We start from the raw sequence: 224127 nt of genomic DNA on the forward strand, positions 1-224127 counted from the left end.
CGGTGCAGGGCGAAGGCGGCGTGATCCCCGCCACGCGCGAATTCATGCAGGGCCTGCGCGCGCTCGCCGACAAGCACAAGCTGCTGCTGATCGTCGATGAAGTGCAGGCCGGCTGCGGCCGCTGCGGCACGCTGTTCGCCTATGAGCTGGCGGGCGTCGAGCCGGACATCATGACGCTGGGCAAGGGCATCGGCGGCGGCGTGCCGCTGTCGGCGCTGCTGTGCAAGGCCGAGGTCGCCAGCTTCGAGGCCGGCGACCAGGGCGGCACCTACAACGGCAACCCGCTGATGACCGCGGTCGGCAGCGCCGTGATCGAGCAGCTGACCGCGCCCGGCTTCCTGGACGAGGTCAAGGCCAAGGGCGACTACCTGAAGGAGCAGCTGCTGGCGCTGTCGGCCGAGTTCGGCCTGGGCGGCGAACGCGGCGAGGGACTGCTGCGCGCGCTGCTGCTGGGCAAGGACATCGGCCCGCAACTGGTGGAGGAAGCGCGCGACATGGCCCCGCAGGGCCTGCTGCTGAACGCGCCGCGCGCCAACCTGCTGCGCTTCATGCCGGCGCTGAACGTCACGCGCGAAGAGATCGACCAGATGATCGGCATGCTGCGCACGCTGCTGAAGAAGCTGGCCTGATCCTCCAGGTAGCTGCAGACAAAAAAAGCCTCGCATTACGCGAGGCTTTTTGCTTTGCAGCCGGGACGGCGCCGCAGAGGAGTGAGGGAGAGGGCCAGCACCGCAGAACCCGCGCACACCGGCCGAGCCGGTCCGCGCGGGGCCCCGCGGCAAGGGGAAAGGCCTTGCGCCTGCGGGCGCCCGCCCTCTCCCTCACCCCTCTTGCGGCAGCGGGGTGTCGGAGCCGGGGCGGCGGCGCGCCGCTTACTCGCCCAGATAGGCGGCCCGCACCTTGGGATCGTCCAGCATCTGGCTGGCATCACCGCTCATGGTGATCAGGCCGGATTCCATCACGTAGCCGCGGTGCGCGGCCTGCAGCGCCAGGCGCGCGTTCTGCTCGACCAGCAGCACGGTCACGCCCTGCGCCGAGATGTCGCGCACGACCTCGAAGATCTTCTCCACCATGATCGGCGACAGGCCCATCGACGGCTCGTCCAGCAGCAGCACCTTGGGCTGGCTCATCAGCGCGCGCGCCATCGCCAGCATCTGCTGCTCGCCGCCCGACATGGTGCCCGCCAGCTGGTTGGCGCGCTCCTTCAGGCGCGGGAAGATGCCGAACATGCGCTCGACGTCGGCCTTGATGCCGGCTTCGTCGTTGCGCGTGTAGGCGCCCATCTGCAGGTTCTCGGTGATGGTCATGCGCGCGAACACGCCGCGGCCTTCCGGCACCATCGCCAGGCCCTGCTTGAGCAGCGCGTAGCTGGGCACGCCCTTGATCGACTTGCCCATGTATTCCACGTCGCCGCCGGCCCAGCCCTGCAGGCCGGTGATGGCCTTCATGGTGGTGGTCTTGCCGGCGCCGTTGGCGCCGATCAGCGTGACCAGCTCGCCGTCGCGGATTTCCAGGTCGATGCCCTTGACGGCCTGGATGCCGCCATAGGCAACCTTCAGGCCGGAGATCTTCAGTACTGTCTGTTTCATTGCAGGCTGATTCATTACGTCCGCTCCCGCCATCAGTGCGCCGAGGTGCCGAGGTAGGCCTCGATCACCGCGGGGTTGTTCTGCACCTCGTGCGGCAGGCCCTGGGCAATCACCTTGCCGTAGTCCAGCACCGTCAGGCGGTTGCACAGGCCCATCACCAGCTTCACGTCGTGCTCGATCAGCAGGATGGTCTTGCCATCGTTCTTGATCTTGTCGAGCAGGCCGCGCAGCTCAACCTTCTCGGTCGCGTTCATGCCGGCGGCGGGCTCGTCCAGCGCCAGCAGCTTGGGCTCGGTGGCCAGCGCGCGCGCGATCTCGAGCCGGCGCTGGTGGCCGTACGACAGGTTGCGCGCGGTGAAGTTGGCGTACTTGCCGATGCCGACATAGTCGAGCAGGTCATGCGCCATGTCTTCGATGCCCTCTTCTTCGCGCCGCACCGAGGGCGGGCGGAAGATCGCGCCGAACACGCCGGCCTTGGAGCGCACGTGGCGGCCGACCATCACGTTCTCGAGCGCGGTCATGTCGCCGAACAGGCGGATGTTCTGGAACGTGCGCGCAATGCCGGCCTTGGCCACTTCATGCACGGCGGTCGGCTGGTAGGGCTTGCCGCCCAGCACGAACTCGCCCGAATCCGGCGTGTAGAGGCCGGTGATCACGTTGAAGAACGTGGTCTTGCCGGCGCCGTTGGGGCCGATCAGCCCGTAGATCTCGCCCGGCTTGATCTGCAGGCCCACGTCGGACAGGGCCTGCAGGCCGCCGAAACGCTTGTTGACCCCCTGTACCGACAGGAGGAAATCGTTGTTGCTCATGTTGTCCTCCTGGTCAGAAACGGCCCACGCTGCCCGCGCGGCGCACCACCGGGCGGTCTTCCTTGCGCGGCGACGGCCAGATGCCGGCCGGGCGGTACAGCATCACGCCGACCAGGGCCAGGCCGAACAGCAGCTGGCGCAGCACCTCGGCATCGACGATCACGTGGCCGAACACACCGGTCTGGATCGGCTCTGCGACCACGCGCAGCAGTTCCTGGAAGCCCACCAGCAGCACGCCGCCCAGGATCACGCCCGGGATATGGCCCATGCCGCCCAGCACCACGATCGCCAGCACGTAGATCGATTCCCACAGCGTGAACGACTCCGGCGAGACGAAGCCCTGGAACGCGCCGAACACCGCGCCCGAGGCGCCGCCGAACGACGCGCCCATGGCGAACGCCAGCAGCTTGATGTTGCGGGTGTTGATGCCCATCGCCTTGGCGGCGATCTCGTCTTCGCGGATGGCAACCCAGGCGCGGCCGATGCGCGAGGTCTGCAGGCGCAGGCACACGAACACGATCACGATGACCAGGAACACCAGCAGGTAGTAGTACATGAACACCGGCGAGAACTTGAGCCCGAAGATCTCGTGCGACTTCGAGAAATCGAAGCCGAAGATATGCACGGGGTCGACCGCGGTGATGCCCTTGGGACCGTTGGTGATGTTCACCGGGCGGTCCAGGTTGTTCATGAAGATACGGATGATCTCGCCGAAGCCCAGCGTGACGATGGCCAGGTAGTCGCCGCGCAGCTTGAGTGTCGGCGCGCCCAGCAGCACGCCGAAAGTGGCGGCCACCAGGATCGCCAGTGGCAGCACGAACCACATCGACAGATGGATGCCAGTCGGGAACAGCTGCTGGATCCACTCGAACTGGTTCGCCAGGTGCGGCGAGCCGAGCAGCGCCATCATGTAGGCGCCCACCGCGTAGAACGCGATATAGCCCAGGTCGAGCAGGCCGGCAAAGCCGACCACGATGTTCAGGCCCAGCGCCAGCATGATGTACAGCAGCGCAAAGTCCAGCACGCGGACCCAGTAGTTGCCGCCCAGGGTCTGGACGATGAACGGTGCGCACAGCGCCACCACCAGGAAGCCAATCAGTGCGGCCAGGGTCTTGGCCGGCACCTTGGTCGGCGCCGCGACTGCGGCCGTGGATGGAATCGGGGTATTCATGGATTCGCTCTCCTCAGGCGCGATCCGCCACGCGTTCGCCCATGATGCCGGACGGACGGAAGACGAGCACGGTGATCAGTACGATGAAGGCAAAGACGTCCTGGTAGTTCGAGCCGAACACGCCATTGGTCAGGTCGCCGATATAGCCGGCGCCGAGCGCCTCGATCAGGCCCAGCAGCATGCCGCCGACCATGGCGCCCGCGAGGTTGCCGATGCCGCCCAGCACCGCGGCGGTAAACGCCTTCAGGCCGGGAATGAAGCCCATGTAGAAGTGGGCGTTGCCGTAGTTGGTGGCCATCATCACGCCGGCCAGCGCGGCCAGCGTGGCGCCGATCATGAAGGTGGCGGAAATGACGAAATTGGGGTTCACGCCCATCAGGCCGGCCACCTTCTGGTTCTCGGCGGTGGCGCGCATGGCGCGGCCGAGCTTGGTGCGGTTGACCAGGGCCAGCAGGCCCGACATTACCATCACGGCCATGCCGATGATGACCATCTCCTTGCCGGTGATGGTGGCGCCGGTGGCGCCGATGTCGATGGGTTCCGAGGGCAGCAGCTGCGGGAAGGTCAGCGGGTTGCGCGACCAGATCAGCATGCCCGCCGTCTGCAGGATGATGGAAACCCCGATCGCGGTGATCAGCGGGGCCAGCCGTGGCGCATTGCGCAAGGGCCGGTAGGCGACCCGCTCGATCGAATAGGACAGGATCGCGCAGACCGGCATGGCGACCAGCGTGGCGATCACCAGCGTCAGCCATTCCGGCAGGCCGGGGGCGAACTTCTGCAATCCGAGGATGGCTGACAGGGCGGTCAGCGCGCCGATCATCAGCACGTCGCCGTGGGCGAAGTTGATGATGCCGAGAATGCCGTAGACCATGGTGTAGCCCAGTGCGATCAGCGCATAAATGCTGCCAAGCACCAGACCGTTCACGATCTGCTGGATAAAGATATCCATGAAAACTCCTGCTTCAGTCCCTGACCTTACGGCATGGTGTGGATGCCGGGGGGACCCTGGTGTGTGATGGGTAACGTTGCGGTGGTTGCTTTGCTGGTGAGCGGCCTGCCCTGCTCCATCCATGGTAAGGATGCTTCTACATTAGGCGAGGCTAAAAAGAACGGCACCGCAAAATACTCACGGTGCCGTTCGGATGGGCCGGTAAGCCCAGATTACATCTTCACGACGTCGAGGACGGACTTCTTCTTGTCCTTGTACTCGTACAGCGTGATGGTGCCTTCCTTCATGTCGCCCTTCTCGTCAAAGGCGATGTTGCCGATCACGCCCTTGTAGTTGGTCTTGGGCATTTCGGCCAGGATGGCAGCCGGTTCGGTCGAGTTGGCGCGCTTCATGGCATCGACGATAACCATCACGGCGTCATACGTGAACGGCGCGTAGATCTGCACCGGCGCGTTGAAGCGGGCCTGGTAGCGCTTGTCGAAATCCGCGCCCTTCTCCATGCGCGACAGGGCCAGGCCTGCCTCGGAGCAGATGATGTTGGTCACGGCCTCGCCGGCCAGTTCGGCCACCTTGTCGGTACAGACACCGTCGCCGCCGACGATCTTGGCGGGGATGCCCAGTTCACGTGCCTGCTTGGCGAACGGGCCGCCGGTGGCGTCCATGCCGCCGTACATGATCACGTCCGGCTTCTTGCCCTTGATCTTGGTCAGGATGGCCTTGAAGTCGGTGGCCTTGTCGTTGGTGGCTTCACGCGCCACCACGTTCACGCCGGCCGCCTTGGCGGTCTTCTCGAACTCGTCGGCCAGGCCCTTGCCGTAGGCGGTGGCATCGTCGACGATCGCCACGCTCTTGGCATTCAGGGTCTTGGCGGCATAGTTGGCCAGCGCCGGGCCCTGCTGGGCATCGGTGGCGACCACGCGGTAGGTGGTCTTGAAGCCCTGCTTGGTGTAGTCCGGGTTGGTCGACGACGGCGAGATCTGCACGATGCCGGCGTCGCTGTAGATCTTGGACGCAGGGATCGACACGCCCGAGTTCAGGTGGCCGACCACGGCCGCCACCTTGGCGTCGACGAGCTTTTGCGCCACGGCGGTGCCGGTCTTGGGATCGCCGGCATCGTCTTCACCGACCAGTTCCAGCTTGACCTTCTTGCCACCGACTTCCGGGCCGGACTTGTTGACTTCTTCCACGGCCAGGCGGGCGCCGTTTTCGTTGTCCTTGCCAAGGTGCGCGATGCCGCCGGTCAGCGGGGCCGCGTGGCCGATCTTGACGACGACCTCGCCACCACCGGCCGCAGGCGCTGCGGGAGCCGCGGCTGCCGGCGCCGAAGAGGCCGGATCCGCCGGCTTGTCTTCCTTCTTGCCGCAAGCTGCGACCAGCGCCACTGCGGCCGCGATCGGCAGAATCTTGGCAAACGTGATTTGCATGAGTGATCTCCTAGGATTCACAAAAACAGGGATTTGCAACGCCTCCCGGACGTTTCCCTGGACCGCCGTTGTTTAGTTTCAATTTGAAACGCGCGCATTGTATCCCCTTTCTTAGTCGATGCAATACGCGACGCAACATCCTTGACCATTTACCGCGCATTTGAGCTAGGGAATTTCCCCAATGCACAGATTGCGGCAATTCCCGCTCACATGACGCGGCCGCCCCTCCTTCTTACAAGAACCGTGCCTGCGGCGCCCCAGGCGGCAAGGAAGCAGCGCCGGCACCACCTATAATGCACCATTATTAATTAGGCGTTTCATTTACATAGTCTGGTGCTTCTCTCTAATGTGCAGAATGTAGCGCCGCACCATAATAGGGAAAACCCCAGCTTCGGGGATTACCCTGATTAGCGCCAGGCACGAATGGCGGGCACCCCAGGCACCAGCAGCGGGCATTATTCCCGGTCCGGCACAGGGCAGAAACAAAAAAGGCGCCGCAACCGCGGCGCCCTTTATCAGGCCAGGCATTCAGGCGGGCATGCCCGCGCCATACTCAGGCGGCTGCGCTGGTGGGCAGCAGCCCGCGCGGCAGCGGGAACGCCATGTTTTCCTCGATGCCGTCGAGCGGACGCACCTGGCGCGCACCGAGTTCGCGCAGGCGCTCGACGATGGACTGGGCCAGCGCTTCCGGCGCCGAGGCCCCGGCGGTCAGGCCGATGCGGCGCTTGCCGGCGACCCACTCGGGCCGCACCTGCTCGGGCGCGTCCACCATATAGGCCGGCACGCCCAGGCGCTCGGCCAGCTCGCGCAGGCGGTTCGAGTTGGAGCTGTTGGGACTGCCGACCACGATCACCACCTCCACCTGCGGCGCCATGAACTTCACCGCGTCCTGGCGGTTCTGCGTGGCATAGCAGATGTCCTGCTTCTTGGGCTCGCGGATCTCGGGGAAGCGGGCCTTGAGCGCGGCCACGATCTCGCGGGTCTCGTCCACCGACAGCGTGGTCTGGGTGACGTAGGCCAGCCGCGACGGATCGGCGATCTGCAGCGCCGCGACATCGGCGACCGACTCGACCAGCACCATGCCGCCGTTGGCCTGGCCCATGGTGCCTTCGACCTCGGGATGGCCGCGATGGCCGATCATCACGATCTCGCAGCCCTGCGCGCGCAGCTTGCTGACTTCGACATGCACCTTGGTCACCAGCGGGCAGGTTGCATCGAAGACGTGCAGGCCGCGCCGGGCCGCGTCTTCGCGCACTTCGCGCGACACGCCGTGGGCGCTGAAGATGACGGTGGCGCCGGCGGGCACCTCGTCGAGTTCGCCCACGAACACCGCGCCCTTGCGGCGCAGGTCGGCCACCACATACGCGTTGTGGACGATTTCATGGCGAACGTAGATGGGCGCGCCGAAGCGCTCGAGCGCGCGCTCGACGATCTCGATGGCGCGGTCCACGCCGGCACAGAAGCCGCGCGGCTGGGCCATCAGGATTTCTGCGTCGGGGGCGGGGGTCAGGTCGGGCATGCTGCGGTATCCGGACAGGTTCGGCGTGGCGACGTTCAGAGAATGCCGATCAGCTGCACGTCGAACAGGATGGTCTGCCCAGCCAGCGGATGGTTGAAGTCGAACAACGCGGCGGTCTCGCCGATTTCCTTGAGCACGCCGGCGTACTTGCCGCCGCCGGGCGCGTTGAACTCGACCAGGTCACCCGGGCTGTAGTCCTCTTCGAACGAACTGTTCTCGCGCAGCGTGGCCAGCGACACCCACTGCAGCAGTTCGGCGTTGCGCGGGCCGAAGGCCTGCTCGGGCGCCAGGCGATAGGTCATGCGCTCGCCTTCGGGCATGCCCAGCAGCGCCTGCTCGAGCGTCGGCGCGAACTGGCCCTGGCCCAGCAGCAGCGTCGCGGGCTTTTCCTCGAACGTGCTGACGACCTCGGTGCCGTTCTCGAGCGCGATGCTGTAGTGCAGGGTCAGGAAGGAGTCGGCCTGGACAGTCTTGCGGCCAGCCGTGCCGCCGTCGGCTTCCGACGCGAAAGTTTGCAAATTCATGGGTGATCAACCAGGGAACAACCCGTATTGTATTCGACTGGCCCCTGGCCCGCCGCCCCAGCGCCTCAGGCCCTGTTCCCGACGCGACTACTCTGGATGCCCATGACCATTGCCAAATGGCCCGCCTGCGAGCGGCCCCGCGAGAAACTGCTGGAAAGCGGCGCTGCCGCCCTGTCTGATGCCGAGCTGCTGGCCGTCCTGCTGCGCGTGGGCGCCGCCGGCAAAAGTGCCGTGGACCTGGCACGCGAGCTGCTGCACCGCTTCGGCTCGCTGACCGCGCTGTTTGCGGCCGAGGGCGAGGCGCTCGCCGGCGTGCGCGGCATGGGCACGACCAAGTTCGCCCAGTTGCAGGCCATCCCCGAGCTGGCGCGACGCGCGCTGGCCGAGTCGCTGCGGCTGCCGGCCGGCTTCGACTCTCCGGATTCGGTGCGCAGCTACCTGCGCCTGACCCTCGCACCGCTGCAGCATGAAGTTTTCATGTGCCTGTTCCTGGATCCCGGCAACCGCATGGTGGCCAGCGAAGAGCAGTTCCGCGGCACGCTGACGCGGACCTCGGTCTATCCACGCGAGGTGGCGCGCCAGGCCCTGACGCATAACGCGGCCGGCATCATCGTCGCCCACAACCATCCGCGCGGCACCACGGCCCCCAGCCAGAGCGATATCCACCTGACGCGCGAGCTGGCGCGCACGCTCGACCTGATCGACGTGCGGCTGCTGGACCATTTCATCGTCGCGGGGCACGAAATCCGCTCGCTGGCGGAATCCTGCGAGCGCCTGCCAGGGCTGTGACGGCTACGACACCAGAGGAGCAGGGCTGCAACACTGCCGGGGCCGGAGCGCAGAAAGCATTGATCCGCTGGAGGAATCCGGTCTATAATGCCCGTTTTGCTGAAGTCTCAACCGCTGCAGTCCGGGCCCGCGCGCCTTTTGTTGATCTGTTGCGAACATTGTCCACGAATAGAAGATTTAGGAGTGCTTCATGGCACGCGTCTGTCAAGTGACCGGGAAAGCGCCGATGGTCGGCAACAACGTTTCCCACGCAAACAACAAGACCAAGCGCCGTTTTCTGCCCAACCTGCAGAATCGTCGTTTCTTCGTTGAATCCGAAAACCGCTGGGTGAGCCTGCGCGTCTCGAACGCCGGCCTGCGCCTGATCGACAAGAAAGGCATCGACTCCGTGCTCGCCGACCTGCGCGCACGCGGCGAAGTCTAATTAGGAGTACATCATGGCAAGCAAGGGCGGCCGCGACAAGATCAAGCTGGAATCGACCGCAGGTACCGGTCACTTCTACACCACCACCAAGAACAAGCGCACCATGCCGGAAAAGATGGAGATCATGAAGTTCGATCCCGTCGCCCGCAAGCACGTCGCTTACAAGGAAACCAAGATCAAGTAATTGATCCGGTATCCCGCCAGAAAGCCCCGCCCTGCCGCGGGGCTTTTTGTTGCCCATCGATGGCGCATCGGCGCTGCGTACTGATGCACGGGATGGCGCGCCGGGTGTAGACTTTGCCGTTTCCCCCAATCTGCCAAGCGCCCTGCCCGCGCTCTCCTTGCACCATGAATTTCGACGTCGCCATCGTCGGCAGCGGCCTGGCCGGCCTTACGGTCGCATTGCAACTGGCCGAAACCCACCGGGTGGCCATCCTCAGCAAGCGCGCCATGACCCAGGGCGCCAGCGACTGGGCGCAAGGCGGCATCGCGGCGGTGCTGGACTCCGGCGACAGCCACGACGAACACACCCAGGACACGCTCGTTGCCGGTGCAGGGCTATGCGATGAAGAGGCCACGCGCTTTATCGTGGAGCATGGGCGCGAGGCCATCCAGTGGCTGATCGACCGGGGCGTGCCCTTCACCCGCGACGCGCAGGCCGAGCTGGGCTTCCACCTGACCCGCGAAGGCGGCCATAGCCGCCGGCGCATCATCCACGCCGCCGACGCCACCGGCCATGCGGTGGTCAGCACGCTGCTGCAGCAGGCCACGCAGCACCCGAACATCACCATCCTGGAAGACCACTTCGCGATCGACCTGATCACGTCGCGCAAGATGGGGCTGCCGGGCAACCGCTGCTACGGCCTCTACGTGCTGGACGACCGCACTGGCGCAGTGCACACCATCACCGCCACGCACACCGTGCTGGCCGCTGGCGGTGCGGGCAAGGTCTACCTCTACACCACCAATCCGGACACGGCCACCGGCGACGGCATCGCCATGGCCTGGCGCGCGGGCTGCCGGGTGTCGAACATGGAATTCATCCAGTTCCACCCCACTTGCCTGTACCACCCCTACGCCAAGTCTTTCCTGATCTCCGAAGCGGTGCGCGGCGAAGGTGGCCTGCTCAAGCTGCCCGACGGCACGCGCTTCATGCCCGAACACGACGAACGCGCCGAACTGGCGCCGCGCGACGTGGTGGCGCGCGCGATCGACTTCGAAATGAAGAAGCGCGGGCTGGACTGCGTCTATCTCGATATCACGCACCAGCCCGAGGCCTTCCTGAAGGAACACTTCCCGACCATCCATGCGCGCTGCCTGGAACTGGGCATCGACATCACGCGCGAGCCGATTCCGGTGGTGCCGGCCGCGCACTACACCTGCGGCGGCGTGGTGACGGACACCATGGGCCGCACCGATATCGGCGGTCTCTACGCCGTGGGCGAGACCGCCTGCACCGGCCTGCATGGCGCCAATCGGCTGGCTTCGAACTCGCTGCTCGAATGCATGGTGATCGGCCGCGCCGCCGCCGCAGACATCGCCTCGCAGGACAAGGCCGGCGCGCCCAATATCGCGCTGCCGGCGTGGGACGAGAGCCGTGTTTCCGATGCCGACGAAGAAGTCGTGGTGTCGCACAACTGGGACGAGCTGCGCCGCATGATGTGGAACTACGTCGGCATCGTGCGCACCAGCAAGCGCCTGGAACGCGCGCAGCACCGCATCGTGCTGCTGCGCGAGGAGATTGCCGAGTACTACGCCAATTTCCGCGTCACCACCGACCTGCTGGAACTGCGCAACCTGGTCGAAGTGGCTTCGCTGATCGTGGACAGCGCCTATTCGCGGCATGAAAGCCGCGGACTGCATTTCAGCCGGGACTATCCTGATTCATTGCCGAAGGCTCTGCCGACGGTGATGCAGCCGCCTGCCGGCCGCAAGCGTTGACGACGCGTTTGCCAAGCAAAACGGGGTGGCGCCGCATGGCCCACCCCGTTATTCATTTGGCCGGAACAACCCTCAGCCGATGATCCGCAGCGAGTAATCCGTCGCGCGCACGTCCTTGGTCAGCGCGCCCACCGAGATCCGGTCGACGCCGGTCTCGGCAAAGGTGCGGATGGTGTCGGCATTGACGCCACCCGAAACCTCCAGCAGCGCCCTGCCCTGGTTGATCTTCACGGCGTCCTGCATCATCGGCACGGTGAAGTTGTCGATCAGCACCGACGTGGCACCGGCCGCCAGCGCTTCCTCCAGTTCGGCCAGGCTCTCGACCTCGATCTGCACCGACGCCTGCGTATCGAGCGCCAGCGCCGCCCGCATCGCCGCGCCGATGCTGCCGGCCGCGGCGATATGGTTTTCCTTGATCAGGATGCCGTCATACAGCGCGAGGCGCTGGTTCGCGCCGCCGCCGATGCGTACCGCGTACTTCTGCGCCAGGCGCAGCCCGGGCAGTGTCTTGCGAGTATCGAGCACGCGTGCACGGGTGCCGGCGATCAGGTCGGCGTAGCGGCGCGTCACGGTGGCCACGCCGGACAGCAACTGAAGGAAATTCAGCGACGGGCGTTCGGCGGTCAGCAGCGAGCGCGCCGGGCCCGTGATCTCGCAGACCACCGAGTCTGGTGCCATGCGGTCGCCTTCCTGCTGCAGCCAGCGCACTTCCAGCGCCGGGTCGACCGCGCGCATGCACGCGTCGAACCATGGCTGGCCGCACAGCACCGCCGACTCGCGCACGATCACGCGCGCGTGCGCGGTCTTGTCCGCCGGCACCAGCAGGCCGGTCAGGTCGCCGCTGCCGACATCCTCGGCGATCGCGGCCTCTACATTGGCCTGCAGCGCTGCCTGCAGCGCCGGGCCATAGCTATCGAAAACCGGATTCACGCTCATGCCGGGCCGATCCCCTGGAACAGCGCCTGCTCGTTGGCGAGGTCGGCGGACGGACGTACATTGCGCTTCTGCGCGGCAGCGAAATCCAGCATGCGGTTGATGCAGGTTACGGCCTGGCGGCCGATCACGGGATCGACATGGATCTCGTTGCGGCCAGTCTCCAGCACCTCGGCCAGGTTGGTCAGCGCGTTCATCGCCATCCATGGGCAGTGCGCGCAGCTCTTGCAGGTCGCGCTGTTGCCGGCGGTCGGCGCCTCGATGAAGTGCTTGCCGGGCGCGGCCATGCGCATCTTGTGCAGGATGCCGTTGTCGGTGGCGACGATGAACTCGGTTGCGTCCAGCTTCTGCGCGGCCTCGATCAGCTGCGAGGTGGAGCCGACCACGTCGGCCTGCGCCACCACGTTCTCCGGCGATTCCGGATGCACCAGGATCTTGGCGTTGGGGAATTCGCGGCGCAGCAGGTCCAGCTCGATGCCCTTGAACTCGTCGTGCACCAGGCAAGAGCCCTGCCACAGCAGCATGTCGGCGCCGGTCTGCTTCTGGATATAGCTGCCCAGGTGCTTGTCCGGTGCCCACAGGATCTTCTTGCCCTGCGCGTGCAGGTGCTCGACGATCTTCAGCCCGATGCTGGAGGTCACCATCCAGTCCGCGCGCGCCTTCACCGCGGCGCTGGTGTTGGCATAGACCACCACGGTGCGGTCGGGGTGCGCATCGCAGAAGGCGGCGAACTCGTCGGCCGGACAGCCCAGGTCGAGCGAGCAGGTCGCGTCCAGGTCCGGCATCAGCACGGTCTTCTCGGGGCTGAGGATCTTGGCGGTCTCGCCCATGAAGCGCACGCCGGCCACCACCAGCGTCCTGGCTTCGTGGTCGCGGCCGAAGCGGGCCATTTCGAGGGAGTCGGAGACGCAGCCGCCGGTTTCCTCGGCGAGGTCCTGCAGGTCGGCGTCGACGTAGTAATGCGCCACCAGCACCGCATTGCGCTCCTTCAGCAAGCGGCGGATACGCGCTTTCAGCGACTGCCGCTCATCGGGCGACAGCACCGGCGGCACCTTGGCCCAGGCATGGGCCACGCAGCTGGCGCCAGCGGCGTTTTGGGCACCCGCCAGGTTCGGCTTCTCGAACTCGACGGTCTTGATCGATTGTGGGGTCATCTCCGGGTACTCCTCTAGACCTCCGCCAACAGGGTGCGGCCGGCCAGAACATGGGGGAGTTTATCTAAAACAAAAGCCCCGCCATGGGCGGGGCTTTGTCAAACCATACGGCGCGGCCGAATTGTATCAGGCGTAGCGGCGCAGGCGCAGCGAGAAATCGTGCAACGCCTGGATACCGCTGGCCTCGGCACGGTGGCACCAGGCCTGCAGCTGCTGCAGCAGCTGCTCGCGCGTCAGGTTGGAACGGCCCCAGATGGCGGCCAGTTCACGGCGCATTTCAACGAAGGTCTGCAGCGCCTTGTTCTGCTCGACGATGCTCGCCAGCTGCTCGCGCTGCTGCGCGGCCAGCTTGGTTTCTTCGCGGTGGAACCACTTGCTGGCGGGCTTGAAGCTGCGGTACTCGGCGACGCGGCCTTCCTTGAGCTTTTCCAGTTCCTGGCGGAACGCGCCCTTGACGGCCTTGGCGTAGCGCGCCATCACGTCATAGCGGTTGGCGATGATGGCTTCCAGCGTGTTGTGGTCGACCGGACGGGCTTCCACCAGGCGCGCCTTGGGCGGGATCTTCTTGACCTTGGCCAGGCCCACCGCCTGCATCGCGCGGATATAGCCCCAGCCCACGTCGAACTCATACCACTTGATCGAGAACTTGGCCGAGGTCGGGTAGGTGTGGTGGTTGTTGTGCAGCTCTTCGCCGCCGATGATCAGGCCCCACGGCGACACGTTGGTCGATGCGTCCTCGCAATCGTAGTTGCGGTAGCCCCACCAGTGGCCCAGGCCATTGATGATGCCGGCGGCATGGATCGGGATCCACAGCATCTGCACCGCCCACACGGTCATGCCGATCACCCCAAACAGCGCCAGGTCGATGATCAGCATCAGGCCGACGCCCTGCCAGGTGAAGCGCGAGTACAGGTTGCGCTCGATCCAGTCATTGGGGCAGCCATGGCTGAACTTGGCGATGGTTTCCTTGTTCTTGGCCTCGGCACGATACAGCTCTGCACCTTCCAGCAGCACCTTGCGGATGCCGCGGGTCTGCGGGCTGTGCGGATCGTCCTCGGTTTCGCACTTGGCGTGGTGCTTGCGGTGGATGGCGGTCCACTCGCGCGTGACCATGCCCGTGGTCAGCCACAGCCAGAAGCGGAAGAAGTGCTGCGCGATGGGGTGCAGGTCCAGCGACCGGTGCGCCATGCAGCGATGCAGGAAGATGGTGACGCCGGCGATAGTGATATGCGTCATCACCAGCGTGTAGATGACGATCTCCCACCAGGTCCAGTTGGCAAGGCCGTTGGCGGCCCAGTCAAGAATAGTGTCGAACAAACTGTTCTCCGTCGGTTAAACAGGGACTTTCCCGTGCAATCCGGCTGGGGCCGGTACACACAACGCGCAGAAAAAATAGCTGCGAATCTATTGATTGCGATAGCTGTCTGGCGCTTGCCACGGGACCCGAAGTCGCTCCGGGCTCCCCCAGGGCAGGCACGCGGGGCGCCGGCCGTGGCTAGCGGCTCATGAAGCGAGCCGGGTACGAGCCGCTGCAATCTGGCGGCTGTCTGATGTGGGAGCGGGATGTCTCAACCCGCGACAACCCGGCATTCTACCGGATCGCCGAGGGCGCAAGCATACGCTATTTCCCGGATTTGGACGGGGTGCAACGGTTTTCGTTCCACGGGTGGCGCATCCGTCGCCCGCTCTGTGTTCCCCTTGCCGGGGAGTTCAGGAGGCGTTTGCAGCCTCTGGCAAAATGCTTGCCTTCGGACCGCCGGGGCCCCCAGGCAGCGTCTCATGCATCACACGGAGTTCGCGCTGCGGGTACGGAATGGAGATGCCGTGCTCGCGCAGCGTACGCCAGATGGCGCGGTTCATCGCCGATTGCACCCCAAGCTTGCCGTTCTGCGGATCGGCCACGAACACCGCGACTTCGTATTCGATGCCACTGTCGGCGAAAAGCACCAGGAAGGCCGCGGGCTCAGGGTCGGGCAGCACGCGCGGCAATGTGCGCACGCATTCGGTCAGCAGCGCGATCACGGTCTCGGGATCGGCGCTGTAGTCGGCTTGCACGCGTGTCGCCACGCGCACGTTGGTATTCGAGAACGAATGGTTCTGCACCGACTGCGCCACCAGCTGCTCGTTCGGCACCAGCGTCTCGCCGTCGCCGTTGCGCACCACGGTGTAGCGGGTGCGGATCTGCGACACGATGCCGGTGTACTTGTCCACCGTGATCTGGTCGCCCAGCTTGACCGAGCGGTCCAGCAGGATGATAAAGCCCGAGATGTAATTGCTGGCGATCTTCTGCAAACCCAGCCCCAGGCCCACGCCCAGCGCGCCGCCGAAGACCGACAGCACGGTCAGGTCGATGCCCACCAGCGACAGGCTCAGCAACAGCGACACCAGCAGCAGCAATGCCTTGGAAATCCGCGTCAGCACCACCTTCAGGTTGCCGTCGAGGTTGGCCGAACGCATCAGCCGCTCTTCCAGCCACGAGCCGAACCACAGCGCCACCAGCACGGTCAGCAGGATCCAGACCACCGCCATCAGGGTCTCGGCCACGCTGATCTTCTGCTTGCCGCCGATCGAGAAGCGCACGCTCTCCATCCAGCCCACCACGTCGCCGAGCACGCCCAGCACGTACAGGGCCATGCCCACCCAGACCAGCGTGGTCAGCACCTTTTCCACCAGCAGCAGCATGCCGTGCAGCTGGCCGCTGCCGGACATGACGCGGCGCAGCACGTAGAAGGTGAAATTCAGCGCGGTGATGCCGAACAGCGGCACCAGCGCCAGCCGCAGCACGCTGACCGGGATCAGCGGCGCCAGCGCAAAGCGGGCCACCAGCACCAGCGCCCAGCCGGCCAGCGGGAACATCGCGCGCTCGAGGCTGGCGGCGGCAAAGCGCACGGAGAAGCTGGAGGCCTCGTAGCGGGCCTCCAGCCGCCGCACCACGAAGCGCGCCAGCGGCCACGCCACCAGCAGGCAGCCGGCCAGCACCAGCAACTGCCAGAAAAAGCCGGGGCCGCCGGCATCGCGGATCAGGTCGTCCAGCATCTTGCCGAACATCGAATGCGAGGCTTTCAGGTCCTTCAGGCCGCCGAGGTCGGACAGGGTTTCACCGTTCATGGTGCAGGTTCAAAGTTGGCCGCCCGCGCGCGGCGGGCGGCGCGGCTGGAAACCGCGATCAGCTGGTGCGCTCCAGCACCGCGGCAAAGAAGCCATCGGTCTGGTGCAGGTGCGGATACAAGGCGAACATGCCGTTGTCCGGCAGGCCCGGCACTTCGATCTTCTGCTCGGCCAGCACTTCGGCGGCCGGCACCAGGCGGAAGTTCGGGTGCGCGGCGAGGAAATCGCGCACGATCTGCTCGTTCTCGGCTTCGAGCACGCTGCAGGTCGCGTACACCACGCGGCCGCCGCCCTTCACCAGCCGCGCCGCGGAGTCGAGGATCGCGGTCTGCTTGGCGGTCAGTTCCAGCACCGACTCCGGCGATTGCCGCCACTTCAGGTCAGGGTTACGGCGCAGCGTGCCCAGGCCGCTGCACGGCGCATCCACCAGCACGCGGTCGGCCTTGCCGGCCAGGCGCTTGATCTTGGCGTCGCGTTCGGAGTCGATCAGCACCGGATGGACGTTCGACAGGCCGCTGCGCGCCAGCCGCGGCTTCAGGTTGGCCAGGCGCTTCTCCGATACGTCGAAGGCATAGAGCCGGCCGGTCGAGCGCATCGCCGCGCCCAGCGCCAGCGTCTTGCCGCCGGCGCCGGCGCAGAAGTCGACCACCATCTCGCCGCGCCGCGGCGCCACCAGGCTGCACAGCAGCTGGCTGCCTTCGTCCTGCACCTCGACCAGCCCGTTGACGAAGATCGGCAGCTGGTTCAGCGCCGGCTTGCCGGCCATGCGGATGCCGGCCGGCGCCATCGGCGTGGGCTCGGCGCCCAGGCCCGCGGCCTGCAGCTCGGCCAGCGCGGCCTCGCGGCTGGTCTTGCCCAGGTTGACGCGCAGGTCCAGCGGCGCCGGGCGCAGCCAGGCGTCGCCCAGGGCCGCGGCAAAGGACTCGCCATGCTGGCGCACCAGTTCGTCGTACAGCCACTCGGGCAGGTTGGCGCGCACGCGCGGCGCGAGGCTGGAGCGCTCGATGGTGGTCAGGCGGTCCAGCCACTCGGCTTCATCGGGATAGAGGAACGGCGACAGCGCATCCCGGCCCAGCGTCGCCGCCAGCCCCAGCAGCGCCAGCCGGCGCGAGGCCGCGCCGGTGCCGCTCTCGGCGAACTGGGCAAACTCGACGCGCCGGCGCAGCACCGCGTAGATCGCCTCGGCAATGATGCCGCGCTCGCGATGGCCGAGCTTGGCGTTTTCGCGGAAGTAGTAGCTGACCACCGCATCGGCGGGACGCGCGAACAGCATCACCTTGCCCAGCAGGCGATCGATATGCTGGATATGGGTGGCATGCAGGCCGCCATGCGTGCGCACCGGGGCGCCGTTGGCGCCACCGGCATTGGGCGACTTGCGGATCGGGCTGCTCTTGCCCTTGCTGCGCGCGGGGGCGCGGCCCTCGCCGCGCGGGGAACGGTTTCCTGCCTGGGTACGGCTCATGCCTGGACTCCTGCCGCCGGGGTCGCGGCGGAGATGGCCATCAGCAATTGCGGTTCGGCCGGGTTGATAACGTTGACGACGCCGTTCTGGAGCTGCAGCCGGTCCTCGACGAACCACTGCACGGCGCGGGGGTAAATCACGTGCTCGCAGGCGAGCAGGCGCTCGGCCAGGGTCGCGGGCGTGTCCGCCGGCAGCACGTCGAGCGCGGCCTGGATCACGATCGGGCCATGGTCCAGCTCCGGGGTCACGAAATGCACGGTCGCGCCATGCAGCTTGACACCGGCATCCAGCGCCTGCTGGTGGGTATTCAGGCCGGGGAAGCACGGCAGCAGCGACGGATGGATATTCAGCAGCCGGCCCGCGTAGCGGTCGACGAAGCCGGGCGTGAGTATACGCATGAAACCCGCCAGCACCACCAGATCGGGGGCATGGGCGTCGATGGCCGCGGCCAGCGCCGCGTCGAAGGCGGCGCGGTCTGGATACTGGCGATGGTCGACCACGCCGGTTTCAAGGCCTTGCTGGCGCGCAAACTGCAGGCCCGCGGCGTCCGGCCGGTTCGACAGCACCGCCGCCACGCGGGCGGGCCAGCCGCCGTCCGCGCAGGCACGGACGATGGCTTCCATATTGGAGCCTCGCCCGGAAATCAAGATGACAATTTTTTTCATCGCGCAATTCTACCAAGGCAAGGCGCTAAACTCCGGTAAAGCCAAACCAGTACGTGCTTAATTCACGAGATCCGGACACGCGCCGATTAACTGGCCTGTGGTAGCGAAGCCGTATAACCCGATTGATGGATTGTGACGCTTCGCCCCCTCTGCTAGAGTGGGCCCTACGTCCACGCGCCATTCCTGTGCATGACACAGGTTCTCCGGAGAGGTGACAACAAGGACGAAACGGGATATTTGAACGGGAATTCGCATGTCGAACGCTGCACCGACGTTGTTGGTGGTCGATGATCATCCTATGGCCTTGTCAGGGACCACCGCCTTCCTGGCCGAAGTCATGCCGGATGTGGCAGTCCATGCCGCCGGCAGTGCCCGCGAGGCGCTGGCCAGCCTGCAGCAAGGCTTGCGCCCCGATATCGTGCTGCTCGATATCTGGCTGAATGACGGTACCGGCTTCGATGCCATGCAGACCTTCAAGACCGTCATCCCGGGCGCGCGCTTTATCTTCATGTCGGCCGAGGCCACCCCTGAAATCGTCGGCCGCGCCCGTGCGCTGTCGGCGTGCGGCTTCGTCGGCAAGCACCTGGACGCCAATGCCTTCACTGCCGCGGTGCGCAAGGTGCTGGCGGGCGACACCGCCTTCCCCACCGACGAAGCCCTCAACGGCCGCGCGCAATCGTTCGGGCCGGCCCACGGCATTCCGGTCACGCCCGCCGAACTGGGCCTGACGCCGCGCCAGGGTTCGGTGCTGGCGCTGGTGCTGGAAGGCCTGCCGAACAAGGTGATCGCGCGCCGGCTCGGGCTGACCGAGAACACTGTCAAGGAACACGTGTCCGCCATCCTGCAGCGCCTGGGCGTGCGCACCCGCATGCAGGTGATGTCGCGCATGGAACGGTTCCGGCTGCGCCAGTAAGGCGCGCCACGGCCGTTACCGTTCACCCGGTGCGCCGGCGCTTGCGCTAGGCGGGCCGCAGCCAGCGTCGCAGCAGCATCCGCAGCGAGGCCGGGTCCACCGGCTTGGGCAGCACGAAATAGCCTGCCTCCTCCGCCGCCGCCAGCGCGGCCGACTTCAGGTCCCCGGTCAGCAATGCGCTGCGCGCCTGCGGCTGCGTGTTCTGCCAGCGCTCGAGCAGGTCCAGCCCGTTCTCGCTGCCGGGCAGGCGCAGGTCGCAGAAGATAATGTCCGGGCGCAGGCCCTGTGCGAACAGCTTGTCGGCCTCGGCACCGTGCGCGGCGCAGGCCACGCGGATGCCCCACGCCTCCATCAGCGCGATCCAGGCCTTGCGGATCTGGCTGTCGTCGTCGACCACCAGCACCGTGCCCTGCAGGCGATCGGGCTTGGCCTCCTCGGCCTGCGCCATGGCGCGCATCTCGCGCACGCTGGCCACGGTCTCGGCCGGCACCGGCGCCAGCGCGAACCAGAACACCGAGCCCTTGCCCGGCACCGAGCGCACGCCATAGGTGCCGCGCATCAGCCGCACGCATTCCTTGAAGATCGCCAGCCCCAGGCCCAGGCCCTGCGACGGGTCCCGCTGCGGGTTGTGGACCTGGTAGTAGGGCGAGAAGATGTCCGGCAGGTGCTCGGGCGTGACGCCGGCACCGGTGTCCCAAACCTCGAGCCGCACGTTCTTGCGGCGCTGGCGCGCGGTCACCAGCACGCCGCCGCGCTGGGTATAGCGCAGCGCGTTCTGCACCAGGTTGAACAAGGCCCGGCGCAGCAGCACGGGCTCGGCCATGGCGTACAGCTCGTCGGGCACGCGCGGGGTCAGGGTCAGCCCGCTTTCGCGCGCGTCGGCGGCAAACTGGCTCATCACGTCGCGGATCAGCGCGCCCAGCTCGCACGGCTCCAGCGTCGGCAGGACCTTGCGCCCTTCCAGCTTGGACAGGTCCAGCAGCGAGCGGAACAACAGGTCGATGGTCTGGGTGCCAGCCGCCACCTGCTCCACCAGCGGATGCAACGCGCTCGACTGGTTGCGCGCGCGCAGCGCCTCGACCAGCATCACCAGCGCATGCACCGGCTGGCGCAGGTCATGGCTGGCGGCCGCCAGGAAGCGCGACTTTTCTTCGCTGGCATGCAGCGCCCGCTCCTTCTCGTCCTGGAACTGCTTGGCCAGGCGCCGGCTGTCGCCCTCCAACTGGATCGCGCGCACCAGCGTGACCTGCAGGTTGAAGGCGTGGCGCGACAGCATCAACGCGTAGATTGCCAGCAGGCCCTGCACATAGACGCCGTGGCCAGGGAAGGCGAATTCCGCCATCAGCAGGTTCGGTACCAGGATCGGCACGCCGGCGTAGACCAGGTTCGACGGCACGGGCGCCTGCGACACCGCGCCGCCGGCAAGCACGCCGAGGGTCAGCAGGTACAGCACGCTGGAGAACACCGGCGAGGCTGTATACAAATGCAGCAGCGCCGAGCTGCCCCAGGTCACGCCGGTCAGGAAAGCGACCGCGCGCATGTTGTTCCACCATTTCTGCGTGTGCGCGGAGCGGCTCATCAGGGCGTGGTCACGCTGGTAGCCAATGTAGAACCACAGCCCGCCGGCCGTCAGCAGCAGCATCACCGCGCACCAGCCCAGCAGCGCGGCGGGGCTGACGTCGTTCCAGAACCCGATGGTGGTCAGCGCGGGCAGCAGCACCGAGGCGACGATGGCGGTCGGCGCATTCTTGTGCACGATCGCCATCAGCTTGGCGCGCGTCTCGACGTCGAGCTGGGCGCTCGACTGAGGCAGGCTCCTGGGCAGGAGCCGGGAAAAGAACCGATAGGTCAGCGCTTTCAACTGGGAATCGGGGAATGAGCGAAGATCGGGCATACCGCGCTGGATGCCCGTAGCGATCCCGTAGTGAGCCAAAGTGGCGCCTATCATGCCGCCTTTTGCGGCATCGCGCCATGGCGGGAGGGCCGGTTGCGGCACAAAAGCCGCAGCGCGGCGACCGGCCGGGGGCGGCGGCAGCGGCAAGCCGACCCATTCGCCTTATAATGCTCGCTTTACCTGAATCGTTTCCCGCCGTCCCCGTGAAAGTCTTCCGCGGCCTGCCCAACGCCGAGAGCCGGGCGCCCTGCGCGCTCACCATCGGCAATTTCGACGGTGTGCATCGCGGCCACCAGTCGCTGCTCGCGCGTGCGCGGGCGGCGGCGGATGCGCGCGGCCTGCCGCTGTGCGTGATGACCTTCGAGCCGCATCCGCGCGAGTTCTTTACACCGGACAAGGCCCCCACCCGGATCGCGCTGCTGCGCGACAAGCTGGAAAGCCTGCGCCGCAACGGCGTCGACCGCGTGGTGGTGGAACACTTCAACGCCCACTTTGCCGGCCAGTCGCCGCAGGAATTCGTCGAGAACGTGCTCTGGCATGGCCTGCATACCCGCTGGCTGCTGGTCGGCGACGATTTCCGCTTCGGCGCCAAACGCGCCGGCGACTTTGCCTACCTGCAGGAGGCCGGGCGCCGCTACGGCTTCGATGTCGAGCAGATGGGCTCGGTGTCCGAGGGCGGCATCCGCATCTCCAGCTCGGCGGTGCGCCAGGCGCTGGCCGATGGCGACCTGGAACACGCGCGGCGCCTGCTCGGCCATGGCTACGCCATCAGCGGCCACGTGATCCACGGCCGCAAGCTGGGCCGCGACCTGGGCTTCCCGACGCTGAACCTGCGCATCTCGCACAAGCGGCCCGCGGTCAGCGGCATCTTCGTGGTGCAGGTGCACGGCATCGCCGACCATCCGCTGCCCGGCGTGGCCAGCATCGGCGTGCGCCCCACCATCGAGGACGCCGGCCGGGTCCTGCTGGAAGTCCACCTGTTCGATTTCAATGAAAGCCTGTACGGCAAGCTGGTGCGGGTCGAATTCATGAAGAAGCTGCGCGACGAGGCGCGCTTCGACTCCCTGGATGAGCTCACCGCCGCGATCGCCAAGGACAGCGCCGATGCGCGCGCCTTCTTCGGCCTGACGGCGCCGGGCGCCGCAGCGGCAGCGGTGGCGGCGGACGGCAGCGGCGGCCGCGATTTCGCCACCTCGGCCACCGACCGAATTAGGTAGCGGCCGGCGCCCCGCGCCCCGCTGCGCGGGCCCGGTTCGCACGCCGCCTGCCCCAGTCTTCACGCGCGCCCGCCGGCCCAGCGCCGGCCGCGCGCCAACCGAATTGCCCTGAGAATCGAAATGTCTGACGACAAACGCGCCAAGCCCGAGAAGAACAAGTATCCCGTCAACCTGCTCGACACGCCCTTCCCGATGCGTGGCGACCTGCCCAAGCGCGAGCCGCAATGGGTCAAGCAGTGGCAGGACAAGCAGCTCTACAAGAAGATTCGCGCGGCGCGCAAGGGCGCGAAGAAGTTCGTGCTGCACGACGGCCCGCCGTATGCCAACGGCGACATCCATATCGGCCACGCCGTCAACAAGGTGCTCAAGGACATGATCATCAAGGCGCGCGGGCTGACCGGCCTCGACGCCGTCTACGTGCCGGGCTGGGATTGCCACGGCATGCCGATCGAGATCCAGATCGAGAAGAAGTTCGGCAAGGGCCTGCCGGTGCAGGAAGTCCAGGCCAAGGCGCGCGCCTACGCCACCGAGCAGATCAAGCGCCAGATGGCGGACTTCGAGCGTCTGGGCGTGCTGGGCGACTGGGATCACCCCTACCTGACCATGAACTACAGCAATGAGGCGGACGAACTGCGCGCGCTCGGCAAGATCATGGAAAAGGGCTATGTGTTCCGCGGCCTGAAGCCGGTGAACTGGTGCTTCGACTGCGGCTCGGCGCTGGCCGAGGCCGAAGTCGAATACAAGGACAAGGTCGACCTGTCGATCGACGTGGGCTTCCCGTTCGCCGAGACCGACAAGCTGGCGCACGCGTTCAAGGTGCCGGTCGAGCAGATCGACGCCAGGCCGGGCTGGATCGTGATCTGGACCACCACGCCCTGGACCATCCCGAGCAACCAGGCGCTGAACGTGCACCCGGAGGTGGAATACGCGCTGGTCGACACCCCGCGCGGCCACCTGATCCTGGCCACCGAGCGGGTCGAGGAGCAGCTGAAGGTCTACGCCCTGGAAGGCAAGGTCGTCGCCACGGCCACCGGCGCCGCGCTGTCGGAAATCCGCTTCCACCACCCGCTGGCCAGGATGGACGCCGGCTATGACCGCCTGTCGCCGGTCTACCTGGGCGACTACGTCACCACCGATACCGGCTCGGGCATCGTGCACTCGGCCCCTGCCTATGGCGTGGAAGACTTCCAGTCGTGCAAGGCGCACGGCATGCCCGACAGCGACATCATCAGCCCGGTGATGGGCAACGGCGTCTATGCCGGCACGCTGCCGCTGTTCGGCGGCTTGTCGATCTGGGATGCCAACCCCAAGATCGTCGATGCGCTGCAGGAATCGGGCAACCTGTTCAACTCGCACAAGTACACCCACAGCTACATGCACTGCTGGCGACACAAGACGCCGATCATCTACCGCGCCACCTCGCAGTGGTTCGCGGGCATGGACGTGGACCCGGCCGAGGAAAACGGCAAGCCCGTGCCGACGCTGCGCGAGACCGCGCTGGCCGGCATCGAGGCGACCGAGTTCTATCCGTCGTGGGGCAAGCAGCGACTGCACAACATGATCGCCCACCGCCCGGACTGGACCCTGTCGCGCCAGCGCCAATGGGGCGTGCCGATGGCGTTCTTCGTGCACAAGGAAACCGGCGCGCTGCATCCGCGCACGCCCGAACTGCTGGAACAGATCGCCAAGCGCGTCGAGCATCACGGCATCGAAGCCTGGCAGACGCTGGACCCGGCCGAGCTGCTGGGCGACGAGGCCAGCCAGTATGAGAAGAACCGCGACACGCTCGACGTCTGGTTCGATTCCGGCACCACGCACTGGACCGTGATCCGCGGCTCGCACCGCGACGACCTGTACGACCCGGCCGCCGACGAGGCCGACGGGCGCCTGGCCGACCTGTACCTGGAAGGCTCGGACCAGCATCGCGGCTGGTTCCACTCGTCGCTGCTGACCGCCTCGATGCTGTATGGCAAGCCGCCCTACAAGGCGCTGCTGACGCACGGCTTCACCGTCGACGGCGAAGGCCGCAAGATGTCCAAGTCGATCGGCAATACCGTGTCGCCGCAGGACATCTCGAACAAGATGGGCGCGGAAATCATCCGCCTGTGGGTGGCCTCGACCGATTATTCCGGCGAGCTGTCGATCTCGGACGAGATCCTCAAGCGCGTGGTGGAAGGCTATCGCCGCATCCGCAATACGCTGCGTTTCCTGCTGTCGAACCTGTCCGACTACGACCACGGCAAGCACGCGCTGCCGGCCGCCGAATGGCTGGAGATCGACCGCTACGCCGTGGCGCTGACCGCGCAGCTGCAGAAGGAAGTGCTGTCGCACTACGAGGCCTACGAATTCCACCCGGTGGTGGCCAAGCTGCAGACCTTCTGCTCCGAGGACCTCGGCGGCTTCTACCTCGACGTGCTGAAGGACCGCCTGTACACCACCGCGCCGGACTCGAAGGCGCGCCGCGCCGCGCAGAACGCGCTGTACCACATCACCCAGGCAATGCTGCACTGGATGGCGCCGTTCCTGTCGTTCACCGCCGAGGAAGCATGGCAGGTGTTCGCCCATGGTACCGCGCACACCGACACCATCTTCACCAGCACTTATTACGCCGTGCCGGAAGTCGACGATGCCGACGACCTGCTGCAGAAATGGCATACGCTGCGCGAAGTGCGCGCGGAGGTCACCCGGCAGCTGGAAGCGGTGCGCGTGGAAGGCGAGATCGGTTCGTCGCTGCAGGCCGAGCTGACCATCCAGGCCGGCGGTCCGGTGCTGGCGGCGCTGCAGAGCCTCGGCGACGACCTGCGCTTCGTGCTGCTGACCTCGTCGGCCAAGGTCGCGCCCGCGCCCGAGGCTGGCGACCTGCTGGTGACGGTGACGCCGTCGGCGCATGCCAAGTGCGAGCGCTGCTGGCACTACCGCGCCGACGTCGGCCACAACCCCGACCACCCCACCCTCTGCGGCCGCTGCGACAGCAACCTGTTCGGCGCCGGCGAACACAGGAGCCACGCCTGATGGCATCGACCACGTCCCGTTCGGCGCGCCCGGCGCGCCGCAACAAGGCTGCCGGCAGCACCACCCCGCTGCTGTGGATGGCCTTTGCGCTGCTGGTGGTGCTGCTCGACCAGTTCTTCAAGATCGTGATCGTGCGCAGCTTCAGCTACGGCGAGTCGCGCCCGGTGACTGGCTTCTTTAACCTGGTGCTGGTCTACAACAAGGGCGCGGCATTCAGCTTCCTGGCCGACGCCGGCGGCTGGCAGCGCTGGTTCTTCACCGGCCTGGGCGTGGTGGTCGGCGCGTTCATCGTCTGGCTGCTGTATCGCCATACCGGCCAGCGGCTGTTCTGCTTCGCGGTGTCGCTGATCCTGGGCGGCGCGGTCGGCAACGTGATCGACCGCGTGGCCTACGGTCATGTGATCGATTTCCTGGACTTCTACGTGGGCAGGTATCACTGGCCGGCCTTCAACGTCGCTGACTGTGCGATCACGGTGGGCGCGGTGCTGCTGATCGTCGATGAGCTGCGGCGGGTGCGCAAGCACTGAGCGGCGCCGCTAACATTCCCCTTCCCTGCCCAGCCAGGTTCCACACCATGGATTTGCGCGGCAAGCACATCGTTCTCGGCCTGACCGGCGGCATCGCCTGCTACAAGTCGGCCGAACTGGTCCGGCTCCTGACCAAGGCCGGCGCCACCGTGCAGGTGGCCATGACCGAGGCGGCGACGCATTTCATCACCCCGGTGACGATGCAGGCGCTGTCGGGCCGGCCGGTCTTCCTGTCGCAATGGGATGCGCGCATCGAGAACAATATGGCGCATATCGACCTCTCGCGCGAGGCCGACGCCATTGTCATCGCCCCTGCATCCACCGACTTCATGGCGCGGCTGGCCAACGGCCTGTGCGACGACCTGCTGAGCACGCTGTGCATCGCGCGCGACTGCCCGCTGCTGGTGGCGCCGGCGATGAACCGTCAGATGTGGGCCGCCCCCGCCACCCAGCGCAACGCCGCCCAACTGCGCGCCGACGGCGTGGTGATCCTGGGCCCGGGCAGCGGCGACCAGGCCTGCGGCGAAGTCGGCGACGGCCGCATGCTGGAGCCCGAGGAACTGCTCGACGACATCATCGCCTTCTTCCAGCCCAAGCCGCTGCAAGGCAAGCGCATGCTGATCACCGCCGGCCCGACCTTCGAGGCGATCGACCCGGTGCGCGGCATCACCAATCTGTCGTCCGGCAAGATGGGCTTCTCGATCGCGCGCGCGGCGCGCGAGGCCGGCGCCGAAGTGCTGCTGGTGGCCGGCCCCACCGGCCTGCCGACGCCGCGCGGCGTGATGCGCACCGACGTGCGCAGCGCGCAGCAGATGCATGACGCGGTGATGGCGCAGCTGCCCGGCGTCGATGTCTTTGTCGCGGTGGCCGCGGTGGCGGACTGGCGCCCCGCCGAGGTCGCGCAGCAGAAGCTGAAGAAGGCCAGCGCTACCGATACGCCCACGCTGCAGTTCGTGCAGAACCCCGACATCCTGGCCGCGGTCGCGGCCCGCGCCGATGCGCCGTACTGCGTCGGCTTTGCCGCCGAAAGCGAGAACCTGGAGCAGTACGGCGAGCAGAAGCGCCAGCGCAAGGGCGTACCGCTGCTGGTGGGCAATATCGGCCACCACACCTTCGGCCTGGACGACAACGAGATCGTGCTGTTCGACGCCGCCGGCATGACGCGGCTGCCGCGCGCCGACAAGCTGTCGCTGGCACGCCAGCTGGTCGCGGCCATCGGCCAGCGCCTGCCCGGTCGCGCGCGGCCCTGACTTTGCAACGTATTCCCGAGATTGTTTATGACCCAGCCTCTGAACCCGACCGTCGAAATCAAGGTGCTCGATGCGCGCCTGAACGAATGGGGCCTGCCCGCCTACCAGAGCGAGATGGCCGCCGCCATCGACCTGCACGCCTGCGTCGACGCGCCCGTGGCGATCGCGCCGGGCACGCCCGCCCAGCTGGTGCCGGCCGGCATCGCCGTGCACATGGGCAATCCGTACATGGCCGCGACCATCGTGCCGCGCTCGGGGCTGGGCCACAAGAAGGGGCTGGTGCTGGGCAATTCGATCGGCGTGATCGATGCCGACTACCAGGGCCAGATCATGGTCAGCGTGTGGAACCGCAACGCGCCGGGCACCGAGCCGATCCTGATCCAGCCGGGCGAGCGCATTGCGCAGATGATGTTCGTGCCGGTGCTGCGGCCGGTGTTCTCGACGGTCGAAGAGTTCAGCCAGGACAGCGAACGCGGTGCGGGCGGCTTTGGCTCGACCGGCGTGCATCACGCCAAGGCCGGCGCCTGACCAGTTGTCGGCCTCGGCATGCAGTACTGGCGCCCCGCGGGGCGCCAGTTTGCACTTCAGCCCCGCTGCTCGAACAGCAAGGCCACGCCGCTGGCAACATCGGCCGGCACCAGGGTTTCGCGCGGGCCCAGGTCGTGGGTCGGCACGCCCTGCTCGCGCCAGCCGGCGCGGGCCGCCGCAAGGTCGTTGGTGCGCAAGCGGATCGCGGCATAGCCGGGCCCGTCGCGACGGATATGCGCGCTGCCGGTGGCCGATGCCAGCGCCTGCGGCGTGCTTAGTACCAGCGTGGCATTGTCGACCGCCAGGCTGCTGACATGTTCGCTCAGCTGCGTCAGCTCGCCGCCGGTCAGCTCGGCATAGGCGCGCGCGGCGGCGTCCACCAGCGCCGGGGCCACCACCAGGAACATGGTCGCGATGCTGTGCGCGCCGTTGGCATGGCGCATCCATTCGGGCCGCCACAGCAGCTCGGGCGTGCGATGCTCGCAGACGAAATAGCGCGCACCCGGGGCGTCGTCGAGCGCGGTCACGCGGAAGGTGGCCGGATGCTCGCTGCCATCGTCCAGCCGCACCGGACGCGAGAATTCGATCGGTTCCGAGGTGTGCCAGCCGTCCCCGCGCAGCCGCGCCGCGGTGGCGAAGGCATCGGCGCTCTTGCACGACATCGCCGCACAGCCACCGCCGCGTTGCTGGGCGTCCCAGTAATACTGCCGGCTGGGGCTGGGCGCGGTCACGTGCAGCAGCTCGAGGTAGTCCCGCTGCAGCATGATGCAGTGGTTCTGCGAACCCAGCGTGTGGTAGCCGCGCGGCGTCAGCGTGAAGCCGAGCCGCTGCCAGGCCTGAGCGCCGGCATCGAGGTCTGGGCACACCACCACGGCGTGATCGAACATTTCTGCTTGCGTTGCCATCGGCATCCCCCCGGACGCGTGGCGCACGGTGGCGCCGGACTGGTTCATTCGAACTGGATATTGGCCTTGCGCGCCACCGCCTGCCACTTGTCATGCTCGCGGCGCACCAGCTGGCCCAGCTCGGACGGGCTGCCGCCGACGATTTCGAAGCCTTGCGCGCCCAGCGCCTCGACCACGCGCGGCTGGCGCAGCGATTCGACCAGCGCGCCGTGCAGGCGCGTCACCGTCGCCGCCGGCAGCTCGGCCGGACCGAATACACCGATCCACGAATACGCCTCGAAGCCCTTGAGGCCCTGCTCGGCCACCGTCGGCACCTGCGGCAACTGGCGCAGGTGGCTGGTGCCGGTCACGCCCAGCACCTTGATCGTTCGTGCGGCCACGTGCGCCTGCACCGCGGCGTAGCTGCTGAAGAAGATGTCGACCTCGTTGGACAGCACCGCCTGCACCGCCGGGCCACCACCCTTGTAGGGCACGTGCAGCATATGCACGCCGGCCTCGGTCGCCAGCGCCTCGGCCGCGAGCTGGTTCAGGCTGCCGATGCCCGACGACGCATAGCGCACGCCGTCATGCCTGGCCCTGGCCAGCGCCACCAGTTCGCGCACGTTCGACGCCGGCAGCGCCGGATTGGCTGCGATCACCAGCGGGAAGCGCACCAGCTGCGAGATCGGCGAGAAATCGCGGAAGGTGTCGTAGGGCAGCTGCTTGTAGGCAAACGGGTTGATCGCATGCGTGTCGAATGCCATCAGCAGCGTATTGCCGTCGGGACGGGCCCGTGCCACGGTGCTCGACGCGATCAGCCCGCCCGCGCCAGGCTTGTTGTCCACCACCACGGTCTGCCCCAGCGCTGCCTTCAGCCCGGGCTGCAGCTGGCGCGCGACGATATCGACGCTGCCTCCCGGCGGGAACGGCAGCACCAGTGCGATCGGACGATTACTGGCGGCGCCATCGGCAGCGCTGGCGGCGGTGGCATGGAGCATCGGGCCCGGCAAGGCGCCCAGCGGCAGGATCTTGAGCAGCAGGCGGCGGCGCCGCGTGCGTTCGGCAGAGGACATCGGGGTGTTCGGTTTCGGGGCGCTGGAGGCGTGGGGCGGCAGGGAAAAAGGAACGGGGCGGCCAGTCTGGCCGCCCCGCTATTTTGCCCGATGATCGACCCCGTTGCTGGCAACGCGGCCGAATATCGCTCAGGCTTCTGCGCGCTGTTCCTCGGGCGCCTCGGGCGGTTCGGGCTCGATCTCGGAGAAATCGAGCTTGATCTGGTCCTGTTCGTCCAGATCCACCACCACCTTGCCGCCGGAGACCAGGCGGCCGAACAGCAACTCGTCGGCCAGCGCCTTGCGGATCATGTCCTGGATCAGGCGTTGCATCGGACGCGCGCCCATCAGCGGGTCGAAGCCCTTGTGCGCGAGGAACTTGCGCAGCTTCTCGCTGAAGCTGGCTTCCACCTTCTTCTCGTGCAGCTGCTCTTCCAGCTGCATCAGGAACTTGTCGACCACGCGCAGGATGATTTCCTCATCGAGCGAGCGGAAGCTGATGGTGGCATCCAGCCGGTTGCGGAACTCCGGCGTGAACATGCGCTTGATGTCGGCCATCTCGTCGCCCTGCTCGCGCGAGCTGGTGAAGCCGATGGTGGCGCGGTTCATGGTCTCCGCTCCCGCATTGGTGGTCATGATGATGATCACGTTGCGGAAGTCGGCGCGCCGGCCGTTGTTGTCGGTCAGCGAACCATGGTCCATTACCTGCAGCAGGATATTGAAGATATCCGGATGCGCTTTCTCGATTTCGTCCAGCAGCAGCACGCAGTGCGGCTTCTTGGTCACGGCCTCGGTCAGCAGGCCGCCCTGGTCGAAGCCGACGTATCCCGGCGGCGCGCCGATCAGGCGGCTCACCGCATGGCGCTCCATGTATTCGGACATGTCGAAGCGCAGCAGCTCGATGCCCATGATGAAGGCCAGCTGCTTGGCGACCTCGGTCTTGCCCACGCCGGTGGGGCCCGAGAACAGGAACGAGCCGATCGGCTTGTCGGTCTTGCCCAGGCCCGCACGCGACATCTTGATCGCCGAGGCCAGCGCCTCGATCGCCGGATCCTGCCCGAACACCACCGACTTCAGGTCGCGCTCCAGCGTCTGCAGCTTGCTGCGGTCGTCCTGGTTCACGCTTTGCGGCGGGATGCGCGCGATGCGCGAAACGATGTCCTCGATCTCGCCCTTGCCGATGGTCTTCTTCTGCTTGGACTTCGGCAGGATGCGCTGCGCCGCGCCGGCCTCGTCGATCACGTCGATGGCCTTGTCCGGCAGGTGGCGGTCGGTGATGAAGCGCGCCGACAGCTCGGCCGCGGCAGTCAGCGCCGACGACGCGTACTTGACGCCATGGTGCTCCTCGAAGCGCGACTTCAGCCCGCGCAGGATCTGCACGGTCTGGTCCACCGACGGCTCTACCACGTCGATCTTCTGGAAGCGCCGCGACAGCGCCGCGTCCTTCTCGAAGATGCCGCGGTATTCGGTGAAGGTGGTCGCGCCGATGCACTTGAGCTGGCCCGACGACAGCGCCGGCTTGAGCAGGTTGCTCGCATCCAGCGTCCCGCCAGAAGCGGCGCCCGCGCCGATCAGCGTGTGGATCTCGTCGATGAACAGGATCGCGTTGGGATTGTCCTTGAGCGACTTGAGCACGCCCTTCAGGCGCTGCTCGAAATCGCCGCGGTACTTGGTGCCGGCCAGCAGTGCTCCCATGTCGAGCGAGTAGACCGTCGCCTTTTCCAGGATGTCCGGCACCTCGTTCTTGGTGATGCGCCACGCCAGGCCTTCCGCAATCGCGGTCTTGCCGACGCCGGCCTCGCCCACCAGCAGCGGGTTGTTCTTGCGCCGGCGGCACAGCACCTGGACCACGCGCTCGACTTCGCTCTCGCGGCCGATCAGCGGATCGATCTTGCCGGCCTTGGCCAGCGCGTTCAGGTTCTGGGTGTATTGCTCGAGCGGGCTTTCCTTGCCGTCGCCGCCCTCGCCCTCGCCGGCCGCCTCGCCGTGCTTGGCCGGCTCGGACTGGTCCTTGCGGATGCCGTGGCTGATGAAATTGACCACGTCCAGGCGCGTCACGCCCTGCTGCTGCAGGTAGTAGACCGCGTGCGAATCCTTCTCGCCGAAAATCGCGACCAGCACGTTGGCGCCGGTGACTTCCTTCTTGCCGTTGGAAGTGGACTGGACGTGCATGATGGCGCGCTGGATCACGCGCTGGAAACCCAGCGTGGGCTGGGTATCGACCTCGTCGGTACCCGGCACCACCGGCGTGTTGTCCGCGATGAAGTTCTTAAGGCTGGTGCGCAGGTCCTCGATATTGGCCGCGCAGGCGCGCAAGACTTCAGCTGCCGTGGGATTGTCGAGCAATGCCAGCAGCAGGTGCTCCACGGTAATGAACTCGTGGCGTGCCTGCCGGGCTTCGACAAAAGCCATATGCAGGCTCACTTCCAATTCTTGCGCAATCATGCTTCCTCCATCACGCACTGCAGGGGGTGCCCCGCCTGCCGCGCGTGCGTTGACACCAGCTCGACCTTAGTCGCCGCGATATCCCTGGTGTAGATACCACAGACGCCCTTTCCTTCCCGGTGCACGGTCAGCATGATCTGCGTCGCCGTTTCCCGGTCCCTGCTGAAATACTGCTGCAGGATCATCACGACAAACTCCATCGGAGTGTAGTCGTCGTTCAGCAGCACCACCTTGAACATGGCAGGCGGTTTCAGCGCCTGCTCTTTGCGCTCCAGGATGGTGCCCGCTTCGCGTTGTGGGACATTCGCAAGCCGTGTAGCCATGGCTTTATTCTAACCCTTACTCGCAACTCTGCAATTTGGGGAAAAGGCGGTGGATTCAAGAGTCCGGCCACCGGTTTTCCGTGGTGAATGGGAGCGGATGGTTCCGCGGAAGGCCTTGCAAGGCACGTCGCCGCACCGACCGAAAATCCGGGCCGGCGGCCGCCAATTCATGGCAACGGTAACACCAGGCGCCGTCCTGTTCCTGCCACACCCTTCTGGCAGTGGGGAATCCGCCAGCTTGACAGTCTCCGCCTTTGCCAGAAAAATCGGTCGCACACCCACCGAAGGCCAGCGAGCCAAAGCAACAGCCAAGGCGGGTGATCCGTGAGCAGGGAGGCCCACGGCCCGCGGCGGCGAGTCAGCAATCAGACTGGCCGCCTCGCGACAGCACCTCGCCGCGCGTCATCGCCGGCCGCATTTCAGCACGCGGCCAGCCATGGCGCCGCAGTCCGTGCCGTCTGGCTGGCAAGCTTCCCCGCTTGAAAATCTGCTATTTCGTTGGGGGAGTATATGGCAAGCGGTATCGTCAAATGGTTCAATGACGCCAAGGGATTCGGGTTCATCAAGCCGGACGAGGGCGAAGAAGAACTGTTTGCGCACTTTTCGGCTATCCAGATGGCGGGCTTCAAGACGCTGAAGGAAGGCCAGCGCGTCTCGTTCGAGGTGGTCCAGGGCCCTAAGGGCAAGCAGGCCACCAATATCCAGGACGCCAGCTAAAGCGCGCCGCGACCGCATCCCCGGCCGCAGAGCCACCGGAGCGGTCGACCAGGGTGTGGGGGGATTCCCCCGGGACGGGACCGATGCCAGCGCCCCGCTGGCCGCCAGGGGCGGCGCGGCGGGCACCGGCTCGCATCAGCGGCACGCACACCCCGTCGAAAGCCCGGCCTGGCGCCGGGCTTTCAGGTTTTTGGGCCGGCCTTACTTGCCCCGCCCGCTCGCGCCGGCTCAGGTCCAGCCTTCGATCTTCAGCCCGCTGGCCTGTTCGGCCTCCTCCTTGGTGACCTTGCGCACAGTCTGGCCGAAGGTCCAGACATGGCCCTCGGCATCGCGGGCGGTGTAGGTGCGGTCGCCATAGAACTCGTCCTGCGGCTCGCGCAGGATCACGGCGCCGGCGGCCCGGGCCCGCTCGCAATGCTGGTCGAGCCCGTCGGGCAGATGCACGTGCACGGTCTGGGTGTTCTTGCCCCCGACCGATGCCGGGCTGGCGGTAAAGTCGGCCCACTCGCTGCCCACCATCAGGTAGCTGTCGGCGAATCGCATTTCGGAATGCACCAGCTGCCCTTGCTGGTCGCGGATCACCATGACCCGCTCGAACCCGAATGCCCGCTCCAGCCAGTCCAGCGCCGCCAGCGGATCCTTGTAGAACAGGGCCGCGCCGAAGGCGGTGCGGCGGAAGGGATCGTCCATGCCAGTCTCCCCCGGGCCGGATGCCCGTCAGTCAGTCCTGACGTTCTAGCCAACGCAACGGCGAGCGGCAAGAAAAAACCCCGGTTCCGGGGATCCGGTACCGGGGTCTTGTTGACAGCTCGCCCGTCTTGGCGGGAGTCTGTGCTTACATATTGTCGATCATCACCTGACCAAAGCCCGAGCACGACACCTGCGTCGCGCCTTCCAGCAGCCGGGCGAAATCGTAAGTGACCTTCTTGGACAGGATCGACTTCTCCATCGACGCGATGATCAGGTCGGCGGCTTCGGTCCAGCCCATGTGGCGCAGCATCATTTCCGCCGACAGGATTTCCGAGCCCGGGTTGACGTAATCCTTGCCGGCGTACTTCGGCGCGGTGCCGTGGGTAGCTTCGAACATGGCCACCGAATCCGACATATTGGCGCCCGGCGCGATGCCGATGCCACCAACCTGCGCCGCCAGCGCGTCAGAGATGTAGTCGCCGTTCAGGTTCAGCGTGGCGATCACCGAGTATTCGGCCGGGCGCAGCAGGATCTGCTGCAGGAAGGCGTCGGCGATGGCGTCCTTGACGACGATGTCCTTGCCGGTCTTCGGGTTCTTGAACTTGCACCACGGGCCGCCGTCGACCAGTTCGGCGCCGAATTCCTTCTGTGCCAGCTCATAGCCCCAGTCGCGGAAGCCACCTTCGGTGAACTTCATGATGTTGCCCTTGTGCACCAGCGTCACCGACGGCTTGTCGTTGTCGATCGCGTACTGGATCGCCTTGCGCACCAGCCGCTCGGTGCCCTCGCGCGACACCGGCTTGACGCCGATGCCCGAGGTCGCCGGGAAGCGGATCTTCTTTACGCCCATCTCGTTCTGCAGGAAGGCGATCAGCTTCTTGGCCTGGTCGCTCTCGGCGGCCCATTCAATGCCGGCGTAAATGTCTTCCGAGTTCTCGCGGAAGATCACCATATCGGTCTTTTCCGGCTCGCGCACCGGCGAGGGCACGCCCTTGAAGTAGCGTACCGGGCGCAGGCAGACATAGAGGTCCAGCTGCTGGCGCAGCGCCACGTTGAGCGAGCGGATGCCGCCGCCGACCGGCGTGGTCAGCGGCCCCTTGATCGACACCACATATTCCTTCAGCACGTCCAGGGTTTCATCCGGCAGCCACACGTCCGGGCCGTAGACCTTGGTCGACTTCTCGCCGGCGTAGATCTCCATCCAGGCAATCTTGCGCTTGCCGCCGTAGGCCTTGGCCACGGCCGCGTCGACCACCTTGATCATCACCGGGGTGATATCGAGGCCCGTACCGTCGCCTTCGATATAAGGAATGATCGGGTTGTCCGGGACATTGAGCGAAAAGTCCTGGTTGACCGTGATCTTTTCGCCTGCCGGAACCTTGATGTGTTGGTACATGACGTCTCCAGTTACGGAACGGTTGTGACTGCCGCCGGTTCGTGGCCGGACGGCGAGATTCGGGGAGATGGCGCTGGCATTGTAGCGGGCCTGGATGCCACGCCCATACTGCCGTGCATCATGCCGGCGCCATGCCTGATCGGCTTCAGTCTTATATAAGACACAAGACTAATTTTATATTATGCAGCAATTTTTCATCATCCGCCAATCGGGCCGGACCCCGATCCGCGCCGGCCGCGCGCTGCTGCGGCATACTTGCGCCCCATGACCCTGATCGCCCTGAACAAGCCGTTTGGCACCATGAGCCAGTTCTCGGAACACCCGACCCGGCCCACCCTGGCGTCGTGCGTGTCGGTGCCGGGCGTCTATCCGGCCGGCCGGCTCGATGCCGACAGCGAGGGCTTGCTGCTGCTGACTGACGATGGCGCGCTGCAGGCGCGCATCGCCAACCCGCGCCACAAGCTCGAGAAGACCTATCTGGCGCAGGTCGAAGGCATTCCCGACGCGAACGCCCTCGCCCGCCTGCGCGCCGGGGTCGATCTTGGCGACTTCGTGACCCAACCAGCGACGGTGCGCGCCATCGAAGCCCCCGACTGGCTCTGGCCGCGCCATCCGCCGGTGCGCTTCCGCGCCGCCATCCCGACGGCGTGGCTGGAACTGAAGATCCGGGAAGGCAAGAACCGACAGGTACGGCGCATGACGGCGGCGGTGGGCTTCCCCACGCTGCGGCTGATCCGCGTGGGGATCGGCGCGCTCGACCTGCGCGCGCTCGGCCTCGCGCCCGGCCAAAGCTGCGAAGTGCCGCTCGCGGAGTCAGTCATTGCGCTGTCGACAACCACGGGACGGGCGGCGCCAGCCCCGCGCACTAATGTCTCAAAGACCAGACAGGCGAACGACACCAAGCGGCGCTTGCGTTACAAAAAATAACAGATCGACCGTCAACGCTGCCAACAGCGGCCTCGTTCTTGTCGGGGACACGTCCAACCACGCGTCACCACTTTCCCGACTGCTTTTATCCTTCGAGGTAATACGCCATGAAAAAACTGATCGCTGCACTGGTTGTCGGCCTGTTCGCCACCGGCGCCTTCGCCCAGGCCGCTGCGCCTGCCGAGCCGGCCACGCCCGCGGCCGCGGCCACCAAGGAAGCCCCGAAGAAGACCGCCAAGAAGAAGGCCACCCACAAGAAGCACAGCAAGAAGAAGGAAACCGCTGCTGCCGCAGCCCCGGCCGCGTAACCACGGCTGGCGCCACTGCCGGGCCGTGCGCCGGCATCAGAAAGAAAGGCAGGCCGCCACCAGGGCGCCTGCCTTTTTTGTTTGGGGCCGGTTGCACCGCGCGCGGCGTGCCACGCGTGCGACCTGCGTTATGCTTGCGGCTGCCCGACGCCGAGCCTTCCCGGACTGACCATCATGCCCCTGTTGTCGAAGACCCTGACCTCACGCTGCTGCTTGCTGCTTGCCACACTGGCGGCCGGCGTTGCCAACGCCCAAGGCGCGCTGCCGGTGGCGCCGCTGACCGCGGGCATGTATGCAATTCAGGCCGAAGTCGCCGCCACCCCCGCGGCCCGCGAGCAAGGCCTGATGTACCGGAAATCGATGGCGCCGAATTCCGGCATGCTGTTTGTGTTCGAGCAGAAGGCGGGCCACTGCTTCTGGATGCGCAATACCGAGCTGCCACTGTCGATTGCGTTCCTCGCCGACGACGGCACCATCGTCAATATCGAAGACATGGCGCCGCGCACCGAAAACAACCATTGCCCGAAGGCGGCCGTCCGCTATGCGCTGGAAATGAATCAGGGCTGGTTCGCGCAGAAGGGCATCAAGGCGGGCGCGAAGATCGGGGGATTGCCGCAGCCGCGCTGAGGGGCGGCTGCGCGCGGCGCCGGCACGGAAGCCGGCGCGGAGGCTGCTCAGTCGCGGAAGTTGTTGAAGTCCAGCGGTGCCTCGGACACATCCTTGCGCAGCATGGCGATCACGTTCTGCAGGTCGTCGCGCTTGGTGCCCGACACCCGCACCGTGTCGCCCTGGATGCTGGCCTGAACCTTGATCTTGCTGTCCTTGATCATGCGCACGATCTTCTTGGACAGGTCGCCGGTCACGCCCTTCTTGATGGTGATCACCTGCTTGACCTTGTCGCCGCTGATCTTCTCGGTCTTGCCGTAATCCAGGAAGCGCACGTCGACATTGCGCTTGGCCATCTTGCTGATCAGCACGTCCTTGACCTGGTCCAGCTTGAAATCATCGTCGGCAAAGGCGGTCAGTTCGTTGTCCTTGTGCTCGACCCGGGCGTCGGAGCCCTTGAAATCGAAGCGCGTCGAGATTTCCTTGTTTGCTTGCTCGACGGCGTTCTTCACCTCGACCATATTCGCTTCGCACACTACGTCAAACGACGGCATTGCATTCTCCTTGTGATCCGTATGCCCGGAAGCCAGCCGCGCACGGCGCCTTCCGTATAATCCAGCCTACCTCGCAGTTCCGGGTCGCGCACACCAGCGGCGGCCGCGTCACCTTTCCCTTGCATGGCAGATTTCCACGAATTCTATCCCCTGCGTCGCCACAATACATTCGGATTCGATGCGCGCGCCCGCTTTGCAGTGCCCGTGCGCAGCGAGGCCGACCTGGTCACGGCCCTGGCCGACCCGCGCGCCGAAGGCCTGCCACTGGTGGTGCTGGGTGGTGGCAGCAATGTCGTGCTGACCGGCGATCTCGACGCGCTGGTGCTGCTGATGGAAATCCCCGGCTACCAGGTCGAAGCCACCAGCGCGGGCGGCGAAGCGTGGCTGGTGACCGCCGGCGCGGGCGAGAACTGGAACGCGCTGGTCAACCGCACCGTCGCCGACGGCATGCCCGGGCTGGAAAACCTGGCGCTGATCCCGGGCACCGCCGGTGCAGCCCCGATCCAGAACATCGGCGCCTATGGCGTGGAACTGCGCGAGCGCTTTGCCGGCGTGCGTGCCTATGACCGGCAGGCCGGCACCTTCGTCTGGCTCGATCAGCAAGCCTGCGAGTTCGGCTACCGCGACAGCGTGTTCAAGCGTGCCGGCGCAGGGCGCTACATCATTACCGCGGTCACGCTGCGCCTGCCCAGGGCATGGCAACCGGTGCTGTCCTACGGCGAACTGGCGCGCGAACTGGACGGCCAGGCCGCGCCGGACGCAGCCGCCATCCGCGACGCCGTGGTCGCGATCCGCTCGCGCAAGCTGCCCGACCCCGCGCAGCTGGGCAATGCCGGCAGCTTCTTCAAGAATCCGCTGGTCAGCGCCGCGCAGCGCGATGCCTTGCTGCAGGCGCATCCGGATTTGGTCAGCTATGCGCAGCCGGATGGCACGTACAAGCTGGCCGCCGGCTGGCTGATCGACCGCTGCGGCTTCAAGGGCCTGAGCGACGGCCCGGTGGGCGTCTATGGCAAGCAGGCCCTGGTGCTGGTGCACCATGGCGGCGGCACCGGCGCGATGCTGCTGGCGCTGGCCAACCGCATCGCCGATACCGTGCAGGCGCGCTACGGCGTGCGCATCGAGCCCGAACCGGTGGTGCTGTAACGCCGCGGGCCACCCACGGCTGGCCCGCAGCCTGTCACTCGAAGTGACAGACGTAGTCCAGCGTCTCCTGCACTTCGATATCGAAGCTGCTGTTGCCCGGCACGCTGAACTGCTGGCCGGCGCCGTAGGTCTGCCAGTCTTCCGATCCGGCCAGGCGCACGCGGCAGCTGCCCGCGTTGATTTCCATGATTTCCGGCGCGCCGGTATTGAATGTCAGTGACGCCGGGAAAATCACGCCCAGCGTCTTGCGGGTGCCGTCCGGGAACAGCACGGTGTGGCTCACGCACTTGCCGTCGAAATACAGGTTGGCTTTCTTGACGACCGATACGTTGTCGAACTGGCTCACTTCCATCTCCTTGAGTGTCTTGCGAATGACGTAAAAAAGAGGGGCCGCAACGGCCCCTCTCCTGTTCACCCCGGGCGCGCTCAGTAGCGGCCGCAGAGCAGGTATTCCATCAGCGCCTTCTGCACGTGCAGGCGGTTCTCTGCCTCGTCCCAGACCACGCTCTTGGGGCCGTCGATCACGGCGGCCTCGACTTCCTCGCCGCGGTGCGCCGGCAGGCAATGCATGAACAGCGCGTCGGGCTCGGCGCGGTCCATCATCGCGGTGGTGACCATCCAGTCCTTGAAGGCGCGCTTGCGAGCATCGTTCTCGGCCTCGAAGCCCATGCTGGTCCACACGTCGGTGGTGACGAGGCTAGCGCCCTGGCAGGCCGCGAGCGGGTCGTCGAAGACCTTGACCAGCCCGGCAGCGGACGCCGGCACCATGGCCGGATCCAGCTGGTAACCCGGCGGCGCCGAGAAATGGAAGGTAAAGCCCAGGCGCTCGGCGGCCTGGATCCAGGTGTACGCCATGTTATTGGCATCGCCAATCCACGCCACCGTCTTGCCGCGAATGCTGCCGCGCTGCTCGATATAGGTGAAGACGTCCGCCAGCACCTGGCAGGGATGGTATTCGTTGGTCAGGCCGTTAATCACCGGCACGCGCGAATGCGCGGCAAAGCGGTCGATGATGTCCTGGCCGAAGGTGCGGATCATGATGATGTCGACCATGCGCGAGATCACCTGCGCCGCATCCTCGATCGGCTCGCCACGGCCCAGCTGCGAGTCGCGCGTGTTCAGGAACACCGCGTGGCCGCCGAGCTGGTGGATGCCGGCTTCGAACGACAGGCGCGTACGCGTGGAATTCTTTTCGAAGATCATGGCCAGCGTGCGGTCGTGCAGCGGGTGCCAGGTCTCGTAGTTCTTGAACTTGGCCTTCAGGATCCGCGCGCGGTCCAGCAGGTACTCGTACTCGTCGGGAGTGAAGTCGCTGAACTGGAGGTAATGCTTGATCGGGGTTGAGCTCATAAAACAAAGAAGGCGGCTCGGTGGGGACACGCCGTCACGAACTGTTCTTTCAAACTGTTCATGACCGAAGCGCGTCGCGGAGCCGCCTTTCGCGTCGCATACGCAATTTAACTGCAAGGATCATAAGGGATTATTTCTGCTTTGGCGAGCCCGTATCAACCCGGCCGCGGCCTGCCGCACGGTTGCGCTGACAGCTTCCTGACAGGATTTCGTCCTTATGCGCAACTCTTATATAAGATATAATACTGGCTGATTCACGCGGGGCCCGGCATACCCATGCCAGTGCCCGCCGCCGGCATCAAAAGTGCCCCTGCAGGACACCGACGCCCCGCCTTCCGGCTGGAACCAGCGCGAACCAATCGCGCCCCGGCCGCGTCAAACGGGCGCCCCGTCCAGCGGGCTTACCGTCGAGTCATCCGCCTCACCCGCAGTGTCCAGCCTCATGAACCCCAACGTTCGCGAATACTTTATCCAAGGCATTACCAAGGAAGGCAAGACCTTCCGCCCGAGCGACTGGGCTGAACGACTGTGCGGCGTGATGGCGCAGTTCCGCCCCGAGGGCGACAGCGGCGACCCGCGCCTGACGTACTCGCCGTACGTGCGGCCGATCTTTGCCGGCAACGTCAAATGCGTGGTGGTGGACGTGCGCCTGCGTGACATCGAACCCAAGGCGCTGGACTTCGTGCTGAATTTCGCCCGGGACAACAACCTGCAACTGGTGGAAGCCTGCTCGCTCGAGTAAGCCCGGCGGCGCGGCGCCGGAAAGCAAAAAAGCTCGTCGGATGACGAGCTTTTTTGTTGTTGGCGGCATGCCCGGGGGCACCCGCCTCTGCTGGGCCGCGACGGCGGCCCTGGCAGCTATCAGACAGCCATGGCCTTGATGGCGGCCGACAGGCGCGACTTGTGACGTGCAGCCTTGTTCTTGTGCACGATCTTCTTGTCGGCGATGCTGTCGATCACGGCTTGCGAGTTCTTGAAGATCTCGGCGGCAGCGGCCTTGTCGCCAGCGTCGATGGCCTTGCGGACGGCCTTGACGGCGGTGCGCAGACGCGAACGCAGGCTGGAGTTGTGAGCGTTCTGGGCAACGGCCTGGCGGGCGCGCTTGCGGGCTTGTGCGGAATTTGCCATGTAAAAAATATCCTGAATTCAGATGCGTGCCGCGGGGGACACAACAATTAAGTCATATCGAGCGACCCGGGATGCACTGACACACGAATCCGGAACGCAACTGTCCTTGTGAATCGGCAATTATACACAGATGCCGGAGCATGTGACAAGACCGCCGGGACTTTGCCGGCGCAGGCCGGGCCACGCGGCGTGATCCGTATAATAAGCGCCACATTGTGCCGGGCCACGTGGCGCGCCGGCAACTTTACTGCCCGGACCGCGTCTCAAAGAGCCCGCGGTGCCGCCGGCACCGGCCCACCCGTCCCGCACTCGTCCGCACCTTGAACCTGCTCAAAGCGCTCGCCACCATCAGCAGCCTGACGATGCTCTCGCGCGTCACCGGCCTGGTGCGCGAGATCCTGATCGCCCGCGCCTTCGGCGCGTCGGACATGACCGACGCGTTCAACGTGGCCTTCCGCATCCCCAACCTGCTGCGCCGCATCTTCGGCGAAGGCGCGTTTTCACAGGCCTTCGTGCCGATCCTGGGCGAATACCATACCAAGCGCGGCGATGCTCCGACCAAGGCCCTGATCGATGCCGTCGCCACCGTGATGACCTGGGTGCTGATGGCCGTGTCGCTGCTGGGCGTGATCGGCGCGCCGCTGGTGATGACGGTGGTCGCCACGGGTTTTCGCGGGCAGGCCGATACCTATACCGCGGCCGTGTTCATGACGCGGGTGATGTTCCCGTATATCGGGCTGATCTCGCTGGTGGCGCTGGCGTCGGGCATCCTCAATACCTGGCGCAAGTTCGCGGTGCCGGCCTTTACGCCGGTGCTGCTCAACCTGTCCCTGATCGTGGCGGCGCTGTTCGTCGGTCCCCACATGCAGCAGCCGATCTACGCGCAGGCCTGGGGCGTGCTGATCGGCGGCGTGCTGCAGCTGGCGATCCAGGTGCCGGCGCTGCGGCGCCTGGGGGTGATGCCGCGCATCCGCTTCAACCTGCGCGCGGCGTGGTCGGATCCGGGCGTGCGCCGCATCCTGCGCCAGATGGGGCCGGCGCTGCTGGCGGTGTCGGTGGCGCAGGTCAGCCAGATCATCAACACCAATATCGCCTCGCGGCTGGCGGCGGGCAGCGTCTCGTACCTGACCTATGCCGACCGCCTGATGGAATTCCCGACCGCGCTGCTGGGCGTGGCGCTGGGGACGATCCTGCTGCCCAGCCTGTCCAGGGCCAACGCCTCGGGCGACCACGCCGAGTATTCGAGCCTGCTCGACTGGGGCCTGCGCCTGACCTTCCTGCTGGCCGTGCCGTGCGCGGTCGGGCTGTTCGTGTTCGGCGCGCCGCTGACCGCGGTGCTGTTCAACTACGGCAAGTTCGACGCCCATGCGGTCGAGATGACGCGCCAGGCGCTGGTCTCTTACGGCGTGGGCCTGATGGGGCTGATTTCGATCAAGATCCTCGCGCCGGGCTTCTATGCGCGGCAGGATATCCGCACGCCGGTCAAGATCGCGCTGCTGGTGCTGGTGATCACGCAGGCCTGCAACGTGGCCTTCGTGCCCTGGATCGGCCATGCCGGGCTGGCGCTGTCGATCAGCGCCGGGGCCACGCTCAACGCGCTGCTGCTGTTCTACGGCCTGCGCCGGCGCGGCCTGTACCGGCCGGCGCCGGGCTGGTGGCTGTTCCTCGCGCAGCTGAGCGCTTCGGTGCTGCTGCTGTCGGGCATGCTGCTCTGGTTCGCGCGCAACTTCGACTGGATCGGCCTGGGGGCGACGCCGCTGCTGCGGATCGCGCTGCTGGCTTCGTGCCTGGTACTTGCAGCGGTGGTCTACTTCGGTACACTGTGGCTCATGGGACTGCGCTACTCTGCCTTCAGGCGCCGGGCCGGCTGATGGGTCAGCGGCAACTGCCATTGCCGGCTGAGCGCCTGGCATTGGTGACCCACGCTGCGCGCGGTGCCGGCGGCTGCACCGGGAAACCGACATGACATCGACCAAAGTCCTGGATTATTTCGCCAGCCTCGTGGCCGACGAAAACGGCATCCCGCTGACCGAGACCGCGCTCTCCATCGCGCAGGATGCCTATCCCGACCTGGACCTGCAGGGCGAACTGGCGGCGCTGGACGTGCTGGCGCTGCGGCTGAAGCGCCGGATTGCCGAAGGCACCCCCGCGATCCAGCGGCTGCGGCTGCTGAACCATTTCTTCTATCGCGATCTGGGCTTCGGCGCCAACGCGAACGACTACTACGACCCCGACAACTCCTACCTGAACGTGGTGCTGCGCCAGCGCCGCGGCATCCCGATCTCGCTCGCGGTGCTGCATATGGAACTGGGCCAGCAGATCGGCCTGCCGCTCAAGGGGGTGTCGTTTCCCAACCATTTCCTGCTGCGCATGACGATCCCGGCCGGCGAGGTGATACTGGACCCGCTCACCGGCGAGACCCTGTCGAAGGAACAGTTGCAGGAAATGCTGGACCCGTACCTGGAGCGCGAGGGCATCAGCGATGCCAGCCAGGTGCCGCTGGGCCTGTTCCTGCGCGCGGCCAGCCACCGCGAGATCATCGCGCGCATGCTGCGCAACCTGAAGGCGATCTATCTGCAGGAATCGCGCTGGCAGCGGCTGCTGGCGGTGCAGAACCGGCTGGTGATCCTGCTGCCGGGTTCGATCGAGGAAGTGCGCGACCGGGGCCTGGCCTATGCCAACCTGGAGTGCTTCCGCCCCGCGCTCGCCGACCTGGAAGCCTATGTCCAGGCCCGCCCGGACGCCGCCGATATCGGCCAGATCCGCGAGCGCATGCCCGCGCTGCGGATGATGAGCCGCAGCCTCAGCTGAGGCTGCTCAACCGGGGCGGCTCAGCGCTCGACGCGCGTAGGCCGGCGGCGGTTGCCGCGCACCAGCTTCCACAGCCCTCCCAGCACCAGCGGCACCACCGCCGCGCCGATGCCGGCCAGCACGATCAGGTTCAGGTACTGGCGGATGAACGGCAGGTTGCCGAAGAAGTAGCCGGCAAAGACCAGGCCGACCACCCATGCCACGGCACCGATCACGTTGAACATCTGGAAGCGCGCGAAGGTCATCTGCGACACCCCGGCCACGAACGGCGCGAAGGTGCGCACGATCGGCACGAAGCGCGCCATCACCAGCGTCTTGCCGCCGTGCCGCTCATAGAAGTCATGGGTGCGGCGCAAGGCATCCTGGTCCAGGAAGCGCCACTGGTGGTCGAACACCTTGGGCCCGATCCAGTTGCCCACCATATAGTTGACGGTATTGCCGGAAATGGCCGCCACCAGCAGCAGGCCGATCAGCACCCATTCGTTCATGGCTCCGGTCGCGCAGAAGGCGCCGGCGATAAACAGCAGCGAGTCGCCCGGCAGGAACGGCAGCACCACCAGCCCGGTCTCGGCAAAAACGATCAGGAACAGGATGGCATAGACCCAGTGGCCGTACTGGTCGATGACCGTGCCGAGGTATTTGTCGACATGCACCAGCATGTCGATGAGCTGCAAAGCGAGATCCAAGTCGTTCCCCGTGTGGTGGTTTGACGGTTTATTCCCATGCGGCGCGATCCCGGATCCACGCCGCCATCGCCTGAATCATACAAGAGCGGCGGCGCCTTTCCCCCACCTCGGCAACCCGTCTGCGTGGGGGAACGTCCACGTATAATCGCCGGATGCCAGCCTCCCCTTCCAGCACTGCCTTGCGCACCACCCAGCAGCCGCGCCCGATCCGGCCGCTGCCGGACCAGCTCATCAGCCAGATCGCCGCCGGCGAAGTGGTCGAACGCCCGGCGTCGGTGGTCAAGGAACTGCTGGAGAACGCGCTCGATGCCGGCGCCACGCAGCTCGGCATCCGCCTGGAGGAAGGCGGCGTGCGGCGCATCGTCATCACCGACAACGGCTGCGGCATTCCCGCCGCCGAGCTGCCGGTGGCGCTGATGCGGCACGCCACCAGCAAGATCGCCTCGCTCGACGAACTCGAATCGGTGCTGACCCTCGGCTTCCGCGGCGAGGCGCTGGCCTCGATCGCATCCGTGTCGCAGATGTCGCTGACCAGCCGCACCGCGGCGGATGCCCATGCCACCCAGGTCAGCGCCGACTCCGGCGCGCTGCAACCCGCTTCCGGCGGTGTAGGCACCACCGTCGACGTGCAGCACCTCTACTTCAACACGCCGGCGCGCAGAAAGTTCCTCAAGACGGAACAAACCGAGCTGGGCCACTGCCTGGAGATGGTCAGGCGCGTGGCGCTGGCACGGCCGGACGTGACCATCTCGGTCCACCACAACGGCAAGCCGCTGGAGCACTGGAATGCCGGCGACGTCGCCACGCGCACGGCGCAGGTGCTGGGCAGCGACTTCGCCCGCGCCCGGCTGGCGCTGGACGAGCACGCCGATACCCTGAGCCTGTACGGCTTTGCCGGGCTGCCCACCGCCTCGCGCGGGCGGCCGGACCAGCAGTACTTCTTTGTCAACGGCCGCTTCGTGCGCGACAAGCTGCTCAACCATGCGGTGCGCAGCGCTTACCAGGACGTGCTGCACGGCGACCGCTTCCCGTCGTACGTGCTGTGCCTGGACCTGCCGCCGGAGATGGTCGACGTCAACGTGCATCCGTCCAAGATCGAGGTGCGCTTCCGCGAATCGCGCGCCGTGCACCAGTTTGTCTACCACGCGGTGCAGCGCTGCCTGGCACGCCAGGCCGGCGCCAACGGCGACAGCCTGCATACCGATGCCGACGGCGAGCTCACGCTGCCGCCGGGCGCCGTACCGCCAGCGGCCGCAGCGCGGCCTGGCACTGGCGGCCCGGGCCAATGGATCAACTATTCCGCGGCCCGCCAGACCGAGCTGGGCATCGCCCAGCCGCGCCAGGCCTACCTGGGCATGGTGCGCGAGGCCACCGCGCCGGCGGCACGCCCATACGGCGCGCCCGCCACGCCCTCCGGCGGCTGGGCCGGCGCGTCGGCGCAACCGCCGGCATGGCTGGCCGACGTCGAGGCGGCGCGCGCCGGCGATGCGCCCGGCCTGCTGGACCGGCTGCCGGCTGCAACGGCGTCCGACCCCACCGGCGCTGCCGACGAACACCCGCTCGGCTATGCCATTGCCCAGCTGCACGGCATCTACGTGCTGGCGCAGAATGCGCGCGGGCTGGTGCTGGTCGACATGCACGCGGCGCACGAGCGCATCCTCTACGAGCAGATCAAGGCCGCCCTGGACGCGCGCGAGCTGGCGGTGCAGTCGCTGCTGCTCCCGGTCACGCTGCCCGCCAGCCCGGTCGAGATCGGCGTCGCCGAAGAACACCAGCAGACGCTGACGCTGCTGGGCTTCGATATCGCCCCGGTGTCGCCCACCACGCTGGCGGTGCGCGCGGTGCCGGCGCTGCTGCAGCAGGCCGATGCCGAGGCGCTGGCGCGCGACGTGCTGCGCGACCTGCACGCCTACGGTGGCTCGCGCGTGCTGGCCGAGCGCCGCAACGAACTGCTTGCGACCCTGGCCTGCCACAGCGCGGTGCGCGCCAACCGCAAGCTCACGGTCGAGGAAATGAACGCGCTGCTGCGCCAGATGGAGCAGACCGAGCGCGCCGACCAGTGCAACCACGGCCGGCCCACCTGGGTGCAGCTGACCGTGACCGAGCTCGACCGGCTGTTCCTGCGCGGGCAATAAGCACGCTCGCATCTTTTGATCCAAGGTTTTCGATGTCCGCCGTACCCCACGATTCCGCCTCGCACCCGCCCCTGGTCTGCCTGCTCGGCCCTACCGCGTCGGGCAAGACCGCCGCCGCGCTGGCGCTGGCGGCCGACGCGCCGGTGGAGATCATCAGCCTGGACTCGGCGCTGGTGTACCGCGAGATGGATATCGGCACCGCCAAGCCCACGCGCGACGAACTGGCCGTGGCGCCGCATCACCTGATCGACATCATCGACCCGGCCGACAGCTACTCGGCCGCGCAGTTTGTCGCCGACGCCGAACGGCTGGTCGCGCAAATCCGGGCGCGTGGCCACGTGCCGCTGATCGTCGGCGGCACCATGCTCTATTACAAGGCGCTGACGCAGGGTCTCAACGACCTGCCGCAGGCCGACGCCGCGCTGCGCGCCGAGCTGGACCAGCTCGCCGCCGAGCGCGGCTGGCCGGCCCTGCATGCGATGCTGGCAGAGGTCGACCCGGTCACCGCGGCGCGGCTCGCACCCAATGATGCGCAGCGCATCCAGCGCGCCCTGGAGATCCACCGGCTGTCCGGCCAGCCGATGTCGGCGCTGCTGGCGCGCCAGGCCGAGGGCCGCACCTTTTCCGGCGCGGCCGACCAGCGCTACCGCGTGATCGCGCTCGAGCCGTCGGACCGGCTGGCGCTGCATGACCGCATCGCCCGGCGCTATGACGCCATGCTGGCGCAAGGCTTTATCGGCGAGGTCGAGCGTCTGCGCGCGCGCGGCGACCTGCATCCGGGGCTGCCGTCGATCCGCTGCGTCGGTTACCGGCAGGTGTGGGAATACCTGGATGGCGAGGCCGACTTTGCCGCCATGCGCGAGCGCGGCATCGCCGCCACGCGCCAGCTGTGCAAGCGCCAGCTGACCTGGCTGCGCAGCACGCCCGAGCGGCTGGTGGTCGATTGCCTGGCGCCCGATTATGTCGACCAGGTGCGCAGGCTGGCGGATTTCGGCCACTGATCCGGTGCCATGCCGGCTGGCATGGCGAGTGACGGACAGGCGATAATTGCCGATCCCTGACCTCGCAAGGCCGACCCGCATGTCCAAGCCCAACTTCACGCTGCGCCCCGCCACCGCCGCCGACAGCGAAACGCTGTTCAACCTGATCCTGGCGCTGGCCGAATACGAAAAGCTGACCCATCTGGTCGAAGCCACGCCGCGGAAGATCGAGGCGGCGCTGTTCGGCGCCACGCCGCATGCCGAGGCCGTGCTGGTGGAGGTCGACACCGATGTCGACGGCAAGGCGGGCCGCAAGGCGGTCGGCTTTGCCCTCTTCTTCCACAACTTCTCGACCTTCCTGGCCAAGCCCGGTCTTTACCTGGAAGACCTGTATGTCGATCCGGCGTGGCGTGGGCACGGCCTGGGCAAGGCCCTGCTCAAGCATCTGGCCGCGCTCGCGCTCGAGCGCGGCTGCGGCCGCTTCGAATGGTCGGTGCTGGACTGGAACCAGCCGTCGATCGACTTCTACCAGGCCATGGGCGCCGACGTGCTCCCTGACTGGCGCATCTGCCGCGTGACCGGCGCGGCCCTGGACCAGCTCGGCGGGAAGTAAGGCGGCAACCGGTCCACCACCGGTGTTATACACTTGATCCGAAACCGCCATACAATGACAGCAACAACTGTCTTTTTCCGGACCGCGCCAACCGCCATGCCACGCACCAAAGCCGAACCGGCCGCCAGGCCCACCGAAGGACTCCCTGAGACCGACGCGGACGGTGCGCGCGGCGCATCGGTCGAGGAAATCGCGGACCGAATCCTGACCGCGATCTGGGAGCACCGCCTGCCGCCGGGCACGAAACTGGTCGAGGAAAAGCTGGGCGGGGTGTTCGGCGTCAGCCGCACCAAGGTGCGGCTGGCCTTCGCCAAGCTGGCGCACGAGGGTGTGCTGACCGTGCATCCCAACCGCGGCACCTTCGTCTCCAGCCCGAGCGTGGCCGAAGCGCGCCAGGTGCTGCATTCCCGCCACCTGCTGGAGCCCGCGCTGGTGCGCGACCTGGCCGGCGCGATCAGCGCCGGGGGCGTGCGCGCGTTGCGCGAGACCACGCGCCAGGAAGCGCAGGCACGAGACAGCAACGACCGCCGCGCCATCATCCGGCTGTCGGGCGAGTTCCACTGCAAGCTGGCGGAAATGACGGGCAACCAGTACCTGGGCAAGTACATGCGCGAGCTGTGCTCGCTGACCTGCCTGATCATTGCGCTGTATGACGCGCCGGGCGTGCCGTCGTGCCCGCATCACGAGCACGACGATATCGTCGATGCGCTGGAAGCCGGCGACGGCGAACGCGCCGCGCGGCTGATGAGCGAGCACCTCGGCCACGTCGAAAGCACGCTGCGCCTGGAGTTGCCCGCCGAGGAAAAGGTGGACCTGGAAGCGGTGTTCGCCGCGGTCTGAACCGCGGCGAACACCTGAAAGCAAGCCGCGGCGCGGCTTAGCGGTGCTCGATGCGCGCCGCCAGCGCCGCCGGCAAACCCAGCGTGGGCTTGGCGTCGGGGCGGCGGAAGGTGCCCGCGGTGGCCTTGCGGGGCTGCAGGGCAACCAGCGCCTCGGCCTGCTTGACGGCGGCGGCCATCTGGTCGACCACCGGCACCGGAATGCGGTCGCGCACGCGCGCGGCCAGGCCGGCCAGCGGCGCGCCGGCCAGGATCACCACGTCGGCCTCGTCTTCCACCACGGCGCGGTTGGCCAGTTCCACCAGCACGGCTTCCTTCTCTTCCTGCACGTCCGACACCGAGGCAAAGCTGCCGTCGAGCATGCGGATGCCGGCCAGCCGGCCGCGCAGCCCGTGCATGTCGACGCACTCCTCGTACCAGGGGCCCAGCGCGCGCGCAAAGGTGACGATGGCAAAGCGCCGCCCGAGCATGCACGCCGACAGCATCGCCGCCTCGGCCATGCCCACCACGGGCAGGTCGAACAGCTCGCGCGCCCCCATCAGGCCCGGATCGCCGAAGGCGGCGATGACCGCCGCGTCGAACTGGCCGTGATGCTCGGCCAGCATTTCCAGCGCGATGGCGCCGCCGATCTGCGCTTCGGCGCGGGTGGCGATATACGGCACGCCGCGGCTCGCGGTCAGCGGCACCAGCTCGGTGCCGGGCGCGGCGGCCTCGTTCGCGGCGGCCATCAGGCGCGCGGTGATGCCTTCGCTGGTGTTGGGATTCAGAACAAGGATTCGCATGTCAGGGGATCAGGCAGGGTTGACTAAGGACGCCAGCACGTTTTCGGCCAGCTTCGCAGCGGCCAGCACGCTGCGGTCGGCACCGCGCGGGCCGGCGATCTGCAGGCCCACCGGCAGGCCGTCGCGGCCGCTGCCGCAAGGCACCGAGATCGCCGGCGCCAGCGCATGGTTGAAGAAGGGCGTGAATACCGCGTGGGCGCGCGGCTCCACCGCCACGCCGCCGATGCGCTCCGGCCCGAGGCGGTCGTTGCGCCAGGCCACGCACGGCGTGGTGGGGCACAGCAGCAGGTCATAGCGGGCAAAGAAGGCGGCCACCGCCAGCGCGATCTGGCGGCTGGCTTCGCGCGCGCGCGCCACCTCGGCGCCGGTCCAGGCCAGCCCGCGCTCGATCTGGCGCGCGACGTCGGCATCGAATATCTCGGGGTCGCGGCGCCAGGCGTCGCCATAGAGATGGGCCAGGCCGACATGCTGCAGCGGCATCAGCGCGGCCTCGTCGGCGCCCTGCGGCCACGCCGGGTCGGCGCGCTCGATACTCAGCCCCGCGGCCTGCAGGCGCGCCACGGCCTGGTCGAAGGCCTGCGCGACATCGTCGTCGACCAGCGTGTCCAGGCCCAGGCGCGGGCTGACCGCGATCTTCAGCGTATGCAGCGGACGCGCCGCGCCCAGCGAGAAGCCGAGGGTGTCGGGGTCGCGCGGATCGGCGCCGGCCAGCGCCTCGAACATCAGCTCGGCATCGGCCACGGTGCGCGTGATCGGCGCAATCACCTGGATGCCGTTGAAGGCATGGGCGAAGCCGACCGAGTCCGGAATCGCGCCGTAGGAGGGCTTGAAGCCGACCACGCCGGCGTGCGCGGGCGGACGCCGGCTGGAGCCGCCGCCATCGGTACCCAGCGCCAGCGGCGCCATCCCCGCCGCCACCGCTACCGCGCAACCGCCCGACGAGCCGCCCGCGGTCAGCGTGGGGTCGAGCGGATGGCGCGTCAGGCCGTAGACCTTGTTGGTGGTCAGCCCCTTGCAGGCGAACTCCGAGGTGTTGCCCATGCCGAGCACGATCGCGCCGGCGCGGCGCAGGCGCTCGACCGCGATCGCGTCGGCGGGTGCGATGAAGTCGCGGTACAGCTGCGAGCCCTGCGTCACGCGCCGGCCCTGGCTCCAGATCACGTCCTTGACGATCACCGGCACGCCCGCCAGCAGCGGGCGCTCGCCCTGCGCCAGGCGCGCGCGCAGTTGCGCCAGGTCGGCATCGACCAGTTCCTGGCGTTGTTCGAAGACGGCGTTGAGCTGGTCGTTGCGCGCCGCGATGCGGGCCTGGAAGGCCGCTGCCACCTCGGCGGGGTCGAGGCGCCCGGCGGCGACGCGGGCCGCGATGGTGGCGGCGTCGAGGCGATTGGTCAGTTCCATGTCTACAGTGTCGGTCAAGCTATCGATCACGCAAGGCGGCGTTCACAGGCTGCCGCCCGAAGTGCGGTAGCGCGGCCGCGCCATTTCGGGCAGGCCGCATGGCAGGAACTCGCCGTGGCCGGCCTCGGCCATGACCTCGCCCTCGTGCGCCACCACCTTGCCGCGCACCAGCGTGGTCACCGGCCAGCCGGTCACGCGCAGGCCCTCGTAGGGGGTGTAGTCGACGGCATGGTGCAGCCCCTCATTGCGGATCGTCACTTCGCGCTGCGGATCCCAGATCGCCAGGTCGGCATCGGCGCCGATGGCGATGGTGCCCTTGCGCGGATGCAGGCCGTAGAGCTTGGCCGGGTTGGTCGAGGTCAGCGCGACGAACTGGTTGACCGAGATGCGGCCGCCCACCACGCCTGCCGAGAACAGCAGCGGCAGCCGCGTCTCGAGTCCGGGGATGCCGTTGGGGATGTACTGGAACGGGACTTCCTGGCCGCCGGGCTTCTTGCCCTGCGCGTCTTCGTAGCGGAACGGTGCATGGTCGGACGAGAAGATGGTGAAGAGGCCGTCGGCCAGGCCGTCCCAGATCACCTGCTGGTTGCTGCGGTCGCGCGGCGGCGGGCTGCACACGCACTTGGCACCGTGGTAGCCGGGCTGGTCGAGGTCTTCGGCGGTCAGGAACAGGTACTGCGGGCAGGTCTCGGCAAAGATCTTCATGCCGCGGTTGCGCGCCCAGCGAATCTGCTCGACCGCCTCCTTGCCCGAGACATGGACGATCAGGATCGGCACGTCGACCAGCTCGGAGAAGGTGATGGCGCGGTGCGTGGCCTCGCGCTCGATCGCCATCGGCCGCGCCAGCGCGTGGAACTTCGGCGCGGTATTGCCGGCCGCCCCGAGCTTGTCGGTGAGCCAGGCGATGCAGTCGGAGTTCTCGGCATGCACCATCACCAGCGCGCCTTCCTGGCGCGCCACCGACAGCACCTCGAGGATCTCGCGGTCGTTCAGCTTGAGGTCGTCGTAGGTCATGTAGATCTTGAACGACGAATAGCCTTCGCGGATCAGGCCCGGCAGCTCGTCGTTCAGCACCGCCTCGGTCGGGTCGCCCACGATCAGGTGGAAGGCGTAGTCGACCACCGACTTGCCGCCGGCGCGGCGATGGTAGTCGGCCACCGCGGCGCGCAGCGAATGGCCCTTCTCCTGCGCGGCGAAGGGAATCACGGTGGTGGTGCCGCCGCACGCCGCCGAGACCGAGCCGGTGCGGAAGTCATCCGCCATGCGCAGGCCGTCCGGCATCGGCTGGTCCAGGTGGCAGTGCGCATCGACGCCGCCGGGCAGCACCAGCTTGCCGCCGGCGTCGATCACCTGCGCGGCCTCGCCCAGGTCGTGGCCAAGCTGCACGATGCGGCCGCCGGCGATGCCGATATCGCATTGCATGGTGTCGCTGGCGGTGACGACGGTGCCGTTGCGGATGATGAGGTCGAACTGTTTCACGGTACGGTTTGGTTGTGAGGACAAGGAGAGCGGCCGCGCTTCAGCGGTCGGCGTCGGACAGGTGCATGCGCGCGGTTTCACGCGCCGCGAACGCCGCCACCGCGATCAGCGCGCACACCGCTGCCAGGTAGAGCGCCACCGGCATGGTGTTGCCGAAGCGGTCGAGCAGGCCGACGGCGATCAGCGGAGCGAGCGCGCCGCCGAACACGCCGGCGAACTGGAAGCCGAGCGAGGCACCGGTGACGCGCACCCGGGTGGCGAACAGCTCGGGCAGGAACGAGGCCAGCGGCGAGAACATGAACGACACCAGCACCATGCCGACGAACGAGGCCAGCATGATCAGCGCCGGGCTGCCGGTCTTGACCATGGCGAAGAACACGAACGCCCACACCGCGCCGCCGATGCCGCCGATCATCAGCACCGGGCGGCGGCCGATACGGTCAGCCAGCAGGCCGGCGATCGGGATGAACAGGATCTGCGCCACCGCGCCCAGCAGCACGGCATTGAGCGCGATGCTCTTGGGCAGGCCCAGCTTGGTCGGCACGAAATACAGCAGGAACAGCGTGAACACGTAGAAGGCAATGTCGCCGCCCAGCCGTGCGCCGAACGCAATCAGCAGCTGCTTCTTGTAGTTGCGCAGCACTTCCATGATGGGAGCGCGCGCTTCGGCATGCGATTCCTCCAGCTTCTCGAACATGCCGGATTCGCGCACGTTGGAACGGATATACAGTCCGACGCCGACCAGCAGCGCCGACAGCAGGAACGGCACGCGCCAGCCCCAGCTGAGGAAGGCTTCTTCGGATAGCTGCCACGTCACCAGCGCAAAGATGCCGTTGGCCAGCAACAATCCGATCGGCGCCGCCAGCTGCACCAGGCTGCCGAGGATGCCGCGCCGCTTACCTTCGGGATCGAGTTCGTTGACCATGATCGCGGCCCCGCCCCACTCCCCGCCCAGCGCCAGGCCCTGCACCACGCGCAGCAGCACCAGCAGCAGCGGCGCCAGCGCGCCGGCCGCGGCATAGGTCGGCAGCAGGCCGATGCCGAAGGTGGCCAGGCCCATCATCAGCAGCGTGATGATCAGGATCGACTTGCGGCCCATCTTGTCGCCGTAGTGGCCGAAGATGGCCGCGCCCAGCGGCCGCGCCACGAACGCGACGCCATAGCTGGCGAAGGACAGCAGCGTCGCGGTCAGCGGATCGCTCTGCGGGAAGAACAGCTTGGGGAAGACCAGCGCGGCGGCCGATCCGTAGATGAAATGGTCGTAGAACTCGAGCGTGGTGCCGGCCAGGCTGGCCCCGGCGACGCGCGCGACTGACTGTTTGCTGGCCGACGTGCCCTTTTCCGCCGCGTCGATGCTGACTGCTTGCATGGTGGTCCTCCAATGGTCCCTGGCCTGCCCGCTGCGCACCGGTCGCCGGATGCGCGCTGGGTTGTCTCCGGACGGGCATGCGTGTGCCTCGTCTTTGCTCAGTACATTAGGCCATAAACCGCCATACAATCAAGAGAAATATTGTTTGTCAGAAATGGTGCATATGCATGCTGGAATTTGGTGCGATGCACTAAAGCGGCACCGTCCCCCACATGGCGGCACCGAGTTCGGGTAAACACCTACCCCTCTCCGCCAGCGCGTGCGGACGAAAAAAAACGGCGCATGCCCGAAGGCATGCGCCGTTTTCTGTATGCGTGAAACGCTGAGTTCGCGTCAGATCACGATGGTCTGGGCCTCGCCCTCGGCGCGTTCGCGGATCTCGCCGATCTGCCACACGGCTTCGCCGGCCGCCTGCAGGTGGCGGATGGCGCGTTCGGCGTCTTCCTTCGCCACGATCACCACCATGCCGATGCCGCAGTTGAAGACGCGGTGCATTTCGTCGTCGGCCACGCGGCCCTGCGCCTGCAGCCACTGGAACAGCGGCGGCAGGGTCCAGGCATCGCGGTGCAGCACGGCCGTCACGTTCTGGGCCAGCACGCGCGGCACGTTTTCGGTCAGGCCGCCGCCGGTGATGTGGGCCATGCCCTTGACCGGCAGGGTTTCGATCAGCGACAGCAGCGGCTTCACGTAGATCCGCGTCGGCGCCATGATCGCGTCCTGCAGGCGCTGGCCGTGGAAGTCGGCGTTCAGGTCCGGCCTGGCCACCTCGATGATCTTGCGCACCAGCGAGTAACCGTTGGAATGCGCGCCCGACGAGGCCAGGCCCAGCACCACGTCGCCCGGGGTGATGGTGCTGCCGTCGATGATCTTCTTCTTCTCGACCGCGCCGACGGCAAAGCCGGCCAGGTCGTATTCGCCGTCCGGGTACATGCTCGGCATTTCGGCGGTCTCGCCGCCGATCAGCGCGCAGCCGGCCAGTTCGCAGCCGCGGGCAATGCCCTGGATCACGGTGGCGGCGGTGTCGACGTCCAGCTTGCCGCAGGCGAAATAGTCGAGGAAGAACAGCGGCTCGGCGCCCTGCACCAGGATGTCGTTGACGCTCATGGCGACCAGGTCCTGGCCCACGGTGTCATGGCGGTTCAGCTGGAACGCCAGCTTGAGCTTGGTGCCCACGCCATCGGTGCCCGACACCAGCACCGGCTCCTGGAACTTCTTCGACAGCTCGAACAGCGCACCGAACCCGCCGATGCCCGCCATCACGCCCTCGCGCATGGTGCGCTTGGCAAACGGCTTGATGCGGTCGACCAGCGCGTCGCCGGCATCGATGTCAACACCGGCGTCGCGGTAGGAAAGGCCTGCCTGGCCGGCGGTCGGGGATGCGCTCATGGGAACCTGCTTGTCCTGGAGGAAATAAAGTGAGGAATTCGGCTCTCGGGCCACCGTCGCCTCCGTCGCTTGGCATCGGAAGGCGGGCGCGAGTCCAGTAGAATCGCAATTTTAACGGATAGAGGCCCCCCGCTTCCAGTTTCCGGCGAGATCGCGCCGCAAACGGCGCTGCCGCCCCCTCCCAACCCTTGATGAATGCCCCGCTGTTGAACCAAGAGGCCAAGCGCATCCTGCTGTGGATCGTCGTGGCCGTGGCGCTGTTCGCCGCCATCCTCGCGCTGGCGCCGGTGCTGACGCCGTTCCTGTTCGCATTCATCTTCGCCTATATCCTGAACCCCGGCGTCGACTGGCTGCAGCGCCGCCGGGTGCCGCGCGCGATCGGCGTGACGCTGATGATCCTGCTGCTGACGGTGGTCTGCGTGATGCTGGTGCTGCTGCTGATCGCGGTGCTCCAGCGCGAGATCCCGCAGGTGCGCGAGCAGTTGCCGATCCTGCTGAAGAAGCTCAATTCGGTGGTGTCGCCGCGGCTGGCCGAGTTCGGCGTGCGCGTGCGCTTCGACTTCCCCGGACTGCGCAACATGATGTCGGACCGCTTCGCCGCCAGCCCGGAAGACCTGCTGGTGGTGCTGCTGAACTACGTCAAGATGTCGGGTTCGGCGCTGATCACGGTGGCGGGCATCGTCTTCATCGTGCCCATCGTCATGTTCTACCTGATGATGGACTGGCACATGGTGATGCGCCGCATCGAGGGCGTGGTGCCGCGCCGCTGGGTGCCCAAGGTGCGCGAGCTGACCAACGAGACCGACGCGCTGCTGTCGCAATACCTGCGCGGCCAGATCCTGGTGATGGTGATCCTGGCGGCGATCTACTCGATCGGTCTTACCATCGCCGGCTTCGATATCGGCGTGCCGGTCGGGGTCTTCACCGGGCTGGCGGTGTTTATCCCGTATATTGGCTTCGGCGTCGGCCTGGTGATGGCGATCCTGGCCGCGCTGCTGCAGTTCGGCAACTGGTACGGACTGGCGGCGGTGGCGGTGGTCTACGGCTTCGGCCAGTTCATCGAGAGCTTCTACCTGACGCCAAGGCTGGTCGGCGAGCGCATCGGCCTGCACCCGCTGGTGGTGATCTTCGCGCTGCTCGCCTTCGGCCAGCTGTTCGGCTTCTTCGGCGTGCTGCTGGCGCTGCCGACCTGCGCCGTGCTGCTGGTGGGGGCGCGCCAGCTGCGGCGGGTTTACCTGGCCAGCGATCTCTATCGAAAATAACGGCTGGCGCCCGCTACCCGCTGCTGCCCGCTCCACGAATCTAGCCGAAGTTAGCCATACGTCATGTCCCCGCGTCCCAAGCAATTGTCGCTCGAGCTGGGCAGCCCGCCGCCTTCGACCTTCGAGAATTTCGTGGTGGCGTCCAACCGCGAGGCGGTGCAGCGGCTGCGCGAATTGCCGCCCGCGCTCGCGCAGGAGCACGCCAGCGACCGCCTGATCTACCTGTGGGGCGAGGTCGGCTGCGGCCGCACCCATCTGCTGCATGCGGTGTGCGAGGCCGGGCCGCAGCACGGCATCCGCTGCCGCTACCTGAGCCCGCACCATCCGCTGTCCGATTTCCTGTTCGACCCCTGGTGCCAGCTCTACACCGTCGATGACGTCGAGCTGCTCGACGAAGCGCGCCAGATCGCGGTGTTCTCGCTCTACAACGAGGTGCGCGCGCACGGGCGCACCGCGCTGGTGGTGGCGGGCGGCCTGGCGCCGCGCGCGATGCCGGTGCGCGAGGACCTGCGCACGCGGCTGGGCTGGGGCCTGGTGTACCAGGTCGCGCCGTTGTCCGACGACGACAAGAAGGCCGCCGTGCTCCATGCGGCACGCGAGCGCGGCCTGCAGCTGTCGCCCGAGATCACGCACTGGCTGGTGACGCGGCATTACCGCGACATGCCCAGCCTGATGGCGCTGCTGGATGCGCTCGACACCTATTCGCTCGAACGCAAGCGGCCGGTCACGCTGCCGCTGCTGCGCGAGATGTTCGCCGAATTCCGGGATTAGACGGCGGCCCCGGCACCGCATGCTCCCCTCCCCCCATCCTGCCTTCAGGTAAAATCGCCGCCCATGAATCTGGCACTCTTTGACCTCGACCACACCCTGATCCCGACCGACAGCGACCATGAATGGGGCCGCTTCCTGGTCCGCCTGGGCGTCGTCGACGAGGTAATCTACCGGCAGAAGAACGACGAGTTCTACGGCCACTACAAGGCCGGCACGCTCGATATCCAGGCCTTCCTGCGCTTCGCGCTGGCGCCGCTGGCGGCCAATCCGCGCGACCGGCTCGATGCCATGCGGGTGCGCTTCATGCACGAGGTGATCGACCCGGTGATCACGCCACAGGCGCGCGCGCTGGTCTACAAGCACCTCGAAGCCGGCGACCTGTGCGCCGTGGTCACCGCCACCAACAGCTTCGTCACCGCGCCGATCGCCGCCGCCTTCGGCATCAAGCACCTGATCGCGACCGAGCCGGCCACCGTCGATGGCAAGCCCGAGAGCCAGTTCACCGGCGAGGTTGAGGGCGTGCCCAGCTTCCGCGAAGGCAAGATCACCCGCGTCGAAGCCTGGCTCAAGGCCCAGGGCGCGGGCTGGGACAACTTCGAGACCACCACTTTCTACAGCGACTCGGCCAACGACCTGCCCCTGCTGGAGAAGGTCACCGAGCCGATCGCCACCAACCCGGACGATCGCCTGCGCCACCACGCCGCCGCGGCCGGCTGGCGCATCATGGATCTGTTCTGACGTGATCAAGAAGCTCATTACCCGGCTGCTGGGCAAACCCGGCCCCAAGCAGCGCCGTACCGGCCGCGCCCATACGCCGCGCATCGTCAACGTGGACGAGCACCAGATCGACCCCACGCTGCTGTCGCGCAATGCCGTCAAGGTCACCTCCACGCTGCAGCAGGCCGGCTACCAGGCCTATATCGTCGGCGGCGCCGTGCGCGACCTGCTGCTCGGCATCAAGCCCAAGGACTTCGACGTCGCCACCAATGCCACGCCCGAGCAGGTGCAGTCGCTGTTCCGGCGCTCGCGCATCATCGGCCGGCGCTTCCAGATCGTGCACGTGACCTTCTACGGCGGGCGCGAGCAGGAAATCATCGAGGTCTCGACCTTCCGTGCGCTGGTCGACGCCATCGCCAGCGAGACCCTGCCCGAAGGCCGCCGCCTGAAGCGTGCCGAGCTCGACAGCAAGACCCATGCGATCGACGCCTCGGGCCGCGTGCTGCGCGACAACGTGTGGGGCTCGCAGGCCGAAGACGCGGAACGCCGCGACTTCACCATCAACGCGATGTACTACGACCCGGCCGCGCAGACCGTGCATGACTACCATCACGGCATGGAAGACATCCGCGCGCGCCTGCTGCGCATGATCGGCGACCCGGCCACGCGCTATCGCGAAGACCCGGTGCGGATGCTGCGCGTGGTGCGCTTCGCCGCCAAGACCGGCTTCGATATCGACGAGGCCACGCGCCTGCCGATCGCCGGCCTGGCCGAACTGATCCACAACGTGCCGAGCGCGCGCCTGTTCGACGAGATGCTCAAGCTGCTGATGTCCGGCCACGCCTGGGCCTCGCTGCAGGAGCTGCGCAAGGCCGGCCTGCACAAGGGCCTGCTGCCGCTGCTGGACGTGGCGCTGGAGCAACCCATGGGCCAGCGCTTCGTGCAGCTGGCGCTGGACAACACCGACCGCCGCGTGCAGGCCGGCAAGCCGGTGTCGCCGGGCTTCCTGTTCGCCGCGCTGCTGTGGCACCACGTGCTGCAGCGCTGGAACAAGCTGCGCGACGAGGGCGAGCACGCCATCGCCGCGCTCAACGCCGCCATGGACACGGTGCTGGAAAAGCAGACCGGCCAGCTCGCGATCCAGCGCCGCTTTGTCACCGACATGCGCGATATCTGGGGCATGCAGCCGCGCTTCGAAAAGCGCGTCGGCCGCATGCCGTTCCGGCTGCTGGAATCGCCGCGCTTCCGCGCCGGCTACGATTTCCTGGCGCTGCGCTGCCAGTCGGGCGAGCTGCCGGAAGAGCTGGCCGCCTGGTGGAATGATTTCCAGAACGCCGAGCCGCATGAGCGCGAAGACCTGATCGACGCGGTGCGCAGCGCGCGCGGCCAGGGTGGCGGCCAGGCTGGCGGCCAAGGTAGCGCCCAGGGTGCGGAAGGCGAAGGCCCGGCCCGCAAGAAGCGCCGCCGGCGCGGTCCGCGGAAATCGGATAAAGTTTCTTCCCGGAGCGACTCGGACGCGGGCGAGGCAGCACATGCCGGCCCCGGCCAGCCGGAGGAAACGTAAATGACTCTCGCCTTCATCGGCATCGGCGCAAATATTGGCGATGCCCGCCAGGCCATCAAGGACGCCATCGTGTGCCTGGCCCAGCAGGTCGGCATCACGGTGCTGGCGCGTTCCTCGCTCTATCGCACCGCGCCGGTCGATGCCGGCGGCGACGATTACTACAACGCGGTGGTCAAGGTGCAGACCTCGTTCACCGCATCGCAGCTGCTGCGCATCTGCCACCACATCGAAGACCAGTTCGGCCGCGAGCGCCCGTTCCGCAACGCGCCGCGCACGCTGGACCTGGACCTGCTGCTGTTCGGCGACGAACAGCACGACCACGAGCACCTGACCGTGCCGCACCCGCGCCTGACCGAGCGTGCCTTCACGCTGGTGCCGCTGCTGGAGCTGGACGCCGCGCTGGCGATCCCGGGGCGGGGCCGCGCCGCCGACTACCTGGCCGGCGTGGGCGCGCAGCGCATCGAGAAGGTTTCCACCTGCAAGTGCCTGCGCATGCAGGCCGCCGCCGGCGAGCCCGACCGTGGCGGCACCCCCGGCTGAGCCCGCCCGGCAGCGCCCGCGGCGCTGCCATCCTCCACACTGACGCCCGGAGCGCCATGCTCGATCACCTGCGCCGCATTGTCGTCGAAGGCCCCGTCGGATCCGGCAAGACCTCGCTGGCCCAGCGCCTGGCGCGCACGCTGCAGGCGCAGGAACTGCCCGACCACGCGCGCCGCAGCCCGTTTCTCGAGCCGTTCTACCGCGACCCCGCGCGCCATGCGCTGGCGCTGCAGCTGTGGTGCCTGACCCAGCGCGCGGTGCAGCTGCAGCAGTGGCAGGCGGGCGTCGCCTCGGGCCAGCGCATGGTCAGCAACTTCCTGATCGCCAAAGACCGCCTGCATGCCGCGCTGACGCTGTCCGAGGACGAACTGGCGCTGTACGACGCCATCGCCGCGCGGCTGGCGCTGCCGCCGCAACGCGCCGACCTGGTGATCGTGCTGCAGGCAACCCCCTCGCTCTTGCGCGAGCGCATCGTGCGCCGTGGCGAGCCCGGCGAGGCCGGCATCGACGAACACTACCTGCAGCGCCTGGCCGGCGCCTATGGCGAACTGTTCCACCGCTACGACGACGCCCCGGTGCTGGTGGTCGACACCGCCCACTTCAATCCGGTGGACAATGACGACGATTTCCGTACACTACTGTCGCGCATCGAAAACATGCGCGGCCGCAAGGCCTTTCTCAATCTCGCCGCGCCCTGACAGGCATCCTCGCCTGCCAGACACAACACAATAACGACGGCTGTCGTTGCCGTGCGGGCAGCCCTCCCGGCACCGGCAAGGCCGTCCTACACGGGCACTGCCATGAGCTACCTCCTCGACCCCTCCCGCAAGACCATCACGATTCCCAAACTGCAGGCGATGCGTGACGCCGGCGAGAAAATCGCCATGCTGACCGCGTACGACTCCAGCTTCGCCGCGCTGCTCGACTACTGCGGCGTCGAGATGATCCTGGTGGGCGACTCGCTGGGCAATGTGATGCAGGGCCAGCAGACCACGCTGCCGGTCACGCTGGAACAGATGGCCTACCACACCGAATGCGCCGCGCGCGGCAACCAGACCGCGCTGCTGCTGACCGACCTGCCGTTCGGCACCTATCCGACCCCGGAAGCCGCGTTCGCCAGCGCCGTCACGCTGATGAAGGCGGGCGCACAGATGGTCAAGCTCGAAGGCGGCGACTGGCTCGCGCCGATCGTCAGGTTCCTGGTCGAGCGCAGCATCCCGGTGTGCGCGCATATCGGCCTGACGCCGCAATCGGTGCACGCGCTGGGCGGCTTCAAGGTGCAGGGCAAGACCGACGCCGGCGCGGCCCAGCTCCGGCGCGATGCGCTGGCGCTGCAGGCCGCCGGCGCCCAGGTGGTGCTGATGGAAGCGGTGCCCGCCGCGCTGGCCGGCGAGATCACGCAGTCGCTGGCGGTGCCCACCATCGGCATCGGCGCCGGCGCCGACTGCACGGGCCAGGTGCTGGTGCTGCAGGACATGCTCAACATCTATCCGGGCCGCAAGGCCAAGTTCGTGCGCAACTTCATGGACGGCCAGCAGTCGATCGAGGCCGCGGTGCGCGCCTACGTGGCCGCCGTCAAGGACGGCAGCTTCCCCGCCGTCGAGCACACCTTCTCCGCCTGACGCGGTGGAGATCGGCAGCGCCACCGCCGAAGCCTTCCGCCTGCTGGCCAGCGGCGACGCCGGCCTGTGGTTCATCGTCTGGACCTCGCTGGTGGTGGCGGTGCTGGGGCTGGCGATTGCCACCGTGCCGGCCATCGCCGCGGCGTGGCTGATCGCCACGCGCCAGTTCCCGGGCCGCCGCGCCGTGGTGGTGGTGGCGCAGGCCTTCCTGTCGTTCCCGACCGTGCTGGTCGGGCTGATCCTCTACCTGCTGCTGACGCGCCAGGGTCCGCTGGGCAGCCTGCACCTGCTGTTCACCCCTGCCGGCATGGTGCTGGGGCAGGCCGTGATCGGCTTCCCGGTGGTGCTGGCGTTTGCGCTGTCGACGCTGCAGGGCGCCGACGTGCGCCTGCGCGAGACTGCCTGGGTGCTGGGTGCCGGCCGCTGGCGCACCTTCGTCACGGTACTGCGCGAACTGCGCTTCGGGCTGATGGCGGCGGTGGTCGCCGGTTTTGGCCGCGTGATCGCCGAAGTGGGCTCGGCGCTGATGATCGGCGGCAATATCGAGGGCTCTACCCGCACCATCACCACCGCCATCGCGCTGGAAACCAGCAAGGGCGAATTCGCGCAGGGCATTGCGCTGGGCCTGGTGCTGGTGGCGCTGGCGCTGCTGGTCAATATCGGCATGGCCTGGCTGCAGGGTGCCGGGGGCTTTCGCCGATGACACCGACCGTTGCCGCCGACCACGGCCCGCTGCTGATCGTGCGCGGGCTGGCGCGCAGCATCGGCCTGCGCAAGCTGTTTGCGATCGACACGCTGGTGATCCCGCGCGCCACCGCGATCGTCATGACCGGCATGAACGGCGCCGGCAAGACCACGCTGCTGCGCATGCTGGCGGGGCTGGAGCCCGCGCCCGGCGCGGTCGCGCACTGGACCGATGCGCAGGGCCACGCCCACAGCGCGGCGCTGACACCGCTGCCGCCCGCGCTGCGCCGGCGCATTGCCTACCTGCACCAGCATCCCTACCTGTTCCGCACCTCGGTGCGCGAGAACATCGCCTACGGCCTGCGCGCGCGCGGCCTGCCGCGCCATCAGATCGACCTGCGCGTGGGCGAGGCGCTGGGCTGGGCCGGGGTCTCGCACCTGCAGGACACCGCGCCCGAATACCTGTCCGGCGGCGAGATCCAGCGCGTGGCGCTGGCGCGCGCCAAGGTGCTGGAGCCGGAATTGCTGCTGCTCGACGAACCCACCTCCAGCCTGGACGGGCACGCGCGCGAGCAGGTGATCGCACTGGTCGGCGACCTCGCCGCCGAAGGCCGCACCGTGGTGATGATCTGCCACGACCGCGAGCTGATCAACCTGCCGGGCGTGGTGCGGTGGAAACTCGGCGACGGCGTGCTCGACACCCACCACCCCTAGCCACCGCGTCAGGCCATCCACTTCGCCGGCATCGCGCCGCGCAGGGCGTTGACCAGCACGATGGCCTCGGCGCGCGCCAGCATCGCGCGCGTGACCACCGCTTCTTCGACCGGCTCGCCCGGCGCGCCCAGCGCCGCGCCGCCCGCCTCCAGCACCACCGCCCGCATCACGCCCGGCAGGATGTCGGCCGACAGCGGCGGCGTCAGCCAGCGGCCATCGATGCGCACGAACACCGAACTGCGCCCGCCCTCGAGCAGTTCGCCGCGCGTGTTGAAGAACAGCCGGTCGAAGCCGCCGGCGCGCTCGGCGGCCTGCCAGCCGGCATCGAACACCGCGCGCGCACTGGTCTTGTGGCGGCGCAGCGGGTCGGCCGGCGGCAGCGGGTCCGGCGCGAGGTCGACACCGACCGGCCCTGCCGGCAACGGCGCCAGCGCGCCGCTGGCGAACGACAGCGTGCCGGACTTGTCCACGCTGAGACGCAGGCGCCAGCTGCCGGCACCCAGTTTTGCCGCCTGCGCGGCCACCGCCTCGCGCGCGGCGTTGGCGTCGAAGGCAAAGCCGAACGCCTGCGCCGAGGCCCCGATGCGCGCCAGGTGCCGCGCCAGGTGCGGGCAGGCGCCGTCTTGCGCGCGCAGGGTCTCGAACAGCGTGAAGCCGGGATCGTGGCGGGTCAGGAAGCGCGCCTTCCAGCCGCATTCGGCGAATTCCTCCGCCGCCACGCTGTCATGGACGATGCCGCCGCCCACCCCCATTTCGCCGGCGCGCAAGCCGCTGGCCGCTGGCGGCGCCAACACCAGCGTGCGGATCGCCACCGACAGCGCGAACGGACCGGCCATGGCCGCGCCGGACGGCGCCTCGATCCAGCCGATCGCGCCGGTGTAGAGCCCGCGCGGCGCGCGCTCCAGCTCGGCAATGATCTGCATGGTGCGCCGCTTGGGCGCGCCGGTGATCGAGCCGCACGGGAACAGCGCCGCCATCAGCGCGCCGAAGCCGGTGCCGGGCCGCGCCGTCGCCGTCACGGTAGAGGTCATCTGCAGCACCGCGCCGAACGGCTGCACGGCAAAGCGCTCCGGCACCGCCACGCTGCCCGGCTGCGCGATGCGGCCCAGGTCGTTGCGCAGCAGGTCGACGATCATCACGTTCTCGGCCCGGTTCTTGGCATCGGCCGCCAGCGCTGCGGTGGCCTGCGCATCGCGCGCGGCATCGCCGGCGCGCGGCGCGGTGCCTTTCATCGGCCGGGTCAGCAGGTGGCCCTGGCCATCGTGGCGCACGAACAGTTCGGGCGACAGCGACAGCACCATGGCGTCATCCGGCAGCCGCGCCAGCACGCCATAAGGCACCGGCTGCGCGGCGCGCAGCGCCGCGTACAGCGCCACCGGATCGCCGAAGGCAGCGCAGCGCAGGCGCTGGGTGTAGTTGACCTGGTAGGTGTCGCCGGCTTCGATCCACTGGTGGATGCGCGCGATGGCGTCATCGAAGGCAGCGCGCGAAGTATCGGAAGCGATATCCATCAGGCCCGCTGGCTTCGCCTCCGCATGGGTCTGCAGCCACGCCGCCACCGCCGCCGCATCGAGCCGTTGCAGCGCGCGGAACCACAGCAGGCGCAGCGCGCCGTCGTGGAACGGCATGGCGTTGCCGGTATGCACCGGCGCCTCGACCAGCGCGCCGCCGAATTCGTAGGGCGCGAACACGGTGGCGTGCCAGCCCTGGCGCCAGCCTTCGGCGAGCATCGCGTCGAGTCGGGCGATGTCGCTGCCGGGGGGCAGCAGGTCTTCGTGGACGAAGCTGGTGTAGAGGCGGGATGCGGGTTGCCCGGCGGGTGCGGTGGCGTCGTCGAGCAGGACGAAGACGTCATCGCCGCCCGCTCGCGTGCTCCCCTCTCCCGCTTGCGGCGGAGGGGCTGGGGGAAAGGGCGGGGGCTGGATGCTTGCTACCACGGGAAATCGTCAGGAAAACAGGATTGCCGGCGTACCGACAGGGCGCAGGCATGCATTATCGCGCGGCGCAGGCATGGCGGCGATGGACGCGCCGGCCCTCTCCCCCGGCCCCTCTGCCGCAAGCGGGAGAGGGAAGCAAACCCGCGGTTCGCCGGCGTCATGCGCCAAAAACAAAACCGGCCACGCTCGCGCGTGGCCGGTTCCATACCGCAGGCCGGATCAGCTGAAGAAGCTCTTCACCTTGTCCAGCCACGAGGTTTCCTGCGGGCTGTGGCGCGAGCCGCCCTCGTGCACCGAGCGGTCGAACTGGCGCAGCATTTCCTTCTGCGCCTCGGTCAGCTTGACCGGCGTCTCCACGTTCACATGCACGTAGAGGTCGCCGGGGTAGCCGGAGCGCACGCCCTTGATGCCCTTGCCGCGCAGCCGGAAGGTCTTGCCGGACTGGGTGGCCTCGGGCACCGGGAAGGTGGCCTTGCCGCTCAGCGTCGGCACTTCCAGGTCGCCGCCCAGCGCCGCGGTGGCGAACGAGATCGGCATCTGGCAGTGCAGGTCGTCGCCGTCGCGCTCGAACACGGCGTGCGGCTTGATGTGGACTTCCACGTACAGGTCGCCCGGGGGGCCGCCATTGATGCCCGGCTCGCCGTTGCCGGATGAACGGATGCGCATGCCTTCGTCGATGCCGGCCGGGATCTTCACTTCCAGCGTCTTCTGCGACTTCAGCTTGCCCTGGCCGTGGCACTTGGTGCAGGGCTTGGGGATGAACTTGCCGCTGCCGTGGCACTTGGGGCAGGTCTGCTGCATGGTGAAGAAGCCCTGCGACACGCGCACCTGGCCGGCACCGTGGCAGGTCGGGCAGGTTTCCACGCTGGAGCCGGGCTCGGCGCCGTTGCCGTGGCAGTGGTCGCAGTCGTCCCAGTGCGGCACGCGGATCTGGGCCTCGTGGCCGTGCGCGGCCTGCTCCAGCGAGATCTCCATGCTGTAGCGCAGGTCGGCGCCGCGGTAGGCCTGCGGGCCGCCGCCACCGCGCCGGCCGCCGCCGCCCTGGCCGAAGATATCGCCAAAGATGTCGCCGAAGGCCTCGGCGAAGCCGCCGTAGCCCTGCGCGCCGCCGAAGCCGCCCGCCATGTTCGGGTCCACGCCGGCATGGCCGTACTGGTCGTACGCGGCCTTCTTCTCCGGGTCGGAAAGCATCTCGTAGGCCTCCTTGGCCTCCTTGAACTTTTCCTCGGATTCCTTGCTGTCCGGATTGCGGTCCGGGTGGTATTTCATCGCGAGCTTGCGATAAGCCTTCTTGACTTCGTCTTCGCTCGCGTTCTTGCCTACCCCGAGCACTTCGTAATAGTCACGTTTTGCCATGGTGGCTCATTACCTCATTGGCCGGCGGGTGCAAGCGGCACGGGCCGGCGAATAGCAAAAAAGCCGAGCGCGGCATCCGACGGCGGTTTCCCGCAGGTCTGATGGCCGTCGCCCGGCGTCGGGGCGGGAGCGGCGCCGGCCAGTGCCTGCACCGCCGCCCGCGTATCCCGATTACTTCTTGTCGTTGACTTCCTTGAATTCGGCGTCCACAACGTTGTCGTCCTGCGGCTGGGCCTGCTGCTGGCCGCCGGCAGCACCCGCGGCACCGGCCGCGGCGCCTTCACCGGCCTTGGCCTGCATGTCGGCGTAGACCTTCTCGCCCAGCTTCTGGCTGACTTCGGACAGCGCGTTGACCTTGGCGTCGATCTCGGTCTTGTCGCCGCCGCGCGCGGCGTCTTCCAGTTCCTTGATCGCGGCCTCGATCTTTTCCTTCTCGCCCGCGTCCAGCTTGTCGCCGTACTCGGTCAGCGCCTTCTTGGTCGAGTGGATCAGCGCGTCGGCCTGGTTGCGGGCATCAGCCAGCTCGCGGGCCTTCTTGTCTTCCTCGGCGTTGGCCTCGGCGTCCTTGACCATGCGCTGGATCTCGTCTTCCGACAGGCCCGAGTTGGCCTTGATGGTGATCCGGTTTTCCTTGCCGCTGGCCTTGTCCTTGGCGCCCACGTGCAGGATGCCGTTGGCGTCGATGTCGAACGAGACCTCGATCTGCGGCGTGCCGCGCGGTGCCGGCGGAATGCCCTCGAGGTTGAACTCGCCCAGCAGCTTGTTGCCGGTGGCCATTTCACGCTCGCCCTGGTACACCTTGATGGTCACGGCCGGCTGGTTGTCGTCGGCGGTCGAGAACACCTGCGCATGCTTGGTCGGGATGGTGGTGTTCTTGGTGATCATCTTGGTCATCACGCCACCCAGGGTCTCGATGCCCAGCGACAGCGGCGTCACGTCCAGCAGCAGCACGTCCTTGCGGTCACCCGACAGCACCGAGCCCTGGATCGCGGCACCGACGGCCACGGCTTCGTCCGGGTTCACGTCCTTGCGCGCTTCCTTGCCGAAGAACTCCTTGACCTGCTCCTGCACCTTGGGCATGCGGGTCATGCCGCCGACCAGGATCACGTCGTCGATGTCGCTGACCTTGACGCCGGCATCCTTGATCGCGGTGCGGCACGGCTCGATGGTGCGGGTGATCAGCTCTTCGACCAGCGATTCCAGCTTGGCGCGGGTCATCTTCAGGTTCAGGTGCTTCGGACCCGAGGCATCGGCCGTGATGTACGGCAGGTTGATCTCGGTCTGCTGCGAGCTCGACAGTTCGATCTTGGCCTTTTCGGCGGCTTCCTTCAGGCGCTGCAGCGCGAGCACGTCCTTGGACAGGTCGACGCCCTGGTCCTTCTTGAACTCGCCGATGATGTAGTCGATGATGCGCTGGTCGAAGTCTTCGCCGCCCAGGAAGGTGTCGCCGTTGGTCGACAGCACTTCGAACTGCTTCTCGCCGTCCACGTCCGCGATCTCGATGATCGAGATGTCGAAGGTGCCGCCGCCGAGGTCATACACGGCGATCTTGCGGTCGCCCTTCTCGTTCTTGTCCAGGCCGAAGGCCAGCGCGGCCGCGGTCGGCTCGTTGATGATGCGCTTGACATCCAGGCCGGCGATGCGGCCGGCGTCCTTGGTCGCCTGGCGCTGCGAGTCGTTGAAGTAGGCCGGCACGGTGATCACGGCTTCGGTCACCGGCTCGCCGAGGTAGTCCTCGGCGGTCTTCTTCATCTTGCGCAGCACTTCGGCGGAGACCTGCGGCGGCGCCAGCTTCTGGTCGCGCACCGACACCCATGCGTCGCCGTTGTCGGCCTTGACGATGGAATACGGCATCAGGCCGATGTCCTTCTGGACTTCCTTCTCTTCGAACTTGCGGCCGATCAGGCGCTTGACCGCGTACAGCGTGTTACGCGGGTTGGTCACGGCCTGCCGCTTGGCGGGTGCGCCGACCAGGATTTCACCGTCTTCCATGTAGGCGATGATCGACGGGGTGGTGCGTGCGCCTTCCGAGTTTTCGATGACCTTGGGGGTGTTGCCCTCCATGATCGCAACGCAGCTATTGGTGGTACCGAGGTCGATACCGATGATCTTACCCATTATTCTCTCCTCTTGAGCCAGCGCTATCCGCGCGGCTGCAATTCAACCTGAGGCCGAAATGTGGCCGTCCGGGGGCTTTTCAAGGGCAGAACCGGCAAATCCGAGTAATTTTCTCGGTTTCTGCCCTCATTCAACGGCAGGCGCCGCCGCGGCTTGAGCAGGAAGCGCTGGCAGAACGCTTTATGTGGCTCTTGAATTACTTGGCCGTGTCATCGCGATCGCGTTGCCACAGCACATCGGAGCCGCCGCCCGCCCGGTTCAGCACCCGCGCCAGCACGAACATCAGGTCCGAGAGCCGGTTCAGGTACTGGCGCGGCGCCTCGTTTAGCGCTTCGGCCGCGCCCAGGGCCACCAGCGCGCGCTCGGCGCGCCGGCACACGGTGCGGCAGACGTGGGCCTGCGCCGCGGCGCGGCTGCCGCCGGGCAGGATGAACTCGGCCAGGCGCGGCAGGTTGGCGTTGTAGTCGGCCAGCCAGGTGTCGAGCTGCGCCACCTGCTCGGGCTTGAGCAGCGTGTAGCCCGGGATGGAAAGCTCGCCGCCCAGGTCGAACAGGTCGTGCTGGATATGCAGCAGCGCGGCGCGCACGTCGGCGGGCAGGTCTTCGGTCAGCAGCACGCCGACGTGGCAGTTCAGTTCATCGACATCGCCGATCGCGGCGATGCGCAGGCTGTCCTTGCCGGTGCGGCTGCCGTCGCCCAGGCCGGTGGTGCCGGCGTCGCCGGTGCGGGTGGCGATCTTCGACAGGCGGTTGCCCATGCCGGTCTCCTTGTCAGCGGTTGGTCGTTGGGAAATGGCGCATTATCGCGCCAGAGCCGGCGACTTAGCCATGCGCGCTGGGTCCGTCGGCACGGGCTGGCATCGCCATCGGCTTGTGCGGCTATCGGCCGCGCGCTCGCCGCGGGAAGGTGCACCAGCCGCCGCGCGGCGTAGAATGCAGTTATCCGTCCATTCGATAACCGGGTCGCGCCCCAGCCTGCCGCCGGCACCCTCGGCGTCCTCGCCACCCATGAGGCCGCACCGACCCGTCGGAGACCCGCATGAACCACCCCACGCCGTCCGCCTCCCTCGCCCGCCGTCCGCTGCCGCCCGCCATCGCCGACGCCCTCGCGGCACGCTTCGGCGAGCGCTTTACCACCTCCGCCGGCGTGCGCGAGCACCACGGCCGCGACGAATCGCCGTTTCCGCCGGCGCTGCCCGATGCGGTGGTGTTTGCCCACAGCACCGAGGAAGTGGCCGAGGTGGCGCGCCTGTGCAACCAGCACGGCGTGCCGCTGATCCCGTACGGCGCGGGCTCGTCGCTGGAAGGCCACCTGCTGGCGGTGGCCGGCGGCATCAGCCTGGACCTGTCGCAGATGAACCGGGTGCTGGCGGTGCAGCCCGAGGACCTGACCGTGACGGTGCAGCCCGGCGTCACGCGCAAGCAGCTCAACCAGGAGATCAAGGACACCGGCCTGTTCTTCCCGATCGACCCGGGCGCCGACGCGTCGCTGGGCGGCATGTGCGCCACGCGCGCGTCGGGGACCAACGCGGTGCGCTACGGCACCATGCGCGAGAACGTGCTGGCGCTGACGGTGGTGACCGCCGACGGCCGCGTGATCCGCACCGGCACGCAGGCGCGCAAGTCGTCGGCGGGCTATGACCTGACCCGGCTCTTCATCGGCAGCGAAGGCACGCTCGGCATCATCACCGAGGTCACGGTGCGGCTGTATCCGCAGCCCGAGGCGATCTCGGCCGCGGTGTGCGCCTTCCCCAGCATGGGCAGCGCGGTGCAGGCCGTGATCCAGACCATCCAGCTGGGCGTGCCGGTGGCGCGCGTGGAATTCGTCGATGCGCTGGCGATCCGTGCCATCAACCGCCACGACAACCTGACCCTGCCCGAGACCCCGCACCTGTTCTTCGAATTCCACGGCACCGAGGCCGGCGTGCGCGAGCAGGCCGAGACCGTGCAGCAGATCACCGCCGACTTCGGCGGCCAGGGCTTCGAGTGGGCCACGCGTCCGGAAGACCGCAGCCGGCTGTGGAATGCGCGCCATACCGCGTACTTTGCGATGCTGCAGCTCAAGCCGGGCTGCAAGTCGGTCACCACCGACGTGTGCGTGCCGATCTCGCGCCTGGCCGACTGCGTCACCGAGACCGAGAAGGACCTGAACGCCTCGGCGCTGCCCTGCCCCATCGTCGGCCATGTCGGCGACGGCAACTTCCACGTGGCGATTCTGGTCGACCCTGACAAGCCAGAGGAAATGGCCGAGGCCGAGGCCATCAACCAGCGCATCGTCGAACGCGCGCTGGCGATGGGCGGCACCTGCACCGGCGAGCACGGCGTGGGCCTGCACAAGCAGCGCTTCCTGGTGGACGAGCACGGCGAGGATGCGCTCGACCTGATGCGCGCGATCAAGGACGCACTGGATCCCAACCATATCCTGAATCCGGGCAAGATCTTCAGCGCCGCGCGCGGCGCCGCGCAGTAAAGCTTGCGACCGGATGGCCTCCATGTTCAACCGCGTCCCGCCGCTGCACCTGCTGATCGCGTTCGAGGCCGCCGCGCGCCTGGGCAGCTTCGCGCGCGCGGCCGAGGAACTGTCGGTGACGCCCAGCGCGGTCTCGCACCGGATCAAGAATCTCGAGGAGCTGTGGGGCGAAGACCTGTTCGTGCGCGCCAACGCCGCGCTGCGGCTGACCGCCGCCGGCACGCGCTACCTGCGCAACGTGCAGGACGCGCTCAAGTCGCTCAACGAGCTGGCCCGGCCCGAGTACAACAAGCTGCGCACGCGCCTGCGCGTGGCGATCCCGCCGACCTTCGGACGCCAGCACCTGGTGCCGCGCCTGCCTGAGTTCGGCGCGCTCTATCCGCATATCGACCTCGAGCTGCACCTGGCGATCCCGTTCCTCGACGTCAAGGCCGAGGACACCGATGTCGAGATCCGCTACGGCACCGGTCGCTACCCCGACCTGAAGACCACCAAGCTGCTGGTGGAGCCGGTGTTCCCGGCGTGCGGGCGCGAGTACTACGAGCGCGTCAACGGCCGCGCCATCACCCGGCCCGAGCACCTGCACGGCCTGGTGCTGCTGCGCAGCCCGCTGGAGCCGTGGAAGCCGTGGTTCGAGACCGCCGGGCTGGACTGGCCCGAGCCGCAGACCGGCCCGCAGTTCAACGACATCGGGCTGATGCTGGAGGCGATCGCCTCCAACCAGGGCGTGGCGCTGGTGCGCCAGCGCATGGCGCGGCACTGGCTGTCGCTGGGGCAGATGGTGCGGCTGCTCGATGTGGAATCGGTATCGCCGCACGGCTACTACATCGTCGAGCGCGAACAGGCGCCGCTAAAGCCCGAGGCGCGCTATTTCGTCGACTGGCTGCTGAGCCTGGACTGGTAGGAGACTGCGCCAATGGAAATCCGCCTGCTGACCCCCGACGATGCCGCGGCCTTCCACGCGCTGCGGCTGCAGGGACTGGCCGAGGCGCCCGAAGCCTTTGCCGCCAGCCTGGAAGAAGAACAGGACCTGGCGCCGGAAGCGGTGGCGCAACGCCTTGCGCCGAGCGCGGACAAGGCCATGTTCGGCGCCTTCGAGGCCGCCCCCGGCGGCATCGCGCTGGCCGGCATGGTTGGCGTGATGCGCGAGCCCCGGCGCAAGCACTGGCACAAGGCCTCGATCTTCGGCATGTACGTGGCGCCGGCCTGGCGCGCGCGCAAGCTCGGCCGCGCGCTGATGCTGCGCGCGCTGCAGCAGGCCGCCGCCATGCCGGGCGTGCGCCAGGTGACGCTGTGCGTCAATGCCGGCAGCGCGGGCGCGGTGCGCCTGTACGAATCGCTCGGCTTCGAGCGCTTCGGGCTGGAGCCCGATGCGTTGTACGTCGCGCCGCACTTCCACGACAAGCTCGACATGGTGCTGCGGCTGCCGGCCGCCCCGGCGCGGCCGGACCTCTGAAGGCAGTACCCGCCTGTCCCGCCATTCCGCTGGCCGGCCGCCGGTGCTACGCTGAAACCGGAGCCCGTGCCCGCCGGGCATGATGAGCATTTTTGATCGGCCCGGCATGCCGAATTCACGTCCGGCGTGGTGCCCGCGCCAGGTGGCCTGCGCTATAGTCACCCGTCCCCCGCGCCGGCACTGCACCGCCGCGGCCGGCAGGCCGGCAAACGATCATTACAGGCCGCCCCGCCCAGGAGACCCCACAGGAGTCGTTCATGAATGCCCCGCACGAAGCCCAAACCCTCGCTCCCGGCGCCGCCGACACTCCGGCCACGGCCGACGGCCGTCGCGACGCGCTGCTGGCCGGCCTGGCGCAGATCCTGCCCGATGCCGCGGTGCTGTGGAAGCCGGAAGACACCGTGCCCTATGAATGCGACGGCCTGGCCGCGTACCGCCAGGTGCCGATGGCGGTAGCACTGCCCGACACCGAGGAGCAGGTCTGCGCCATCCTGCGGCTGTGCCACCAGCTGGGCGTGCCGGTGGTGCCGCGCGGCGCCGGCACCAGCCTGTCGGGCGGCGCCATGCCGATCGCCGAGGGCCTGGTGCTGTCGCTGGCCAAGTTCAAGCGCATCCTGGCGGTCGATCCGTATGCGCGCACCGCGGTGGTCCAGCCGGGCGTGCGCAACCTGGCGATCTCGGACGCCGCCGCGCCGCACAACCTGTACTACGCGCCCGACCCGTCGTCGCAGATCGCCTGCACCATCGGCGGCAACGTCAGCGAGAACTCCGGCGGCGTGCACTGCCTGAAGTACGGCCTGACCGTGCACAACGTGCTGCGCGTGCGCGCGGTGACGATGTCGGGCGAGGTGGTGGTGTTCGGCTCCGAGGCCCCCGATGCGCCCGGGCTGGACCTGCTGGCCGTGCTGATCGGCTCCGAGGGCATGCTGGCGGTAGTGACCGAGGTCACCGTGCGCCTGATCCCCAAGCCGCAGCTGGCGCAGGTGATCATGGCCTGCTTCGACGATGTCGAGAAAGGCGGCAACGCGGTCGCCGACGTGATCGCCGCGGGCATCATCCCGGCCGGGCTGGAAATGATGGACAAGCCCGCCACCGCCGCGGTCGAGCAGTTCGTGCATGCGGGCTATGACCTCGATGCCGCCGCGATCCTGCTGTGCGAGTCCGACGGCACGCCCGAGGAAGTGGCCGAGGAGATCGAGCGCATGAGCGCGGTGCTGACGGCATCGGGCTGCACCCGCATCGTGGTCTCGCAGAACGAGGCCGAGCGCCTGCGCTTCTGGAGCGGCCGCAAGAACGCCTTCCCCGCGGCCGGGCGGATCTCGCCCGACTATTACTGCATGGACGGCACCATCCCGCGCAAGCACATCGGCACGCTGCTCAAGCGCATCGAGGCCATGGAGGTGAAGTACGGGCTGCGCTGCATCAACGTGTTCCATGCCGGCGACGGCAACATGCACCCGCTGGTGCTGTTCGACGGCGGCGACGTGGACGAGTGGCACCGCGCCGAGCTGTTCGGCGCCGACATCCTGGAAACCTGCGTCGAGCTGGGCGGCACCGTCACCGGCGAGCACGGCGTGGGCGTGGAAAAGCTCAACTCCATGTGCGTGCAGTTCTCGACCGCGGAGCGCGACGCCTTCTTCGGCGTCAAGGCCGCCTTCGACCCGGCGCGGCTGCTCAACCCCGACAAGGCCATCCCGACGCTGGCGCGCTGCGCCGAATACGGCAAGATGCACGTGAAGAAGGGCCTGCTGCCGCATCCCGAGTTGCCGCGCTTCTGAGCCCAGCCATGCGAGACGATCCCCGCCGGCGCCAGCACCAGGAAGCCGTGGTGCGCCAGCGCCTGGGCCAGCCCGAGGCCGGCTGGCGCCAGCGCTGGTACACCATCATCTTCGAGGCCGATACGCGCGAAGGGCGCATCTTCGATGTCGCGCTGCTGATCGCCATCGTCACCAGCGTGATGATCGTGATGCTCGACAGCCTGCCCGCGTTGAACCAGCGCGCGGGCGGGGTATTCACGGCGCTGGAATGGATATTCACGCTGCTGTTCACGGCCGAGTACGCCATGCGCCTGATGGTGGTGCGGCGGCCGTGGCGCTATGCGCTGAGCTTCTACGGCGTCATCGACTTCATCTCGATCATGCCGACCTGGCTGGCGTTCTTCGTGCCGGAACTGCATTTCCTGATCGACGTGCGGCTGCTGCGGCTGCTGCGCGTGTTCCGGATCCTGAAGCTGACCGTGTACTTCGAGGAAGCCGAGATCCTGTACCGCGCGCTGGTCAACAGCCGGCGCAAGATCTTCGTGTTCCTGGCCGCGGTGTTCATCATCACCGTGATCCTCGGCACCGTGATGTACGTGGTCGAGGGCCCGGAGCACGGCTTCCACAGCATCCCGGTCAGCATGTACTGGGCCGTGGTGACGCTGACCACCACCGGCTTCGGCGACATGGTGCCGAAGACGCCGCTGGGGCAGTTCATCACCTCGCTGACGATCCTGCTGGGCTACGGCATCATCGCCTTTCCCACCGGCATCGTCGGCGCCGAGCTGGCCGCCAGCATCATGAAGCGGCCACTGACGACCCGCACCTGCACCCATTGCCTGACCGAGGGGCACGAGCCCGACGCACAGTATTGCAAGCACTGCGGCAGCCAGCTGCCGGCCTATCAGAACGACCGGCCTGAAGTCCCGGGCGGCCGCGACGGCTCGACCTGACCCTGGGCCTCGCCATGACACCTTCCCCATCTCGCACGACTATGCAAGCCACCCTCGACGCCTTCCGCGACGCCGTCAGGCAAGCCACCGAGACCCGCACCCCGCTGCGGCTGCGCGGCGGCGGCAGCAAGGACTTCTACGGCCAGCCGCCGCAAGGCCAGTTGCTGGACACGCGCGCCTACACCGGCATCGTCGACTACGACCCGGCCGAACTGGTGATCACCGCGCGCTGCGGCACGCCGCTGGCCGAGGTCGAGGCCGCGCTGGCGGAAAAGCGCCAGATCCTCGCGTTCGAGCCGCCCCACTTCGCGCTGCCCGGCCAGCCCAGCGTGGCGACGCTGGGCGGCGCCGTCGCCGCCGGCTTGTCGGGCCCGCGCCGGCAGGCGGTGGGCGCGCTGCGCGACTTCGTGCTGGGCGCGCAGCTGATGGACGGCCGCGGCGAGGTGATGGACTTCGGCGGCCAGGTGATGAAGAACGTCGCGGGCTACGACGTGTCGCGGTTGCTGGCGGGCTCGCTCGGCACGCTGGGGCTGATCCTGCAGGTCTCGCTCAAGGTGCTGCCGGCACCGTTCGACGAGGCCACGCTGCGCTTCGAGATGGCGCAGGCCGAAGCCATCCGGCAACTGAACCAGTGGGGCGGCCAGCCGCTGCCGCTGGCGTCTTCGGTGTGGCAGGCGGGCGTGCTGCTCGTGCGCCTGTCCGGCGCCGGCGCCGCGGTGCGCGCGGCCTGCGCACGGCTGGGCGGCGAACGCCTGGAGCCGGCGCCCGCCGCCGCGCTGTGGCAGTCGCTGCGCGAGCAGACCCACCCGTTCTTTGCCCCGGCCCACGCGGGCCGCGCGCTGTGGCGACTGGCGGTGCCCACCGTGGCCGCGCCGCTGGCGCTGCCCGGCGAACAGCTGGTCGAATGGGGCGGCGGCCAGCGCTGGTGGCTGCCCGAAGAGGGCTCCGCCAAGGCCGACGCCGAAAGCGTGCGCGCGGTGGCCCAGGCCGCCGGCGGCCATGCCACGCTGTTTCGCCACGGCGACAAGTCGATGGGCGTGTTCACGCCGCTGGCGTCGCCGCTGGCCGCGATCCATCGCCGCCTGAAAGAGACCTTCGACCCGGCGGGCATCTTCAATCCGCAGCGCATGTACCCTGGGCTCTGAGCCCGCGGGCCCAGACACCCAGGCACAACTTCCCCCACATCATGCAAACGACCCTGGCCGATTTTCTCCGCGACACGCCCGAAGGCGAGGAAGCCAAATCCATCGTCGGCAAATGCGTGCATTGCGGCTTCTGCACCGCCACCTGCCCCACCTACCAGTTGCTCGGCGATGAGCTGGACGGGCCGCGCGGGCGCATCTACCTGATGAAGCAGGTACTCGAAGGCCATGCCATCACCGAAAGCACGCGCCTGCACCTGGACCGTTGCCTGACCTGCCGCAACTGCGAATCGACCTGCCCGTCGGGCGTGCGCTACGGACGGCTGGTCGACATCGGCCGCCAGCTGGTCGACGACAAGCTCGAGGCCGAAGGCGTGCGGCGTCCCGCCAGCCAGCGCATCGCGCGCTGGGTGTTGCGCGAGGGGCTGACGCGGCCGGCGCTGTTCGGCACGGCGCTGCGCCTGGGCCAGATGGTGCGCCCGCTGCTGCCGGGCACGCTGCGCGCCAAGGTGCCGCCGCTGTCGGCCAGCGCCGCCCCGGGCACGTGGCCGCGCAACACGCATGCGCGCAAGATGCTGTTGCTCGACGGTTGCGTGCAGCCGGCGATGTCGCCCAACATCAATGCCGCCACCGCGCGCGTGTTCGACCGTGTCGGCGTACAACTGGTGGTGGCGCGCGAGGCCGGCTGCTGCGGCGCGATCCGCTTCCACACCGGCGACCACGATGGCGGCCTCGACAATATGCGCCGCAATATCGACGCGTGGTGGCCGCACGTCGAAGCCGGCGCCGAAGCCATCGTGATGACCGCATCGGGCTGCGGCGCGATGGTCAAGGACTACGGCCACCTGCTGCGCAACGATCCCGCCTATGCCGAGCGCGCGCGCCGCATCTCGGCGCTGACGCGCGACCTGTCCGAGATCCTGCCGGACTTTGCCGACGACCTGCATGCCGCCGCCGGCGCGGTGCCGCGCGACGGCCGGCGCGTGGCCTACCACCCGCCGTGCACGCTGCAGCACGGCCAGCAGATCCGCGGCAAAGTCGAAGCGCTCTTGACCGGCCTCGGCGTGGAAGTCAAACTCTGCGCTGACAGCCACCTGTGCTGCGGCTCGGCGGGCACTTACTCGGTGCTGCAGCCGGAACTGTCCCAGCGCCTGCGCGACGACAAGCTCGCCAAACTGCAGGCGACGCAGCCCGAAGCCATCGTCTCGGCCAATATCGGCTGCATCTCGCACCTGCAGGGCGGCACCGATACGCCGGTCATGCACTGGATCGAACTGGTCGACCGGATGCTGGGATAACATCCCGGCCGTGGTTGTCTCCGCTCTCTCCCGCTTGCGGGAGAGAGGGCCATGCACAACCACGACCGCCCCATGCTCCAGACCTTTGCCATCCTGTTGGTTTTCCAGTCCGTCGGCGAGGTGATCAGCTACGCGCTGACCCTGCCCGTGCCCGGCCCCGTGCTCGGCATGATCCTGCTGTTCGGCTGGCTCGTCTTCGACGACCGGCTGCTGCCCGTGATCCAGGGCACCACCACCGAGCTGCTCAAGCACCTGTCGCTGCTGTTCGTGCCGGCCGGCGTCGGCATCATGGTCCACGCCAACCGCATCGAGGGCGAGTGGATGCCGATCCTGGTCGCGCTGGTGGTGTCCACCTGGCTGGCCATCGCCACCACCGCGGTGGTCACGCGCATGCTGATGCGCAAGCGTTCCGGCTCGCCCGACGCGCCGCCGGCCGACGCCAGGGGAGAACAGGCATGATGACGCCGCGCCTGAACGAGATCTGGGTCTACCTTGCCGCCAGCCCGCTGGTGGGCCTGACCGCGACGCTGCTGGCCTATGTCTTTGCCTTCCGCATCTACGAGAAATCGCGCTTCTCGCCGCTGGCCAACCCGGTGATGATCGCGGTGGCGCTGCTGGTCACGGTGCTGACCGTCACCGGCACGCCCTACAAGACCTACTTCGACGGCGCGCAGTTCGTGCACTTCCTGCTGGGACCGGCGACGGTGGCGCTGGCGGTGCCGCTGTACCTGCAGCTGCCCAAGCTGCGCACCCATGTGTTCCCGCTGCTGGCGGGACTGGTGGCCGGCTCGGTGGTGGCGGTGGTGGCGGCGGTGGGCATTGCCTGGCTGCTGGGTGCCTCGCCGGAAACCGTGCGCTCGCTCGCGCCCAAGTCGGTGACGATCCCGATCGCCATGGGCGTGGCCGAGAAGATCGGCGGGCTGCCGTCGCTGACGGCGGTGCTGGTGATGGGCACCGGCATCATCGGCGCGGTCAGCGCGACCATGCTGCTGAACCTGCTGCGCATCCGCGACTACAGCGTGCGCGGCTTTGCCACCGGCGTGGCGGCGCACGGCATCGGCACCGCGCGGGCGTTCCAGGTCAACCAGGAGGCCGGCGCCTTCGCCGCGCTCGGCATGGGCCTGAACGGCGTGCTGACCGCGATCCTGGTGCCGGTGATGGCGGCGTGGATGCCGCACTGACCTCCCGTCCCTGACATCCTCCTGACAGCACGCTGTCAGCAGCCCCCGCGCATGATGCGAGCTCCTCACTCCCCTACCTATGGAACCCAGGAGCCCATCATGAGCCAACGTCTGATCAACTGGCTGGAAATCCCCGTCGTCGACATGCCCCGCGCCATCGGCTTCTACGAGCAGGTCTTCGATATCCGGCTGCGCCGCGAAACCATGAGCCAGGTCGACATGGCCGTGTTCCCGCACCCCGATCCCGGCGGCGCGCTGGTCGCCGGCGAAGGCTACCGGCCCAGCAACTACTACGGCACGGTGCCGTACCTGCACGCGCCGGAACTCGATGCGCTGCTGGAACGCGCGGCGCGCGCCGGCGGCAAGACCGTGTTCGGGCCGCTGCGCCTGCCGGGCGAGATCGGCCGCATCGCGCATATCACCGACAGCGAAGGCAACCGCATCGGCCTGCACGAGCCGGTGGCCGGATGAGCGCCATGGGCCACGCTGACCGATGAGCCGTCGCGCCGACCGCCTGTTCCAGATCGTGCAGGTGCTGCGCGGCCGCCGCCTGACCACGGCGGCGCTGCTGGCGCAGCGGCTCGGGGTTTCGGAACGCACCGTCTACCGTGATATCCAGGCGCTGTCGCTATCGGGCGTGCCGGTCGAGGGCGAGGCCGGCATCGGCTACCGGCTGCGCGCCGACTTCGACGTCCCGCCGCTGATGTTCAGTGCCATGGAAGTGGAAGCGCTGGTCGCCGGCCTGCGGCTGCTGAAGGCCTGGGGCGGCGGCGCGCTCGCCGCCGCGGCCGATCCCGCGCTGGAGAAGCTGATGGCGGCGCTGCCGCCGCCGCGCCGGCTGGCGGCGCAGCAAAGCCGCGTGTTTGCGCCCGAATACGTCAACCAGGCGCATGTGCGCGAGGCCTTCGACGTGGTGCATGGCGCGCTGGGCGCACACAAGCTGCTGCGGCTCGACTACTGCGACGTGCAGCAGCGCATCACCGAACGCGTAGTGATGCCGCTGGGGCTGTTCTTCTGGGGCAATGCCTGGCTGCTGGCGACCTGGTGCACCACGCGCGAGGACTACCGCAGCTTCCGGCTGGACCGCTGCCGCGCCATCCGCATGCTCGACGATCAGTTCCACGAAACCCCGGACCGCTCGCTCAACGGCTTCCTGCGCGCGGTGCGCGCCAGCGGCGCCTGAGGCTCAGGCTGAGTTCAGGCCGCCGGGTCGGACAGCAGCCGCTCGATATCGGCGCGCAGCTCGTCCGGCTTGGTGGTCGGCGCATAGCGCTTGAACACCGTGCCGTCGCGGCGCAGCAGGAACTTGGTGAAATTCCACTTGATGCCCTGGGTACCGAGCACGCCACGCTTCTCGGTGGTCAGCCACTGGTACAGCGGATGGGCGTCGGGGCCGTTGACGTCGATCTTGGCGAACATCGGGAAGCGCACCGCGAACCGCGTCTCGCAGAACTGCCCGATCTGCTGCGCATCGCCCGGCTCCTGCTTGCCGAACTGGTTGCACGGAAAGCCCAGCACTTCGAGCCCGCGCCCGTGGTACTCGTCATAGAGCTTCTGCAGGCCTTCGTACTGCGGGGTAAAGCCGCATTCGCTGGCGGTATTGACCACCAGCATCACCTTGCCCTGGAACTGCGACAGCGGCACCGGCTGGCCGGCGAGCGAGTTGGCTTCAAACTGGTAGACATTGCTCATGGCAGACTCCTGTAGATAGCCAAGCATACCGCCACGCGCGGCAATGCGCAGCAAGGCGCAGCCTTCAGATGACGTTGAGGTGTTCGGTGCCCGCGCCCAGGTCCGAGTCCTTGGCGTGGGTGCTGTGCAGCTTGATCATCAGGCGCAGGTCGTTGAGCGAATCGGCGTTGCGCAGCGCGTCTTCGTAGGTGATCTTGCCGTGCTCGTACAGGTCGAACAGCGCCTGGTCGAACGAAATCATGCCCTGCTCGCGCGATTTCTTGATGACTTCCTTGAGCTCGTGGATCTCGCCCTTGAAGATCAGGTCGGCCACCAGCGGCGTGCCGATCATGATCTCCACCGCCGGCACCCGGCCCTTGCGGCCCGCGCGCGGCAGCAGGCGCTGCGAGATCATCGCCTTCAGGTTCAGCGACAGGTCGATCAGCAGCTGCTGGCGCTTTTCCTCGGGGAAGAAGTTGACCACGCGGTCGATCGCCTGGTTGGCGTTGTTGGCGTGCAGCGTGGCCAGGCAGAGGTGCCCGGTCTCGGCATACTGCATCGCGTACTCCATGGTTTCGCGGTCGCGGATCTCGCCGATCAGGATCACGTCGGGCGCCTGGCGCAGCGTGTTCTTCAGCGCCACGTGCCAGGACTCGGTATCGATGCCGACCTCGCGCTGCGTGACGATGCAGTTCTGGTGCGCGTGCACGTACTCGATCGGATCCTCGATGGTGATGATGTGGCCGTAGGAGTGGGCGTTGCGGTGGTCCAGCATCGCCGCCAGCGTGGTCGACTTGCCCGAGCCGGTTGCCCCGGTCACGATCACCAGCCCGCGCTTGGCCATCACCACGTCATGCAGCGTCTGCGGCAGGTCCAGGTCCGCCACCGACGGAATGCGCGTATTGATGGTGCGCACCACCATGCCGGCCTTGCCCTGCTGGATAAAGGCCGACACGCGGAAGCGCCCGGCCTTGGGCGCGCTGATCGCAAAATTGCATTCGCGGCTGGTGTCGAAGTCCTGCACCTGGCGCTCGTTCATCACCGAGCGCACCAGGCCCAGCGCCTGGGTCGGGTTCAGCGGCTGCTGCGACACCGGCGTGATCTTGCCGTCGACCTTGATCGCCGGCGGGAAGTCCGACGTGATGAACAGGTCCGAGCCGCGGTTGCTGACCATCAGCTCGAGCAGGTCATTGATGTACTTGGCGGCGGATTCGCGGTCGAGCATGGCGGTGTCCTGCTGGAGGAAGAAAAGGCGGGCCTCAGCCCATGAACGCGTCCGGGTTCTTGGCAATCGCGCGCGCGTCGCTGTAGCTAATGACGCTGCGCTTGATCAGGTCCGACAGGCACTGGTCCAGGGTCTGCATGCCCAGCCCGCTGCTGGTCTGCATCATCGAGTACATCTGCGCGATCTTGTTCTCGCGGATCAGGTGGCGGATCGCGGGCGTGGCAATCATGATCTCGTGCGCGGCGGTGCGGCCGTTGCCGTCGCGGGTCTTCAGCAGCGTCTGCGAGATCACCGCTTCCAGCGACTCCGACAGCATGGTGCGCACCATGTCCTTCTCTTCGGGCGGAAACACGTCGACCACGCGGTCGATGGTCTTGGCCGCCGAGCTGGTGTGCAGCGTGCCGAAGACCAGGTGGCCGGTCTCGGCCGCGGTCAGCGCCAGGCGGATGGTTTCCAGGTCGCGCAGTTCGCCCACCAGGATCACGTCCGGATCCTCACGCAGCGCCGAGCGCAGCGCGTTGGCAAACGAATGCGTATGCGGCCCCAGCTCGCGCTGGTTGATCAGGCTCTTCTTGGAGCTGTGCACGAATTCGATCGGGTCCTCCACCGTGAGGATGTGGCCCATGTCGTTTTCATTGCGATGATCGACCATCGCCGCCAGCGTGGTGGACTTGCCCGAGCCGGTGGGGCCCGTCACCAGCACCAGCCCGCGCGGCTTCATGCACAGGTCGGCGAACACCGCCGGCGCGCGCAGCTCTTCCAGCGTCAGCACCTTGGACGGAATGGTACGGAACACCGCGGCGGCGCCGCGCTGGGTGTTATAGGCATTGACGCGGAAGCGCGACAGGCCGGCGATCTCGAACGAGAAATCGATTTCGAGGCGTTCCTCGTAGGCCTTGCGCTGGGTGTCGCTCATGATGTCGTACACCATGGCGTGGACATCCTTGTGCGTCATCGAGGCGACGTTGATGCGCCGCATGTCGCCGTGGATACGCACCATCGGCGGCATGTCCGCGGACAGATGAAGATCGGACGCCTTGTTCTTGACGGCGAAAGCCAATAGCTGCGCGATGTCCATCTATAATGACCCCACCCTGATTTGTTATCGGTACTTGACGTACCTTATATATATGTTCGCCGGATTATGTCTGTGATTGCCGCCAACTTGCAAGCCGTACGCCAGGGCATTGCGGCGGCAGCACAACAGGCCGGCAGGCAACCCGGGGACGTCGCCCTGCTGGCCGTTTCCAAGACCGTTTCCCCCGACCGCATAAGGGCCGCATACGCCGCCGGACAGCGCGAATTCGGCGAGAACTACGTCCAGGAAGGTATCGACAAGATCGCCGCGCTGGCCGACCTGCGCGGCCACCTGCAATGGCATTTCATCGGCCCGCTGCAAAGCAACAAGACGCGCCCGGTGGCGGAACATTTCGACTGGGTGCACTCCATCGAGCGGCTCAGGATCGCCGAGCGGCTGTCGGCCCAGCGTCCTGCCGGCATGGCGCCGTTGCAGGTCTGCATCCAGGTCAATATCAGCGGCGAAGCCAGCAAGAGCGGCGTCGCCCCGGCCGAGGTGCCCGCGCTGGCGCATGCGGTCGCGGCCTTGCCCAACCTGCGGCTGCGCGGGTTGATGGCAATCCCCGAACCCGCGCACGACCCCGCCGCGCAACGGCGCCCGTTCGCCGCCATGCGCGCCATGCTGCAGGCGCTGCGCGCCGACGGCTTGCAGCTCGACACGCTGTCGATGGGCATGTCGGGCGACATGGAGGCCGCCATCGCCGAGGGCGCCACCCTGGTGCGGATCGGCACCGCCATCTTCGGCGCGCGCGCCTGACGTCCGCGCCCCGACCGGAATCTTTCAGACCCCAGAGACCTTCATGCTCGACACCCTCACCTTCGGCTTTCTTGGCGGCGGCAACATGGCTTCCGCACTGATCGGCGGCCTGATCGCGCGCGGCGTGCCCGCCGGCGCGATCCGCGTGGTCGACCCGTTTCCGGAAGCGCAGCAGCGCCTGGCGCGCGACCTCGGCGTGCATGCGGCCGCGGCCCCGGACGCCGCCTTCGGCGCCAGCGATGTGCTGGTGCTGGCGGTCAAGCCGCAGCAGTTCCGCGACGCCGCGGCGCAGCTGCTGCCGCACCTGCCGGGCGAGGGCCCGGGCAACCTGGTGATCAGCGTGGCCGCCGGCATCCGGCTGCAGGACATGCAGCGCTGGCTCGGCGGGCGCAACCGCGTAGTGCGGGCGATGCCGAATACGCCGGCGCTGTCGGGCATGGGCATGACGGGGCTGGCCGCGCCGGCCACGCTGTCGGCCGAAGACCGGGCGATTGCCAGCGCCGTGGCCGAGGCCGTCGGCAAGTGCGTGTGGGTCGATGGCGATGAGCAGATCGACGCCGTCACCGCGATTTCCGGCAGCGGCCCGGCCTACGTGTTCTATTTCATCGAGGCCATGCAGCGCGCCGCCACCGAACTGGGACTGAGCGCCGAACAGGGACGCGAGCTCGCGGTGGAAACCTTCCGCGGCGCGGCCACGCTGGCGGGGCAATCGCCCGAACCGGTAGCAACGCTGCGCGAGCGCGTGACGTCGAAGGGGGGCACCACCTATGCGGCGCTGACCTCGATGGAGGCCTCGGGCATCGCCGATGCCTTCGTGCGGGCGATGCACGCGGCCGCGGCGCGCGGCAAGGAAATGGGGGCGGAGTTCGGCAAGGATTGAAGTACCAGGACGCCCGCAGCAAGCTCCCCTCGCCCGCCTGCGGGAGAGGGGATCAAACCCTCAGCCAGCGTACAAATCACCGCACCGCGTACGCCAGCGCCGTCCCCGCAAACACGCAAGCCCCCAGCCAGTTGTTGTGCCGGAACGCCGCGAAGCACCGCATCCGGTCGCGCTCGCGGATCAGGGTGTAGTGGTAGCCGGCACAGCCGATCGCCGCAACCAGCCCCACCCAGTACGGCCAGCCCAGGCCCAGCAGCACGCCCGCCCATGCCATCAGCGCAAAGAACGCGGCGTAGCACAGCATGATCGCCGCCACATCGAAGCGCCCGAAGGTGATGGCCGAGGTCTTCATGCCGATCAGCAGGTCGTCGTCTCGATCGACCATGGCATAGGCAGTGTCATACGCGACCGCCCAGAACACATTGGCCAGCAGCATCAGCCAGGCCACCGGCGGCACCTGGTCCTGGATCGCGGCGAAGGCCATCGGGATGCCGAAGCCGAACGCGATCCCCAGGTAGGCCTGCGGAATCGCAAAGAAGCGCTTGAAGAACGGGTAGGTGCCCGCCACCACCGCGGCCACCACCGCCAGCCATTTGGTCAGCGCGTTGAGCGGCAGCACCAGCGCAAACGCCACCAGCGCCAGCACGGCGGCCACCGCCAGCGCTTCCCACGCGGCGATCTTGCCGGCGGTCAGCGGCCGTTCCCGGGTGCGCTTGACGTGCTTGTCGAAGTCGCGGTCGGCCCAGTCATTGATGGCGCAGCCGGCCGAGCGCATCAGGAAGGTGCCCGCGACGAAGATCCAGAACAGGCCCCAGCGCGGCGGCCCGTCCGCCGCCATCCACATGGCCCACAGCGTCGGCCACAGCAGCAGCAGCGTGCCGATGGGCTTGTCGATGCGCACCAGGCGCGCGTAGAGGGCAAGGCGTTCAAGCATGGGGGTCGGGGGCAACGGCGAGAGGGTCTGCACGGCGAGGATCCGGGGCGGGCGATTCAATGAAAACGCGCCGCAGCCCGGACGGCCGCGACGCGCAGTGCCGGCCGCCGCAGGCGCGGCAGCCAGGAGAGCGGGCCGGCCTCAGGCCAGCATCGAGCGCAGCATCCACGCGGTTTTTTCATGCGTCTGCATGCGCTGGGTCAGCAGGTCGGCCGAGGGCTCGTCGCCGGCGGCATCGATCACCGGGAAGATCGAGCGCGCGGTGCGCACCACGGCTTCCTGGCCTTCGACCAGCTTGCGGATCATGTCGGTGGCCTCGGGCACGCCCTCTTCCTCGGCGATCGACGACAGCCGCGCGTACTCCTTGTAGGTGCCCGGCGCCGGGTAGCCCAGCGCGCGGATACGCTCGGCGATCGAGTCCACGGCCAGCGCCAGTTCGTTGTACTGGGTCTCGAACATCAGATGCAGCGTATTGAACATCGGACCCGTCACGTTCCAGTGGAAGTTGTGGGTCTTGAGGTAGAGGGTATAGGTGTCCGCCAGCAGCTTGGACAACCCTTCCGCGATCTTCTTCCGGTCCTTGTCGGAAATACCGATATTCACGCTCATCTCGTTCTTCTTTGCCATGGTAGATACGCTCCGTTCTGGTATAGCCACGAGGCGCGCCGCCGGGCTTGCCGAATCGTGGCGATTCGGGGGGCCGGGCGGCGCGGTACCCCGCATTATTGCACCGGGCAACGGTCCCGGCCAAACCCCGCGCCGGGGGGCCGTTGCCTGGCGGGCGCTTATTGCAGGTTGAGCGCGCGCTTCACGCCCTCGCCGTAGGCCGGGTCGGCCTTGCTGAAGTGTTCCAGCTGCACGCGCACGATGGCCTCCGGCACGCCCTGCATCGCCGCGGCGATATTGGCGAACAGGCGCTGGCGCTGGCCCTCGTCGAACAGGCGGAACAGCGCGCCGGGCTGGCTGTAGTAGTCGGTGTCGACGCGGTGGTCCCAGCGGTCGGCGGCGCCGTCGAGCGCCAGCGGCGGCTCGATTGCGCGCTCGCTGGCGGCGTAGGCGCTTTCGCGGTTGGGCTCGTAGTTGAGCTTGCCGCCCTGGTTGCCGTCCACTCGCATCGCGCCGTCACGGTGGAAGCTGTTGTGGAACGGGCATTTCGGCGCATTGACCGGGATCTGGGCGTGGTTGATGCCCAGGCGGTAGCGCTGCGTGTCGCCATACGAGAACAGCCGTCCCTGCAGCATCTTGTCGGGCGAGAAGCCGATGCCGGGCACGATATTGGCCGGGTTCATCGCCACCTGCTCGACCTCGGCAAAATAGTTGTCCGGGTTGCGGTTGAGCTCGACCACGCCCACGTCGATCAGCGGATAGTCCTTGTGCGGCCAGACCTTGGTCAGGTCGAACGGGTTGATGTGGTACCTGGCCGCCTCGGCCTCCGGCATGACCTGCACGCGCAGGTTCCAGCGCGGGAAGTTGCCGCGCTCGATATTGTCGAACAGGTCGCGCTGGGCGCTCTCGCGGTCGTTTGCCACCACCTTGGCCGCTTCCTCGTTGGTCCAGTTCTCCACGCCCTGCTGCGACTTGAAGTGGAACTTGACGTAGAAGCGCTCGTTATTGGCGTTGATGAACGAGTACGTGTGCGAGCCGAAGCCGTGCATCTGCCGGTAGTTCTGCGGCAGGCCGCGGTCGCTCATCAGGATGGTGACCTGGTGCAGCGATTCCGGATGGCGCGACCAGAAGTCCCACACCGCGATCGGGTCGCGCAGGTTGGTGCGCGGGTTGCGCTTCTGCGTGTGGATGAAGTCGGGGAACTTGAGCGGGTCGCGCACGAAGAACACCGGCGTGTTGTTGCCGACCAGGTCCCAGTTGCCTTCGTCGGTATAGAACTTGATCGAGAAGCCGCGCACGTCGCGCTCGGCGTCGGCCGCGCCGCGCTCGCCGGCAACGGTGGAGAAGCGGATGAACAGCGGCGTTTCCTTGCCGACCTCGGCAAACACCGAGGCCTTGGTGTACTGGGTGATGTCGTGGGTGATGCGCAGCGTGCCGTAGGCGCCGGAGCCCTTGGCGTGCACGCGGCGCTCGGGAATGACTTCGCGGTCGAAGTGGGCCAGCTTTTCGAGGAACCAGACGTCCTGCAGCAGCATCGGGCCGCGCGGGCCGGCGGTCTGCGAGTTCTGGTTATCGGCGACCGGTGCGCCGGCGGCAGTGGTGAGAGTGTCCTTCTTGCTCATCTTTTCCTCTTTGTGGGTCGGCTGAAAGGGAATGCCGCGTCAGTGCGCAGCGGCATAGCAGGCCAGGCAATCGAGCAGGCGGCGCCCCATGCGGAGGGAAAAACGGGGCTGGGTGGGTGTCGTTATCAGTGACTGGGCGCTGGTGCTCATCATCGGTTCCTGTCTTGCGTCGACGCCATCCGCATCGACAGGCACCAGTCTACAAATTATCTATTAAGTTGAGAATTTAATTATTTATACCTATGTATTAGGTCAAATCTATTCGGGGTTAGGGAAACTTATGCCAGCAGCAGGTGACCACCCGAAGACAGCCTGGGGAAACGACTGGTCAGGGAAGCAGAAAAGACAACGGCCGCAGCGGCATCTCCGCTGCGGCCGTTGCATGGCCAGTTCCTTCGGCGCGACCGTTCAGGCGGCTTCGGCCAGTTCCTTGGCGTCGAGCTTGCGCACGCCTGGCAGGTCGCAGGCGGCCACGGCGTTGGCCAGCGCTTCCATCGCCGGCAGGCGGGTGAAGCTCTTGCGCCAGGCCAGCACTACGCGCCGGTCGGGCACGGGGTCGGCAAACGGCACGTACGACAGCATGTCGCCCTTGGCTTTCAGGTCGGGCACCGAGGTGCGCGGCAGCACGGTGATGCCGACCCCGCTGGCCACCATATGGCGTATGGTCTCGAGCGACGAGCCCTCGAAGGTCTTCTGGATGCCGTCGGCCGCCTGCGAAAAACGCGACAACTCGGGGCATACACCCAGCACGTGGTCGCGGAAGCAGTGGCCGCTGCCCAGCAGCAGCATGGTCTGCTGCTTCAGCTCCTCGGGGTCGACCGCGTGCACCTGCGCCAGCTGGTGGCCGCGCGGCACGGCCACGACAAAGGGTTCGTCATAGAGCGGGCGCACCGTCAGGCCGGAATCGGGAAACGGCTCGGCCATCACCGCGCAGTCGATCTCGCCCTGCTTGAGCAACTCGATCAGCTTGTGGGTGTAGTTCTCCTGCAGCATCAGCGGCATCTGCGGCACGGTGTCGATCATCTGCTTGACCAGCGACGGCAGCAGGTACGGCCCGATGGTGTAGATCACGCCCACGCGCAGCGGGCCCGCGAGCGGGTCCTTGCCCTGCTTGGCGATCTCGCGGATGGCCATGGTCTGCTCCAGCACACGCTGGGCCTGCGCCACGATCTGCTCGCCGACCGACGTCACCGACACCTCGGAGGTGCCGCGCTCGAAGATCTGCACGTTGAGTTCGTCTTCCAGCTTCTTGATGGCGACCGACAGCGTCGGCTGCGACACGAAGCAGGCTTCGGCGGCCCGGCCGAAATGGCGCTCGCGCGCCACGGCGACGATGTACTTGAGTTCAGTGAGCGTCATGACTTATCAAATCCGGGTAGGCGATAGATTTTACCTTCGATTGCCGGATCTGTCAGAGTGCCCACTTCACGCGAGCCGGTATGCGCCGGCTTCCGCACAAAGCCGGCCACAAGACTTCAATCAGGCCTTCAGGTAGTGCTCGCGTCCACCCAGCCAGCGCGACAGGTGCGCTTCGACCGCTTCCGGATAGTGCGCAAGCATCAGCTCGGCCGCCGCCTGGGCGTACTCCACCAGCCAGGCATCGGTCTGCAGGTCGGCAAAGCGCAACATCGCCTCGCCGGACTGGCGCGCGCCCAGGAATTCGCCCGGGCCGCGGATTTCCAGGTCGCGCCGCGCGATCTCGAAGCCGTCGGTGGTCTCGCGCATGGTCGCCAGGCGCTCGCGCGCGGTGGGCGACAGCGGCGCCTGGTACATCAGCAGGCAGACCGATTCGGCGCTGCCGCGCCCGACCCGGCCGCGCAGCTGGTGCAGCTGCGCCAGGCCGAAGCGCTCGGCATGCTCGATCACCATCAGCGAGGCATTGGGCACGTCCACGCCCACCTCGATCACGGTGGTGGCCACCAGCACCTGCAGGCGATTGGCGCTGAAGTCATCCATTACCGCGGCCTTCTCCGCCGGCGGCAGGCGCCCGTGCACCAGGCCCACGCGCAGGTCGGGCAGCGCCGCCACCAGGGTCTCGTAGGTCTCGACCGCGGTCTGCAGCTGCAGCGCCTCGCTTTCCTCGATCAGCGGGCACACCCAGTAGACCTGGCGACCTTCGGCCGCGGCATGGTGAATGCGCCCGATCACCTCGTCGCGGCGCTCGTCGTTGACCAGGCGCGTGACGATGGGCGTGCGCCCGGGCGGCAGCTCGTCGATCACCGAGACGTCGAGGTCGGCGTAGTAGGTCATGGCCAGCGTGCGCGGGATCGGCGTGGCCGACATCATCAGCTGGTGCGGCACGGTTTCGGCGCCGCCGGGCGCGGCGGGCGCCTCGGCGGCGCCCGCCTTGCCGCGCAGCGCCAGGCGCTGCGCCACGCCGAAGCGGTGCTGCTCGTCGACCACCGACAGCCCCAGCCTGGCAAAACGCACAGTGTCCTGGATCAGCGCATGGGTGCCGATCACCAGCTGGGCCTCGCCCGATTCCACGCGCGCCACCGCCGCGCGCTTGTCGCGCGCCTTCTGGCTGCCGGCCAGCCACACCACCGGCACACCCAGCGGCTCCAGCCACGCCGACAGCTTGCGGAAATGCTGCTCGGCCAGGATCTCGGTCGGCGCCATCAGCGCCGCCTGGAAGCCGGCATCGATGGCCTGGCACGCCGCCAGCGCGGCGACGATGGTCTTGCCGCTGCCCACGTCGCCCTGCAGCAGCCGGTGCATCGGGTGCGGCAGGCTCATGTCGGCGGCGATTTCGCCGACCACGCGCTGCTGCGCGCCGGTGAGCCGGAACGGTAAGGCCGCCAGGAAGCGCGTCAGCAGCCCGCCCTCGCGGCGCGGCATGGTCGGCGCGGTCTTGTCGCGGCGCGCCGCGTGCGCGCGCCGCAGCGAGATCTGCTGCGCCAGCAGTTCGTCGAACTTGACGCGCTGCCAGGCCGGGTGCGAGCGGTCGGCCAGCGCGGCCTCGCTCTCCTGCGGCGGCGGCGCGTGCAGCAGCCGCAGGCAGTCGGCCAGCGCACGCAACTGCAGGCGCGCCAGCGGCCCCTGCAGCACCGGTTGGGGCAGCGTCTCGGGCAAGGGGGTGCGCGCGAGCGCGCCGCCGATGGCCTTGCGCAGGTAGGCCTGCGGAATGCCGGCGGTGGACGGGTACACCGGCGTCAGGCGGTCTGGCAGCGCCTCGCCGGCCAGCACCGGGCGCACGGTCGGATGGACCATCTCGGCGCCGAAGAAACCGCCACGGACCTCGCCGCGCACGCGCAGGCGCACGCCTTCGGCCATCTGCTTGGTCTGGCTGCCGTAGAAATTCAGGAAGCGCAGGGTCAGTTCGCCGCTGTCGTCGGCAAGCTTCACCACCAGCTGGCGGCGCGGCCGGAACGTGACTTCGTTGGAGATGACTTCGCCTTCCACCTGGGCCGGCAGCCCGAGCCCGGCACGGTGGATGGCCTCGGCGATCGGCACCACCGTGGTCTCGTCCTCGTAGCGCATCGGCAGGTGCAGCACCAGGTCGACCGGGCGGCGCAGGCCCAGCTTGGCCAGCCGCGCGGCGGCCGTGGATGCGGCCGAGCCCGCGGCCTTGCCCTTGGCCGCGCCCGCCTTGCCGCGCGCGCTCGCCGCCGTGTCGCTGGCGTCGTTGGCGTCGGCAGGGTCCTGGATCGGTTCGGCGGCGGTTCCGGGCATCGGCGAATAAGTTGGCAGCAGTCGCTGCGGGCTTCTGGACTGGCTGGCGCGGCGCCGGCGAATGGCGGGTATCACGCCCGGCGCGGCGGCAAGCGCGCCCGTGGCCTTACAATATCGGATTCGCCGATTGTACCCATGCCGGCTGCCAATCCGGGCAGCGGAGTGACGCGCCGTGCCCGGCGCCCGCCTCCGCCACAGCCTGCAGACCGCGCAGACCGCCCCCCACGATGTTGACGCTTTCCGATTTCGACTTTCCGCTGCCGCCCGAACTGATCGCCCAGAGCGCGCTGCCCGACCGCAGCGCCAGCCGGCTGCTGGTGGTGGAGCGGCTCGCCCCCGGCGACACCGCCGACGCAGTGCGCATGGCCGACCGCGCCTTCAGCGACATCGTCGACTACCTGCGTCCGGACGACCTGCTGGTGTTCAACGACACCCGCGTGATCAAGGCCCGCTTCTTTGGCCACAAGCCCAGCGGCGGCAAGGTCGAGGTGCTGGTGGAGCGCGTGCTCGACACCCACACCGTGCTGGCCCAGGTGCGCGCGTCCAAGACGCCGGCCGAAGGCAGCGCCCTGCACCTGGCCGATGATGCCTTTGCCGTGACCGTGGGCCCGCGGGTGGACCAGTTCTTTACGCTGCGCTTCCCCGAGCCGGCGCTGGACCTGATCGAACGCTACGGCCGCCTGCCGCTGCCGCCGTATATCACGCACGACCCCGACGCCTACGACGAGACCCGCTACCAGACCGTCTATGCGCGCAGCCCCGGCGCGGTTGCCGCGCCCACCGCTGGCCTGCATTTCGACGACGCGCTGTTCGCCCGGCTCGATGCCGCCGGCGTGCGCCGCGCCTTCCTGACGCTGCACGTGGGTGCCGGCACCTTCCAGCCGGTGCGCACCGAGAACCTGGCCGAGCACAAGATGCATTCGGAGTGGTACGCGATCTCCGAGGACCTGGCGCAGGCGGTGCGCGACACCCGGGCGCGCGGCGGCCGCGTGATCGCGGTCGGCACCACCTCGCTGCGGGCGCTGGAGTCGGCCGCGCAGCCCGGCGGGACGCTCGCCGCCGGCAGCGGCGACACCGATATCTTCATCACGCCCGGCTACCGCTTCCGCCTGGTCGACGCACTGATCACCAACTTCCACCTGCCCAAGTCGACGCTGCTGATGCTGGTGTCGGCGCTGGCCGGAGTGCAAGCCATCCGCGCCGCCTACCGCCATGCGGTCGAGCAGCGCTACCGATTCTTCAGCTACGGAGACGCCATGCTGCTGACCCGGCAGCCGGACGCCGCCGCCGCGGCCTGATCTCAGACTATTCGCCATGCTCAACTTCGAACTCATCACCACCGACGGCAACGCCCGCCGCGGCCGCGTCACGCTGAACCACGGCGTGGTCGAAACGCCGATCTTCATGCCGGTGGGCACCTATGGCTCGGTCAAGGCGATGTCGCCGCTGGAACTGAACGAGATCGGCGCGCAGATTATCCTGGGCAACACCTTCCACCTGTGGCTGCGCCCGGGGCTGGACGTGGTCAACGCCCATGACGGCCTGCACCGCTTTATCGGCTGGGACAAGCCGATCCTGACCGACTCCGGCGGCTTCCAGGTGTTTTCGCTGGGGGACCTGCGCAAGATCACCGAAGATGGCGTCACCTTTGCCTCGCCGGTCAACGGCGACAAGCTCTTCCTGTCGCCCGAGATCTCGATGCAGATCCAGCGCACGCTGAATTCCGACATCGTCATGCAGTTCGACGAATGCACGCCGTACGAGATCGACGGCCGCCCCGCCACGCATGAGGAAGCCGCCAAGTCGATGCGCATGAGCCTGCGCTGGGCCAGGCGCTCGCGCGACGAGTTCGGGCGGCTGGCCAACCCGAACGCGCTGTTCGGCATCGTCCAGGGCGGCATGTACGAAGACCTGCGCGACGAGTCGCTGGCGGGACTGTCGGAACTGGACTTCCACGGCTTCGCCATCGGCGGGCTGTCGGTGGGCGAGCCCAAGGAAGACATGATGCGCGTGCTGGAACACGTGGCGCCGCGCCTGCCGGCCCACAAGCCGCACTACCTGATGGGCGTGGGCACGCCCGAGGACCTGGTCGCCGGCGTCGCCGCCGGGGTCGACATGTTCGACTGCGTGATGCCGACCCGCAACGCGCGCAACGGCTGGCTCTTCACCCGCTACGGCGACGTCAAGATCAAGAACGCCGCGCACCGCAACGACCCGCGCCCGCTCGACGAGAGCTGCGCCTGCTACACCTGCCGCAATTTCTCGCGCGCCTACCTGCACCACCTGCACCGCGTGGGCGAGATCCTGGGCGCGCGCCTGAACACCATCCACAACCTGCACTACTACCTGCAGCTGATGCGCGAGGTGCGCGAGGCGATCGAGCAGCACCGCTTTGCCGACTTCCGCCGCCAGTTTGCCGCCGACCGCGCGCGCGGCACGCAGTGACAACCCCGGGCGGCGCGAACTTTCCCGCCGCCCGCGGTCGAATAGCCGGTCAAGGCGCGGCGTCCGCCGCCGAAGTTGCCCCCAACGCACCCCGAACAAACCCGTATTCCGCCCTAGAATGCCAAGGGCGGGCTGGGTGCGAATGGTAGAATGTTCGATTAATTGACTGACTTTTGTGACGGAGAATCAACGTGCTGATTTCTAACGCATTTGCCCAGACCGCCGGTGCCGGCGGCGCGGCTGGCGGCCTGATGAGCTTCCTGCCCATCATCCTGATGTTTGGTGTGCTGTGGTTCATCATGATCCGCCCGCAGATGAAGCGCCAGAAGGAAGCCAAGGCAATGCTCGAAGCGCTGGCAAAGAACGACGAAGTCGTCACCGCCGGTGGCATCCTGGGCCGCGTGACCAAGGTCACCGACCAGTACGTCAGCCTGGAAATCGCCGAAGGCACCGAGATCACGGTGCAGAAGAATGCCGTGACCACGGTGCTGCCCAAGGGCTCGCTGAAGGCGCTCTGATCCCCGGATCGCGCGCGCGACTCCCGCCTTTGTCTTTTCCGGCATGCCCGTTCGCGCATGCCCCGGCAGCCGCCTGATCCAGCCCGACGAAGCCCGCGCGGCTTCGCTCCGCGGCTGCCAGGCGGCTGTTTGCCAAACCGGTTCGGCGCCGCCGACGTGGCGCGCCACGCCTGCGCCGGCCCCGCCAACCGCTGAATGACTGGCCCGAGATGAATCGTTATCCGCTTTGGAAATACCTCGTGATCCTGGTGGCCCTGGCCATCGGCATCATCTACACCTTGCCGAACTTCTTCGGCGAGGCGCCTGCCGTGCAGGTGTCCTCGGGCAAGGCCACGGTCAAGGTCGACCTGTCGATGCAGAAGCAGGTCGAAGAAATCCTGGCGCAGAACCAGCTGCAGCCCGACGGCGTCTTCTTCGATATCTCCGGCCAGTCGGGCTCGGTCAAGGCGCGCTTCCGCACCACCGACGAGCAGCTCAAGGCCAAGGACGTGCTGTCGCGCACGCTGAACCCGGACGCGGCAGATCCCGCCTACGTGGTCGCGCTGAACCTGCTGTCGGGCTCGCCGCGCTGGCTGACCTCGCTGCACGCGCTGCCGATGTACCTGGGCCTGGACCTGCGCGGCGGCGTGCACTTCCTGCTGCAGGTCGACATGAAGGGCGCGGTCGACAAGAAGCTCGACAGCCTGGCCGGCGACGCGCGCACCCTGCTGCGCGACAAGAACATCCGCCACGGCGGCATCGACCGCGACGGCGAGCGCCTGACGGTGCGCTTCAACAACGCCGACGACGCCGGCCGCGCGCGCGCGCTGCTGGCCGACAACGTGCGCGAAGTGGCCTTCGCCATGGACGGCAACAACATCGTCGGCACCTTCACCGAGGCCGCCCGGCGCGCCGTGCAGGACGCCGCGGTCAAGCAGAACATCACCACGCTGCACAACCGCGTCAACGAACTCGGCGTGGCCGAGCCGGTGATCCAGCAGCAAGGCGCCGACCGCATCGTGGTGCAGCTGCCGGGCGTGCAGGACACCGCCAAGGCCAAGGACATCATCGGCCGCACCGCCACGCTGGAAGCGCGCCTGGTCGACAACGACGCGCCGCGCAGCCCGCGCCCGGGCGACCCGGTCCCGTTCGGCAGCGAGCTGTTCACGCAAGGCAACGGCGCGCCGGTGGTGCTGAAGAAGCAGGTCATCTTCACCGGCGACCGCATCGAAAGCGCCTCGGCCGGCTTCGACCAGAACCAGCAGCCTTCGGTCAACATCAAGCTCGACGCCCAGGGCGGCCGCGTGCTGCGCGATGTCTCGCGCGAGAACCTGAAGAAGCCGATGGCGATCGTGCTGTTCGAAAAGGGCAAGGGCGAAGTGCTGACGGTGGCGACGATCCAGTCCGAACTGGGCTCGAGCTTCCAGATCACGGGCTCCTACTCCACCGAAGCCGCCAACGACCTGGCCCTGCTGCTGCGCGCCGGCTCGCTGGCCGCGCCGATGGAGATCATCGAAGAGCGCACCATCGGCCCGTCGCTGGGTGCCGACAACATCGAGAAGGGCTTCGACTCCGTTGCCTATGGCTTTGCCGCCATCGGCGTGTTCATGATCCTGTACTACATGCTGTTCGGCGTGTTCTCGGTGGTGGCGCTGGGCGTGAACCTGCTGCTGCTGATCGCGGTGCTGTCGATGCTGCAGGCCACGCTGACGCTGCCGGGCATCGCCGCCATCGCGCTGGTGCTGGGCATGGCCATCGACGCCAACGTGCTGATCAACGAGCGCATCCGCGAGGAACTGCGCGCCGGCGCGTCGCCGCAGATGGCGATCGCGGTCGGTTTCGACCGCGCCTGGGCCACCATCCTGGACTCCAACGTGACCACGCTGATCGCCGGCCTGGCGCTGCTGGCGTTCGGTTCGGGCCCGGTGCGCGGCTTTGCCGTGGTGCACTGCCTGGGCATCCTGACCTCGATGTTCTCGGCGGTGTTCTTCAACCGCGGCCTGGTCAACCTCTGGTACGGCCGCAAGAAGAAGCTGCAGAGCGTGGCCATCGGCCAGATCTGGAAGCCCGGCAATACCACCGACACGCCGGTCGCCAAGTAAGCGGCCCGCGGCACAACACGTAGTACAGAACAGGATTCAACATGGAATTCTTCCGCATCCGGCGCGACATTCCGTTCATGAAGCACGCGTTGATCTTCAACGTGATCTCCTTCCTGACGTTTGCCGCGGCCGTATTCTTCCTCTGGCAAAAGGGCCTGCACCTGTCGATCGAATTCACCGGCGGCACGGTGATGGAGGTCAGCTACCAGCAGGCGGCCGACCTGGAAAAGATCCGCGGCCAGGTGGGCAAGCTTGGCTATACCGACGTGCAGGTGCAGAACTTCGGCACCTCGCGCGACGTGATGATCCGCCTGCCGCTGCAAAAGGGCCCGGACGGCAAGCCCGCGACGTCCGCCCAGCAGAGCGAGCAGGTGATGGCCGCGCTCACCGCGGCGTCGCCTGACGTCAAGCTGCAGCGCGTCGAGTTCGTCGGCCCGCAGGTGGGCAAGGAACTGGCCACCGACGGCCTGCTGGCGCTGCTGTGCGTGGTGGCCGGCATCGTGATCTACCTGTCGTTCCGCTTCGAGTGGAAGTTCGCGGTGGCGGGCATCATCGCCAACCTGCACGACATCGTCATCATCCTGGGCTTCTTCGCCTTCTTCCAGTGGGAGTTCTCGCTGTCGGTGCTGGCGGCGATCCTGGCCGTGCTGGGCTACTCGGTGAACGAATCGGTGGTGATCTTCGACCGGATCCGCGAAGCCTTCCGCAAGTACCGCAAGATGACCACCCACGAGGTCATCGACCACGCCATCACCAGCACCATGTCGCGCACCATCATCACCCACGGCTCGACCGAAATGATGGTGCTGTCGATGTTCTTCTTCGGCGGCCCGACCCTGCACTACTTCGCGCTGGCGCTGACGGTGGGCATCCTGTTCGGCATCTACTCGTCGGTGTTCGTCGCCGCGGCACTGGCGATGTGGCTGGGCGTGAAGCGCGAGGACCTGGTCAAGGGCGAGAAGAAGGGCGAGTCGACCGACCGCAACGACCCCAACTACGGCGCGCAGGCCTGAGCCCTGCCCCGGAAAAAAAGAACGGCGCCCCGCGGGGCGCCGTTTTTCATGGCCTGGCCAGCAACATTCAGGCCGGCATCGAGAAGCGCTCGATCCATGCGGCCAGGCGGTCGGAAGCGAAGCCCTCGCTGCGCGGGGCGGCCCGGCAGACGATGGTGTCGCCGTCGCGAACGAACTTCAGCGCGCCGCCCGCTTCTTCCAGCCACAGCAGGCTGGCCAGCCAGGCGGCATGCTGGGCCGACACCGTCGTGCCCACGGGCTGAGCCAGGAACTCGGCCAGCGCGGCCGGCTGGGTCCAGACCACCGTATCGCCGTCGCGGCGCACCACCTCGCTGCCGAGCGCGTCGGCAACCACGGCGGCGGCATCGGCAGCGCCCCGGCCCGCATTGGCGCTGCGCAGCCCGGCCAGGCGTGTGCCCACGGCATGGCCGAAGCTACCGCTGCGCTCGGCTTCGGCGCGAACCAGGTCGGCATAGTCCATGCGCTGCCAGTCCGGCTCGGCGTTGCGGGCCCCCGCCAGGTCGACCGCCGCCAGGTAAGTCTCCACCGGCTGGAAATGGCCCGGGCCAATCAGGCTCGCGCACAGCGCGTGCAGCATGCCGATGCGGGTTGCCACGGTCTGGGTCTGCAGCACCGCCAGCTTCTCGCGCACCAGCTGGTCCCGTTCCTTGCGCAGGCCGGACATTTCCAGCGCCTGCTTGAGTTCCATGCGCAGCGCGGTGATATCCCACGGCTTCTTGATATAGCGGTGGATCTGCCCCTGGTTCACCGCCTCGACGGTCTGGTCGAGTTCCGAGTACGCGGTGGTCAGGATGCGCACGATATGCGGGTAGCGCTCGCGTGCATAGCGCAGCAGTTCGTTGCCGTACTCGCCCGGCATGCGCTGGTCCGAGACCAGCACGGCCAGGCTGTCGGCGTGAGCGTCCAGCAGCGTCTTGCCCTCCTCCACCGAACCGCCAGTCACCACCGGCGCCAGCGCGCCGATGGCCCGCTGGAAATATTTGACGGCGGTCGCCTCGTCATCGACGAACAGAATCGCCGGGGGTGGTGCCTGGGTGGCAATCGGTTCGCTCATCGGTCACTCCTAATCATTCGATTCCTGAAATTTGGAAAGTCCAGCGTCACTGTGGTCCCGGCACCGGGAGCGGAGGCGATCCGGATGCCGCCGCCGAAGGACTGCATGACGCGGTTGCAGAAAATCATGCCGAGGCCACTGCCGCCAGCGCTGGCGTGGGTAGTGACCGGATCGACCAGCAGCCGCCCCATCACCTCTGGCGGGATGCCGGGGCCGTTGTCGCAGATGCGGATTTCCTGGTTGGGCTGGGTTGTCACCACGAAGCGCAGGGACGGCTGGTCCACGCCCGCGAGCGCGCGCAGCGCGTTGCTCATCACCGACGACAGCACCAGCGCGACGCAGTTGGGCAGCGTCTGCACGGGGAAATCGCCCTGCATGTCGACGTCGACCCACTGGCGCTGCCCGCCGGTGAACGGATACGTATCCAGCAGCGACGCCACCAGCGCGCCCGCACTGACCTCGGTGCCGGCGTCGGCCGCCGGCGTCTTGCTGACTCCCGCGCTGTTACGCACCGACTCCAGGAACGAAGACAGCACCGCCAGGCAATACTGCGCGTTGTCGTGCATGGCGCCCGCAGCCTGCCCGATCTCGCCTTGCCGCTGCTCGCTGTAGTCGGCCTGGACGCGGCTTTCGATGCCGCGCGCGAAGTTGGCAATGGCGGCCAGCGGCGTGTTCAGTTCATGCGCCAGGAAGGCCAGGGTTTCGTCGATCGCCATCAGGCGATGCTGGCGCAACGCGCGCTCCAGGTGGCGCTCGCCGGCCAGGTGCAGCACCTGGCGCACGTCGCCGACACTCAGGGGCTTTTCCAGGATGCGGAAGACTTCGCCGCTGTTGACCGTTTGCAACAGCATGTCCTTGTCGGCGTAGGCCGTCACCAAAATGCGCACGATCTGCGGATAGGCCTGGGCGACCTCGCGCAGCAGGTCGCCCCCGTCGCGGCCGGGCATGCGGAAATCGGTGACCAGGATCGCGATCCGCCCGCCCTCGGCGCGCAGCGTCGCCATCGCCTCGTCGGCGCCGGCGGCAAGCAGGACCTCATACTCGCTGCCGACCGCGCGCGCAAAGTACTTGCGCGCCATGTCTTCGTCGTCGACATAAAGGACGACATTGGGCCGGGCTTGCTGGAGTTCGCTCATGCGACTTACTCCGCGCGAGGCAGGTCGAAGCTGAACGCAGCCCACTGGCCGAGCTCGCTTTCGGCAAACAGCTGGCCGCCGTGGCGCTCGATCACGGCATAGCTGATCGACAGCCCCAGGCCCAGGCCCTGCCCGACTTCACGGGTGGTGAAGAACGGCTCGAACACCCGTGCCAGGTGCTCCGGCGCGATGCCGGGCCCGTTGTCGCGCACGGTCACGTGCAACCGGCCTTCGGCCCAGCGCACGGTGGTATGGATCGCGGGCTCGGTCGTGCCGGCCTTGCGCATGGCCAGCGCCGCGTTGGAGAACAGGTTGATCAGCACGCCGATGATGGCGGCCTCGTCGCCCAGCACCAGCGTATCCGCAGGCAACTCGCGCGTAACCTTGACGCCGCGCAACTCATGCGCGGTCAGGCGGATCGAGGAATCCAGCGCCTTTTCGAACATGAACGGCGTGCCTTCCACCTCCGCGCCCGGCTTGCGGTAGGCGAAGGTCTTCAGGTCGGAGACGATATGCTGGATGCGCTGCATCCCCTGCTTGGCATCCACCAGGCATTCGGTCACCGACTCGCTTTCCTTGGCCTGGGGCTCTTCCATCGCCACCTCGATCGCCATCAGGCAGAAGTTCACCGGATTGTTGACCTCATGCAACAGACCCGCGGCCAGGGTACCGATCGCAGCCATTTTTTCCTGCTGCAGCATCTGGCCCTTGATGTCGACCAGCTTGCGGTTGATGACCTCGAGCTCGGCGTTCTTCTCGGCCACCTCCGCCTTCAGGCGGAACAGCATAAAGCGCGCGCGCTCGTTGAAATAGGTGTAGACCGCGCTGGCGGCGGCGGCAAACAACAGGAACAGCGAATTGACGATAAAGGTACCGAGCGGCTCGATGCCGCCGGGGTGAAACAGGCAGGCGAGCACATACAGCAGGTAGGAAAGCACGCCGAACACCAGGTTCTGCCACAGCCCGAACGGCAGCGCGATGCCTGATGCGAAGATGGCCAGGTTGAGCCCGACGTAGTACGGCGAATGCACCCCTTCGGTCTGCGAGATCATCCAGGCGATCATGATCTGCGGCAACAGCAGCCAGGTCAGCGTCAGCCAGGGCGCGAAGCGGCGGCCCGCGGCGCTGTACAGGACCACCACGACCCCGGCGATCAGCATCGACACCACCACGCGTGCCACCGCGAAGGGAAACTGCTGCTGCGGATACTGTCCGTAGTCGAGCCCGACGCCGAGCAGGACCAGCACGATCGCGGTATAGGCGCCGCCGCGGCTGAAGGCCAGACGGAAGTCGACCAGTTCGGACTGGTAGCCGGCGTAGAGTTGGTTGGTGCTCATGGCGTGACCCGCGAGGACAGCCTCAGTCAATGGTGGCTTCCGCGAATACGTTGACCCCGGTGCTGTCGACGTAGACGCGGTGCGAATGCGAGTGTTCGGGCAGCAGTTGCGCCATGCCCGCATCGTCGCGATAGATCAGGTACCACTCGAGCAGGTGCTCCATGCCGAATTTCTCCGGATTGTCGGCATGGACGTTGGTCACCAGGATCTGGCCGCCGGGGCGCGAGCGCGAGGCAAAGTACGACAGCAGCCGCGCGCAGACCTTGTCCGAAAGGTAGTCGAACAGGCCGGCGCAATAGACCGCGTCGAACTCGCGCGCGGCGGCATCGTCCGGGGAGATGCGCCGCTTGAGCAGTTCGTGCACCGACTGGTGCACCATCTCGACGGAAAACTTGTTGCCGGCGCTTTGGGCCGAGCGCTCGATCGAATTGCGCGTGTATTCCAGCGTTTCTTCGCTGAAATCAACCAGCTGGAACGACAGCAGCTCCGGGTTCGGGTATTCGCGCACGAAGCGCTGGATTTCGAAGGCCGGGCCGCAACCGACATTGAGCACGCGGAACGGCCGGCCGGCGGCGCGCGCGCGTTCGGCCTGGCGCGTGAGGAAATCGATCAGCAGGTCGATGCGATTGCGGTGCGCGGTCGCCACCGCCGCCTTCAGGAAGGCGGTGTTGACGATCTGGAAGTAGGTGGTCGGGCCTTGCTGCGGATCGCCCAGGATCTGGTTCACCATTTCGTAGTCGCCGGCATAACCGAGCGGCTTGGTGAAGGTGCGGTAGACGAACGGCGCGCGCAGCAGCAAGGGATGCAGCGCCGACTGCGCGTAGGTGCGGTGCACCGGGGCGATTTCGGCGTCCACGCGCTGGGCTTCGCCCTCGAGCCAGTCCAGGTAGGTCTTGGTCTTGGCCATGATCGGCGTGGCCAGCTCGTAGAAGACGTCCTGGCGCAGCTTGCCTTCGGTCTTGGGCAGCGACTCGGTCAGGTCGACCTGCTCGACCCAGCGCGACACTTCAGACAGGAAGGCGCGCATCTCGTTGACCACGATCTGGTAGTCGCGCCGGATGTTGAAACGCGTGTCCCAATCCTGCACGAACAGCTCGGCTTCGCGCGCGACCGACTTGGGCTCGTTGTTGAGATCGGACAACTCGCGCCACTCGTCGATCAGCGTCAGCGACACCACCGCGGTCAGGCCGGTGTTCACCAGGCTCATCACCACGGCCTTGCCGAGATAGGCATTCTTGGCGCCCATGCGGACGCTGAGCTCGCTCAGCACCTCGCTGACCTGCACGATCGAATACGGGTTGTAGATTTCCATCACCAGAGATTTCCTCTGGAGATTGATGATCGTGCCCCGCACCTGCTCGCCCTGCGAGTTGCGGAAACTAACTACCGGATCGATTTGCGTTTTGGAGTACACGGTATAGCGCCAGGGAAAACCGGGAAACGCTGCGGGCCATACAGCCAGGGCAGAACGGCCGGGTACAGCATGAGGGGCGAGGGGGTCGCGGGAACGGCTACCGGTATCGGGACATGCAGCGAATGCTCATAGTGATGCGCTCTGGCCAGTTGCGGGCATGGCTGCCCCCCGCCGTGGCAGGAGTCGCAATACCCCGGATCATGGTGGATTGCCGCGGGCCATTGTACTGTGCCCGTCGCAACTCGCACAACAAAGTGCCCTGGCGGCCCCCCCGCATGGTGCAATACAACAAAAAAAGGCCGGCATGAGCCGGCCTTGACTACGGTCTCGCCCGCCGCAGCGGGCCGCGCGCTCAGTCGGCGCGCACGCCTTCCACCTGGATGGCGAGCTTGACTTCGGGCTTGAAGCCCATCTTGACGCCATAGTCCAGGCCGAAATCGGCCCGGTTGAACTGGCCCACGGCGTCGGCGCCGCAGGCTTCGCGCTTGAGCATCGGGTGCTGGATGCACTTGAATTCGCGGATTTCCAGCTTGACCGGCTTGGATACGCCGCGCAGCGTCAGCACGCCGTCGACCTCGGTCGGCACGTCGCCCTTGAACTTGGAGAACTTGCCCTTGTAGGTGGCCTCGGGGAAGGCTTGCACGTCGAACATGTCAGGGCCCTTGGCGTGCTGGTTCAGCTTGGCATTGCCGAAATCGATCGAAGCCGGGTCGATGTTGACCTCGACCGAGCCCGCCTTGGCGGCGCGGTCCAGCGTCACCACGCCGCTGGACTTGTCGAACTTGCCGCGCCAGGTCGACAGGCCGCCCAGGTGGTCGGCCTCGAAGCTGGGATAGGTATGGGTCGGATCGAGGTTGTACGTCACGGTATTGGCCGAAGCCACGCCGAAGGCGGCGGTTGCGGAAACGGCCGCGACGGCGGCAACGAGGGAACGCAGTTTCATGGTGTCTCCCGACAAATCAGGGTTGGGATGGAGCGGTTCAGGTAAGTCCTGGGGTACGTCAGCGGAATGCCGGCCTTACTTCTTGGCCAGCACGATACGGAATTTGATCTGGACGTCGTCGGCGACCACGGAGGTGTCCTTCCATTCGCCGTCGCCGATATTGAACGCGGTGCGCTTGATCGGCAGCGCGCCCTCGAACACCTGCGCGCCGCCCTCCTGGCGGTAGGTGGCGGGCACCACCACGTCCACGGTCTTGCCCTTGATGGTCAGCTTGCCGGCCACGTCGTACTTGCCCGGCGTGCCGTTCTTGATGCTGGTCGACTGGAACACCGCCTTGGGGTACTTGGCGGCGTCGAACCAGTCCTTGCCCTTCACTTCCTTGGTGGTCTCGGCATCGCCGATCTCGAAGCTGGCCACGTCGATCTCGATCTTGGCCGTCGATGTCGCCAGCTTGGCGGGGTCGAAGCTGACGTTGGCGTCGAACTTCTTGAACTTGCCTTCCATCGGCACGCCGATCTGGCGCGCCACCGCGGTCACCGAACTCTTGGCGGCGTCGACCTGGGCCCAGGCCAGGTTGGCGGCGATGCCGGTGGCGGCCAGCACGGCAACCAGGGTGGCACGGAGAGGGGCCGAGCCGCGGCGGGAATTGCGTTTCATCTGGGAAAACTCCTGTCAGGGACGGCGCAGCCGCGCCGCGGAACGAAAATGGTTGGCGCGCGAGGTTCAGCGCAGGAACGGCAGCATCCGGCCCAGCGTGCCGTCGCGGTCGACAAACTGGTGCTTCACCGCCGCCGCCGCATGGACAACGACCACCGCGGCCATCAGGTAGTTCAGCCAGATATGGGTGAACTTCAGCACTTCCTTCAGCGCATCGCTTTTCTCGATCAGCGCCGGCATCTTCCACAGGCCCAGGTAGACCACCGGCACGCCCGCGGCCGAGCTGTACAGGTAGCCGCTGATCGGCACGATCACGATCAGCAGGTACAGCAGATGATGGGCCCCGGCCGCCGCCCTGGCCTGCCACGCCGGGGTGCCGGGCGCGACCGGCGGCGCGGCGTGGGTGGCGCGCCACAGCACGCGCAGCACGGCGATGGCGAAGATCGTCACGCCCAGCCACTTGTGCCAGGAGTACAGCTTGAGCTTGGTCGGCGTCAGCCCGGGAATGCCGGTCATGTACAGGCCCAGCCCGAATGCGGCGAATATGGCCAGCGCCACCAGCCAGTGCAGGGCAATCGCGGTGGCACCGTAGCCGGCGGGGGCAGTGGCGGTAGAACGCATCGGATTCCTCTCGCCCGCGGCACGGGCGTTTCACAATTTTGGGGAAGGCAACGGCCGGATCCACCCGCCCGTGCGCTGACGATTCTCGCATTATTGCGGTCGGATGTGCGCCGGTGCAGGACAGTCCTTCATTAAGTTATTCAAATGCTTTGAAGCGACATTCTGGCGCACGCGTCACAACGACGCACCAGGAGTCAGTGGAGCATGCCGAAAAAACAAAAAAGCCATCCCGCGGGGATGGCTTTCCTTTCCGGCGCCGGCTGGCGGCGGGTGAAAGTGGCGTCAGATGCGCTCGGCGAGCGTCACGGCCTTGCCGATATAGCTGGCGGGCGTCATCTCCAGCAGCAGCTTCTTGGCGTCGTCGGGGATCGCCAGGCCGTTGATGAAGGTCTGCAGCGCTTCGCGCGAGATGCCCTTGCCGCGGGTCAGCTCCTTGAGCTGCTCGTACGGGTTGGGCACGCCAAAGCGGCGCATCACGGTCTGCACCGGCTCGGCCAGCACTTCCCAGCAGTTGTCGAGGTCTTCGTCCAGGCGCTCGGGGTTGGTCTCGAGCTTGCCCAGGCCGCGCAGGCAGGCCTCGTAGGCCAGCAGGCTGTAGCCGAAGGCCACGCCGATATTGCGCAGCACGGTCGAGTCGGTCAGGTCGCGCTGCCAGCGCGACACCGGCAGCTTCTCGGACAGGTGGCGCAGCACCGCGTTGGCCAGGCCGAGGTTGCCCTCCGAGTTCTCGAAATCGATCGGGTTGACCTTGTGCGGCATGGTCGACGAGCCGATCTCGCCGGCCTTGGTCTTCTGCTTGAAGTAGCCCAGCGAGATATAGCCCCAGACGTCGCGGTTCAGGTCGAGCAGGATGGTGTTGGCGCGGGCGATCGCGTCGAACAGCTCGGCCATGTAGTCATGCGGCTCGATCTGGATCGTGTACGGGTTGAAGGTCAGGCCCAGGCGGGTTTCGATGACCTGCTTCGAGAACGCCTCCCAGTCGAACGTGGGGTAGGCCGACAGGTGGGCGTTGTAGTTGCCCACGGCGCCATTCATCTTGCCCAGCAGCTCGACCTGCTCGATGCGCTGGATCGCGCGCGCCAGGCGCGCGGCGACGTTGGCCATTTCCTTGCCGAGCGTGGTCGGGCTGGCCGGCTGGCCATGCGTGCGCGACAGCATCGGCTGGGCGGCATTGAGCCTGGCCAGCTCGACCAGGCGTGCGTGCACGCGCTTCAGCGCCGGCACCACCACGCCCTCGCGCGCGCCCTTGAGCATCATGCCGTGCGAGGTGTTGTTGATGTCTTCGGAGGTGCAGGCGAAGTGGATGAACTCGCTGGCGGCTTCCAGTTCGGCGTTGCCCTTGACCTGCTCCTTGAGCCAGTACTCGACCGCCTTCACGTCATGATTGGTGACCGCCTCGATTTCCTTGATGCGGGCGGCATCGGCCTCGCTGAACTTGTCGACCAGCGCCAGCAGCGCGGCCTCGGACGCGGCCGAGAACTTCGGCATGTCGGGCAGGCCGGCCTGCGCCAGCGCGATCAGCCAGTGCACCTCGACCTTGACGCGGTTGCGCATGAAGGCCGCCTCGGACAGCCATTCGCGCAGCGCATCGGCCTTGGCGGCGTAACGGCCATCGATCGGGGACAGGGCGGTGAGCGGCGAAAGCGAGGAGGAGGTCATGCTGGAAACCGGGAAAGGGAGGAAATAAAGAAGAAGGCGGCGAACAAGTGGCGCCACGGGGGCTGGCGGGCACGGGCGGGCGATGCGCCCGTCACGCCGCATCGGCGGGCGGCCGGCGCTGCGCAACGCGCGATTTTACCACCCCTGCCCCCGCTCCGGGCGGCGCCAAAGCGCGACCGCGGGGCATCGGTGCGCGAACCCGCATTCGCCATGCGCCGCGGGTATACTCGCGCACGCCGTTCCAGTAGCCTGTTATGAAGTGCATCGGGCAAGCCATCGCTGCCTCCCCGCCGCCGCTGCCGCCGAGCGACGATGCACTTCATAACAAGCTCAAGGGGAGAACATGAAGCTGTATGCATCCCGGACCAGCCCGTACGCGCGCAAGGTGCGCGTGGTGATGGCGGAGAAGAAGATCGAGTGCCAGCTGATCGAAGAGGACGTCTGGTCGCCTGAAACCCGGATCGGGCAGTACAACCCGCTGGGCAAGGTGCCGTGCCTGGTGATGGAAGATGGCGGCGCGATCTTCGACTCGCGCGTGATCGTAGAGTATGTCGACACGCTGACGCCGGTCAGCCGGCTGATCCCGCAGGGCGGGCGCGAGCGCCTGGAAGTGCGCTGCTGGGAAGCGCTGGCCGACGGCCTGCTCGACGCCGCGCTGCTGGTGCGCCTGGAGGCCACCCAGCGCGAGCCGCACGAGCGCAGCGAGCGCTGGGTGCAGCGCCAGCGCGGCAAGATCGACGCGGCACTGGTGGCCATGGCGCACGGCCTGGCCGACCGCCCCTTCTGCACCGGCACGCATTACTCGCTGGCCGACGTGGCGGTGGGCTGCGCGCTGTCCTACCTGGACTTCCGCTTCCCGGACATTGCCTGGCGCGAACGCCATCCGAACCTGGCGGCGCTGGAAGAAAAGCTGTCGAAGCGCCAGTCGTTCATCGATACCGAGCCGCCGCGCGGCTGATGGCCTGTCTCGTGACGAAAACACCCGCCCGGCGCGGGTGTTTTTGTCTGTGGCGCCGGCTTACTGGATGATCCCGCCGCCCAGGCAGATATCCCCGTCATACAGCACCGCCGACTGGCCGGGCGTGACCGCCCATTGCGGCTCGGCAAACGCCAGCGTCAGCGCATCGGCGTCGACCGCCTGCACCGCGCAGGCGGCATCGCTCTGGCGATAGCGGGTCTTGGCCGCCATCGCCGCGCCCGCGGCGGGCGGCTCGCCGGCCACCCAGGACAGGTCCGACGCGGTCAGCACCGGCGTCAGCAGCCACGGATGGTCGTGGCCCTGCACCACATAAAGCGTGTTGTTGGCCATGTCCTTGCGCGCGACATACCAGGCGTCGCCGTTGCCGTCGCGGCTGCCGCCCAGGCCGATGCCCTTGCGCTGGCCCAGCGTGTAGAAGGCCAGGCCGATATGCTCGCCGACCACCTTGCCCTCGGGCGTCTTCATCGGCCCCGGTTTGGTGGGCAGGTAGCGGTTCAGGAAGTCGCGGAACGGGCGTTCGCCGATAAAGCAGATGCCGGTCGAATCCTTCTTCTTCGCATTGGGCAGGCCGATTTCGGCGGCGATCTCGCGCACGCGCGTTTTCGGGATCTCGCCCAGCGGGAACAGCGTGCGCGACAGCTGCGCCTGGTTCAGCCGGTGCAGGAAGTAGCTCTGGTCCTTGGTATGGTCGAGCGCCTTGAGCAGCTCGAAGCGGCCGGCCGGGTTCTGGCGCACGCGCGCATAGTGGCCGGTGGCGATGGTTTCCGCGCCCAGCGACATGGCATGGTCCAGGAACGCCTTGAACTTGATCTCGGCATTGCACAGCACATCCGGATTGGGCGTGCGGCCGGCCGAGTATTCGCGCAGGAAGTCGGCGAAGACGCGGTCCTTGTATTCGGCGGCAAAGTTGACCGCCTCCACGTCGACGCCGATCAGGTCGGCCACCGAGACCACATCGAGCCAGTCCTGGCGCGTGGAGCAGTATTCGCTGTCATCATCGTCTTCCCAGTTCTTCATGAACAGGCCGATGACCTCGTAGCCCTGCTGCTTGAGCAGCCACGCCGTGACCGACGAATCGACCCCGCCGGACATCCCCACCACGACACGCTTGGCGGCACCGCTCACGACTGCGCCCCCGCTTGCAGCACTGACGGGTGCGTGTACAGGGCGTCCAGCGCAAAGCGCTTGCCGGCCAGGTAGTCGTCCACGCACGCCATCACCAGCGGCGAACGATGGCGCTCCGGGCACGCGCGCAGTTCGTCGGCACCCATCCAGACGGTGCGCACGATGCCGGTGTCGAGCTGGCGACCGGCGTCGAGCGACCCCAGGTCGCCGGTAAAGGCGAAGCGCACGTAGGTCACGTCGCCGCCGGTGCGCGACGACAGCGAACGCCCCATGTAGCAGCCCAGCAGCGCGCGCGGCTCGAAGGTGTGGGCGGTTTCTTCCAGGGTTTCGCGGATCACGGCGCGGATCAGGCTTTCGCCCGGATCCAGGTGCCCTGCGGGCTGGTTCAGGCGCAGCCCGTCGGCGGTTTCCTCTTCCACCAGCAGGAACCGGCCGCCGCGCTCGATCACGGCGGCAACGGTCACGCTGGCATTCCAGTCACTTGACATGATGCTCAATTTTTAGGCAATCCCGCATTCTACCGGTTGCGGGCCCATCGTGCAGCGCCGCGGGAGCCACCGGCGCCCCACGTTCCAGGGCCCGGCAAAAGCCGACCGGCCGGTCACCATTGCAAGTCAGATTCCTGTAAGCTGCGGAAAAATTGTGCGCTGCGGCTTGACTGGATCCGGCAGCGCGCACGGGCCAGACGTCGGTCCGTCCAACCAGACAAGACGCCAGCTAAAGGAGAAATTGACGATGTACATCGGCATCCCGCAGGAGACGCGGGCCGGCGAGACTCGCGTCGCCGCCACCCCGGAGACCGTCAAGAAATACGTCGCCCAGGGCCACAAGGTGGTGGTGCAGGCCGGTGCCGGCCTGAACGCCAGCCAGCCCGACAGCGCGTATGAGGCGGTCGGCGCCACCATCGGCAGCGCCGCCGACGCGCTCGGCGCACAGATGGTGCTCAAGGTGCGCGCACCCGATGCCGCCGAACTGGCGCAGATGAAGCCCGGCGCGGTGCTGGTGGGCATGCTCAATCCCTTCGATGCCGAGAACAACGCGCGCATGTCCGCCGCGAACATCACCGCCTTCGCGCTCGAGGCCGCGCCGCGCACCACGCGCGCGCAGAGCATGGACGTGCTGTCGTCGCAGGCCAATATCGCCGGCTACAAGGCCGTGCTGGTGGCCGCGCACCACTACCAGCGCTTCATGCCGATGCTGATGACCGCCGCCGGCACCGTCAAGGCCGCGCGCGTGCTGATCCTGGGCGCGGGCGTCGCTGGCCTGCAGGCGATTGCCACCGCCAAGCGCCTGGGCGCGGTGATCGAAGCCTCGGACGTGCGCCCCGCGGTCAAGGAGCAGATCGAATCGCTCGGCGGCAAGTTCCTCGACGTGCCGTTCCTGACCGACGAAGAGCGCGAGATCGCGCAGGGCGTGGGCGGCTATGCGCGCCCGATGCCGCCGGACTGGATGAAGCGCCAGGCCGAGCTGGTGCACCAGCGCGCCATCCAGGCCGACATCGTCATCACCACCGCGCTGATCCCGGGCCGCAAGGCGCCGGTGCTGCTGCAGGAAGCGACGGTGCAGCAGATGAAGCCGGGCTCGGTGGTGGTCGACCTGGCCGCCGCGCAGGGTGGCAACTGCCCGCTGACGGTGGCCGACCAGGTGGTCAACCACAACGGCGTGATCCTGATCGGACATACCAACCTGGCCAGCATGGTCGCGGCCGACGCCTCGGCGCTCTATGCCCGCAACGTGCTGGACTTCCTCAAGCTGGTCGTCGACAAGGACGGCCAGTTCACGCTCAACCTCGAAGACGACATCGTCGCCGCCTGCCTGATGTGCAGGGACGGCCAGGTCGTGCGCGAGGCGGCGTAACTCCAACGGGCGCAGCGCGCCCACTGCTTTCGCTTCAGATATAAGGACGTATCACCCATGCAACGCATCATGCTCCGCGCCAAGCTCCACCGCGTCACCGTGACGCAGGCGGACCTCAACTACGAGGGTTCGTGCGGCATCGACCAGGACCTGCTGGACGCTGCCGACATGAAGGAGTTCGAGAAGATCGAGCTGTACAACGTCAACAACGGCGAGCGCTTCTCCACCTACATCATCAAGGGCGAGCGCGGCAGCGGCGAGATCTCGCTGAACGGCGCCGCCGCGCGCCGCGCGCACCTGGGCGACCAGCTGATCATCTGCACCTATGCGCCGATGACGGACGAGGAAATCGCCACGTACAAGCCCAAGGTCATCCTGGTGAACGAGAAGAACGGCATCAAGGAAATCAAGAAGGTCTGACGCCTTGCGCCCCTCTCCCGCCAGCGGGAGAGGGAGCACGCGATAGGCCGTTTTGAGCCAATGGCCGTTGGCGTGTCCCACCGTAATACTGCAAAGAACAATCACAGCAACACGCAGCATCCCGGTTTCAAAGCAACGGAGGAGAAGTCGATGGAGATGGTGAACCACACGGTGATCAACCTGATCATCTTCGTGCTGGCGATCTACGTGGGTTACCACGTGGTCTGGACGGTCACGCCGGCCCTGCATACGCCCCTGATGGCGGTAACCAACGCGATCTCGGCCATCATCATCGTCGGCGCCATGCTCGCCGCGGGCCTGACCGAAGGCGGCGTCGGGCGCGTGATGGGCACGCTGGCGGTGGCATTGGCGGCGGTCAACGTGTTCGGCGGCTTCCTGGTGACCCAGCGCATGCTGGAGATGTTCAAGAAGAAGGAACCGAAGGCGAAGGCGCCCGAGGGCAAGCCGGCACTGGCCAAGGAGGGCGCGTGATGGCGGGCCTTGTCAGCATGAACCTCGTCACCCTGCTCTACCTGGTGGCCTCGGTGTGCTTTATCCAGGCGCTCAAGGGGCTGTCGCATCCGGCCTCGGCGCGCAAGGGCAATGCCTTCGGCATGATCGGCATGGCCATCGCGGTGGTGACCACGCTGGTGCTGATCATCAAGCTGAAGAACGAATTCCTCGCCGCGGGCACGGCCCAGTCGTCGGTGGGCACCGGCCTGGCGCTGATCTTCGCGGCGCTGGTGGTCGGCGGCGGCATCGGCGCCTACGTCGCGCGCAAGGTGCAGATGACCAAGATGCCCGAGCTGGTCGCGGCGATGCACTCGCTGATCGGTCTCGCGGCGGTGTTCATCGCCGTGGCGGCGGTGGCCGAGCCGGCGGCGTTCGGCATCAGCCCGGCCGGCTCGCACCTGATCCCGCTGGGCAACCGCATCGAGCTCTTTATCGGCTGCTTCGTCGGCGCGATCACGTTCTCGGGCTCGGTGATCGCCTTCGGCAAGCTGGCCGGGCGCTACAAGTTCCGCCTGTTCCAGGGCGCACCGGTGGTGTTCGCCGGCCAGCACATGCTGAACCTGGCGCTGGCGGTGGCCATGGTGGGCTTCGGCATCGCCTTCTTCATGACGCAGGAATGGCTGCCGTTCCTGGTGATGCTGGCGATCGCCTTCGTGCTGGGCGTGCTGATCATCATCCCGATCGGCGGCGCCGACATGCCGGTGGTGGTGTCGATGCTGAACTCGTACTCGGGCTGGGCCGCGGCGGGCATCGGCTTCTCGCTGAACAACCCGATGCTGATCATCGCCGGCTCGCTGGTGGGATCAAGCGGTGCCATCCTCTCGTACATCATGTGCAAGGCGATGAACCGCTCGTTCTTCAACGTGATCCTGGGCGGCTTCGGCGGCGATGCCGGCGCTGGCGCGGCCGCCGGCGCGCAGGCGCAGCGCAACGTCAAGTCGGGCTCGGCGGACGACGCCGCCTTCCTGATGGGCAACGCCGAGACCGTGATCATCGTGCCCGGCTACGGCCTGGCGGTGGCGCGGGCCCAGCATGCGCTGAAGGAACTGACCGAGAAGCTGTCCGAGAAGGGCGTGACCGTCAAGTACGCGATCCACCCTGTGGCGGGCCGCATGCCGGGCCACATGAACGTGCTGCTGGCCGAGGCCGAGGTGCCGTACGACCAGGTCTTCGAGATGGAAGACATCAACAGCGAGTTCGGCCAGGCCGACGTGGTGCTGGTGCTGGGCGCCAACGACGTGGTCAACCCGGCGGCCAAGACCGATCCCAAGTCGCCGATCGCCGGCATGCCGATCCTGGAGGCGTACAAGGCCAAGACCATCATCGTCAACAAGCGCTCGATGGCCGCCGGCTATGCCGGCCTGGACAACGAGCTGTTCTATATGGACAAGACCATGATGGTGTTCGGCGACGCCAAGAAGGTGGTCGAGGACATGTTCAAGGCGGTCGACTAAGGTCGCACAGCCGGCCCGGCCCGCGCCCCGGGGGCGTGGGCTTTCGTGGTTCCGGCGCGGTTCACCGCCCTGGCCCGCCGGCCCTGCTGGAACAAGGGCCGCGCCCCGTCCCTCCCCCGCCGCAGGCGGCCCCGGCCGCAAGGCGTGCCTTGCAAGGCAGCCACGGCGCGCTATACTGGCCTGCGAATACGCACGCTGGCTTGCCACTTGCGCCACGCCTGTGCCAACCCCTGCCCGCCGCTCCATGACCTTCAATCCGCACGACAGGAATCTGTCGGTCTTCCATCACCCGGTCCTGACTGTCCTTGTGGATGACAGCAAGTCCTTCATCGACAGCCTGGCGTTCCAGATGGATGCCGCGCGCGGGGTGATCACCTTCACCGATCCGCGCGAAGCGCTGCAGTGGATCCGCGAAGCCTACGCCACCCGCTTCCCGGGCTTCCTGCCGGTGCGCGTGACCCACGACGACCTGACCTTCCTGACCGAGCGCCGCACGGTCCAGCTCGACATCGACCGCATCTACCGCCAGATCCACGACGTCAACCGCTTCCTGCAGCCCGGCGTGGTGGTGGTCGACTATTCGATGCCGCAGATGGACGGCCTGGAATTCTGCCAGGCGCTGCAGGACCTGCCGTGCAAGACCATCCTGCTGACCGGCACCGCCGATGAAAGCATCGCCGTGCAGGGCTTCAACCACGGGCTGATCGACCGCTATGTGAAAAAGCACGACAGCAATATGGTGGAGCGGCTGGATCAGGAAATCGAAGCCATGCAGCAGGCTTACTTCGCCACGCTGTCGCGCACGCTGCGCGAGCTGCTGACGCGGCATTCGTTCTCGTTCCTGTCCGATCCGGCCATGACCGAGCGCGTGCGCCAGCTGACCGCGCGCTACGGCTTTGTCGAGTACTACCTGTATCCCAATCCCGCCGGCATCCTGCTGCTGACCGCGCAGGGCCACGCCACCCTGATGGTGATCGAGACCCGCGCCGGGCTGATGACGCAGGTGGAGTCGGCCGAGGCCTACGATGCCCCCGCCGCGCTGATCGAAGGCCTGCGCGAAGGCCGGCTGGTGCCCTTCTTCTGGCCCGGCAACGGCATGTACACGCCGGCCTGCGTCGACTGGGAACAATACTGCCTGCCGGCCGAGCGCTGCGAAGGCAGGGAAGAATTCTTCTACGCGCTGTTCGACCTGCCGCGCCACCTGCTGCAGGAGCCGGTGGTCAGCCTGCAGAGCTTCCTGGCGGACTTCAGCCGCAACCCGGACGCGCTGACGGGGCGCAAGCGCCCCTGACGCCACAGCACCGGTGCGCAGCCGGGGTCAGTCCGCCTGCTGCGCCCGGTTGGCGCCGCGCACCATGTCGAAACGGAACAGCCGGCACTCGATATTGCCGTTGTAGAGCGGCGTGCGGCGCGATTCCTTCAGCCGCAGCCGGCGCGGGAAGCCCAGGTCACCGGTGAACACCCACGCCTGCCAGCCCGCGAAATGCTGCTTCAGGGTGGTGGCAAAGGCGCTGGCGAACTGGTTGGCGGCGGCCTCTTCCACCTCGTCGCGCGGCTGTTCGTCTTCCGGCGCGCGGCGCTGCCCGCGCACCGCAATGCGCTCGCCGTACGGCGGATTCATCAGCAGCAGGCCCGGCTCGTCATAAGGCGGCTGCACGAAGCGGGCGTCGACCTGCTTGGTGCGCGCCTCGCCCGGCAGGCCGGCGCGTTCCCAGTTGGCGCGCGTGATCGCCAGCATGTCGGTGGAGATGTCCGAACCCACCACCTGCAGCTCATCGGCCGAGGCCAGCATGCGCGCGCGCTGCGCGTCCGACTTCAGCTTCTGCCACGCCTTGGTATCCATGCCCTTGAGCCATTCGAAGGCAAAGCTGCGGCTGCCGCCGGGCGCGATGCCCAGCGCCACCTGCGCGGCCTCGACCAGGAAGGTGCCGCTGCCGCACATCGGATCGTAGAAGGGCCGGAAGGTCTGGCCCGGCACCCAGCCCGCCAGGCGCAGGATGCCGGCCGCCAGGTTTTCCTTCAGCGGGGCCTCGCCCTTCTCGGTGCGCCAGCCGCGCTTGAACAGCGGCTCGCCGCTAGTGTCGAGATACAGCGTGCAGTCGCGCTCGGTCAGGTGGGCGTAGATGCGCACATCCGGGCTGACGGTGTCGACGCTGGGGCGGGCCCCCAGCCGCTCGCGCATGGCATCGCAGACGCCGTCCTTGACCCGCAGCGCGGTGAAATTGAGGCTGCGCAGCGGCGACTTGTGCGACGTAATGTCCACGCGCAGCGACTCGTCGGGCGAGAACCACTGCTCCCAGCGCACCCCGCGCGCCAGCGTGTAGATGTCGTCCTCGTGCCGGTAGCCGCGCGCGGCCACGCGCATCAGCACCCGGCTGGCAATGCGCGAATGCAGGTTGACCGCATAGGCGGCGGCCATCTCGCCCGAGAAGTTGACGCCACCCGGCACTTCCTGGTGCACCGAAAACGGCGCCAGTGCGGCCATGCCCGGCATCGCGGCGATCTCGCGCAGCTCTTCGGCGAGCGCGCTCTCCAGGCCGCGCGGGCAAGGGGCAAAGAAGGCTTGGGTCATGAGAGGGATTCCTGCAAACAAAAACGTCCGCCGTGGCGGACGGGGAAGTATCGGTAGCTTAGGTCAGGCCGCAGCCAGTGCGCGGTCGAGAAAGTCGAGGCGGTCCTGGCCCCAGAACGGCTCGCCGTCGAACACATACCACGGCGCGCCGAAAACGCCGGCAGAGATCGCCTCCTGCGTGTTCTGCGCATAGGCGGCCTGCACCGACTGGGCCTCGCTGGCCTTGAGCAGGCCGGCGCCATCGAGGCCGGCCTCGTCGGCGATCTGCGCCAGCGTGGCGGCATCGGCGATATTGCGCTGCTGCGCCCACACCGCCGCGCCGATCGCGCCGGTCAGTGCCATCGCGCGCGCGGTGCCGTGCGCCAGCTGCGCGGCAATGATCAGCTTGCTGGCGGCGTCACCGGACACCGGGAAGAACGTCGGCTCGAGGTTCAGCGGGATGTTCAGGAACGCGCTCCAGCGCCTGAGCTCGACCAGCCGGTAAGCCTGCCGCTGCGGCGGGCGCTGCGCCAGCGGCAGCCCGCCGGAGACCGAGAACACTTTGCCGAGGTCGCACGGCTTCAGGTTCACCTGCACGCCGTGGCGCGCGGCGATATCGCTGAAACGGACATGGCCCATGTAGACATACGGCGATTGCGGCGTCAGGTAGTAGTCGACCAGCTTGCTCATGTTGGTATCCGCAACGGAATCAGGCTGCAATATAAAGGCGAAATAAACGCGAAACGCGGCCAGCCTCAGAACGGCTTGACCACGACCAGGATCACCACCGCCAGCAGCACCAGCACCGGCAGCTCATTGAACCAGCGATAGAACTTGTGCGAGCGCGCGTTGCGCCCCGCCTCGAACTTGCGCAGCAACACGCCGCAGCCGTGGTGGTAGCCGATCAGCACCAGCACCAGTGCCAGCTTGGCATGCATCCAGCCCTGCCCGGTGCCGCGGCCGATGCCGTAGCCCAGGTACAGCCACAACCCGAACACCACCGCCGGCACCGCCAGCATGGTCATGAATCGGAACAGCTTGCGCGCCATCAGCAGCAGGCGCTGCGTGCTGGCGGCGTCGGTCTCCATCGCCAGGTTGACGAAGATGCGCGGCAGGTAGAACAGGCCGGCGAACCACGAAACGACGAAGACGATATGCAGCGCTTTGACCCAGAGCATCGGCGGACAGACCTTGGCTTGCAGTGGTTATTGTTGTTGGCGGCCCGGCGCTTCAGGTCCGGATCTCGCCGTGCCCGAACACCACGTACTTGAGCGAGGTCAGCCCTTCCAGTCCAACCGGCCCGCGCGCATGCAGCTTGTCGTTGGAGATGCCGATCTCCGCGCCCAGGCCGTACTCGAAGCCATCGGCAAAACGGGTCGAGGCATTGATCATCACGCTCGCTGAATCGACCTCGCGGATAAAGCGCATGCCCGCCGAGTAGTTCTCGGTGATGATCGAATCGGTATGGTGCGAGCCGTATTCGTTGATATGGGCGACGGCCTCGTCCAGTCCGGCCACGGTCTTGATGGCGAGGATCGGGGCCAGGTATTCCAGGCGCCAGTCTTCCTCGGCGGCATCGACCAGGCCGGTAAAGCCGGCGGCTTCCAGCGTGGCGCGGGTGGCCGGGCACACGCGCAGCTCGACGCCCTTCTGCTGGTAGATGCGGCACAGCGGCGGCAGCGCGGCGGCGGCGATGTCCCGCGATACCAGCAGCGTCTCCATGGTGTTGCACGGCGCGTAGCGATGGGTCTTGGCGTTGTCGCAGACGCGCACCGCCTTGTCCAGGTCGGCCTCGGCGTCGATATAGACGTGGCAGATGCCGTCCAGGTGCTTGATCATCGGCACCCGCGCTTCTTCCATCAGCCGCGCGATCAGGCTCTTGCCGCCGCGCGGGACGATCACGTCGACGTATTCGGTCATGGTGATCAGCCGGCCGACCGCGGCGCGGTCGGTGGTCGCGATCACCTGCACCGCCTCGGACGGCAGGCCGGCCGCGGACAGGCCTTCGGCCACCAGCGCAGCCAGCGCGGTGTTGGATTCGATCGCCTCGGACCCGCCGCGCAGGATGGTGGCGTTGCCCGACTTCAGGCACAGCGCGGCGGCGTCGATGGTGACGTTGGGGCGTGACTCGTAGATGATGCCGATCACGCCCAGCGGCACGCGCATCTGGCCCACCTGGATGCCGGTCGGGCGGAACTTCATGTTCGAGATCTCGCCGATCGGGTCTGCCAGCGCGGCGATCTGCTCCAGGCCCGCGGCCATGGTGTCGATGGCCTTGTCCGACAGCGTCAGGCGGTCGACGAAGGCGGCGTCCTGGCCGTTGGCGCGGGCGCGCTCGACGTCGCGTGCGTTGACGGCCTTGAGCTTGTCGGCATCGCGGCGGATCGCCGCGGCGATGGTCAGCAGCGCACGGTTCTTGTCGGCGGTGGAGGCACGCGCCATCGCGCGCGACGCCGCGCGGGCCTGGCGGCCGACGCGGTCCATGTATTGGTTGAGGTCGAGCTCGGTCATGTCAGTGGCCCTGGGGATTGGCCGTCAGTGTGTGTTCCTCCCCTCTCCCGCGCGCGGGAGAGGGGTTGGGGGAGAGGGCCGGCGCATCCACGGACGTTGTCGCCCTCACCGCCGCCTGCCCTCTCCCCCGGCCCCTCTCCCGCAGGCGGGAGAGGGGAGCAAACCGTCAGGGATCCAACCCCTCAGCGCGCAATCATCAGCGCCAGCTGTTGCAGGCCGTCCCACGGCTCGGCCGGCAGCGGCGCGCTGCCTGGCGGCGGCAGGTCCTGCAGGCCCTTGACCTGGCGGTCGAGCCGCGCGGCCAGCGCCAGCGCCGCTTCCAGCCGGGGCTGCGCCAGGCGCTGCGCGGCCTGCGGCACCAGCCGCTCGCGCGGGCCCCAGACGCGCAGCTCGCGCATCAGCACGCCCGCCGGCTTGCCGGCCGCCAGACCTTGCCGGACCTTGGATAATACGCGAATTTCCTCGGTCAGCGCCCACAGCACCAGCACCGTGGCCTCGCCCTCGCCGCGCAGCCCTTCGAGCATCCGTACCAGCCGCGGCACGTCGCCCGAGAGCATCGATTCCGACAGCTTGAAGACATCGTAGCGGGCCACGTTCAGCACCGCGTCGTGGACCTGGTCGAATCTCAGTTCGCCGGGCGGGTACAGCAGCCCCAGCTTCTGGATTTCCTGGTGCGCAGCCAGCAGGTTGCCCTCGACCTTGTCGGCGATGAACTGCAGCGCGAGCCGGCCCGGCTCGCCGGCCTGCACGCGCTGCTGCTGCAGCGCGAGCCGCTCGCCGACCCACGCCGGCAAGCGGGTACGGTCCACGGTATCGACCTTGATCGACACGCCGGCGCCTTCCAGCGCCTGGAACCAGGCCGACTTGGACGCGGCAAAGTCCAGCCGCGGCAGCGTCACCAGCATCACCACGTCGGGCGACGCCTGCGCGGCCACGGCGCGCAGCGCCTCGCCGCCGTCCTTGCCGGGCTTGCCCGAGGGGATGCGCAGCTCGACGATCTTGCGGTCGCCGAACAGCGACATCGACTGCTGCGCCTCGACCAGCCGGCCCCAGTGGAAACCGCGCTCGGCCACCAGCACCTCGCGTTCGGAAAAGCCCGCTTCCCGCGCCGCGGCACGCAGGCGGTCGACCGCTTCCAGCACCAGCAGGTGCTCGTCGCCGTGCACCACGTACAGCGGCGCCAGCCCCTTGGCCTTGGCCTGGCGCAGGTGCGCGTCGAGCCCGTCGAGCTTGAGCTGCATGCCGTCAGCCGTGCCCGCTCAGATCGCCTTGACGGCGGCCAGCCGGCGCATCAGCTGCTGCACGATGTCGCGCTGCATGTCGCGGTACAGCTGCTGCTCTTCGTAGTCCTTGGCCAGCGTATTGGCTTCGTTGTAAGTCAGGTCGCGCGTCAGCACCAGTTGCGACGGCGCGATCAGTTCCTTGCCGGCGGGGTCGCGCAGGCGGAAGGTGAAGCGCTGGGTCAGGCGGTATTCGCGCACCACTCCCTCGGTCGTGATCGACAGGATGGTCTTGGTGCGGGTGTCTTGCAGCACGTCCAGCAGCGCGTCGGCCTCTTTCTGGTCGGCCACGACCTGGGTGTCCGAGCCGCCGCGGATGGCGCGGCGCAGGTCCGCGCCCATCAGCGAGTTGGGCGGGATGCCGATATACAGCCGCTTGAAGGCGAAGTCCGAGTTGCCGCGCAGATGGAAGCCGCAGCCGGCCAGCAGGCCGGTGGCCGGCACTGCCAGCAGTGCCGCGAGCAGCTTGCGGCGTCCCAGGTTCAGTCGCTTCATGGTTGGCGATTCCTTTGTCAGGTTCCGGCGGGCGGACGGCGCTGTCAAAGCACCACGTTGACCAGGCGGCCAGGCACCACCACGATCTTCTTGGGCGCCTTGCCTTCGGCGAACTTGGCTACGGTGTCGCTGGCGGCGGCGGTGGCCTCGATCGCGGCACGGTCGGCGTCGGCAGGCACGGTGATGCTGCCGCGCACCTTGCCGTTGATCTGCAGCACCAGCTCGATCTCGCTGCGCACCAGCGCGGCTTCATCGACCTGCGGCCACGGGGCGTCGAGCAGGTCGCCGGCCTCGGCGGCATAGCCCAGCTGCTCCCACAGGCCGTGGGTGATGTGCGGCACCACCGGGTACAGCACGCGCAACAGGATGCCGAAGCACTCGCGGCGCGCCGCCGGCGACGCGGTCTTGGCGTCGTCCAGCGCGTTCAGCATCTTCATGGTGGCGGACACCACGGTGTTGTACTGGATGCGCTGGTAGTCGTAGTTGGCCTGCTTGAGCACGCCGTGGATCTCGCGGCGCAGCTCGGCATCGTCCGCGCCCGGCGCGCCGGCGGCACCGTCGCGGATGGCGGCGGCGTTGGCATAGCCATGGTTCCACACGCGGCGCAGGAAGCGCGACGCGCCCTCCACGCCCGAACCGCTCCACTCCAGCTGCTGCTCGGGCGGCGCGGCGAACATCACGAACAGGCGCGCGGTATCGGCGCCGTACTGGTCGATCAGCGCCTGCGGGTCGATGCCGTTGTTCTTGGACTTCGACATCTTCTCGATGCCGCCGATCACCACCGGCTGGCCGTCGGCCTTCAGCGTGGCGCCCACCGGTCGGCCGCGCTCGTCGGTCTGCACGTCGACGTCGGCCGGGTTGTACCAGTGCTTCTTGCCCGAGGCGTCTTCGCGGTAGAAGGTCTCGTTCAGCACCATGCCCTGCGTCAGCAGGTTGGTGAACGGCTCGTCGAACTTGACCAGGCCCAGGTCGCGCATGACCTTGGTCCAGAAGCGCGCGTACAGCAGGTGCAGGATCGCATGCTCGATGCCGCCGATATACTGGTCCATCGGCATCCAGTAGTCGTTGCGGGCATCGACCATGGTGGCCGCGTCCGGGCAGGTATAGCGCATGTAGTACCAGCACGAATCGATGAAGGTATCCATCGTGTCGGTCTCGCGGCGCGCCGGCTTGCCGCACGACGGGCAGGTGCACTGCAGGAAGCGCGGGTCCTTGGCCAGCGGGTTGCCGGTGCCGTCCGGCACCAGGTCTTCGGGCAGCACCACCGGCAGGTCCTGCTCCGGCACCGGCACCACGCCGCAGCTGTCGCAGTGGATCAGCGGGATCGGCGTGCCCCAGTAGCGCTGGCGCGAGATGCCCCAGTCGCGCAGGCGCCAGGTGGTCTTCTTCTCGCCCAGGCCCATCGCGCCCAGGTCGGCGGCGATGGCTTCGACCGCGGCCTGGTAGCCGAGGCCGTCATACTTGCCGCTGTGGATGCAGGTGCCGTTTTCCTTGTCGCCGTACCATTCCTGCCAGGCTTCGGTCGAGTACGGCTGGCCCTTCACGTCGATCACCTGCCGGATCGGCAGGCCGTACTTGTTGGCGAAGGCGAAGTCGCGCTCGTCATGCGCGGGGACGCCCATCACGGCGCCGTCGCCATAGCTCATCAGCACGTAGTTGCCGACCCACACGTCGACCTTGTCGCCGGTCAGCGGGTGCACCACCTGCAGGCCGGTCGGCATGCCCTTCTTCTCCATGGTCGCCATGTCGGCTTCCATGACCGAGCCATGCTTGCATTCGTCGATGAAGGCGGCCAGTTCGGGGTTGTTCAGCGCGGCGTGCGTGGCCAGCGGGTGCTCGGCGGCGACCGCGCAGAAGGTCACGCCCATGATGGTGTCGGCGCGCGTGGTGAAGACGTACAGCTTGCCGTCGTGGATCGGCTTGCCGTCCTCGCCCGGGATGTCATGGGTGAACGCAAAGCGCACGCCCACGCTCTTGCCGATCCAGTTCTGCTGCATCACCTTGACGCGCTCGGGCCAGCCCAGCTGGTCCAGGTCGCCCAGCAGCTCCTGCGCATAGTCGGTGATGCGCAGGTAGTACATCGGGATCTCGCGCTTTTCGACCACCGCGCCCGAGCGCCAGCCGCGGCCGTCGATGACCTGCTCGTTGGCCAGCACGGTCTGGTCGACCGGGTCCCAGTTGACGGTGCCGGTCTTGCGGTAGGCAATGCCCTTTTCCAGCATCTTCAGGAACAGCCACTGGTTCCAGCGGTAGTAGTCCGGGCTGCAGGTGGCCACCTCGCGCGACCAGTCGATCGCCAGGCCCATCGACTGCATCTGCTTCTTCATGTAAGCGATGTTGTCGTAGGTCCAGGCGGCCGGCGCCACGCCGTTGTTCAGCGCCGCGTTCTCGGCCGGCATGCCGAACGCGTCCCAGCCCATCGGCATCAGCACGTTGTTGCCGTTCATGCGCAGGTAGCGCGCCATCACATCGTTGATGGTGTAGTTGCGCACGTGGCCCATATGCAGCTTGCCCGACGGGTACGGCAGCATCGAGCAGGCGTAGAACTTGGGCTTCTCCTTGCCGTCGGCCCCGACCGCATGCTCCGACACGCGATAGGCGTCGATGGCTTGCCAGTGCTGCTGGGCGGCTTGTTCAACGGCGGAAGGAAGGTATTTGTCTTGCATGGTCGGGACAGCGGTCAAGGACAGCGTCTGCGCGGCAACTGGCCTGCCGGCATCCGGGAAGATTCGTTCGAAGGTAAGCGGCGGGCGCCAGTCTGGGCGCCCGCCCGGCGAGCAATGCTAAAGCAATCGATTATAACCGTGGCGGCAGCGCTGGCCGCCCGGGCCTGGCCTTACTTCAGGCCCAGCACGTCCTGCATGTCGAACAGGCCGGTCGGCTTGTCCGCCAGGAAACGGGCCGAGCGCACCGCGCCGTCGGCATACGACTGGCGACTCGACGACTTGTGGCTGATCTCGATGCGCTCGCCGATGCCGGCGAACATCACGGTGTGGTCGCCGACGATATCGCCGCCGCGGATGGTGGCAAAGCCGATCGAACCGGGATCGCGCTCGCCGGTATGGCCTTCGCGGGCAAACACGCCGCAGGTCTTGAGGTCGCGGCCCAGCGCATCGGCGATCACTTCGCCCATCTTCAGCGCGGTACCCGACGGGGCGTCGACCTTGAAGCGGTGGTGGGCCTCGATCACCTCGATGTCATAGCCGGTCGACAGCAGTTTGGCCGCGACTTCCAGCAGCTTGAAAGTGGCATTGACGCCAACGCTGAAGTTGGCCGCAAAGACGATGCCGATCGACTTGGCGGCCTCGGCCAGCGCGGCCTTGCCGGCGTCGTCGAAGCCGGTGGTGCCGACCACCATCTTGACGCCGCGCCTCTTCGCCGCTTCCAGGTGCGCCAGCGTGCCTTCCGGACGGGTGAAGTCGATCAGGCAGTCCGCGCCGGCCAGCCCGGCTTCCAGGTCCGCGGTGATCCCGACGCCGGTGTTGCGGCCCAGGAACAGGCCCGCATCCTGCCCCAGCGCCGGCGAGCCCGGCACGTCGAGCGCGCCCGACAGCTTCACGCCCTCGGTGTTCAGCACTTGTTCGATCAGCATGCGGCCCATGCGGCCCGATGCGCCTGCGATGGCGATGTTCATGGTGTCTGGCTCTGCGGAATATGCGCGGTGCGCGAAAGAGAAACGAGCCGGCCATGCCTGGCCGGCCCGGAAAACCGGCAGCGCGCCGCGGCCGGCGCGCGTGATCGATCAGTTGGCGGCTGGCTTGGCCGCGTCGGCGGGTGCGGTGGCCTGGGCCGGAGCCGACGGCTCGGCGGCGGGCTGGGCCGCCTGCGCCGGTTGTGCGCCCGCGCCGGAAGCTTCCGGCTGCTGCGCCTGCCGCGGCACGAAGTTCTCGACCGTGGTCTGCTGCTCGGCCGGGGCCGGGGCCGCGGCCGCGCTGGTGGTGATCTTGCCCGGCGTCTGCTCCTTGAGCGCCTTCTTCATGCCGTCGATTTCGGCGATCAGCTCGTACTCGGACGGCAGTTCGTCGCCGCCAAACTTGACCAGGCGGTCGCCGTCGAAGAACACCGTGTAGCGGCGCTGCTGCACCACCGAGGTATTGCCGCGGCGGAACGAAAACACATAATCCCAGCGATTGGCGTGGAACACGTCGGTCAGCAGCGGCGTGCCGAGCAGGAACTTGACCTGGTCGCGGGTCATGCCCTCGCGCAACTGCGAAGCGGCTTCGCGCGACACGAAATTGCCCTGCACGATGTTGATCCGGTACGGCGTGATGGCGTTGGCTACCTTGCGCGAAGTGGAATCGTAGGCCGAGCAGGCGCCGGCCAGCAGGGCCGCGGCCAGCAGGGAGACAACCAGCGTCGGACGCATGGCGGACGAACGGATAGAACGCATGGATCTCGTTTCCGGAGGGAAAGAAAAGTAACGCGGCAGAGAACGCGCTGCGCGGGCATGAAAACGGCGCAAAATGCGCCGATTGCACCACACGAGCGGACGGCATCTGCCGCCGCAACCACATGGGTCGGCAAGCTTGCCGGGCACGCGACGCCGACCTGTGGACATCGTCGGCACGAGCGACTTTTGCTGCCAAAACCCTTATGATTCAACTATCCAGACATTGTACTCTAGGGAGTCACCCACATGCCGAGTCCGGCGGACCTCAAGAATATCGGCCTGAAGGCGACCGTGCCCAGGCTGAAGATTCTTGAAATTTTTCAGACCAGCGAACAGCGTCACCTGAGCGCGGAAGACGTCTACCGCATCCTGCTCAACGAGCATATGGATATCGGCCTGGCCACCGTCTACCGCGTGCTGACGCAGTTCGAGCAGGCCGGCCTGCTGTCGCGCAACAACTTCGAGTCCGGCAAGGCGATCTTCGAGCTCAACGAAGGCAAGCACCACGACCACCTGGTGTGCCTGGATTGCGGCCGGGTCGAGGAATTCTTCGATTCCGAGATCGAACAGCGCCAGCAAAGCATTGCACGCGAGCGCGGCTTTACCCTGCAGGAACACGCGTTGTCGCTGTACGGCAACTGCACCAAAACAAACTGTCCCCACAGACCCAAACGATAAGCAACCGCTCGCTCCCTTGCCGGAGCGCAGACGGGCAACAAAAAACCGGCGCCTGGCGCCGGTTTTTTGTTGTGGCTTGCTGCCGCGGGTCAGCGCGCCTGCAGGTCCTGCAGGTCCTGCTCGCTCACCACCCGGGCCGGGCGCGCCTGCGGCAGGCCGACGAACTCGCCCACCACCTGGCGGAACAGGCCGCGCGCCCACACCAGCATCGGGTGGGTGTTGCGGCTACGGTGCCAGAACATGTTCAGGCCGAGCGTGGTGTTCAGCTCCGCCGGCAGCGGGAAGGCCTTCAGGCCGTAGGTTTCGCAGGCCATGTCCTTGGTCAGCGCATTGACGGTGAAGATCATGTCCGTCTGCGAGGCCAGTTCGGCCTGGGCGCGCCACGAATGGACCGTCAGCGAGGCGTTGCGCTTCAGGCCGCGCTGCTGCAGCGCGTAGTCGAGCGGGATCAGCGACGGCGCCGGGCGCCCCGAGCCGCCGGAGTGCGCCATGAAGATATGGCCGCAGTCCAGGTATTGCTCGAGCGTGCAGTGACCCTTCAGCACCGGATGGTCCTTGCGCGCGCACACCCACAGGTTCAGCGACGTCACCATTTCCTCGACGATTTCCGGATGGCGGGTCGGGAACGGCGAGAATCCCAGGTCGAGTTCATTGGCGCGCATCGACGCCACATCGGTCTCCCACGAATGGGACTCGACCAGCTTGATATGCAGGTCCGGCGCCAGCGCCTTGATGCGCAGCACGAAACGGTTGAACACCGTATCGCCCAGTTCCGCGGCAAAGCCGATGCTCAGCGTGCCGGTGGCGGTGGCGGGATCAAAGTTGTCCGCGTCGCCCTCGTTGATGGACGACCACAGGTCCAGCATGTCGCGGATCTTGGGTCCCAGCTCGAGCGCGCGCGGCGTCGGCGTCAGGCCGTGCGGGACGCGGATAAAGAGTGGATCGTCAAAGATTTCGCGCAGCCTGCCCAGCGAATGCGAGACCGCCGGCGCGGTCATGTGCATTTTCTCCGCCACGTAGGTGGCATTACGCTTGCTCAGCAGCTCGGTGAAGATCACTAGAAGCTTTGTGTCTACGTTCACCATGATCAGGCCCCCGGTCAGATTTTTCACAGCTAAGATGGCCCCACCACTTGCACTGGCTGCACATCAGATTTCAACAGCGTCTTAATAGTGTAAGAGGAAAAATCAGGCTCGGAAAGCAAATTCGGCATTTCTGGAATGGCCGCCCATGGCATAACTTCGAAAAATTGCGCGATTTTGCCGCAATTGATCGTAGATGCGTACATTAGCGGCGGCGCAACCAGCACTTCAGCCTCAGCTATCCTCGACCTTAGGGTTCCACTTTTATCATTCTTTTCTGACGCAACTATTTCAGTCGCGCCAGCAGACCAGCATCCTGCCTGAAAAAAGAAAAACGCGCCCGCGGGCGCGTTTTCGTGGGCGCGGAAGGCGCGGATTACTTGGCCACCACGCGTGCCATTTCCAGGCACTTGTTCGAATAGCCCCACTCGTTGTCGTACCAGCTCACGACCTTGATGAAGGTGCCGTCCAGCGCGATGCCGGCTTCAGCGTCGAAGATCGAGGTGCGTGCATCGCCGCGGAAATCCGTGGCGACAACCTTGTCTTCGGTATAGCCCAGCACGCCCTTCAGCGCGCCCTGGCTTTGGGCCTTCATCTCGGCGCAGATTTCTTCGTACGACGCCGACTTTTCCAGCTCGACGGTCAGGTCGACCACCGACACGTCCGAGGTCGGCACGCGGAACGACATGCCGGTCAGCTTCTTGTTCAGCTGCGGGATCACCACGCCCACGGCCTTGGCGGCGCCGGTCGACGACGGAATGATGTTTTCCAGGATGCCGCGGCCGCCGCGCCAGTCCTTGTTGGACGGGCCGTCAACGGTCTTCTGGGTGGCGGTGGCAGCGTGCACGGTGGTCATCAGGCCGCGCTTGATGCCCCACTTGTCGTTCAGCACCTTGGCCACCGGGGCCAGGCAGTTGGTGGTGCAGCTGGCGTTGGAGATGATCGCCTCGCCCTTGTACGTGTCGTGGTTCACGCCGTACACGAACATCGGGGTGTCGTCCTTCGACGGCGCCGACATGATCACCTTCTTGGCGCCCGCGTCGATGTGCTTCTGCGCGCCTTCCTTGGTCAGGAAGATGCCGGTCGACTCGATCACCACGTCGGCGCCGACTTCGCCCCACTTCAGCTCGGCCGGATCCTTCACCGCGGTCAGGCGGATCTTCTTGCCATTGACGACCAGCGTGTTGCCGTCGACCGACACTTCGCCGTCAAAGCGGCCGTGCACCGAGTCGTACTTCAGCATGTAGGCCAGGTAGTCGGGCTCGAGCAGGTCGTTGATGGCAACGACTTCGATGTCCTTGAAGTTGGCGGCGGCGGCGCGGAACACCATGCGCCCGATGCGGCCGAAGCCGTTGATGCCGATCTTGATGGTCATGACTGTCTCTCCTGAGGATCGATTGAAACCGGTGGGCGCCGCGTCTGCCGCGCGGCGCACCGCGCGGCTCCAGCGCCCGGATGCTTAGATAAGGGTGTCCTTCACCGTACGGACCACGTTCTCGACGGTAAAGCCGAAGTGCTTGAACAGCACGCCGGCCGGGGCCGATTCGCCGAAGGTGTCGATGCCCACTACCGCCTGGACCTGGTACTTCCACCAGAAGTCCGTCACGCCCGCCTCGACCGCCACGCGCGGCACGCCGGCCGGCAGCACGCTGGCCTTGTACGCGGTGTCCTGCTTGTCGAACACGGTGGTCGCGGGAACCGACACCACGCGCACATGCACGCCTTCGGCGGCCAGCGCATCGGCGGCGCCTACGGCCAGGCCCACTTCCGAGCCGGTCGCCAGGATCACGGCGTCCGGGCGGCCGGTCCTGGTGTTGACGCTGTCGCGCAGCACGTAGCCGCCGCGCGCGATATTGGCGCGGGTGGCGTCGTCGCGCTGCTGGAACGGCAGGTTCTGGCGGCTGAAGATCAGGCAGCTCGGGCCGTTCTCGCGGCGGATCGCCTCGGCCCAGGCCACGGCGGTCTCGGTGGTGTCGGCGGTACGCCAGACGTCCATGTTGGGGATCAGGCGCAGGCTGGCGACGTGCTCGATCGACTGGTGCGTCGGGCCGTCTTCGCCCAGGCCGATCGAGTCATGGGTGAACACGAACAGCGAGCGGATCTTCATCAGCGCCGCCATGCGCAGCGCATTGCGGCTGTAGTCCGAGAACGTCAGGAAGGTCGCGCCGTAGGGAATGTAGCCACCGTGCAGCGCGATGCCGTTCATGATCGCGCTCATGCCGAACTCGCGCACGCCGTAGTTGATGTGGTTGCCCCAGGCGTCTACGCGCACTGCCTTGCTGCCCGACCAGTTGGTCAGGTTCGAGCCGGTCAGGTCGGCCGAGCCGCCGAGGAACTCGGGCAGCACCGGGCCGAAGGCCTCGATGGTGTTCTGGCTGGCCTTGCGGGTGGCGATGGTCTCGGCCTTTTCCTCGCACTTGGCGATAAAGGCTTCGACGGCGGCGTCGAACGAGCCCGGCAGCTCGCCCTTCATGCGGCGGGTGAACTCGCCGGCTTCATACGGGTGGCGCTCGGCATACGATTCGAACAGCGCGTTCCAGGCGCGCTCCAGCGCCTGGCCGTTGGCCTTGGCGTCCCAGGCGTCATAGACGTCTGCGGGCACCTCGAACGGGGCGTGGGCCCAGCCCAGCGCCTCGCGCGTGGCCAGCACTTCGGCGCCGCCCAGCGGGGCGCCGTGCACGTCGTGGCCGCCTTCCTTGTTGGGCGCGCCCTTGCCGATCTTGGTGCGGCAGCAGATCAGGGTCGGCTTGTCGTTGGCCTTGGCCTGCGCGATGGCATTGTCGACCGCGACCACGTCGTGGCCGTCGATGCCGCGGATCACGTTCCAGCCGTAGGCTTCGAAGCGCTTCGGGGTGTCGTCGTTGAACCAGTGCACCACGTCGCCGTCGATCGAGATGCCGTTGTCATCCCACAGCGCAATCAGCTTGTTCAGCTTGAGCGTGCCGGCGAGCGAGCAGGCTTCGTGCGAGATGCCTTCCATCAGGCAGCCGTCGCCCAGGAACACATAGGTGTAGTGGTCGACGATATCGAAGCCGGGGCGGTTGAATTCCTCGCCCAGCAGGCGCTCGGCCAGCGCCATGCCGACCGCGTTGGTGATGCCCTGGCCGAGCGGGCCGGTGGTGGTTTCCACGCCCGGCGTGATGCCGTATTCCGGATGGCCGGCGGTCTTGCTGTGCAGCTGGCGGAAGTTCTTCAGCTCTTCGATCGGCAGGTCGTAGCCGCTCAGGTGCAGCAGCGCGTAGATCAGCATCGAGCCGTGGCCGTTGGACAGCACGAAGCGGTCACGGTCGGCCCACTGCGGGTTGCTCGGGTTGTGCTTCAGGTGCCGGCCCCACAGCGCCACGGCGATGTCTGCCATGCCCATCGGCGCACCGGGGTGGCCGGAATTGGCCTGCTGGACGGCGTCCATGGCAAGCACGCGGATGGCGTCGGCCATCAGCTTGGCGGGCTGGGAAGCAAAGGGACTTGTGGCGGGATGGGCAAGGGCGGACATGCGGGCGGATTCGGCGTGAGCCTTGGCGGCAGGAAAACCGCAATTTTAGCAGAAGCTAGGGGGTTTTCCGGACTCCCGACGCCCCCTCCGGCCGAGTCCGGGCGATCATCGCAGGCCGCCCGCACCACCGCATGCCGGCAACCGGAACTATCCCGGCCCCGGCATGCCTGATGCTTCACCCCGGCGCCCTGGCAAGGACGTGGCGCGGACCGTGGCGCGGCACTTCGACAGCGTAGCGCGGCACGCGTAAGATGCACTCTCGCACCGCGCGGCACGCCGCCGCGCCGGGTTTCCCGCAACCAGGAGACGATCATGACCAGACCGGCCAATACCCCCTGGCTCACCCCCTACCTGACCGTCGCCAACGGCCGCGCCGCGCTGGACTTCTATGGCCGCGCCTTCGGCTTCACCCCCGGCAACGTGGTCGACGAGAACGGCGTTCCCACCCACGCCGAGATGCAATACCAGGGCCAGCTGGTGGTGATGTTCGCGCCCGAGGGCGCGTGGGGCAGCACGGCGCGCACGCCGCGCTCGCTGGGCGTGGAGTGCCCGCAGACCTTCTACGTCTATTGCGACGATGTCGACGCCATGCACCAGCGCGCGGTCGACGCCGGCGCGGTCAGCCTGATGGCGCCGGCCGACCAGTTCTGGGGCGACCGCTACTGCATGGTCGAGGATCCCGACGGCTACCGCTGGGGTTTCGGCAAGCCGCTGGCCCAGGCCAGCCAGGCCAGCCAGGCAAGCTGATGGCACCACGATTTTTTGTCGGCGGCGCGGACGCCGTGCTGGCCGCCGAATCGGATTTCCCGCTGCCCGAAGCGGTGGTGCGCCACGCGCAGGTGCTGCGCCTGGCGCCGGGCGACGCCATCACCCTGTTCGACGGCCGCGGCGGCAGCCACGCCGCCACGCTGGTCGAACTGGGCAAGCGCCACGCACTGGCGCGCATCGGCGCGCATGACGCGGCCGAGGCCGAGCCGCCCTTCCGCGTCACGCTGGCGCAGGGCCTGGCCGGCGGCGACAAGATGGACTGGCTGATCGAGAAAGCCGTCGAACTGGGCGTCGCGGCGATCCAGCCGCTGCAGGCCAGCCGCTCGGTGGTACGGCTGTCCGGCGAGCGCGCGCAGAAGCGCCAGGCGCACTGGCAGGCGCTGGTCCAGGCCGCCTGCGAGCAATGCGGCCGAAATCGTTTGCCGGCAGTGGCGGAGGTCACTAACTTGGATACGTGGCTGGCGCGCGTCGCACGATCCGGCGAAGGCGCCAGGCTGCTGCTCTCGCCGCGTGCCGCGCATTCGCTGCCGGCACTGGTGGCGGAACGGCGCGAGGCACTGCTGGCCGATGGCGTCACGTTGCTGATCGGCCCGGAGGGCGGGCTGGCCCCCGAAGAAGAACAGGCCGCGCTGCAGGCGGGTTTTACCGGCGTGTCGCTCGGCCCGCGCATCCTGCGTACCGAAAGCGCCGGGCTCGCCTGCCTGGCCACCCTGAACGCCTTGCTGGGCGGATTCTGACGACGGGGCACCCCGGCCCTGCGTTCCGTTGCAACCCTGACTGAAAGGAGTCGACCATGGGACTACTCGATAGCGTGCTGGGCGGTGTGCTCGGACAACTCGGCGGCGCGCGCACAGAGAGCGGCCAGGCCGGCGGGCTCGACCCCAAGCTGATGATGGCACTCGGCCTGCTGGCCACGCTGGCCATGCGCAGCCGCGCGCAAGGCGGCGATGCCGCCGGCGACGCGCCCGCGGCCGATGATGGCCGGGGCGGGCTGGGCAGCCTCGGCGGGCTGCTGGGCGGCATGCTCGGCGGCGGCGCCGGCACCGCGCCGGGCGGCGCCACCGGCGGACTCGACCTGGGCTCGCTGCTCGGCGGCCTGCTGGGCGGCCAGGGCGGCGCGCCGGCCAACAGCCAGGCGCTGGGCGCGGCCGCCGGCGGCATCGGCGCGCTGCAGCAGATTCTGGCGCAGGCGGGGCTGGGCGAACAGGTCAACTCCTGGATCGGCAGCGGCGCCAACCAGCCGGTCACGCCGTCGGCGCTGAGTGATGCGCTGAACGACACCGGCGCGCTGCAGTCGCTGGCGCAGAGCACCGGCATGTCGCAGGACGACGTAGCGGCGCAGTTGAGCGAAGGCCTGCCGGAACTGATCGACCGGCTCACGCCGCATGGCCATGTGCCGGCGCAGGAATAAGAAGCAGAAGCGCCGCGCCTGAGCCCGACAAGCAAAAAGCCCGCATCAGCGGGCTTTTTGCCTGTTATGCCGTCGAACCGCAGCCGGCGCGGTCAGGCGAACGAATAGAACACGCGGAACTGCACCTTGCGCTCGCCCCAGAATTCGGCGGCGTCGCGGAACACGTCGAGCAGCACCTCGCGCGCTTCCTTGTCGAACTTCTGCGCGATCGGCAGCCCCTCCAGCACGATCACGAAACCCGGCTGCGGGCCGGCCTTGTAGATCATGTCGGTCAGGCAGTCGGCCAGCGCGTCGAAGTTCTTGCCGAAGTGCTTGGGGAAGGTGAACGAGGTGGCGATGGTTTCCAGGATCTCCGCCTTGCTCGCGCAATGCGCGCAATTGGCATAGAGGAAATGCTGGCCGAGATCGGCCGCGGCCTGGGCCAGTTCCGGCACGCGGAAGGCGCGGATCGACTGGACGATGTTCGGACGCACCGTCTTGAACAGGTTCATGGCCCCCTCGCTGGTGCCGTCGTTCCAACCGGGACCGGCGGGCATGGCCACGGGCGCGGTCGCGGGCGGGAGTTTTTGCATGAGCTCCTGGCTCGGCATCATCAGCACGTTGTCGTATAGGTTCTGGGCCTGCTGCTGAGCCCGCTGCCAGCCATCTCCGGCGCCGCGCTCTTCGCGGGCGGCAAGGGCGTCGCCCAGTCCGAAAATGTCAGTCATCATTTGAGTATCCGTTTGAAGCTGTTGTAGTGGTCTTCCGTGTAGTAACAATCGTTGGCGGCGCGCTGTTCCCCGCCGCAGACGATCCGCTTGGCTCCCCGGTTCCGGCTCCTGGCGCTCTTGACCGTGTATTCGCGGTAATAACCGCGTTCTCTTTGCGGCAGGATGCGTTCGTAGTTGCCGAATCTCGAGCCGTCCTTGTCATACGGGAACGGGCCGCCGGCTTCGATGCGCTCCAGGGTCTGCCGCGCTTCGTTGGGCAACTGCTGCACTGCAATGGTTCCCAGCCCTTCGGTCTGCGCCTGGCGTGCCAGCGTCGGCTGCGCCAGGGCCAGCACCAGCGCCGCGCCGGTCAGGGACCGGGCCAGCATGCGCGTTGCCTGCCGCATCGGAGAAACTTGGAAACCCACGTTGCTTGTCTTGGTTGAACCGGAAATCGAGCCTGCCGCTGGTTGGGTAGACGATCTGTCCGGGCCACCCTGGCCTGCCCCTCTGCGCTGCGTGAAGCGTCGCGCGAGGAATGCCGGCCGCACCGGGGCGCTCATGGCGAGCGCCTGTATCAAAGGCGTAAGGTTACGCGCATGCACGCAATTAATCAATCCCGCCCCTGTTGCAGCGCAATTTCTTCAATTGTTTCAATATGTTAAGCGTATGTGTGCGCATACTAACCACAAGCACGAGGCGATAAAAAAAGCCGGGCGAACCCGGCTTTTCGTCACCTTGGCCCGCTCCGGGCCAGGGCAATCGGCTTAGCGCTTGGCGGCGGCGTCGACCACCACCAGCGACGTCATGTTGACGATGCGGCGCACCGTCGCCGACGGGGTCAGGATGTGCACCGGCGCCTTCACGCCCAGCAGGATCGGCCCGATCGCGACGTTGTTGCCCGCGGCAACCTTGAGCAGGTTGTACGAGATGTTGGCGGCGTCGATGTTCGGGCACACCAGCAGGTTGGCCTCGCCCTTGAGCGTGCCGTCCGGCACCAGCTGGTCGCGCAGCTTCTGGTCGAGCGCGCAATCGCCGTGCATCTCGCCGTCGATCTCCAGTTCGGGGGCCTGTTCACGCAGGATGGCGAGGGTTTCGCGCATCTTGCGCGCCGACGGCGCCTCGGACGAGCCGAAGTTCGAATGCGACAGCAGGCCGACCTTGGGTTCGATGCCGAAGCGCTTCAGCTCTTCGGCAGCCATCAGCGTGATCGCGGCCAGTTCCTCGGCGCTCGGGTCGACGTTGACGTGGGTGTCCACCAGGAAGATCTGACGGCCCGGCAGCACCAGCCCGTTCATGGCCGCATAGACCTTGTTGGTGCCGCCCAGCACCTGGTCGATATAGCGCAGGTGCGCCGCGGTATTGCTGACGGTGCCGCAGATCATGCCGTCGGCCTCGCCCTTGTGCACCAGCATCGCGCCGATCAGCGTGGTGCGGCGGCGCATTTCCAGCTTGGCGTACTGCGGCGTGATGCCCTGGCGAGCCATCATGCGGTAGTAGGCGTCGGAATAATCGCGGAAGCGCTCATCGTGTTCCGGGTTGACCACGGTGAAGTCCACGCCGGCGCGCAGGCGCAGGCCGAAGCGCTCGATGCGGTGCTGCAGCACGGCGGGGCGGCCGATCAGGATCGGGTTGGCCAGCTTTTCGTCGACGATCACCTGCACGGCGCGCAGCACGCGCTCTTCCTCGCCCTCGGCGAAGACGATGCGCTTCTTGTCCATCTCGACCTTGCGCGCGGCGGCGTAGATCGGCTTCATCACCGTACCGGAGTGGTACACGAACTGCTGCAGCTGCAGGCGGTACGCGTCCATGTCCTCGATCGGGCGCGCGGCCACGCCCGACTTCATCGCGGCTTCGGCCACGGCCGGCGCCACCTTGACGATCAGGCGCGGGTCGAACGGCTTGGGGATCAGGTATTCGGGGCCGAACGAGAGATCCTGGATGCCGTAGGCGGTGGCGACGATGTCGCTCTGCTCCTGGCGCGCCAGTTCGGCCAGCGCATTGGCCGCGGCGATCTCCATCTCGCGCGTGATGGTGGTGGCGCCGCAATCCAGCGCCCCGCGGAAGATGAACGGGAAGCACAGGACGTTGTTGACCTGGTTCGGGTAGTCGGTACGACCCGTGGCCATCACCGCGTCCGGGCGCACTTCCTTGACCAGCTCGGGTGCGATTTCCGGATTCGGGTTGGCCAGCGCCAGCACCAGCGGCTTGTCGGCCATGCGCTGGACCATGTCCTGCTTGAGCACGCCCGCTGCCGACAGGCCCAGGAAGATGTCGGCGCCGTCGATCACTTCGCCCAGCTTGCGCTTGTCGGTTTTTTGCGAGAAGCGCGCCTTTTCGGGGTCCATCAGTTCGGTACGGCCCTCGTAGACCACGCCGGCCAGGTCGGTCACCCAGATGTTCTCGATCGGCAGGCCGATGTCGACCAGCAGGTCCAGGCAGGCCAGCGCCGCAGCGCCGGCGCCCGAGGCCACCAGCTTGACCTTGGCGATATCCTTGCCGACCACCTTCAGGCCGTTGATGATGGCCGCGGCCACCACGATGGCGGTGCCGTGCTGGTCGTCGTGGAAGACGGGAATCTTCATCTTCTCGCGCAGCTTGCGCTCGACGTAGAAGCACTCCGGTGCCTTGATGTCTTCCAGGTTGATGCCGCCGAAGGTGGGCTCGAGCGCGGCGATGATCTGGACCAGCTTTTCCGGGTCCTTCTCGTCGATTTCGATATCGAACACGTCGATACCGGCAAACTTCTTGAACAGCCCGCCCTTGCCTTCCATCACCGGCTTGGACGCCGCGGCGCCAATGTCGCCAAGGCCCAGCACGGCGGTGCCGTTGGTGATCACCGCGACCAGGTTGCCGCGCGCGGTGTAACGGAACGAATTGGCGGGATCGGAAACGATTTCTTCACAGGCTGCGGCCACGCCGGGCGAATACGCCAGAGCCAGGTCGCGCTGGTTCGACAGCGGCTTGGTCGGCGTGACCGAGATCTTGCCGGGCGTGGGAAACTCGTGATACTCGAGCGCCGCTTTGCGCAGCGCCTCGCGCTGCTGCTGTTTCAGATCGTCTTGGGACGGGGACTGTGGGCTGGTCATCGGCGCATCTTCCAATCGGTGGAGCCGTCATTGACAAGGCGGGGACGATCGGCGGACCGGCTCCACGCGTCCGCCCTTCTCTTCCTTTGGAACCCAGCATTTTATATAGTGAAAAACTATTTCACAATAAGCGTTTTGCTTGGGGCACCTTTGCGATTCGGTACAATATGCCCCATCCTCCCGGGCAACACCAGCAAGCGTAGCGCCCAGCCGGCAAGGTGGCGCAGCGCATGGCGGTCATGGCTGTGATGCGCGGCAGTATCTTGCTGAAACGCGCGACGCGCCCCATGCTGCTGCCGCGCGCCGCTGCGGGATTGCCGGCAAACCCCGCTGATCTCCTGCCAAGCCGCGCCGTCACTCCACCGCCCATCCCGGCACGCCGTCGATCCATGTCCAACGCCCAGCCCGCCCAGCTTTCCGAATTTGACCTGATCCGCCGCTATTTCACGCGGCCGGTGCGCAAGGCTGCGCTCGGCGTGGGCGATGACTGCGCGCTGGTCGAGGGCCGTCCCGGCCACCATCTCGCCATCAGCACCGACATGCTGGTCAGCGGCCGCCATTTCTTCCCCGACGTGGCGCCGCGCGCGCTGGGCCACAAGGCGCTGGCGGTGAACCTGTCGGACCTCGCCGCCATGGGCGCCGAACCCCGCGCTTTCACGCTGGCGCTGGCCTTGCCGGAGGCCGAGCCGGAGTGGCTCGCCGAACTGGCCAGCGGCATGCTGGCGCTGGCCGACGAACACGGCTGCGAACTGGTGGGCGGCGACACCACGCGCGGCCCGCTGACGCTGTCGCTGACGGTATTCGGCGACGTGCCGCTGCGCGCGGCGCTGCGGCGTGACGCCGCGCGCCCCGGCGACGATATCTGGATCTCGGGCACCCTTGGCGATGCGCGGCTGGCGCTGGGCGATTGCCGCGGCGAATGGCTGCTGCCCGAACCCGAATTCAGCCAGGTGCGGCCGCGCATGGACGCGCCCACGCCGCGGGTGGCACTGGGCATGGCCTTGCGCGGCGTGGCGCATGCTGCACTGGACATCTCCGACGGCCTGGTCGGCGACCTCGGCCATATCCTGGCGCGTTCCCAGGTTGGGGCGCTGGTCGATGTCGACGCCCTGCCCCGCTCGGCAGTGCTGGCCGGCCAGCCCGACGCCATCCAGCGCGAATGCGTGCTGGCCGGCGGCGACGACTATGAGCTGTGCTTCACCGCGCCGGCCGGCCACCGCGACGCCATTGCGGCCATCAGCGAGCGGCTGGCGCTGCCGCTGACGCGCGTCGGCGCGATCACGCCCGAGCCGGGCCTGCGGCTGGTCGACCGCGCCGGCAACCCGACCCGCTACGAGGGCGCCAGCTTCGACCATTTCGCTGCCCCCTGACACCGGGTCACAGGCATGTCATGATGCCGGCATCGGCGCCTGCGCGGGCATGGGAGTCCCGCACGCATCGCAGCGCAAACCGGCCATAACCATAAGCAGTATCCGCATCACACGAGCCAATTTGATGTCCACCTTCCCTCCCGGGGCCGCGCCGCGCGACCCCGCCCTGACCCTGGAAGCCGGCCAGACCGTCAAGGTCACGCGCCCGAGCGCGCGCTTCATGCTGGCGCATCCGGCGCACCTGATCGCCTTCGGCTTCGGCTCGGGCCTGTCGCCGGTCGGCCCCGGCACCGTCGGCACGCTCTACGCCTGGCTTTCGTTCGTGGTGATTTCGCTGTGGATCGAGCCCGCCACCTGGCTGTGGATCATCAGCGGCGGCTTCCTCGTGGGCCTGTGGGCGTGCGCCCGCACCGCGCGCGACATGGGCGTGCACGACCACGGCAGCATGGTCTGGGATGAGATCGTGGCGTTCTGGCTGGTGCTGGCCTTTGTCATGCCGACCGGTTTCTGGGGCCAGTTCGCCGCGTTCCTTTGGTTCCGGCTGTTCGATATCGCCAAGCCGGCGCCGATCGGCCACTATGACCGCAGCTTGAAGGGCCCCGGCCTGCGCGGCGGCTTCGGCGTGATGTTCGACGATATCTTCGCGGCGTTCTACACGCTGCTGGTGTTTGCCCTGTGGCGCTCGTTCTGAGCGGCTAACGCCAAACTGATTCCCCCAAAACAACCCCTGCACCCATCATGTCCGTCAGCCGCCTGCTCGACCAGCTCGCCATCCAGGCCGGCGTCGCCCTAGCCGACAAATCCCTGATGCTGGCCACCGCCGAATCATGCACCGGCGGCCTGGTCGCCGCCGCCATTACCGACGTGTCGGGCTCGTCGGGCTGGTTCGAGCGGGGCTTCGTCACGTATTCCAACGAGGCCAAGTCGACCATGCTGGGGGTGCCGGCCAAGCTGATCCGCGATCACGGCGCCGTCAGCGAAGAGGTCGCACGCGCGATGGCGGAAGGGGCGCTGCTGAACAGCCGCGCGCAAGTGTCACTGTCGATCACCGGCGTCGCCGGCCCCAACGGCGGCACCCCGGAAAAGCCCGTGGGCATGGTGTGCTTTGGCTGGAGCAACCGCATCACCACCATCGTCGAAACCCAGCGCTTTCCCGGCGACCGCGCGCAGATCCGGCGCCAGGCGGCCGAGCACGCGATGCGGGGCCTGGTGGAGTTGCTGCGCAATGAGGCCTGAAGCCCCTGCCGCCGCAAGCCGCTCAAACGAAAAACCGCGCCAGCAGGCGCGGTTTTTTTCATGCCGCGTACGCGGTCAGCCGTGGCGGTAGCGGTTGATGGTCTCGCGCGTCTGCAGCGCGACGTTGCGCGCCGCTGCCGCGAAGTCCTTCTCGCGGCTGGCGTACAGGATGGCGCGCGACGAATTGATCATCATGCCGGTGCCGTCGGCGGTGCGGCCGGCCTTCACCGTGGCCTCGATGTCGCCACCCTGGGCGCCGATGCCGGGAATCAGCAGCGGCATGTCTCCGACGATCTGGCGCACGCGCGCGATCTCGTTGGGGAAGGTCGCGCCGACCACCAGGCCCATCTGGCCGGTGGTGTTCCAGCGCTCGCGCGCGGCCTCGGCCACCAGCTGGTATAGCGGCTTGCCGTCGACCTGCAGGAACTGCACGTCGGAACCTCCCGGGTTGGAGGTGCGGCACAGCACGATCACGCCGCGGCCCGGGTAGGCGAGATAGGGCTGCATCGAGTCAAAGCCCATGTACGGGCTGACCGTGACCGCATCGGCCTTGTAGCGCTCGAAGGCTTCCAGCGCATAGTGCTCGGCGGTCGAGCCGATGTCGCCGCGCTTGGCGTCGAGGATCACCGGGATGCCAGGGTGCGCATCGTGGATATAGTGGATCAGTTGCTCGAGCTGGTCTTCGGCGCGCTGCGAATGGAAGTACGCGATCTGCGGCTTGAAGGCGCAGACCAGGTCGGCGGTGGCGTCGACGATCTCGCGGCAGAACGAGAAGATGGCGCCGCCGGCTCCGGTCAGGGACAGCGGAAGCTTGTGCGGATCAGGATCGAGCCCGACGCACAGGAGGGAATCGTTGCGCTGCCAGGCGGCAGCAAGCTGCTCGGTGAAAGTCATGGGTACTCGGAATGTCCTGGTGGCGCCGGCGTCTCATCGTGAGGCCGATCCTGGCCCATCTGGCCGATCAGGCCGATGGACTCGGCCGGCGCGGTTGGCCGCAGCGGCGTGAAAACCTTTCATCCCTGCAGCATATGTCGCTTTCGGCAATTTTACCCGCTGCGTGCTATCGTTTTGCGCTTCGTCTCAAAACAATGCGCGGCATCCCGCACAGCCGCGTCCCGTCATGTCTCTCGATCGCCGTGGTCTCTTCCTGCTTGTGGTGCTGACGCTCGCCTGGGGCATCAACTGGCCCATCATGAAGGTGGGCGTGGCGCATTTCCCGGCGATGGGCTTTCGCCTGCTGTGCATGGCCGGCGGGCTGGGGGCGCTGGGGGTGGCGCTGCGGCTGCGCGGCGATTCGCTGGCCGTGCCGCGGCGCGAATGGGGCACGGTATTGCGGCTGGCGCTGCCCAACATGGTGATCTGGCACCTGTTCGCAATCTGCGCGGTCAAGCTGCTGTCGTCGGGCCGCGCCGCCATCCTGGGCTACACCATGCCGATCTGGGCGGTGGTCTGGGGCCTGGTGTTCTTCCGCGAGCGCATCGGCGCATGGGCCTGGCTGGGCATCGGCTGCGCGCTGGCGGGCACGGTGCTGCTGCTGTCGGGCGAGCTCGCCGCGCTGACCGGCAGCCCGGCCGGCACGCTGCTGATGCTGCTGGCCGCGGCCGGCTGGGGCTTCGGCACCCAGCTGATGAAGCGCACCCCGACCGACGTGCCGATCGGCGCCATGACCTTCTGGATGCTGGCCGTGACGTTGCCCTTCCTGGCGCTGGGCACGCTGCTGCTGGAAGACGGCTGGCGCATGCCCACCGCCATCGAATGGGCCGCGATCGCCTATAACGCGGTAGTGGTCTTCGCCTTCTGCCACCTGGTCTGGTTCGGGCTGGCGCGCAGCCTGCCGCCGGTGGTGTCGAGCCTGTCGATCATGTTTATCCCGGTGGTCGGCGTGTTCTCCGGAATGTGGCTGCTGGGCGAGCAGCCGCACTGGCAGGACTACGCCGCGATCGTGCTGATGTTCCTGGCGCTGTCCTCGGTGATGCTGGCGCCGCTGCTGTGGCGGCGGCTCCGTGGCGCTTTCGGCTGACACCCCGGGGCACGTCCCCGGGGCGCGCCACGGGTCGCGGAGCGGCAACGGCGCGCGCCCGTCGCGGAGATTTCACTTAACAAGCCACCCTCCGTTGGGCTACACTCGCGGCCATCACAATCCCGGAGAAATTACGTGGGCAGTAGCATCGGGTGTTCGAGTTGGCGCGGCAACGCTGCGACCTCTGCGAATGCCATGTCACTGCGGGCTGCGTAACGACGACCCGCCCGGAGCACCCGGCTCCGCGCTTCGTCGGCCTTGCCCGCAGTCAGAACTGCGGGCGAGTGTCTTTCCGTGCCACCGGCGGCGCCTCCATGCGCGCCCACCGGGGCGGATCTTCCCTCTCCCGGCTAGCCAGCCAACCCAGGCAAACGCCATCGCCTTGTCCGCCTGCCCCGCGCAGCCGCGGCACAGCGCGATCACGCTTGCCCGTGGCCCGGCCTTGCGCGGCATGCCGCGCGGCCATGACGGGGCATGACGCAATACCTGGGAATGCGGCGAGCCGCCTGCGCTTGTCTTCGCGCTTGTCTTTGTTTTTCGTCGCAATCAGCAATAAGGAATCCCGGGGATGATCAACCTGTTCGTCCTGCAAAAAGGCCGGCTTGCCCAGGAGCAGGTCGACGAGCGCAATGAGCTGCTGCAGCACAAGCCGATCTGGATCGATGTCGTCAATCCCGACGACGAGGAACTGAACTGGATCAAGGAAGCCTATGGCGTCGCCCTTCCTGAACTGGAAGACCTGGGCGACCTGGAAGCGTCCGCGCGCTATTTCGAGGGCGAGGACGAGAACATCCATATCCGCACCGACTTCCTGCTCGACGAGGAAGAGGTGTCGCGCAACGTGCGCGTCGCCTTCGTGCTGACCAAGGACGTGCTGTTCTCCATCCACGACGAAGACCTGCCGGTGTTCCGCCTGGTGCGGCTGCGCGCGCGCATGCGCCCAGGCTCGGTGCGCAATGCCAAGGACGTGCTGATGGACCTGTACGCGACCGACGCCGAATACTCGGCCGACTCGATCGAGGAAATCTACGAACGCCTGGAAGAAGCCAGCCGCCGCGTGTTGGCCGAGAACGTGACCGATGCCGCCGCGGCCGACGTGCTGGAAACCATCGCGCGCGAGGAAGACCTGAACGGACGCATCCGCCGCAACGTGATGGACACGCGTCGCGCGGTGTCCTTCCTGATGCGCAGCCAGCTGTTGTCGGCCGAGCAGCAGGACGAGGCGCGCCAGATCCTGCGCGACATCGACTCGATCGAGAACCACACCGCGTTCCTGTTCGACAAGATCAACTTCCTGATGGACGCCACCGTCGGTTTCATCAACATCAACCAGAACAAGATCATCAAGCTGTTCTCGGTGGTGTCGGTGGCGCTGATGCCGCCCACGCTGATCGCCAGCATCTACGGCATGAACTTCAAGTTCATGCCGGAACTGGACTGGGGTGCCGGCTATCCGTGGGCGATTGCGCTGATGGCGGTGTCGGCGGCAATCCCGCTGGTGTATTTCCGCAGGAAGGGGTGGCTGAGCTGAGGGCGGCGGCCTCAGTCGGGCAACGTCGCTGCCCCCATCCGCCGCGCGATGATGCCCGCCTTGGCGCGGAAGTTCACGCGCACGTTGGCGCAGTACTCCTTCTTGTCGAAGCACTTGGGCGCCGGCAGCGCCGCCGCCAGGCGCGCTGACTGGCCCACGCTGAGCTTGTCGGCGCTGGTGCGGAAGTAGTGCTGCGCCGCGGCCTGCGCGCCGAACACGCCCTCGCCCCACTCCACCGAATTCAGATAGATCTCGTAGATGCGCTGCTTGTCGAGCCAGAACTCGAGCATCCACGTGATGGCGAGCTCCTGGCCCTTGCGCAGGTAATGCTGCTCGGACGACAGGAACAGGTTCTTGGCCAGTTGCTGCGTGATGGTGGAGCCGCCGCGCACGATGCGCCCGCGCTTCTTGTTGCGCTCCCAGGCATCGAGCATGGCATCGAGCTCATAGCCGGGATGGTTGACGAAGTCGGCGTCCTCGCTGGCGATCACCGCGCGCTTGAGGTTGCGCGAGATGCGGTCGTATGGCACCCATTGCCGGTCGAGGCCGCAGCTCCACACATTGATGCCGCACAGGCGCCAGCGCTCGGCGCGCATGAAGGTGGTGGTGGCGGGATTGAGGTACTGCCAGCTGGCGATCTGCACGAAGAAGTACAGCTGCATCGCCACCACCCCGGCGACCACGCAGCCCAGCAGGTAGCCGAGCCAGCGCACCGGATTGAAGACGGCGCGCGCCGGCGCCGCGTGGGTGCGGGCGGCACTGGCCGTGCGGTTGCGGTTGGCCATGGCCGGCGGCGTCCCGGTCAGCCCTTGGGTTCGGCCTGCAGCGCGGCGCGCAGCTCGGCCAGCACGGGCGCGGTGCGGGGCCGCACGCCACGCCAGATATAGAAGGCCTCGGCGGCCTGCTCGACCAGCATGCCCAGGCCGTCGCTCACGCGCGCGCCGCAGCGTGCGGCGAACTGCAGGAACACGGTGGGCTCGGCGCCGTACATCATGTCGTAGGCCAGCACGCCCTCGCCCAGCAGGAACTCGGGCACCGGCGGCACCTCGCCCTGCAGGCTGCTCGACGAGGCATTGATCACCACGTCGACGGCTTCATCCTCGGACAGGCCCTCGAGCGCATCGAGGCCGCCGCCCCACAGCTCGACGCCATACTGGTCGGCCGCCTCGACAAACTCCTCGAGCATGTCGCTGGCGCGCGATGCGGTGCGGTTGGCCACCACGATGCGCGAAGGCCGGCATTCGATCAGCGGCAGCATCGCGCCCATGGCGGCGCCGCCGGCGCCGAGCAGCAGCACCCGCTTGCCTTCGATCAGGGTGTCGAGGTTGTCCTGGATATCGCGCACCAGGCCGATGCCGTCGGTGTTGTCGCCGTGGATCAGGCCTTCTTCGATCCACAGCGTGTTGACCGCGCCGGCGGCCTCGGCGCGCTCGGTCAGGCGGTCGGCCAGATCATAGGCCTCCAGCTTGAACGGCACGGTCACGTTGCAGCCGTAGCCGCCGTCGGCGAAGAACTGGCGCACGATGTCGGCAAACCCGTCCAGCGGCGCCTCCAGGCGGTCATATTGCACGGCCTCGCCGGTCTGGCGCGCGAAGGCGGCGTGGATCGCCGGCGAACGGCTGTGCGCGACCGGGTTGCCGATCACCACATAGCGGTCGGCGCTGGCTTGGGAAGGGTCAGTGGATGTCATCAGCGTGCCTGCAGGCGGGTTTCCAGCCCGCTGCGCGAAAACTTGAAAGTGGATATGACTTCGAGGATGTCCTGGCGCGCCGACATCTCCGCGGTAAAGGCGCCGAACGGCGCGGCCGCGCGCACGATCGCCACCGCCTGGCGGTCCAGCGCGGGATCGCCCGAGCTCTTGACCACGTCGATGGCATCGACGTTGTAGCCATCGCGGTTGTAGCCGAGCTTGCCCTGCCGGTTGACGTTGATCACCAGGATCAGCTGCCCGTAGAGCGGCTTGCCGTTGCGTTGCGGGAAGTCCGTGGTGCCGCGCGCCTCGATCTTGCGGCGCAGCCGGTCGTAGTACTGCGCGTAGTCGACCGCCTGCGCGCTGGTGGCGGTCAGCTGGAAGCGCTTGGGCCGCTTGGCGTAGTGCTCCAGGTTGCGGCCGATCTCGGCTTCCAGCCTGGCCATCTCGTCTGCCGAGGTGCGCTCGTCCTGGCCGCGCTGCGGTGTGTCCTGGCGCTTCTCGCCCGGCTTGAGCGGCTGGTTGCGCACCGCTGGGGCGGCTTCGCGCGACTGGGTCAGCAGGCGCTGCTGCTCCTGTTCCAGCTGCTCGACGCGGCGCTGCACCTGGCGCACCAGGTCGCCCTCCTGCGTCAGGGTCTGCGCCGGCAACGGCGTGGTGGCGCGCTGCAGGTCATGGTCGCCGCCGCCGTCGAGGTTGGCCTGCGCCAGCGCGGTCGGGTTGCGCGGCTTCTGGGCGGACTTGGCATTGACCAGCACCACGTCCAGCGCGGCGTCGCTGCGCTTGATCTCGAACACTTCCGGCGCGGCCACCCGCACCATCAGCAGCAGCGCGTGCACGGCCACGGAAATGGCCAGCGCCCGGGCGAGCATACTGCTGTTGTGCCACCTGGCATGCCACCAGGGGCGGGAAGCGGCAAGAGTGGCGTTCACGATGGATGGATGAGGGCTCGGGAGACCAGCGCGGCGCTATGGCCGGTGCCGGCTGGCAGAGCGGGGCAGCGGGCCCCGGATCAGACCCGCATTGTAAGGGAGCCCCGCGGATTTCCGAAGGCTTCAGCCGGCCGCCGGGGTGTCGGTGTCGCGCTCGCCCGACGCCTCGCCGCCGGCGTCGCCGCCCGCTTCGGCCGGCTGCTGATCCGGCACGCCCGCGGCGTGCTCGGCGGCTTCCTCGGCCGCCGCCTCGGCTGCGGCTTCGGCAGACATTTCAGCGGCTTCCTCGTCGCTTTCCAGCTCTTCCTCAGGGACTTCCCCTTCACCGGCAAAGATCTCCAGCACCCGGCATGAGACCTCCAGCGTGATCTCGTCGGTCTCGCCGATCTCCAGCAGCACCTGGGTGCCGCGCTGCGCCTGCACCAGTTCGGGCACGCGCGTCACCAGCGGGATCTCGGTAAAGCGCACCGCGCCTTCCTTGAGCACCGAGGCCACCATGCGCTCGCGGTTTTCCTGCTTGAGCCAGCGCAGGCACCAGTAGCGCTCCATGGTCGACTGGTGGTCGGCATAGGCGGCGTAGGTGCCTTCGAAGTCGGCCACCGCGGCCAGCAGGTCGGCGTCCTTGGGCTTGAACGGCGCCACCAGCTTGGCGGTCACGCCATGCTGGGCCACCGCCAGGATCTGCCACTGGTTGACCAGGTCGACATAGCGGCGCAGCGGCGAGGTGCTCCACGCGTACTGCGCCACGCCCAGGCCTTCATGCGGCGCCGGGTACGTCTGCATGCGCGTGCGGTGCATGCCCCATGCCTTCTGGGTGCGGTAGATGCCGGGCACGCCATGGTCCGCCAGCAGCTTGCCCCAGGTGCTGTTGGCCAGGATCATCATCTCGGCCACGATCTTGTCCAGCGGCGAGCCGCGCTTGCGCTGCTCGATGCGCACGCGCTGGCTGCCGTCGGCCTGGTCGTCGAGATAGAAGTTGAAGTCGGCGCGGTTGTGGGTCTCGGGACGCAGGCCGCTGGCCAGGCGCGCCTTCTGGCGCTCGTCGTACAGGTAGCCGGCAAAGTGCCACAGCCGGGTCAGCGCCTCGCGGAACGGGTAGTCGCCGGTGCCCTCGGCGAGCGAGGCCTCGGTAATGACATCGTCGAGCAGGTTGTGGCGCAGGTTGGCGGCGATCGGCACCATCTCGGCGCGGGTTTCGCTGCCGGTGATCAGCCACACCGACGGGTCCACCGTCACGTACAGCGACAGCGCCGGACAAACCCGGCCTTCCTGCAGCGTGTAGCGCTCCACCACCGGGTCCGGCAGCATGGTGATCTTGTCGCCCGGGAAGTAGACCGTCGACAGGCGCTGGCGCGCGATCGCGTCGAGCGGCTCGCCGCGGCGGATACCCAGCGCCGGCGCGGCGATATGGATGCCGAAGCGCAGCTTGCCGTCGGGCAGCTGCGTTACCGACAGCGCGTCGTCGATCTCGGTGGTGGTGACATCGTCGATCGAGAACGCCTCGACCTCGGCCAGCGGCAGGTCGGCCGGCGGCTCGGGCACGTCGGTATCGGGAAAGCCGGTGCCCTTGGGGAAGCACTCGGCAAGGAACTTGGCCTCGTGCAGCGCGCGCGCGCTGGCAACGCCGCCGGCGGCCACCATCAGCCGCATCGGCGACATGCCGAGCGCGCTGCAGGCCGCGTCCATGGCCTTGTATTCGAGGCTGTTCTTGTCGGGCTTGAACAGCAACTGCAGCACCTTGTTGCGGAACGATTCCGGCAACGTCAGCGCCTTCAGCTGGTCCTCATACTCGGCCTGCACCAGCGCCTGCTGGCGCTTGCGCTCGAGCGCGGCCAGCGCGGCCTTGAGCTGGTCCTCGGGCGCGCGCTGGTAGCGGCCGCGCCCCTTGCGGCGGAAGTACACCGGGTTGCCGTGCAGCGCCATCGCCAGCGCCGCCTGCTGCACCGCGCCGGGCTCCGCCCCGTAGTAGTCGGCGGCCAATTCGGCGAAGCCGAACTCGGCCTCGGGCGCGCATTCCCACAGGAAGTCCAGGTCGATCTCGGCCACCATGTCGCCGGTCTGGCGTACCAGCTCGGGCGCCGACGGCTGCGCGAACTGCAGCAGCACGTCGCGCGACTTGACCTTGGTGCGCTTGCCGGCCGGCAGCTCCACCTGGTAAGCCTCGCCCTGCTGGTTCAGCACGGTGCCGGCGCGGATCTCGCCGCCTTCTTCGAACAGCAACTGCATCGATCGGTACTTTCAACTATGCGCGGAACCGCGCCGGGCGGCCTTGTGGCCAGCGCTGGAGCGGATCCTGTGGGAGAAATGGTGCCACCGCGCGCACCCGGACATCAACGCGTGCGAACGGGAACGGGTGCGGGGCGCGCGGGCCCTGTCGGCGGCCTGCCGGCAGCCTGTGGCGCACCGGCGGCCGCGCCGCCAAGGACCGGCCTGAGACCTGGCATGATACCGCACCCCGGTCCGGCCGCCCGCCGGGCTCAGAGCGACATGCCGCCGCTGGCCTCGATCGCCACGCCGTTGACGTAGCTCGCATCGTCGCTGGCCAGGAAGGCATAGATGCTGGCGATCTCGGCCGGCTCGGCCAGCCGGCGCAGCCAGCAAGACGACTTCATGCCGTCCAGCACCTTGTCCGGCACGGTCTGCAGGATCTCGGTGTTGACGAAGCCCGGGCACACCGCGTTCACGCGCACGCCCTTGGGGCCCAGCTCGCGCGCCCAGGTCTTGGTGAAGCCGATCACGCCGAACTTGCTGGCGGCGTAGTTGGTCTGGCCGAAATTGCCGTACAGGCCGACCACGCTCGAAGCGTTCAGGATCACGCCCTTGCCCTGCTCGGTCATCAGCCCGGCCACCGCCTGCGCACAGTTGAATACGCCCTTCAGGTTGACGTCGATGACGGCATCGAACTGGGCCTCGGTCATCTTGGCCAGGCGCGCGTCCTTGGTGATACCGGCGTTGTTGACCAGGATATCGACACGCTCGTGGGCGGCCAGTACGGCCGCCACCATGGCGTCGACCTCTTCGCGGCGCGTCACGTCGACGCGGTAGGCCGATACGGTGGCGCCGGTGGCCGCCAGCCTGGCGGCGGCCTCGCGCACGCGCGCTTCCTGTACGTCGCACAGCACGACGATGGCGCCGTCTTCGGCAAAGCGCTGCGCGGTGGCAAAGCCGATGCCGGCGGCGGCACCGGTGATGATGGCAACCCGACCCTGCAGTTTCATCTCGTGGTCTCTTTCTTGGTTTCGGTAGTGTGTGTCGAAACAGGGCTTCGGTCTGTCGTCCGCATATATTTGGGATGCGGAACCGCCTCGGTCCCCGGGGATGGCCGCGACAGCAGGTCCGGCAGGAACACTTCTGTCACGAGCATGACGCCGCCGCCGCGCCGGAACACCGAGCGCCGCGCGGTCAGCATGGGCACTGCCGCCATGGCCGGCAGCACGCGGTGCAGGGCCTGGCGCAGCGGGTGGTGCGGCAGCAGCCGCGCAAACTGGAATGGCTCGCGCCGCACCGCCGGATCGACGAACAGGCGCCCGCCCAGCGGACGCTCGCCCAGCCCGCGCAGGAACGGCCAGTCGCGGCGTGCATGGCGCAGGCGCACCACGGTGTGGGCGAACACGGCGGGAATCTCGTCGCAGATCAGCAGCACCTCGCGCGTCAGCGCGGGGGTGCGGTCCGGCTGGCCCAGCGCCTGCCATTCGTCGGCGAGCGGGCGCTGCGGCGCCTGCAGCAGGCGCGCCACACGGAAGCGCGCGGAGGCAGCCACCAGCCGCGCCGTCAGCGAGCCGTCATCGCCGGTGACCCAGCGCCGCAGGTTGGGCGGGATGGCCGCGTCGAAGGCAAGGTGCGGGCTCCAGCCGCAGCGGCGCACGGACTGCGCGCTCATGCCGCGCCGGTGCCGGCCGGCGTCTTGCCGCCGGGGCCATAGCCGCAGAAGGCGAGGACATCGTCGACGTAGTCGGCAAACTCGCTGATGCCGTGGTCGCTGCCCTCGATCACGCGGATCTTCGCGCCGGGGCAGGCATCGACCATTTCGCGGTAATCCAGCACCTCGTCGCCGGTGGCCGCGATCAGGTAATAGCGCTCGGGCCGGGTGATGATGTCCACGCGCAGGTCCAGCAGTTCCTGCAGGTGGCGGCGTTCGACCGTGACCGAACCGCCGCCGTGCCACAACGGCTGTTCGCCCAGGTAGCTTTCGAGGTCGGTCCAGGGATGGATGGCGGGATTGAGCAATACGGTCTTGCAGCCGTGCCGCTCGCCCAGCCAGCGCGCATAGAAACCGCCCAGCGATGAGCCGACGATGGCGATTTCCTGGTCACCGCCCGCCCGCGCGGCGCGGATCGCCGCCTCGGCCTGGGCCACGGCCAGCGCCGGCGAGACATTGAGCGTGGGACAGGCGTAGTAGCGCCCCACGCCCCACTCGCGCATGCGCGCCTGCACCAGCTGGGCCTTGAACGACTGGGGCGAAGAGCGGAATCCGTGCAGATACAGCAGCATGGCGGGTCCGGTCAGCCGGCCGTGCCCTGGGCCAGCGCGTCCAGCAGCGTCTGGTGCACGCCGCCAAACCCGCCGTTGCTCATCACCAGCACATGGTCGCCCGGCCGCGCCGCGGCGCGCACCGCCTGCACCAGCGCGCCCAGGTCCTGGAACGCGGTGGCCGTGGCGCCCAGCGGCGCCAGTGCTTCAACCAGGTCCCAGCCCAGCGCGTCCTTGCCGGCGGGAGCGCCGTAGCCGAACACCAGGTCGGCCTGCTCCAGGCTGGCCGGCAGCTGCGCCTTCATCACGCCCAGCTTCATGGTGTTGGAACGCGGCTCCAGCACCGCCAGGATGCGGGCATTGCCGACGCGGCGGCGCAGCCCCTCCAGCGTGGTCTGGATCGCGGTGGGATGGTGGGCGAAGTCGTCGTAGACCGTGACGCCGCCGGCCACGCCGCGCACCTCCATGCGGCGCTTGACGTTGGCGAAGCGCGACAGCGATGCGATCGCCTGCGCCGCCGGCACCCCGACATGGCGCGCGGCGGCGATCGCCGCCAGCGCGTTCATGCGGTTGTGGGTGCCCTGCAGGTCCCACACCACCGTGCCCTCGACGGCGTTGCCGAACCACACATCGAATGCGTCCTTGCCCGGCGCCGCCTCGCTGCCGGCAGCGTCGCTCTCGCGCCAGTCGCCCACGCCGAACTGCTCCACTTCGCTCCAGCAGCCGCGCTCGAGCACGCGCGCCAGGCTCCCTTCCACGCCATTGACGACGAGCCGGCCCTGGCCCGGCACGGTGCGCACCAGGTGATGGAACTGGGTCTCGATCGCGGCCAGATCCGGGAAGATGTCGGCGTGATCGTATTCCAGGTTGTTCAGGATGGCGGTGCGCGGGCGGTAATGGACGAACTTGCTGCGCTTGTCGAAAAACGCCGTGTCGTACTCGTCGGCCTCGATCACGAAGAAGTCCGATTCCGTCACGCGCGCCGAGATGCCGAAGTTCTGCGGCACCCCGCCCACCAGGAAGCCGGGGTTGTAACCGGCATCCTCCAGGATCCAGGCCAGCATCGAGGTGGTGGTGGTCTTGCCGTGCGTGCCGGCCACCGCCAGCACCCACTTGCGCGCCAGCACATGCTCGCCCAGCCATTGCGGGCCCGACACATAAGGCAGGTTGCGGTCGAGGATGGCTTCCATCAGCGGATTGCCGCGCGAGACCACGTTGCCGATCACGAACAGGTCCGGCTCCAGCGACAGCTGTGCCGGGTCAAAGCCCTCGATCAGTTCGATGCCCTGGACTTCGAGCTGGGTGCTCATCGGCGGGTAGACGTTGGCATCGCAGCCGGTGACGCGGTGGCCAGCCTGCTTGGCCAGCACCGCCAGGCCGCCCATGAAGGTGCCGCAGATGCCAAGGATATGAATATGCATGGGTTCCCGGAAAGACTTGAAGCCCGCAGGCGTGGGGATTCGGGCCCGGCGGCGCGGCGGCTGGGTTGGAGCCTTGCGGCGCGGCGGCGGCCGGGCAGGAAGCCTCCGATTGTACCCGAGCGCCAGCGCCCTTCGCTGCACTGCGGCAGCGCGCGCGGCGGCATACGCCTCCGGTATCATGGGGCATGAACCGACGTACCGCCCCAGACCCCACCCGCCTGCGCGAGGAAATCGCCCAGGCCGCCGCCCGCATGATTGCCGAGGACGGTGCCGACTACGCCACCGCCAAGCGCAAGGCTGCGCGCCAGGTGCTGGGCGAACAACGCGTGCCGGGCGAATGGCTGCCCGACAACGAGCAGGTCGAAGCCGAGGTGCGCGCCTACCAGGCGCTGTTCCACGCCGACAGCCAGCCGCGCGTGCTGGCGCTGCTGCGCCGGCTGGCGGTGATGGCAATGCAAGACCTGGCGCCGTTCCGGCCTTACCTGGTCGGCGCGGTGCTCAATGGCACCGCCACGGAGCACTCCGACATCTATCTGCAGTGCTTCTGCGACAGCGCCAAGGATGCCGCGCTGCACCTGATCAATGCCGGGGTCGACTTCGAAACCAGCGAAAGCCGCCACTTCGGCGGCCGTGGCGAGGTCGAAACCCTCAGCTTCCTGTGGAAAGGCCAGTGGCCCGACCGCCGCGAGGCGCGTCTGCTGGCCGGCGAGGTCCGCGCGGAACTGGGTGCGCCAGTGGGCATCCATATAGCCCTGTATGATGCGGTCGATGAACGCGGCGCCATGCGGGCAGACGCCTCTGGGCGCGCCGTACGCGCCGATGTGCAGGCCGTGCAAGCCCTGCTCGATGCCGCTGACGCCGCCGGCAACGCCTGAAGCCCTTCTTACCGGTCCCCAGCCATTCCATGACTGAAACCATCGCCCCGCCCGCCCGCCGCTCCCGCCTCTGGTTGTGGATCGCTGTCGCCGTGATTGCCTGTGCCGCCGGCGCGCTGGCCGGGCATTTCGTTTTTTCGCCCAAGCCAGTTAATGACCAGGCCGTCGAAACCTTGTTCCAGTCGCGGCTGCCCGACCCGGCTGGCACGGAACTCGATCTTGGCAAGCTGCGCGGCAAGACCGTGGTAGTCAACTTCTGGGCCCCGTGGTGCGGACCTTGTGTAGAGGAAATGCCGGAACTGACCGCCCTGCATGAGGAGTTCAAACATCGCCAAGTGGAATTTGTCGGCATCGGTATTGATTCGGCAGCCAACATCCAGCAGTTCACGCAGAAGGTACCGGTTGCGTATCCGCTGGCCGTGGCTGGCTTCGCCGGCACCGAGCTGTCGCGGAATTTCGGCAACAGCGCAGGTGGCCTGCCCTATACCGTCGTCATCAATCCGGACGGATCGGTCAAGTATCGAAAGATGGGCCGTGTCACCGCGGACGAACTGCGTGCCGTGCTGCCGCGCACTTGATTCACTTCGTCCGCGAACATCGGGGAATTTCGGCGTTCTTGATGGATTTGTCTCACCTGCGGACTGCTTTGAGGCGAAAGTGCTCAAAGCGCCGCCAACAGCGCGCCAAGGGTCGCCGAGGCCTGTATCCTGTGCTAGACAAATCCCTCTAAGCTACGGTAATCTCCGCGCAATTTCGTTGATCTGGTCGAGCCGCCGTGACTGCATCCCGCTCTATCCGTCGCTCACCCCGCTACCGCAAGGTGCTGGTCCTGCATGGGCCCAACCTTAACCTGCTGGGGACCCGCGAGCCGGAGACCTACGGGCACACCACGCTGGCCGATATCGACGCGGCCCTGGCCGAACGCGCGGCGAAAGCCGGCGCGTCGCTGGAGACGTTCCAGTCCAACCACGAGGGAGCGCTGGTCGACCGCATCCATGCCGCCCGCGCGGAAGGGGTCGAGTTCATCCTCATCAACCCGGCTGCCTATACGCATACCAGCGTGGCGCTGCGCGATGCGCTGGCCGGCGTGGCGATCCCGTTCGTCGAGGTGCACCTGTCGAACGTGCACCGGCGCGAAAGCTTCCGGCACCACTCGTACTTCTCGGACGTGGCGGTCGGGGTGGTCTGCGGGCTTGGCTGGCAGGGTTACCTGCTGGCGCTGGACTATGTACTGGGCCAGGAGCAGCCCCCGCCCGACGGTTCGGGGAGCTGAACCCCCACAAGGATTTTTTCGACAACCTGCGCGCGCCGCCCGGCGGCCTGCGCCCGTTGGCGTGCCTCGGCACGGCGGGCGCGGATTTCCGGTGGCCGGCACAACGATTGTTCCGCCACGGCCCGTCCCGGGCAGCGGCGGAAAACCCGATTCAGGAGGATAAAAAGATGGACCTGCGCAAGCTGAAGACGCTTATCGACCTGGTGGCCGAATCCGGCATCTCCGAGCTGGAAGTCACCGAAGGCGACGGCAAGGTACGCATCGTCAAGCAACCGCCGCAAGTCATCGCCGCGCCGATGGCCATGCCGCAGATGCAGGCCCTGCCCGCCGCCGCGCAGGCCGCGGCCGCCCCGGCCAGTGCCGCAGCACCCGCGGCCGAGCCGGTTGCGCAGCTTCCCGCCGGCCATGTGGTGACCTCGCCGATGGTGGGCACGTTCTACCGTGCGCCGTCGCCGGGCGCCGCGCCCTTCGTCAACGTCGGCGACACGGTCAAGGAAGGCCAGACCGTCTGCATCATCGAAGCCATGAAGCTGCTCAACGAGATCGAGTGCGACAAGGCCGGCGTCATCAAGGAAATCCTGGTCGAGAACGGCCAGGCGGTGGAATACGGCCAGCCGCTGTTCGTCATCGGCTGATCCTGACCGGCATGCCGGGCCCGATGCTGCAGCCGCCCGCGCCAGCGGTCCACTGCGGCCCCTGCCCGCACGGCATGCCGGGGCGCTTCCCCGCCACGGACGCTGTGGGCTTCGCGGCCCGTTCCGTGCAGTTCCATGCAGTTCCCGCAGTCTCGCCGCCCGGATGGCCACAGGCCATCGCGGCGCGCGCCCGGCGCGCCATGGCGCCACGCAGCGGGACCGCTACTGTTCTCGCAGAGAGAGACCATGTTTGAAAAAATTCTGATCGCGAACCGCGGCGAAATCGCTCTTCGCATCCAGCGCGCCTGCCGCGAGCTGGGCATCAAGACGGTCGTGGTGTACTCCGAGGCCGACAAGGAGGCCAAGTACGTGCGCCTGGCAGACGAGGCCGTCTGCATCGGCCCGGCCCCGTCGCCGCTGTCGTACCTGAACATGCCCGCCATCATCTCGGCCGCCGAGGTGACCGATGCGCAGGCCATCCACCCCGGCTACGGCTTCCTGTCCGAGAACGCGGACTTTGCCGAGCGCGTGGAAAAATCCGGCTTCGTCTTTATCGGCCCGACCGCCGACAGCATCCGCCTGATGGGCGACAAGGTCTCGGCCAAGCAGGCCATGATCAAGGCCGGCGTGCCGTGCGTGCCCGGCTCGGACGGCGCCCTGCCCGACGATCCCAAGGAAATCCTGGCGACCGCGCGCCGCGTCGGCTACCCCGTGATCATCAAGGCCGCCGGCGGCGGCGGTGGCCGCGGCATGCGCGTGGTGCATACCGAAGCCGCGCTGATCAACGCCGTCAACATGACGCGGGAAGAAGCCGGCCGCGCCTTCGGCAATCCGGAGGTCTACATGGAGAAGTTCCTCGAGAACCCGCGCCATGTGGAAATTCAGATCCTGGCCGACCAGCACAAGCAGGCCATCTGGCTGGGCGAGCGCGACTGCTCGATGCAGCGCCGCCACCAGAAGGTGATCGAGGAAGCCCCCGCGCCGCACATTCCGCGCCGCCTGATCGAGCGCATCGGCGACCGCTGCGCCGAGGCCTGCAAGAAGATGGGCTACCGCGGCGCCGGCACGTTCGAGTTCCTGTACGAGAACAACGAGTTCTACTTCATCGAGATGAACACGCGCGTGCAGGTCGAGCACCCGGTCACCGAGATGATCACCGGCATCGACATCGTGCAGGAGCAGATCCGCATCGCCTTCGGCGAGAAGCTGCGCTTCCGCCAGAAGGACGTGCAGTTCCGCGGCCACGCGATCGAGTGCCGCATCAACGCCGAGGACCCGTTCAAGTTCATTCCGTCGCCGGGGCGCATCACCGCCTGGCACATGCCCGGCGGCCCGGGTGTGCGGGTCGACTCGCACGCGTATGATGGTTACTTCGTCCCGCCCAACTACGATTCGATGATCGGCAAGATCATCACTTACGGCGCCACGCGCGAGCAGGCTATCGCCCGCATGCGCATCGCGCTGTCGGAAATGGTGGTGGACGGCATCCAGACCAACGTGCCGCTGCACCGCGAGCTGATGATGGACGCCAACTTCGTCGAGGGCGGCACCAGCATCCATTATCTCGAGCATCGGCTGGCAGAACGCGCGAAGGCCTGAGCATCGGCCTGATGCATCGGCCTGAGCATCGGCCTGAGCAATAGGCAGCAACAGAAGGAAGCCCGTGGCATTTCAGGAATGTGTGATCGAAGTGGCGCAGGACCAGGCCGAAGCCTGGTCTGACGCCCTGTTCGACCTCGGCGCGCTGTCGGTTTCGGTGGAAGACGCCGACGCCGACACGCCCGACGAGCAGCCGCTGTTTGGCGAGCCCGGGCTGGAGCCGAAGCAACTCGCGTGGAACCGCTCGCGCGTGGTTGCGCTGTTCGGCGACGACGCCGATCCGGCCGTGGTGGTGGCAGCCGCCGCCAACCAGCTCGGCATCGACCCGGTGCCGGCATACCAGCTGCGCGCGGTCGAGGACCAGGACTGGGTGCGGCTGACGCAATCGCAGTTCGAGCCGATCCGCGTGGGCGAGCGCATCTGGGTGGTGCCGTCGTGGCACGACGCGCCCGAACCCGACGCCGTGGTGCTGGAGCTGGACCCCGGCCTGGCCTTCGGCACCGGCAGCCACCCCACCACGCGGCTGTGCATGCAGTGGCTGGAGCAAAACCTGACGCCGGGCGAAACCGTGCTCGACTACGGCTGCGGCTCCGGCATCCTGGCGATCGTGGCGCGCAAGCTGGGCGCGGGCGACACGGTCGGCATCGACATCGACCCCAACGCCGTGGAAGCGTCGCGCTACAACGCCGAGCGCAACCACGTCGAGGCCTCGTTCGCGCTGCCGGAATCGGTGTCCGACGCCAGCTACGACCTGGTGGTCGCCAATATCCTGTCCAACCCGCTCAAGCTGATGGCGGCCATGCTGAGCGCGCGCGTGCGCGCCGGCGGGCGGCTGGTGCTGTCCGGCGTGCTGGAGCGCCAGGCCGACGAAGTCGCCGCGGCCTACGCACCCTGGCTGCCGCTGACGGTATGGCGCAGCGAGGAAGGCTGGGTCTGCCTGCACGGCACCCGCCCCTGATTCCGCCAGATGGCCGCCGTCAAGCTAGTCACGCGCTGCCCGGCCTGCCGCACCGCCTTCCGGCTGGTCGCCGACCAGCTGCGGCTGCGCCAGGGACTGGTGCGCTGCGGTCAGTGCGAAACGGTGTTCGACGCGCGCGAGCACCTGATCGAGATTCCGCTGCCGGCGGGCACCACTGCGGGCAGCGCCCCGGCACCGGCACAGAAACCGGCAGCGACCGCCGCACCTGCCCCCGCTGCAGCTGAAACCACCGCGCCGCCGGCCTCATCACCCGCGGCACCCGCGCCGACCCCGACTCCCGCTTTCACACCGACCATCGACCCCGGCTACGACGTGCCGGCGCTGGATGCGCCGACCATGCTGATGTCGTCGCCCGAGGACATCGCCGTGCCGCCGCAGGCCGGCATGGACGATGCCGAGATCGAGCGCGCGCTGCGCGAAGCCAACGCAGCCGTCGCCGACCGCGATGCGCGCGACGCGCAGCGAGAGGCTGCCAGCCCGGTGGCCGAAGCGGCCCCGGCACCGGCGGCACAGCCGCCCGCGCCGGCAGCCGCCTGGCCGGCGCTCAATCACGGCGCGCTCGATGGCCCGGTCGAAAAACCCGCGGCGCCGGTCCCCGGCGCCATCCCCAGCGCAAGCGAATTCCTGCGCGCGGCATCGGCCGATCAGGCATCCGAGCCGGCGCCGTGGCCAGATCACACTCAACGCCCGGCCGACCAGGCTCCGGCCGCCACGCCGCCGAACGCATTGCCCGCCGTCGGCGAGCCGGACGAAGCGCGCTCCGCTGGCCCCGACACCCTTGCCAGCGTCACCGGCGGCGCGGTCGCGCGCGAGCAGGCGACGCGCCGCTGGGTCCGCGCCGAAGCACCGGCCGGCCCGATGTTCGCCCCCGACTTCCTGCGGCACGCGCGCGAGCGCGAGCGTGAACGCCAGCCGCGCCGGCCCATTGCCGTGCCCGGCGCCGCGTGGCGCGTGGCAGCCGTGGTACTCGCCATCGCCGCGCTGCTGCAGCTTGCGTACCTGGGGCGCAGCCAGCTCGCCGGGCACTTTCCGATGCTGCGCCCGGCACTCGAGGCGGCATGCGCGCCGCTGGGCTGCACGGTGCCGCCGTGGCGCGACATCGATGCGCTGCGCATCGAGACCTCGCAGCTGCAGCGCCAGGATGAAGGCGGTGACACCTACCTGCTGGCCGTCACCCTGCGCAACCTGGGCCGCGCCAGCACCGCGCTGCCGGCGATCGAACTGGTGATGACCGACCTGCAGGACCAGTTGCTGCTGCGCCGGGTGCTGCAGCCCGCGGAATACCTGGAGCCGTCGCAGCAGGCCTTTGCCGCGCAAGGGCTGCGCGCGGGCATGGAGCTGCCGGTTCGGGTACGATTCCGGACGCAGCAGGCGCCAGCCAACTATCGCGTGCTGATTTTTTATCCCTGAATTCCTGGCCCGCCGCCGGACCGAATCCGAGTCTTGCAGCGAGCCTTGCCCCCGCTCCGGATCGCAACCGGAAACCCATCAGATATCAAGGAGTAGACATGAGCAACGTCACCCTCGGCGGCAACGCCATCGAAGTCGCAGGCAAGTTCCCGCAAGCCGGCGACAAGGCCCCGGCCTTCTCGCTGGTCGGCAAGGACCTGAAGGACGTCACGCTGGCCGACTTCGCCGGCAAGCGCAAGGTTCTGAACATCGTCCCGAGCCTGGATACGCCGGTGTGCCAGGCGTCCGCGCGCAAGTTCAACGAAGCCGCCAGCGGCTTGGCCAACACCGTGGTGCTGACCATCTCCGCCGACCTGCCGTTCGCCATGGGCCGCTTCTGCAGCGCCGAAGGCCTGGCCAACGTGGTGCCGCTGTCGACCATGCGCGGCGCCGAGTTCAAGGGCAACTATGGCGTGGACATCAAGACCGGCCCGCTCGCCGGCGTGACCGCGCGCGCCGTGGTGGTGCTGGACGAGAACGACACCGTCAAGTACAGCCAGCTGGTGCCCGAGATCAAGTCCGAGCCCGACTACGACGCCGCCCTGGCCGCGCTGAAGTAACAGGCGGCGCGCCTGCGATGTCAGCGGCCGCCCGCGACCACGGGGCGGCCGCTTCTGTTTTCTGCGTTACTGCTTCTGCCCGCGAGGGCGCCGATCCACCGAAACCAACCCGACACCTGGAGAGAGCATGGCCAGCCTGATCTGCGGCTCCGTCGCCTACGACACCATCATGACGTTCGACGGACGCTTCCGCGAACACATCCTGCCGGACCAGATCCACATGCTGAACGTCTCGTTCCTGGTGCCCGGCATGCGCCGCGAGTTTGGCGGCTGCGCCGGCAACATCGCCTACACGCTCAAGATGCTGGGCGGCGATCCGGTGGTGATGGCCACCGTCGGCATCGACGCCGAACCCTATCTGGAATACCTGCGCAAGCTGGAGATCCCCACCGGCCACATCCGCGTGCTGCCGGAGACCTTCACCGCGCAGGCCATGATCACCACCGACCTGGACAACAACCAGATCACCGCCTTCCACCCTGGCGCAATGAGCCAGTCGCAGCTGAACCACGTCAAGGACGCACTGGTCGGCGCGCAGGCACCGAGCCTTGGCATCGTTGCGCCCGACAGCCGCGAAGGGATGCTGCACCACGCGCGCCAGTTCGCCGAAGCCGGCGTGCCGTTCATCTTCGACCTGGGCCAGGCCATGCCGCTGTTCAATGGCGACGACCTGCGGGAGTTCGTTGAACTCGCCAGTTATGTAACAGTCAATGACTACGAGGCGCAGGTCCTGCTGTCGCGCACCGCGTGGACCAGCGCCGAGGTTGCCGCGAAGGTTCGTGCCTTCATCGTCACGCACGGCGAACGCGGCGCCAGCATCTTTGCCGATGGCCGCCAGTACGCGATCCCGGCCGTCGTGGCCGAGCGCATCGTCGACCCGACCGGCTGTGGCGACGCCTTCCGCGGCGGCCTGCTCTTCGGCATTGAAAACGGATTAGACTGGGAAACGACCGGCCGCCTCGCATCGCTGATGGGGTCGGTCAAGATCGCGCAGCAGGGTCCGCAGAACCACTGGTTGTCGCGCGACGAAATCGGCAACCGGTTCCAGTCTGCATTCGGGTACCGCTACGCCTGACCTGCGGCCGGCGCGTGGCGAATTTTTCGGGAACTGACATGAACAACACGCTACGCGGCGGCGCGCTTGCCGTCCTTGGGGCGGCCCTGGTTGCCACGCTGGCGGCCGGCTGCGCCACGCAATCGAATTCCAACAGCGTCTACGGCACCGGCCAGGCGCAGCGTGAGCAGACCGTGCGCTACGGCGTGGTCGAAGGCATCCGCGAGGTCACCATCCAGGGCGGCCAGACCGGCGCCGGCACGCTGGCCGGCAGCGCCATCGGCGGCGTCGCGGCCGGCAGCACCATCGGCGGCGGCAATGGCGCGGTGGCGGCCGGCATCCTAGGCGCGGTACTGGGCGGCATCGCCGGCAGCGCGGCCGAGAACAAGATCAACCAGCGCCGCGCGCTTGAAATCACCGTGCGCCTGGACAACGGCGAGATGCGCGCGATCACGCAGGAGGCCGACGAAGCCTTCCGCCCTGGCGAACGGGTGCGGCTGCTGTCCTCCGGCGGCGTGACCCGCGTCACGCACTGACGGCCACGCAGGCCGTCACCCAAGGCGCACCCCGGGCGCCGTACCCGCAAGGGTGCGGCGCTTTTTTTCTTTGGCCGCTCTGGCGGACGTGGCCCGCGCGCGCCCATGAAAAAACCCGCCGGGCGGTTGCCATCGGCGGGTCGGCAAGACTCAGGTGTCTTGCGGACCGGATACGCGGTATCCGGTCATGCAGGCACGACTTGCGTGCCGTGGTGGTTCCTTGCGGAACAGCTAAGGTCCACGCCGTGGCGGCGCAGCTTACGGACGGTTGCCCGTCGGGAACGGCCAGGCAGCAGCCGGGTTCAGCGCGGTCTTGGCAGCCGAAGCGGGAGCAACGGCAGGGGCCGCGGCAGGCTTGGCGGCAGCCTTCTTGGCAGCCGGCTTCTTGGCAGCAGCCTTCTTGGCGGCCGGCTTCTTCGCAGCAGCCTTCTTGGCCGGCGCAGCCTTCTTGGCAGCGGCCTTCTTGGCGGGCGCCTTCTTGGCGGCTGCCTTCTTGGCCGGTGCTGCCTTCTTGGCGGCGACCTTCTTCACCGCGGCCTTCTTGGCGGGCGCCTTCTTGGCGGCTGCCTTCTTGGCCGGTGCTGCCTTCTTGGCGGCGACCTTCTTCACCGCGGCCTTCTTGGCCGGTGCTGCCTTCTTGGCGGCGGCCTTCTTGGCCGGNCGACCTTCTTCACCGCGGCCTTCTTGGCGGGCGCCTTCTTGGCGGCTGCCTTCTTGGCCGGTGCTGCCTTCTTGGCGGCGACCTTCTTCACCGCGGCCTTCTTGGCCGGTGCTGCCTTCTTGGCGGCGGCCTTCTTGGCCGGTGCTGCCTTCTTGGCGGCGACCTTCTTCACCGCGGCCTTCTTGGCCGGTGCCTTCTTGGCGGCTGCCTTCTTGGCGGCCGGTGCAGCCTTCTTGGCGGCGACCTTCTTCACAGCAGCCTTCTTGGCGGCCGGCTTGGCGGCCTTCTTAGCCGCCGGCTTTTTCTTTGCAGCAGTTGCCATGGATAACTCCTTCACTAGAGAGTGAATATCGAATGACCTAAGTTGGCGACCCGACCGACCCGAGGCGCGCCACAGCAGCGCGGCCCCAGTCGAGCGAGCGATTCATCGGCGTGCGGCCCGACCACTGCTGCACGCTAATGAATTCGGTTGCGGGCACACCGCCCATGGCGGTGCTTCGGCGGCCGGCGCGAGCCCGCAAGCGGGTCTCGGGCACATGCCGCGCCCTGGAATATTCGATCAGCCCGCACCGCCCGTTGAGCCGGCGCGCGGCCAGAAATGAGGAGATATCGGACAGCAGGCCTGCGGTGCGGGCTTGGCCTCGCGCACGGCAGGCGGCATTCATTCGGTGGTAGCGGGTCCAACCCGTCAATGGACCAAGGGAGACTGCACGCGTTTTAGGAAGCCGGTCGGGCCTGGTCTGCGTCAAAGTTCTCGTGCTCCTCAGCTACTACCTTCGTCATTGCATCGAAGCGCGCATCGCGCTTTTCGGTTCCATCTTGCTTCCTGCTTCGCTGCAATGAAGTGAGACTCTTGTCAAGGCGAATCATAATTCGTTTGCACGATGATGTTAAGAAAAAAGTGCAAAAAAACTTGCCTGCATGCATCGCTCCAACTAGTTCTCACGCGCGTCGTCACGAAGACGTTGCCGACGACATCGAAACGCGTCGCGCGCATGCCGGTGTCGAGACCCACCACGCGCACTCGCGCACGCCGCGCGATGCCCCTTCACCGACCGCGCGCGCCGCAGCTTTTACACACCGTCGCGCGTAGCGATGACAAGCCGCGCAGCGTGCGCGCGACGACTGCGAACAGCGCTACCGAATGTCCTCGCGCTTTCCGAAAAGCCGCATAGACAAAGGCTTTGCGGGCGATGCACCAATGCGCGAGCGGCGCGCGTCGAGTCGTGCGGCGGCACGCTTCGACACGCGCGCGACACCATCACCGGCGCGCGCCCTGCATGCTTTACACACTCCGCCCGGTACGCACGCGCGACGCCCTGCTCGATGTTCGACGACACCGGCGTCGGCCACTGCGCGACACCATCGCCGAGCGCGCGCGAGAGTGATGCGTGCACGCAACGGTTTGCATCGACGCAACATCGAAAGGGCATCGCGAAGGCATCGCAAGGACAACGCGGCGGCATCGCAGCGTTGCGCTCGAGCCAAGACGCGACGACAGCGAAGCGTCGTGGCAACACTCCGGCAGTCGCTCCCGCGAGGTCGCGTCGTGCCGCTCGATCCGGGGCACGCGCGCCGCGCTTTGCGGATGCGTTCGCACCGTCGCGCAGGACGCGGCGAGGTGGCGCGCGGTGCGTCGTACGTCCGCTTAGAGGATTGCTTCAGCGGCCGTGCGCAGGCGCGTTTTGCTGCGCCACAAAAACCCGCAAACGCCCGCTGCGTGCGGGCTGGCGGGAAACGGACAAGCGCCGCGGAAGGGCGCGCGCCGGTCCGCGCCGGATTGCGGCGCGGCGGCTGCGCCAGTAGATTGGCGTGGCTACGGACCTCAAAGGAGACATCATGCGCAGCCCTTCCCTCATCGCCTGCACCATGCGCGCCGCGGTGCTTGCCGCCACCCTGCTCGGAAGCGCCGCGGCGCTGGCGCAGGCCACGCCCACCGGCACGTGGAAGACCATCGACGACAACACCGGCAAGCCGCGCGGGCTGGTGGAGATCACCGAGAAGAACGGCGTCTACAGCGGACGCCTGCTCAAGAGCTTCGTCGACGGCGACGGCAAGCCGCGCGTCTGCGACAAGTGCACCGACGCGCGCAAGGACCAGCCCCTGATCGGCATGACCATCCTGTCCGGCCTGCGCAAGACCGGCGACAACGAGTGGAGCGGCGGCGAGATCCTCGATCCGGAAAACGGCAAGGTCTACAAGAGCAAGATGTCGCTCACCGAGGATGGCAACAAGCTCAACGTGCGCGGCTTCATCGGCATCAGCCTGCTCGGACGCACCCAGACCTGGGAGCGCGAGCACTGATCGCTGCCGGCACTCAGGGTTTCTCCGGGGCATGCCGTTGCCTGCCCCGCTGGTGAAGAAACCGCAGGCGAAAAAAAACCGGGCGGTGATGAACCGCCCGGTTTCTTTTTGTCCCCGATGCTGCGCTTTACATGCGGTAGCGCAGGGTGGCCATGACGCTGCGCGGAGCGCCCGGCATGTTCAGGTTGGCGTTGGTGCCGTGCGCCGAGACGATGTAGCCCTTGTCGAACAGGTTGTACACGTTCAGCTGGGCCTCGAAGGCACCGCGGCGGTACCAGGCCATCGCGTCGGCGGTGACATAGCCGGGCAGGGTCACGGTGTTCTGCGGGTCGGCATAGCGCGCACCGACCAGGTTGGCGCCAAGGCCAACACCGAAGCCGTGGCCCAGGTCCTTGGTCACCCACAGGTTGCCAGAGTGGCGCGGCGTGATGGTGGCGCGCTTGCCTTGCAGCGCGGCGCTGGACTTGGTGATGGTGGCATCCAGATAGGCGTAGCCGGCCAGCATGCGCCAGCCGCTACCCAGCTCGGCCGCGCCGGAGAGCTCCACGCCGTCGGTGCGCTGCTCGCCGATCGGCAGCAGCGCCGTATTGGTGGCGTTGGCGACCTTGATATTGCTGCGCTCCAGGCGGAACAGCGAGATCGTGGTGCTGGCCTTGCCGTTCAGCCAGTCGTATTTGGCGCCCACCTCGGTGTTGCTGGTGGTCTCCGGCGACAGGTCGGCATTGTTGGCCGCCAGCGCAAAGGCCTCGCCCGACGGCTGGAACGACTTGCTCCACGACACGTAGTACGACTGGGTCTTGCTCGGCTGCCACACCAGGCCGGCACGCGGGCTCCAGGCGGAGTCGCTGCGCGACAGGTCGCGCTGGCCGGCGATGCGGTTGCGGGTTTCCTGCTGGAAGTTGTCGTAGCGCACCCCGACCAGCGCCTTCCACTGCTCGCTGAAGGTGATCATGTCCTGGGTGTAGAACGCCAGCGTGTCGAAGATGCCCAGGTTCGAGGTGGTCGGGTTGCCCGGCGCCAGGCGCGGCAGCACCGGCAGCACCGGGTTGAACAGGTTGAAGGTGCCCGGCACCGGCTTGGTGTTGTTGATCTGGTCCTTGTTCTGCTGGCCGATCTCCATGCCGTACAGGATCTCGTGCTTGGTGCCGAAGATGGTCGCCTTCTGGATGAGGTCGGTCTGGTTGAACCAGCCATGTTCCTCGCGGCGGACATTGCCGTGGTTCATGGTCAGGGTCTGCGCCGCTTCGTTGACCGCGGCGGTCAGCGTGTTGTTGCGGTCCAGCGAGTAGTGGTAGTAGCGCGTGGCGTTGCGGATCGACCAGTTCTCATTGAAGCGATGGTTGATGGTGGCGGTGCCGGAGAACACACGCGACTGCGAGTAGTCGGCGTCGCGCGCGTTGGCCGCGCCGTAGTAGCGCGAGGCGGGCACGTCCACCGGCCGCCCGCGGTACGCCGGGATGCCGAAGTCGGTGACGCGACGGTCTTCCAGGTAGTCGGCCTGGAACAGCACGGTGGTCTCGGGCGCGACGCGCAGCTCCAGCGACGGCGCAATCGCCGCGCGGTCCAGGAACTGCTGCGAGCGGTAGCTGTTGGCCTTCTGCACTGCGCCGGTGACACGGAACGCCGCGGCGCCGTCCGCGAACACGCGGCCGACGTCAGCCTCGGCGCGGCGGTCGGCCCACATGCCGTAGCTGAGCGCGAAGTCGGTGACGTCGATGCCCGGCTTCTTGGTCACGCGGTTGATCAGGCCGCCGGAGGAGCCGCGACCGTACAGCACGGCTGCCGGACCCTTGATGACCTCCACCCGGTCGACGTTGGACATGTCGCGGAAGTACAGCGCATCGTCGCGGATGCCGTCGACGAACTGGTCGGCGATGGCGGTGAAGCCGCGGATCGAGACCTGGTCGCGCTGGCCGTCGCCGTGCGAGAACGACACGCCCGGCACGTTCTTCAGCGCGTCCTGCATCGAGGTGGCGTGCTGGTCGCGCATGACCTCGGCGGTGACCACGTTGACGGTTTGCGGCACGTCGCGCAGCGGGGCCTCGGTCTTGGTGGCGCTGACCGCGTTGGGCGGGTTGTAGCCCGCGCCCAGCTCACGGCTGACGTCCGCCTTGACGGTGACCTCCGGCAACTGCGCCGGTGTCGCCGGTGCGGATTGTGCCCACACCAGCATCGGTTGAAAAACGAAGCTCCCCGCCACCGCGGCACATATCGGGTGAAGTTTTATTCTCATGGCCTGTAATCGACTGTAATAACTTGAAAAAGCCGGCGAATTATCGATTACGGGATTGTCATGGTCAACGAGATTGCGAATTATTCCTATTCCCAATCCGGATATGTTGCTTTCAACACAACCGCACCTATTGGTGTCGCCCGATTTGTGATCTTTTTCTGACTTGGAGCGGCCCAGCTAGGCCAATTGTGCTGTCAGCGCCTCGCGCGCTTGCGCAATGAAGGCAGACTCGCCGCGCCGCGCTGGCAGCAGGAAGAACTCCGCTTCCGGCAGCCGCGGCAGCCCTAGCCGCGCGACGGTGACGGCGTCCAGCGGCGCCACGCCCGGCCCGATCGCCGACGCGTTCAGGCATGACAGGCCCAGTCCGGCAGCCAGCGCGAGGTGCAGCCCCGCCACACCGGATGCGGAGTGCGCGATCTCGAACGGCACCCGCTTGCGCAGCAGCCGCTGCACCACGTACTGGTGCAGCGAGCACGTATCGGGCAGAAGCACCAGTGGCAGCGTAGCGGGCAGGCTGTCGGCCTCGGCCGGCGCGGCCACCCAGGCGAGCGGCTCGCGCCGCAGCACCGTGCCGCGCGCGGCCGTTCCGCGCGTGCCGGGCAGCCGCATGCTCAGGCCGATATCGAAGGTGTCGCGCTCGGCGGCGGCATCGATCGCCGCGCTTTTCATCACCGTCACGTGCAGGCGCAGGTACGGATAGCGCTCGCGCAGGCGCCGCAGCATGCCGGCGATCTCGCCGGGGCGGAAATAGTCGGTCACCGCCAGGCGCAACTCGCCCTCCAGCGCGTGGCCGCGAAGCTCCTGCAAGGCCAGTTCGTTCAGGTCCAGGATGCGTCGCGCATGCGCCAGCAGCCGCTGCCCGGCAGGCGTCGGCTGCGCGCCGTGGCGGCCGCGTGTCACCAGCGGCACGCCGGCGCGCTCTTCCAGCTTGCGCAGCTGCTCGCTGACCGACGACTGCGACAGGAACAGCCGGGGCGCCGCGGCCGACAGGCTGCCGCTGTCGGCAACCGTCACGAAGGTGCGCAACTGGTCGGTGTCGAATCCACGCATGGCAAGGCTCCTGGCAAGGTCGGATTGATTTCGGCATAGCCGATGGAAGGCATCGGTTATTCCCGCTTTTCCGATACTACACCACGCCCTACCATGGCTTCACCAACCCCGCTCAAACCCAAGGAGCCCGCCATGCCCCACATCGTCCTGCACCTGTCTGGCCAACCCGATGCCGACCTCACCCGCCGCAGCGCCCGGGCCATCGCCGACCTGACCGAGCGCGTGCTCGGCAAGCAGCGCGACGTGATCGCCGTGACGGTGCAGTACATCCCGCACGACAGCTGGATCATCGCCGACGCGCCGCTGTCCGAGCAGGGCCGCAATGCCTTCCACCTGGACATCAGCGTGACCGATGAAACCAACACCAAGGCAGAGAAGGCGCAGTTCATCGCGGCCGTGTTCGAGACCATGTCGGGCCTGCTCGGCAACCTGCATCCGGTCTCTTATGTCCACGTGATCGACGCCCGCGCCGCGGCCTATGGCTACGGCGGCCGCACTCAGGAGTATCGCCACCAGCACCGGTGAAGCCGGCCTTCTCCTTCCCTGCCGCCGACCGCCACCGCGCGGCCGCGGCGAGCCTCAAAGGTTTCGCCGCCGGCCAAGCTGTGGCACAGTCGCCGGCTGATCCCTTTTCCTGACGCACAGAAAGAGACAACGCGCCACAAGCGCAGGCCCCGCCGCGGCACCGGACCGCACCTCAGGAGAAGGCAACCCTGAAGGAGATCCGATGTCGTTCCTGATCGTACTGGCAGCCCTTGCCTTCCTGATGTTCGCCGCGTACCGCGGCTACAGCGTGATCCTGTTCGCACCGATCGCCGCGCTGGCCGCGGTGCTGCTGACCGACCCGTCGGCGGTGGCGCCGGTGTTCACCGGCATCTTCATGGAGAAGATGGTTGGCTTCGTGAAGCTGTATTTCCCCGTGTTCTTATTAGGCGCGGTGTTCGGCAAGGTGGTCGAACTGTCGGGCTTTTCCGAGTCCATCGTCGCCGCGGCGATCCGCTATATCGGACGAACGCGCGCCAATGCGGTGATCGTCACGGTGTGCGCGCTGCTGACCTACGGCGGCGTTTCGCTGTTCGTGGTGGTGTTCGCGGTCTACCCGTTTGCCGCCGAGCTGTATCGCCAGAGCAACATCCCCAAGCGGCTGATGCCGGGCGCGATCGCACTGGGCGCGTTCTCGTTCACCATGGATTCTCTGCCGGGCACCCCGCAGATCCAGAACATCATCCCCACCAATTTCTTCAACACCACCTCGTGGGCCGCGCCGGTGTTGGGCGTCGCCGGCTCGCTGTTTATCCTGGTGGTGGGCCTGAGCTATCTGGAATGGCGCCGCCGCGCCGCCGCTGCGCGCGGCGAGGGCTATGGCAGCAACCTGCGCAACGAGCCCGAACGCAGCCAGGCCGGCAAGCTGCCGCACCCGCTGCTGGCGCTGCTGCCGCTGGTGGTGGTGGGCGTGGCCAACTTCTGGCTGACGCGGATGATTCCGCTGTGGTACGGCGAATCCAACAGCGTGACGCTGCCTGGCCTGGCCAGGCCGGTCGAAACCAAGATCGCCAGCGTCACCGCGATCTGGGCAGTGGAAGGCGCGCTGCTGCTGGGCATCGCCGTGGTGCTGGTGACCGCCTTCGGCGCCCTGCGCGAGCGCTTTGCCGAGGGTACCAAGGGCGCGGTCGGCGGCGCGCTGCTGGCGTCGATGAACACCGCGTCGGAATACGGTTTCGGCGGCGTCATCGCCGCGCTGCCCGGTTTCCTGGTGGTCAGCGATGCGCTGCGTGCCATCCCCAACCCGCTGGTCAATGCCGCGGTCTCGGTCAGCACGCTGGCCGGCATCACCGGCTCGGCCTCGGGCGGCATGAGCATTGCGCTGGCGGCGATGTCGCAGAGCTTTATCGCGGGCGCGCAGGCCATGCAGATTCCGCTGGAAGTGCTGCACCGCGTGGTGTCGATGGCCAGCGGCGGCATGGATACCCTGCCGCACAACGGCGCCGTGATCACGCTGCTGGCCGTGACCGGCCTGACCCACCGCGAGTCCTACCGCGATATCTTCGCGGTCACGCTGATCAAGACCGGCGCGGTGTTCTTCGTCATCGCGCTGTATTTTCTGACCGGACTGGTTTGAAGCATTCCCGGCGCGCGCGGGTTGTACATTGCCGGTGTTGTTAACTAGTGTGGTTGGGTGCCGCCGGGCGCCCGACCCCGGCCAACCTGGAAGCCAAGCGATGAAGCAAGTCACCCTGCCCGACGGCGAGCGCGTCCCGGCGCTCGGCATGGGCACATGGAATATGGGCGAATCGCCCGCCGCGCGCGCCGAGGAGATCGCCACGCTGCGCCTGGGGCTGGACCTGGGCCTGCGCCTGATCGATACCGCCGAGATGTACGGCGAGGGCCAGTCCGAGGCCATGATCGGCGAGGCCATCGCCGGCCGGCGCGACCAGGCCTTCCTGGTCAGCAAGGTCTACCCGTTCAACGCCAGCCGGCGCGGCACCGTGCAGGCCTGCGAGCGCAGCCTGAAGCGGCTGGGCACCGACCGCATCGACCTCTACCTGCTGCACTGGCGCGGCGGCGTGCCGCTGGAAGAGACGGTGCAAGCCATGGAGGCGCTGCAGCGCGACGGCAAGATCCGCCACTGGGGCGTCAGCAACCTGGACCTGTCCGATATGCAGGAATTGTGGGACGCGCCGGGCGGCAGCCGGGTGGCCACCAACCAGCTGCTGTACAACCTGGGGCGGCGCGGCATCGAGTGGGACCTGCTGCCCTGGCTGCGCCAGCGCGGCGTGCCGGTGATGGCCTACTCCCCCATCGAGCAGTCGCGCCTGCTGGCGCATCCCGGACTGAAGCGCTTCGCGCGCGACCACGGCATGAGCGCGGCACAGGCGGCGCTGAGCTGGCTGCTGGCGCAGGACGGCGTCATCGCCATCCCCAAGACCAGCCGGCGCGAGCGCCTGCAGGAAAACCTGGAGGCCCTGTCGAAAACGCTGTCGCCGGCGCAGCTGGCCGAGATCGACCGCATCTTCCCCCCGCCCGACGGCCCGGCGCCGCTGGAAATGCTCTGAGCCGGCGACGGGGCCGCGCTCAGTTCTGGCGGGCCAGGTAGCGCTCGCGCTCGACGTAGCGCACCAGGTAATTGCGCGCCTTGTCGCGGGTATCGGCGGTCACGCGCGCCGCCGCCTGGCGCGCGCTGCTCTTGCCATGCGACGACGACATCTGTGAGTCGAGATAGCTGCGGAACGACTGGTGCATCGCGTCCAGTTCCGGCTGGCATGCGGACAGAGCCAGGTCGGCCACGTCCTTGGACTGGCCCTTGGCCGACAGGTTGTCGTTGGCCTTCTTCTGCGTGCAATCCATGTATTTGGCGCGCAGCGCCTGCCATTCGCTGCCGGTATCGGCCGCCGGGGCCGATGCCGCGGCGTCAGTGGAAGCCCCCGGAGGCTGGGAGGCACAGGCGGCCAGCAGAAGCAAGGGCAAGGCAGTGAGAAGTTTCTTCATGACTCATCAAGATGCGGTGACGGCGCAGCGGCGGTCACATGGCAACCATAAGCCAGCCATGGGACTTATCGGGCGCAAGGCCCATTATTCTTGCCGCGAACGGTCGTCCCGCACCACCTTCGTCACAAATGGAAACGACTCGTTGGCCTGAATCATTTGCCCGGGTGATTTCGGCGCCTATGCTTCAAAGACGACAACAACACCAAGGAGACGAGATGAAACGTCGAACCTTCCTTTCGGCCAGCGCGGGTCTGGCCCTCGGCACGCTGGCCACCGGCGCGTGCACCACCACCAAGCCCGACGCACCCACCGACAAGGCTGCGCGCCGGCGCGAACTGGATTCCGGCGCGGACGCCACGCTGGCGCGCCTGTACAGCTCGGTCAACGGCGCGCGCGAGCTGGGCAGCCGCGCGCGCGGCATCCTGGTGTTCCCGAAGACCCTGTCGGCTGGCTTTATCGTCGGCGGCGAGTATGGCGACGGCGCGCTGCGCTCGGGCGGCGGCACGCGCGGCTATTACCGGCTGGTCTCGGGCTCGGTCGGCTGGCAGATCGGTGCGCAGTCCAAGGCCGTGATCCTTATGTTCATGACACAGGACGCCTATGACAAGTTCGTGCGCAGCAGCGGCTGGACCGCGGGCGTGGATGCCACCGTCGCGCTGGCCACGATTGGCGCAAACGGCGTGCTCGACACCAACACCGCGCAGCAGCCGATCGTCGGCTTCGTGCTGACCAATGCCGGCCTGATGGCCGGGCTGAGTTTCGAGGGCAGCAAGATCACCAAGCTCGACCTGTAGCAGCGCTTTCCGGCGATTGCCGCGCGGCCGGCAGGTCGCGCGGCGCCGGGCATTTTTCGCGGCAGCGCGCCGCGGGCGTTAGAATTCGTCCCTTTGGCCGAATTCCCCATGTGGTTCAAGAATCTGCAGGTCCATCGTTTCTCCGCCCCGTGGTCGCCCAGCGCCGACGAGGTTGAAGCCAGCCTGGCAAAGCACGCCTTCTTTCCCGGCACCAGCCTCGAGATGCAGACGCAGGGCTGGGCCTCGCCGCGTGACAATGGCCAGCTGGTCCACACCGTCGGCCGCCAGATGCTGCTGACGCTGCGCACCGAAAAGAAGCTGCTGCCCACCACCGTGGTCAACCAGGTCACGCGCGCCCGCGCCGCCGAGATCGAAGAGCAGCAAGGCTACAAGCCGGGCCGCAAGCAAATGAAGGAACTGAAGGAGCAGGTCACCGAAGAGCTGCTGCCGCGCGCCTTCAGCATCCGCCGCGACACGCGCGTGTGGATCGACCCTGACAACGGCTGGCTTGCCATCGATGCCGCCGCCGCGGCCAAGGCCGATGAAGTGCGCGGCATGCTGTTCAAGGCGCTGGACCCGCTGCCGCTGATCAACCTGCACGTCAACCAGTCGCCGGTGGCCGCCATGACCGAATGGCTGGCCGGCGATGCGGCGCCCGCCGGCTTTACCGTCGACCAGGAAATCGAGCTGCAGTCCGGGGCCGAGAGCAAGGCCACGGTCCGCTACGTGCGCCACCCGCTCGACCCCGAAGACCTGCGCCGCCATATCGCCGCCGGCAAGCGCTGCACGCGCCTGGCGATGACCTGGAACGACCGCGTCTCGTTCGTGCTGACCGACGGACTGGTGGTCAAGAAGCTGGCGCCGCTCGACGTGATCAAGGAACAGGCCGACGGCACCGCGCACGACGAAGACGAGCGCTTCGACGCGGACTTCACCATGATGGCGGGCGAGCTGTCGGGCCTGCTGGTCGACCTGACCGAGGCGCTTGGCGGCGAGCGCAAGGCCTGAGCCGGCACCCTCGCCATCACGTGGCGCGGTCGGCGATCAGCGGACCGCGCCACGCCCGCGGTTATTCCACCCAGTTCACCTTCGGGAAGCGCCCGGCGAATCCCGCCGGCATCGCCACCACTCGCTTGGCCACATAGTCGAAGAAGACAAAGCCCGACTTGGCCATCGCGATCAGCGCGCCATCGGCGGGCCGCGTGATGCGGAAGATGATGTCGCCGCCGTACTTGTTGAAGTCCATCACGCCCACCTCGAACAGCAGCTGGTCGCGCGCATGGGCCTCGTTGCGGTACATCGTCGCCAGGTCGGTGACGATGATGCCGACGCCTTCCTCGCGCACATCCTCGCTGCCGAATTCGAACAGGAACCGCGCCCGCGCCTCCGAAATCATTGAGATCATCGAATCATTGGCAAGGTGGTTGGCCGAATTGATGTCCGTCACGCGCACAGTGAGGTGCGTGGCGTAGCAAAGCTGGTCGGCGGGCAGGTCGAGTTTGAGGCGGGCCATGAGGGTTCAAGCAAGAAATGGATCAAGCGCCGCACAGACCGGACTGACTGAACGCGCCGGCAGCGGCGGCGCCATCATAAGCGATGCCGCGGTTCGGATTGCGGCACGGCCGCACGCCCCTGCGCAAACCCGATCCGGGTAAGTACTCCCCACCGTTTTCGTCCATCCCGCCGATGCCGCGACACCTCGCGGCCTCGTACGCTGCGCGTTGCCGTGGCCATGGCGCACCGCGCCCAGGGCCGCATGCCGACACGACGTCAATCACTGGAGGAAACACCATGCAAGCCGACCGCCGCAAGGCCCTGCACTGGCTGGGAGCCGGATCCCTGGCCGCCGCCGCTACAACCCTGGGAATCGGCCCGGCCCGGGCCCAGCAGGGCTGGCCGGCGCGCCCGGTGCGGCTGGTGGTGCCCTACCCGCCCGGCGGCGCCACCGACGTGCTGGCGCGCGCGCTGGGCGACCCTTTGGGCAAGCTGTGGCAGCGCCCGGTGATCGTCGAGAACCGGCCCGGCGTGGGCGGCATGATCGGCGCCGACGTGGTCGCCAAGGCGCAGCCCGACGGCTACACGCTGCTGCTGGGCCTGCCCAGCCTGGTCCAAACCCCTTATATGGTGGCCAAGCCGCCGTTCGACCCGCTGCGCGACCTGACCGCCATCGGCCAGCTGTGCACCTCCAGCCTGGTGCTGACCGCCAGCGCCGCCATGCCGCGCACGCTGCCGCAGATGGTGGCCCTGGCCAAGTCCCAGCCGGACAAGTTCTCCTATGGCACCTATGGCATCGGCACCGGCGCCCACCTCTACATGCAGGTGTTCCTGAAGAATGCCGGCGCCGAGCTGGTCCACGTGCCATACAAGGGCGAAGCGCCGATCGCCACCGACCTGATCGGCGGCCAGATCTCGCTGGGCACGCTGTCGCCGATGACGGTGCGCCAGCATGCGCGCACCGGCAAGCTGCAGCCGCTGGCGGTGACCGGCAACACCCGCGCACCGATGCTGCCGGACGTGCCCACCTTCCAGGAACTCGGCTACAAGGGCCTGGACGGCCCGGCGTGGCTGGGCCTGTTCACCACCGCCGGCACGCCGCAGGCCATCGTCGACAAGATCTCGGCCGACGTCGAAACGGTGATGGCAGCGCCCGACATCCGCCAGCGGCTGGGCGATCTGGGCCTGATCGTCAAGACCACGCAGCCGGCGGCCTTCGCGGCGACGACGCGTGCCGACCAGGCGTATTGGGGCAATGTGATCAAGGAAAACAATATCCGGCTGGATTGAGGCGTGGCGGCGCGCGCGGAACATCCCGGCGGCTTGCGGCGCCAGGCAAGGGCCTCGCCGTGCTGGCCGGCGAGGTGCGGCAACTGGCGCACCGCTGCGGCGCCGCCACGCGCGAGATCCGCGGCCTGATTTACACCTCGGTCGAGCGCGCCCACGCCGGCACCGAGCGGGTGGGCCATACCGGCGAGACCACGGTCGAGGAGAACGCAGAACGCCGAACCGGTGGCCGGCGCGGCAGAAGCGGCCCGGGCGGAGCAGGCCCAGACCGAAGGGTTGAACCGGGCGGTGGCGGTGTTCAGGCTGGGTTGATGTCAGGCACCGGCGTGCGGCTCAGGCCACCAGCTTGCGGAGCCGTCGCTCCATCGCCGGGACGATGCTTCCGGCGCTCCTGGCCAGATTGACCTGCATCGCCGCCGCAGCGACGTCCCTGAGCGAGGCCTCGATCTCGTAACCCTTGCCGCTCATCCACGAGAGCACTTCCCCCAGATGCCAGAGGGAACTCGAACCTTCGTGCACCGGCGGGGGAAAGGAAGCCGGATGACCGAGCATCAGCTTGCGCATGTTCTGGCGCGACATGCCGAGGGTGTCGGCAATGTCCGTCAGGCCAACCAGGTCCGGTGCCGCTTCGATCAGCGTGGCGGACGGCATGGCGCGCCTGGCATCGGTGAGCGCGCTGACGATGGCGTCGGCCGCTGATTCCGCTTCCCGGTCGAACGCCAGCGCAATCCGGCCCGCCACGCCGGTGCCCACGGTTGCATCGTCGCATCCGGCCTCGTAGAGTCGTTCGACCAGCGTGTCGGGATCGCTGTCATCCGGCGACAACTGGTATCTCAAGGTGAACGTGTATTCCATGGCGGTGGATTTTCCGTCAGCTCGACCGGCATCACGACGTCGTACCGATGCAGGCAGTGGGCTATGCAGACCGCCAAGACTAGCCCCAACAGCGAAGGTTGTCAAATGACAACCTAGCTATGACGCGTCCGCGTCTAGGAAGACGCCGAGATTTCCGCGTGCACATCAACGACGGACCTCGAACCCGAAGTAGCGGACGGGCATCGCCCCCTTCGCTTACGCTACCGCCACCCCACCCAACCTGAACACCGCCACCGCCTCGCGCAACGCGCGCGCCTGCTCCGCCATCGATTGCGTCGCCGCCGAAGCCTGCTCGACCAGCGCCGCGTTCTGCTGCGTGACCTCGTCGAGCTGGCCGACGGCCAGGTTGACCTGCTCGATGCCGTGGCGCTGCTCGCCGGACGCCGCCGCGATCTCATTGACGATGCGCGAGACCTGCGCCATCGCCGCCGTCATTTCTTCGATCGTGCCGCCGGCGTTGCCGACCAGTGCGTGGCCGGCCGCGACGCGCTCGACCGCCACGTCGATCAGCGCCTTGATCTCGCGCGACGCCACCGCGCTGCGCTGCGCGAGCGTGCGCACCTCGTTGGCGACCACGGCAAAGCCGCGTCCCTGTTCGCCGGCGCGCGCGGCCTCGACGGCTGCGTTCAGTGCCAGCAGGTTGGTCTGGAAGGCGATGCCCTCGATCACGCCGACGATATCGCCGACCTTGGCCGAGCGCTCGGCGATCTCCTGCATGGTGGCGACGACATCGCCCATCACATCGGCGCTGCGCCTCGCGATATCGCGGGCCAGCGCCGTCTGCCGGGACACCTGTTCGATGTTCTCGGCATTGGCGCGAACGGTCAGCGTCAGCTCATCCATGCTCGCGGCGGTCTCCTCCAGCGAAGCCGCCTGCTGCTCGGTGCGCGCCGACAGATCGAAGTTGCCGTTCGCGATCTGCGCACTGGCAGCCGCCACGCCTTCGGCATTGCGGCGCACCAGGCCGACGACATCGGACAGGCTGTGCTGCATGTCGTGCAGCGCCTGCATCAGCGCGGCGATCTCGTCCTTGCCGCGCGTATCGATGCGCGTCGACAGGTCGCCCCTGGCAACGGTCTGGGCCACGTTCAGCGCACGGGACAGCGGCCGCGTCAGCGCGCGGCTGAACAGCATCGCGCCTGCCAGCCCGCAGACGAACGCGGCGAACATCAGCGCATAGCTCAACGTGGCGGCACGGCTTGCCGTGGCTGCGGTCTGCGCGGACACGGCCGCGGCGTCCGCCGCGATCAGACGCGCGGCTTCCTGCAGCAACCGCGCCGGCTCGCGGTCGACGCCGGCCACGACGCGGTCACCTGCGCCTGGATCGAACTCCGCCGCCTTGAAGGCCTCGAAGCCGCGCCGATAGCCCTCGCCCATCGCGGCGTGCGCGCTGGCGAACTGTGCGACCAGTTCCTTCGATTTGCCATCGGGCAGCCGCCTGGCCAGCACCGCGCCACGCTCGCGGATCGCCGCCTCGCGCGTGCCGAAGGCGGCCCAGTGCTTGTCCAGCCGCGCCGCGTCACTGCCGCGCAGGATCGTGTTCTTCCACTCCTGGATCTGCTCCTTGAAATCGACCAGCATCGCCGTAATGAGCCGCTCTTCCTCGACACGTTCCAGCACCACATGGTTGTAGTCGTCGAGCGAGCGGTTCAGGGTGCTCAGGCCGTACAGCGCGCCGGCGAACATGACGATTAGCGCCGCCGCGAAGGCAAGCGGGAGTTTGACTGCGATCTTCATTACGGATTTCCGATGGGCATGGGGACGCCCCAGCGCAGGGGCTGGTATGGCATGGCTCTTATCGGCAGGGAGATCCGTAAATTGAGTCGGGAGTCGGAGTACGGGGCGCGGGCTCGTGCCCTCGCATCCGGTACCGCAAGTGGGAGAACCGGGAGGCGTACACTGCGGCATAACTGGTTCGCAACCCGCCGAGCCAGCCAGCCCCCATGACTATGTCCGCCCCGCTGATCCACTCCGACCGCCTGACCTTGTCGCCCTTCTGCGGACACGACGCAGCCGAGGCGTGGCCCTGCATCACCCCCACGCTCGCCCGCTACATGGAATGGGATCCCGCCCCATCACCCGAGGCGTTTCGCGAGGTCTGGCAGGCATGGCTGCCGGCCATGGAAGACGGAACGGAATTCATCTTCACGGTCCGGCGGACCAGCGACGGTTGTTTCCTCGGCCTGGCCGGGCTGCATCATGCCGACACGCCGGCGCCCGAGTTCGGCATCTGGATCCGCGAAGACGCCCATGGGCACGGCTATGGCAAGGAAGCGGTGCTGGCCGTGGCGGCGTGGGCAACGGCCACCTTGCGGCCGGCGCGCTTTGTATACCCGGCCGCCGAGCAGAACTGGAAGAGCCGCCGGATTGCGGAAGCGATGGGCGGCGTAGTGGTGGACCGGCAGCCGGCACGGAAGTTTGTGCGGGTGGTTTATTCGGTACCGGTGAAGTAGCTGGATGCCCGACGGCATCGGCAAGCGACGCCCGCCGTCCAGTGAATCCCGACGCTTCTATCTATAGCGTCGGGCGATCCGAAGAATCAACGCCCTTTCCACACCGGCGGACGCTTGCCAACGAAGGCTTCCACCCCTTCCCGGAAATCGTCGCTGCCATAACATTGCCGCACCAGGTCATCGGTATCCGCCACCGCCGCCACGGTCTGGCGGCGCAATGACTCCTTGATGACCGCCTGCGTCACCGGCGCGAGTGCGCCGAGCCGCTCGCACAGCGCGGCGACTTCGGCGTCCAGCGCCTCGGGCGCATGCACGCCCTCGAGAAAGCCACAGGCCAGCGCCGCATCGGCATCAAGAATCTGCGCGAGCAACAACATTCGTCGCACCGGTTGCAGACCCCACGCCGCGCGCAACTTGGTCAGGTTCTGCGCGGACAGCGTATTTCCCAGCGTCTTCGCGATCGGCACGCCGAAGCGCGCCCTGGGCGTCGCCAGCCGGAAGTCGCAGGCGGTGGCGATGGCCAGCCCGCCACCCACCGCCCAGCCTTCGATGACCGCCACAGTGGGCATCGGCAGCTGCTCGACCAGCGCGATGCCCTCGTCGATGCGCGCTTCATACGCGACCCCGTCATCGCCGCCCGAGAACTGCTGGAACTGCGCTATATCGGTCCCAGCGACAAAGGCCTCGCCGCCGGCGCCGCGCAGCACCACCACGCGCGCGCCGGCAGTGCCTTCCGCGGCCAGCGCGCGGCAGTGTTCGGCGAGCTGCGCGTACATCGCCCACGTCATCGCATTGCGCGCGGCCGGGCGGTCGAACGTCAGGGTCGCGATCCGGCCCTGCCGCGTCAGCGTGACCCGGCCTTCGCCGGCCGCCTGCTGCGGGGCGCTCATGCGCCGAACGCGCCGGCCGCGGCCAGCGACTGCTGTTCGTCCTCCGACATGCCCAGCTCCGCGAGAATCTCGGTTGTGTGCTGGCCCAGCAGCGGCGGCGGGCGCCGCACCTGCTGCGGCGTGCCGCCCATCTTCACCGCGAAGCCGATATTGGGCACCTTGCCTTCGATCGGATGATCGATCTCGATGCGCATCTTGCGATGCCTGCCGTGCTCGCTGTCGAACGCCTGCGGGTAGGTCAGGATCGGCCCGGCCGGGATGCCGGCTGCCAGCAGTTGCTCGATCCAGTAATCAGCGCTCTGCCTGCCAAAGCTCTCTTCCAGCGTGCCGATCAGCGCCTGCCGGTTGGCCAGGCGCAGCGCGACGGTGGCAAAGCGTTCGTCCGCCAGCAGGTCGTGCCGGTCCAGCGTCTTGCACAGCAGTTGCCAGAGTTTCTGGTTGGTCGCGCCCATCACGAAGTAGCCATCGGCGGCCTTCATCGCCTGGTACGGCGCGCTCATGCGGTTGGCGGTGCCGAGCGGCTCGGGCTCGCGCCCGGTGCCCCAGTATTCGCAGGTGTCCCACACCGAGAACGCCAGCGCGGAATCGAACAGCGACGCATCGACATACTGCCCCCTGCCGGTCTCCTTGGCGCCGATATAAGCGGACAGCATGCCGTAGGTCGCGAACAGCGCGCAGCCGATATCGGCCACCGGCACACCCGCCTTCACCGGCGCACCGCCCGGGTAGCCCGTCACGCTCATCACGCCCGACATCGCCTGCGCCATCAGGTCGAAACCCGGCCGCGTCGCCCACGGCCCGCTCTGGCCGAAGCCCGAGATGCTGCAGTAGACCAGCTTCGGATTGATATGGCTGAGCGTCTCGTAGTCGATGCGCAGGCGCTTCATCACGCCGGGGCGATAGTTCTCGACCAGGATATCGGCGGTTTCCGCCAGCCGGTACAGCACCTCGCGGCCGGATTCGGTCTTCAGGTCTAGCGTGACGCTGCGCTTGTTGCGGTTCATGTTGAGGAAACCCATGCTGTCCGGGCCCTTCATCTTGAACCCCATCGAGCCGCGCGTCTGGTCGCCGCCGTCGGGCGGCTCGATCTTGATCACGTCGGCGCCCAGGTCGGCCAGCAGCATGCAGGCGTAAGGGCCGGCCATGACCTGGCTGACGTCGAGCACGCGCACGCCGGCAAGCGGCAGGCGCGCAGCGTTGGCGTGGGTTGTGTCGGCGCCTGCGTCGCGGGAATCCATCATCGGTTGCATCCTGGGAAATTGGTTCGTGCTGCGTGCATCGGTGCGTCGGCGGTCGCCCATCAGCTCTCCGCCTTCACGCCGGCGTCCTTGATCACCTTGGCCCATTTGGCCGATTCCGCGGTGATGTAGGCGGCGAACTGCTGGTTCGATCCGCCCGAGTCCTCGGCGCCGAAGCTCTTCAGCCGCTCCGCCACGTCCGGCATGGCCAGCACGCGGTTGACGTCTTCGTTCATGCGCTGCGCCAGCGCCGGCGGCATCCCCTTCGGGCCGACCAACCCGTACCACGACGCCGCGTCCAGGCCCGGGAAGCCCGATTCCGCCAGCGTCGGCACGTTTGGATGGCTCGACGCGCGCTTCAGGCGCGTCTGCGCGATCGCGATCACCTTGCCCTGCTGGACGAACGGCGTCGCCGCGGTCATGGTGTCGAAGGCGTAGTCGATCTGCCCGCCCATCAGGTCCGCCACCAGCGGGCCCGAGCCCTTGTACGGCACGTGCACCACGTCGATCTTCGCCTGCATCCGGAACAGTTCCAGCGCCAGGTGCTGCGCCGAGCCGATGCCCGACGAACCGAACGAAATCTTGCCCGGGTTCTTGCGGCACAGCGCGACGATGTCCGAAACCGTGCGCACCTTCTGTTCCGGACGGCAGGTCAGCATATTGGGCGTGACCCCGACCATCGAGATCGGCGTGAAGTCCGCGCGCGGGTCGTACTTGACGTCCAGCAGCGCCGGCGCGATCGCATGGCTGTTGACATGCGCCATCAGCAGCGTGGTGCCGTCAGGCGGCTGCTTGGCCACATAGGCCGCGGCAATCGCGCCGGTGGCGCCGGGCTTGTTCTCCACCACCACGCTGGTGTTCCACATCACGCCCAGCTTCTGCCCGATCACCCGCGCCAGCACATCGGTGCCGCCGCCGGGGGCAAAGCCCACCACGATACGAACCGGCCCCGCCACATTGGCCGCGCGCACCAGGCCGGGCACCGCCAGCCCGGCCGCGGCCGCCAGAAGAAATTGCCTGCGCTGCATTGCGTGTCTCCTCTATCGTTTGGAGTCCATCTTGCGCAATGCACCGGCCCAGGGCTATCGCTATTTTCGGGATTCAGGTTTCGCGTTTTGCGCAAGCACCTGCAGCACGCTCAGCGCCGCCGACGACAGCACCCCATGAGGCCGATGGCACAGCACAAAATGCCGCGCCGCCCACTCCCCCGCGATCGGCAACCGCACGAAACGGCTGCCCCCCGCCACCTCGCGCGCGATCGCCTCCGGCATCACCCCGCCGCCCAGGTTCTGCGCCACCAGCGCCGCGATACTGTCGAACCCGCTCACCCGCATGCGCATGCGCAATACCCGCCCCGCATCCTCCGCCAGCCGCTCCAGCCCGATCGAGATCGCCGAACTCTCGCCCAGCACGATCAGGTCGCAGTCCAGCACTTCTTCCGTCGTCACCTTCTTGCGCTTCGCCAGCGCATGGCCGCGCGCCACCACCAGCACCAGCCGGTCGCTCCGGTACGGCGCCGTCGGCAGATCGACCACGCCGAGGCTACCTTCATAGATACCGATATCGACGGTGCCACGGCGCAACGACTGCTGGACTTCCTGGCTATTCATTTCCTGCAGGTCGATCCGGACACCGGGGCATTCCGTGGCGCAGCGCTGGATGTCGAACGGCAGGAACTGGATGACGGCGGACTTGGGCGCGGCCACCCGCACCACACCGAGATCGCCGCCGACGAAGGACGCGGCGTCGTCCTGCATGCGCTGGACGGTGTGGGTAATGCCGCGGGCGTGGGCCAGCAGCGCGCGGCCGGCTTCGGTACAGGCCATGCCGTGGGGCAGGCGCTCGAACAGGGAGACGCCGAGCTGGGATTCGAGTTCGAGGATGCGGCGGGAGGCGGCGGCCGGGGCCAGGTGGACGCGTTCGGCGCCGCGGGTGATGCTGCCCTGGTCGGCTACGGCGATAAAGAGCTGGATAGTCGTGAGGTCAAAATGCAGCCGGGGTTGGCGCGAGTGGGCGGGGGACGTCACGATGGTCTGCGCGCGGGTCGGCGTCGTTGGGTCGAGCTACGGAAGGAAGTTGGAGAAACTGCCACGAGCAATAGCTGCGCGTGCTCGCCCATTTTCCGCTCAACATCGAGCCCCGGCAATTGCGGGTTTCCCGTGTCCAGACAAGGGCCCCACCAACAATCACCGCAGCGTCCGCAACGCCTGCTTCAGGATCTTCCGGACCGCATTACGCGGCAGACCACGGAGAAAATTCAACGGCGTTCCCCCGCTTGTATCCGGTGAGCCGTTTTCGGCAAGCGACCAGAATATCCGCCTCCGTCACCGGCGTCCCCGGGCTTGCATACTACGACGTCACGGGTATCTTGCCCCCACATATCAAGGGAGGCTTTGCCTTACTTTGGCCAAGGCAAGAAAAGTAAAACACCCCACCAACATCACGGCATCAAGGAGGATTGGGGCTTCCGGCGAAAAATATTCCGACAAGAAGGGAGTGATCGCTTGTCCGGCGGCCTGGCATAGAAAAGTGCTGGACCCCAGCATGCCATAGACGAACGGGATCTGTTCCAGTGAATAGCTGTCAGTCAGCAGGCGGTGAAAGCTCGTGAAATAAATAGAGACCCCCAGCCCACCCACTGCGAAACCAAGGCCAAGCAACAGCGACCAATGCTGTGTGAATAGTGCTGCCAAGGGTTGGGTGCACAGTAAGGTCAAGGCCAGGGCCAATCTGTGTCGGATAGAAAGTCTCGACGTCCATGGTCTGACGAGGAATAAGGCCAATCCTCCGGCGGCTGCCATCGTAAACGAATAGCCCAGCTGCTCGGGCGAGAGACGATGAGCCGCAACTGCATAGATTGGCCAGCCCGCCAGCCACAATCCCAGGCAGAAGAACTGCACATGGTGAACGAGCAAGATGCTTGTTTGCTGGCGAAGGGCGTGAATCTGATCCGAGAACTTCGTTGAGCTTCGTTGCTTCCGGCTAGACTCGGCTCGGGTGGAATCCTGTCGATGACTCGAAACCAGAAGGCATAACAAATAAAGTAGCGCAGGAAAGACAAAGGCAGCCTGGATACCGAAGTGAGCCACAAGCACGCCGCCGATGGCAGGTCCAATCAACCGGCCGGTGTTCTGTGATAACACATAGCTTTCATTGACAGCGTCGAAACCGGGAAGGCCAGCCCTCCGGTTCAGCAACGTTCGCCAGGATACGACGAACAATGACAAGCCCACCCCCTCCACAAAGCGTGCCGATATCACCCAAATTGCGTGGTCGCAGCAGGCCATCACAATGCTACTGACAAGAGAACATCCCAGGCCGGTCAGGTAGTAGCGACCCGCATTGCCCGGGCTTATGATCAGTCCGGCGCAAGGCTGAAATAACGTTCGCCCGAGGGCGGCTCCGGCGAGAAACATTCCTGCCTCAAAGGCAGACAGGCGCAGGTTCGCAGCCAGGAGTGGAAAAAAACCGGTAGCGGCAGTTGATGCAGTCCAGAACAGTGCACCTTGTAGGAAAACTAAGATAGCGGCGCTACTTGATTGGCTTCGTGTCACCTCATGTTCCTTACCGCCTGACAGGTCTGCAACCGACAGTACTTTCTACAGGTCAATGTATCTCGGTAGCAAGTCTTGATCGACGAGCCGAACCTCAATGGCATTTGCCGCCCTGACGTGTTCCGGATCGGTGCCGGAAAAAGGCGCGTCGGTTACGCTCACGACAATCGTTCCCATTCGCTTGTTGTCCTCGTCGGGCACGCTAATCAGTGCGCGAGCTTCCGGAATTTGCTGCTCCGTGAGGAGCATCGGCAGGTAGAGCATCCAGCCTACAGCAGGACGATCTGGAAAGACACGAACATACTTCTGTGTATCGACGGTAGCGACTAACGGGCGCCAGATCTTTACCGCCTCGCTCAAGACCTTGGCAACCGTGGACCAAGGGCCCAATCGACTCGCTGGAGGCTTAGACCCTAGAGTAAGACTCATCGCCGACGCTGCACCGTCAGCCCGATCAAAAAAGTAAGAAATGGACGCGCCTTGCGACTTCGCGAGCTGCCCATTCCATATGACGAAGGTCTTTATGGCATTCTCTCCTTCCAACTCCTGGTCCAGGACCGACAGTGCAGCCGTGGTGGGGCCTTGTCTGTCGAAGACCAAGTACCGGTAAGAGTCCTCTTTCGTGTCAGCTGCCAACAGCCACACGGATTCGTCGAGCAGCGCGTCTTGTGTTCCCAGAAATCGCGTTAGCTGCTGGACGAGGGACAGATGATCTTTCAAAGTGGGCCGTGGATCGGATGCGAGCCTAAATCGCAGCTTCAGTTCGTGTGACATAGCCAGTATCAGGGAAAGAAGACGACCTCAATACGCGGCGCCGCTTCCCCGATCGCCTCTCGCATATACGCGAACGATATGGGCTCCATGAAATGCCACCGCAATCGCGTCGGTGGAATCGGCTGCGCTGCCTGTTCCTGCCGTACAGCACTGGCAGTCATTACTGCAAAGATCTTTTTTTGAAACGGATAACGAAACTCCCCATCCGCATCAAAAAACTGGTCATAGGTAGATTTCGCCTCTTTCAAAAGACACTGTCCTGATGCAAAACCATCGAACCTAACGCCGTTGAAGCTCCATTCGCACAGAAAGCCTTCAGCCGCATCCGGCATACCAGAGACGCGGCGCTGATACGAAATAGCTTCGGCGCTCCACCCTGCTGTCGGCTGAAGCACAATCCCGCCATGATCAGGTGGACATTCTTCACATCTATCCTTTTCTTTTGCCGGAGACTCAGCACGTGAGATAGGAGTGGTTCTCGAGTTCTCAGCTTCCTCCGTCCGTTGACGCGCTGCCTCCGTTGCAGCGCCGGCCGCCGCTGCGGCTCCAAGCCACTGAAGCACTCTTGACGCGATCAAACGGATAGCAGGAATTGCAAGCGTCGCCATCAACCGGTCTCCTTGAGAACGAGCTTCATCACCGCCGACAGGTCATCCAGTCTTTGTTTCGGGGTCGCTCCCGGCTTCGAGAGATAAGCGCGGATTTGGCGATCCGTTGCTATCTGCGGTGCATCTGCGCAGAGATAGAGCAACTTCACGATGCATTGAGTCGACAGAAGACCTGACTCTGCCGCCAAGCTATAACCCGCTTGCATTCGGCTGCAGATTTCCTCTCTACCCGGGGTCTGCAACAATTCCGGACGATGGGCCAGAAACTGTTCGCATACCGCGCCGACGAAGTTCTGAATTTCTAAGTGCCGCAGCGCCTGCCATTGCGTCTCACTGAGCGTCAGCATGCTGTCTCCCTATCCAGACTCTGATGCCCTTGTCCAGGAAATGCCATTCGTGGATATGACCGAAGAATTCCGTCCGTTGATCGCCTGCCATCAACTGAAAGAGAGCTGCCAGCACACGTGGGTCCCAAAACCGCAAGAGCGCAGTTCGTCCGTCGGGCAGCTTAACGTCGAGTCTCACCTGCAGCAGTTGTGAAAGCCCCGTGAGATCAGCTTCGGCGATGAGCCAGGTGACGGCCGGCGCCGCCATTTCCAGTGAGATCAAGTCACGCAGGACTGCTTCACTTGCCCGCGTCGCATCGACCAACCAAGGGCCCGCATGTGCGAGCGCGTCGTCCGCTGTACCGGAGAACAAGGCAACCACCACGCCAGGCAGGTGTTCAAGCTGTCGCTCCCGATGCTGCTGATGCAGCGCGCCATCCACCAGGGCATACAGATTGAGCGTCTGCAAGCGTGCACGCAGTTGGTTGTATCGATCGAGGACATCCATTAGCCGGCTACCCTCGGACGACAGTCGCCGCTCCTGTCGCAGCTGCCTTCATAAGACAGTCCAGGCAGAGGCCAGAACCCGTTACAGCAGCGATCCCTGCCGGTTCAAAGTCGGCGGCCACTGGCGTCTCCATGTCGCTTGCCAACGTGGTGTCCTGGCTCGCTAGCAACCTGGCACCGCAGGCGGTGCGGTCCATATGCCTGGCGTAGGGAGCGCCATTGGGCGCAGTGATAATTCCGCTGCCCGCCAGGATCGGGAAAGTGCCCTTGCACTTAGGACAAATGGTCATGTCCCCCGCCCGCGCCATGGCGCGATTTCGGATGATGCTGGTGGCATCGCCGGTAATGACTGTCCCTCCGTGCGTAGTCCGGTCGCCCACGCAAATGAGTCCGGAAATCACGTTTCGCCTCCACCTTCGTTATGCTCCAAAGAGCCGTCTGGCATGCCCGGCGCATGCTTGCCCACGGTAGTTGGCGCAATGGGGTCGTGGCAACGGAGCAAATCCGCAAAGTTATGCGGCCGTTTCTGGAAAGGTGATGGAAACGGCTGCAGCCGGTAAGCGGTGGGCGTCGCGTTTTTTGGAAGCTCGAGTAGACCGGTGGGTGTGTGACAGTAAAACTCCTCTCGGTTTCAGGTCGAAGCCAAGACTCAAAGCGTCACCGGTTCATCGAAAGCCCGGTGCCAGCGGTGGATCTCCACGCGCTCGCGTAGGCCATGCGTCCAGAACGGATCAGTTTGGATGAGGGCCTCGACCTCCGCTCGATCCGCAGCCCGGACAATCCAGAGCCCGCCTCGATGAGTATGATGATTTCGCGCCAGGCGTCCGCGCAGGAGGCAAGGAATCTCGCTGGGTCGAAGCCAGCCTTCTCTGCAATTCGCGAATCGACAGAACTTTCTTCTGCAATCTTCCGAATACTCCGACGACTTTTGTCCGGCAACACACCTAATCTGCGAGCAGATGGCTCGATTAGCGTGACACGACCAGAAGGCCCAAGTCGATCTCTGAAGGTGACCCGCGATGAGGTTTCTGTTGGATTTGTATAAGGACTGGATCTTCGCCTACCGAATCGCAGCCGGAAAGTACCCAGGCTTGCCAATCCATTTCTGCGGAGCAACCCTGTTTGTAGCGCTGTCCGCGGCATTATCAACGCTGGTTCCCTACCTCTTGCGTGAGACAACCAATGCTCTGTCTGTAGACGCCACGCTTGGCGCTACCGCCATGCCGGTGATTCTGGCAGCCGCGTACGGACTCGCCTGGACAACCGCGCGCGCCTTTGAGTGGCTGAAAGCGATGATTTTCGCGGCCGTCCTCGCCAGGTGTGATGCCGCATTCCACGGCGCCATCTTTGCCAGACTGATCAGGGCTGACTACCCGCGCCTGAATTCGGAGGACCCAGGCAAGCTGGTCTCAGTCATTGCGCGAAGCCGGGCCGCTTTCAGTGCAATCACGTTTTCGGTGTTCTGGGCAATCATCCCGATTGTTCTCCAGCTGGTACTTTCCAGCGTCGTTCTGTGGCAACTGACCGACGGCGCGTTTGCTCTCGGATTTGCCGTCTCCGTGTTGCTTCTCTTTGCCGCGACATGGTTCCTCGCAGAGCAAAGCAAAAGCGCTCATGAAGAGATCTTCAGCGGTGCCGACATGCTGTCGAGCCATCTGGTTGAAAGACTCGGATTCATGCTGGACATCAAACTCAACAAGGCATACGCGAGAGAAGATGCCGCGTTGCACCTCACGCTTGATGTCTATATCGCCAAGATCACCCGCGGGAACGTCAGGCTCGCACTTCTTCTCGCGGCGCAAGCCATTTGCACCGGCCTCTTGCTTACGCTTTTCTCGGTGACGACTGCATACGGCGTCACGCACTCCGTACTCCGCGCGGGCGATTTCGTCATGGTTGTTGGCTACGTCGTGACACTGGCGATGCCATTCACCAACCTCGCAGGATCGCTGTCCGATTTGCGCCGCAACCATCTCGCGCTGCGCGAGGGCTTTGGCCTGCTGGAGATGCCAATCGAGCGCAGTGAATCCAGCGTACACATCGACCATGCTGCGAAGGAAGTCTGCCGCATCGAGAACGTGATTGTCACGCAAGCCGGAAAGCAGATTCTGCGGGACGTGAATATCACTATCAGGCAGGGCGAGCTTGTCGCGCTCATCGGGCCATCGGGTGCGGGCAAATCGAGCCTGGTTCACCTGATGCTTGGACTCGCGCGCCCCTCGGCTGGCACGGTCCATCTATTTGGTGCGGACGTCAGCAAACTGTCGGTCAGCGATATCGCAAGCGAAGTCGCTGTCGCACCTCAGGCGCCGATGATCCTGACCGGCTCACTCAGGGAGAATCTGACCTACGGCTGTGACAACCCGCCTTCAGAACGCGCGCTGCACGAACTCGTTGCCTTGCTTGAATTGCATGAGATCGCCGCAGACGGAAACGACGACATCCTGGATCGTCCGCTGGGCATTCAAGGCCGGGCCCTGTCAGGAGGGGAACGCCAGCGCGTCGCGCTGGGTAGAGCGCTCGCTCGCCGCCCGGCGGTCCTCATTCTGGACGAACCCACCTCATCGCTCGATCCACAACGCGAGGAGCGCATCTTTGCGCGTGTCCGGGAACGGGTGCAAACGCTGATTGTGGCTACGCATCGACACGCGCTGGTCCAGGCCGCAGATCGTGTATATCGCGTTGCAGACGGTAGCGTCCAGGAGCACTCCCTGAGAGTTGCAAACGCACCATGAAGAAAACGGGCACTGGGTGGTTATCTTCACCATTGCTGATAGTCGCTACGGACTTTAAGGCGCTGGCGCCGGCTCAAGTTTCTTCTGGCGTTCTTGAGATCACATTGTCAACACCACGACGCTATGCGTTTGCACACTGAAACATGGATTTTTTCTCGGTCCCGTGTGCGGAACACCTGACTGTCAGCGCACGCGCCGCAGTGTTGCAGCTGAAACAAGCGTGGAAACCGTACAGACAACGGCGACCGGCAGTGCTGAATCGTTGTAGGCAAGACCCGCCAGGAACGCGACAGCCCCGCCGGTCAACGTCTGCAATCCGCCCAGCATGCCAGCGGCAAAGGCACGGTACTCGGCGGCGACATTCATGATCCACGCGTTGGCAACGGGTACGATAAGGCAGTAACCCAGCTGGGCAGCAGCCAATGCTGCCAGGAAAACGGGCAGCGCGTGCGCTTGGGTGATCGAGAGGAGCAATAGTCCAAGCGAGGAAAGGCCTAGACATAAAATGCCGGCCGCAACAAGGCTGCGCTCAGATACGCGTGCCATCAGCGCGCCGGAGCACAGGTAGCCGATCACGCCGACGCCTGCGAAGCTGGCAAAAACGATCCCTATCTCAGTGACTGACATGTTGAAGAGACTAGCCAACAGGAATGGTTTGACCACCAATAAAGTGGTATAGCCGCCTTGAGTCGCACACAGCAGGATCAGCGGGATCCTGGCTGTCATGCAAAGACTAGTCAAATCACGAAGCGACATCGTCCCGCGGGAGGACCGGAGATCATGAGCGGCGGCACTGGGCGGAGGCGGAAATATTGCGAATAGCACCGGAACCGCGAGGAGAGGCATGCAGAACGCTGCAAACATTGCGCGCCACCCCCACACAGCGGCGATCCATCCGGCAACCAATGGAGCAATGATGCTGGTCGCTTCCAATGCGGCTTGCCCGTAGGCAAATAGTTTCCTGTATCGCTCATGGGCCAAGAGGTCACGCATTAGGGCCCGGTTTCCAACTGCGCCTATTGCATTTACCGCAAACAATGCCAGCAGGGCCACCGCAAAGGCCGGGTAGCTTTGGGCAGCCGCACTCAGTAGGCCCAGCAAGCTGGCCCCTACGGCGCTCACGGTTACGCTGCGCAGTCTGCCAATATGATCGACCAGCCACGGCGCCACAAGGAAAACTGCCGCGCCCACCATCAAGGTCGCGGAGAAGAAGGCCTGAAATTTCGCCTGACTGACGGCAAGGTCGGCGCCAATCAGAGGAAGGACGGGGCTGAGCACATCGAATAGCGTCGCCACCAGTATTGTTCGGATGACCAGGCACACATAGGCGATGGTTGTTTTTAATTTCTGGCGGTCGGTCATTTGCGGCGGGGAGACACCATCGCTGTTGCCAACGGCATAGTTCTCAATGGTGTCCCATATTGCAGTATGAGAAGTGCCATGGCATGGGGAATCGTCTCAGCGTGCCATGGCCGATCGCCGTATTTCAGGCAGCTAGAGCACGGTCGGCAGCAAAAAACCGGAAGAAGGCGCGGCGGGACCGGCACCACGCTCATTCCCACCTATGTCGGGCAGGCGACGCCCTCGGGCACGATCGAAGCCGGCGCGTATGCCGCCATGAAGCAAGACATCCTCGAAGGCATTCGCGCTGCGCTGCCGGTTGACGGCGTGCTGCTGGCCCTGCATGGCGCCGGTGTCGCCGACGGCACTGAAGACGTCGAAGGCGATCTGGCGCTTGCCGTTCGTGCGCTGGTCGGACCGGGTGTCCCAATTGCCGCGGTCTACGATTTGCACGGCAACATGACGGACGCGATGCGCGACGCTTGCGACCTGACGTTGCCGTGCAAGCTGTATCCGCATACCGACTTCCATGACCGGGGCGTCGAAGCCGTCGAGCTGCTGCTTGAGATGATTCGGGGCGGGCTCACACCGGTCACCGCAATGCGACGCCTGCCGATGCTGCCGTACATCGTGACGACACAAGACGGGTTCATCCCGGCGGAAGTCAACGACGTTTGCCGGAAGCTGGCCGCACAGCCCGGCGTCATCGACTGCTCGTGGTTCCACGGCTTCCCCTACGCGGATATCGCGGCCCCCTGCCCGGCGGTCGTGTGCACCACAACCGGAGACGCCGCGCTTGCGCAGCGTTGCGTCGACGAAGTCGCGCAATGGATCTGGTCGCATCGCGAGGCGTTCCGTCCGACGTTTCCGCCCCCCGCACAGGGCGTCGCCCTTGCCCTGTCGGCGGCAGAGGGGCCTGTCGTTGTCAACGAGTACGCAGACAACCCGGGCGGCGGCACACCCGGAGATGGTACGCATTTGCTTCGCGCGTTACTGGATGCCAATCCGCCTGCAGGCACGTGTTGTTTCGCGTCGATCAACGATGCTGCCGTGGTTGCACAAGCGCAGCGCGCAGGTGTCGGTGCCACGATCAGGGTCTCGCTGGGTGGCAAGCAAGGCCGCTTTCAGGGCGCGCCGATCGAGGCCGATGCCTATGTGAAATGCATCACGGACGGTCGTTTCGTGAATCGCCCCGGATCGATGTTCGAAGGGGTTCGTTTCGATCTGGGGGCGATGTGTCGGCTGATCATCCAGCGTGTCGATGTCATCGTGGCTTCGCGTGCGGAGCAAATCTTTGATGTCGGGCCGTTTGTGCTGCATGGGGTGGACGTCACTGGGTACAAGCTCGTTGCGATCAAGGGGGCCAACCACTTCCGTGCTGGATATCGGACGGTGGCTAAGGGAATCATTTCTGTCGATAGCGAGGGCTTGAGTACGGCGGCGATTGCGTCGTTTCCGCGTGAAAGGCTTGTCGGGGAGTTTTGGCCTTTGTCGGACGAGGTCCAGTTCGGTGGCGGTGCCGATGTCGCATGACATAAGCAGGAATACGTCATCAACGAGTTGGGTGCCACCCCTGCGCAACTGGCGGCCACAACGGTGATCTAGATGAACAGGCCCACGCGCGTGCGCAGCACGCACCCGGCCTCCTCCACCAGCTGGTCACGCAAATGCTTCCGAGGCATGTTTGACGTCTTTGGCCTCCTAGCCATGTGCGGGCCATAGTGGTGCGTCTGGCGTGTCCTTATAGGAGATTGCCGGCGGTAGCGGTCCTGCGTAGCCTATTTCATCGTCAAGTGCTGAACACACTCCCGCAGCGGCCTTACCGCACCCGGACAGCTTGCGGTCATCCTCTCAGGAGCCGCCATGAAAATCAGATCCACTGGCACACACGTTCGGACTATCAAGATTAGCCGGACTCAATTCCCGGTTGTTCCAGGTAAAAGCAATAACTTCACTGGTCTACGGACGATCCCTTGGATTCGCTTGCGAGGTGTTTGGTTGGAGGGGGCTGGATTCAGCGTTGGCCAATCCCTGAAGGTTAGAGTTCAGCATCAGCGGATAGTTATTTGGGTGGAGTAGACAGTCAATCCGGTGTGCGCCGGCGACGGCGCCTACCGACTGCGGATTCAACCGGTCGATGCAACAGCTTGATGGAATCGTTCAGCCGGAGTTTCACGAAGCACTGGCGGGAAAGAACTGTCGTCGACTGCGTTCTTCGGAATTCAGTGTATCCACCATGGCAAGGCCACCATAACATGCAGTAAGCGTCACCTCGAAGTGACACTTAGCATTTGAGTAATCTAGGCAAATACAATAGGAATTGAACTTGCTCGCACCGCGCATCCGGTTGATCCAACTAGAGCGATCCAGCATTGCCACAGATATTGCTTTGTGATGTCGGGGTGCAAGCCTAACGTGCTGTCCGCGTTCGATCGCATCCCTCAGCCATATGCGATACCATGGCCTAAATGTGTGTGCGGGGTATGCCCGACAAGCATACAGGTTCACCTTGTTTTCGTTGAAAAGAAGCGCGAGCGTTTTAACCCTGTAGTGAAATCAAGCTAGACACAGAACGGATTTATGAAACTCACAAACTCTGAAAAGCTAATTCTCCTGATGCTTAGCGACATCTATGATCGCCTGGAGCTAAATGACATAGACACAAAATTTTTGCGGTCCGCGATATACAGCGAAAATACTTGGGCACTCGACTGGGAAATGCCAGGTGTGGTGGGAAGCCAACAAGAGGAAACGCCTAAAGATGTTGTCGAAGTTCTAGATTGCCTAGAAATGTGGTCGCATATTGAGGAAGCATATGCGAATTTCAACGCCGAAGAACGGGCACAGGTCGAGCGCAAGGCAGAACCCTTCGGGCGGCATGTTCGGTTTCCGGGCTTCGACGGAAATAATGAAGCGGAGCTATTAGGCATCGCTAGGCTCCTCGTGGACGACATGGGAAGATTTAGCCGATTCAAGGGGAGAGACATGAATTCGCATGCTCCATTGAGGGAGGCGTACGGTAGAATGTTAGAGCACTACCTGCCCATGCGAGGTCAGAATTTCGGGGTTCGGGCCCTCTCGCCGGAGCAAATGATTGAGTTGCTTCAAGCAATGCGACATCCAGACTATAAAGCAGAATAATTATCTGGTCTAAAAATGGGTAAACTCAAATATCTCGCGAATGAACTGTGGCACAAGCTGCCCCTTACGGATTTTCGTTCACGTTTTTTTGTAGAGACATATACAGAAAAACTACGAATGTATACGCCACATTTCTATCAAGCACGACTGATGAATGTATTCAGCACGTGCGAGGAAATGATTCAGTATGTTAAGGAGTTTCAATCCAACGATAAAAATTCCGCATACTTGGCTTCATCCATTGAAGAACTGGAAAGCTGCTGGGATATGGACACGGTTTGCCAGGAGGTATTGGAAGACCTTGTACCGCTAAAGACCGGCCTCGTCAAAAAACTCAAAGGCGGAGATTTTTCCGCAAATACGCTCCATCGCGTCAACGTCTTTTGTCGTGCCGTACTACGCCGGAAGGAAGCGTACTCAAATGCGCTTTTGATGTCGCTTACTGAGGCCGTGAATGGACCGGTCGATTTGACTCAAAAAGACAGAATCACAACGCAAATCGATCGACTAACAAGTATTTACACTACCTATCTACTTTATCGCGGGTACTCGCCAACATATTTATATAATCGTGCCGAGTTGTTTTTTCGAGATAATAATTACGGGGATCGAAATTTCGCCGAGCAGTTCAGGCATGTAACTGAGCGCCTGCAGAGGGACACGCTAGGCGATTTTGAGGTCATCTACGGCATTCAAACTCAAAAGCCGAGCATGCTTTTGAGCATCATCGATGCCGACACACTGGCATTTCAAGCGGACATTCCGGAGGAAATCCAGGGTGGTAATCGCGAAAAACTAAAAAAAGGGCTAAATGTCAATGTCGTAGTAAAATGCCAGGTGCAAGCCACGGACTATGTTAGCGCTGCATTTCGTGCCAAGGAGCGACTTGATAGATTCCTGGATGCCGCGACGGCGCTCGAACTGAACATAGAGTTACAGATTTCGACCCACTGCGTGGTCACGTATCAAGTTCAAAACGTAACACATCGTCGGCAAGTGCCGGTTGAAGTGTTGCTCGCCTTTATGTCAAGTGAGGTAGGCTCCTCCTTCCTGGGGCCTGAAATGTCCATCAGGCAATCATTTAAGGCACTGAATGACGCCGCGGCTGATCAGTTGGGAAGATCGTTGCGCTATCTACGCCTAGCTCGAAATTCCGCTTCCCTAGAGCAGAAGCTTCTTAATCTGTGGATTGCACTCGAGTCCCTATTCATCAACTCCGAACAAGGAATCCTAAGTAATATCGTCGAATACGTACCACATTTTTACGCTACTGCCGGGATCTGGCGTCGTGTGGGGTATTTGCGTGATCTACTAGTTGAAAACGCTGTTGTCACAACCCCTCTGATTCAGGAGAGTATTCTTCCTGGTGCTCAAAGATTTGATGAGACAACGACGAATCACCAAATTTTCGCACTTCTTCGCAGCAAAGATGCAGCACAACAGCTCTTTGACAGCCTAGATGAGCGAGAACACCTTAAGTTTAAGCTTTCTCACATTATGAAGGATCTCAAGGATAACAAATCCATCCGCGAGCGCTTAACGAAATCTGAGAATGACGTAATACGCCAACTAAGACGGATCTACTTTCTCAGAAATAAGATCGCGCATACCGGGCATTTTGAGGGAGTGCGGCCCCAGCTAGTGACGCACCTTCTGGATTATGTGGCGATTTGCTACCGCGCAATTTCCGCATCGGCGGCTCAGGTTGACGACGCTCAATCTTGTTCAATCGCAGAACTCTTGGCGGCAACGAGAATGGGGGTCGACGTCGTCGTGGCACGTGTAAGCTTGAAAGACGAAGTGACAACGCTCGACGAGTTAATCCTTACCCCCATCTTATAATGCGAAGCGGAGGAACTGGCGCTCCAATTGGGGCGCCAGTGCGGGGAGTGGGAAACAGCAGTCTTTCTTCCGGCACAACGGCGCCTAACTTCCCGGGCGCGCCGGCGGAGACAGCAAGGCGGCGACAGCGAGGTTTAACAGTGCTAGCCTAGCTTCTTTGCTAGGTCCTCTGCCCGCGGGTGGTAGTAGCGCTTTAGCATCCGCAGGTCGCGATGCCCGGTAACGGCGGACAGTTCGAGCACATTCGACAGCTTTTCTTCCAATTGAGAGGCCATGGTAGAAACTTGTGCAAGGCGCGACCTAGATGCGAAAATCTCGAACTATGTAATCATCTCTGCGAGATTCGAGTTTTCCGGACCTGCATGCGTTCATGAAAACTCCATAGTCCGCCTCATTCGGATAGGCATACGCAATGCGTACCTCCACCAGCGATTCAGCGAGAGGCTCCCTATTATCGATGTACGCAGATATTTCGATGGTCCTTCCGCAAGCCTTGGCATACGCACGGGCAAGCGCTGCACGCAGGTTCTCCGTGTTCCGCCCCCCCGGGATGCAACCCTCGTGATCACCGAAGCTGTCGCTTCAACAAATGATGTTAGGCAGTTGAGTTGACTCTTGGTGCGGCCGCTCCTGCCCGAGAAACAGCCGTTTGGGAAGAAACTGCCGTATGTCGCCTCATGGCCGATTGCAGCCACCTTTTATCTTGGTAGGTCCATAAAAAATGGGAGCCATCAGCTCCCATTTCTCATCATCAAAGCAAAACAACTCAGTCCCAGCTCAACGCCCCACCCGTCTGATACTCAATGACGCGCGTCTCAAAGAAGTTGCGTTCCTTCTTCAGATCGATCATCTCAGACATCCACGGGAACGGATTCTCTTCGTTCGGGAACAGCTGATCCAGCCCAATCTGCTGGCAACGACGATTGCAAATGAAGCGCAGATACGACTTGAACATCGGCGCATTCAGCCCCAGCACGCCGCGCGGCATCGTGTCCTCAGCGTAGCGATACTCCAGGTCAACAGCCTTCTTGAACAACTCAGTAATCTCAGCCTTAAACTCCGCCGTCCAAAGATGCGGATTCTCCAGCTTGATCTGATTGATCAAATCAATCCCGAAATTGCAGTGCAGCGACTCATCCCGCAGGATGTACTGATACTGCTCCGCCGCCCCAGTCATCTTGTTCTGCCGCCCCATCGCCAGGATCTGCGTGAAGCCCACATAGAAGAACAGCCCTTCCATGATGCAGGCGAACACGATCAGCGACTTCAGCAGCTTCTGGTCGTTTTCCGGCGTGCCGGTCTTGAACGACGGGTCGGTCAGCGTGTCGATGAACGGGATCAGGAACTCGTCCTTGTCGCGGATCGACTGCACTTCGTGGTACGCGTTGAAGATCTCGGCTTCGTTCAGGCCCAGCGATTCAACGATGTACTGGTAGGCGTGCGTGTGGATGGCCTCTTCAAAGGCCTGGCGCAGCAGGTACTGGCGGCATTCCGGCGCGGTGATCTGGCGGTAGGTGCCCAGCACGATGTTGTTGGCGGCCAGCGAGTCGGCGGTGACGAAGAAGCCGAGGTTGCGCTTGATGATGCGGCGCTCGTCTTCGGTCAAGCCGTTGGGGTCTTTCCACAGGGCGATGTCGCGGGACATGTTGATTTCCTGCGGCATCCAGTGGTTGGCGCAGCCGGCCAGGTATTTTTCCCACGCCCACTTGTACTTGAACGGCACCAGCTGGTTGACGTCGGTCGAGCCGTTGATGACGCGCTTGTCGGCGGCGTTGACGCGGCGGTTGCTTTGCGCGGCGGCGGCGTTGGGATTGTTGCCCAGGATGCCGGCTTGCGTGGCGCTCGGCGGCAGGACGCCTTGCTGGTCAGCGGTGGTGGCCGATGCGGCGGGTTGCAGGGCAGGCTGCGGTGCGGCCTGCGGGGTGGCTTGAACGTCGTCGTCCCAGCTCAGCATGATGTGGTTCTCCGTGATTCGGTTGGGGGGCGCGTGTGGTTTCGTCAGGTTTGACGCTTCACTTCGTTGGGGCGCCGGCCCTCTCCCCCGCCCCTCTCCCGCGAGCGGGAGAGAGGAGCAAACCGGGGGTGGTTTTTACTCTCTAGGCTTTTTGCCTTATTGGCAGGCTTCGCACTCTTCGAAGCCGGGGTCGCCCGGGCGCATCGTGCAGACCGCGCCTTCGGCTTCCGGCATGGCCGGGGCCGAGGCGGCCGCTGCGTCCAGGGCCGAGCCGCTGTCGCTGCCCGACGACACTGCGTTCAGCGAGCCGCGCGACACGGTGGACTTCTCCACGTGGGTGGCGGCCATCGTGCGCAGGTAGTACGTGGTCTTCAGGCCGCGCACCCATGCCAGCTTGTAGGTGTCGTCCAGCTTCTTGCCCGACGCGCCGGCCATGTAGATGTTCAGGGACTGGGCCTGGTCGATCCACTTCTGGCGGCGGCTGGCGGCTTCCACCAGCCAGGTCGGTTCCACTTCGAACGCGGTGGCGTAGATGTCGCGCAGGTCTTGCGGGATGCGGTCGATGCGCGACAGCGAGCCGTCGAAGTACTTCAGGTCGGCAACCATCACCTCGTCCCACAGGCCGCGTTCCTTCAGGTCACGCACCAGGTAGTCGTTGACCACGGTGAACTCGCCCGACAGGTTGGACTTGACGTACAGGTTCTGGAAGGTCGGCTCGATGCAAGCGGACACGCCAATGATGTTCGAAATGGTCGCGGTCGGGGCGATCGCGATGCAGTTCGAGTTGCGCATGCCGTGCTGCTTGATGCGGGCGCGCAGGCTGTCCCAGTCCATGGTGCTGGACAGGTCCACTTCCAGGTAGCCGCCGCGCTCTTCGGCCAGCAGCTTGAGCGAGTCTTGCGGCAGGATGCCACGGTCCCACAGCGATCCTTCGTAGGTGCTGTAGCGGCCGCGCTCTTCAGCCAGCTCGGTCGAAGCCTGGTAGGCGTAGTAGCACACCGCTTCCATCGAGGTGTCGGCGAACTGCACCGCGGCCTTGCTGGCGTACGGGGTGCGCAGCACGTGCAGGCAGTCCTGGAAGCCCATGATGCCCATGCCGACCGGACGGTGGCGCAGGTTGGAATTGCGCGCCTTGTCGACAGCGTAGTAGTTGATGTCGATGACGTTATCGAGCATCCGCATGGCGGTGCGGATGGTCTTCTGCAGCTTGGCGTGGTCGAGCGCGTACGAGCCGTCGGCCTGCTTGGCCAGGTGGGCCACCAGGTTGACCGAGCCCAGGTTGCACACGGCGATTTCGCTGTCGTTGGTGTTCAGCGTGATTTCCGTGCACAGGTTGGAGCTGTGGACGACGCCGACGTGCTGCTGCGGGCTGCGGATGTTGCAAGGATCCTTGAAGGTGATCCACGGGTGGCCGGTCTCGAACAGCATGCCCAGCATCTTGCGCCACAGTTGCAGCGCCGGCAGCTTCTTGAACAGCTTCAGTTCGCCGCTGGCGGCCTTGGCTTCATAGCCCAGGTAGGCCTTTTCGAATTCCTTGCCGACCTTGTCGTGCAGGTCCGGGCAGGTGGCGGGCGAGAACAGCGTCCATTCGCCGCCTTCCATCACGCGCTTCATGAACAGGTCCGGGATCCAGTTGGCCGTGTTCATGTCGTGGGTGCGGCGGCGGTCGTCGCCGGTGTTCTTGCGCAGCTCCAGGAATTCTTCGATGTCCAGGTGCCACGTTTCCAGGTATGCGCAGACGGCGCCCTTGCGCTTGCCGCCCTGGTTGACGGCGACGGCGGTGTCGTTCACCACCTTCAGGAAGGGGACCACGCCTTGCGACTTGCCGTTGGTGCCCTTGATGTGCGAGCCGAGCGCGCGCACGTTGGTCCAGTCATTGCCCAGGCCGCCGGCGAACTTGGACAGCAGCGCGTTTTCCTTCAGCGCTTCATAGATGCCTTCCAGGTCGTCCGACACGGTGGTCAGGTAGCACGACGACAGCTGCGAGCGGCGGGTGCCGGAGTTGAACAGGGTCGGCGTGGACGACATGAAGTCGAACGACGACAGCAGCTGGTAGAACTCGATGGCGCGCGCTTCGCGGTCCTTCTCGTTCAGCGCCAGGCCCATGGCCACGCGCATGAAGAAGGCCTGCGGCATTTCGATGCGGGTTTCATCGATATGCAGGAAGTAGCGGTCGTACAGGGTCTGCAGGCCCAGGTAGTTGAACTGGAAGTCGCGGCCGGCGTCCAGCGCGGCGCCCAGGCGGGCCAGGTCGAAGGTGGCCAGCTTTTCGTCCAGCAGCTCGGCTTCGATGCCGCGCGCGATGAACTTGGGGAAGTACTCGGCGTAGCGGGCCGACATCTCCGACTGGGTCACTTCGGTGCCCAGGATTTCCTTGCGGATGGTGTGCAGCAGGATGCGGGCGGTGACCTGGCTGTAGTCCGGGTCCTTTTCGATCAGGGTACGCGCGGCCAGGATGGCGGAGTCGTACACCTGCGTCATCGGCACGCCTTCGTACAGGTTCTTCAGAGTTTCCTTCAGGATCGGCTCGGCGCTGACGGCATCGCCCAGGCCGGAGCAGGCATTGTCGATCAGGGCGTGCAGCGCGACCACGTCCAGCGGCTTGGTCACGCCGGCGTCGGTCACGTTGATGCTGATGCCGGCTTGCTGGACGCGGGCCACGGCCTCGGCGCTGGCACTGGCGCGCTCTGCCTTGCGCTTTTCGCGGTACAGCACGTAGGCGCGGGCCACTTCATGCTCGCCCGAGCGCATCAGCGACAGCTCGACCTGATCCTGCACGTCTTCGATATGGATGGCACCACCGCTCGGGCGGCTGCGCACCAGCGCACGCACCACGTTGTCGGTCAGCTGCTCGACGATCTCGCGCACGCGCGCGCTCGCGGCGCCCTGCCCGCCGTTGACGGCGAGGAAGGCCTTGGTCATGGCAACGGCGATCTTGGACGGCTCGAACGCCACCACGGCACCGTTGCGACGAATGATCTTGTGATCCGGGTAGTTCGTGGTCGCGGCGCTGGGGGTCTGCTGCGTGGTCGAAGCCTGGCTGGCAACGCCGGCGGCGGCGCCACCCGTGGTGATTTCGTTCTGGGCCGTTTGCATGAGAACTCCTGTTTTTACCCTGGCAATAAGAGACAAAAGAGTCCCTGGCGAAATGCGGCGAAAAAGAACGTCCCTCCCGGCTGCATAGCGGGTGCGACAGACTGCCTTTACGTGAACATTTCGCCAGGGACTCTTGTGATGCCGGCCTTGCGGGGAGGTTTGCAGTCGATGCGCGAACTTCGCGGCTGCTGCCTCGCTCTTGGGGCCGGCTCCCCGGTTTGACTACTAGATATAGTGTGTGACGCGGAAAACTGGGCTAAGTATAGTGAAACGAATCCGAATGACCAGTCTTGACAACCGCTATTTCGGGAACGCCGTCGGCTGTGCGGCAGCGCCACATGCCCGCAAGCCTAGTACTCGCAAGGGTTTCGGCCAGACCGTTCGCAACTGCACATTTCACAAAAATTTTTTTGATTGTTGCTAGGTTGCGATAGCCCCACACGGACGTGGGGCATGTGCGCCGGGATGGGGCGCACAAGTGCAGGGAATGACGTCAGGAATCCGTCACATGCACTGATGCGCCCGGGCATTGGTAGGGCAGCATGCCCGCCGCCACGCCGGCCTGCCTGGCAAACCGCGGCCAGTCGAAATGCGGGCCGGGATCGGTCTTGCGGCCCGGCGCGATGTCGCTGTGGCCGGCAATCGCGCGGACCGGGTAAGCGGCCATCAGCGCGGGCACCAGTGCGGCCACGGTGTCGTACTGGGCTGTGGTGAACGGCAGGTCGTCGCAGCCCTCGATCTCGATGCCGATCGAAAAATCGTTGCAGCGCGCGCGGCCGAAGAAGTCTGACTGCCCGGCATGCCAGGCCCGCTGCGTGCACGGCACGAATTGAACCAGTTCGCCCGTGCGCGTCACCAGGAAGTGCGCCGACACCTGGACCTGGTGGATGGTGGCAAAGAACGGGTGCTTGTCGGGATCGAGCCGGTTCTGGAAGAAGGCCTCGATGTCGCCGCTGCCGAATTGGCCGGGCGGCAGGCTGATGTTGTGCAGCACCACCAGGTCCACCGGCATGCCGTCCGGGCGCGCGTCGAAATTGGGCGACGGCACGCGCCGGGCGGCGGGCACCCAGCCGTCGGCATCGGGCAGATAGGACGAAGGCGCGGGCGCGGTCATGGTGTGCCCTCGCCTTCCACGGCGCCGCGGTCGCCAGCGTCCATGGCCTCGCGGATGCCCAGCTGCTGGATGCGGTAGCGCAGCTGGCGCAGGTTCAGGCCCAGCAGCGGCGCCGCCGCGGTGCGGTTGAAGTTGGTCTGCGCCAGCGCCTGCAGGATCAGTTCGCGCTCTACGGCTTCCAGCCTGGCGGGCAGGTCGATCGGGAAGACGATGCCGCGGCAGGCGCGCTCGGTGGGGTCGCCGGCAGGCTCGGGTTCGAGCACGGCGGCAGCGGCCGCCGGTGGCGGCTCGGCCGGAACCGGCGCAGGCGTGGCGGCGGCCGGCGCGGCGCCGCCCGCTGCCGTGCCCCATGGCGCATAAGGGTATGGCGCCACCGGCTGCGGCACCATCGCCGGCACCATCGCCGGCGCCGGCGCCGGCATCAGCCCGGCGCGCCCGGCGCCCGCGTCCAGCGGCCCCAGGTCGGCCAGTTCGATGTCGTCGCTCTCGGCAAACGCGTAGGCGCGCTCGAGCAGGTTTTCCAGCTCGCGCACGTTGCCCGGGAACGGATAGGCCGCCAGCCGCTGCAGCGCCTGCGGCGACAGCCGCTTGGGATGCGCATCGCCGTAGCGCACCGCCAGGTGGTCCAGGATGGCGCGCGCCAGCACCGGGATGTCTTCGCCGCGCTCGCGCAGCGTGGGCATGCGCAGCGCCAGCACGTTCAGCCGGTAATACAGGTCTTGCCGGAACTGCCCCGCCGCCACCATCGCGGCCAGGTCCTTGTGGCTGGCGCACATCACGCGCACGTCGACGGCGTCTTCGCGGCTGGCGCCGATCTTGCGCACGCGGCGCTCCTGCAGCGCGCGCAGCAGCTTGACCTGCATCGGCAGCGGCAGGTCGGCCACTTCGTCGAGCAGCAGCGTGCCGCCGTTGGCGGCCTGGAAGAAGCCGCCGCGCTCGGCATCGGCGCCGGTGAACGCCCCTTTGACGTAGCCGAAGAACTCGGACTCCATCAGGTTTTCGGGGATGGCGCCGCAGTTGACGGCGACGAACGGATGCGCGGCGCGCGCGCTGGTGGCGTGGATGGCGCGCGCGGCACGCTCCTTGCCGCTGCCGGATTCGCCGCTGATCACCACCGGCGCCATGCTGCGCGCCAGCCGCGACAGCGAGCGGCGCACCTCCTGCATCGCCGCGGAATGGCCGGGCAGCAGCGCCGCGGCGCGGTCGGCGGCCTGCTCGGCCGCCGCTGCGGCGTCGGCATCGGCGTTGTCGCGCGGCTGGCGGCCCAGTGCATTCAGCACCAGGCTGCGCAGCTGCTCCAGCGACACCGGCTTGGCGATGTAGTCGAAGGCGCCGGCCTTGAGCGCTTCCACGGCGTTGTCGGCGCTGCCGTAGGCGGTGATCACCGCCACCGGGATGCGTTCCGGCGCGGCCGACAGCTGGCGCACGATCTCGATGCCCAGCCCGTCGCCCAGGCGCATGTCGGTCAGCACCAGGCTGTAGGGGCCCTGCGCCAGCTTTTCGCGCGCCTCGGCCAGCGAGCCGGCCAGCACCACGTCATGGCCCATGCGGCGGATGGAGATGTCCAGCAGCTCGCGCAGGTCGGCCTCGTCGTCGATGACCAGGATGGGATCGGGCGCGCGGGACGTTCGGGGTGGCATGGGTGATGGCGGAATGGAGACGGGTCAGACGGCGGCCGCCGCGGCAGCCTCTGCGCTCTCGATGCGCAAGGTCAGCACGAAGGCCTTGCCCGGCAGTGTATCGCGCGCGCTGGAGGCCAGCATGCCGGTGCGCTCGATCAGCGCCGGCAGCGAGATGGTGCCGTAGCGCACCTGCGCGTCATTGGCGCCGCACAGCTCGCGCGCCATGAACAGGCCCAGCCCGGTGCCCTGGGCGTTGCTGGTGAAGAACGGCTCGAACAGGCTGCGCTGGTGTTCGCGCGCCACCTCGGCGCCGTCGTTCCAGACGATCAGCTCGGCATGGTGCTGGTCCAGCGCGTGCGCCAGCAGCCGGATCGAGCCGGGCAGACGGCTGCAGTAGCGCCAGGCGTTGTCGAGCAGGTTGCCCAGCACCTGCTGCAGCTGCGAGGCATCGAACACCACCGGCTGGGCCACGTCGACGGTCAGGCGGATGGCATTGGCGTTGATGTCGGCGCGGCCCGCCGGGCGGGTCTCGCCGGCGCGCGGGCGGCGCTGGCGCATTTCGGCGCGCCAGCGCTCGACGATCTCCGGCAGCGCCTGCGCCAGGTGCACGGTGCTGCGGCCAGTGCGCGGGCGGCGCGACATCTGCAGCACGTCGGACACCACCTGGTCCAGCCGGCGCACGTTGTCGTGGATGATGCGCAGCAGGCGGGCGTCGATATCGACATCGGCGGCGCCCGGCTCCTGCGCGGCCAGGTCCTGCGCGACCGGATGGTGCCGGCCGGAATCGCCCAGCAGTTCGCTGGCCTGGCTGATCGCCGCCAGCGGGTTGCGGATCTGGTGCGCGATGCTGGCCACCAGCCGGCCCATGGCGGCCAGCTTTTCCTGCTGCACCTGCTCGGCGATGCGTTCCCAGCTTTCGATATGGACCAGCACGGTGTCGCGCATCTCGCTGCGCAGCAGCGCCTCATCCTCCTGCGACCACGCCATCGCCTCGTTCTGGGCGATGGCCAGGCGCAGGCGCGCGGCGGCTTCGGGCGACAGCTCGTTCCACGCGGCGGTATCGAGCGCGGCCGGCACGGTGCGGCCATGCGCCATGGTCGAACGCAGCCCGGCCAGGCCCGGCAGCACGAAGCGCAGCCGCAGCCGGGTATGCTGCATGGTGCCGTCGGCCAGCGCGGCGCCGGAGGCCATCGGCAGCAACTGCAGGATGCGCGGCACGTCGTCCTTGCTGCGCAGCCAGTCGCGCAGCATTTCCATCAGCGGCTGCAGGCGCGGGATGCGGCGCAGGTCGAACAGCACGGTATCGCCGCCGCCCGGCCCGGCTCCGCCAGCGGGCGCGCCACCCAGCTTGCGCGAGTAGATGCGCTCGTGCGGCTGCACGCCCAGCAGCACCACCGCGGCGGGATTGGCGGCCACCACCGCGCCGTTGGCACGCACCAGCATCACGCCGTCCTGCATGTCGTTGACCATCAGCCGGTTGACCAGCTGCTGCAGGCGCAGCTCCTGCTCGCGCGCCAGCGCCAGGCGCTCCTGTGCCAGCTGCCGGTTGGCCAGCATGTACATCAGCAGCGCGGCGATCATGAACACCAGGCCGAACAGGCCCGAGCCCAGCAGCCCGGCATCGGCCTGGCGCAGCAGGATGGTGTGCATGAACGGCCCGCTCATCACCACCAGCGCGGAAATCGCCGCGGCAAACAGCGCGAACAGCAGGCTGGTCAGCGCGCCGGCTTCCAGCGCCGGCAGCAGGAAAATCATGGCCAGGCCCTCGGCCTGCCCGCCCCGGCCCAGCACGCTGAAGACCAGCGCCAGCAGCGCCAGGTCGGCCAGCACCTGCACCCGCACGCGCAGGTGGAAATGCCGGCGCCACAGGGTGCCCGCCAGCATCGCCAGGGCAATGCCAAGGTAAGGGACGGCGACGGCCATGGCCGCCGCATGCTCGATCCCGCCCATGGCCTCCAGGCCGAAAGGCAAGGCGGGGATGGCGGCAGTGAAGGGGGAAGCGGCCGTGCCGGCGCCCACGGCCGGCTCGCCGCGCCGCATCAGCGCGAAGCCGACCAGCAGCAGGCCTACGGCAACGCGGGTCCAGCAGAAATAGCGCAGCAGGCGCCAGTGGAAGTCAGGCGGTTCGGGCTGGCCCCACAGCTGCGCCAGGCCGCGCCAGGCGTTCAGCCGCTGCCAGGCCGACGGCGCCGGCTGGGTCATGGGCGCGGGCCGCTGCTGCCGTCGCCACCTTCGGTGCGGCTTTCATCGGGCAGGTGGCTGCGCCGGCAGTAGTGCAGGCCGCGCCAGGCAATGGCGTCGCCCTGCGGCAGGTGCACGCCGCACTGGGCGCACTGGACCATGCGCTCGGCGGCGGCGTCGGGCGTGCCGGCGGCGGCGTGTTCGCTGGCCTCGCGCGCCTGGCGGGCGCGATGCTCGGCCAGCCGGGCCTCGGCGCGGGCGCGCAGCCACCAGAAGACGCCCAGCACCACGGCCAGCAGGATCAGGATACGTGCCATGGCAAATCAGAGCCGGTGCAGGACGACTTCAATCACGAAACGGCTGCCGACATAGGCCAGCAGCAGGATGCCGAACGACGCGATGACCCAGCGCAGCGCCACCTTGCCGCGCCAGCCGCGGAAGATGCGCCCGGCCAGGATGCCGCCGAACATGGCCCACGAGATCAGCGCGAACACCGTCTTGTGGTCCAGCCGGAAGGCGCGCCCGAACAGTTCTTCGGAAAACAGCAGGCCCGAGCCGATGGTCAGCGTCAGCAGCACGAAGCCGGCGCCGATCAGCCGGAACAGCAGCTTCTCCAGCGTCAGCAGCGGCGGCAGCAGGTCCAGCCAGCGCCCCAGCCACTGGCCGGGCTGCGGCGCCGACGGCCGCGCCGGCGCGTGGCGGAAGCCGTGCAGGCGCCGCTCGGCCAGCAGCATCAGGAAGGCATGGAAGGCGGCCAGCGTGAACAGCCCGTAGGCCACGTTGGCGATGATGAAATGCAGCTTGAACAGCGGCCGCGCCGCGTAGCCCAGGATCTGCGAGCCGGGAAAGGCCAGCGGCATCAGGCTGGCCACCAGCGCCACCGGGATCACGATCAGTCCCAGCCCCGCCAGCGAAAAGAAGAAGCTCTCGATCCAGTAGATGCCCACGCCCAGCCACAGCATGGCCGACAGCGCGAAGGCGAAGCCGAACATCATGCGCTCGGCCGGGAAGATGGTTTCATGCAGCAGCATGCCGTGGCTGGCCAGCGCGGCCAGCATCAGCACGTGCCACCACGCCGGGCGTCCCTCGCCGTGGGCGCCGCCGGCCGGGGGGATGGGGCCGCCGCCCGCCACCAGCACGGCCGCGGCCGAGTTGCCCGCCGGGCCGGTGGAGCCGGCAGCAGCGGCCACGCGCGGATGGCGCGTGGCCCAGCCGTGCCAGGCCAGGCCGCAATAGAGAAGTGCCGTCAGGGCATACAGTACAATGACCATTTACGCAGTTTACCTTAGTGCCCACGGACGGTGGCGGCCCGCTTGAGCCGGTGTGACCGGTGTTCCAGGCCTGCCCCGTGTGCCGGACCGCGTCCGATTTTCAGCCCCGAGCCCTGCTCCGACTTCTCCCCCGATTCCTGCCATGCTGGACAATCTCACTCAACGCCTGGCGCGCGTGGTCAAGACCATGCGCGGCGAGGCGCGCCTGACCGAGGCCAATACCGCCGAGATGCTGCGCGAAGTGCGCCTTGCCATGCTCGAAGCCGACGTGGCGCTGCCGGTCGTGCGCGAATTCGTCGCCCGCGTGAAGGAAAAGGCCATGGGCGAAGAGGTGGTCAGCAGCCTGACCCCGGGCCAGGCCCTGGTCGGCGTGGTCCAGCGCGAGCTGACCGCGGTGATCGGCGGCGCCGAGGCCGCCGGCGGCAACAATAAAGAGTCCGAGCTGAACCTGGCGGTGCAGCCGCCCGCCATCATCCTGATGGCCGGCCTCCAGGGCGCGGGCAAGACCACCACCGCCGGCAAGCTGGCCAAGTGGCTCAAGGAAAACAAAAAGAAGAAGGTGCTGACGGTCTCGTGCGACGTCTACCGCCCCGCCGCCATCGCCCAGCTCAAGACCGTGTCCGAGCAGGTCGGCGCCGAGTTCTTCCCGTCGCAGCCCGACCAGAAGCCGGTCGACATCGCCCGCGCGGCGGTGGACTGGGCGCGCAAGCATTACCACGACGTGCTGATCGTCGACACGGCCGGCCGGCTGGGTATCGACGAGGCGATGATGCAGGAAATCGCCGCGCTGCACGCCGAACTGAAGCCGGCCGAAACCCTGTTCGTGGTCGATGCCATGCTCGGCCAGGACGCGGTCAACACCGCCAAGGCCTTCAATGACACCCTGCCGCTGACCGGCGTGGTGCTGACCAAGCTGGACGGCGATGCGCGCGGCGGCGCGGCACTGTCGGTGCGCCATATCACCGGCCGCCCGATCAAGTTCGTCGGCGTCGGCGAAAAGCTCGATGGCCTGGAGCCCTTCTTCCCGGACCGCATGGCCCAGCGCATCCTGGGCATGGGCGACATCCTCGCGCTGGTCGAGGAAGCCCAGCGCGGCGTGGACATGGAAGCGGCCGAGAAACTGGCCAAGAAGATCAAGAAGACCGGCGATTTCGACCTGGAAGACTTCAAGGCCCAGATCGGCCAGATGAAGAAGATGGGCGGCCTGGGCAGCCTGGTCGACAAGCTGCCGGCGCAGTTCGCGCAGCAGGCGCAGGGGGCCAACATGGACCAGGCCGAGAAGCAGGTGGCGCGCATGGAAGGCATCATCAACAGCATGACGCCGGCCGAGCGCGCCAAGCCGGACCTGATCAAGGCCAGCCGCAAGCGCCGCATTGCCGCGGGCGCCGGCGTGCCGGTGCAGGAGGTCAACCGCCTGCTCAACCAGTTCGACCAGATGCAGTCCATGATGAAGAAGCTCAAGGGCGGCGGCATGATGAAGATGATGCGCCAGATGGGCGCGATGAAGGGCGGCATGAAGGGCCTCTTCAACCGCTGAAGCCCGCCGCGCAAGCCGAACTGCCTCCCCGCAAAAGAACAGGAAAGACATCATGATGAGCGCCGAACAGGCCCGCGAGCTGTGGGCCAATTCCGAAGAAATCGTCTCCGCCGAAGAAGTCCAGGCTTCGCTGGACCGCATGGCCGCGGACATCACCGCCAGGATGGGCAATGACTTCCCGCTGGTGCTGTCGGTAATGGGCGGCGCGGTGGTCTTCACCGGCATGCTGCTGCCAAAGCTGGCGTTCCCGCTGGAGTTCGACTACATCCACCTCTCGCGCTACAACAACAAGACCGTCGGCGGCGAGATGCAATGGCGCGTGGCCCCGCGCGAATCGGTCAAGGACCGCGTGGTGCTGGTGCTGGACGACATCCTCGATGAAGGCGAGACCATGGCCGCCATCCGCCAGCGCATCATGGACATGGGCGCCCGGGAATTCCACGCGGCGGTGCTGTGCGAGAAGACACTGCGCAAGCCCAAGCCCATGCACCCGGATTTCTGCGGCTTTGCCGTGCCGGACCGCTATGTGTTCGGTTGCGGGATGGATGCCAAGGGGTATTGGCGGAACCTGGATTCGATCCGGGCGCTGGTTTGATCTAGAGGGCGTGAGCGCGAGGGTTTCTCCCCTCTTCCGCTTGCGGGAGAGGGGGCACCCCGATGGCGGTTAATGGTCCGCCAGTGTTTGCTTGAAGCCGTCAGGACCCCAGAATCGGCCACAGCGACGCCAGCAGCAGCACCGCCATCCCGATATTGAACACCCGCAGCACCTTCGGCCGCGCCAGCCAGCGCCGCAGCGCCGAGCCGCACAACGCCCACATCGCCACGCTGGGCAGGTTCACCACCCCGAAGATCCCCGCCAGCAGCAGCACGTTGAGCCACAGGTTGCCGTGCAGCACATAGGTGCTGCACGCGCCGACCGCCATCACCCAGGCCTTGGGATTGACCCACTGGAACGCCGCGGCGGCCCAGAAGCCCATCGGCCGCGCCACCTGCTGGTCCTGCACGCCGCCGGCCGTGGCCAGCTTCCAGGCCAGCCAGACCAGGTAGACCGTCGCCACCACGCGCAGCACCTGCCAGGTCCACGGGAACGCGTGGAACAGCGACCCCAGGCCCAGCCCGACCAGCCCCACCATCAGCGCGAAACCGATGCTGACGCCCAGCAGGTGCGGCACGGTGCGCAGGAAGCCAAAGTTCACGCCCGACGCGAGCAGCATCGTGTTGTTCGGACCGGGGGTGATCGACGACACCAGGGCAAAGCCGGCAAAGGCGGCAAAGACACCGGTGCCGGCGGCGAGTTGGGACACTTCCATGACTGACTCCAGGGGCGTTCATGTGCGTTTCGGGAAATCAGTCTACGGCCACCTAACGGTACAGTACCGGTACACTTTGCAGGAAATACGCCGATACAGGGCCGTTCACCGTAGCGCATGCCAGGCGATGCCCAGCGCCAGCAGCCAGAGGACAACCCCGGTCAGGCGCTCGACCCACCGCACCGACCGCCCGAAGCGCGCGGCCATCGCCGGATGCCCGATGCCGTAGGCCACCAGCAGGTCCCAGCCGAGCACGACGGCGAACATCCAGAATCCGTAGGCCAGTTGCACCGCCGGCGGCGTGCGGCTGGCGGCCAGCACCGAGAACAGGCTGGCGTAGAACAGCCCGTTCTTCGGGTTCAGCACGGCGGACAGGAAGCCGCTGGCGAGCTGGGCCAGCCAGGCGGCGGGCGCGGGCCTGGCGGCAGCATCCGCCGCCGGCATCGACAGTTCGCCGCAGGCGTTCAGCAGGCGCCAGCCCAGCCACGCCAGGTAGGCACAGCCGGCCCACTGCAACGCCGCGAACAGTTGCGGCGAATCACGCATAGCGGCGACGCCGGCCAGCGCCAGGCCGATAAAGACACCATTGCCCAGCGCGATGCCCAGGCACACGGCGCCGGCGCGCCGCGGCCCGTGCAGCAGCGCGCTGCGCACCACCAGGAAGAAATCCGGCCCGGGGCTGAGCAGCGCCAGCGCATGCGCGCCGGCCACCATGGCAAATTGCTGCCAAGGCAATGCCCCGCGGGCGAGATCGAAAGCCATGTCCATGCCGACCCTCCGTAAAGAGTCCGCAGTGTGGTGCGCACGGCGGTGGCCGGTCTTGAAGAAAGTTGCGGTGTCGCGCCAGGCCGGCGCCTCAGGCGGCGCGTTGGTACCCGCGCGGTGTCATGGCCACGCGCTGCTTGAAGGCGCGCTGGAAATGGCTCTGGTCGGCAAAGCCCAGCGCCAGGGCGACCTCGGCCAGCGCCGCGCCCTGCCGCAGCAGGCGGCGCCCATGCTGGATGCGCAGGTCGAGCTGGTAGGCGTGCGGTGTCATGCCGGTTTCGGCGCGGAAGGCCCGCACCAGGTGGTAACGGCTCAGGCCGCAGGCGCGCGCCAGCTCGGCCAGCGGCAGCCGCTCGGCATGGCGCTCGCGCAGCAGCTCGCACAATTGCGCCACGCGGGCGGAGACGGAGGCCGGCACCGGCAGTGTGCGGGTGCTTGCGCCGTTATCGATGGCGGCATGCAGGTCGCCGATGAAGGCCACCAGCGCGGCCTCTTTCTCGACGCTGTCAGCGGGCGAGAACAACGCGCGGTTCAACCCGCAGACCAGCTCGTAGACCGCCGGCGACGTCATCACGCGTGCCGGCAGCCGGGCCCGCGCCGCGCTGTCCTCGTCGAGCACGGCCGCGACCCAGGCCGGGTCGAAATGCAGCATCTGGTAGCTCCAGCACCCGTCCGGCACGGGATTGCAGGCATGGACCTGGTGCGCCGGGATCACCACCACCGCGCCCGCTCCGAGCACGGCGCTTTCATCGCCGCAGGCAAAGCGGCTGGTGCCGCCGTCGACGGCGCCGATCGACAGGGTGGGATGGCTATGCGGCAGGTAGCTGGCGCTGCTGTGGCTGGCGCGCCGGCTTTCGGCAAAGGGCAGCGCGGGATCCGCCCACCAGCGGCTGGCGGCCGGTGCGGCCGGTGCCCCCGGCTTGGCTGCGGGGCGGCTCACGCCGCGCTGCGGTACGGCCGTTCGCGCAACCATTTGGTGGCGATCCACTTTTCGCCGGCGGCCACCGGCAGGCCGGCATGCAGGGTGCGGTCGTCGAGCGTGCCGTCGGGCAGCAGGTAGCTGAAGTAGACCGCGTTGCCCTTGACCGGCGCCACCTCCAGGCCCACGCGCGGGAACGCGGTGGCGCCGCCCGCCTCGGGCGTGTTCAGGTAGATCACCAGCGTGGCGATGCGCTGCCCGCCGACGGACAGCTGCCGCGCCTCGCCGGGACGCTGCGGGTTGAAGTAGTCGAAGTGCGGCTGGTACTCGCCGCCCGGCTTGTAGTTGAGGATCTGCAGCCCTTCGCCATGCTCGGCCGGCACCCCGGTGACCGCGGCGATGCGGGCCTCGATGCGCGCGATCAGGGCGTGCTCGGCCACCTGGAACATCGCCCCCATGCTGGTGCGGGCGTCAATCAGGTTCTCGTCGCCGGTGTCGGGATTGACCACCGGCGAGCGCGCCAGCCGGCCGCGCGACAGCGCCACCAGCGCATCGCACTCGTCGTCGCTCAGCAGTTGCTGGAACAGCTGCACCTGCGGCGACGCCAGCCGGAACAGGACGGGTACCCGGCGGTCGCCGCCATCGGCGGCATAGACCGCAGGCGTGCCGGTCGCTGCGGCTTCAGCTTGCGCGGGCCGTGCCGGCGCCGCGTCGCCGTTGTCCTGGGCAAACGCCGCAGCCACCGACCGGCGCGCGAAGGCGTCGTCGTAGCCCGAGCGCAGCATCGACAGCACCAGCGCATCGGCGGCAAAGCCCTGGGCGATATGGCGGGCCAGCCATTGTTCGAGTTCGGGCGAGGATTCGGTGTAGCCGGCCTTGCCGCCGGCAACGGATGCTTCGCGGATCATGACGGATTGGCTGCGACGCGCTGCGACGAGAACGGGTTGCGTGCCGGCGGCTCCGCCACCGGCGCGCGCGGGCGCGACGGCGCAATCTCGGCATCGCCGGCCACGGTGACGGTGGCTTCGGAATACTGCCAGCGCTTCCACGCCGCCAGCACCGCGTTGGGATATTCCGGGCGGCCGCGGCTGCCGTTGTAGCGGCCCAGCGCCAGGTACAGGTCGCCCTGCTCGCGGTCCAGGTAAAAGCGCAGGATGGTGCAGCCGTAGCGCAGGTTGCTTTGCAGGTGGAACAGCTTGCGCGCGTCGCTGTCGCCGATGGTGCGCACCCAGAACGGCATCACCTGCATCAGCCCGCGCGCGCCGGCCGAACTGATCGCGTACTTGCGGAAGTTGCTTTCGACCTGGATCAGGCCCAGCACCAGCGCCGGCTCCAGGCCGGCGCGCTTGGCCTCGTAGTAGGCCACCTCGATCAGCTCGACCCGCACCTGCGGCTCGGGGATGCGCGCGGCCAGCCGCGCCGACATCTCGCCCAGCCACTTCAGGTAGGCCAGGCGCTCGCCGCCGGACGCGAACACCGGCCGCAACGGCCGGTCATCGGCAATCGCCGCGGCCAGCGCGCCGCGCACGGAATCGGCCAGGTCTTCTTCCTTCTGCGCGCCGGCGTGCGCCGCCGTGGCCGCCAGGGCCAGCAGCGTTACCAGCAGCGCGCCCGCCAGGCGGCGGGCGGCGGCAGCTGCGGCGTTCATGCCGCGGACGGCGCGCATGGGCCTCAGTTCGCCAGCAGGTTGCGTACGTGGCCGACCACCTCGGCCACGCCGACGGCGGTGGCCTGCGCGTCGCGCCGGCCCTGGTACTCGACCTTGCCCTCCTTCAGGCCCCGGTCGCCCACCACCACGCGGTGCGGCACGCCGATCAGCTCCCAGTCGGCGAACATCACGCCCGGGCGCTCGCCGCGGTCGTCGAGGATCACGTCCACGCCGGCGGCCAGCAGCTCGGCATGGATACGGTCCGCCTCGGCCTTGACGGCCTCGGAGCGGTCGTAGCCCACCGGGCAGACCACCACCGCGAACGGGGCGATCGCGGCCGGCCAGATGATGCCGCGCTCGTCGAAGTTCTGTTCGATCGCCGCACCCAGGATGCGGGTGATGCCGATGCCATAGCAGCCCATCTGCATCGGCTGGGTCTTGCCGTTCTCGTCGAGGAAGGTGGCGTTCATCGATTCCGAATAGCGCGTGCCGAGCATGAACACGTGGCCCACCTCGATGCCGCGGCAGATCTCCAGCGTGCCCTGGCCGTCCGGCGAGGCGTCGCCCGCCACCACGTTGCGCAGGTCGGCCACGATCGGCTCGGGCAGGTCGCGGCCCCAGTTGACACCGGTGTAGTGGTAGTCGCGGTAATTGGCGCCGCAGACAAAGTCGCTCATGTTGGCGACGGTGCGGTCGGCCACCACCTTGACCGGCTTCTTCATGTCGATCGGGCCCAGGTAGCCCGGCGGCGAGCCGAAGGCTTCGACGATCTCGTTCTCGGTGGCGAAGCGGAACTCGGCCAGCCCCGGCACCTTGGAGGCCTTGACCTCGTTCAGCTCATGGTCGGCGCGGATCAGCAGCAGCCAGATCTGGACGCCGGCGTCGCCGTCGGTGGCCAGCACGATCGACTTGACGTTGGTCTCGAGCGGCAGGTTCAGGAATTCGGCGACCTGCTCGCACTTGACCTTCTCCGGGGTGAAGGTCTTGACCAGGTCCTGCGTGGGCGCGGCGCGCTCGGCCACCAGCGGCAGCGCCTCGGCGGCCTCCATGTTGGCGGCGTAGGCCGAGGTCGGGCAGTAGACGATGGCGTCTTCGCCGGTTTCGGCGATGACGTGGAACTCATGCGAGCCGGAACCGCCAATGGCGCCGTTGTCGGCGGCCACCGCACGGAATTCCAGCCCGAAGCGGCGGAAGATGCGCACGTAGGCGTCGTACATGTTCTCGTACGACTTGCGCAGGCCGTCGGTGTCGCGGTCGAAGGAATAGGCGTCCTTCATGGTGAACTCGCGCCCGCGCATGATGCCGAAGCGCGGCCGGCGCTCGTCGCGGAACTTGGTCTGGATCTGGTAGAAATTGACCGGCAGCTGCTTGTAGCTGCGGATTTCCGAGCGGGCGATATCGGTCACCACCTCTTCGGAGGTGGGCTGCACCGCGAAGTCACGCTCATGGCGGTCCTTCAGGCGCAGCAACTCGGGGCCCATCTTGTCCCAGCGGCCGGTTTCCTGCCACAGCTCGGCCGGCTGGATCACCGGCATCGACAGTTCCACCGCGCCGGCCCGGTTCATTTCCTCGCGCACGATGTTTTCCACCTTGCGGATCACGCGCAGCCCGATCGGCATGTAGTTGTAGATGCCGGCACCCAGCTTCTTGATCATGCCGGCGCGCATCATCAGCTTGTGCGAAACGATTTCCGCGTCGGCGGGCGCTTCCTTGAGGGTGGAAATGAAGAATTGCGAGGCTTTCATCCGTAATTTCTCTCTGGGCCGCCGAGGTCGGAAAAATCCGTCCCGGCACAATCCGGGGGACCCGCGGCGCTGAATTATGCGCACGCGCCTGAAACTGCCCTTCCGCTCGGGGAAAACCACCATCCCCCGGTCCGGGCCCGGCTGCGCGCTTCCTTTATAATCAGCGTAATTCTAAAGGATTCGAGGTGCAGTCATGCTCGATCGTGAAGGCTTTCGCCCGAACGTCGGCATCATCCTCCTCAACGCAAGAAACGAGGTTTTCTGGGGCAAGCGAATCGGCGAACACTCCTGGCAGTTCCCGCAAGGCGGCATCAAGTACGGCGAAACGCCGGAACAGGCCATGTACCGCGAACTGCATGAGGAAATCGGCCTGCTTCCGGAGCACGTCAGGATCGTCGGTCGCACGCGCGACTGGCTGCGTTACGAGGTGCCGGACAAGTTCATCCGCCGCGAGATCCGCGGCCACTACAAGGGCCAGAAACAAATCTGGTTCCTGCTGCGCATGGCCGGCAGGGACTGCGACATCCACCTGCGCGCCACCGAGCACCCTGAGTTCGATGCCTGGCGCTGGAGCCACTACTGGGTGCCGCTCGAGGCCGTGATCGAGTTCAAGCGCGATGTCTACCAGATGGCGCTGACGGAATTGTCACGCTTCCTGAACCGGCACCCGCGCGTGCCGCTCAGCCCGTATGGCACGCACGGCAACCACGGTGCGCATGGCGTGCACGGGCGCCACGGCGGGCCGCGCGGACAGGCGCTGAGCCGGGCGCAGGCCGCCCAGCAGGCCGACGCCGACGGCAATGTCGAAGCCCCGGCCACGGCCGACTACGTTTCGCCGGCGACGCCGGTATCCACTACACGGAGCACTGATGACTAGTTTGACCGGCGTGGGCCGCCGCGGCGGCCTGAGCGCGGCCGCATTGCTGCTTGCCGCGGCCAGCCTGGCCCTGGCCGGCTGCAAGACCACCGGCAAGGAGATGGCCGAGGAAGAAAGCACCTGGAACAACCCGTTCGCGCCCAAGACCTTCGAGGAAGCCAAGGCCATGCTGCCGGCCTTGCCGCAGGAGGCCAACCTGATCCCGTTCTCGGTGGCGGGCACCGGCACGCTGTCGTTCGCGGTGGACAGCAAGTCGATCTCGGTGGGCAAGGACAACGTGGTGCGCTACACCGTGGTCACCACCAGCCAGAGCGGCGCGCGCAACGTGACCTTCGAAGGCATGCGCTGCGACGCGTTCGAGCGCAAGCTGTACGCGACCCTGCCCCCGGGCGCCACCGAGTGGGTGCCCAACAGCAGCGACTACGGCGAGACCTGGCACCGCATGCAGGCCGGAGTGCGCAATGCCTACGCCGCCACGCTGGCGATCGATTTCTTCTGCGAGGGCCGCACCGTGGCCGGCAAGCCCGCCGACATGGTGCTCGAGCTGCAATCGCGCGCGCCGCACAAGCGCTGACGCAACCTGTGCAGGTGTAAAAAAACGGCGGGACTGCCTGGCAGTCCGGCCGTTTTTTTTGCTCGCATCGATCAGACCAGCACCAGGTTGTCGCGATGGATCAGCTCGGGCTCGTTCAGGTGGCCGAGCACGGATTCGATCTCGGACGACGGCTTGCGCGCGATCAGCCGCGATTCCGCGCTGGAATAGTTGGTGATGCCGCGCGCCACCTCCTTGCCTTGCGCATCGACACAGGCGATCACCTCGCCGCGGGCGAATTCGCCCTGCACTTCGACCACGCCGATCGGCAGCAGCGACTTGCCGCCGCTGGTCAGCTTCTCGACCGCGCCGTTGTCGATCACGACGCGGCCGCGCAGCTGCAGGTGGTCTGCCATCCATTGCTTGCGTGCCGTCAGCCGGCCGGTCGGCGCCAGCAGCTGGGTGCCGATCGCCTCGCCGGCGGCCAGGCGCTCCAGCACGTTGGCCTCGCGGCCGGAGGCGATGGTGGTATGCGCGCCCGACTTGGCCGCGCGCTTGGCCGCCAGGATCTTGGTCAGCATGCCGCCGCGGCCAATCGAGGTGCCGGCGCCGCCGGCCATGGCTTCCAGCTCGGGCGTGCCGGCCAGGGCTTCGTCGACGAACTGCGCAGCCGGGTCCTTGCGCGGATCGGCGGTGTACAGGCCTCGCTGGTCGGTCAGGATCACCAGCGCGTCGCCTTCGATCAGGTTGGTGACCAGCGCGCCGAGCGTGTCGTTGTCGCCGAACTTGATTTCGTCGGTGACCACGGTGTCGTTCTCGTTGATGATCGGCACCACACCGAGCGACAGCAGCGTCAGCAGCGTCGAGCGGGCGTTCAGGTAGCGCTCCCGGTCGGCCAGGTCGGCGTGGGTCAGCAGCACCTGCGCGGTGCGGATGCCATAGCGGCCGAACTGGCTTTCGTAGACCTGCGCCAGCCCCATCTGGCCGACCGCCGCGGCGGCCTGCAGCTCATGGATTTCCTTCGGGCGGCGCGCCCAGCCGAGCCGCTGCATGCCTTCGGCAATGGCGCCGGAACTGACCAGCACCACTTCCTTGCCGGCCACGCGCAGCTTGGCGATCTGGGCCGCCCAGCGGGCGATGGCGTCGTGGTCCAGCCCCTTGCCGTCGTTGGTGACCAGGCTGGAGCCGACTTTGACGACGATGCGCTTTGCCTGCGCGATGACCGATTGCATGGTGGAAATCCTGTCTCCGGAGATCGTTCGGAACCGCTGATTGTTTGTTGTCTATGCCTCGCGCTGGTCCTGGTCGACGTTATGCAGGCGGTCGTCCAGGCGGATGTCCGGCTCTGCCAGCGCCGCGGCCTCTTCGGCCTTGATCGCCTGCAGGTGGTCCTTGATCGCATAGATCAGCTCGCGGCAGCCTTCGCCGGTGAGCGCCGAGATCTGGAACACCGGGCCCTTCCACTTGTAGCGCTTGAGGAAATCCTTCACCTTCGCCGCGCGCTCGTCCTCGGGAACCATGTCGAGCTTGTTCAGCACCAGCCAGCGCGGCTTTTCATACAGGGTCTCGTCGTATTTCTTCAGCTCGTTGACGATGGCCTTGGCCTCGGCGACCGGATCGACCGCCTCGTCGAACGGCGCCAGGTCGACGATATGCAGCAGCAGCCCGGTGCGCTGCAGGTGGCGCAGGAACTGGTGGCCCAGGCCCGCGCCCTCGGCGGCGCCCTCGATCAGGCCGGGAATGTCGGCAACCACGAACGATTGCTCATGGTCCACGCGCACCACGCCCAGGTTGGGATGCAGCGTGGTGAACGGATAGTCCGCCACCTTCGGGCGAGCGTTGGAGATATGCGAGATAAAGGTCGACTTGCCGGCATTGGGCATGCCCAGCAGGCCGACATCGGCCAGCACCTTCAGCTCAAGCTTGAGCATGCGGCGCTCGCCCGGCTTGCCGTCGACCTGCTGGCGCGGCGCGCGGTTGGTACTGGACTTGAAGTGCAGGTTGCCCCAGCCGCCCATGCCGCCCTCGGCCAGGCACACGCGCTGGCCGTGCTCGGTCAGGTCGGCGATGACCTCGCCGGTGTCCATGTCGGTGATCAGCGTGCCCACCGGCATGCGCAGCGTGATGTCTTCGCCCGCGGCGCCGTAGCAGTCGGAGCCGCGGCCGTTCTCGCCGTTTTTCGCCACGTGCTTCTTGGCATAGCGGAAGTCGATCAGCGTATTGATATTGCGGTCCGCCACGGCGAACACGCTGCCGCCCCGGCCGCCGTCGCCACCATCCGGGCCGCCGAAGGGCACAAACTTCTCGCGCCGGAACGAGGCGCTGCCATTGCCGCCGTTGCCGGCGATGGCTTCGATTCGGGCTTCGTCGATGAACTTCATGATGGGTTTTCCGTGATGGGATCGGCAGGGATCGGCAGATCGGGGGCCGGCGTAGTTTACTTCGCCAGAAAAGAAAAAGCCCCGCAAGCGTTGCGGGGCCTTTCGTCCTGCAAAGGCTGTTATCAGGCCGCCGGAACGACGCTGACTTGCTGCTTCTTGGCAGGGCCCTTGACGGCGAACTGCACGTGGCCGTCGATCAGGGCGAACAGCGTGTGGTCCTTGCCCACGCCGACGTTGTCGCCGGCATGCACGCGGGTACCGCGCTGGCGCACGATGATGCCGCCGGCGTTGATGGCCTGGCCACCAAACACCTTCACGCCCAGACGCTTCGATTCGGAATCACGGCCGTTCCGCGTGGAACCGCCGCCTTTTTTCTGTGCCATGTCTTACTCCTGTCGCTTTACCGGATTACGCTCGATCGATCAGGCAACGATCGCTTCGATGCGCAGTTCGGTGTAATTCTGACGATGGCCCTGACGCTTCTGGTAGTGCTTGCGACGGCGCATCTTGAAGATCTTCACCTTGTCGTGACGACCCTGGGAGATAACGGTAGCCTTGACGGAAGCCCCGCTCACCAGCGGCGTACCAAACTTGATTTGGTCGCCGGCGCCCACTGCGAGCACCTGGTCGAGCGTGATTTCTGCGCCAATGTCTGCCGGTATCTGTTCTACTTTCAGTTTTTCGCCAGCAGCAACCTTGTATTGCTTGCCGCCGGTTTTTACGACCGCGTACATTGTCGAACCTCTCGGATGTGAATAAAACGCCGAAACCGCGCGATGCGGCCCGGTTATCTCCCGCCGGCAAGGACCCGCAAGGCGAGCGACTACCGGAGGAAACCGGGAATTGTAAACGAGATTGGGGAAAACCGCAAAGAAAACAGGCACATAGCCTGTGAGCGGCGCGCCCGGCACAATCGGGGGGCCGCTTCGCTCAGGTCAGATCGGCGAGCAGGAACCCCGCCAGTGCGGCAAACGCCACCCACCAAGCGGTGCGGCGCAGTTGGCGACGAGGTATGGGCTTGTCCATGACCGGATTATAGTGGGACCAGCCACCAACGCCCGCTGCGCGCATACCCTGAGCCCATCGCCCGCCAGACAGCCCGTCAAACAATGCGGGGCATGCGTAGAACGCCGCCTGCATCGCATATAATCGTCCGGTTTTGCGTAACGGTGATCATCTTGTCCCAGCCTTCCGCCACTGCCTTGCTTGCCCCGGTCGCTGCAGACATGCGCGCGGTCGATGCTGTTATCCGCCAGCGGCTGTCCTCTGAAGTCCCGCTGATCGAGCAGATCGGCGAATACATCATCGGTGCCGGCGGCAAGCGCCTGCGCCCGGTGATCCTGCTGCTGACGGCACGCGCGCTGGGCTACGACGGCAACCGTCACCATGAGCTGGCCGCCGTGGTGGAATTTATCCACACCGCCACCCTGCTGCACGACGATGTCGTCGACGAGTCCGAGCTGCGGCGCGGGCGCGACACCGCCAACGCGGTGTTCGGCAACGCCGCCAGCGTGCTGGTCGGGGACTTCCTCTACTCGCGCGCGTTCCAGATGATGGTCGATGCCGGCAGCATGCGCATCATGGAGATCCTCTCCAACGCGACCAACGTGATCGCCGAAGGCGAGGTGCTGCAGCTGCTGAACATGCACGACCCGGATGTCACCATCGAGCGCTACCTGCAGGTGATCCGCTACAAGACCGCCAAGCTGTTCGAGGCCGCCGCGCAGCTGGGCGCCGTGCTGTCCGGCGCCGACGCGCAAATGGAAGAGGCGGCCGCCGAATACGGCCGCCGCATCGGCACCGCCTTCCAGCTGATCGACGACATGCTGGACTACACCGCCAGCGCCGAGCAGATGGGCAAGAACGCCGGCGACGACCTGCGCGAAGGCAAGCCCACCCTGCCGCTGCTGCACCTGATGGAACATGGCACGGCCGAGCAGCGCCAACTGGCCCGCGACGCGATCGTGCAGGGCGGCACCGAGCATTTCGACGCGGTCTTTGCCGCGATCCATGCCAGCGGCGCGCTCGAGGTCACCTTCGAGGCCGCACGGCGCGAGGCTGAAGCCGCCGAGCAGGCAGCCCGGCAGTTCCCGCCGTCCGAACTGAAGGAAACCCTGATCCAGCTCTGCGCCTTCTCGCTGCAGCGGCAGTCCTGAGCCGGGAAGCGCGGCGGGATGGGGGCGTTTTCCCCCACCCTCTTCCATTCCCAAAAAAACGCTGCTAAACTTACGTTCTTTGCTGCTGACGCCAAAACGTCTGCCGGCAGACCAAATCGGGGTGTAGCTTAGCCTGGTAGAGCGCTACGTTCGGGACGTAGAGGCCGGAGGTTCGAATCCTCTCACCCCGACCAGATTTAAGAAGCCGAATCAACGAAAGTTGGTTCGGCTTTTTGTCTTTCTACCCCTCCTCCTTAGCCCTTGATGGCTTTGCGCTGTCGCTTGAAAGCTTTCAGCTCGGCTACGGAGAAAAGCTGGCTGCGCCCGACTTCCGCCCGTGGAGCCACCTTGCCATCGCGCACCAGCCGGCGGAAGGTCGCCATCGAGATTTCGAGGTATTGGGCAGCCTCTGCCGCGGTGAAATCCTCCTCCGCGAGATGGCCGAAGACTTCCTCATGCGAGAAATTCTCATCACCAAAGGCCCGCTGCCCGATCAGTGTGAAAAACCTGACGCGCTCCCGCGGGGGCAACGCGCCGAGGGCATGCAGCAGGTCTTCAGCGGTCATCGTGTCCATTCTTTTCTGCCCTCAGGTATTTCTTGAGCTCGTCATAGAAGTTCTCATGCGAGCCGACCTTATAGAAATCGATCCATAGCACTTCAAGTGCCACGCCTTTCACGTTGAGCCGGTAGGCGATCAGGTATTCCTGCCGGTTGAACCTGAATTTGTGCACCCGGATGCCAGCCAAGTCCCCGACCTTCGCTTCCCCCAGGTCGGGCACGGCACAGAGCTCCTCGACCTCGTCTTCGATCGCCAGCTGCAGCGGCTTGTGTGCTTTCTTGACGAACTGAACGAAAGGCTTCTTGAAGTTTCGTCTCATGCGACGTTATGCACTCACTTTTGATTCTATAACAGATCGGGCCACGCCGGGGCGCCGGCGAGCCACCATGCCGAGAAGCATGGCTGGCCAGCGACCACTGGGGATGGAGGCAATTCTCAAATTGCCGTCTTCCGTATTCGCCGCGCTGGCGACTGAGCCCCGCGCAAGTAGGGTTGCGCCGGTGTCGCGCAAACGCCAACACGTCCCGCCGTCGCCTTTACAAAAAGTGACCCCATCGGCAAACTGCCCCGATCCCTAGAAGCGGGCTCGTCTCGTCCTGCCTGTCCGCGGACACTGCTCCAACCACTGCGCACCTGCCATGACACTCGGACTTGCCCTGGCCCAGAGCCGGCGTATCGCGCCCGCCCTGCTTGCTCAGCTGGAGCAGGCCGCGCGTGAAAAGCAATCGCAGCTGATCGACGAGATCATCGGCAGCGGCACCATGAGCGCGCATGACGTGGCGCTGTTCGCCGCGGACAAGTACCAGCTGCCGCTGCTCGATCTGGCCCAGTACAACCTGGCCAAGGTGCCGTCGGCGCTGGCCGGCAACCGTGAGTTCCACGCCCACCGGCTGCTGCCGCTGGGCCGGCGCGAGAACCGCCTGGTGCTGGCGCTGTCCGATCCGTCCAACCAGGCCGGCCTGGACGCGATCCGCGACAAGTACAAGCTGCCGGTCGAAGCCGTGGTGGTCGAGCACGACAAGCTGATGAAGCATGTGCGCGCCGCCGGCGAGGCGCTGGGCACGCTGAAGAACATCTCGCCGGTGCAGGCCGAGCGCAAGATGATCGAATACGATCCGGTCGCCGCCGCCGCCAACCCGCGCAACCGCACCACGGCCGACAACATCGACGACGCCCCGGTGGTGCGCTTCCTGCAGAAGCTGCTGACCGAGGCCTTCCACCGCGGCGCCTCGGACCTGCACTTCGAACCGTTCGAAACCTTCTACCGCATCCGCTTCCGCGTCGATGGCGTGCTGCAGGAGGTCGCGCGTCCGCCGCTGGACATCCGCGACAAGATCGCGACCCGCATCAAGGTGCTGTCGCGGCTGGATATTTCTGAAAAGCGCGTGCCGCAGGACGGCCGCATGAAGCTGCTGATCGCGCTGCCCAAGGACAAGGACGCCAAGGAAACCGTCGAGAAGGCGGTGGACTTCCGCGTGTCGACGCTGCCCACGCTGTTCGGCGAAAAGATCGTGATGCGGATCCTGGAATCTTCGTCCGACAAGCTCGACATCGACCAGCTCGGCTATGAGCCCGAGCAGAAGGCGCTGCTGCTGGACGTGATCAAGCGCCCCTACGGCATGGTGCTGGTGACCGGTCCCACCGGCAGCGGCAAGACCGTGTCGCTGTACACCTTCCTGAACCTGCTGAACCAGGGCGACATCAATATTTCCACGGCCGAGGACCCGGCCGAAATCCAGCTGCCGGGCATCAACCAGGTCAACGTCAACGACAAGGCCGGGCTGACCTTCGCCACCGCACTGCGCTCGTTCCTGCGCCAGGATCCGGACATCATCATGGTCGGCGAAATCCGCGACCTGGAAACTGCCGACATTTCAATCAAGGCCGCGCAGACCGGCCACCTGGTGTTGTCGACGCTGCACACCAACGACGCGCCGACCACGCTGACGCGCCTGATGAACATGGGCGTGGCCCCCTTCAATATCGCGTCGAGCGTGCTGATGATCACCGCGCAGCGACTGGCGCGGCGGCTGTGCAGCTGCAAGCGCGAGGGCGAGATCCCGCGCGAGGCCTTGCTGGAAGCGGGCTTCCGCGAGCGCGACCTGGACGGCAGTTGGCTGCCTTACCATCCGGTCGGCTGCGAGCGCTGCAACGGCAGCGGCTACAAGGGCCGCTGCGGCATCTACCAGGTGATGCCGATCACCGAGGCCATGCAGGAAATCATCCTGGCGCACGGCACCGCGCTGCAGATTGCCGAGCAGGCGCGCAAGGACGGCGTGCTATCGTTGCGCGAAGCGGGGCTGCTGAAGGTCAGGCAGGGCGTCACGTCACTCGAAGAAGTGCTGGCGACCACGAACACGTAGGCAAGCAGACACAACGTAAAGACAAGACGCACAACAAGCGTCATTTACATCGGGGGTCAATAACATGGCGACGCGCGCACCAGCAGCGGGCGCCCGGACGGGGGCACCGTCACGGGCCAAATCAGGGAAGGGACGCAAGGCCCCCACCCAGTACATATTCGAGTGGGAAGGCAAGGACCGCAAGGGCAAGACCTTCACCGGCGAGCTGCGCGCCGAAAACCAGGCCGAGGTCACCGCCACGCTGCGCAAGCAGGGCCTGACCATCGTCAAGCTCAAAAAGCGAAAGGCGGCGCGCGGGCGCAAGATCACCGAGAAGGACATCGCCTACTTCACCCGGCAACTGTCGACCATGCTGAAGGCCGGCATCCCGCTGCTGCAGTCGATCGACATCATCGCGCGCGGGCACGTCAACCCCAACTTCACCCAGCTGCTGTCCGACATCCGCTTCGACATCGAGGCCGGCAGCAGCATGGCCGCGGCGTTCCGCCGCCACCCCAAGTACTTCGACACGCTCTACTGCAACCTGATCGATGCCGGCGAACAGGGCGGCATCCTGGATTCGCTGCTGGAGCGCCTGTCGCTGTACATGGAGAAGACCATCGCGCTGAAGGGGCAGATCAAGTCCGCGATGATCTATCCGATCGCGGTGCTGACGGTCGCCTTTGCCGTCACGGTGATCCTGATGCTGTTCGTGATCCCGGCGTTCAAGGGGGTGTTCTCCAGCTTCGGCGCCAACCTGCCGGCGCCGACGCTGCTGGTGATCGCGATCTCGGACTTCTTCGTGCAGTACTGGTACCTGGTGATCGGCGCGCCGGTGGCCGGCATCAGCTTCTACCTGCGCGCGCTGAAGAAATCCGAGAAGGTGCAGCGCGCCACCGACCGCGCGCTGCTGAAGCTGCCGATCTTCGGCAGCCTGTTCCGCAAGGCCGTGATCGCGCGCTGGACCCGCACCCTGGCGACGATGTTCGCGGCCGGCACGCCGCTGGTGGAGTCGATGGAATCGGTGGCCGGCGCCGCCGGCAACTGGGTCTACTACGACGCCACCCGCGACATCGAGCAATCGGTGCGCATCGGCACCAGCCTGACCAACGCGATGCAGGCGACCCATGTGTTCGACAACATGGTGCTGCAGATGACGCAGATCGGCGAGGAGTCCGGCGCGCTGGACAATATGCTGCTGAAGGTGGCGGAGTTCTACGAGCGCGAGGTGGACGATGCCGTCGCCGCCATTTCCAGCCTGATCGAGCCGCTGATCATCGTGGTGCTGGGCGTGCTCATCGGCGGCATGGTGGTGGCGATGTACCTGCCGATCTTCAAGCTGGGACAGGTGGTGTAAGCGATGCAGCCGGTGTGGTCCGCTTCCCCTTATCCGACCGGAGCCGCGACCGGAGCCGCGACCGGCTCCGCCCCGCTGCTGCACGCGCTGGCGGCGCTGCCGCCAGTCTTTCTGGTGGCGGCAGCGGGGCTGCTGGGGCTGGTGGTCGGCAGCTTCCTCAATGTGGTGATCCACCGCATGCCGCGCATGATGGAGCGCGACGAGGCCAACTACATTGCCGAGCTGCGCGGCGATCCGCTGCCCTACCCCGGCCGCTACAACCTGATGGTGCCGCGCTCGGCCTGCCCGCATTGCGGCCACGCCATCGCCCCGTGGGAAAACGTGCCGGTGCTGAGCTACCTGTTCCTGCGCGGCCGCTGCTCGGCGTGCAAGGCGCCGATCAGCGTGCGCTATCCGCTGGTGGAACTGGCCTGCGGCGTGCTGAGCGCGCTGGTGGCATGGCGCTTCGGCCCGAACGCGCAGGCGCTGGCCGCGCTGGTGCTGGTGTGGGGGCTGCTGGCGCTGACCATGATCGATGCCGATACACAATTGCTGCCGGACCAGATCACGCTGCCGCTGCTGTGGATCGGCCTGCTGCTGAACCTGGCCGGCCTGTTCGTGGCGCTGCCCGACGCGGTGATCGGCGCCGCCGCAGGCTACCTGGTGCTGTGGCTCGCCTACTGGCTGTTCCGGCTGCTGCGCGGCAAGGAAGGCATGGGCTTCGGCGACTTCAAGCTGATGGCGGCGCTCGGGGCCTGGTTCGGCTGGCAGGCGCTGCCGGCGCTGGTGCTGCTGTCGTCGGTGGCCGGCGTCCTGTTCGGGCTGGCCAATATCGCGCTGCGCCGCCAGGACCGCGACACGCCGTTCCCGTTCGGGCCCTTCATCGCGCTGGCCGGCGTGGTGGTGCTGCTGTTCGGTCCCGGGGTGCTGCCGGTGTTTGCCTGGTGATGGCCGCGCGGCTGTGATCCGGCCACGGCCGAAGCGGCCGAAGCTGGTATCGTTGCGGCAACGACGTCTGACAGAAACTATCACATGCTGGAAATCGGACTGACCGGCGGCATCGGCAGCGGCAAGACCCGCGTGGCCGACATGTTCGCCGCGCGCGGCGCCGCCATCATCGATACCGACCTGCTCGCGCATGAGATCACCGCCCCGGGCGGGCGCGCCATCCCGGCGCTGGTCGAAGCCTTCGGCCCCGCCTGCCTGCGCCCGGACGGTGCCATGGACCGCGACGCGATGCGCGCGCTGGTGTTTGCCGATCCCGCCGCCAAGGCGCGGCTCGAGGCCATCACGCACCCGCTGATCCGCGCGCTGACCACCGAACGCGCGCAGTCGATCCGCGCTGCGGGCGCGCACCCCTACCTGATCTACGTGGTACCGCTGCTGGTGGAGTCGGGCTCGTGGCGCGAGCGCGTCGGCCGCGTGCTGGTGGTCGACTGCACCGAAGCCACGCAGGTGGCCCGCGTGATGTCGCGCAACGGCTTCAGCCGCGAACAGGTGCTGGCGATCATGGCCCGTCAGGCCACGCGCGCCGCGCGCCTGGCATGTGCCGACGACGTCATCGACAACGACGGGCCGGTGCAGGCGCTGGTGGCACAGGTCGACCGGCTCGACCGCTACTACCGTGAACTGTCGGCCGCGGGCACGGTCCATCCATAACGCGCCAGGCCGGCGCGGTGGCGCATGGCATCATGCGCGCGACATTGTCCTCGGACCTTGTCTCGCATAGAATGCGCTGGAACATGCCGGGAAATCGCCGCATAGTGCCGGCATTCCACACGCATAGATCGCCCTTTCCGGTATTTCCCGGGCCTCATTCTGCACCGGGCCGCCCCTGAAGCGCCCGACGCCCTGCACGGACACAGCACTTGATTCTGTACGAATACCCTTTCAACGAACGCATCAGGACTCTCCTGCGCCTGGAAGACCTGTTCGATCGGCTGGAATACTTCCTCGGCCAGGATCATGCCCAGCAGCACCACGTCGCGCTGACCACGCTGTTCGAGATCATCGACGTGGCCGGCCGCGCCGACCTCAAGACCGACCTGATCAAGGAACTGGAACGCCAGCGCCAGGCCCTGG

212 protein-coding genes, 1 tRNA gene and 2 pseudogenes (2 of these 215 cut by a window edge) are annotated in these 224127 nt (G+C 66.7%); 99 read left to right on the forward strand and 116 right to left on the reverse strand.

Features of this window, described 5'->3' with window-relative positions; genetic code table 11:
• On the forward strand, positions 1-629 hold the 3' portion of the coding sequence (locus CBM2588_RS14125; RefSeq protein WP_115681027.1) for an acetylornithine transaminase. Its footprint begins 559 nt before the window's first position; the window shows 629 of its 1188 coding nt (coding positions 560-1188); its start codon lies beyond the left edge, outside the window; the stop codon is at positions 627-629.
• A 243-nt stretch (positions 630-872) separates the two neighbouring features.
• Here CBM2588_RS14125 and CBM2588_RS14130 read toward each other — a convergent pair whose 3' ends face one another.
• The 7 genes from CBM2588_RS14130 to CBM2588_RS14160 all read right to left on the reverse strand — a co-directional run bounded on the left by CBM2588_RS14130 (position 873) and on the right by CBM2588_RS14160 (position 7985).
• Positions 873-1589 carry an ABC transporter ATP-binding protein gene (locus CBM2588_RS14130; RefSeq protein ID WP_115681028.1) on the reverse strand — a complete coding sequence of 239 codons (717 nt, stop codon included), beginning with the start codon at positions 1587-1589 and terminating at the stop codon, positions 873-875.
• A gap of 32 nt (positions 1590-1621) precedes the next feature.
• Positions 1622-2398, reverse strand: a complete 777-nt coding sequence (locus tag CBM2588_RS14135) for an ABC transporter ATP-binding protein (RefSeq protein ID WP_062801615.1) — start codon at positions 2396-2398, stop codon at positions 1622-1624.
• Positions 2399-2411: 13 nt separating this feature from the next.
• On the reverse strand, positions 2412-3569 hold the full coding sequence (locus tag CBM2588_RS14140) for an ABC transporter permease subunit (protein WP_115681029.1): 1158 nt from the start codon (positions 3567-3569) through the stop codon (positions 2412-2414).
• Positions 3570-3582: 13 nt separating this feature from the next.
• Positions 3583-4518: a branched-chain amino acid ABC transporter permease gene (locus tag CBM2588_RS14145; protein ID WP_115681030.1), complete on the reverse strand. Its 936-nt coding sequence runs from the start codon at positions 4516-4518 to the stop codon at positions 3583-3585.
• 212 nt (positions 4519-4730) lie between these two features.
• Positions 4731-5942 carry a branched-chain amino acid ABC transporter substrate-binding protein gene (locus CBM2588_RS14150; RefSeq protein WP_115681031.1) on the reverse strand — a complete coding sequence of 404 codons (1212 nt, stop codon included), beginning with the start codon at positions 5940-5942 and terminating at the stop codon, positions 4731-4733.
• 553 nt (positions 5943-6495) lie between these two features.
• Positions 6496-7461 carry a 4-hydroxy-3-methylbut-2-enyl diphosphate reductase gene (gene ispH, locus CBM2588_RS14155; RefSeq protein ID WP_115681032.1) on the reverse strand — a complete coding sequence of 322 codons (966 nt, stop codon included), beginning with the start codon at positions 7459-7461 and terminating at the stop codon, positions 6496-6498.
• A 35-nt stretch (positions 7462-7496) separates the two neighbouring features.
• Positions 7497-7985: an FKBP-type peptidyl-prolyl cis-trans isomerase gene (locus tag CBM2588_RS14160; RefSeq protein ID WP_012353738.1), complete on the reverse strand. Its 489-nt coding sequence runs from the start codon at positions 7983-7985 to the stop codon at positions 7497-7499.
• A gap of 102 nt (positions 7986-8087) precedes the next feature.
• On the opposite strand from CBM2588_RS14160, the gene radC reads away from it, so the two are divergent.
• The 4 genes from radC to nadB all read left to right on the forward strand — a co-directional run bounded on the left by radC (position 8088) and on the right by nadB (position 11139).
• Positions 8088-8774, forward strand: coding sequence for a RadC family protein (gene radC, locus CBM2588_RS14165; protein WP_115681033.1), 687 nt, complete (start codon positions 8088-8090; stop codon positions 8772-8774).
• Between the two features lie 190 nt (positions 8775-8964).
• A complete protein-coding gene (rpmB, locus tag CBM2588_RS14170; protein ID WP_006575661.1) occupies positions 8965-9198 on the forward strand; it encodes a 50S ribosomal protein L28 in 234 nt (77 codons plus the stop codon).
• 13 nt (positions 9199-9211) lie between these two features.
• Positions 9212-9382 carry a 50S ribosomal protein L33 gene (gene rpmG, locus CBM2588_RS14175; protein ID WP_010814980.1) on the forward strand — a complete coding sequence of 57 codons (171 nt, stop codon included), beginning with the start codon at positions 9212-9214 and terminating at the stop codon, positions 9380-9382.
• 164 nt (positions 9383-9546) lie between these two features.
• On the forward strand, positions 9547-11139 hold the full coding sequence (gene nadB / locus CBM2588_RS14180; protein WP_115681034.1) for an L-aspartate oxidase: 1593 nt from the start codon (positions 9547-9549) through the stop codon (positions 11137-11139).
• Positions 11140-11211: 72 nt separating this feature from the next.
• On the opposite strand, the gene nadC is transcribed toward nadB, so the two are convergent.
• The 6 genes from nadC to purN all read right to left on the reverse strand — a co-directional run bounded on the left by nadC (position 11212) and on the right by purN (position 18461).
• Positions 11212-12075 carry a carboxylating nicotinate-nucleotide diphosphorylase gene (gene nadC, locus CBM2588_RS14185; protein WP_115681035.1) on the reverse strand — a complete coding sequence of 288 codons (864 nt, stop codon included), beginning with the start codon at positions 12073-12075 and terminating at the stop codon, positions 11212-11214.
• Positions 12072-13226 (reverse strand): quinolinate synthase NadA, encoded by a 1155-nt coding sequence (nadA, locus tag CBM2588_RS14190; protein WP_012353742.1) that lies wholly within the window; start codon positions 13224-13226, stop codon positions 12072-12074. The genes nadC and nadA overlap by 4 nt, the downstream gene beginning before the upstream one ends.
• Positions 13227-13352: 126 nt before the next feature.
• Positions 13353-14543, reverse strand: a complete 1191-nt coding sequence (locus tag CBM2588_RS14195) for a DesA family fatty acid desaturase (RefSeq protein ID WP_062801624.1) — start codon at positions 14541-14543, stop codon at positions 13353-13355.
• Between the two features lie 393 nt (positions 14544-14936).
• Complete coding sequence (locus tag CBM2588_RS14200) at positions 14937-16334, reverse strand: mechanosensitive ion channel family protein (protein ID WP_115681036.1); 1398 nt, start codon at positions 16332-16334, stop codon at positions 14937-14939.
• A 58-nt stretch (positions 16335-16392) separates the two neighbouring features.
• The gene (locus tag CBM2588_RS14205; RefSeq protein ID WP_115681037.1) at positions 16393-17796 is read right to left on the reverse strand and encodes an RsmB/NOP family class I SAM-dependent RNA methyltransferase; all 1404 of its coding nucleotides are present in this window, start codon (positions 17794-17796) and stop codon (positions 16393-16395) included.
• Positions 17793-18461 (reverse strand): phosphoribosylglycinamide formyltransferase, encoded by a 669-nt coding sequence (gene purN / locus CBM2588_RS14210; RefSeq protein ID WP_115681038.1) that lies wholly within the window; start codon positions 18459-18461, stop codon positions 17793-17795. Before purN ends, CBM2588_RS14205 begins: the two co-directional genes overlap by 4 nt.
• Before the next feature lie 253 nt (positions 18462-18714).
• On the opposite strand from purN, the gene CBM2588_RS14215 reads away from it, so the two are divergent.
• Entirely contained in the window at positions 18715-19374 is a 660-nt protein-coding gene (locus CBM2588_RS14215) for a response regulator (protein WP_012353747.1), read from the forward strand.
• Positions 19375-19420: 46 nt separating this feature from the next.
• On the opposite strand, the gene CBM2588_RS14220 is transcribed toward CBM2588_RS14215, so the two are convergent.
• The gene (locus CBM2588_RS14220) at positions 19421-21235 is read right to left on the reverse strand and encodes a hybrid sensor histidine kinase/response regulator (protein WP_115681039.1); all 1815 of its coding nucleotides are present in this window, start codon (positions 21233-21235) and stop codon (positions 19421-19423) included.
• Between the two features lie 236 nt (positions 21236-21471).
• Between CBM2588_RS14220 and CBM2588_RS14225 the strand changes: the two genes are divergently transcribed.
• The 5 genes from CBM2588_RS14225 to dut all read left to right on the forward strand — a co-directional run bounded on the left by CBM2588_RS14225 (position 21472) and on the right by dut (position 27802).
• Complete coding sequence (locus CBM2588_RS14225) at positions 21472-22485, forward strand: bifunctional riboflavin kinase/FAD synthetase (RefSeq protein ID WP_111519244.1); 1014 nt, start codon at positions 21472-21474, stop codon at positions 22483-22485.
• A gap of 120 nt (positions 22486-22605) precedes the next feature.
• Positions 22606-25497: an isoleucine--tRNA ligase gene (ileS, locus tag CBM2588_RS14230; RefSeq protein WP_115681040.1), complete on the forward strand. Its 2892-nt coding sequence runs from the start codon at positions 22606-22608 to the stop codon at positions 25495-25497.
• On the forward strand, positions 25497-26024 hold the full coding sequence (gene lspA / locus CBM2588_RS14235; protein ID WP_115681041.1) for a signal peptidase II: 528 nt from the start codon (positions 25497-25499) through the stop codon (positions 26022-26024). Before ileS ends, lspA begins: the two co-directional genes overlap by 1 nt.
• 47 nt (positions 26025-26071) lie before the next feature.
• Positions 26072-27274: a bifunctional phosphopantothenoylcysteine decarboxylase/phosphopantothenate--cysteine ligase CoaBC gene (coaBC, locus tag CBM2588_RS14240; protein WP_115681042.1), complete on the forward strand. Its 1203-nt coding sequence runs from the start codon at positions 26072-26074 to the stop codon at positions 27272-27274.
• 27 nt (positions 27275-27301) lie between these two features.
• Positions 27302-27802: a dUTP diphosphatase gene (dut, locus tag CBM2588_RS14245; RefSeq protein ID WP_115681043.1), complete on the forward strand. Its 501-nt coding sequence runs from the start codon at positions 27302-27304 to the stop codon at positions 27800-27802.
• Between the two features lie 56 nt (positions 27803-27858).
• Here the strand turns inward: dut and CBM2588_RS14250 are convergent, their stop codons facing one another.
• The 4 genes from CBM2588_RS14250 to clpS form a co-directional block, all read right to left on the reverse strand.
• The gene (locus CBM2588_RS14250) at positions 27859-28707 is read right to left on the reverse strand and encodes a VOC family protein (RefSeq protein WP_115681495.1); all 849 of its coding nucleotides are present in this window, start codon (positions 28705-28707) and stop codon (positions 27859-27861) included.
• A 44-nt stretch (positions 28708-28751) separates the two neighbouring features.
• Positions 28752-29759 carry a tripartite tricarboxylate transporter substrate binding protein gene (locus tag CBM2588_RS14255; RefSeq protein ID WP_115681044.1) on the reverse strand — a complete coding sequence of 336 codons (1008 nt, stop codon included), beginning with the start codon at positions 29757-29759 and terminating at the stop codon, positions 28752-28754.
• Positions 29760-29888: 129 nt separating this feature from the next.
• Positions 29889-32183, reverse strand: coding sequence for an ATP-dependent Clp protease ATP-binding subunit ClpA (gene clpA, locus CBM2588_RS14260; protein ID WP_018007976.1), 2295 nt, complete (start codon positions 32181-32183; stop codon positions 29889-29891).
• Positions 32180-32506: an ATP-dependent Clp protease adapter ClpS gene (gene clpS, locus CBM2588_RS14265; protein WP_010814998.1), complete on the reverse strand. Its 327-nt coding sequence runs from the start codon at positions 32504-32506 to the stop codon at positions 32180-32182. Before clpS ends, clpA begins: the two co-directional genes overlap by 4 nt.
• 510 nt (positions 32507-33016) lie before the next feature.
• On the opposite strand from clpS, the gene CBM2588_RS14270 reads away from it, so the two are divergent.
• The gene (locus CBM2588_RS14270) at positions 33017-33223 is read left to right on the forward strand and encodes a cold-shock protein (RefSeq protein WP_012353757.1); all 207 of its coding nucleotides are present in this window, start codon (positions 33017-33019) and stop codon (positions 33221-33223) included.
• 228 nt (positions 33224-33451) lie between these two features.
• Here the strand turns inward: CBM2588_RS14270 and CBM2588_RS14275 are convergent, their stop codons facing one another.
• Together CBM2588_RS14275 and icd are read right to left on the reverse strand one after the other, a co-directional pair.
• Positions 33452-33913 carry a VOC family protein gene (locus tag CBM2588_RS14275; RefSeq protein ID WP_115681045.1) on the reverse strand — a complete coding sequence of 154 codons (462 nt, stop codon included), beginning with the start codon at positions 33911-33913 and terminating at the stop codon, positions 33452-33454.
• 145 nt (positions 33914-34058) lie between these two features.
• Positions 34059-35309, reverse strand: coding sequence for an NADP-dependent isocitrate dehydrogenase (icd, locus tag CBM2588_RS14280; RefSeq protein WP_012353759.1), 1251 nt, complete (start codon positions 35307-35309; stop codon positions 34059-34061).
• 264 nt (positions 35310-35573) lie between these two features.
• Between icd and CBM2588_RS14285 the strand changes: the two genes are divergently transcribed.
• The 3 genes from CBM2588_RS14285 (at position 35574) to CBM2588_RS14295 (ending at position 37171) form a co-directional block, all read left to right on the forward strand.
• A complete protein-coding gene (locus tag CBM2588_RS14285; RefSeq protein WP_115681046.1) occupies positions 35574-36236 on the forward strand; it encodes a pseudouridine synthase in 663 nt (220 codons plus the stop codon).
• 107 nt (positions 36237-36343) lie between these two features.
• Positions 36344-36544, forward strand: coding sequence for a hypothetical protein (locus CBM2588_RS14290; protein ID WP_115681047.1), 201 nt, complete (start codon positions 36344-36346; stop codon positions 36542-36544).
• 174 nt (positions 36545-36718) lie between these two features.
• Positions 36719-37171 (forward strand): DUF192 domain-containing protein, encoded by a 453-nt coding sequence (locus CBM2588_RS14295; RefSeq protein WP_115681048.1) that lies wholly within the window; start codon positions 36719-36721, stop codon positions 37169-37171.
• 47 nt (positions 37172-37218) lie between these two features.
• On the opposite strand, the gene CBM2588_RS14300 is transcribed toward CBM2588_RS14295, so the two are convergent.
• Positions 37219-37704: a YajQ family cyclic di-GMP-binding protein gene (locus CBM2588_RS14300; RefSeq protein WP_025583902.1), complete on the reverse strand. Its 486-nt coding sequence runs from the start codon at positions 37702-37704 to the stop codon at positions 37219-37221.
• A gap of 123 nt (positions 37705-37827) precedes the next feature.
• Between CBM2588_RS14300 and murB the strand changes: the two genes are divergently transcribed.
• Entirely contained in the window at positions 37828-38847 is a 1020-nt protein-coding gene (gene murB / locus CBM2588_RS14305; protein WP_115681049.1) for a UDP-N-acetylmuramate dehydrogenase, read from the forward strand.
• 34 nt (positions 38848-38881) lie between these two features.
• Here murB and CBM2588_RS14310 read toward each other — a convergent pair whose 3' ends face one another.
• Together CBM2588_RS14310 and argF are read right to left on the reverse strand one after the other, a co-directional pair.
• Complete coding sequence (locus CBM2588_RS14310; protein ID WP_115681050.1) at positions 38882-39193, reverse strand: pyrimidine/purine nucleoside phosphorylase; 312 nt, start codon at positions 39191-39193, stop codon at positions 38882-38884.
• Between the two features lie 80 nt (positions 39194-39273).
• Positions 39274-40197 carry an ornithine carbamoyltransferase gene (argF, locus tag CBM2588_RS14315; RefSeq protein ID WP_115681051.1) on the reverse strand — a complete coding sequence of 308 codons (924 nt, stop codon included), beginning with the start codon at positions 40195-40197 and terminating at the stop codon, positions 39274-39276.
• A 442-nt stretch (positions 40198-40639) separates the two neighbouring features.
• Between argF and CBM2588_RS14320 the strand changes: the two genes are divergently transcribed.
• Entirely contained in the window at positions 40640-40939 is a 300-nt protein-coding gene (locus tag CBM2588_RS14320; RefSeq protein ID WP_012353767.1) for a DUF3579 domain-containing protein, read from the forward strand.
• A gap of 119 nt (positions 40940-41058) precedes the next feature.
• On the opposite strand, the gene rpsT is transcribed toward CBM2588_RS14320, so the two are convergent.
• Positions 41059-41325, reverse strand: a complete 267-nt coding sequence (gene rpsT / locus CBM2588_RS14325) for a 30S ribosomal protein S20 (RefSeq protein WP_022536489.1) — start codon at positions 41323-41325, stop codon at positions 41059-41061.
• 320 nt (positions 41326-41645) lie between these two features.
• On the opposite strand from rpsT, the gene murJ reads away from it, so the two are divergent.
• Entirely contained in the window at positions 41646-43196 is a 1551-nt protein-coding gene (gene murJ / locus CBM2588_RS14330; protein WP_115681052.1) for a murein biosynthesis integral membrane protein MurJ, read from the forward strand.
• Between the two features lie 91 nt (positions 43197-43287).
• On the forward strand, positions 43288-44136 hold the full coding sequence (locus CBM2588_RS14335; RefSeq protein WP_062801644.1) for a SirB1 family protein: 849 nt from the start codon (positions 43288-43290) through the stop codon (positions 44134-44136).
• 20 nt (positions 44137-44156) lie between these two features.
• On the opposite strand, the gene CBM2588_RS14340 is transcribed toward CBM2588_RS14335, so the two are convergent.
• On the reverse strand, positions 44157-44810 hold the full coding sequence (locus CBM2588_RS14340; RefSeq protein ID WP_018007966.1) for a VTT domain-containing protein: 654 nt from the start codon (positions 44808-44810) through the stop codon (positions 44157-44159).
• A gap of 164 nt (positions 44811-44974) precedes the next feature.
• Here CBM2588_RS14340 and mutL point away from each other — a divergent pair, with 164 nt between their 5' ends.
• From mutL to CBM2588_RS14360, 4 genes are all read left to right on the forward strand, one after another.
• Positions 44975-46957 carry a DNA mismatch repair endonuclease MutL gene (mutL, locus tag CBM2588_RS14345; protein ID WP_115681053.1) on the forward strand — a complete coding sequence of 661 codons (1983 nt, stop codon included), beginning with the start codon at positions 44975-44977 and terminating at the stop codon, positions 46955-46957.
• Positions 46958-46989: 32 nt separating this feature from the next.
• Complete coding sequence (gene miaA / locus CBM2588_RS14350; protein WP_115681054.1) at positions 46990-47958, forward strand: tRNA (adenosine(37)-N6)-dimethylallyltransferase MiaA; 969 nt, start codon at positions 46990-46992, stop codon at positions 47956-47958.
• Positions 47959-48037: 79 nt separating this feature from the next.
• Positions 48038-48550, forward strand: coding sequence for a GNAT family N-acetyltransferase (locus CBM2588_RS14355; protein WP_115681055.1), 513 nt, complete (start codon positions 48038-48040; stop codon positions 48548-48550).
• A 96-nt stretch (positions 48551-48646) separates the two neighbouring features.
• Positions 48647-49390, forward strand: a complete 744-nt coding sequence (locus CBM2588_RS14360; RefSeq protein ID WP_115681056.1) for a GntR family transcriptional regulator — start codon at positions 48647-48649, stop codon at positions 49388-49390.
• Positions 49391-49427: 37 nt separating this feature from the next.
• Here the strand turns inward: CBM2588_RS14360 and CBM2588_RS14365 are convergent, their stop codons facing one another.
• From CBM2588_RS14365 to purM, 5 genes are all read right to left on the reverse strand, one after another.
• Complete coding sequence (locus tag CBM2588_RS14365) at positions 49428-50171, reverse strand: aspartate/glutamate racemase family protein (RefSeq protein ID WP_115681057.1); 744 nt, start codon at positions 50169-50171, stop codon at positions 49428-49430.
• A gap of 9 nt (positions 50172-50180) precedes the next feature.
• On the reverse strand, positions 50181-51572 hold the full coding sequence (locus CBM2588_RS14370) for an amidase (RefSeq protein ID WP_115681058.1): 1392 nt from the start codon (positions 51570-51572) through the stop codon (positions 50181-50183).
• A gap of 42 nt (positions 51573-51614) precedes the next feature.
• A complete protein-coding gene (hydA, locus tag CBM2588_RS14375) occupies positions 51615-53051 on the reverse strand; it encodes a dihydropyrimidinase (RefSeq protein WP_115681059.1) in 1437 nt (478 codons plus the stop codon).
• A gap of 40 nt (positions 53052-53091) precedes the next feature.
• Positions 53092-54420, reverse strand: coding sequence for an MFS transporter (locus tag CBM2588_RS14380; protein ID WP_115681060.1), 1329 nt, complete (start codon positions 54418-54420; stop codon positions 53092-53094).
• 333 nt (positions 54421-54753) lie between these two features.
• On the reverse strand, positions 54754-55806 hold the full coding sequence (purM, locus tag CBM2588_RS14385) for a phosphoribosylformylglycinamidine cyclo-ligase (protein ID WP_115681061.1): 1053 nt from the start codon (positions 55804-55806) through the stop codon (positions 54754-54756).
• A 191-nt stretch (positions 55807-55997) separates the two neighbouring features.
• On the opposite strand from purM, the gene CBM2588_RS14390 reads away from it, so the two are divergent.
• From CBM2588_RS14390 to CBM2588_RS14430, 9 genes are all read left to right on the forward strand, one after another.
• On the forward strand, positions 55998-57068 hold the full coding sequence (locus CBM2588_RS14390) for an AI-2E family transporter (RefSeq protein ID WP_115681062.1): 1071 nt from the start codon (positions 55998-56000) through the stop codon (positions 57066-57068).
• 63 nt (positions 57069-57131) lie between these two features.
• A complete protein-coding gene (gene hda, locus CBM2588_RS14395; protein WP_012353781.1) occupies positions 57132-57839 on the forward strand; it encodes a DnaA regulatory inactivator Hda in 708 nt (235 codons plus the stop codon).
• A gap of 63 nt (positions 57840-57902) precedes the next feature.
• Positions 57903-58577: an HAD family hydrolase gene (locus tag CBM2588_RS14400; protein ID WP_115681063.1), complete on the forward strand. Its 675-nt coding sequence runs from the start codon at positions 57903-57905 to the stop codon at positions 58575-58577.
• A gap of 1 nt (position 58578) precedes the next feature.
• Entirely contained in the window at positions 58579-60120 is a 1542-nt protein-coding gene (gene pcnB, locus CBM2588_RS14405) for a polynucleotide adenylyltransferase PcnB (RefSeq protein WP_115681064.1), read from the forward strand.
• Complete coding sequence (folK, locus tag CBM2588_RS14410) at positions 60121-60660, forward strand: 2-amino-4-hydroxy-6-hydroxymethyldihydropteridine diphosphokinase (protein WP_115681065.1); 540 nt, start codon at positions 60121-60123, stop codon at positions 60658-60660. It abuts the gene before it with no gap.
• Between the two features lie 56 nt (positions 60661-60716).
• Positions 60717-61358, forward strand: a complete 642-nt coding sequence (locus CBM2588_RS14415) for a deoxynucleoside kinase (RefSeq protein ID WP_115681066.1) — start codon at positions 60717-60719, stop codon at positions 61356-61358.
• 102 nt (positions 61359-61460) lie between these two features.
• The gene (panB, locus tag CBM2588_RS14420; protein WP_115681067.1) at positions 61461-62282 is read left to right on the forward strand and encodes a 3-methyl-2-oxobutanoate hydroxymethyltransferase; all 822 of its coding nucleotides are present in this window, start codon (positions 61461-61463) and stop codon (positions 62280-62282) included.
• A gap of 4 nt (positions 62283-62286) precedes the next feature.
• Complete coding sequence (locus tag CBM2588_RS14425; protein ID WP_111519219.1) at positions 62287-62985, forward strand: ABC transporter permease; 699 nt, start codon at positions 62287-62289, stop codon at positions 62983-62985.
• Complete coding sequence (locus CBM2588_RS14430) at positions 62982-63680, forward strand: ATP-binding cassette domain-containing protein (RefSeq protein WP_115681068.1); 699 nt, start codon at positions 62982-62984, stop codon at positions 63678-63680. The genes CBM2588_RS14425 and CBM2588_RS14430 overlap by 4 nt, the downstream gene beginning before the upstream one ends.
• A gap of 8 nt (positions 63681-63688) precedes the next feature.
• Here the strand turns inward: CBM2588_RS14430 and pabB are convergent, their stop codons facing one another.
• From pabB to CBM2588_RS14450, 4 genes are all read right to left on the reverse strand, one after another.
• A complete protein-coding gene (gene pabB, locus CBM2588_RS14435) occupies positions 63689-65617 on the reverse strand; it encodes an aminodeoxychorismate synthase component I (protein WP_115681069.1) in 1929 nt (642 codons plus the stop codon).
• A gap of 219 nt (positions 65618-65836) precedes the next feature.
• Positions 65837-66973 (reverse strand): molecular chaperone DnaJ, encoded by a 1137-nt coding sequence (gene dnaJ, locus CBM2588_RS14440; protein ID WP_111519215.1) that lies wholly within the window; start codon positions 66971-66973, stop codon positions 65837-65839.
• A gap of 171 nt (positions 66974-67144) precedes the next feature.
• Positions 67145-69091, reverse strand: coding sequence for a molecular chaperone DnaK (gene dnaK / locus CBM2588_RS14445; RefSeq protein ID WP_115681070.1), 1947 nt, complete (start codon positions 69089-69091; stop codon positions 67145-67147).
• Between the two features lie 196 nt (positions 69092-69287).
• Positions 69288-69848, reverse strand: coding sequence for a cob(I)yrinic acid a,c-diamide adenosyltransferase (locus tag CBM2588_RS14450; protein WP_115681071.1), 561 nt, complete (start codon positions 69846-69848; stop codon positions 69288-69290).
• A 281-nt stretch (positions 69849-70129) separates the two neighbouring features.
• Here CBM2588_RS14450 and CBM2588_RS14455 point away from each other — a divergent pair, with 281 nt between their 5' ends.
• The 11 genes from CBM2588_RS14455 to CBM2588_RS14505 all read left to right on the forward strand — a co-directional run bounded on the left by CBM2588_RS14455 (position 70130) and on the right by CBM2588_RS14505 (position 80530).
• Positions 70130-71560 carry an FAD-binding oxidoreductase gene (locus CBM2588_RS14455; protein WP_115681072.1) on the forward strand — a complete coding sequence of 477 codons (1431 nt, stop codon included), beginning with the start codon at positions 70130-70132 and terminating at the stop codon, positions 71558-71560.
• A gap of 13 nt (positions 71561-71573) precedes the next feature.
• A complete protein-coding gene (locus CBM2588_RS14460) occupies positions 71574-72464 on the forward strand; it encodes a LysR substrate-binding domain-containing protein (protein WP_115681073.1) in 891 nt (296 codons plus the stop codon).
• Positions 72465-72476: 12 nt separating this feature from the next.
• Complete coding sequence (locus CBM2588_RS14465; RefSeq protein WP_115681074.1) at positions 72477-73016, forward strand: GNAT family N-acetyltransferase; 540 nt, start codon at positions 72477-72479, stop codon at positions 73014-73016.
• A 257-nt stretch (positions 73017-73273) separates the two neighbouring features.
• Positions 73274-74794, forward strand: coding sequence for an FAD-linked oxidase C-terminal domain-containing protein (locus CBM2588_RS14470; RefSeq protein WP_115681075.1), 1521 nt, complete (start codon positions 73274-73276; stop codon positions 74792-74794).
• Between the two features lie 8 nt (positions 74795-74802).
• The gene (locus tag CBM2588_RS14475; protein ID WP_115681076.1) at positions 74803-75726 is read left to right on the forward strand and encodes an ion transporter; all 924 of its coding nucleotides are present in this window, start codon (positions 74803-74805) and stop codon (positions 75724-75726) included.
• A 41-nt stretch (positions 75727-75767) separates the two neighbouring features.
• Positions 75768-76871 carry a glycolate oxidase subunit GlcE gene (glcE, locus tag CBM2588_RS14480; RefSeq protein WP_115681077.1) on the forward strand — a complete coding sequence of 368 codons (1104 nt, stop codon included), beginning with the start codon at positions 75768-75770 and terminating at the stop codon, positions 76869-76871.
• 41 nt (positions 76872-76912) lie between these two features.
• Positions 76913-78166 carry a glycolate oxidase subunit GlcF gene (gene glcF / locus CBM2588_RS14485; RefSeq protein WP_115681078.1) on the forward strand — a complete coding sequence of 418 codons (1254 nt, stop codon included), beginning with the start codon at positions 76913-76915 and terminating at the stop codon, positions 78164-78166.
• A gap of 72 nt (positions 78167-78238) precedes the next feature.
• Positions 78239-78625, forward strand: a complete 387-nt coding sequence (locus CBM2588_RS14490) for a CidA/LrgA family protein (protein WP_115681496.1) — start codon at positions 78239-78241, stop codon at positions 78623-78625.
• Positions 78622-79347: an LrgB family protein gene (locus CBM2588_RS14495; protein ID WP_115681079.1), complete on the forward strand. Its 726-nt coding sequence runs from the start codon at positions 78622-78624 to the stop codon at positions 79345-79347. The genes CBM2588_RS14490 and CBM2588_RS14495 overlap by 4 nt, the downstream gene beginning before the upstream one ends.
• A gap of 99 nt (positions 79348-79446) precedes the next feature.
• Entirely contained in the window at positions 79447-79818 is a 372-nt protein-coding gene (locus CBM2588_RS14500) for a VOC family protein (RefSeq protein WP_197717962.1), read from the forward strand.
• A 22-nt stretch (positions 79819-79840) separates the two neighbouring features.
• Positions 79841-80530, forward strand: a complete 690-nt coding sequence (locus CBM2588_RS14505) for a helix-turn-helix transcriptional regulator (RefSeq protein WP_115681081.1) — start codon at positions 79841-79843, stop codon at positions 80528-80530.
• A 14-nt stretch (positions 80531-80544) separates the two neighbouring features.
• Here CBM2588_RS14505 and CBM2588_RS14510 read toward each other — a convergent pair whose 3' ends face one another.
• The 3 genes from CBM2588_RS14510 to CBM2588_RS14520 all read right to left on the reverse strand — a co-directional run bounded on the left by CBM2588_RS14510 (position 80545) and on the right by CBM2588_RS14520 (position 83321).
• Complete coding sequence (locus tag CBM2588_RS14510) at positions 80545-81039, reverse strand: glutathione peroxidase (RefSeq protein WP_115681082.1); 495 nt, start codon at positions 81037-81039, stop codon at positions 80545-80547.
• 64 nt (positions 81040-81103) lie between these two features.
• On the reverse strand, positions 81104-82243 hold the full coding sequence (locus CBM2588_RS14515) for a PilT/PilU family type 4a pilus ATPase (protein WP_115681083.1): 1140 nt from the start codon (positions 82241-82243) through the stop codon (positions 81104-81106).
• 34 nt (positions 82244-82277) lie between these two features.
• On the reverse strand, positions 82278-83321 hold the full coding sequence (locus CBM2588_RS14520) for a type IV pilus twitching motility protein PilT (protein WP_115681084.1): 1044 nt from the start codon (positions 83319-83321) through the stop codon (positions 82278-82280).
• A 66-nt stretch (positions 83322-83387) separates the two neighbouring features.
• On the opposite strand from CBM2588_RS14520, the gene CBM2588_RS14525 reads away from it, so the two are divergent.
• Together CBM2588_RS14525 and proC are read left to right on the forward strand one after the other, a co-directional pair.
• The gene (locus tag CBM2588_RS14525) at positions 83388-84077 is read left to right on the forward strand and encodes a YggS family pyridoxal phosphate-dependent enzyme (protein ID WP_115681085.1); all 690 of its coding nucleotides are present in this window, start codon (positions 83388-83390) and stop codon (positions 84075-84077) included.
• Positions 84078-84120: 43 nt separating this feature from the next.
• Positions 84121-84957, forward strand: coding sequence for a pyrroline-5-carboxylate reductase (proC, locus tag CBM2588_RS14530; protein WP_115681086.1), 837 nt, complete (start codon positions 84121-84123; stop codon positions 84955-84957).
• A gap of 76 nt (positions 84958-85033) precedes the next feature.
• Here the strand turns inward: proC and ubiA are convergent, their stop codons facing one another.
• From ubiA to recG, 5 genes are all read right to left on the reverse strand, one after another.
• Positions 85034-85891: a 4-hydroxybenzoate octaprenyltransferase gene (gene ubiA / locus CBM2588_RS14535; protein ID WP_115681087.1), complete on the reverse strand. Its 858-nt coding sequence runs from the start codon at positions 85889-85891 to the stop codon at positions 85034-85036.
• A 141-nt stretch (positions 85892-86032) separates the two neighbouring features.
• Positions 86033-86518 (reverse strand): Dps family protein, encoded by a 486-nt coding sequence (locus CBM2588_RS14540; protein ID WP_092306463.1) that lies wholly within the window; start codon positions 86516-86518, stop codon positions 86033-86035.
• A gap of 158 nt (positions 86519-86676) precedes the next feature.
• The gene (locus CBM2588_RS14545; RefSeq protein WP_115681088.1) at positions 86677-88119 is read right to left on the reverse strand and encodes a catalase; all 1443 of its coding nucleotides are present in this window, start codon (positions 88117-88119) and stop codon (positions 86677-86679) included.
• A 408-nt stretch (positions 88120-88527) separates the two neighbouring features.
• On the reverse strand, positions 88528-89478 hold the full coding sequence (locus CBM2588_RS14550) for a LysR substrate-binding domain-containing protein (protein WP_115681089.1): 951 nt from the start codon (positions 89476-89478) through the stop codon (positions 88528-88530).
• Positions 89479-89598: 120 nt separating this feature from the next.
• Entirely contained in the window at positions 89599-91791 is a 2193-nt protein-coding gene (gene recG, locus CBM2588_RS14555) for an ATP-dependent DNA helicase RecG (RefSeq protein ID WP_115681090.1), read from the reverse strand.
• A gap of 227 nt (positions 91792-92018) precedes the next feature.
• Here recG and queA point away from each other — a divergent pair, with 227 nt between their 5' ends.
• From queA to secF, 5 genes are all read left to right on the forward strand, one after another.
• A complete protein-coding gene (gene queA / locus CBM2588_RS14560) occupies positions 92019-93089 on the forward strand; it encodes a tRNA preQ1(34) S-adenosylmethionine ribosyltransferase-isomerase QueA (protein WP_115681091.1) in 1071 nt (356 codons plus the stop codon).
• Between the two features lie 16 nt (positions 93090-93105).
• Positions 93106-94236, forward strand: a complete 1131-nt coding sequence (gene tgt, locus CBM2588_RS14565) for a tRNA guanosine(34) transglycosylase Tgt (protein WP_115681092.1) — start codon at positions 93106-93108, stop codon at positions 94234-94236.
• Between the two features lie 191 nt (positions 94237-94427).
• Positions 94428-94754, forward strand: coding sequence for a preprotein translocase subunit YajC (gene yajC, locus CBM2588_RS14570; protein ID WP_012353816.1), 327 nt, complete (start codon positions 94428-94430; stop codon positions 94752-94754).
• 209 nt (positions 94755-94963) lie between these two features.
• Complete coding sequence (secD, locus tag CBM2588_RS14575; protein WP_115681093.1) at positions 94964-96835, forward strand: protein translocase subunit SecD; 1872 nt, start codon at positions 94964-94966, stop codon at positions 96833-96835.
• Between the two features lie 41 nt (positions 96836-96876).
• Positions 96877-97848 carry a protein translocase subunit SecF gene (secF, locus tag CBM2588_RS14580; protein WP_115681094.1) on the forward strand — a complete coding sequence of 324 codons (972 nt, stop codon included), beginning with the start codon at positions 96877-96879 and terminating at the stop codon, positions 97846-97848.
• 67 nt (positions 97849-97915) lie between these two features.
• On the opposite strand, the gene CBM2588_RS14585 is transcribed toward secF, so the two are convergent.
• From CBM2588_RS14585 to purB, 8 genes are all read right to left on the reverse strand, one after another.
• A complete protein-coding gene (locus tag CBM2588_RS14585; protein ID WP_115681095.1) occupies positions 97916-98923 on the reverse strand; it encodes a response regulator in 1008 nt (335 codons plus the stop codon).
• Entirely contained in the window at positions 98920-100059 is a 1140-nt protein-coding gene (locus tag CBM2588_RS14590; RefSeq protein ID WP_115681096.1) for a hybrid sensor histidine kinase/response regulator, read from the reverse strand. Before CBM2588_RS14590 ends, CBM2588_RS14585 begins: the two co-directional genes overlap by 4 nt.
• 5 nt (positions 100060-100064) lie before the next feature.
• Entirely contained in the window at positions 100065-101396 is a 1332-nt protein-coding gene (locus CBM2588_RS14595) for a sensor histidine kinase (protein ID WP_115681097.1), read from the reverse strand.
• Between the two features lie 22 nt (positions 101397-101418).
• Positions 101419-102810: a class I SAM-dependent methyltransferase gene (locus tag CBM2588_RS14600; protein WP_115681098.1), complete on the reverse strand. Its 1392-nt coding sequence runs from the start codon at positions 102808-102810 to the stop codon at positions 101419-101421.
• Between the two features lie 352 nt (positions 102811-103162).
• Complete coding sequence (locus tag CBM2588_RS14605) at positions 103163-103753, reverse strand: YceI family protein (protein ID WP_111519193.1); 591 nt, start codon at positions 103751-103753, stop codon at positions 103163-103165.
• A 75-nt stretch (positions 103754-103828) separates the two neighbouring features.
• Complete coding sequence (locus CBM2588_RS14610; protein ID WP_115681099.1) at positions 103829-104410, reverse strand: YceI family protein; 582 nt, start codon at positions 104408-104410, stop codon at positions 103829-103831.
• Positions 104411-104476: 66 nt separating this feature from the next.
• Positions 104477-105031: a cytochrome b gene (locus CBM2588_RS14615; protein WP_062801694.1), complete on the reverse strand. Its 555-nt coding sequence runs from the start codon at positions 105029-105031 to the stop codon at positions 104477-104479.
• Positions 105032-105313: 282 nt separating this feature from the next.
• Positions 105314-106690, reverse strand: coding sequence for an adenylosuccinate lyase (gene purB / locus CBM2588_RS14620; RefSeq protein ID WP_018007913.1), 1377 nt, complete (start codon positions 106688-106690; stop codon positions 105314-105316).
• A 343-nt stretch (positions 106691-107033) separates the two neighbouring features.
• Between purB and CBM2588_RS14625 the strand changes: the two genes are divergently transcribed.
• Complete coding sequence (locus CBM2588_RS14625) at positions 107034-107648, forward strand: glutathione S-transferase C-terminal domain-containing protein (RefSeq protein ID WP_115681100.1); 615 nt, start codon at positions 107034-107036, stop codon at positions 107646-107648.
• Positions 107649-107708: 60 nt separating this feature from the next.
• Here the strand turns inward: CBM2588_RS14625 and mnmA are convergent, their stop codons facing one another.
• The gene (gene mnmA, locus CBM2588_RS14630) at positions 107709-108794 is read right to left on the reverse strand and encodes a tRNA 2-thiouridine(34) synthase MnmA (RefSeq protein ID WP_115681101.1); all 1086 of its coding nucleotides are present in this window, start codon (positions 108792-108794) and stop codon (positions 107709-107711) included.
• A complete protein-coding gene (locus CBM2588_RS14635; RefSeq protein WP_025583862.1) occupies positions 108791-109282 on the reverse strand; it encodes an NUDIX hydrolase in 492 nt (163 codons plus the stop codon). Before CBM2588_RS14635 ends, mnmA begins: the two co-directional genes overlap by 4 nt.
• Positions 109283-109529: 247 nt before the next feature.
• Here CBM2588_RS14635 and CBM2588_RS14640 point away from each other — a divergent pair, with 247 nt between their 5' ends.
• From CBM2588_RS14640 to CBM2588_RS14660, 5 genes are all read left to right on the forward strand, one after another.
• The gene (locus CBM2588_RS14640; RefSeq protein ID WP_115681102.1) at positions 109530-110651 is read left to right on the forward strand and encodes a Re/Si-specific NAD(P)(+) transhydrogenase subunit alpha; all 1122 of its coding nucleotides are present in this window, start codon (positions 109530-109532) and stop codon (positions 110649-110651) included.
• A gap of 57 nt (positions 110652-110708) precedes the next feature.
• Complete coding sequence (gene panD / locus CBM2588_RS14645) at positions 110709-111071, forward strand: aspartate 1-decarboxylase (RefSeq protein WP_012353832.1); 363 nt, start codon at positions 110709-110711, stop codon at positions 111069-111071.
• 150 nt (positions 111072-111221) lie between these two features.
• Complete coding sequence (locus CBM2588_RS14650) at positions 111222-111563, forward strand: NAD(P) transhydrogenase subunit alpha (protein ID WP_012353833.1); 342 nt, start codon at positions 111222-111224, stop codon at positions 111561-111563.
• Positions 111563-113038: an NAD(P)(+) transhydrogenase (Re/Si-specific) subunit beta gene (locus CBM2588_RS14655; RefSeq protein ID WP_115678432.1), complete on the forward strand. Its 1476-nt coding sequence runs from the start codon at positions 111563-111565 to the stop codon at positions 113036-113038. The genes CBM2588_RS14650 and CBM2588_RS14655 overlap by 1 nt, the downstream gene beginning before the upstream one ends.
• A gap of 244 nt (positions 113039-113282) precedes the next feature.
• Positions 113283-114329, forward strand: a complete 1047-nt coding sequence (locus CBM2588_RS14660) for a response regulator (RefSeq protein ID WP_018006347.1) — start codon at positions 113283-113285, stop codon at positions 114327-114329.
• A gap of 27 nt (positions 114330-114356) precedes the next feature.
• On the opposite strand, the gene CBM2588_RS14665 is transcribed toward CBM2588_RS14660, so the two are convergent.
• From CBM2588_RS14665 to CBM2588_RS14705, 9 genes are all read right to left on the reverse strand, one after another.
• The gene (locus CBM2588_RS14665) at positions 114357-115610 is read right to left on the reverse strand and encodes a THUMP domain-containing class I SAM-dependent RNA methyltransferase (protein WP_115681103.1); all 1254 of its coding nucleotides are present in this window, start codon (positions 115608-115610) and stop codon (positions 114357-114359) included.
• A gap of 63 nt (positions 115611-115673) precedes the next feature.
• Positions 115674-116279: a 2-hydroxychromene-2-carboxylate isomerase gene (locus CBM2588_RS14670; protein ID WP_115681104.1), complete on the reverse strand. Its 606-nt coding sequence runs from the start codon at positions 116277-116279 to the stop codon at positions 115674-115676.
• Positions 116280-116344: 65 nt separating this feature from the next.
• Positions 116345-116767 carry a CopD family protein gene (locus CBM2588_RS14675; RefSeq protein WP_115681105.1) on the reverse strand — a complete coding sequence of 141 codons (423 nt, stop codon included), beginning with the start codon at positions 116765-116767 and terminating at the stop codon, positions 116345-116347.
• 52 nt (positions 116768-116819) lie between these two features.
• Positions 116820-118100 (reverse strand): glutamate-5-semialdehyde dehydrogenase, encoded by a 1281-nt coding sequence (locus CBM2588_RS14680; RefSeq protein WP_115681106.1) that lies wholly within the window; start codon positions 118098-118100, stop codon positions 116820-116822.
• A 182-nt stretch (positions 118101-118282) separates the two neighbouring features.
• On the reverse strand, positions 118283-119341 hold the full coding sequence (holA, locus tag CBM2588_RS14685) for a DNA polymerase III subunit delta (protein ID WP_115681107.1): 1059 nt from the start codon (positions 119339-119341) through the stop codon (positions 118283-118285).
• A gap of 18 nt (positions 119342-119359) precedes the next feature.
• Positions 119360-119875: an LPS-assembly lipoprotein LptE gene (locus CBM2588_RS14690; RefSeq protein ID WP_115681108.1), complete on the reverse strand. Its 516-nt coding sequence runs from the start codon at positions 119873-119875 to the stop codon at positions 119360-119362.
• A 44-nt stretch (positions 119876-119919) separates the two neighbouring features.
• Positions 119920-122541 carry a leucine--tRNA ligase gene (gene leuS / locus CBM2588_RS14695; RefSeq protein WP_115681109.1) on the reverse strand — a complete coding sequence of 874 codons (2622 nt, stop codon included), beginning with the start codon at positions 122539-122541 and terminating at the stop codon, positions 119920-119922.
• 170 nt (positions 122542-122711) lie between these two features.
• A complete protein-coding gene (gene dapB / locus CBM2588_RS14700) occupies positions 122712-123509 on the reverse strand; it encodes a 4-hydroxy-tetrahydrodipicolinate reductase (RefSeq protein WP_115681110.1) in 798 nt (265 codons plus the stop codon).
• Between the two features lie 108 nt (positions 123510-123617).
• On the reverse strand, positions 123618-124265 hold the full coding sequence (locus tag CBM2588_RS14705) for an outer membrane protein assembly factor BamE (protein ID WP_115681111.1): 648 nt from the start codon (positions 124263-124265) through the stop codon (positions 123618-123620).
• A gap of 246 nt (positions 124266-124511) precedes the next feature.
• Between CBM2588_RS14705 and fur the strand changes: the two genes are divergently transcribed.
• Positions 124512-124943: a ferric iron uptake transcriptional regulator gene (gene fur / locus CBM2588_RS14710; protein WP_012353845.1), complete on the forward strand. Its 432-nt coding sequence runs from the start codon at positions 124512-124514 to the stop codon at positions 124941-124943.
• A gap of 89 nt (positions 124944-125032) precedes the next feature.
• Here the strand turns inward: fur and CBM2588_RS14715 are convergent, their stop codons facing one another.
• The 4 genes from CBM2588_RS14715 to tkt form a co-directional block, all read right to left on the reverse strand.
• A complete protein-coding gene (locus tag CBM2588_RS14715) occupies positions 125033-126028 on the reverse strand; it encodes a LysR family transcriptional regulator (RefSeq protein WP_115681497.1) in 996 nt (331 codons plus the stop codon).
• A gap of 29 nt (positions 126029-126057) precedes the next feature.
• Positions 126058-126453 (reverse strand): hypothetical protein, encoded by a 396-nt coding sequence (locus tag CBM2588_RS14720; protein WP_147298414.1) that lies wholly within the window; start codon positions 126451-126453, stop codon positions 126058-126060.
• Positions 126402-127400, reverse strand: coding sequence for a type I glyceraldehyde-3-phosphate dehydrogenase (gap, locus tag CBM2588_RS14725; protein ID WP_012353847.1), 999 nt, complete (start codon positions 127398-127400; stop codon positions 126402-126404). The genes CBM2588_RS14720 and gap overlap by 52 nt, the downstream gene beginning before the upstream one ends.
• Before the next feature lie 84 nt (positions 127401-127484).
• Positions 127485-129518 carry a transketolase gene (tkt, locus tag CBM2588_RS14730; protein WP_172583594.1) on the reverse strand — a complete coding sequence of 678 codons (2034 nt, stop codon included), beginning with the start codon at positions 129516-129518 and terminating at the stop codon, positions 127485-127487.
• 312 nt (positions 129519-129830) lie between these two features.
• Between tkt and CBM2588_RS14735 the strand changes: the two genes are divergently transcribed.
• From CBM2588_RS14735 to CBM2588_RS14745, 3 genes are read left to right on the forward strand one after another with little or no spacing between them, the layout of a single operon-like run.
• Positions 129831-130265, forward strand: a complete 435-nt coding sequence (locus CBM2588_RS14735) for a VOC family protein (RefSeq protein ID WP_115681113.1) — start codon at positions 129831-129833, stop codon at positions 130263-130265.
• On the forward strand, positions 130265-131023 hold the full coding sequence (locus CBM2588_RS14740) for a 16S rRNA (uracil(1498)-N(3))-methyltransferase (protein ID WP_115681114.1): 759 nt from the start codon (positions 130265-130267) through the stop codon (positions 131021-131023). The genes CBM2588_RS14735 and CBM2588_RS14740 overlap by 1 nt, the downstream gene beginning before the upstream one ends.
• Positions 131024-131079: 56 nt before the next feature.
• Positions 131080-131697 carry a YidB family protein gene (locus CBM2588_RS14745; protein ID WP_115681115.1) on the forward strand — a complete coding sequence of 206 codons (618 nt, stop codon included), beginning with the start codon at positions 131080-131082 and terminating at the stop codon, positions 131695-131697.
• A 92-nt stretch (positions 131698-131789) separates the two neighbouring features.
• Here CBM2588_RS14745 and CBM2588_RS14750 read toward each other — a convergent pair whose 3' ends face one another.
• The 3 genes from CBM2588_RS14750 to CBM2588_RS14760 all read right to left on the reverse strand — a co-directional run bounded on the left by CBM2588_RS14750 (position 131790) and on the right by CBM2588_RS14760 (position 135475).
• Positions 131790-132407, reverse strand: a complete 618-nt coding sequence (locus CBM2588_RS14750; RefSeq protein WP_018006331.1) for a barstar family protein — start codon at positions 132405-132407, stop codon at positions 131790-131792.
• On the reverse strand, positions 132404-132775 hold the full coding sequence (locus tag CBM2588_RS14755; protein WP_012353853.1) for a ribonuclease domain-containing protein: 372 nt from the start codon (positions 132773-132775) through the stop codon (positions 132404-132406). Before CBM2588_RS14755 ends, CBM2588_RS14750 begins: the two co-directional genes overlap by 4 nt.
• Before the next feature lie 378 nt (positions 132776-133153).
• Complete coding sequence (locus CBM2588_RS14760) at positions 133154-135475, reverse strand: NADP-dependent malic enzyme (RefSeq protein WP_018006329.1); 2322 nt, start codon at positions 135473-135475, stop codon at positions 133154-133156.
• A gap of 287 nt (positions 135476-135762) precedes the next feature.
• Here CBM2588_RS14760 and thiL point away from each other — a divergent pair, with 287 nt between their 5' ends.
• From thiL to CBM2588_RS14775, 3 genes are all read left to right on the forward strand, one after another.
• Positions 135763-136845 (forward strand): thiamine-phosphate kinase, encoded by a 1083-nt coding sequence (gene thiL / locus CBM2588_RS14765; RefSeq protein WP_439897446.1) that lies wholly within the window; start codon positions 135763-135765, stop codon positions 136843-136845.
• A 124-nt stretch (positions 136846-136969) separates the two neighbouring features.
• Positions 136970-137536 (forward strand): phosphatidylglycerophosphatase A family protein, encoded by a 567-nt coding sequence (locus tag CBM2588_RS14770; RefSeq protein WP_115681117.1) that lies wholly within the window; start codon positions 136970-136972, stop codon positions 137534-137536.
• Between the two features lie 47 nt (positions 137537-137583).
• On the forward strand, positions 137584-138081 hold the full coding sequence (locus CBM2588_RS14775; RefSeq protein ID WP_012353857.1) for a CinA family protein: 498 nt from the start codon (positions 137584-137586) through the stop codon (positions 138079-138081).
• Positions 138082-138156: 75 nt separating this feature from the next.
• Here CBM2588_RS14775 and pyrF read toward each other — a convergent pair whose 3' ends face one another.
• The gene (gene pyrF, locus CBM2588_RS14780) at positions 138157-138975 is read right to left on the reverse strand and encodes an orotidine-5'-phosphate decarboxylase (protein WP_018006326.1); all 819 of its coding nucleotides are present in this window, start codon (positions 138973-138975) and stop codon (positions 138157-138159) included.
• A 226-nt stretch (positions 138976-139201) separates the two neighbouring features.
• Here pyrF and CBM2588_RS14785 point away from each other — a divergent pair, with 226 nt between their 5' ends.
• Positions 139202-140101, forward strand: coding sequence for a DMT family transporter (locus CBM2588_RS14785; RefSeq protein WP_115681118.1), 900 nt, complete (start codon positions 139202-139204; stop codon positions 140099-140101).
• Positions 140102-140669: 568 nt separating this feature from the next.
• The gene (gene corA / locus CBM2588_RS14790) at positions 140670-141632 is read left to right on the forward strand and encodes a magnesium/cobalt transporter CorA (protein WP_018006324.1); all 963 of its coding nucleotides are present in this window, start codon (positions 140670-140672) and stop codon (positions 141630-141632) included.
• Between the two features lie 11 nt (positions 141633-141643).
• Here the strand turns inward: corA and mtgA are convergent, their stop codons facing one another.
• From mtgA to mpl, 8 genes are all read right to left on the reverse strand, one after another.
• Positions 141644-142345 carry a monofunctional biosynthetic peptidoglycan transglycosylase gene (gene mtgA, locus CBM2588_RS14795; protein ID WP_115681498.1) on the reverse strand — a complete coding sequence of 234 codons (702 nt, stop codon included), beginning with the start codon at positions 142343-142345 and terminating at the stop codon, positions 141644-141646.
• Between the two features lie 89 nt (positions 142346-142434).
• On the reverse strand, positions 142435-143322 hold the full coding sequence (gene aroE, locus CBM2588_RS14800; RefSeq protein ID WP_115681119.1) for a shikimate dehydrogenase: 888 nt from the start codon (positions 143320-143322) through the stop codon (positions 142435-142437).
• Positions 143322-144254 carry an energy transducer TonB gene (locus tag CBM2588_RS14805; protein ID WP_115681120.1) on the reverse strand — a complete coding sequence of 311 codons (933 nt, stop codon included), beginning with the start codon at positions 144252-144254 and terminating at the stop codon, positions 143322-143324. Before CBM2588_RS14805 ends, aroE begins: the two co-directional genes overlap by 1 nt.
• A 123-nt stretch (positions 144255-144377) precedes the next feature.
• On the reverse strand, positions 144378-146480 hold the full coding sequence (locus CBM2588_RS14810) for a ribonuclease catalytic domain-containing protein (RefSeq protein ID WP_115681121.1): 2103 nt from the start codon (positions 146478-146480) through the stop codon (positions 144378-144380).
• Positions 146481-146731: 251 nt separating this feature from the next.
• Complete coding sequence (fabG, locus tag CBM2588_RS14815) at positions 146732-147472, reverse strand: 3-oxoacyl-ACP reductase FabG (protein ID WP_115681122.1); 741 nt, start codon at positions 147470-147472, stop codon at positions 146732-146734.
• Positions 147469-148134: a chorismate--pyruvate lyase family protein gene (locus tag CBM2588_RS14820; protein ID WP_115681123.1), complete on the reverse strand. Its 666-nt coding sequence runs from the start codon at positions 148132-148134 to the stop codon at positions 147469-147471. Before CBM2588_RS14820 ends, fabG begins: the two co-directional genes overlap by 4 nt.
• Positions 148131-148745, reverse strand: a complete 615-nt coding sequence (locus CBM2588_RS14825) for a YqiA/YcfP family alpha/beta fold hydrolase (RefSeq protein ID WP_115681124.1) — start codon at positions 148743-148745, stop codon at positions 148131-148133. Before CBM2588_RS14825 ends, CBM2588_RS14820 begins: the two co-directional genes overlap by 4 nt.
• A gap of 11 nt (positions 148746-148756) precedes the next feature.
• Positions 148757-150145 (reverse strand): UDP-N-acetylmuramate:L-alanyl-gamma-D-glutamyl-meso-diaminopimelate ligase, encoded by a 1389-nt coding sequence (gene mpl, locus CBM2588_RS14830; RefSeq protein ID WP_115681125.1) that lies wholly within the window; start codon positions 150143-150145, stop codon positions 148757-148759.
• 185 nt (positions 150146-150330) lie between these two features.
• Here mpl and CBM2588_RS14835 point away from each other — a divergent pair, with 185 nt between their 5' ends.
• The 10 genes from CBM2588_RS14835 to CBM2588_RS14880 all read left to right on the forward strand — a co-directional run bounded on the left by CBM2588_RS14835 (position 150331) and on the right by CBM2588_RS14880 (position 159105).
• Positions 150331-151020, forward strand: a complete 690-nt coding sequence (locus tag CBM2588_RS14835) for a UDP-N-acetylmuramate--alanine ligase (protein WP_115681126.1) — start codon at positions 150331-150333, stop codon at positions 151018-151020.
• A gap of 29 nt (positions 151021-151049) precedes the next feature.
• Positions 151050-151598: a TlpA family protein disulfide reductase gene (locus tag CBM2588_RS14840; RefSeq protein ID WP_115681127.1), complete on the forward strand. Its 549-nt coding sequence runs from the start codon at positions 151050-151052 to the stop codon at positions 151596-151598.
• 197 nt (positions 151599-151795) lie between these two features.
• Positions 151796-152293: a type II 3-dehydroquinate dehydratase gene (gene aroQ, locus CBM2588_RS14845; protein ID WP_115681128.1), complete on the forward strand. Its 498-nt coding sequence runs from the start codon at positions 151796-151798 to the stop codon at positions 152291-152293.
• A gap of 167 nt (positions 152294-152460) precedes the next feature.
• On the forward strand, positions 152461-152928 hold the full coding sequence (accB, locus tag CBM2588_RS14850; RefSeq protein WP_115681129.1) for an acetyl-CoA carboxylase biotin carboxyl carrier protein: 468 nt from the start codon (positions 152461-152463) through the stop codon (positions 152926-152928).
• 246 nt (positions 152929-153174) lie between these two features.
• Entirely contained in the window at positions 153175-154527 is a 1353-nt protein-coding gene (accC, locus tag CBM2588_RS14855; RefSeq protein ID WP_115681130.1) for an acetyl-CoA carboxylase biotin carboxylase subunit, read from the forward strand.
• Between the two features lie 64 nt (positions 154528-154591).
• Positions 154592-155485 (forward strand): 50S ribosomal protein L11 methyltransferase, encoded by an 894-nt coding sequence (prmA, locus tag CBM2588_RS14860; protein WP_115681131.1) that lies wholly within the window; start codon positions 154592-154594, stop codon positions 155483-155485.
• A 9-nt stretch (positions 155486-155494) separates the two neighbouring features.
• On the forward strand, positions 155495-156916 hold the full coding sequence (locus tag CBM2588_RS14865; protein WP_115681132.1) for a DUF3426 domain-containing protein: 1422 nt from the start codon (positions 155495-155497) through the stop codon (positions 156914-156916).
• A gap of 98 nt (positions 156917-157014) precedes the next feature.
• Positions 157015-157515, forward strand: coding sequence for a thiol peroxidase (gene tpx / locus CBM2588_RS14870; RefSeq protein ID WP_115681133.1), 501 nt, complete (start codon positions 157015-157017; stop codon positions 157513-157515).
• Between the two features lie 127 nt (positions 157516-157642).
• Positions 157643-158590 (forward strand): carbohydrate kinase family protein, encoded by a 948-nt coding sequence (locus CBM2588_RS14875; RefSeq protein ID WP_115681134.1) that lies wholly within the window; start codon positions 157643-157645, stop codon positions 158588-158590.
• 38 nt (positions 158591-158628) lie between these two features.
• Positions 158629-159105: a hypothetical protein gene (locus CBM2588_RS14880; RefSeq protein WP_115681135.1), complete on the forward strand. Its 477-nt coding sequence runs from the start codon at positions 158629-158631 to the stop codon at positions 159103-159105.
• 258 nt (positions 159106-159363) lie between these two features.
• Here the strand turns inward: CBM2588_RS14880 and CBM2588_RS31055 are convergent.
• Positions 159364-159938: pseudogene (locus tag CBM2588_RS31055) on the reverse strand (histone H1-like DNA-binding protein).
• Positions 159939-161605: 1667 nt separating this feature from the next.
• On the opposite strand from CBM2588_RS31055, the gene CBM2588_RS14890 reads away from it, so the two are divergent.
• On the forward strand, positions 161606-162070 hold the full coding sequence (locus CBM2588_RS14890) for a DUF2147 domain-containing protein (protein WP_115681137.1): 465 nt from the start codon (positions 161606-161608) through the stop codon (positions 162068-162070).
• 127 nt (positions 162071-162197) lie between these two features.
• On the opposite strand, the gene CBM2588_RS14895 is transcribed toward CBM2588_RS14890, so the two are convergent.
• On the reverse strand, positions 162198-164303 hold the full coding sequence (locus tag CBM2588_RS14895; RefSeq protein WP_115681138.1) for a TonB-dependent receptor: 2106 nt from the start codon (positions 164301-164303) through the stop codon (positions 162198-162200).
• Positions 164304-164480: 177 nt separating this feature from the next.
• On the reverse strand, positions 164481-165353 hold the full coding sequence (locus CBM2588_RS14900) for a LysR family transcriptional regulator (RefSeq protein WP_115681139.1): 873 nt from the start codon (positions 165351-165353) through the stop codon (positions 164481-164483).
• 132 nt (positions 165354-165485) lie between these two features.
• Between CBM2588_RS14900 and CBM2588_RS14905 the strand changes: the two genes are divergently transcribed.
• From CBM2588_RS14905 to CBM2588_RS14915, 3 genes are all read left to right on the forward strand, one after another.
• Complete coding sequence (locus CBM2588_RS14905) at positions 165486-165878, forward strand: tautomerase family protein (RefSeq protein WP_115681140.1); 393 nt, start codon at positions 165486-165488, stop codon at positions 165876-165878.
• Positions 165879-166080: 202 nt separating this feature from the next.
• Entirely contained in the window at positions 166081-167472 is a 1392-nt protein-coding gene (locus tag CBM2588_RS14910) for a GntP family permease (protein ID WP_115681141.1), read from the forward strand.
• Between the two features lie 100 nt (positions 167473-167572).
• Entirely contained in the window at positions 167573-168406 is an 834-nt protein-coding gene (locus CBM2588_RS14915; RefSeq protein WP_115681142.1) for an aldo/keto reductase, read from the forward strand.
• 19 nt (positions 168407-168425) lie between these two features.
• Here CBM2588_RS14915 and CBM2588_RS14920 read toward each other — a convergent pair whose 3' ends face one another.
• Positions 168426-168839: a hypothetical protein gene (locus CBM2588_RS14920; protein WP_115681143.1), complete on the reverse strand. Its 414-nt coding sequence runs from the start codon at positions 168837-168839 to the stop codon at positions 168426-168428.
• A gap of 215 nt (positions 168840-169054) precedes the next feature.
• On the opposite strand from CBM2588_RS14920, the gene CBM2588_RS14925 reads away from it, so the two are divergent.
• Together CBM2588_RS14925 and CBM2588_RS14930 are read left to right on the forward strand one after the other, a co-directional pair.
• On the forward strand, positions 169055-169633 hold the full coding sequence (locus tag CBM2588_RS14925; RefSeq protein WP_115681144.1) for a BPSL1445 family SYLF domain-containing lipoprotein: 579 nt from the start codon (positions 169055-169057) through the stop codon (positions 169631-169633).
• A 108-nt stretch (positions 169634-169741) separates the two neighbouring features.
• Positions 169742-170641, forward strand: coding sequence for a recombination-associated protein RdgC (locus CBM2588_RS14930; RefSeq protein ID WP_115681499.1), 900 nt, complete (start codon positions 169742-169744; stop codon positions 170639-170641).
• A gap of 61 nt (positions 170642-170702) precedes the next feature.
• Here the strand turns inward: CBM2588_RS14930 and CBM2588_RS14935 are convergent, their stop codons facing one another.
• On the reverse strand, positions 170703-171146 hold the full coding sequence (locus CBM2588_RS14935; protein ID WP_018006295.1) for a thioesterase family protein: 444 nt from the start codon (positions 171144-171146) through the stop codon (positions 170703-170705).
• Positions 171147-171424: 278 nt separating this feature from the next.
• Here CBM2588_RS14935 and CBM2588_RS14940 point away from each other — a divergent pair, with 278 nt between their 5' ends.
• Entirely contained in the window at positions 171425-172417 is a 993-nt protein-coding gene (locus tag CBM2588_RS14940; RefSeq protein WP_115681145.1) for a Bug family tripartite tricarboxylate transporter substrate binding protein, read from the forward strand.
• Between the two features lie 330 nt (positions 172418-172747).
• Here CBM2588_RS14940 and CBM2588_RS14945 read toward each other — a convergent pair whose 3' ends face one another.
• Together CBM2588_RS14945 and CBM2588_RS14950 are read right to left on the reverse strand one after the other, a co-directional pair.
• On the reverse strand, positions 172748-173269 hold the full coding sequence (locus CBM2588_RS14945; protein WP_115681146.1) for a helix-turn-helix transcriptional regulator: 522 nt from the start codon (positions 173267-173269) through the stop codon (positions 172748-172750).
• Between the two features lie 216 nt (positions 173270-173485).
• Complete coding sequence (locus tag CBM2588_RS14950; RefSeq protein ID WP_115681147.1) at positions 173486-175027, reverse strand: methyl-accepting chemotaxis protein; 1542 nt, start codon at positions 175025-175027, stop codon at positions 173486-173488.
• 206 nt (positions 175028-175233) lie between these two features.
• Between CBM2588_RS14950 and CBM2588_RS14955 the strand changes: the two genes are divergently transcribed.
• The gene (locus CBM2588_RS14955) at positions 175234-175743 is read left to right on the forward strand and encodes a GNAT family N-acetyltransferase (RefSeq protein WP_026164216.1); all 510 of its coding nucleotides are present in this window, start codon (positions 175234-175236) and stop codon (positions 175741-175743) included.
• 86 nt (positions 175744-175829) lie between these two features.
• Here CBM2588_RS14955 and CBM2588_RS14960 read toward each other — a convergent pair whose 3' ends face one another.
• The 11 genes from CBM2588_RS14960 to CBM2588_RS31465 form a co-directional block, all read right to left on the reverse strand.
• Positions 175830-176633, reverse strand: a complete 804-nt coding sequence (locus tag CBM2588_RS14960; protein ID WP_115681148.1) for an enoyl-CoA hydratase/isomerase family protein — start codon at positions 176631-176633, stop codon at positions 175830-175832.
• Positions 176630-177874: a CaiB/BaiF CoA transferase family protein gene (locus CBM2588_RS14965; RefSeq protein ID WP_115681500.1), complete on the reverse strand. Its 1245-nt coding sequence runs from the start codon at positions 177872-177874 to the stop codon at positions 176630-176632. Before CBM2588_RS14965 ends, CBM2588_RS14960 begins: the two co-directional genes overlap by 4 nt.
• Before the next feature lie 59 nt (positions 177875-177933).
• A complete protein-coding gene (locus CBM2588_RS14970) occupies positions 177934-178899 on the reverse strand; it encodes a Bug family tripartite tricarboxylate transporter substrate binding protein (RefSeq protein ID WP_115681149.1) in 966 nt (321 codons plus the stop codon).
• Positions 178900-178959: 60 nt separating this feature from the next.
• Positions 178960-179898, reverse strand: coding sequence for a LysR family transcriptional regulator (locus CBM2588_RS14975; protein WP_115681150.1), 939 nt, complete (start codon positions 179896-179898; stop codon positions 178960-178962).
• A 354-nt stretch (positions 179899-180252) separates the two neighbouring features.
• Positions 180253-181425 carry an MFS transporter gene (locus tag CBM2588_RS14980; RefSeq protein ID WP_172583595.1) on the reverse strand — a complete coding sequence of 391 codons (1173 nt, stop codon included), beginning with the start codon at positions 181423-181425 and terminating at the stop codon, positions 180253-180255.
• A gap of 45 nt (positions 181426-181470) precedes the next feature.
• On the reverse strand, positions 181471-182199 hold the full coding sequence (locus tag CBM2588_RS14985) for an Imm52 family immunity protein (RefSeq protein WP_115681152.1): 729 nt from the start codon (positions 182197-182199) through the stop codon (positions 181471-181473).
• A gap of 8 nt (positions 182200-182207) precedes the next feature.
• The gene (locus tag CBM2588_RS14990; protein ID WP_231942146.1) at positions 182208-182807 is read right to left on the reverse strand and encodes a Tox-REase-5 domain-containing protein; all 600 of its coding nucleotides are present in this window, start codon (positions 182805-182807) and stop codon (positions 182208-182210) included.
• A complete protein-coding gene (locus CBM2588_RS14995) occupies positions 182807-183154 on the reverse strand; it encodes a hypothetical protein (RefSeq protein WP_115681154.1) in 348 nt (115 codons plus the stop codon). The genes CBM2588_RS14990 and CBM2588_RS14995 overlap by 1 nt, the downstream gene beginning before the upstream one ends.
• Positions 183138-183641, reverse strand: a complete 504-nt coding sequence (locus CBM2588_RS15000) for a DUF4123 domain-containing protein (RefSeq protein ID WP_115681155.1) — start codon at positions 183639-183641, stop codon at positions 183138-183140. The genes CBM2588_RS14995 and CBM2588_RS15000 overlap by 17 nt, the downstream gene beginning before the upstream one ends.
• Positions 183642-183648: 7 nt before the next feature.
• On the reverse strand, positions 183649-184041 hold the full coding sequence (locus tag CBM2588_RS15005) for a PAAR domain-containing protein (RefSeq protein WP_115681156.1): 393 nt from the start codon (positions 184039-184041) through the stop codon (positions 183649-183651).
• A 248-nt stretch (positions 184042-184289) separates the two neighbouring features.
• Positions 184290-184694 (reverse strand): YciI family protein, encoded by a 405-nt coding sequence (locus tag CBM2588_RS31465; RefSeq protein ID WP_306437247.1) that lies wholly within the window; start codon positions 184692-184694, stop codon positions 184290-184292.
• Between CBM2588_RS31465 and CBM2588_RS15015 the strand changes: the two genes are divergently transcribed.
• Positions 184660-186375: an ATP-binding cassette domain-containing protein gene (locus CBM2588_RS15015; protein WP_115681157.1), complete on the forward strand. Its 1716-nt coding sequence runs from the start codon at positions 184660-184662 to the stop codon at positions 186373-186375. The genes CBM2588_RS31465 and CBM2588_RS15015 overlap by 35 nt on opposite strands.
• 183 nt (positions 186376-186558) lie before the next feature.
• Here CBM2588_RS15015 and CBM2588_RS15020 read toward each other — a convergent pair whose 3' ends face one another.
• The gene (locus tag CBM2588_RS15020; protein WP_115681158.1) at positions 186559-187737 is read right to left on the reverse strand and encodes an MFS transporter; all 1179 of its coding nucleotides are present in this window, start codon (positions 187735-187737) and stop codon (positions 186559-186561) included.
• 78 nt (positions 187738-187815) lie between these two features.
• Between CBM2588_RS15020 and CBM2588_RS15025 the strand changes: the two genes are divergently transcribed.
• The 4 genes from CBM2588_RS15025 (at position 187816) to CBM2588_RS15040 (ending at position 192699) form a co-directional block, all read left to right on the forward strand.
• The gene (locus CBM2588_RS15025; RefSeq protein ID WP_231942147.1) at positions 187816-189249 is read left to right on the forward strand and encodes a M81 family metallopeptidase; all 1434 of its coding nucleotides are present in this window, start codon (positions 187816-187818) and stop codon (positions 189247-189249) included.
• 330 nt (positions 189250-189579) lie between these two features.
• Positions 189580-189795 (forward strand): SymE family type I addiction module toxin, encoded by a 216-nt coding sequence (locus tag CBM2588_RS31545; RefSeq protein WP_231942148.1) that lies wholly within the window; start codon positions 189580-189582, stop codon positions 189793-189795.
• Positions 189796-190296: 501 nt separating this feature from the next.
• Positions 190297-190857, forward strand: coding sequence for a YfbU family protein (locus CBM2588_RS15035; RefSeq protein ID WP_115681159.1), 561 nt, complete (start codon positions 190297-190299; stop codon positions 190855-190857).
• Positions 190858-190872: 15 nt separating this feature from the next.
• Positions 190873-192699, forward strand: a complete 1827-nt coding sequence (locus CBM2588_RS15040) for a hypothetical protein (protein WP_147298415.1) — start codon at positions 190873-190875, stop codon at positions 192697-192699.
• Positions 192700-192842: 143 nt separating this feature from the next.
• Here the strand turns inward: CBM2588_RS15040 and CBM2588_RS31065 are convergent.
• The 8 genes and pseudogenes from CBM2588_RS31065 to CBM2588_RS15080 all read right to left on the reverse strand — a co-directional run.
• A pseudogene (locus CBM2588_RS31065) lies at positions 192843-192971 on the reverse strand (site-specific integrase); the annotation flags it as partial.
• Between the two features lie 494 nt (positions 192972-193465).
• Positions 193466-194653 carry a ribonucleotide-diphosphate reductase subunit beta gene (locus CBM2588_RS15050; RefSeq protein ID WP_025583754.1) on the reverse strand — a complete coding sequence of 396 codons (1188 nt, stop codon included), beginning with the start codon at positions 194651-194653 and terminating at the stop codon, positions 193466-193468.
• Positions 194654-194809: 156 nt separating this feature from the next.
• Complete coding sequence (locus CBM2588_RS15055; protein WP_115681162.1) at positions 194810-197749, reverse strand: ribonucleoside-diphosphate reductase subunit alpha; 2940 nt, start codon at positions 197747-197749, stop codon at positions 194810-194812.
• A gap of 493 nt (positions 197750-198242) precedes the next feature.
• Positions 198243-198863 (reverse strand): 1,6-anhydro-N-acetylmuramyl-L-alanine amidase AmpD, encoded by a 621-nt coding sequence (gene ampD, locus CBM2588_RS15060; RefSeq protein ID WP_115681163.1) that lies wholly within the window; start codon positions 198861-198863, stop codon positions 198243-198245.
• Positions 198860-200503: a sigma-54-dependent transcriptional regulator gene (locus CBM2588_RS15065; RefSeq protein WP_115681164.1), complete on the reverse strand. Its 1644-nt coding sequence runs from the start codon at positions 200501-200503 to the stop codon at positions 198860-198862. Before CBM2588_RS15065 ends, ampD begins: the two co-directional genes overlap by 4 nt.
• 24 nt (positions 200504-200527) lie before the next feature.
• Positions 200528-202687: a sensor histidine kinase gene (locus CBM2588_RS15070; protein ID WP_115681165.1), complete on the reverse strand. Its 2160-nt coding sequence runs from the start codon at positions 202685-202687 to the stop codon at positions 200528-200530.
• Positions 202684-202983 (reverse strand): PP0621 family protein, encoded by a 300-nt coding sequence (locus CBM2588_RS15075; protein ID WP_018006268.1) that lies wholly within the window; start codon positions 202981-202983, stop codon positions 202684-202686. Before CBM2588_RS15075 ends, CBM2588_RS15070 begins: the two co-directional genes overlap by 4 nt.
• A 6-nt stretch (positions 202984-202989) precedes the next feature.
• A complete protein-coding gene (locus tag CBM2588_RS15080; protein WP_115681166.1) occupies positions 202990-203937 on the reverse strand; it encodes a cytochrome C assembly family protein in 948 nt (315 codons plus the stop codon).
• Positions 203938-204079: 142 nt separating this feature from the next.
• Between CBM2588_RS15080 and ffh the strand changes: the two genes are divergently transcribed.
• Entirely contained in the window at positions 204080-205474 is a 1395-nt protein-coding gene (ffh, locus tag CBM2588_RS15085; RefSeq protein ID WP_115681167.1) for a signal recognition particle protein, read from the forward strand.
• A gap of 52 nt (positions 205475-205526) precedes the next feature.
• Positions 205527-206069 carry a hypoxanthine-guanine phosphoribosyltransferase gene (locus CBM2588_RS15090; protein WP_115681168.1) on the forward strand — a complete coding sequence of 181 codons (543 nt, stop codon included), beginning with the start codon at positions 205527-205529 and terminating at the stop codon, positions 206067-206069.
• Positions 206070-206169: 100 nt separating this feature from the next.
• On the opposite strand, the gene CBM2588_RS15095 is transcribed toward CBM2588_RS15090, so the two are convergent.
• From CBM2588_RS15095 to CBM2588_RS15120, 6 genes are all read right to left on the reverse strand, one after another.
• Complete coding sequence (locus CBM2588_RS15095) at positions 206170-206784, reverse strand: LysE family translocator (protein WP_115681169.1); 615 nt, start codon at positions 206782-206784, stop codon at positions 206170-206172.
• A gap of 105 nt (positions 206785-206889) precedes the next feature.
• The gene (locus CBM2588_RS15100) at positions 206890-207552 is read right to left on the reverse strand and encodes a LysE family translocator (RefSeq protein WP_115681170.1); all 663 of its coding nucleotides are present in this window, start codon (positions 207550-207552) and stop codon (positions 206890-206892) included.
• Positions 207553-207640: 88 nt separating this feature from the next.
• Positions 207641-208522 carry an AraC family transcriptional regulator gene (locus CBM2588_RS15105; protein WP_115681171.1) on the reverse strand — a complete coding sequence of 294 codons (882 nt, stop codon included), beginning with the start codon at positions 208520-208522 and terminating at the stop codon, positions 207641-207643.
• Positions 208486-209376, reverse strand: coding sequence for a 2OG-Fe(II) oxygenase (locus CBM2588_RS15110; protein WP_115681172.1), 891 nt, complete (start codon positions 209374-209376; stop codon positions 208486-208488). The genes CBM2588_RS15105 and CBM2588_RS15110 overlap by 37 nt, the downstream gene beginning before the upstream one ends.
• Entirely contained in the window at positions 209373-210134 is a 762-nt protein-coding gene (locus CBM2588_RS15115; protein WP_115681173.1) for a lytic transglycosylase domain-containing protein, read from the reverse strand. Before CBM2588_RS15115 ends, CBM2588_RS15110 begins: the two co-directional genes overlap by 4 nt.
• A gap of 5 nt (positions 210135-210139) precedes the next feature.
• Positions 210140-211861 (reverse strand): proline--tRNA ligase, encoded by a 1722-nt coding sequence (locus CBM2588_RS15120; protein WP_115681174.1) that lies wholly within the window; start codon positions 211859-211861, stop codon positions 210140-210142.
• Positions 211862-212054: 193 nt separating this feature from the next.
• Between CBM2588_RS15120 and CBM2588_RS15125 the strand changes: the two genes are divergently transcribed.
• Entirely contained in the window at positions 212055-212738 is a 684-nt protein-coding gene (locus CBM2588_RS15125; protein ID WP_115681175.1) for an RNA pyrophosphohydrolase, read from the forward strand.
• Positions 212731-213312: a CNP1-like family protein gene (locus CBM2588_RS15130; protein ID WP_115681176.1), complete on the forward strand. Its 582-nt coding sequence runs from the start codon at positions 212731-212733 to the stop codon at positions 213310-213312. The genes CBM2588_RS15125 and CBM2588_RS15130 overlap by 8 nt, the downstream gene beginning before the upstream one ends.
• 71 nt (positions 213313-213383) lie before the next feature.
• Here CBM2588_RS15130 and proB read toward each other — a convergent pair whose 3' ends face one another.
• The 4 genes from proB to rplU all read right to left on the reverse strand — a co-directional run bounded on the left by proB (position 213384) and on the right by rplU (position 216385).
• A complete protein-coding gene (gene proB, locus CBM2588_RS15135; RefSeq protein WP_115681177.1) occupies positions 213384-214502 on the reverse strand; it encodes a glutamate 5-kinase in 1119 nt (372 codons plus the stop codon).
• Positions 214503-214553: 51 nt separating this feature from the next.
• A complete protein-coding gene (gene obgE / locus CBM2588_RS15140; RefSeq protein WP_062801793.1) occupies positions 214554-215651 on the reverse strand; it encodes a GTPase ObgE in 1098 nt (365 codons plus the stop codon).
• A gap of 122 nt (positions 215652-215773) precedes the next feature.
• Positions 215774-216034 (reverse strand): 50S ribosomal protein L27, encoded by a 261-nt coding sequence (rpmA, locus tag CBM2588_RS15145; RefSeq protein WP_012353931.1) that lies wholly within the window; start codon positions 216032-216034, stop codon positions 215774-215776.
• A 39-nt stretch (positions 216035-216073) separates the two neighbouring features.
• A complete protein-coding gene (gene rplU, locus CBM2588_RS15150; protein WP_006576525.1) occupies positions 216074-216385 on the reverse strand; it encodes a 50S ribosomal protein L21 in 312 nt (103 codons plus the stop codon).
• Positions 216386-216877: 492 nt separating this feature from the next.
• Here rplU and ispB point away from each other — a divergent pair, with 492 nt between their 5' ends.
• A complete protein-coding gene (gene ispB / locus CBM2588_RS15155) occupies positions 216878-217807 on the forward strand; it encodes an octaprenyl diphosphate synthase (RefSeq protein WP_115681179.1) in 930 nt (309 codons plus the stop codon).
• Positions 217808-217924: 117 nt separating this feature from the next.
• Positions 217925-218001, forward strand: a tRNA-Pro gene (locus CBM2588_RS15160).
• 60 nt (positions 218002-218061) lie between these two features.
• Here the strand turns inward: CBM2588_RS15160 and CBM2588_RS15165 are convergent.
• Positions 218062-218382, reverse strand: a complete 321-nt coding sequence (locus CBM2588_RS15165; RefSeq protein ID WP_115681180.1) for a helix-turn-helix domain-containing protein — start codon at positions 218380-218382, stop codon at positions 218062-218064.
• Entirely contained in the window at positions 218363-218686 is a 324-nt protein-coding gene (locus tag CBM2588_RS15170) for a type II toxin-antitoxin system RelE/ParE family toxin (protein ID WP_115681181.1), read from the reverse strand. Before CBM2588_RS15170 ends, CBM2588_RS15165 begins: the two co-directional genes overlap by 20 nt.
• 319 nt (positions 218687-219005) lie before the next feature.
• Here CBM2588_RS15170 and pilB point away from each other — a divergent pair, with 319 nt between their 5' ends.
• From pilB to zapD, 5 genes are all read left to right on the forward strand, one after another.
• Complete coding sequence (gene pilB, locus CBM2588_RS15175; RefSeq protein WP_115681182.1) at positions 219006-220730, forward strand: type IV-A pilus assembly ATPase PilB; 1725 nt, start codon at positions 219006-219008, stop codon at positions 220728-220730.
• A gap of 64 nt (positions 220731-220794) precedes the next feature.
• Positions 220795-222066 (forward strand): type II secretion system F family protein, encoded by a 1272-nt coding sequence (locus CBM2588_RS15180; protein WP_115681183.1) that lies wholly within the window; start codon positions 220795-220797, stop codon positions 222064-222066.
• 3 nt (positions 222067-222069) lie between these two features.
• A complete protein-coding gene (locus tag CBM2588_RS15185) occupies positions 222070-222993 on the forward strand; it encodes a prepilin peptidase (RefSeq protein ID WP_115681184.1) in 924 nt (307 codons plus the stop codon).
• 84 nt (positions 222994-223077) lie between these two features.
• On the forward strand, positions 223078-223704 hold the full coding sequence (coaE, locus tag CBM2588_RS15190) for a dephospho-CoA kinase (RefSeq protein WP_018006249.1): 627 nt from the start codon (positions 223078-223080) through the stop codon (positions 223702-223704).
• Positions 223705-223913: 209 nt separating this feature from the next.
• On the forward strand, positions 223914-224127 hold the beginning of the coding sequence (zapD, locus tag CBM2588_RS15195) for a cell division protein ZapD (protein ID WP_115681185.1). 545 nt of this gene lie beyond the right edge of the window; 214 of the gene's 759 nt are visible here — the first part of the coding sequence; its start codon is at positions 223914-223916; its stop codon lies off the right edge, out of view.

Source organism: Cupriavidus taiwanensis (assembly GCF_900250075.1).
GTDB lineage: Bacteria > Pseudomonadota > Gammaproteobacteria > Burkholderiales > Burkholderiaceae > Cupriavidus > Cupriavidus taiwanensis_C.

What these genes read in the sequence shown, in the direction of transcription:
- ffh (WP_115681167.1), top strand. Translation starts at nt 204,080, where the DNA reads ATGCTGGACAATCTCACTCAACGCCTGGCGCGCGTGGTCAAGACCATG.
- ubiA (WP_115681087.1), bottom strand. Translation starts at nt 85,891, where the DNA reads ATGCTTGAACGCCTTGCCCTCTACGCGCGCCTGGTGCGCATCGACAAG.
- aroE (WP_115681119.1), bottom strand. Translation starts at nt 143,322, where the DNA reads ATGACATCCACTGACCCTTCCCAAGCCAGCGCCGACCGCTATGTGGTG.
- CBM2588_RS15050 (WP_025583754.1), bottom strand. Translation starts at nt 194,653, where the DNA reads ATGCTGAGCTGGGACGACGACGTTCAAGCCACCCCGCAGGCCGCACCG.
- CBM2588_RS14935 (WP_018006295.1), bottom strand. Translation starts at nt 171,146, where the DNA reads ATGGCCCGCCTCAAACTCGACCTGCCCGCCGACCAGCTTTGCTACGCC.
- CBM2588_RS14615 (WP_062801694.1), bottom strand. Translation starts at nt 105,031, where the DNA reads ATGCGTTCTACCGCCACTGCCCCCGCCGGCTACGGTGCCACCGCGATT.
- CBM2588_RS15025 (WP_231942147.1), top strand. Translation starts at nt 187,816, where the DNA reads ATGGCATGGGGAATCGTCTCAGCGTGCCATGGCCGATCGCCGTATTTC.
- CBM2588_RS14415 (WP_115681066.1), top strand. Translation starts at nt 60,717, where the DNA reads ATGCTCGATCACCTGCGCCGCATTGTCGTCGAAGGCCCCGTCGGATCC.
- CBM2588_RS14825 (WP_115681124.1), bottom strand. Translation starts at nt 148,745, where the DNA reads ATGCTGCTGTATCTGCACGGATTCCGCTCTTCGCCCCAGTCGTTCAAG.
- CBM2588_RS14610 (WP_115681099.1), bottom strand. Translation starts at nt 104,410, where the DNA reads ATGAAACGCAATTCCCGCCGCGGCTCGGCCCCTCTCCGTGCCACCCTG.
- CBM2588_RS14920 (WP_115681143.1), bottom strand. Translation starts at nt 168,839, where the DNA reads ATGAAGAAACTTCTCACTGCCTTGCCCTTGCTTCTGCTGGCCGCCTGT.
- CBM2588_RS14300 (WP_025583902.1), bottom strand. Translation starts at nt 37,704, where the DNA reads ATGCCGTCGTTTGACGTAGTGTGCGAAGCGAATATGGTCGAGGTGAAG.
- CBM2588_RS14355 (WP_115681055.1), top strand. Translation starts at nt 48,038, where the DNA reads ATGTCCAAGCCCAACTTCACGCTGCGCCCCGCCACCGCCGCCGACAGC.
- CBM2588_RS14460 (WP_115681073.1), top strand. Translation starts at nt 71,574, where the DNA reads ATGGCCTCCATGTTCAACCGCGTCCCGCCGCTGCACCTGCTGATCGCG.
- dut (WP_115681043.1), top strand. Translation starts at nt 27,302, where the DNA reads ATGACCCAGCCTCTGAACCCGACCGTCGAAATCAAGGTGCTCGATGCG.
- CBM2588_RS14475 (WP_115681076.1), top strand. Translation starts at nt 74,803, where the DNA reads ATGCGAGACGATCCCCGCCGGCGCCAGCACCAGGAAGCCGTGGTGCGC.
- CBM2588_RS14835 (WP_115681126.1), top strand. Translation starts at nt 150,331, where the DNA reads ATGAACCGACGTACCGCCCCAGACCCCACCCGCCTGCGCGAGGAAATC.
- CBM2588_RS14520 (WP_115681084.1), bottom strand. Translation starts at nt 83,321, where the DNA reads ATGGACATCGCGCAGCTATTGGCTTTCGCCGTCAAGAACAAGGCGTCC.
- rpmB (WP_006575661.1), top strand. Translation starts at nt 8,965, where the DNA reads ATGGCACGCGTCTGTCAAGTGACCGGGAAAGCGCCGATGGTCGGCAAC.
- CBM2588_RS15015 (WP_115681157.1), top strand. Translation starts at nt 184,660, where the DNA reads ATGAGGTTTCTGTTGGATTTGTATAAGGACTGGATCTTCGCCTACCGA.
- CBM2588_RS14295 (WP_115681048.1), top strand. Translation starts at nt 36,719, where the DNA reads ATGCCCCTGTTGTCGAAGACCCTGACCTCACGCTGCTGCTTGCTGCTT.
- rpsT (WP_022536489.1), bottom strand. Translation starts at nt 41,325, where the DNA reads ATGGCAAATTCCGCACAAGCCCGCAAGCGCGCCCGCCAGGCCGTTGCC.
- panD (WP_012353832.1), top strand. Translation starts at nt 110,709, where the DNA reads ATGCAACGCATCATGCTCCGCGCCAAGCTCCACCGCGTCACCGTGACG.
- CBM2588_RS14380 (WP_115681060.1), bottom strand. Translation starts at nt 54,420, where the DNA reads ATGCAAGCAGTCAGCATCGACGCGGCGGAAAAGGGCACGTCGGCCAGC.
- CBM2588_RS14930 (WP_115681499.1), top strand. Translation starts at nt 169,742, where the DNA reads ATGTGGTTCAAGAATCTGCAGGTCCATCGTTTCTCCGCCCCGTGGTCG.
- thiL (WP_439897446.1), top strand. Translation starts at nt 135,763, where the DNA reads ATGCTGCTGCCGCGCGCCGCTGCGGGATTGCCGGCAAACCCCGCTGAT.
- CBM2588_RS14635 (WP_025583862.1), bottom strand. Translation starts at nt 109,282, where the DNA reads ATGTCAAGTGACTGGAATGCCAGCGTGACCGTTGCCGCCGTGATCGAG.
- ispH (WP_115681032.1), bottom strand. Translation starts at nt 7,461, where the DNA reads ATGCCCGACCTGACCCCCGCCCCCGACGCAGAAATCCTGATGGCCCAG.
- CBM2588_RS14880 (WP_115681135.1), top strand. Translation starts at nt 158,629, where the DNA reads ATGAACAACACGCTACGCGGCGGCGCGCTTGCCGTCCTTGGGGCGGCC.
- CBM2588_RS14540 (WP_092306463.1), bottom strand. Translation starts at nt 86,518, where the DNA reads ATGGCAAAGAAGAACGAGATGAGCGTGAATATCGGTATTTCCGACAAG.
- CBM2588_RS14655 (WP_115678432.1), top strand. Translation starts at nt 111,563, where the DNA reads ATGGCGGGCCTTGTCAGCATGAACCTCGTCACCCTGCTCTACCTGGTG.
- CBM2588_RS14985 (WP_115681152.1), bottom strand. Translation starts at nt 182,199, where the DNA reads ATGTCACACGAACTGAAGCTGCGATTTAGGCTCGCATCCGATCCACGG.
- CBM2588_RS15110 (WP_115681172.1), bottom strand. Translation starts at nt 209,376, where the DNA reads ATGATCCGCGAAGCATCCGTTGCCGGCGGCAAGGCCGGCTACACCGAA.
- CBM2588_RS14495 (WP_115681079.1), top strand. Translation starts at nt 78,622, where the DNA reads ATGATGACGCCGCGCCTGAACGAGATCTGGGTCTACCTTGCCGCCAGC.
- CBM2588_RS14550 (WP_115681089.1), bottom strand. Translation starts at nt 89,478, where the DNA reads ATGACGCTCACTGAACTCAAGTACATCGTCGCCGTGGCGCGCGAGCGC.
- tpx (WP_115681133.1), top strand. Translation starts at nt 157,015, where the DNA reads ATGAGCAACGTCACCCTCGGCGGCAACGCCATCGAAGTCGCAGGCAAG.
- CBM2588_RS14820 (WP_115681123.1), bottom strand. Translation starts at nt 148,134, where the DNA reads ATGAGCGCGCAGTCCGTGCGCCGCTGCGGCTGGAGCCCGCACCTTGCC.
- CBM2588_RS14940 (WP_115681145.1), top strand. Translation starts at nt 171,425, where the DNA reads ATGCAAGCCGACCGCCGCAAGGCCCTGCACTGGCTGGGAGCCGGATCC.
- lspA (WP_115681041.1), top strand. Translation starts at nt 25,497, where the DNA reads ATGGCATCGACCACGTCCCGTTCGGCGCGCCCGGCGCGCCGCAACAAG.
- CBM2588_RS14200 (WP_115681036.1), bottom strand. Translation starts at nt 16,334, where the DNA reads ATGAACGGTGAAACCCTGTCCGACCTCGGCGGCCTGAAGGACCTGAAA.
- miaA (WP_115681054.1), top strand. Translation starts at nt 46,990, where the DNA reads ATGTCCGCCGTACCCCACGATTCCGCCTCGCACCCGCCCCTGGTCTGC.
- CBM2588_RS14625 (WP_115681100.1), top strand. Translation starts at nt 107,034, where the DNA reads ATGAAGCTGTATGCATCCCGGACCAGCCCGTACGCGCGCAAGGTGCGC.
- CBM2588_RS14785 (WP_115681118.1), top strand. Translation starts at nt 139,202, where the DNA reads ATGTCTCTCGATCGCCGTGGTCTCTTCCTGCTTGTGGTGCTGACGCTC.
- nadC (WP_115681035.1), bottom strand. Translation starts at nt 12,075, where the DNA reads ATGAGCGTGAATCCGGTTTTCGATAGCTATGGCCCGGCGCTGCAGGCA.
- ileS (WP_115681040.1), top strand. Translation starts at nt 22,606, where the DNA reads ATGTCTGACGACAAACGCGCCAAGCCCGAGAAGAACAAGTATCCCGTC.
- CBM2588_RS14290 (WP_115681047.1), top strand. Translation starts at nt 36,344, where the DNA reads ATGAAAAAACTGATCGCTGCACTGGTTGTCGGCCTGTTCGCCACCGGC.
- CBM2588_RS14515 (WP_115681083.1), bottom strand. Translation starts at nt 82,243, where the DNA reads ATGCTCGACCGCGAATCCGCCGCCAAGTACATCAATGACCTGCTCGAG.
- CBM2588_RS14680 (WP_115681106.1), bottom strand. Translation starts at nt 118,100, where the DNA reads ATGACCGAGCTCGACCTCAACCAATACATGGACCGCGTCGGCCGCCAG.
- glcF (WP_115681078.1), top strand. Translation starts at nt 76,913, where the DNA reads ATGCAAACGACCCTGGCCGATTTTCTCCGCGACACGCCCGAAGGCGAG.
- CBM2588_RS14320 (WP_012353767.1), top strand. Translation starts at nt 40,640, where the DNA reads ATGAACCCCAACGTTCGCGAATACTTTATCCAAGGCATTACCAAGGAA.
- icd (WP_012353759.1), bottom strand. Translation starts at nt 35,309, where the DNA reads ATGTACCAACACATCAAGGTTCCGGCAGGCGAAAAGATCACGGTCAAC.
- argF (WP_115681051.1), bottom strand. Translation starts at nt 40,197, where the DNA reads ATGAGCTCAACCCCGATCAAGCATTACCTCCAGTTCAGCGACTTCACT.
- dnaJ (WP_111519215.1), bottom strand. Translation starts at nt 66,973, where the DNA reads ATGGCAAAACGTGACTATTACGAAGTGCTCGGGGTAGGCAAGAACGCG.
- CBM2588_RS15125 (WP_115681175.1), top strand. Translation starts at nt 212,055, where the DNA reads ATGCTCGATCGTGAAGGCTTTCGCCCGAACGTCGGCATCATCCTCCTC.
- proB (WP_115681177.1), bottom strand. Translation starts at nt 214,502, where the DNA reads ATGCAATCGGTCATCGCGCAGGCAAAGCGCATCGTCGTCAAAGTCGGC.
- CBM2588_RS14365 (WP_115681057.1), bottom strand. Translation starts at nt 50,171, where the DNA reads ATGCGAATCCTTGTTCTGAATCCCAACACCAGCGAAGGCATCACCGCG.
- CBM2588_RS14595 (WP_115681097.1), bottom strand. Translation starts at nt 101,396, where the DNA reads ATGAGCACCAACCAACTCTACGCCGGCTACCAGTCCGAACTGGTCGAC.
- mpl (WP_115681125.1), bottom strand. Translation starts at nt 150,145, where the DNA reads ATGCATATTCATATCCTTGGCATCTGCGGCACCTTCATGGGCGGCCTG.
- CBM2588_RS15075 (WP_018006268.1), bottom strand. Translation starts at nt 202,983, where the DNA reads ATGGCACGTATCCTGATCCTGCTGGCCGTGGTGCTGGGCGTCTTCTGG.
- CBM2588_RS14660 (WP_018006347.1), top strand. Translation starts at nt 113,283, where the DNA reads ATGACCTTCAATCCGCACGACAGGAATCTGTCGGTCTTCCATCACCCG.
- accC (WP_115681130.1), top strand. Translation starts at nt 153,175, where the DNA reads ATGTTTGAAAAAATTCTGATCGCGAACCGCGGCGAAATCGCTCTTCGC.
- CBM2588_RS14740 (WP_115681114.1), top strand. Translation starts at nt 130,265, where the DNA reads ATGGCACCACGATTTTTTGTCGGCGGCGCGGACGCCGTGCTGGCCGCC.
- CBM2588_RS15185 (WP_115681184.1), top strand. Translation starts at nt 222,070, where the DNA reads ATGCAGCCGGTGTGGTCCGCTTCCCCTTATCCGACCGGAGCCGCGACC.
- CBM2588_RS14145 (WP_115681030.1), bottom strand. Translation starts at nt 4,518, where the DNA reads ATGGATATCTTTATCCAGCAGATCGTGAACGGTCTGGTGCTTGGCAGC.
- queA (WP_115681091.1), top strand. Translation starts at nt 92,019, where the DNA reads ATGTTGACGCTTTCCGATTTCGACTTTCCGCTGCCGCCCGAACTGATC.
- CBM2588_RS15165 (WP_115681180.1), bottom strand. Translation starts at nt 218,382, where the DNA reads ATGGACACGATGACCGCTGAAGACCTGCTGCATGCCCTCGGCGCGTTG.
- pilB (WP_115681182.1), top strand. Translation starts at nt 219,006, where the DNA reads ATGACACTCGGACTTGCCCTGGCCCAGAGCCGGCGTATCGCGCCCGCC.
- tgt (WP_115681092.1), top strand. Translation starts at nt 93,106, where the DNA reads ATGCTCAACTTCGAACTCATCACCACCGACGGCAACGCCCGCCGCGGC.
- dapB (WP_115681110.1), bottom strand. Translation starts at nt 123,509, where the DNA reads ATGAACATCGCCATCGCAGGCGCATCGGGCCGCATGGGCCGCATGCTG.
- rplU (WP_006576525.1), bottom strand. Translation starts at nt 216,385, where the DNA reads ATGTACGCGGTCGTAAAAACCGGCGGCAAGCAATACAAGGTTGCTGCT.
- CBM2588_RS14130 (WP_115681028.1), bottom strand. Translation starts at nt 1,589, where the DNA reads ATGAAACAGACAGTACTGAAGATCTCCGGCCTGAAGGTTGCCTATGGC.
- CBM2588_RS15040 (WP_147298415.1), top strand. Translation starts at nt 190,873, where the DNA reads ATGGGTAAACTCAAATATCTCGCGAATGAACTGTGGCACAAGCTGCCC.
- CBM2588_RS14900 (WP_115681139.1), bottom strand. Translation starts at nt 165,353, where the DNA reads ATGCGTGGATTCGACACCGACCAGTTGCGCACCTTCGTGACGGTTGCC.
- CBM2588_RS14525 (WP_115681085.1), top strand. Translation starts at nt 83,388, where the DNA reads ATGTCTGTGATTGCCGCCAACTTGCAAGCCGTACGCCAGGGCATTGCG.
- CBM2588_RS14150 (WP_115681031.1), bottom strand. Translation starts at nt 5,942, where the DNA reads ATGCAAATCACGTTTGCCAAGATTCTGCCGATCGCGGCCGCAGTGGCG.
- CBM2588_RS15090 (WP_115681168.1), top strand. Translation starts at nt 205,527, where the DNA reads ATGATGAGCGCCGAACAGGCCCGCGAGCTGTGGGCCAATTCCGAAGAA.
- CBM2588_RS15100 (WP_115681170.1), bottom strand. Translation starts at nt 207,552, where the DNA reads ATGGACATGGCTTTCGATCTCGCCCGCGGGGCATTGCCTTGGCAGCAA.
- CBM2588_RS15080 (WP_115681166.1), bottom strand. Translation starts at nt 203,937, where the DNA reads ATGGTCATTGTACTGTATGCCCTGACGGCACTTCTCTATTGCGGCCTG.
- CBM2588_RS15130 (WP_115681176.1), top strand. Translation starts at nt 212,731, where the DNA reads ATGACTAGTTTGACCGGCGTGGGCCGCCGCGGCGGCCTGAGCGCGGCC.
- CBM2588_RS14945 (WP_115681146.1), bottom strand. Translation starts at nt 173,269, where the DNA reads ATGGAATACACGTTCACCTTGAGATACCAGTTGTCGCCGGATGACAGC.
- fabG (WP_115681122.1), bottom strand. Translation starts at nt 147,472, where the DNA reads ATGAAACTGCAGGGTCGGGTTGCCATCATCACCGGTGCCGCCGCCGGC.
- CBM2588_RS14970 (WP_115681149.1), bottom strand. Translation starts at nt 178,899, where the DNA reads ATGCAGCGCAGGCAATTTCTTCTGGCGGCCGCGGCCGGGCTGGCGGTG.
- CBM2588_RS14490 (WP_115681496.1), top strand. Translation starts at nt 78,239, where the DNA reads ATGCTCCAGACCTTTGCCATCCTGTTGGTTTTCCAGTCCGTCGGCGAG.
- CBM2588_RS14650 (WP_012353833.1), top strand. Translation starts at nt 111,222, where the DNA reads ATGGAGATGGTGAACCACACGGTGATCAACCTGATCATCTTCGTGCTG.
- rpmA (WP_012353931.1), bottom strand. Translation starts at nt 216,034, where the DNA reads ATGGCACAGAAAAAAGGCGGCGGTTCCACGCGGAACGGCCGTGATTCC.
- CBM2588_RS14270 (WP_012353757.1), top strand. Translation starts at nt 33,017, where the DNA reads ATGGCAAGCGGTATCGTCAAATGGTTCAATGACGCCAAGGGATTCGGG.
- CBM2588_RS14955 (WP_026164216.1), top strand. Translation starts at nt 175,234, where the DNA reads ATGACTATGTCCGCCCCGCTGATCCACTCCGACCGCCTGACCTTGTCG.
- CBM2588_RS14950 (WP_115681147.1), bottom strand. Translation starts at nt 175,027, where the DNA reads ATGAAGATCGCAGTCAAACTCCCGCTTGCCTTCGCGGCGGCGCTAATC.
- ampD (WP_115681163.1), bottom strand. Translation starts at nt 198,863, where the DNA reads ATGACCGCGCCCGCGCCTTCGTCCTATCTGCCCGATGCCGACGGCTGG.
- CBM2588_RS14285 (WP_115681046.1), top strand. Translation starts at nt 35,574, where the DNA reads ATGACCCTGATCGCCCTGAACAAGCCGTTTGGCACCATGAGCCAGTTC.
- folK (WP_115681065.1), top strand. Translation starts at nt 60,121, where the DNA reads ATGACTCTCGCCTTCATCGGCATCGGCGCAAATATTGGCGATGCCCGC.
- CBM2588_RS14770 (WP_115681117.1), top strand. Translation starts at nt 136,970, where the DNA reads ATGTCCACCTTCCCTCCCGGGGCCGCGCCGCGCGACCCCGCCCTGACC.
- CBM2588_RS14390 (WP_115681062.1), top strand. Translation starts at nt 55,998, where the DNA reads ATGAATGCCCCGCTGTTGAACCAAGAGGCCAAGCGCATCCTGCTGTGG.
- CBM2588_RS14505 (WP_115681081.1), top strand. Translation starts at nt 79,841, where the DNA reads ATGAGCCGTCGCGCCGACCGCCTGTTCCAGATCGTGCAGGTGCTGCGC.
- CBM2588_RS15170 (WP_115681181.1), bottom strand. Translation starts at nt 218,686, where the DNA reads ATGAGACGAAACTTCAAGAAGCCTTTCGTTCAGTTCGTCAAGAAAGCA.
- CBM2588_RS14360 (WP_115681056.1), top strand. Translation starts at nt 48,647, where the DNA reads ATGCCACGCACCAAAGCCGAACCGGCCGCCAGGCCCACCGAAGGACTC.
- pyrF (WP_018006326.1), bottom strand. Translation starts at nt 138,975, where the DNA reads ATGACTTTCACCGAGCAGCTTGCTGCCGCCTGGCAGCGCAACGATTCC.
- CBM2588_RS14960 (WP_115681148.1), bottom strand. Translation starts at nt 176,633, where the DNA reads ATGAGCGCCCCGCAGCAGGCGGCCGGCGAAGGCCGGGTCACGCTGACG.
- coaE (WP_018006249.1), top strand. Translation starts at nt 223,078, where the DNA reads ATGCTGGAAATCGGACTGACCGGCGGCATCGGCAGCGGCAAGACCCGC.
- CBM2588_RS14670 (WP_115681104.1), bottom strand. Translation starts at nt 116,279, where the DNA reads ATGAGCAAGCTGGTCGACTACTACCTGACGCCGCAATCGCCGTATGTC.
- recG (WP_115681090.1), bottom strand. Translation starts at nt 91,791, where the DNA reads ATGCCCGGAACCGCCGCCGAACCGATCCAGGACCCTGCCGACGCCAAC.
- CBM2588_RS15070 (WP_115681165.1), bottom strand. Translation starts at nt 202,687, where the DNA reads ATGACCCAGCCGGCGCCGTCGGCCTGGCAGCGGCTGAACGCCTGGCGC.
- radC (WP_115681033.1), top strand. Translation starts at nt 8,088, where the DNA reads ATGACCATTGCCAAATGGCCCGCCTGCGAGCGGCCCCGCGAGAAACTG.
- CBM2588_RS14140 (WP_115681029.1), bottom strand. Translation starts at nt 3,569, where the DNA reads ATGAATACCCCGATTCCATCCACGGCCGCAGTCGCGGCGCCGACCAAG.
- CBM2588_RS14735 (WP_115681113.1), top strand. Translation starts at nt 129,831, where the DNA reads ATGACCAGACCGGCCAATACCCCCTGGCTCACCCCCTACCTGACCGTC.
- accB (WP_115681129.1), top strand. Translation starts at nt 152,461, where the DNA reads ATGGACCTGCGCAAGCTGAAGACGCTTATCGACCTGGTGGCCGAATCC.
- CBM2588_RS14775 (WP_012353857.1), top strand. Translation starts at nt 137,584, where the DNA reads ATGTCCGTCAGCCGCCTGCTCGACCAGCTCGCCATCCAGGCCGGCGTC.
- CBM2588_RS14500 (WP_197717962.1), top strand. Translation starts at nt 79,447, where the DNA reads ATGAGCCAACGTCTGATCAACTGGCTGGAAATCCCCGTCGTCGACATG.
- mutL (WP_115681053.1), top strand. Translation starts at nt 44,975, where the DNA reads ATGCCAGCCTCCCCTTCCAGCACTGCCTTGCGCACCACCCAGCAGCCG.
- purM (WP_115681061.1), bottom strand. Translation starts at nt 55,806, where the DNA reads ATGAGCGCATCCCCGACCGCCGGCCAGGCAGGCCTTTCCTACCGCGAC.
- CBM2588_RS15105 (WP_115681171.1), bottom strand. Translation starts at nt 208,522, where the DNA reads ATGGTTGCGCGAACGGCCGTACCGCAGCGCGGCGTGAGCCGCCCCGCA.
- CBM2588_RS14160 (WP_012353738.1), bottom strand. Translation starts at nt 7,985, where the DNA reads ATGAATTTGCAAACTTTCGCGTCGGAAGCCGACGGCGGCACGGCTGGC.
- CBM2588_RS14335 (WP_062801644.1), top strand. Translation starts at nt 43,288, where the DNA reads ATGACATCGACCAAAGTCCTGGATTATTTCGCCAGCCTCGTGGCCGAC.
- CBM2588_RS14690 (WP_115681108.1), bottom strand. Translation starts at nt 119,875, where the DNA reads ATGAAGCGACTGAACCTGGGACGCCGCAAGCTGCTCGCGGCACTGCTG.
- CBM2588_RS14865 (WP_115681132.1), top strand. Translation starts at nt 155,495, where the DNA reads ATGGCCGCCGTCAAGCTAGTCACGCGCTGCCCGGCCTGCCGCACCGCC.
- CBM2588_RS14450 (WP_115681071.1), bottom strand. Translation starts at nt 69,848, where the DNA reads ATGGGCAACCGCCTGTCGAAGATCGCCACCCGCACCGGCGACGCCGGC.
- CBM2588_RS14875 (WP_115681134.1), top strand. Translation starts at nt 157,643, where the DNA reads ATGGCCAGCCTGATCTGCGGCTCCGTCGCCTACGACACCATCATGACG.
- CBM2588_RS14545 (WP_115681088.1), bottom strand. Translation starts at nt 88,119, where the DNA reads ATGAGCAAGAAGGACACTCTCACCACTGCCGCCGGCGCACCGGTCGCC.
- CBM2588_RS15020 (WP_115681158.1), bottom strand. Translation starts at nt 187,737, where the DNA reads ATGACCGACCGCCAGAAATTAAAAACAACCATCGCCTATGTGTGCCTG.
- nadA (WP_012353742.1), bottom strand. Translation starts at nt 13,226, where the DNA reads ATGACCCCACAATCGATCAAGACCGTCGAGTTCGAGAAGCCGAACCTG.
- proC (WP_115681086.1), top strand. Translation starts at nt 84,121, where the DNA reads ATGCTCGACACCCTCACCTTCGGCTTTCTTGGCGGCGGCAACATGGCT.
- CBM2588_RS14840 (WP_115681127.1), top strand. Translation starts at nt 151,050, where the DNA reads ATGACTGAAACCATCGCCCCGCCCGCCCGCCGCTCCCGCCTCTGGTTG.
- purB (WP_018007913.1), bottom strand. Translation starts at nt 106,690, where the DNA reads ATGACCTCCTCCTCGCTTTCGCCGCTCACCGCCCTGTCCCCGATCGAT.
- rpmG (WP_010814980.1), top strand. Translation starts at nt 9,212, where the DNA reads ATGGCAAGCAAGGGCGGCCGCGACAAGATCAAGCTGGAATCGACCGCA.
- CBM2588_RS14455 (WP_115681072.1), top strand. Translation starts at nt 70,130, where the DNA reads ATGAACCACCCCACGCCGTCCGCCTCCCTCGCCCGCCGTCCGCTGCCG.
- clpS (WP_010814998.1), bottom strand. Translation starts at nt 32,506, where the DNA reads ATGGCTACACGGCTTGCGAATGTCCCACAACGCGAAGCGGGCACCATC.
- ispB (WP_115681179.1), top strand. Translation starts at nt 216,878, where the DNA reads ATGCGCGCGGTCGATGCTGTTATCCGCCAGCGGCTGTCCTCTGAAGTC.
- dnaK (WP_115681070.1), bottom strand. Translation starts at nt 69,091, where the DNA reads ATGGGTAAGATCATCGGTATCGACCTCGGTACCACCAATAGCTGCGTT.
- CBM2588_RS14370 (WP_115681058.1), bottom strand. Translation starts at nt 51,572, where the DNA reads ATGGAACTGACCAATCGCCTCGACGCCGCCACCATCGCGGCCCGCGTC.
- CBM2588_RS14640 (WP_115681102.1), top strand. Translation starts at nt 109,530, where the DNA reads ATGTACATCGGCATCCCGCAGGAGACGCGGGCCGGCGAGACTCGCGTC.
- leuS (WP_115681109.1), bottom strand. Translation starts at nt 122,541, where the DNA reads ATGCAAGACAAATACCTTCCTTCCGCCGTTGAACAAGCCGCCCAGCAG.
- purN (WP_115681038.1), bottom strand. Translation starts at nt 18,461, where the DNA reads ATGAAAAAAATTGTCATCTTGATTTCCGGGCGAGGCTCCAATATGGAA.
- CBM2588_RS14965 (WP_115681500.1), bottom strand. Translation starts at nt 177,874, where the DNA reads ATGATGGATTCCCGCGACGCAGGCGCCGACACAACCCACGCCAACGCT.
- CBM2588_RS15115 (WP_115681173.1), bottom strand. Translation starts at nt 210,134, where the DNA reads ATGCGCGCCGTCCGCGGCATGAACGCCGCAGCTGCCGCCGCCCGCCGC.
- hda (WP_012353781.1), top strand. Translation starts at nt 57,132, where the DNA reads ATGTCCCCGCGTCCCAAGCAATTGTCGCTCGAGCTGGGCAGCCCGCCG.
- secF (WP_115681094.1), top strand. Translation starts at nt 96,877, where the DNA reads ATGGAATTCTTCCGCATCCGGCGCGACATTCCGTTCATGAAGCACGCG.
- CBM2588_RS14470 (WP_115681075.1), top strand. Translation starts at nt 73,274, where the DNA reads ATGAATGCCCCGCACGAAGCCCAAACCCTCGCTCCCGGCGCCGCCGAC.
- nadB (WP_115681034.1), top strand. Translation starts at nt 9,547, where the DNA reads ATGAATTTCGACGTCGCCATCGTCGGCAGCGGCCTGGCCGGCCTTACG.
- CBM2588_RS14585 (WP_115681095.1), bottom strand. Translation starts at nt 98,923, where the DNA reads ATGAGCGAACCGATTGCCACCCAGGCACCACCCCCGGCGATTCTGTTC.
- CBM2588_RS14275 (WP_115681045.1), bottom strand. Translation starts at nt 33,913, where the DNA reads ATGGACGATCCCTTCCGCCGCACCGCCTTCGGCGCGGCCCTGTTCTAC.
- CBM2588_RS14590 (WP_115681096.1), bottom strand. Translation starts at nt 100,059, where the DNA reads ATGAGCGAACTCCAGCAAGCCCGGCCCAATGTCGTCCTTTATGTCGAC.
- tkt (WP_172583594.1), bottom strand. Translation starts at nt 129,518, where the DNA reads ATGTCCGCCCTTGCCCATCCCGCCACAAGTCCCTTTGCTTCCCAGCCC.
- fur (WP_012353845.1), top strand. Translation starts at nt 124,512, where the DNA reads ATGCCGAGTCCGGCGGACCTCAAGAATATCGGCCTGAAGGCGACCGTG.
- CBM2588_RS15055 (WP_115681162.1), bottom strand. Translation starts at nt 197,749, where the DNA reads ATGCAAACGGCCCAGAACGAAATCACCACGGGTGGCGCCGCCGCCGGC.
- CBM2588_RS14430 (WP_115681068.1), top strand. Translation starts at nt 62,982, where the DNA reads ATGACACCGACCGTTGCCGCCGACCACGGCCCGCTGCTGATCGTGCGC.
- panB (WP_115681067.1), top strand. Translation starts at nt 61,461, where the DNA reads ATGAGCTACCTCCTCGACCCCTCCCGCAAGACCATCACGATTCCCAAA.
- CBM2588_RS15035 (WP_115681159.1), top strand. Translation starts at nt 190,297, where the DNA reads ATGAAACTCACAAACTCTGAAAAGCTAATTCTCCTGATGCTTAGCGAC.
- CBM2588_RS14895 (WP_115681138.1), bottom strand. Translation starts at nt 164,303, where the DNA reads ATGAGAATAAAACTTCACCCGATATGTGCCGCGGTGGCGGGGAGCTTC.
- obgE (WP_062801793.1), bottom strand. Translation starts at nt 215,651, where the DNA reads ATGAAGTTCATCGACGAAGCCCGAATCGAAGCCATCGCCGGCAACGGC.
- gap (WP_012353847.1), bottom strand. Translation starts at nt 127,400, where the DNA reads ATGACCATCAAGATCGGCATCAACGGCTTCGGCCGCATCGGGCGCATG.
- CBM2588_RS15120 (WP_115681174.1), bottom strand. Translation starts at nt 211,861, where the DNA reads ATGAAAGCCTCGCAATTCTTCATTTCCACCCTCAAGGAAGCGCCCGCC.
- CBM2588_RS14760 (WP_018006329.1), bottom strand. Translation starts at nt 135,475, where the DNA reads ATGACCAGCCCACAGTCCCCGTCCCAAGACGATCTGAAACAGCAGCAG.
- CBM2588_RS15095 (WP_115681169.1), bottom strand. Translation starts at nt 206,784, where the DNA reads ATGGAAGTGTCCCAACTCGCCGCCGGCACCGGTGTCTTTGCCGCCTTT.
- CBM2588_RS14250 (WP_115681495.1), bottom strand. Translation starts at nt 28,707, where the DNA reads ATGGCAACGCAAGCAGAAATGTTCGATCACGCCGTGGTGGTGTGCCCA.
- CBM2588_RS14890 (WP_115681137.1), top strand. Translation starts at nt 161,606, where the DNA reads ATGCGCAGCCCTTCCCTCATCGCCTGCACCATGCGCGCCGCGGTGCTT.
- secD (WP_115681093.1), top strand. Translation starts at nt 94,964, where the DNA reads ATGAATCGTTATCCGCTTTGGAAATACCTCGTGATCCTGGTGGCCCTG.
- CBM2588_RS14465 (WP_115681074.1), top strand. Translation starts at nt 72,477, where the DNA reads ATGGAAATCCGCCTGCTGACCCCCGACGATGCCGCGGCCTTCCACGCG.
- CBM2588_RS14810 (WP_115681121.1), bottom strand. Translation starts at nt 146,480, where the DNA reads ATGCAGTTGCTGTTCGAAGAAGGCGGCGAGATCCGCGCCGGCACCGTG.
- CBM2588_RS14665 (WP_115681103.1), bottom strand. Translation starts at nt 115,610, where the DNA reads ATGACCCAAGCCTTCTTTGCCCCTTGCCCGCGCGGCCTGGAGAGCGCG.
- CBM2588_RS14255 (WP_115681044.1), bottom strand. Translation starts at nt 29,759, where the DNA reads ATGTCCTCTGCCGAACGCACGCGGCGCCGCCGCCTGCTGCTCAAGATC.
- CBM2588_RS14915 (WP_115681142.1), top strand. Translation starts at nt 167,573, where the DNA reads ATGAAGCAAGTCACCCTGCCCGACGGCGAGCGCGTCCCGGCGCTCGGC.
- corA (WP_018006324.1), top strand. Translation starts at nt 140,670, where the DNA reads ATGATCAACCTGTTCGTCCTGCAAAAAGGCCGGCTTGCCCAGGAGCAG.
- CBM2588_RS14215 (WP_012353747.1), top strand. Translation starts at nt 18,715, where the DNA reads ATGTCGAACGCTGCACCGACGTTGTTGGTGGTCGATGATCATCCTATG.
- CBM2588_RS14605 (WP_111519193.1), bottom strand. Translation starts at nt 103,753, where the DNA reads ATGAAACTGCGTTCCCTCGTTGCCGCCGTCGCGGCCGTTTCCGCAACC.
- CBM2588_RS14705 (WP_115681111.1), bottom strand. Translation starts at nt 124,265, where the DNA reads ATGCGTTCTATCCGTTCGTCCGCCATGCGTCCGACGCTGGTTGTCTCC.
- CBM2588_RS14510 (WP_115681082.1), bottom strand. Translation starts at nt 81,039, where the DNA reads ATGAGCAATGTCTACCAGTTTGAAGCCAACTCGCTCGCCGGCCAGCCG.
- CBM2588_RS14745 (WP_115681115.1), top strand. Translation starts at nt 131,080, where the DNA reads ATGGGACTACTCGATAGCGTGCTGGGCGGTGTGCTCGGACAACTCGGC.
- CBM2588_RS15065 (WP_115681164.1), bottom strand. Translation starts at nt 200,503, where the DNA reads ATGCCACCCCGAACGTCCCGCGCGCCCGATCCCATCCTGGTCATCGAC.
- CBM2588_RS14675 (WP_115681105.1), bottom strand. Translation starts at nt 116,767, where the DNA reads ATGCTCTGGGTCAAAGCGCTGCATATCGTCTTCGTCGTTTCGTGGTTC.
- CBM2588_RS14400 (WP_115681063.1), top strand. Translation starts at nt 57,903, where the DNA reads ATGAATCTGGCACTCTTTGACCTCGACCACACCCTGATCCCGACCGAC.
- CBM2588_RS15180 (WP_115681183.1), top strand. Translation starts at nt 220,795, where the DNA reads ATGGCGACGCGCGCACCAGCAGCGGGCGCCCGGACGGGGGCACCGTCA.
- CBM2588_RS14135 (WP_062801615.1), bottom strand. Translation starts at nt 2,398, where the DNA reads ATGAGCAACAACGATTTCCTCCTGTCGGTACAGGGGGTCAACAAGCGT.
- coaBC (WP_115681042.1), top strand. Translation starts at nt 26,072, where the DNA reads ATGGATTTGCGCGGCAAGCACATCGTTCTCGGCCTGACCGGCGGCATC.
- glcE (WP_115681077.1), top strand. Translation starts at nt 75,768, where the DNA reads ATGCAAGCCACCCTCGACGCCTTCCGCGACGCCGTCAGGCAAGCCACC.
- CBM2588_RS14205 (WP_115681037.1), bottom strand. Translation starts at nt 17,796, where the DNA reads ATGAGCCGTACCCAGGCAGGAAACCGTTCCCCGCGCGGCGAGGGCCGC.
- CBM2588_RS14995 (WP_115681154.1), bottom strand. Translation starts at nt 183,154, where the DNA reads ATGCTGACGCTCAGTGAGACGCAATGGCAGGCGCTGCGGCACTTAGAA.
- CBM2588_RS31545 (WP_231942148.1), top strand. Translation starts at nt 189,580, where the DNA reads ATGAAAATCAGATCCACTGGCACACACGTTCGGACTATCAAGATTAGC.
- CBM2588_RS14750 (WP_018006331.1), bottom strand. Translation starts at nt 132,407, where the DNA reads ATGATGACTGACATTTTCGGACTGGGCGACGCCCTTGCCGCCCGCGAA.
- holA (WP_115681107.1), bottom strand. Translation starts at nt 119,341, where the DNA reads ATGCAGCTCAAGCTCGACGGGCTCGACGCGCACCTGCGCCAGGCCAAG.
- CBM2588_RS14990 (WP_231942146.1), bottom strand. Translation starts at nt 182,807, where the DNA reads ATGGCGACGCTTGCAATTCCTGCTATCCGTTTGATCGCGTCAAGAGTG.
- clpA (WP_018007976.1), bottom strand. Translation starts at nt 32,183, where the DNA reads ATGATTGCGCAAGAATTGGAAGTGAGCCTGCATATGGCTTTTGTCGAA.
- CBM2588_RS14755 (WP_012353853.1), bottom strand. Translation starts at nt 132,775, where the DNA reads ATGCTGGCCCGGTCCCTGACCGGCGCGGCGCTGGTGCTGGCCCTGGCG.
- CBM2588_RS14925 (WP_115681144.1), top strand. Translation starts at nt 169,055, where the DNA reads ATGAAACGTCGAACCTTCCTTTCGGCCAGCGCGGGTCTGGCCCTCGGC.
- murB (WP_115681049.1), top strand. Translation starts at nt 37,828, where the DNA reads ATGGCAGATTTCCACGAATTCTATCCCCTGCGTCGCCACAATACATTC.
- CBM2588_RS14905 (WP_115681140.1), top strand. Translation starts at nt 165,486, where the DNA reads ATGCCCCACATCGTCCTGCACCTGTCTGGCCAACCCGATGCCGACCTC.
- CBM2588_RS15000 (WP_115681155.1), bottom strand. Translation starts at nt 183,641, where the DNA reads ATGGATGTCCTCGATCGATACAACCAACTGCGTGCACGCTTGCAGACG.
- CBM2588_RS14715 (WP_115681497.1), bottom strand. Translation starts at nt 126,028, where the DNA reads ATGGTGAACGTAGACACAAAGCTTCTAGTGATCTTCACCGAGCTGCTG.
- CBM2588_RS14910 (WP_115681141.1), top strand. Translation starts at nt 166,081, where the DNA reads ATGTCGTTCCTGATCGTACTGGCAGCCCTTGCCTTCCTGATGTTCGCC.